This window comes from Bosea beijingensis, from assembly GCF_030758975.1.
Classification (GTDB): Bacteria; Pseudomonadota; Alphaproteobacteria; order Rhizobiales; family Beijerinckiaceae; genus Allobosea; species Allobosea beijingensis.
In genome coordinates this window covers 2,300,261-2,524,980 of record NZ_CP132359.1, presented here as the reverse complement: position 1 = coordinate 2,524,980, position 224,720 = coordinate 2,300,261, and the positions used below count along the sequence as shown (strand labels likewise).

The window sequence follows — 224,720 nt, the reverse complement described above, 5'->3', positions numbered from 1 at the left end:
TGTTGTAGATGCCGCGCTTGAACGCCCGCGCCGCGAGCATGCTCAGCGAGGTCGGAATCTGGATGCGAGCATGGGTCGACCCGATCTCGGACTGGCGCATGAGGAACAGCGTCGGGTCAAGCGGCTCCCGCGGGAAGATCTCGACCAGCCACTGCAACAGCGCGCCTCGAAAACGCCTGGCCAGGCTCTCGTTGTCGAACAGGGCCTGGACCCGGATATGACGCGCGAGATCCACCCAGAGCTCGTCGACCAGCTCGCTGGCGAAGTGCTTGACCGTGCTTGCGACCATAGCGCGCACAGGCGCGGGAACATTGCTGCTTAAGGTTGAAATCTCAACCTTCAGTTGCGCAAAATCTTCGTCTTCCCAGAGCGCTGCGCTCAGCATTTCACCTTATCCGGCAGAATAGAGACTCCCGATGAGGTCAATCCGTAGTATCTTACAGTTATCAAACGACAACAAACCTGTGCCAAGTCCATTAAGGTTCTGTTAACACCCGTTAATACATTAACAGACCTTGGTAGAAAAATCCACGCCAATTCACCGAAAGTGGCATGGCCGCCGCAAAAAGTAGACCATAATGGCATCCAGTTTATGAATTTTGTTCCTGCCGTTAAACGCAGCTAACAAACCCTTAACCGCTCCTGCAGACGCCTCCGTTCGTTATTTAACTTGGGTAGAGCTTTCTTCTCTGCGTCACATCGCGCTGGGAACGGGAATGGCTCTCAATTTCTTCACCAAGGACGGCGCTTCCGCGCAGATCGAAGCGATCCATCGATCGCAGGCCGTGATCGAGTTCGACATCACCGGCAAGGTTCTCTCCGCTAACGAAAATTTCCTTACGGCAACCGGCTACCTGCTGGCGGAAATCGTCGGCCGCCCCCACGCCATCTTCCTGCAAAAGGACGAGGCCGAAGCGTCGGCCTACAAGGCGTTCTGGAACGCGCTGCGCCAGGGAGAGCCGCAGGAGGGCCAGTTCCTGCGCGTCCGCAAGGACAGCGCGCCACTTTGGCTCCAGGCGATCTACGCGCCGGTGCTCGGACGCGACGGCAAGCCGACCAGGATCGTCAAGTTCGCCACCGACATCACCACCCAGAAGGCCGAGATCGCCAATTCGGAAGCGCAGATCGCCGCGATCCGCAAATCGCAAGCCGTCATCGAATTCAATCTCGACGGCACCATCCTCGATGCCAACGAGAACTTCCTGAACGCCGTCGGCTACCGCCTCGACGAGATCAAGGGCCAGCATCACCGCCTTTTCATCACACCCGAGCAGCATCAATCTGACGAGTACAAGCGCTTCTGGGCCAAGCTCGGCCGCGGCGAATACGACGAGGGAGAGTATCTGCGCATCGGCAAGGGAGGGCGCCGGGTCTGGATCCAGGCGACCTATAATCCGATCCTCGATTCGGCCGGGCGGCCGTACAAGGTGGTGAAATTCGCCTCCGACATCACCGCACGGCGACGCGAGCAGGAAGCGCTCCAGCTCACGGTCGCCGAGACCCAACAGGTCGTCGCCGCCGCCAAGCAGAAGAACCTCAATCCGCGCATCGAGATGACCGGCAAGGACGGCGACCTGCGCAATCTCTGCGAAGGCGTGAACGCCCTGATCGAAACGCTCTGCGACGTCGTGACCACGACGGCCGACATTTCCGGCACGCTCGCGGCCGGCTCCACGACGATCAACCAAGACAGCCGCAACCTCGCGCAGCGGACCGAGGAACAGGCCTCCTCGCTGGAGGAGACGGCGGCCACGACCGAGGAGCTCGCGGCTTCCGTCAAGCAGAGCGCGGCGCGGGCACAGGACGCGACGATGCTCGGCGAGAAAGCCAATGCCATCGCCAATCGCGGCGGCGATATCGTCAGCGCGGCGATCACGGCGATGGAGCGCATCGAGCGCGCATCGAGCAACATCGCCGAGATCATCAACGTCATCGACACGATCGCCTTCCAGACCAACCTGCTGGCCCTGAACGCAGCCGTCGAGGCGGCGCGGGCGGGCGAGGCGGGGCGGGGCTTCGCTGTGGTCGCCTCGGAAGTCCGGGCGCTGGCCCAGCGCTCCAGCGATTCGGCCAACGACATCAAGAAGCTGATCACGGATTCGGCCGCGGAGGTCGCGGCCGGCGTGAAGCTGGTCCAGGATGCCGGCGCCGCGCTGACCGAGATCGTACAATCCTCGCGGCAGGTCTCCACCGCGCTCGCGGATATCTCGATCGCCTCGCAGGAGCAGGCGAACGGGATCGAGGAGGTCGCCAAGGTCGTGGCCCATCTCGACGAGATGACCCAGCAGAACGCCACGATGGTCGAGCAGAGCCAGGCCGTCGCCGGCACGCTCGAGAATTCGGCGAAGCGGCTTCAGTCCCTCGTCACCTCCTTCCAGATCCCGCTGGAACGGCTGAGCGGCAAGGCCGACAGCGGCGCCTTCAGCCGGCCTGCCCCGATTGAAGCCGTACCCGCGACCGAACCCGCCAGGCTGCAACGCAAGGTGCTGCGCGCGATGAACGGCCGCGACGACTGGGCGGAGTTCTGATGCCCTCCGCGCCCGATCCCATGTCCATCTCGACCGAGGACGGGCCGCAAAGCGGCACCAACCGGCCCACTTGCGAGGACAACGCCGTGAATCAGGACCTCAGCAACTGCATCGCCGGGCTCGCCAGCGCGCAGATCAGCCTGTTCGGCATCCTGTTCAAGCATCTGGAGAACCGCCTGGGTAGCGAGATCCGACGCGATTTCGCCGACGAGCTCAGCCGAATCATCGCCATCTCCGAACAGAGCGGACAGCAGATCCAGCCGTTCCAGCGCATCGTCTTCGAGCACATCGCCGACTGGCTGAAATCCTCCGAACGCGGCTGGACGCCGGTCGTGATCGACGGGGCGAAGGCGGCACAGGCCATGGCGCGCGCGCCAGCGCCAACAGGCCCAAAAGCGCCCAAAAGCTGAAAATTCCAAGGGAAATTGGAGCGGGCGATCGGGATCGAACCGACGACATTCAGCTTGGGAAGCTGACGTTCTACCACTGAACTACGCCCGCATGCCTTTCACGCTGGCGAAGCAACGTGCGGCAGGCCCGCGTTCATAGCGGGTCCGGACCCAAGTGTCATCCGGGAATCGCCGGTGATTGTGGGAAGACGCGAGCGGGTGACCGCTCAGCCCTTGAAGTGCTTGGAGAGCTTCAGGGCCTGGCCCTGGTAGTTGGACTTGAGATCGGCGCCGTAAAGCGCTTCGGGACGGGCGGCCATGCTCTCATAAACGAGGCGGCCGACGATCTGGCCGTCCTCGATGATGAAGGGCACGTCGCGGGAGCGGACCTCCAGCACGGCGCGCGCGCCCTGGCCGCCGGCGGCGCGATGGCCGAAGCCGGGGTCGAAGAAGCCGGCATAGTGGACGCGGAACTCGCCGACGAGCGCATCGAAGGGCGTCATCTCGGCGGCATAGTCCGGCGGGACATGCACAGACTCCTTGGAGGCGAGGATGTAGAACTGGCCGGGATCGAGGATCATGCTGCCCGACCCGTCGTCGTGGATCGGCTCCCAGAAATCGGCGGGCCGATAGGCACCCACACGATCGACATCGATCAGCGCCGTGTGATGCTTGCCGCGATAGCCGAGCAGGCCGTCGAAGCCCGAGAGATCGACGCTGACGGCGACGCCGCCCTGGAAGGAGGGCTCGGCCGCGCTGACCAATGTCTCGCGGGCATGAACCTCGCCAAGCGCGCGGTCGTCGAGCCGGGTCTCGCCGGCGCGGAAGCGGATCTGCGAGAGACGCGAGCCGGAGCGGACCAGCACCGGGAAGGTGCGCGGCGAGATCTCGATGAAGAGCGGGCCTTCATAACCGTCCTCGACGAGGTCGAATTCGCGGGCGCGATCGGTGATGACGCGGGTGAAGACGTCGAGGCGGCCGGTCGAGCTCTTCGGATTGGCGGCGGCGCGCAGGCCCTTGGGCAGGCGCAGGCCTTCCATCAGCTCGGCGATATAGACGCAATCGGTCTCCAGCACCGCGCCCTGCGTCAGGTCGATCTCGTGCAGCGAGAGGTCCTCGATCCGGCTGCGCACCGTGCGCTCCGGGCCGGGCAGGAACGAGGCGCGGACGCGATAGGCCCGCGCGCCCAGGCGCAGGTCGAGGCTCGCGGGCTGGATCTGCCCCTCGGCCGGCGGCTTGGCGAGCGTGATCGCCCCCGCCTCGATGAAGGCGCGGATGGAGCTGTCAGGCTGGATGCCGGGCTTGAAGGTCAGCATGCGCGTTCCGCAGGGGATAATCGGTCATAGCTAGCGAACGCGGCCGTGAAGGCCAAGCATGGCGGATGCGAGGCATGCGTGGGCCAAGGGGTTGTCCACGCCAGAATCACCGCATCCCCGCATTGACGCTGGCGCCGGCTGGCCGATAACACATCACGGCGGCACAGCCGCGACCGGCCGAAGCGGAGCCTTCGATGTACCAGGCCCAGACGCATGGCGTGCGTGTGACCGCAGCGCCCAGTTTCATGGATGCGGAATCCTCGCATGCGCAGGGCCGCTATTTCTGGGCGTATCAGATCGAGATCGTGAACCTCTCGACGCAGACCGTGCAGTTGATGACCCGGCACTGGTTCATCACCGACGGGCGCGGCGAGGTCCATGAGGTCCGCGGCGAGGGCGTCGTCGGCAAGCAGCCGGTGCTGCGGCCGGGCGAGAGCTTCAACTACACTTCGGGCTGCCCGCTGACGACGCCTGACGGCTCGATGCACGGATTCTACGCCATGCAGGATGAAAACGGCACGATCTTCGATGTCGAGGTGCCGCTCTTCCCGCTCGATTCCCCCTATGTGAAGAAGGTTCTGCATTGACCGCCTCCGCTCCAGCCGGGCAGCGCTTTACGCCGCTCGAGATGCTCGCCCGCCTCGTCGCCTTCGACACGGTGAGCGACAAGTCCAACCTGGCCCTGCTCGATTTCGTCGAGGACTACCTCACCGGCTGGGGCGTCTCCTCCGTGCGCTTCCCGAACGAGACCGGCGACAAGGCCGCCCTGTTCGCGACCGTCGGCCCGCAGGATCGCGGCGGCGTCGTCCTCTCCGGCCATACCGATGTCGTGCCGGTCGCGGGCCAGGCCTGGAGCCGCGATCCGTTCACGCTGCATGTCGCGGATGGCAAGGCCTATGGCCGTGGCGCCGTCGACATGAAGGCCTTCCTGGCGCTCGGGCTGGCGCTGGTGCCGGATTTCCTGGCGGCGAACCTCAAGACGCCGATCCATCTCTTCCTGTCCTATGACGAGGAGGTGACCTGCCTCGGCGTGGTCGACGGCATCAATGCCATGGGCAAGACCCTGCCGCGGCCGCGCGCCGTCATCGTCGGCGAACCGACCATGCTCGACATCTGCGACGCGCATAAGGGCGTCAGGACTTTCCAGACCGTGGTGAAGGGTTTTGCCGCCCATTCCTCCAAGCCGCAGCTCGGCGCCAGCGCCGTCCATGCCGGCGCGCTGCTCGCCGCCGAGCTCGACCAGATGGCCGAGGATGCCCAGAAGCGGCCGGACACGAGCGGCCGCTTCGACCCTCCCTACGACACCGTCCATATCGGCACCTTCCATGGCGGCATCGCCCGCAACATCCTGGCCGATCGCAGCGAGATCCTCTGGGAGATCCGGACGGTGCCGAGCTCCGATCCCGAGGCCGGCCCGGCTCGTTTCGCAAAGGCGGCCGACAAGGTGCTGGCGCGGATGCGGACGACCGCACCGAGTTCCGCGATCGATACGCAGATGACCTCGGACGTGCCGGGGCTGGCGCCCGATCCGGGCTCGGAGGCCGAGCGGCTCGCCATGCGGCTCTCCGGCCGCAATCACACGATCGCCGTCGCCTATGCCACCGAGGCCGGGCATTTCCAGCATGCCGGGCTGCCCACCGTTGTCTGCGGCCCCGGCTCGATCGACCAGGCACACCAGCCGGACGAATACATCACGCTGGAGCAATTGGCGGCCGGCGAGGCCTTCATGCGCAAGCTGATGGCGGAGTGCCAGGCGGGGTAAGTTACTCGCCGAGCCGAAATCTCGCGCTCGTCATGCTCGCCCTTGTGGCGAGCATCCAAGTCCTGCACACCGCATGGCATCGATGAAGACGTGGATGGTCGGGACAAGCCCGACCATGACGGGAGCGGCGTGCTAAAACGCCTACTGCCCCGCCGCCTGCCCGTCCTCGACCTCGGCCGGATCGAAGGAATAGCGCCGCGAGCAGAATTCGCAGGTGACGCCGAGCTTGCCGTCATCGGCGATCATCGCCTTGCGATCTTCCGGCACGAAACCGCGCAACATCGAAAGCACCCGCTCGCGCGAGCAGCGGCAAGCCTCGTGGACGGTGACCGGCTCGAAGACGCGGGCACCACGCTCGTGGAACAGGCGATAGAGCAGCCGCTCGCTCTCCAGCGTCGGATCGAGCAGTTCGTGATCCTCGACCGTCTCGACCAGCGAGCGCGCCTCCATCCAGGCATCGTCGGCGATGCCGTCCGGGTCGGCATTGGCGAGAATCTCGTGGCCTTCGGGCGCGTCGCCGGGATGGATGTCGGCCGCGCGCAGACGGTCCGGCGAATGCGGCATGAACTGCACGAGGATGCCGCCGGCGCGCCATTGCGGGCGCCCGCCCGTCGTGACGGTGCCGACGCCGAGGCGGACCCGCGTCGGGATCTGCTCGGACTGCCGGAAATACTGATGCGCAGCCTCTTCGAGGCTTTGGCCGTTCAGTGCGACGATGCCCTGGTAACGCGTCGTGGCCGAACCCTGGTCGACGGTCATGGCGAGATGACCCTCGCCGAGCAGTTCGCCGGTCGAGACCTTGTCGAGCGCGATCGCCTCGATGAGCTTGGCCTCGTCGACATGGGCGACGGCGCGGAAATTGTCGGGCGCGTTGAAGTCGACGACCATCATGGTGATGGCGCCGTCGCTCTTGGTCTGGAGCTGGAAGCGGCCCTCGAATTTCAGCGCCGTGCCGAGCAGGACGGTGAGCGCCGCAGCCTCCCCGAGCGCGCGCGAGACGGGCTCGGGATAGCCGTGGCGATCGAGGATCGTGTCGATCGACGCACCCAGCCGCACGACGCGGCCGCGCACGTCGAGATCGGGCACGGCGAAGGGGATGACCCGATCGTCGAGCCCGGCGGTGCTCATGGTCTCGTCCACGGCCATCAGGCCGCGACTCCGCCGAAGCACCAGGCAAGAATGCCCTTCTGCGCATGCAGGCGGTTCTCGGCCTCGTCGAAGACCGCCGATTGCGGGCCGTCCATGATCGCGTCCGTCACTTCCTCGCCGCGCGAGGCCGGCAGGCAATGCATGAAGATCGCGTCCTTCTCGGCGCGCTCCATCAGCCTGTCGTCGACCTGATAGGGCCGCAGCAGGTTGTGGCGGGTGCCTTCCTCGTCGCCCATCGAGACCCAGCAATCGGTGATGACGCAATCGGCGCCCTCGACCGCTTCCTCGGGCCGGCTGGTCAGCTTGATCCTGGCGCCCTGCTTCTTCGCCCAGGCGATCAGGGCCGGCGGCGGCGCCAGTTCCTCGGGCGTCGCGACGGCCAACTCGAAATCGAGCCGGCCGGCGGCATGGACCCAGGAGGTCAGCACGTTGTTGGTGTCGCCGGTCCAGGCGATGCGCTTGCCCTCGATTGCGCCCTTGCGCTGCTCGAAGGTCATGACATCGGCCATGACCTGGCAGGGATGCTGGCGCTTCGTCAGGCCGTTGATCACCGGAACCGTCGCGTATTTCGCCATCTCGACCAGCGAGTCGTGATCGAGGATGCGGATCATGATCGCGTCGACATAGCGCGAGAGCACGCGGGCCGTGTCTGCGATGGTCTCGCGCTCGCCGAGCTCGATCTCATGGCCGGCGACCATCATCGGTGAGCCGCCGAGCTCGCGGATGCCCACGTCGAAGGAGACGCGGGTGCGCAAGGACGGCTGCTCGAAGATGGTCGCGACGACCTTGCCCTCGAGCAGGCGGTCGCCGGCTGCGGCGGGGGTACGGCGTCGCGCCTTGATCTCCTCGCCCGTGCGCAGGATCGCGCGCAGCTCGCTGCCGGAGAAATCGGAGAGATCGAGGAAATGGCGCGTCACGGGCGCTTCCTTACGCTTCGCTGGTGTGGGTCTTGCGGGTGAACTTATTCGGCGGCCGGGCGCTTCAGCGTGGCCTCGATGCCGCTTGCCGCCTTGTCGAGACGCGACACGGCTTCGGCGACATCGGCCTCGGTGATGATCAGCGGCGGCAGCAGACGCACGACATTGTCGCCGGCACCAACGACGAGCAGGCCGTTGGCGCGGGCTTCGTTGACGAAGTCGGTGTTCAGCGTGTGGAGCTTGAGGCCGAGCATCAGGCCCTCGCCGCGGATCTCGGCGATGACCTCGGGATGCTTGTCCTTAAGCTCGGCCAGCGACTGCTTCAGCCGCAGTGCGATCTGACCGACGCGCTCGATGAAGCCGGGCGCCAGCACGACGTCGAGCACGGCATTGCCGACCGCCATGGCGAGCGGGTTGCCGCCGAAGGTGGTGCCATGGGTGCCGAGCGTCATGCCCGAGGCCGCCTCCTCGGTTGCGAGGCAGGCGCCCATCGGGAAGCCGCCGCCGATACCCTTTGCGATCGACATGATGTCGGGCGAGATGCCGTACTGCTCATGGGCGAAGAACTTGCCGGTGCGGCCGACGCCGGTCTGAATCTCGTCGAAGATCAGCATCAGGCCCTGCTCGTCGCAGAGATCACGCAGCAGCTTGAGGAAGCGGGCCGGCACCGAGCGCAGGCCGCCCTCGCCCTGGATCGGCTCGATCATCAGCGCAGCGGTCTCGGGCGTGATCGCGGCGCGCAGCGCCTTCTCGTCGTCGAAGGGCACCTGGTCGAAGCCGTCGACCTTGGGGCCGAAGCCGTCGATGTATTTCTGCTGGCCGCCGGCGGCGATGGTCGCCAGCGTCCGGCCGTGGAAGGCGCCTTCGAAGGTGATGATGCGATAGCGCTCGGGATGGCCCTTCGCGGCATGGTACTTCCGCGCCATCTTGATGGCGCACTCGTTCGCCTCGGCACCCGAATTGGTGAAGAAGACGCGTTCGGCGAAGGTCGCCTCGCAGAGCCGGCGGGCCAGCCGCTCGCCATCCGGCGCGCCGTAGAGGTTCGAGGTGTGCCAGATCTTGCCGGCCTGCTCGGTCAGCGTCTTGACGAGATGCGGATGGGCGTGGCCGAGCGCGTTGACCGCGATGCCGGCGCCGAAATCGAGATAGCGGGTGCCGTCGGCGGTGATCGCCCAAGGGCCCTCGCCGCGCTCGAAGGCGACGGGAGCGCGGGCATAGGTCGGGACGAGCACGGACTGGCTGGCGGAAACAGGGGCGGGAGCCATGAGACGAAGATCCTCGCGAGGGGGGCGGGTGAGAAACGGATTGGCGCTGAACGGAGAACGACGATCCGGGATGGATGCTGCAGGCATGCAGCCACGATAAGACCCGGTGACGACGTTATCGTCGCACCCAGCTCCCGATCTCTCGTCGCGCCGTCATCCGCATCGTGGGAACCTTGATCCGCCAAACATAAGCGCCGCCCGAGCAGGGCGGCGTCACCTTGTGGATAAATATGCTTAAGGCGGCCTCGACTGTCAATTCAATGCCGCAGGGACAGTGTTGCCGAAAGGATTCGCTTGACGACGCAATCGCGAATCGCCTGGGGAAAAGCCCAATTCAGATTCGCCGACTCTTGTTCGCGAGTCACCGCAGCTTGTATGGTCGGCTTCGTCAGATACGACATTTCGTGCGGCGCCTCCTGTACCGTCTGTTGCGGCAGCAACGGCTTTGTCTCAGCGACAAAAGCCGCCGGTCCCGGATTCCGTCACGAAGCGCCCTTAAAGGCGGGTCCCGCAAGGAACCGGCCGGACAAGACAGGTGATGCGGATGAACGAAGCCGGAGCATGGACGGAAGAGCGCGTCGAGCAGCTCAAGAAGCTCTGGAGCGACGGGCTGAGCGCCAGCCAGATCGCCGCCGAGCTGGGTAACGTCACGCGCAACGCGGTGATCGGCAAGGTCCACCGCCTCGGCCTCTCGGGCCGAGCCAAGAGCGCGGCACAGCCCGCCGCGCCGCGCAGCACCACCCCGCGCAAGGCGCCGGCCCGCTCGCCGAGCCATCCGATGGCGACGCCCGCGCCGACGCGCGGCGCCCATGCGCTGGCGCCCGACTTCGCCCCCGAGGCGGAGATCGAGGTCGAACCCGCCCCCGCTCTGTCCGAGGACGTGGTGATCCCGTTCTCCGAGCGCGTCACCATCATGGACCTGCGCGAGTATATGTGCCGCTGGCCGATGGGCGATCCCACGACCCCGGATTTCCGCTTCTGCGGGGCGCGCTCGCAGACCGGCCTGCCCTATTGCAGCCATCACGCCCGCATCGCGTACCAGCCCGCCGCCGACCGCCGGCGCGACCGGAGCAAGGTCCGGGCTTGATCGGATTTCAGAGTATCGCATAAGGAAAACCGGCCGAAAGGCCGGTTTTTTGTTGCCTGAGCTCTGCGAGGTTGGAGGCCGTCGCCTCACAGCCTCCGCTTCTTCTCCAGCGAGCGGCTCCAGCGCGAAAGCGCGAAGCAGATCAGCCAGTAGATCGCGCCCGAGAAGACATAGGCCTCCATGTTCATGCCGACCCAGTTGGGGTCGGCGAGCGAGGCCTGCGCGATGCCGAGCAGGTCGAGGATCGAGACGACCAGAACCAGCGTCGTGTTCTTGATCAGCGCGATGAACTCGTTGGTCATCGCCGGCAGCGAGATGCGCAAAGCCTGCGGCAGCACGATCAGGCCGGTCGCCTTCCAGTAGTTGAGGCCGAGCGCCGTCGCCGCCTCGCGCTGGCCCCTGGGCAAGGCCTGCAGGCCGCCGCGGACCGCTTCCGCCATATAGGCGGCAATGACGAAGCCGAGACCGATCACTGCGCGCGCCAGGCGGTCGATGCCGATGCCGCCGGGCAGGATCAAGGGCAGCAGGAGCGACGCCAGGAAGATCACCGCGATGATCGGCACGCCGCGCCAGAACTCGATGAAGATGACGCTGATCAGCCGGATAATCCGCAGTTCCGATTGCCGGCCCAGCGCGAAGAGGATGCCGAGCGGGATCGCGATCAGGCTCGCATAGATCGAGATGAACAGGGTCAGCATCAGCCCACCCCACTCGCGCGTCTCGATATAGCGCAGGCCGAAGCCGCCGGAGAGCAGCCAGATCCCAAGCGGCGGCAGGATGACCAGCATCGCAACGGCGAGCTTCAGGCGCAGGCGCTGCGGTGCGAAGACCACCGAAAGGATGCCCGCGAGGGTCAGGATGCCGGCGATGTCGACGCGCCAGCGCTGGTCGACCGGGTAGAGCCCGTACATGAACTGGCCGAAACGGGCACGGATGAAGACCCAGCAGGCGCCGCCGGGGGCACAATCGGCCCGCGTCGAGCCGAGCCAGGTGGCGTCGATCACCGCCCAGCGGATCAGCGGGATGGCGATCCAGGCGATCAGCACGACCAGCACCACGCTGGTGAAGCCGGTGAAGGGCGTACCGAACAGGCGCTCGCGCCAGAGGGAGAGGGAGGAAACGCGGGTCATCGCGTCACCAGGGCAATGCGGGCATTGTACCAGTTCATCAGCGCGGAGACCGCGAGGCCGATGACCAGATAGACCGCGAGCGTCATGGCGATGATCTCGATCGCCTGGCCGGTATTGTTGAGCGCCGAGCCCATGAACAGGCTGACCACGTCGGGATAGGCGATCGCCGCGCCGAAGGACGAGTTCTTGAGCACGTTGAGATATTGGTTTGTCAAGGGCGGGGTCATCACGCGCAGGGCCTGCGGAATGACGACGAGGCTTAAGATTCGCCCGGGCCGGAGGCCCAGCGCCGAGGCGGCCTCGCTCTGGCCCTTCGCCACGGATTCGATGCCGCCGCGCACGATCTCGGCGATGAAGCCGGCCGTGTAGGTGACCAGCGCCGCGAGCAGTGCGACGAATTCGGGGATGACGACGAAACCGCCGCGATAGTTGAAGCCGCGCAGCACGGGAATGTCCCAGCGCGTGGCGAGGCTGGCCCAGGCGATGGCGAGCGCGGGGACCACGACGATCAGGCCGAGACCGATGGCGAGCAGCGGGGCATCCTGCCCGGTGCGCTCCTTGCGCTTGCGCGCCCAGGCGCTGGCCAGCCAGTAGCCGACCCAGGAAACGAGGATCACCAGTGCCGCCCAGCGGAAATTGCCGGGCGCATCGGGCAGCGGAATGGTGATGCCGCGGTTGTTGAGGAAGGCGACGCCGAACAGGCTGATGCTCTGGCGCGGCTGCGGCAGGGCGGCGATGACGCCGAAATACCAGAACAGCACGAAGAACAAGAGCGGGATGTTGCGGACGAACTCGATATAGGCGCCGGCGATGGTCGAGAGCAGCCAGTGCGAGGACAGCCTGGCAATGCCGATGGCGAAGCCGAGCAGCGTCGCCAGCGCGATCGCGATCACCGTCACCAGCATGGTGTTGGCGACGCCGACCCAGAACAGCGCGAAGATGTCGTCGGACTGGGTGTAGCCGGTCAGGACGAAGGGCACCTCGATGCCCGATGTCCGCCAGAGGAAGTCGAAGCCCGAGGCGATGCCGGCCTTGACCATGTTCTCCGAGGCGTTGCGCACGAAGAACACGGTGAGGCCGACGAGCAGCACGATCAGGGCGATCTGGTAGAACCAGTCCCGGACGCGCTTGTCGTTGATGAAGGATAGGACGTTCATGCCGCGAGGCCTTCGCAACTTGCGTCGGATACGTGCGGCCATCCCGGGCCGAGCGAAGCGAAGACCCGAGATCCATGCCGGAACGGTTCAGGCATGGACCCCGGATCGGCCGGCTGACGCCGCTTGTCCGGGATGACGCGCTGGCGGGAGGCGCTAGGCGTCCGCTCTCACTGGAACGGCGGGGTGAAGAGCAGGCCGCCCTTGGTCCAGAGCTGGTTCTGGCCGCGCTCGAGCTTTAGCGGGGAGCCCATGCCGACGGTGCGCTCATAGCTCTCGCCGTAATTCCCGACCTGCTTGATGGCGTTGTACATCCAGTCGTTCGAGAGCCCCATCATCGCGCCGAAGCCACCCTCGGCGCCGAGCAGGCGGCGCACTTCGGTGTTCTTCGAATTGGCCTTCATCTCGTCGACATTCTTGGAGGTGACGCCGAGCATCTCCGCCGCGATCGTGCCGTTCAGCACCCAGCGCACGATCAACTGCCAGCGCTCGTCGCCCCAGCGGGTCACCGGGCCCTGCGGATCGTTCGAGATTGGCTGGGTCAGGATGACGTGCTCGTCGGGGTTCTTGAGCTTGGCGCGCTGGCCGGCGAGCGCGCCGACGCCGGCGGTGTAAGCGTCGCAGCGACCCGCATCATAGGCGGCGATGGCGTCGTCGTTTTTCTGGAAATTGGTGATGGTGGTCTTGAGGTTGCGCTCGCGGAACCAGTCGGCGGCGTTCTTCTCCTCGGTCGAGCCGGCGGCGACGCAAACCGAGGCGCCGTCGAGGCCGGCGGCATCCTTCACACCGGCCGACTTGCGGACGATGAAGGTCTGGCCCTCGTAGAAGTTGATGCCCTGGAAGTTGAGGCCGAGCGTGGCGTTGCGCGAGAAGGTGATGGTCGAGTTGCGCGAGAGCACGTCGACCTGGCCCGATTGCAGGATCGGCCAGCGCTGCTGCACCGAGGTCGGGGTGTACTTGACCTTGTTGGCGTCGCCGAACACCGCGGCGGCCAGCGCCTTGCAGTAATCCACATCGAGCCCGCTCCACTCGCCCTTGTCATTGGCGAAGGAGAAGCCGGGCAGGCCGAGATGCACGCCGCATTCGAGATTGCCGCGCGCCTTGACGGCGTCGAGCGTCGGGCTCGGCGCAAGCTGCTGCGCCTGCGCCACCGAAGCTCCCGCAGCGAGCAAAACCGCCGCTCCCAAAATCCTGATCGTCATAGTCCGTCTCCCCGAAGCCGTCGGCGGCTTTCTGTGTTGCGGGGCGACTATGCAACAGACGCAAGGAAAGCGGTAGCGGCGGAAATGCCAATCTGCGTCAGTTGCCGAAGATGGTGTTGAGCTGGCTGCCCACCATGATGAAGGTGGTGCGCTTGGGCACCTCCTTCAGACGGACGGCGCCGATATAGGTCATCGCCGAGCGCACGCCGCCCATCAACTCCTGCATCGTGCTCTCGACCGGGCCGCGATAGGGCACCTCGACGGTCTTTCCCTCGGAGGCCCGGTATTTGGCGACACCGCCGGAATACTTGTTCATCGCCGTGTCCGAGGACATGCCGTAGAAGGTCATCGCGACCGGCACCTTCCTGCCGTCGCGTTCCTCGTAGCGGATCTCGCCCTCGCATTCGTCATGGCCGGCGAGCATGCCGCCCATCATCACGAAATCGGCGCCGCCGCCATAGGCCTTGGCGACGTCGCCGGGCACGGTGAGGCCACCATCGCCGCAGACGAAGCCCTTGAGGCCGTGGGCGGCATCGGCGCACTCGATGATGGCGGAGAGCTGCGGGTAGCCGACGCCGGTCATCTTGCGGGTGGTGCAGACCGAACCGGGCCCGATGCCGACCTTGACGATATCGGCGCCAGCCAAGATCAGCGCCTCGGTCATGTCGCCGGTCACGACATTGCCGGCCATGATCGCCGCATCCGGGAAGGCGGCGCGCGTCGCCTTGACCGTGTCGACGAATTTCTCGGTATAGCCGTTGGCGACGTCGAGGCAGATCTTGGTGATCGGCGACTGGGCGTGGACCGCCTTCAGCTTATCGTGGTCGGAATCGGTGGTGCCCAGCGAATAGAAAGTGTTGGCCGAGCCCGGCTCGCGGAAGAAGGCGATCAATTGCTCGGCGCTGTAATGCTTGTGCAGGGCGACCATGGCGCCGTGCTTCAGCAGCGCGCGGGCTATCGCCATGGTGCCGACCACGTCCATGTTGGCGGCGATCAGCGGAAAACCCTTCCACTCCCGCCCCGTATGGGCGAAGCGGAAAGAGCGCTCGACATCGACCTCGGCGCGGCTGCCCAGCGTCGAGCGCTTCGGGCGAATCAGCACGTCGCGGAAATCGAGCTTCGGGTCGTTTTCGATGCGCATGACCTTGCCTCTGGCTGTCGCGCCGCGGGCTCGAGACCCTGCGGCCGCACGCGGGAGAGGCGTGCGCCGATTCATAGCGCCCGGGACGGGGCCGGCGCAATCCCGGCTGCTCAGACCGGGGCTGGCGGCGGCGCGACCCTGCGGGCGTTCTTGCGGATCGTGTAGAGCGTCGCGCCGATGACGACGGCCGCGCCGAGCCATGTGGTGAGCGTGGGAATCTCGGCGAAGAAGACGAAGCCGGTGAAGCTCGCCAGCAGCAGGCGGCTGAAGTCGAGCGGTGCCAGCGCCGCCGCCTCGCCAACCTGATAGGCGCGGGTGATCAGCCATTGCCCGGCGGTGCCGAACAGGCTGAGCGTGATCAGCCAGAACCATTGATTGGGCGTCGGCGCCTGCCACCAGAGAAAGGTCGGCACGGCCAGGAGCACGATCAGGACGATGCCCTGGTAGAGCAGAATCGTATCGGTGCGCTCGCTGGCGGCGAGCTTGCGGACGCTGACGGTGATCGCGGCGCCGCAGATCGCGCCAGCGACCGCGAGCAGGGCGTAGATGTCGAGCCCTTCCGAACTCGGGCGCAGCATGATCAGCACGCCGATGAAGCCGATCACGGTCGCGGCCCAACGCCGGCCGTCGACCACCTCCTTGAGGAAGAGCACCGCGGCGATGGTGACGAAGAGGACCTGGCTGAAGCCGATCGCGGTGGCCTGGGCGAGCGGGATCTTGATGACCGCGGTGAAGCCGCAGAGCATCGAAAGCAGCGTGACCACGCTGCGGAAGATCTGCAGGCCGAGCCTGTCGGTATGCAGCGCCTGGCGCAGGCTGCCGGCGGCGAAGAGCAGCAGGATCGCGGTCATGATCACCTGCCGGATCAGCAGGATCTGCACGAGCGGGATGCCCTGGCCGACATGCTTGATGCCGGCGACCATCACGGCATAGACGAGCATCGCCGCGAACATGAAGACCGAGCCGCGCAGATTCGGGCTCGCGCCGCGCCACCAATAGCGCAGGCGCTGCCTGCGGCTGTCGAGCCAGCCGGTCCGGCCTGCCTTCGCGCCATCAGGCGGCGTCGCCTCGACGATCGGGACGGAATGCGTTGATCCGGGCTCGGGAGACGCGGAAGCGGCCGGCTCGTGCCAGGGGGCATAGCCCTCGAAACCCGGCCGGCCCTGCCGGCCGGACTGCCGTTCCTCGCTCATCACCCTCAACCAGTGGTCGGCGGCCGATGACCGGCCCGGCATTTCATCCCTAGCGCCAATTCATTGAGGAAACGTCGCAATTCGGCCAATGACAATCCAACATGGCCGCGTTGTCCCGGCCGCGCGACGCGCAGGGGCGACATACCCGGCGCGGACTGTGCAAGGGCGCCGACAGCCTCTAGGAGGAACCCGAAAGGGACTTGCCGCTTGACGCTTCGGGACCGCCCCTCCTCCTGCCTCCGGGCCATGGCAACCGACCGGCCGATCCGGCGCGGTGGAACCGGCCGATGAAGGTTCTGCTCGACGATTTCCTGGGCGGCCTGCGCCAGCTTGGCCCGAACCGCTTTCCCTATCGCCGCTTTGCCCTGGCGCTCGCGCTCGGCGGGCTCGGCGGCTGGCTCTTCGTGCAGGCCAAGCTGCCGCTGCCCTGGATGCTGGGCTCGATGGTGTTCTGCACCTTTGCCGCCTTGATCAACCTGCCCGTCGCTGCGCCAGCCGTGATCCGCCCGCCGATGACGGCGGTGATCGGCGTGATGCTTGGCGCCGCCTTCAAGCCGGAGGTGGTCTCGCAACTGCCGAACTGGCTGCCGACGCTCGCCGGGCTCGTGCTGTTCATGGTCGCTTGCGGGCTGTGCTGCGTCAGCTATTTCCGCCGCGTCGCCGGATTCGATCCTGTCACAGCCTTCTTTTCGGGCATGCCGGGCGGCCTGATCGAGATGGTCACGGTCGGCGAGGAGAAGGGCGGCGATGCCCGCATCATCGCGCTGATCCATTCGGCCCGCATCCTGCTCGTCGTGATGACGCTGCCCTTCATCGTGCAGTGGATCGGCGGCGTCACGCTGAGCGGCGGGCGCGTCGCCGGGCCTTCGATTGCGCAGACTCCACTCGGTTCCGAGCTCTGGCTGATCGGCTGCGGCATCGCCGGTGTGATCGTCGGGCACCTCCTACGGATGCCGGCGAAATACCTGCTCGGCCCGATGCTGGTCAGCGCGATCGTGCATGTCACGGGCCTGAGCGCCGCGATGCCGCCGTCGGAGATCGTCAATGCGGCGCAGCTCGTGCTCGGCGTGACGATCGGCTGCCGCTTCGTCGGCACGCCCCCGCGCATCATCCTGCGCGTGCTCCTGCTCTCGGTCGGATCGACTGCGATCCTGCTGGCCCTGACACTCGGCTTCGCCTGGCTCGTCGCCCTCGTGTCCGTGCATGGCCACGTACCGCTGATCCTGGCCTATTCGCCCGGCGGCCTCGCCGAGATGAGCCTGATCGCGCTGGCGCTCCACACCGAAGTCGCCTTCGTCGCGGCCCATCACATCATCCGCGTCTTCCTGGTGATGGTCTCGGCCGGGCCGATCTTCGGCCTGATCGGCCGCCGGAACCGGGCTGCGGCGGAATAGGCGCGTTCAGCCCAGAGCGGCGGCGAGGCCCCGCGCGAGGCCATCTGCAAGGGCCGCGCGCTGCCCCCTCATGAAGGCAGCGCCGTCGACGCGCTGCCGGCCTCCGGCGCGGATCGCCGTGACGCGCTCCGTCAGAGCCCGGGCATAGTCCTCGGCCGTGTCGACGATGGTGAAATTGGCCGGCAGCGCCGTGAAACCGCGGCAGGACAAGGTCGTCGCCACCGCCGGCAGGCCGAGCTGCATCGCCTCGATCGTCTTGAGCTGCACGCCGGTTCCCGCCCGACTCGATAGCGCGATCAGCCGGCAGGAGCGCAGAAAATGCTCGGCCGAGGGCACGCGCCCGACCAGGGTCACACCGAGCGACGTCCGCAACTCGGGCGGCACGCGGCCGGCGACGGCGATGCGGATATCGTCCGGCAGGAGCGGGCAGACCTCGCGCAGAAACCATTCAAGGCCGATCAGATTGGGGCCCCAGGTCCAGGTACCGATCAGACCGATATCGAAGGCTGGGGCCTCTCCGAGATCATGGGGCGGGGCCGCAGCCGGGTTTCCGGAGACCAGCGGCAAGGCACAGGATTTCTCCCTATAGGCGGCGCCGAGCGCCTGCCGGTCCTCCTCGGCCAGCGTCCAGACGAAGCGCGCCTCGTCCCAGAGTCGCCGCTCCAGCCGCTCCAGCAGGCGTGCCTCGCGCCCATAGAGCCGACGCAGGATCGGATTGTCGGCATGCTCGGCATTCTGGCGGGCCGAGACATGTTCGATATTGTGCTCGACGAGGATGCAGGGCGCGATCCGCAGCAGCTCGGGAAAGGCACCGGGCAGCATCACCGAATTCAGCACCAGCGCATCGAAGGGGCCATGCGCCCGCACGGCCTCGACGAGACGGCCTGCTCCCGCGAGCCTGAGCTTCGCGCAAGCCACCGGCAACCCGAGCCGGGCGGCAGCGGCCAGCCAGCGCAGCTTCTGCGCGGCGGGCACCACCGCATTCTCGATATCGGTCTCGGCGACCACGACCGCCTGCTCCGGATCGGCCGGGGCCTCGCCGGGGCGCAGGAAGCCGATCGCCGTGACAGCGTGACCGGCCTCGCGCAACGCCGAGAGGATCGCCGCATTGGCGATCTCGAAGCCGGTATCGGGCCGGCCGACGGGGATGAGCGAGGTCAGGAAAGCAAGGCGCAAGGCGAGAGCTCGTCGGCAGATGCTACTCCACTCCTCCCATTGCCCGGACAGGTCAAGCTGCGCCGCCGGCTATGATCAATGGGAGCTGGCAGGATCAGCCGTTCTTTCGAGGAAGGCGAACACCGAACCTTAAGCTGCCGCAGCCTAGCTTGCAGGCCGATGACCATGGCCAGCCAGACATCCGAAAGCGCAACGGAAGGCGGGCGGGACCAGCCCGCCGGGCCGGCTTTCGGCACGCCCGAGAGCTTTGCGGTGGTGGCCAGCTCAGCGCCGGAGGCGCTGGCAGAAATTACGAGCGTCGTCTGCGTCCCGACCTTCAAGCGCCCGGACATGCTGGAAGCGACATTGCGGTCGCTCGCCGGCCAAAAGGGCGGGCATGATTTCGCGGTGATCGTGGTCGAGAACGAAGGGGTCGAGCGGGCCGGTGCCATCCGCGCCAGCGCTCTGCTCGCCAACGGGCTGTTCAAGGGCCTCGTCATCGTCGAGCCGCGCCAGGGCAATTGCAAAGCCTATAACGCCGCCTGGCGCTGCGCGCTGACGCGTTTCCCGGCGCTGGAACATCTGCTCGGCATCGACGATGACGAAGAGGCCGAGCCCGGCTGGCTCGATGCCTTCGTCACGGCGGCCGGCACGGCGCCGGCCGAATTGTTCGGCGGATCGGTGACGGCCGTCTTCGCCGATACCTCGCGCGCGTGGCTTTCGGCGCATCCGGTGTTCCGCTCGCATTACGGAACGAGCGGACCGGTGCCGATGCTGTATTCGAGCGCCAATTACCTGATCCGGCGCAGCGTGCTCGACAGGCTGGGCTTCCCCTTCCTCGACGAGAGCTTCGACTTCACCGGCGGCGGCGACACGGATTTCTTCACCCGCGCCAAGGCCGCCGGCTTCCGCTTCTGGTGGGTGCAGGAGGCGGCGCAGCGCGAGACCATGCCGGCGCGAAGGAGCGAATTCGCCTGGATCAACGCGCGCGGCCTGCGCAACGGCTCGATCTCGGCTGCGATCGAGAGGCGGCAGAAGCCCGGCGCGGCCGGGCGGCTACGGGTAATGGCGAAATCGCTGGCCCTGCTCGCGGCGTCAATCCCGCGTGGGCTGGCGCTCGGTTTCCAGACCCGCTCCGGGCTGATCGGGCTCTACCATGCGCAGGTCGCGATCGGCCGCCTGATGTCTGAATTCGGCGTCGCCAACGAGCAGTACCGCAAACCCGAGAAGAACTGACCCGGCTTTCGCCGCAGCAGGTCCTCAGGCCGCGTTGATCACGAGGCCGCGCAGCTTGTTCGCATGCGGCCCGAGCGCCGCTTGCCAGCGTTCGGCCGCCGCCGCGGCGGAACGTCCGTCGCGCGCGACCAGGACGATATCGTCGACCGCCTCGGCGAAGCGCCCGATCAGCCCCGCGACCGGCAGGCTGCCGCCATCGACGATCATCGGGCCGAAGCGATGCGCCGCGGCGAAAGGCCCGGTGCGGAGCGAGCCCGCGCCCGGGGCAAGCTCTCCCACGAGCGGCAGGAAGGTCAGGCCGGTGCCCTCGTCCTTGAGGATCGCGCGGGCCAGCGCCGCGCGCCCCGCCAAGACGTCGCCGAGCCCGAGCGGTGCATCGGCGGCGAAGACCGGAGTCAGGCCCTGGGCGCCGGCACCGGCATCGACGAGCAACGCCGGCAGGCCGGACCGAGCCGCATCCAGCGCGAGATTGAGGGCGAGCGTGGTCGCCCCCGCCTGCGGCTCGAGGCCGAGGACGAGGATGCGACGACGCTGCTCGCCCCCCGAGGCCTTGGCCAGCGCGTGACGAATGGCCGAGACGGACTCGGCGAAGCCACCCTGCGGCTTGTCGATGACATCGACCAGATGCGCCTGTCCCTGGAAGACCGAGCGCGCTTCCGCGACGCCGCGGCGCCAGCGACGGTTACGCACGGACGGGATGGTGCCGAGCGCCGCCAGGGCGACCGGGTCGGCAACGGGCTGAGGAGCGGCGTCCGGAAGGGTTGCGGGAACGGAACGGCGCACCGGTTCGGCCGCCGGTTCAGGCTGGCGCACGACGCGCTCCGCCTGCCCGCCCTGGATCGCCATGAGGCGCCGCCAGCCCGCTGGTCCCAAACCCGTGGAACCGGCCGGCGGCGACGGTTCCTGCCGCGCGGCTGCGGGCTGAGGCTGCGGCGGGGTAGCCGTAGCTGAAGGCGCTGGGGATACAGGCCGCCTGTCGTCCGCCGCCTCGGTGGCGACGGCGCGCGGCGCGCGGCGCCAGAACGGCTGGCGCGGTGATGGCGGGGGCGGCGGGGCCGCAGGCGGAGGCGACGCTGGGACGGGCCGCTCCTGCACGGGCGCCTCGGTCGCGACGGGGCGGGGCGCTCGGCGCCAGAACGGCTTGCGGGAACGAGGGTCCTCGCTGACGGGCGGGCGCGGCACGGCGAACAGGGCGAGGCCGAGCGCCAGCAGCATGCCCGCGCCACCGCCGCCGACAGCGCCGAGCATGGCGACCGTTCGCCGGCTCATGCCGCTCTTTTCGAGCGGCGGCATGGCCGGGCTGATGATGCGGGCATTGGTGGTGTCGATGCCGCCGAGTTCGCCGGTCTCGCGGGCGCGCTTCAGGAAGGCGTCATAGATGGCGCGCGAGGATTCGACCTCGCGTTCGAGCTCGCGCAACTGCACGGAAGCGCGGCCGGCGGCGTATTGCCCGGCCGTGAGCTGATCGACCCGGCGGGCGAGCTGGCGCTCGGCCTCGACCGCGCGATCGTACTCGGCCTTGGCCGCACGCGCGATGCGGGAAAGCTCGTCAGCGATCTGGCGGCGGGCGTCGCGGACCTGCGACTGCGCAGAGGCCAACGATGGGTGGCGCGCGCCAAGCGAGGACACAAGATCGGCCTCGCGGGCCAGCGCCGCGCCGAGCTGGGCGCGCAAGGCGGTCATCGTGTTCGAGGCCACAGCCTCGGGGATCGCGCCCGCCTCGATATTGGCGGCGCGGGTCGCGCCGATCTGGTCGTATTTGGCCTTGGCCTCGGTCGCGCGGGTGCGGGCTGCGACGAGCTGGGCAGTGTTGAGCGAGAGCTGCTCCTCGCTCAGCGAGCGGCCGCCGACGCCAACGATATTGTTGGCTTCCTTGTATTTCTCCGCCTTCTCCTCGGCGACGCGCAGGCGGTTGCGCAGCTCTTCCAATCTGCCGGTCAGGGCCGTGGTCGCGCGCTGCGCCGCCTCGGCACGGACGGCCGTCTGGTCCTCCAGATAGGCCTCGGCCAGGGCGTTGGCGATCTTCGCCGCCTTGTCCGGGTCCTGCGCCGTCGCGGAGATGTCGATGACGAAGGTGCGCTCGCCGCGCCGGACGCTGACCGTGCGGTCGAGCGCCGCCAGAGCATACAGCGTCGCCTTCTGCGAAGGACCGGTATCGGTGCCGAGCAGGCGGGAGAGGAAACCGGCCGAAGCGCCGCCGAAATCGGGATCGCGGTCGAGGTTCAGGCGCTCGACGACGCGCGACTTGATGCTGTCGGAGGCGATCACGCGCGCCTGGCTTTCGAGATAGCCGGTGATCGAGGTCGGGTCGCTGCCGACGGTGTTGGGCGAGACGTCGTTCTGGAGCACGCGCAGATCGCGTGGATCGATGAAGAGCTGCGCGGTCGAGACGTATCTCGGCGTCATCAGCAGCGCAGCGGCGATCGCCAGCATCAGGCCGAGCAGGGCCATGAGCAGGATCAGCCCGCGCCGCGCCCACAGGGTCCCGACGATCCAGACGGGATCGGCGAGGCGAGCGAGCTGAGCAGGCATGGTCGAAGCCGGCCGCTCGTGGCGGTCCGGCCTCTCCTGTGCTTCGTTCGCAGCCGGCTCGGTCGTGAACATGACGCTACGCTTCACCATCCGGTATCACGCCAGCCCGCGCCGATAGCGATCGAGCACGGCCATCATCGGCTTCTGCCGGTAGTCGGCATCAAGCGGCAGGGGTCGGGCGCGGGCGCTGTCGTTGCGCGGGAACGTTTCATGGACCCAGGAATAACGGTCGGTCAGCCCCCAGGTGACGATCGCCTTCGGCCGCTTGGCCGAGACGACGGCATCGAGGAAGGTCGAGACCAGGGCGGCGGCTGTCTTGTCGCGCTTCGCCACATCGGCGGGCAGCTTCCAGTCGATGACGTCGAGCTCGGTGATCTCGACATCGAGGTTGAGTTCGTCGAGCTCGCGCATGAAGCGCTGCACGCCGTCCACGTCGATGCCCTTGTCGGCATAGAGATGCGCCTGCATGCCGACGCCATGCACCGGGATGCCCTTGTCCTTCAGGCGCCGGCAGATATCGAGCGCGACCTTGCGGCGCGCGGCGGCGCCGGGAACCGGCTCCTCGAAATGGAAATCGTTCAGGACGAGCCTGGCTTTGGGGTCGACCCGCGCCGCCGTGCGGAAGGCGATGTCGACATGCTCCGGCCCGAGCAGGCGCTGCCAGATGGTGTCGCGCCAGGGTCCGCCATCCGTGGGATCGTATTTGATGACCTCGTTGACGACGTCCCAGGTCGCGATCTTGCCCCTGTAGCGGTCGACGACGACCTCGATGTGGTTGACGAGCTCGCGCTCGGCCTCGGCCTTCGTCGTCATCTCCCTGGCCCAGTTGGGCAGCGCTTCGCCCCAGAGCAGGGTATGGCCGCGCAACGCTTTCCTGTTCGCCTGGGCGAAGGCCACGAGTTCGTCGGCGCCGGAGAAATCGAAGCGCGACTGGTCATGCCGCAGCGCCTCCCATTTCAGGTCGTTCATGGGGACGATGACGTCGCAATAGCGCTTCAGCGCGTCGCGATAGCGCGGATCGTCGCGGAAGGCACCGATCTCCGCCGCCGAGCCGAAGGGAATCGGCCTGACGGCCGCAAGGGCCGAACCGGTTCCTCCCATGGCGCCGGCCACCAGGCAGGCGGAAGCACCGCGCAGCATGCCGCGGCGCGTTGGCGATGCTTCATTCCGGTCCGTTTCAGCTCTCTGCTCGGTCAATCGGGACGCTTCCGTGTCGTTTAGGGTCGTTCAACGCCTGTGGGCTAAGAGGGATTCGTCATGCCGAATTGCTAGGGCACGCGCCGGGCCAGCCGCCGCGGAAACGGGTTCATGCTGCCGGATCGCACCACCATCTTCGCCTACCTCACCATCCTGAGCGGCTCCGCCGGCCGGCTCGTGATCTCCCTTGTCTACTTCCTCATCGTTGCGAATACGTTGACCCTCGGCGAATTCGGTCTGTTCGCGACGGCGTCCTCGACCGGGCTGATCCTGTCGCGGCTGCTGGCCTTCGGATTCATCTCGCCGCTCTACCGGGTCGCGACCGTCAAACCGCGCCTGCTCGGCGCCTATCTCTCCGGTTTCGCGGGCCTGTCGGCGCTGTCGCTGCCATTGATCGTCGCGGTCGCCGGCGCCGCCTATCTCGTGCTGTTCGCCGAGCGCCTGGCACTCCTGCCCTTCGCGGTGATCATCGTGGCGGAGGTGCTGGGCTGGCGGCTCGTCGAGGTCGTGGCCATCGTCAATAACGGCTTGCGGCGCTTCCGGCAGGCGGCGCTGCTGGTGATCATTGGCTCAGGCCTGCGGACGATCGCAGCGCTGCTCTTCGCCGCTTTCGGCCATGCCAGCCTCGAAATCTGGGCCTTCGCCTATTGCGGAGCGACGATGGCGAGCGCCCTGATCGCCCTCCTCGCCTTCCTGCCGGCGGCGCGCTGGCGCTTCGTGCGCAGCCTCTATCCGCGCCGCATGGCAGATGCCGTCTTTGCCGGCGCGGCCGATATCGTGTTTTACGTCCAGTCCGAGCTCGACAAGCTCCTGGTGCTCGGCCTCGCCGGGGAGCGCACCGCCGGGCTCTATGCGATCGCACTCCGGGTGATCGACCTCACCGCCATGCCGGTGCGCAGCTTCAACCAGATGCTCGTGCAGAAGATCATGAAGGATCGCGGCGTCGGCGGCTTCAGGCGCCTCGCGGCCTATGAGGCCGGCATCGCGCTGGTCTCGGTCGCCGGGCTCGTCGCCGTGATCATCGCGCTCAAGCCCTTCCCGCACCTTCTTGGGCGCAACGTCTCTGAAGCCGCCTATCTGTTCGCGCCGATGCTGCTGGTCCCGGCCTTCCGCAATCTCGTCGAGTACCATGCCGAATTGCTCTATGCCCGCGAGCGCACGGGCTCGCGCATCGCGCTTTTGTGCCTGCTGACCGCGATCAAGGCCGGATTGATCTCGCTGGTGATGACGCGCTTTCCGGAGGCCGGAAGCTGGGCTGCGGGCATGAATCTCGTCTTCGGCGTGGTCTATCTCGCTTCGGCCGGCTTCACCTACACGCTGCTGGCGCAGGGACGCAGGCCCTCACGCTGAGGCCTGCTGCTCGAACAGCGCCCTGATGCGGTCGAGCGGCTGGCCGATGAAGGACTGGATGCCGACGGCGACCTGCCAGGGCTCCAGCACCTCCTCGAAGGAGGCGAGCCGATCCATCCCGGCGACATCTTCGCTGAACCAGTAGACCTTGCAGAGCTCGCGCGCGTCAGGCCAGTGGCCGGCGGCATCGGGCCCGAGAACGCGTTCGACGAAATAGCCGTAGATCATGTATTCCGAGAACTGCCGGTCGCGGGCGATCGCGGTGACCCAGTCGCGCCCGCTGACGCTCTCGACATGGTCGAGCAGGGCCAGCACATGGTCGCGGCGCCAGCTCACCAGATTGTTGATGTAGTCGGGGCTCGGAAACGAGGGCGCATCGAGCCCGAGCAGCGCGCAGGCATGCTCGCACCAGGGGATGTGACGGGACATCTCGGCGGTGATCGCGTCGGGCTTGCGGTAGAGCCGGATCGAGCCGTCATCCGCCAGGCTGGTCAGGTCGAAGGGCCGCACGAACAGCATGTCGGAATCGGCGAAGAGGATGACGTCCTCGCTGCCGGCCTTGGCCACCGCGAATTTCCGGAGCTGTTGGGCATGCCAGCCCCGCAAGGGCGGGATGCCGCGCACCAGCGCCTGCATACCGGTCCAGAGGCGGCGCTTGCCGAAGCTCAGCGGATCAGGCCGTGACTTCAGCCAGCCCGGCAGCAATTGCGATTCCGGCAGGATGCGGCGGCGCGGGCCTTCAAGGTCCCGGAAGAGCGGGACGTCGCGATCCTCGACCAGGAGATAATGGACGGCATGGCCGGTGACGAAGCGATCAATGCTGGCGCAAAGCAGCCGGCAACGCTCGATATCGCCCCTGTAGCTCGGCGTCGCCAGGGCAAAAGTTTGCTTCAATTGGTCGAACTCACCCGCTCCGTCGGCCGCCCATGGCATATTGCCGGGCCATGCGCAGGAGGAAAGCGGGATTTCCGAGCACGTAGCGGCGCCAGAGCCGGCGCGGTTCGAGCCAAAGCCGATAGACCCATTCGAGCCTGATCTGGCGCACCAGCTCGGGCGCACGCGGCACCTCGTCGGCGAAGAAATCGAACAGCGCGCCGACGCCGGCCGCGACCGAGCAGTGCTGCGACCCGAGCTTGTCGGCGATGAAGCGCTCCTGCAGCGGGTTGCCCATCGCCACCAGCAGCAGGTCCGGGCGCTGGATCTTCAGCTTGCCGAGAAGGACGGTTTCCTCGTCGGCGGTGAAATAGCCGTGCGAGACGACGCTGAACTGATGTGTCGGATAGCGCTGCTTGAGATTGGCGACGGCGCGATCCGCGACGCCCGGCCGGCCGCCGAGCAGGGCGACATGCATCGGCCGCCCGGCCGCCGCGAAGAGCCGCGGGAAGAAATCCGTGCCGTTGAGATTGGCCGGGAAGGCCTTGCCGTAGAGCATCCAGCTACCGAGATCGACGCCGATGCCGTCGGCCAGCACGAGGAAGGTCGAGAGGCTGCGCTGCAGGGCGGCGTTATCGGCCGCGACGTTCACCAGATTGGCGTTGCAGAAGGCGAGCTTCATATGGCCGCCCGTCAGCACCGCGTCGGTGACCTCAGCGATCGCCGCCTCGCGCTCCATCACGGCGATGCCGATGCCGCCGATATCGCGCTTGGCATAGCCCGGCCGCTTGCGGCTGCCGGCTTCGCTGGCGATCGTGATGGCGGTTGCAGGCACGGCGTCCTCGGTCAGGGGCATGGCAGCCCAGTGCGAATGCCATGATTGTCTTGGCCGTTCCGGGCCCCGGGTCAAGGCGAAGCCGGCTGAAAGGTGAACGGCTTATTCCCGCGATCCGCGAAGCCGCGTTAATGGCAATCCGCTTGCAGCAACAAGGCGTTGTACCGAACCGGAACGATCCCGCGGATGGCTGCGCCACCCTCCGGCCGACGCCGTGCCGCAGCGATACAGGCCCGCTCGGCACCGCCCCGATCCGGCACGCGACGAGCGCCTGCGGGTTCCGGTTTTTTTGCAGTCATCCTTAACGAAACGCATGGCGGCCCTGCGCATTTCTTCGGAGCGGCGATGCCCTCTGGCCGGTGCCGACCCGGCCGGCTAGGGTGACTTGCTTGAGACGTTCGGGAGGGCTGGGCATGAACCAAATCGATTTAAAGAAGCGCGTCGCCATCGTGACCGGCGGGGCGCAAGGCATCGGCCGCGCCGTCGCCGAACGTTTCGCCCAGAGCGGCGCGACCGTCGCGATCTGGGATGTCGACGCCGCGCTCGCCGCCAAGGCTGCGGCCGAGATCGGCCATGGCGCGATCGGCGTCGGTGTCGACGTGACCGATGCCGATGCCGTCCAGAAGGCGAGTGACGCGCTGGAGGCCCAGCATGGCAGCATCGACATCCTCGTCACCAGCGCCGGCATCGCCGGGCCCAATCACAAGACCTGGGAATATCCGCTGGAGGACTGGGCCCGCGTCATGAAGCTCAATGTCGACGGCACGCTGCATTGCTGCCGCTCGGTCATCCCCGGCATGGTCAAGCGCAATTACGGGCGCATCGTCCTGGTCGCGTCGATCGCCGGCAAAGAGGGCAATCCCAACGCCTCTGCCTATTCCGCCTCGAAAGCGGCGGTGATCGCGCTGACGAAATCGCTCGGCAAGGAGCTCGCCGACAAGGACATTGCGGTGAACTGCATCACGCCGGCGGCGGCGCGCACCCGCATCTTCGACCAGATGAGCGAGGAGCATATCGGCTACATGCTGGCGAAGATCCCGCGCGGGCGCTTCCTGCTGCCCGACGAGGTCGCCGCGATGGTCGCCTTCCTGGCCTCGGCCGAAAACAGCTTCACCACGGCCGGCGTCTTCGACCTGTCCGGCGGCCGCGCAACCTACTGAGACGGAACGAGCGCGGCGGATAATGCCACTGGGGAGAAGCTGCTTGGCGAAATTGCCCGTCGCGGTTTTCGGAACCGTGATCTAGCTTGGCGGCATGAAGCAGACGCTCCCTTCCGCCGCCGTTCTCGGCGCCCGTGCCTTCGCCGCGCTTGCCGGCCTCAATCGCTTCAGCGACGAGCCCGGCAAGTTGACGCGCCTCTATCTCTCGCCCGCGCACAAGCAGGCGGCGGAATGGGTCAAGGGCGCGATGGAAGTCGCGGGGCTCACCACCTTCATCGATGCCGCCGGCTCGGTACAGGGCCGGCGCGAGGGCAGCGTGCCGGGCGCGCCTGCCGTGCTGATCGGCTCGCATATCGACACGGTGAAGGATGGCGGGCGCTTCGACGGCAATCTCGGCGTCGTCGCCGGCATTCTGGCGGCCCAAGCCCTGCGCGATGCCGGGATCAGCCTGCCCTTCCCGCTGGAGGTGGTCGGCTTCGGCGACGAGGAGAACGTCCGCTTTCCCACGCATCTCTCGACCTCCGAGGCGCTGGCCGGTGCCTATGACCCGGCCTGGCTGGAGGCGCGCGACAGCGAAGGCGTAAAGCTCGGCGAGGCCCTGGTGGCCTTCGGCGGCAATCCGGCCGGAATTCCGGCGCTGGCCCGCAAGCCCGGCTCGATCCAGGCCTATCTCGAAGTGCATATCGAGCAGGGGCCGGTGCTGGAAGCGGAGAACGAAGCGGTCGGCATCGTCACCGCCATCAACGCGCAGAGCCGCGCGCAGGTGCGTATCACCGGCGAGGCCGGCCATGCCGGCACCGTGCCGATGGCGTTGCGCAAGGATGCGTTGACCGCCGCGGCCGAGATGGCGCTGGCGCTGGAGCAGATCGCCGGCGCGCATGAACTCGCCGTCGGCACGGTCGGCGTGCTGCGCCCTGACCCCGGCGCGACCAATGTCGTCCCCGGCGCCGCCGAGTTCACCATCGATTTCCGCGCCCCGAAGGATGCAACGCTTGCGGCGATGGACGCGGAGATCCGCAAACGCTTCGGCGAGATCGCGGCACGGCGCGGCGTCGGCCTCGAGATCGTCCCCTATGCCAGGGCCGCGGCCGTGCCGATGGCGCCCAGGCTGCAGGATGCCTTCGCCGCGGGCATCGCCCGCAGCGGCGGCAATCTCGCCGGCCGGCGCCTGCCTTCCGGCGCCGGGCACGACGCCATGGCGATCGCGCAGGTAGCGCCCGTCGCCATGCTCTTCGTGCGCAACGAGAAGGGCATCAGCCACTCCCCGCGGGAGAACATGACCGAGGCCGATGCCGGCATCGCCGTTCGCGTCCTCATCGAAACGATTCTGGAGCTCGCCGAACAGGCGAAGTAGAACAATTCCAGCCGCGACACCGCGCTCCATTCCGCAACCGGCCCGAAGGGCCTAGGAGAGGCGCGCCGCAGGAGGCTGGCCATGGATTTCGAGAACTTCTTCCGCCGGGAACTCGACGGATTGCGCAGCGAAGGCCGCTATCGCGTCTTCGCCGATCTGGAACGCCAGGCCGGCCGCTTCCCGCTCGCGACCTATCATGGCGAAAGCGGCCCGCGCGACGTCACCGTCTGGTGCTCGAACGACTATCTCGGCATGGGCCAGCATCCGAAGGTGCTCGCCGCGATGCATAGGGCGCTCGATGGCAGCGGCGCCGGCGCCGGCGGCACCCGCAATATCGGCGGCACCAACCACTACCATGTCCTGCTGGAGCGCGAACTCGCCGACCTGCACGGCAAGGAAGCCGCGCTGATCTTCAATTCCGGCTATGTCTCGAACTGGGCCTCGCTCTCGACGCTGGCCGCGCGCATTCCCGGCTGCATCGTCCTGACCGACGGGCTGAACCATGCCTCGATGATCGAGGGCATCCGGCATTCGCGGGCCGAGAAGCATATCTTCGCGCATAACGACCCGGCCGACCTGCGCCGCAAGCTCGCGGTGCTCGATCCGAACAGGCCGAAGCTGATCGCCTTCGAGTCGGTCTATTCGATGGATGGCGACATCGCGCCGGTCCGGGAGTTCTGCGACATCGCCGACGAATTCGGCGCGATGACCTATATCGACGAGGTCCATGCCGTCGGCCTCTACGGCGCGCGCGGCGGCGGCATCTCGGAGCGCGAGAGCCTGACCGACCGACTCACCCTGATCCAGGGTACGCTGGCGAAATCCTATGGCGTGATCGGCGGCTATATCACCGGCTCGGCGGCGCTTTGCGACTTCATCCGCAGCTTTGCCTCCGGCTTCATCTTCTCCAGCTCGCTGCCGCCCGCCGTGGCGGCCGGCGCGATCGCGGCGATCCGGCATCTCAAGGAGAGCTCCACTGAGCGCGAGTGTCAGCAGGACCGCGTCGCGGCCTTGCGGGCGAAGCTGGATGCTGCCGGCATCCCGCATCTGGCCAATCCCAGCCATATCGTGCCGGTGATGGTCGGCGATGCCCAGGCCTGCAAGGCGATCAGCGACGAATTGCTCGCCCGCTTCGACATCTATGTCCAGCCGATCAACTACCCGACCGTGCCGCGCGGCACGGAGCGGCTGCGGATCACGCCCTCGCCCTTCCATTCCGACGCCGATATTGACGCACTGGTGGCGGCGCTCGGCGCGATCTGGGCGCGAGACGGGTTGAAGCGGGCGGCCTGAGGCCGCTCAGCCGCGCTTGGCCACGATCATCAGGATCGCCGAGAGCAGCCCGAAGACCGTTGTCAGGCCGGCGAGGATCAGGGTTCCCAGCCACAGGGAGAGGAAGCCCTCGATCTCGGCCTTTTCCGGCGTCGCTGCGTCATAGAGCACGGTCACCCGGTCGCCCCTGCTATAAGCCGGCGGACTCGTCCCCCATGACGCCACGAAGGTGACGGCCTGTCCCTGCGCCGTCTGAAAGCTCACGACCGGGCGATAGGTCGAGTTCCCACCGCCATGCCGGAGTTCGAGCACCGTTCCGGCAGCGCGCTCGGCGCGCGCCAGCAGCTTCTGGTTATGGCTGTAGGTGAAATAGCAGGCCGTCGCCAGAATGACGGCGGCGATGCCGAAAACGCAGCCGATGCGCCAGAACAGGAGCCTGCCATCCTGGGCAAGGCCCCCGAACCGTTGCTTCCTGCGGCTTTCGCCCATCCGCCCTCAGAGATTGAAGACGCGATGGGGGACGAATTCGCCGTTCTGGACCGAGCCCGTCGAGACCAGCGTGCCGGCGCAGGTGGCGTAAGCCGCCTCCAGCTCGATCGGAGCCCCGGCGCCACGCAGCAAGGCGCTCTGGCCGCGCTTGAGACGGGCGGCGGCGTCGCGGTGGAGCACGATTTCCGGGATCAGCGTCAACGCCGCCTTGACCGGCTGGAGGGCCGTCAGCGCGCTCTCCGGGCTCTCGCGCAGGGTCTCGACACTCGCGGCCTCCGCCACCGTGAAAGGACCCACGCGGGTACGGCGCAGATGCGCGACATGGCCGAGGCAGCCGAGCGCGAGCCCGAGATCGCGAGCGATGGCACGGACATAGGTGCCCTTGCCGCATTCGGCCTCGAAGGTGGTGGTGGCGCCGTCATGGCTGACGATGCGGAGCGCGTCGATCTCGACGGGCCGCGCCTCCAGCTCAACCTCCTCGCCGTCGCGGGCGAGGTCATAGGCGCGTTCGCCGGCAATCTTGATCGCCGAGAACTTGGGCGGCGTCTGCAGGATTGTGCCGGTGAAGCGCGGCAGCAGAGCTGCGATCGCAGCCTCGTCCGGGCGCTTGTCCGAGGTCGCGATGACGCTGCCCTCGGTGTCGTCGGTATTGGTCTGCGTGCCCCAGGCAACGGTGAACTGATAGGCCTTGCGGCCGTCCATCACGAAGGGAACGGTCTTCGTCGCCTCGCCCAGCGCGATCGGCAGCAGGCCGGAGGCCAGCGGATCGAGCGTGCCGGCATGGCCGGCCTTCTTGGCGCCGAAAGCGCGCTTCACGACGCTGACCGCATGGGTCGAGGTCATGCCGATCGGCTTGTCCAGGATGACCCAGCCATGGACGTCGCGCTTCTTCGGGCGCGGCGCCGGCGCGGCGTCCTGGGCGATTTCGGGGGCGTTCTCAGCGGTCATCGTCACGGTCGTCTTCGTGGTCCTGGTCGATCCTGAGGCGCTGGACCTGGGTGTCGCGGCGCACCGCTTCGGTGTCGAGCAGCGCGTCGATGCGCTCGGCCTCGGCGAAGCTCTCATCGGCGCGGAAGCGCAGGTCCGGCGCGTATTTCAGGTTCACGCGATGGGCGATCTCGCCACGCAGATAGCGCTTGTTGGCGTCGAGCGCCTTGAGCACGGGGGCGATGTCCAGCCCGCCGAGCGGCATGATGTAGCAGGTCGCGAGCTTGAGATCCGGCGAGAGGCGCACCTCAGGCACGGTCACGACATGCTTCGCCAGCACGTCGTCATGGATGTCGCCGCGCGCGAGCATTTCGGCCAGCGCATGGCGGATCAGCTCGCCGACGCGCAATTGCCGCTGGGACGGGCCTGAGGGTTTTGCAGGTTTAGCCATGGTTCTCGTTTCTCCGGGATCGGACCGGACCAAACGTCCCGGCGGGCCAGGCCCGCCGTCTCTTCAAAGATGAGGCGCTGGACTCGCTCTTCTCGTCACGAGATGGCCGGACCCCAGGGCCCGGCCATGACGCGCTGTTTCAGGAAGCGCAGCCTCAGAGGCTGCGCTTGATCTCTTCGACGCGATAGCACTCGATCACGTCGCCGGCGCGCATGTCCTGGTAGTTCTCGAAGGCCATGCCGCATTCCTGGCCGGCCACGACTTCCTTGGCATCGTCCTTGAAGCGCTTGAGCTGGCCGAGCTTGCCCTCGTGAACCACGACGTTGTCGCGGATCAGGCGGACATTGGCGCCGCGCTCGATCGTGCCGTCGGTGACGCGGCAGCCGGCAATCTTGCCGACCTTCGAGACGTTGAAGATCTCGAGGATCGTCGCGTTGCCGAGCATGGTCTCGCGCAGGGTCGGCGCCAGCAGGCCCGACATCGCATCCTTCACGTCATCCATGAGGTTATAGATGATGTTGTAGTAGCGGATCTCGACGCCGGCCCGGTCGGCCGCCTCGCGCGCTTCCTTGTGGGCGCGGACGTTGAAACCGACGACCACCGCGCCCGAAGCCTGGGCAAGGGTGACATCCGACTCGGTGATGGCGCCGACACCCGACGAGAGCACGCGAGCGCGGACCTCCTCGTTGCCGACCTTCTCGAGCGCTCCGACGATGGCTTCCACGGAGCCCTGCACGTCGCCCTTGACGACGAGCGGGAATTCCTTGCGGCCGGCGCCTTCCTTGAGCTCGCGCATCATCTCGGCGAGCGAGCGGCCGGCGCCCGAAGCCGCGCCGCGGGCGGCGAGGCGGTCGCGACGCTGACGCTCGCGGTAATCGGTGATCTCGCGGGCGCGGGCCTCGGACTCGACGACCGCGACGCGGTCACCGGCCTCGGGCGTGCCGTTGAAGCCGAGCACCTCGACCGGCATGGAGGGCGGAGCCTCCTTCACCTGCGCGCCGGTATCGGCGATCAGGGCGCGGACGCGGCCCCATTCGGCGCCCGCCACGACGATGTCGCCGGTGCGCAGCGTGCCGCGCTGGACGAGAACGGTCGCGACCGGACCGCGGCCACGATCGAGTTTGGCCTCGATGACCGTGCCTTCGGCGGCGCGATCCGGGTTGGCCTTGAGATCGAGCAGTTCGGCCTGCAGCGAGATCGCCTCGAGCAGCTTGTCGAGGTTGTGGCCGGTCTTGGCGGACACCTCGACTTCGAGCGTCTCGCCGCCCAGCGTCTCGACCTGGATCTCGTACTGGAGCAGTTCGGCGCGGACGCGATCCGGATTGGCGTCGGACTTGTCGACCTTGTTGATCGCCACGATCAGCGGCACGCCGGCCGCCTTGGCGTGATGGATCGCCTCGGCCGTCTGCGGCATGACGCCGTCATCGGCCGCCACGACCAGCACGACCACGTCCGTCACCTTGGCACCGCGGGCGCGCATCGCCGTGAAGGCAGCGTGACCGGGCGTGTCGATGAAGGTCACCTGGCTGCCCAGCGGCGTCGTCACCTGATAGGCGCCGATATGCTGGGTGATGCCACCGGCTTCGCCGGTGACGACCTTGGTCTTGCGAATGGCGTCGAGCAGCGAGGTCTTGCCGTGGTCGACATGGCCCATGATGGTCACGACCGCCGGCCGCGACTCCAGGGTCTCGTCGGTGTCCGGCGTATCGAACAGGCCTTCCTCGACGTCCGACTCGGCGACACGCTTGACGGTATGGCCCATTTCCTCGGCGATGAGCTGGGCGGTGTCGGCATCGATCACGTCGGTGATCTTGTGCATCGCGCCCTGCTTCATCAGCAGGCGGATGACGTCGACGCCGCGCTCCGTCATGCGGTTCGCGAGTTCCTGGATGGTGATCGTCTCGGGGATGATCACCTCGCGCATCACGCGCTCTTTCTGAGCATCCGACGCGCGATGGCCGGTCATGCGCTGCACGCGCCGGCGGAACGAGGCGACCGAACGCGTGCGCTCGTCATCGCTCCCGGTCGCGGTCGATAGCGTCAGGCGACCGCGCGGCTTGTCGTTGGTGGTCTTCGGCGTCTTCGGCGCGGCGGGAGCCGGGCCACGGCCGGCGCCGGCGCTCAGGCCGGGACGACGGAAGGCGGCCTTCACATCGACATCGTCCGAGCGATTGCGCGGCGCACCGCTGGAAGACGGGGCCTGACGGGCCGGGCGCACGACGGCCGGCTCGGACGGAGCCGTCGTGTCGAGACGCGGCGGGCGCGGCGAATCGGAGCGCGGCGGACGGCCGTCGAGACGCGGCGGGCGGGCGCCGGTGTCGCGCATCGGCGGGCGCGAGGTGAACTCGCGCGGGCCGGACGGGGCCGGACGGCCGTAATACTGGGTCGGCTGCGGAGCCGGGGCCTGGGGCGCAGGGGCGGCCTCACGAGCCTGCGGCGGCGGGGCTGCCGGGCGGGCCGGCTGCTCGTCGCGCTGGCGCGCAGCCATCTCGACACGGCGCTTCTGGTCGTCTTCCTGACGGCGGCGCTCTTCCTCCTGCCGCTGACGGGCGGCCGCGGCTTCGCGCTCCTGGCGCTCGCGCTCGACGGCCGCGGCGCGCTGGCGCGCCTCGTCCTCGGCGATGCGGCGGGCCTCGGCCTCGCTGCTGCGAGCTTCCGACAGGGCGCGCTGACGGGCGTCCTTCTCCTCGTCGGAGAGGGTGCGCAGCAGCATGCTGCCGGCAGGGCGCTGGGCCGGCTGCGGAGCGGCCGGCCGCGGCGGGGTCGCCTGCGGAGCCGGGGCCTGCGGCGCACGCGGCGCGACGGGCTCCTTGACCTCATGCCCGGCGGCGCGGCGCTTGACCTCGACGACGACCTGCTTCGTGCGCCCATGCGAGAAGCTCTGGCGAACAGTGCTCTGCTCGACAGGCCGCTTCAGCGACAGGGTCTTGGGCGGGTTGACGGAGAGTGTCTTGTCGCCCGGGTTCTTGGTATCGGTCATTCCGCGTTCGGTCCTGCCGGTTCGGTCGTGTCTTCGGTGTCGTTCTGGTCGGATGCGGCGGTATCGTCCGTCCGATACCGGACGAGCCGACGCCAGCGGGAGAGCACACCCTCGGCCGCCGGTCCCGGAGCAAGCGCGGCATGTATCACATGTGCCCGCCCCAACGCCAATTCCAAATCCGCCGCCGCGAAAATCGTGACGACGGGCAGTTCGCGGGCCTTGAGCCCCTCGGCCTCGCGCGCCGCGCCAAGCCGCCTGACGGCCTGGCCGATCTTGCGCTTGCCGTCCTCGGCCCCGTCGCTGGCAGCGATCACGCCGACGCAGCGACCCGAGCCGATCAGGGCCTCGACCTTGGCGAAGCCCGCGATGACGAGCCCCGCCTTGTTGGCCATCGAGAGCGCCTGCAGCGCATCGCGCAGCATCAGCGCATCGATCATGTCCGGAAGGTCGGCGGGAACCGCGACCTTCGCCTTGAGCGAGCGCTCGAAGGCCTTGCGCTTGATCGCCTCGGCCACCGTCTTGCGGCTGAGGCTCGCCCATACGCCGCGTCCGGGGAGCTTGCGCCTGAGATCCGGCACCAAGGTACCGTCAGGCCCGGCGACGAAGCGGATCAGATCGTCGGGCGCCTTCACCGCACGGGTGACGACGCAACTCCGTTCCGTTTCCTTCTGCGTCGCCGCTTTCACTCCGCGGGCTCCGCTCAGGCCTCGGCCGCCTCGTCGGCTTCCGCCTCAGGCTCCTCGGCCGGCGCCTCGACCCAGCCCGCATGGATGCGGGCGGCCATGATGATCGCTTCAGCGTCCTGGCGCGACAGGTCGAACCCGTCGAGATAGCCAGCGTGACGGGTGCTCTCGCCGTCCTTGCGTTCGGTCCAGCCGACGAGATCGTCCGTGGCGCAGCCCGCGAGATCCTCGACGCTCTTCACGTCGTTCTCGCCGAGCGCGACCATCATGGAAGTGGTGACGCCATCGACCTCGCGCAAGGCGTCCTCGACGCCGAGCGCACGACGCTTCTCGTCCAGCTCCGCCTCGACGGCAGCGAGATGCTCCTGCGCGCGGCTCTGGATTTCGCCGGCGGTGTCCTCGTCGAAGCCCTCGATCGAGGCGAGCTCGGAGAGATCGACATAGGCGAGCTCCTCGACATTGCGGAAGCCTTCCGAAGCCAGGAGCTGGCCGACCGTCTCGTCGACGTTCAGCGCGTTCATGAACAGGTCGGTGCGCTGCACGAATTCCTTCTGGCGGCGCTCGGACTCCTCCTGCTCGGTCAGGATGTCGATGTCCCAGCCGGTGAGCTGCGAGGCGAGGCGCACGTTCTGGCCACGGCGGCCGATGGCGAGCGAGAGCTGCTCGTCGGGAACCACGACCTCGATCTTGTCGGCTTCCTCGTCGAGCACCACCTTGGCGACTTCCGCCGGCTGCAGCGCGTTGACGACGAAGGTCGCGACATCCGGCGACCACGGAATGATGTCGATCTTCTCGCCCTGGAGCTCGCCGACCACGGCCTGCACGCGCGAGCCGCGCATGCCGACGCAGGCGCCGACCGGGTCGATCGAGGAATCGCGCGAGATCACGGCGATCTTGGCGCGCGAGCCCGGATCGCGGGCGACGGCCTTCACCTCGACGATCCCGTCATAGATCTCCGGCACTTCCTGGCCGAAGAGCTTGGCCATGAACTGCGGATGGGTGCGCGACAGGAAGATCTGCGGGCCACGCGGCTCGCGGCGCACGTCGTAGACATAGGCGCGAGCCCGGTCGCCGACCTTGAAGGTCTCGCGCGGGATCATCTCGTCGCGGCGGATGATCGCTTCGCCACGGCCGAGATCGACGAAGACATTGCCGTATTCGACGCGCTTGACCGCGCCGTTGACGATCTCGCCGATGCGATCCTTGTACTCGTCGTACTGGCGGTCGCGCTCGGCCTCGCGGACCTTCTGGACGATGACCTGCTTGGCCGACTGGGCGGCGATGCGGCCGAAATCGAAGGGCGGCAGCGGATCGGCGATGACGTCACCGGCCTGCGCGGCGGGATTATGGCGCTTGGCCTCGTCGACGGTGATCTCGATCGCCGGGTTCTCGACGGTGTCGACGACCTGGAGATGGCGGGCGAGGCGCAGCTCGCCGGTCTTGGTGTTGATCTCGGCATGGACGTCCGTCTCGATGCCGTAGCGCGAGCGGGCGGCCTTGGCGATGGCGTCCTGCATGGCGTCGACGACGATCTGACGATCGATCGACTTCTCGCGGGCGACCGCGTCGGCGATCTGCAGCAGTTCGAGCCGGTTGGCGCTGACGACCATGACGCTCACTCCTCTTCGTTATCGTTTTCGTGCGGGGCCTGCGTGTCGGCCTTCTTCGGCCGCGGCCCCAGCGATTTTCCTCGGCCCTTCTTCGGGCTGGCGATGTCGTCGGCCTGCGGCATTTCCGGCGGCAGGCCGGACTTGCCGCGGCGCAGCGCCTCGGTGATGAGCGCGTCGGTCAGGACGAGGCGGGCCTCGGCGATCGCGCGCATCGGAATCGCGACGTCGCGCTCTTCCTCGCTCTTGGCGTCGTCGCGCGTCAGCAGCGCATCCTGGCCGGCGGCGCCGCGCAGGATACCACGGAAGCGCTTGCGGCCGGCAACCGGCTCGCTCGTGTCGATCTTGGTCAGGTGACCGGCCCAGCGCTCGAAATCGCTGGCGCGCACCAGCGGACGGTCGATGCCCGGCGACGAGACTTCGAGATGATAGGCCGCCTGGATCGGATCATCGACGTCGAGCGCCGGCGAGACCGCCTGGCTGATCTCCTCGCAACCCTCGACATTCATCGTGCCGTCCGGCCGCTCTGCCATGATCTGCAGGGTACAGCCGTTCTGGGCGGTGACGCGCACGCGCACCAGCCGGTAGCCGAGATCGACGATCGCCGGCTCGATGATCGCGGCAACGCGCAACGCCACGCCGCTTTCGACGACGAGGCGGGGTTCCTGATCGGGTGCCGCTGTCGGCTCGTGGGTGGGTTCACTCATGGCCTGAGACCGTTCCGTCTGCCTCCGGCGGGTCGCGGCCAATAAAAAAGAGCGGGCCGGTGGGCCCGCTCTTGATCATCGGCGTTAACCGATACCAGAGCTGTTGGCCGCTATTTAGTCCGCATCGCCCCGATATGCAAGCTCGGTTGCGGCGGCGCTAACCCGATGGTCATCCTTCGCGTGTCAGATGACGCGACGGAATACCGGTTGAGGACTTGGTATGAGTGCGGTCGGCTCGCTGCTGCGAGATCTCGAATCCACGATGCTGCGCGGCTCGAGCGACGAGCGCGCCGACATCCTGTCGCGACTGACGGACCTGTTCCTGGCGACCGCCGTCCATATGGACGAGGAGCAGGTCGGCGTCTTCGACGTGGTGATCGGGCGGCTGTCGCGCGCCATCGAACTTCGCGCCCGCGTCGAATTGTCGGAGCGGATCGCGCCGGTGCCGAACGCGCCGAGCGGCGTCGTCCGCCAGCTCGCTCTCGACGAGATCGCCGTGGCGCGCGCCGTGCTGGTGCAGTCACCGCGCCTGAACGACCAGGACCTCGTGGCGGTCTCCGCCGCCAAGGGGCGCGACCATATGCTGGCGATCACCGAGCGGCCCGAGCTCGGCGAACCCGTCACCGATTTTCTGATCCTGCGCGGTGGGCGCGTCGTGACCCATGCCGTCGCCGCCAACCAGACCGCGCGCTTCTCCCGCCACGGCATGGGCGTGCTGGTGATGCGCGCGGCGCAGGACGATGCGCTCCAGGCGACGCTGGGCTTGCGGCGCGACATTCCGACCGAGCTCGTCGCGCAGCTCATGACCGCCGCCAAGAATTCCGCCCGGCGACGGCTCAGCGAGAGCCTCGAGCCGACGTTCGCCAACGATGTCGACAATGCGGTCGAGCGCGGGGCGGATGCGATCACGGCGGGCGGCCAGATGCCGGGCGAGCTCGGCGCGATCAGCGCGGCGCTCGTCAATATTCGCGAGCTCAACGAGGCCGGCCTGCTCGACGAGGCCAAGGTCCGTACCTATGCCCAGGAAGGCGCGACCGAACACGCGATCTGCGGCGTGGCCGTGCTGGCGCAGCTCGGCCTGCCGGCGAGCGAGCAGATCATCCTCGGCAGCGACCGCGAGGCGGTGCTGCTGGTGGCGCGCGCGCTCGGCTGGTCGTGGGAGACCACGGCGGCGCTGATCTCGCTGCGCAAGGATTTCGGCAAGTCGCAGGCCGCGGTCGACCGCGCCCGCGAGAGCTTCCGCACCCTCGCCCAGGGCACCGCGCAGCGCGTGCTCGGCTTCCTCAGGATGCGCGACGCAAAGCCGTGAGATAGCTGGAGATGCGCCCCTCGCGGACCGCCTTCGCCTCGTAGCGGGTGCGGATCCAGCCGGGATAGGGCGTGCGCCAGTCGCCCGGCCGCTCGTCGGTCCAGTCGAAATCCGGCGAGGCCATCAGGCGCGACAGGGTCCAGCCGATATAATCGTCGATGTCGCTGGCGAAGCGGAAGCGCCCGCCGGGGCGAAGCGCGCGAGCGAACAAGCCTAGCGTATGCTCCGAGACGAAACGGCGTTTGCGCTGCCGGCGCTTCGGCCAGGGATCGGGATAGAGCAGATCGATCGCATCGAGGCTGCCGGCCGGAAAGCGCGGCAGCAGCAGCGCGGCATCGTCGTCCCAGACGCGGATATTGGTCAGCCCCTCGCGCTCTGCGACCGCCAGGAGCTTGGCCATGCCGTTGATGAAGGGCTCGACGCCGATGAAGCCGATCTGCGGGCTCTCGCGCATCCGCATCAGCAGGTGCTCGCCGCCGCCGAAGCCGATCTCCAGCCGGACCGCCTCGATGGGCTGCGGGAACAGCGCCTCGAGATCGGTGATATCGCCCTCCGGCAGGCGCAGACGCGGCAGCGTGTGCTCCATGAGATGGCTCTGGCCGTCGCGCAGGGCCTTGCCCTTGCGGCGGCCGTAGAAAGCGCGGTCGTTGTCGTGCTCGGTCATGGCCCCGCCTTGACTGCTCGGCACACGGACATCAAGCCCCGCGATGCCACAGCCCAAACAAAAACCGGGGCTCACGCCCCGGTTCGATGGTCCGACTGTGCCTGATGGCTCAGGCGACAGCCTTCTTCAGCGCGTCGACGAGATCGGTCTTCTCCCAGGAGAAGGAGCCGTCGCGGCCGGCCTTGCGGCCGAAATGGCCGTAGGCCGAGGTCTTGGCGTAGATCGGCTTGTTCAGGCCGAGATGGTTGCGGATGCCGTTCGGCGACAGATCGACCAGCTTGCCGAGCACGTCCTCGAGCTTGGCCTCGTCGACCTTGCCGGTGCCGTGCAGGTCGACATAGATCGACAGCGGCTTGGCGACGCCGATGGCGTAGGAGAGCTGGATCGTGGCGCGATCAGCCAGCTTCGCCGCGACGACGTTCTTGGCGAGATAGCGCGCCGCGTAAGCCGCCGAGCGGTCGACCTTGGTCGGGTCCTTGCCCGAGAAGGCGCCGCCGCCGTGCGGGGCCGCACCGCCATAGGTGTCGACGATGATCTTGCGGCCGGTGAGGCCGGCGTCGCCGTCCGGGCCGCCGATCACGAACTTGCCGGTCGGGTTGATGTGCCAGACCGTGTCCTTGGAGATCCAGCCATCCGGCAGCGACTGACGGATATAGGGCTCGACGATCTTGCGGACATCGGCCGAGGTCAGCTTCTCGTCGAGATGCTGGGTCGAGAGCACGATCTGGGTGACGCCGACCGGCTTGCCGTTCTCGTACTTGACTGTGACCTGGCTCTTGGCGTCCGGACCGAGCTTGGCGGCGTCGCCCTCGCCCTTCTTGCGGGCGAGCGTCAGGGTCTCCAGGATCTTGTGGGCGTAGTAGATCGGGGCGGGCAGCAGCTCGGGCGTCTCGCGGCTGGCATAGCCGAACATGATGCCCTGGTCGCCGGCGCCGACATCCTTGTTGCCGGCCTCATCGACGCCCACGGCGATATCCGCGGATTGCGGGTGCAGCAGTACGTCGATCTTGCACTTCTTCCAGTGGAAGCCATCCTGCTCGTAGCCGATCGCCTTGATCGCCTTGCGCGCGGCCGACTTGACCTTGCTCTTCATCGCCTTCTCGTCGAGCGAGGTGCGGACCTCGCCGGCGATGACGACGCGATTGGTCGTCGCCAGCGTCTCGCAGGCGACGCGGACCTTGCTCGCATCCATGCCCGCCTTGGCGGCTTCCTTGAAGAAGAGATCGACGATCTCGTCTGAAATGCGGTCGCAGACCTTGTCGGGGTGCCCCTCCGAGACGGACTCGCTGGTGAACAGATAATTCTGGCGTGACACGGTCGGGGGTTCCCTGAATCGGCACATGGAAAAGGCCGGCGCAGCGACGCCAGCCCAACGAACGGCCCGTCATTGCAGCGGACGCGTTCGCCGTCAAGCGCTAAAATCCGCTTATCGGGAAGATCGTTCGTCACATCGAACGAAACCAGTGCGATATCACGCCGTTCCGGCGTCTTCCTCGGCCAGAGCCTCGACGAGATCGATGATCCGGCGGCGGACCCGGCCGCTCTTGATCCGGGTGAAGGCCTTGGTGAGCTGGACGCCTTCGCTGGTGGCGAGGAACTCGGAAATATAGGTCGTCGCAGCGGAATCGGCGAAGCCGGTCTCGGGCATGTCGCCGGTCGGAGCGCCGTCGAAGAAGAAGGACACGGGCACATCGAGCATCTTGGCGATCTGCTGCAGGCGGCTCGCGCTGATGCGGTTGGAGCCCTTCTCGTATTTCTGCACCTGCTGGAAGGTCAGCCCGAGCGCCTCGCCCAGTTTTTCCTGGCTGACGCCAGCGAGCATCCGACGCATGCGGACGCGGCTGCCGACATGCTTGTCGATCGGATTGGGGACTTTCTTGATCATGATTCACCCTGCTTAGGCATCAGTGTCATGACCAGGAGCCGCCATCCTGGTCGGCGCGGTAATCGTCCCTTTATTATAGGCGTCGCAGCTAATCCACCCTCCCGCGCGAAAAAGTTCCAATCGGGATCATTCGCGCGCACGTAAGCGGGAAAACCCCAGAAAAAGAAGCAGAAGCCCGGCGAAAACAAAGTCCCCCGCCCTTGCATAGAGCGTGACGGGGCCGGCCTGCGGCAGGCCCAAATCCAGCACGCCTTCCACGCCGAGCGGCAGGCTCGCGATGGTCCGGCCATAGGCATCGATCACCGCTGAAATACCGGTATTGGCGGCGCGTATCAGCGGCAGGCCTTCCTCGATGCTGCGCAGGCGCGCCTGGGCGAAATGCTGGTAGGGACCGCTGGTCTGGCCGAACCAGCCGTCATTGGTCAGGTTCAGGAAGAAGCCGGCACGCGGGCCGCGCGCGGCGACCTCGCCCGGGAACACCGCCTCGTAGCAGATCAGCGGCGCCGCCGTCGGCAGACCCTTGATCGCGAGCGGCGTCCGGCCGCTTCCGGCCGCGAAGCCGCCGGGGATCGAGACGAACTGGGACAGGCCGATACCGCGGAGCAATCTATCCAGGACGGGCGGCAGATACTCGCCGAAGGGGACGAGATGGACCTTGTCGTAGCTGGCGAGGATGACGCCCTCGTCACTGACGACCTGGATCGAATTGTAGATCGGCGGCCGGCTTTCGCCGGGCAGCGTCTCGCCGGCGCGCGCCGCCCCGGTGATCAGCGTCACATCGGGCGGCAGCGCGGCCCCAATGCGCGACAGGGCGCCGGGCGTGCGGCCGAGCAGGAAGGGAAAGGCCGATTCCGGCCAGATCAGATGCGTGATGCCCTGGAGGCCGGGCGTGGTCGGGCTGGTCGCCCGGTCGCTCAGGGCCAGATAGCGTTCGAGGATCGCCGCACCGTTATTGCCGCTGAACTTGGCGTCCTGCGGCAGGTTGGGCTGCATCAGCCGAAGCTTCACCCCGGCCACGAGCGGCGAGGGAGCGGCCGGCACGCGCCAGTAGCCGAAGGCGAAGAAGCCGGCCAATGCGGCGAGTGCCAGGAGCAGCGGCAGGTTGCGCCCTGCCGGCGTCCGCGCCGTCCCGAGCACGGCCGGAGCCGCCCCGATCGCCACGGCGAACAGGGTCAGGCCATAGACACCGATGAGCGAGGCGATCTGCGCGATATGGATCTCGCTGGCCAGCATCATGCCGTAGACGTTCCAGGGGAAGCCGGTCAGGACATGGCCGCGCAGCCATTCGCTGAGCGCCAGCATGGCGGCGAGCACGAGGATGCGCCCGGCGCCCTTGGGCCAGGCCAGGCGCGAGAAGCCGAAAGCGAAGGCCGGGAAGATGGCAAGGAAGGCCGGCAAGGCGACGACGCCGAGCGGCATCGCCCAGGCGAATTTGTCGGCCTCGACCAGAAAGGCGGCGCCGAGCCACCACAGGCCGGCGAGGAAGAAGCCGAAGCCCCACCACCAGCCGACCGCGAAGGCGGCCCGGAAGCGGCGCCAGGCGCTGGTGCCGACGGCGCCGTCGATCAGCCAGACCGCGATGGTCATCGGCACGACGACGAGCGGCCAGAGATCGAACGGCGGCAGGCCGAGCGCGCCGCTCGCGCCGGCGACAAGCGCGATCAGGCGCTTCCGCCAACCCCAACCCAGGATGATGGCCTCCGCGACCCGTGCCAGCCCCATCAACCCGGCTCCATCGCCGGTTCTTCGGCCGCGGGCTCGCTCTGGCAATGGATGGTCAGGAGCTTCACGCGGCGCTGATCGGAATCGAGAATCTCGAAGCTGAGTCCGTCCGGTCCCTTCACGGTCTCGCCCTGGGCCGGCACACGACCCGCCAGCGTGACGATCAGGCCGCCCAGCGTGTCGATGTCGTCGGCGACCTCGTTGCCGGAGAGATCGACGCCGGTCGCCGCCTTCAGTTCGGCCAGGGTCGCGCGGGCATCCGCCGTGAAGCGGTTCTCGCCGGCCGGGACGATCGGCGTCTCCTCGAGATCGTGCTCGTCCTCGATATCGCCGACGACGATCTCGATCAGGTCCTCGATCGAGACGAGGCCGTCGGTCCCGCCATACTCGTCGATGACCAGCGCGATATGGGTGCGGGTCGACTGCATGCGGACGAGAAGGTCGACCGCCGGCATCGAAGGCGGAACGTACAGGACGGGGCGCAGCAGCTTGGTCTCGGACAGGCGCGTCGAAAGCTCGACGGCGGACAAAGTGTGCGGCATCGCGAGCTTGCCGTTCTCGTCCGGCGGGCCGTTTTCCCCGGGGCGCGCCTTTTCGGCGATGTATTCGAGGAAGTCGCGGATATGGACCATGCCGCGAGGATCATCGAGCGTGTCGTCGAAGACCGGCAGGCGCGAATGGCCGGCGGTGCGGAAATGCGCCAGCAATTCGTCCAGCGTCGCCTCGGCCGGAACGGCGACGATGTCGGCGCGCGGGATCATCACGTCGCCGACGCGACGCTCGCGCAGGCTTAGCACATTGCTGAGCATCGCGCGTTCCTGGGTGGAGAGATCGGCAAGTTCGCCATTCTCCTCGGCCAGAGCCTCGACGATCTCCTCGCGGGCCGTGCCGCCACCGCGCAGGCCGAGCCGGTCGAGGAATTGGCCGAGCCAGTGGCCAAGGCCACGGCCGGCGGTTTCGTGCTGGGATTGTCGACTGTCGTCGCTCATGATCGTGGGGGCTTACGCGGAAGAAGGAACGGGCGCCGTGACGAGCTCGGCACCGGCATAGGGATCGGCCACACCGAGGCGGGCGAGGGCTTCAACTTCGAGCGCTTCCATGCGGCGCGCCTCAGTCTCGGTCTCGTGATCCTCGCCGAGGATATGGAGCAGGCCGTGAATCGCGAGATGGCGGAGATGGTCCATCACGCTCTTGGATTCGGCTTCCGCCTCGCGCAGCACCGTCTCATAGGCGATGACGATGTCGCCGAGCAGCGGGCTCTGCGCGACGCGCTCCGGGGGTGCAGCCGGGAAAGACAGCACGTTCGTCGCCTTGTCGAAGCCGCGCCAGTCGCGGTTGACGATGCGGATGCGCTTGTCGTCGGTGAGCAGCAGGCTGAGCTCGGCGCCGGGCATGGGCTTTCGCGGGGATACCGCGATGCCGGCGTCCAGCGCCTCGTTCAGCAGCGCACGCAGGCTCGGCAGCTTGCCGAGCTCATGCCAGCGGCGGGACTGCGCCCTGACGTCGAGATTGATCTCCGGAGACGTCTTCTCGGGTGGCGGCGCCGGGCGCCGCCCGCGAGGTCGATCGTTCATCGCGGCCGCTCCCGCGCCAACATCCGCTTCAGCCCTTCGCTGTCGCCTTCCCGGTTGAGATCCGGGGGCGTCTCGGGATTGCGCAAGCGCTCTTCCCGTTCCGCGCGCTCATGGCGCGCAGCGCTCTCATAGGCCATGACGATGCGTCGCACCAGCTCATGCCTGACGACATCGCCTTCCTCGAAGCGGGCATAGCCGACGCCATCGACATCCTTGAGCAGCTTCACCGCCTCGACCAGGCCGGAGCGCTGGCCCGGAGGCAGGTCGATCTGCGAGGGATCGCCGGTGATGATCATGCGCGAGCCCTCGCCCAGGCGGGTGAGGAACATCTTCATCTGCATCGAGGTGGCATTCTGCGCTTCGTCGAGCAGAACGACGGCATTCGAGAGCGTGCGGCCGCGCATGAAAGCGAGTGGCGCGATCTCGATCATCCCGGTCTGCAGGCCGCGCTCGACATGGCGCGCCTCCATGAAGTCGTTCAGCGCGTCGTAGATCGGGCGCAGATAGGGATCGACCTTCTCGCGCATGTCGCCGGGCAGGAAGCCGAGTCGCTCGCCGGCTTCGACAGCCGGGCGCGACAGGATCATGCGCTCGACCACGCCCTGCTCGATCAGCGAGACCGCGTGCCCGACCGCGAGCCAGGTCTTGCCGGTGCCGGCCGGGCCCTCGGCGAGCACGAGCTCGTGGCGCTTGAGCTGGCGCAGATAGGCGTCCTGCGCGGCATTGCGGGCGCGAACGGGCCCGCGCTTGCGGGTCACGACCGCATCGAAGGAGGTCTTGCCGGCATCGGCCGTCGGGAAGAGCGAGCGCTGCACGTTGCTTTCCTCGATCGCGCCGTCGACCTCGCCGAGCGTGACCGGCGCGCCGGCCTTGGCACGGGCGTAAAGCGTCTTCAGCACGCGCCCGGCCTGCTCGGCCGTCTCGCGGGCGCCCTTCACCGTGACGTGGTTGCCATTGGGGCTGACCACGACGCCGAGCCGGCGCTCGAGATGGGCGAGGTTCTGGTCGTACTGGCCGAAGACCAGGCTGGCGAGACGGTTGTCGTCGAAGGAGAGCACGACCTCCGTCGCCGCCAGCCCTTCGCGGCCCGCGCTTTCGCGCACACCGCCCTCGGGGCGGGCGGGCGCCAGATCGCGCCGCGGGTTCCGGTCGGGTCTTTGCGTCGAATCAGCCTGTGCCAAATGCGTCGCCTCGCTTCGGGCCGGGATGGCCGATGGTCCGGCCCCGGCGCCTGTTCCAGCCGGGCATGAGCGCCCGGCCGGGTCGTCTCGCAGCATAACCGGACGCAACGATTTCAGCCTGATGACAGGCCGCCGCCCGTCCCTTGGAGATGGGAATGAAACCGGGCGCGCTCAAGCGGCCAGGCCCTTTCCATCGGTCTCGCCCGGCTCCGCCAGCCGGCCGAACAGGGAATTCGTGCTCGTCTTCTCGATCACCACCCGCACGATATCGCCGATCTGATTCGCGTCACTCTCGATCTGCACAGCCTGCAGATAGGGCGACTTGCCGGCAAGCTGTCCCGGATAGCGTCCCACTCTTTCCAGGAGGACATCCACCGTCCGTCCGACCATGGCCCGGTTGAAGGCCTGCCGATGGTGCTCGATACGCTCCTGCAGACGATAAAGCCGCTCGTTCATCACTTCGCGCGGGATCTGCGCGTCGAGATCGGCCGCCGGCGTGCCGGGGCGCGGCGAATAATTGAAGGAATAGCTCGAGGCGAAGCCGATCTCGTCGACGAGGCGAATCGTGTCCTCGAAATCGGCATCGGTCTCGCCGGGGAAGCCGACGATGAAATCCGAGGACAGCGCGATATCGGGCCGGGCCTCGCGGATACGTTCTATCAGGCGGCGATATTCGTCGCCGGTATGCTTGCGGTTCATCGCGGCGAGGATGCGGTCCGAACCGGCCTGCACCGGCAGATGCAGGAAGGGCATCACCTGCGGCAGATCGCGATGGGCGGCGATCAAGTCGTGGTCCATGTCTCTGGGGTGGCTGGTCGTATAGCGGATGCGGGCGATGCCCGGCACCTCCGCGACGCGATGCATCAGGCGCGCCAGGCTCCAGACGGCGCCGTCCGGCCCCTCGCCATGATAGGCGTTGACGTTCTGGCCGATCAGGGTGACGTCGCGCACGCCGGCTTCAGCGAGACGCTCGACCTCGGCCATGATCTGCGCGACCGGCCGGGAGAACTCGGCGCCGCGCGTATAGGGCACGACGCAGAAGGCGCAGAACTTGTCGCAGCCTTCCTGAACCGTGACGAAGGCCGAAACGCCGCGCGCCAGGATCGCCTGCCGCTTCGGTGCCGGCAGGAAGCCGAACTTGTCCTCGACCGGCAGGTCGGTATCGACGACGCGGCGCTTGCCGGCTTCCGCCAGCAATTCGGGCAGGCGATGATAGGCCTGCGGCCCGACCACGAGATCGACTGCGGGCTGGCGGCGCTGGATCTCGCCGCCCTCGGCCTGGGCGACGCAGCCGGCGACGACGATCTTCGTCTCCTGGCCTTCCGCACCTTGCGCCTTCTTGATGTCGCGGAGCTTGCCGAGCTCCGTATAGACCTTCTGCACCGCGCGATCGCGGATATGGCAGGTATTGAGCAGAATCAGGTCCGCGCCCTCCGGCGTGGCCGTCTCCTCATAGCCCTGGTGGCTCAGGATATCGGCCATGCGCTGCCCGTCATAGACGTTCATCTGGCAGCCGAAGGACTTGATATGGACTTTCTTCATCGGTGCGGATCGGGTCTCCAAAACGCATCCTTTACTGCGGATCGGACGCCTTGGGAACGGCTGCGGGACGCAGGAACAGCATAAGCAAGCAGCGGACCAGACGGCGTCAGGCGTCGAGCCGGCCGGTGACGGCCTGCTGGCGCGCCTTGCGCACCGACGCTTCGGCCAGCCGCGTCGCCTCCTTGCGCGAGGTGGCGCGGCCCATCACGATCGGCTCGCCCCAGACCAGCTCGACATCGACGGCGCCGCATCCCAGCACATATTTCAGATGCGGCCAGAGCTCGGTGTCGCCATGCCAGGCGAGCGCTCCACGCCCGATGCGCCCGCCCGGAAGGCCCTGCGAGCCGGTATAGGTGATGGTCAGGGGATAGACCGTCACATCCGCCGTGGCATCGCCCATGGCCTGATGCGCGGCGCCGAGCAGGGAGGAGCGGAAGGGCAGGGTGCGGGTGCCGTCGCCGGTCGTGCCCTCGGCGAACAGCACGACTTCCTCGCCATTGGCGATGCGCGCGCCCATGGTGGCGGCCATGCCTGCGGTGGCACTGCGGCGCTGCCGGTCGATGTAGAGCGTGCGCTGGAGATTGGCGAGGAAGCCGACCACCGGCCATTGGCCGACCTCGCTCTTGGCGACGAAAGCGAGTTCGCGCTCGGCGCCGATCACGCCGATATCGAGCCAGGAGACGTGGTTGGACACGATGAGCGCCCCGGTTCCGGCCGGCGGCGGCGCGCCCCGCACCCGCCTGCGCACGCCGAGGCACCAGCAGGTCAGGCGGTGGAAGCGCAGCGGCAAGGCGCCGCGACGCGACGGCATGACCCGCATGACGACGAGCTGGGCGAGGACGAGCCCGAGCGTGCCCATGCACAGCATCACCACACGGGCGAGCGCACCGAAGCGGAGGCCGTTCATGCTGAGGCGGGTCCGGTCATCGGCGGGGCGGCGGTCTCGCGGGGAATGGAATGCCGTCAATGGCGCGATTGCGCCGGCTTGTCACGCGAGATCGAGCCGCATCGCGATCGCGGTGGCGCGCGTGCCGTCCGGCTTGGGGTAATAGCCCTTGCGCCTTCCGACCTCGCGGAAGCCGAAATGGCGGTAGAGCCGCTCCGCCGGCAGATTGCCCTCCTCGACCTCGAGGAAGACGTGGTTCGCACCCTCCTCGGCCAGCCGGGCGAGATGGGCGGCGAGCAGCGCGCGGCCGAAACCGTCGCGACGGCGGGCGGGCGCGACGACGATGCTCAGGATCTCCGCCTCGTCGGCAGCCTTGCGGGAGATCACGAAACCCTCGGGATGGTGTCCGCCGCCGCTGAAGACGCCATCGGCCACGACAGCCGCATCGGCGATCAGCGCCGCGCATTCGGCCGGCTCCCAGCCACGCGCGAAGCCGCCCTGATGATGCAGCGTCGCGACCTGCAAGGCATGGCCGGCATCGAGCCGCATCGTGCGCGGCGGGGCCGAATCAGGGTGAAGCAGTCTGCGTAGCCAATCCATGCCGCCTGTTCGCACAGACTGACGAAGGGGCAACCACCATTTGGGGGATGCGCTCACCGGCGCGGCAGGCGGGCTTTGTCCTGTGGCGTCGTCTCGGGCGCCTTCAGGTAGAGCGGCCGGGGCGGCGCGCTCTCGGGATCGGCGATGAAGCCGAGCCGGGCGACCCAGGCGATATCGGGCGCCTTGGCATCGTCGATCACCAGCGCGTCGAGGCCGATCGCCCAGGCTTCGTTGGCGACGGCGAGCGCCGAGGAGCCGACGAGGCTGACAGGGCCTGCGCCGATGGCCCGGGCCGCGTCGCGATAGCTGACCTGCCGGAGCGAGACCAGCGGTTTGCCCTCGGCCGTCAGGGCCTGAAACCAGACCTGACCATGCTTGGCATCGAGCGCGGCGGCGATGACCCGGCCTGATTCACGTCCGATCAGGGGCGCGGCGAAGGCTGCGACAGTGGTGACGCCCACCGCCGGGATGCCCGCCGCGAAGGCGATGGCACGCGCCGCACTGACGCCGACCCGCAGACCCGTATAGCTGCCGGGTCCGACCGTCACGGCGACGCGCGAGAGCGAACCGAAGCCGCCCTCGACATCCTTCATGACGCGCTCGACCAGCGGCATCAGCGCTTCGGCATGGCCGCGATCCATGGCGATCTGCTCGATCGCCAGGGGCTTCACCATGTCGGCCGTGTCCAGCACGCAGGCCGAGCAGGCGCCGAGCGCGGTATCGATCGCGAGAATGCGCATCAGGCTGTCATTCCGCGAAACACCCGGCTCATCGTCACCAACAGTTCCGTTTCGCTCAGACGGCTTCGACTTCGCGCACATCCGGCAGGAAGTGGCGCAGCAGGTTCTGGATGCCGTGCTTCAGCGTCGCGGTCGAGGAGGGGCAGCCCGAGCAGGAGCCCTTCATCGCCAGATAGACCGTGCCGTCGCGATAGCCGCGGAAGGTGATGTCGCCGCCATCGCCGGCAACCGCCGGGCGGATGCGGGTTTCGAGCAGGTCCTTGATCGTCTCGACGGTCTGCGCATCGGCGGGATCGAAGAACTCGCCCTCCTCGATCACATCGGCGGCCGAGCCGGCTGCCAGGACCGGAGCGCCCGACATGAAATGCTCCATGATGGCGCCGAGGATCGCGGGCTTCAGATGCGGCCATTCACCGTCCGACTTGGTGACGGTGATGAAATCGGAGCCGAGGAAGACGCCGGAAACACCGGAAACGCCGAACAGGCGCTGCGCCAGCGGGGAGCGCTCGGCGTCGGTAACGTCGCGCAGGTCGAGCGTGCCGTCGGGCATGACAGCGCGGCCGGGAAGAAACTTGAGTGTCGCCGGATTCGGCGTGGCTTCGGTCTGGATGAACATGGACTTGCCTCCGGTACCGGCGATTCAAGGTCGCCGTTCCTGGCTCCGATATAGGCTGCCGGCTGGAATCATTCCAGCGGAATGGAATCGCAAGCCGCCGCCTTCAGGCGAGGGCGTCGATCTCCTCGTCCTCCAGATGCCCGGGCACGATGGCGACGGGGATCGGGAAGCTCGCCGAGGATTTGCCGGCGAGCGCGCTGACGAGCGGGCCGGGGCCCTTGCTGCTCGTCCCGGCTGCGAGCACGAGCAGCGAGATATCCTCGTCCTCCTCGATCAGCTTCACGAGTTCGTCGGCCTTGTTGCCGACGCGCACGACCATCTCGGGTTCGAGCCCGGCCAGCGCCCGCACCGCTGCTGCTGCGGTTTCGAGGCGCTTCTCGGCCTCGGCCTCGGCTTCGGCCTGCATGACTTCACCGACACCGAGCCAGGTCTCGTGCTCGGGCGGGGTAGCGACGCCAAGCAGGACGATCGCCGCGCCGACACGGGCGCAGCGGCGCGCGGCGAAGCGAATCGCCTTGGCGCATTCCTCGCTGCCATCGACCACGGCGAGGAACTTCGGGCGATGGCCCGTCTCGTAGGACCGCCGTCTCTTGACCATGAATTGTCCTGCCGCCGCTTCAGGGACGGGTATGGTGGCCTGCGCCGGCACCCCGGCGCAAGTCCACCTAGCGTCACCGGCTCCGAACGAAGCCGACGATGTCCTTGACCTCGCGCATGATCGGCGCCGCGATCGCATCGGCCCGGTCGGCGCCCTGACCGAGGATAGCGTCGATATGCTTCGGGTCGGCCAGCAGACGGCGCATCTCGCCGGCGATCGGCGCGAGCTTCTCGACCGCGAGATCGACCAGCGCCGCCTTGAAGCCGGAGAACTGGCCGCCGCCAAACTGCTTGAGCACCGCGTCCTTCGACGAGCCGGAGAGGCCGGCATAGATGCCGACGAGATTCTCGGCCTCGGGCCGGCCTTCAAGACCCTTCTCCTCGGAGGGCAGCGCCTCGGGATCGGTCTTGGCCTTGCGGATCTTCTGGGCGATCGCCTCGGCATCATCGGTCAGGTTGATGCGCGAATAGTCGGATGCATCGGATTTCGACATCTTCTTGGTGCCGTCGCGCAGGCTCATCACGCGCGGCGCCGGGCCCTGGATCATCGGCTCGGGCTGCGGGAAGAAACCGAGCTCGCCCGCGCCGAGGCCGAGCTCGGCGATCTGCGGCCCGAAATCATTGTTGAACTTCTGGGCAATGTCGCGGGTCAGCTCCAGATGCTGCTTCTGGTCCTCGCCGACAGGCACATGCGTCGCCTTGTAGAGCAGGATGTCGGCCGCCATCAGGTTCGGATAGGCATACAAGCCCACCGAAGCGTTCTCGCGGTCCTTGCCGGCCTTTTCCTTGAACTGGGTCATGCGGTTCAGCCAGCCGAGGCGGGCGACGCAGTTGAACACCCAGGCAAGCTCGGCATGGCCCCGCACCTGGCTCTGGTTGAAGATGATGCTCGTCTTCGGATCGACGCCAGCGGCGATATAGGCGGCGGTGACCTCACGAATGGCGCGCTTCAGATCGGCCGGGTCCTGCCACATCGTGATCGCGTGCATGTCGACGACGCAATAGATGCACTCATGCGTCTTCTGCATCGCGACCCAGTTGGTCAGCGCGCCCAGATAATTGCCGAGATGCAGCGTCGAGGTCGGCTGCATGCCTGAAAATACGCGCTGATGAAAACCCGACATGGGGCACTCCGTCGTCACGATGGAGAAGGGAAGCGGCGCTTCTGGCTCAACCCCGCCGCTTGCGCAAGGGGAGAGCGCCAAAGGCACCCAGCGCCCAGCCCGCCGCACCATAGCTCGCGAGCCCTCCAAGGCAGAGCAGGCCGAGCGCCCCGACCCGGTACAGCGCGGGTTGATCGAAGGCCAGTAGCCCACTCAGCGACCGGAACAGCAGCTCCAGCACGGCGAGCATGATCGCACTGGCAGCGAGGCTGGCCGCGATCGGCCGCAAGCTATTGAGGCTCGGGCGCCAGATACGGTCGCGCAGCAGCGCCACGCCGAGCAGGCAGGCCTGCGCCACGAAGGCGAAGGTCGCGGCCAGCGCCGCCATCCCCGCCGCATTGCTTTCATCCGCCAGGCAGAAGCCGACGAGGGCAGCGATCAAAACTGCCAGGCCGCCGGAGATCAGCGGCAGGCGCGGCGACCGGCGCGCGAAATAGACCTGGCCGAAGACCTTTGCGGCGATGGCGAAAGGCAAGCCGTAGCCGAAGGCGGCAAGCGCAACAGCCGTGCGTGCGCGATCGGCGGCACCGAAGCGGCCATGTTCGAACAGCACCGAGACGATCGGATCGGCCAGCGCGACGAGTGCGGTCGCGGCCGGCAGGGCGAGTGCAAGGCCCAGCGCCAGAGCCTGCCCGAGCATGGCGTCAGGCCCTTCGCGATTCGCCGCCAGCGCCATGTCGGAGAGCACGACGGTGCCCATCGCGACGCCGACGAAGCCGAGCGGGAGCTGGAAGACGCGGTCGGCATAATAGAGCGCGGCGACGGCCCCCGGGCCGGTCGAGGCGATCTGCGTCGCGACCAGCAGGACGAGCTGCGCGGCGGACGCGGCGAGCAAGGTCGCGCCGCCGGTGCGGACGAGCCGCGTCATGTCCGGCGACCAGCGCAGGCCGGGGCGGGGCAAGCCGGGGCCGCGCAGCGCCACGAGGATCATGACGAGATGGGCAAGGCCGGTGAGGCTGGTGCAGAGCGCGAGCCAGCGCGCGCCCGTCTCCGGCTGCGCGCCCTTCGCATGCAGCAGCAGGAGCACGGCCAGCAGGATCGCATTCATCAGCGCCGGGGCCAATGCCGCGACGGCGAAGCGTTTTTCGGCATTGAGCAGCGCCGCCAGCATGGCGGCGAGCGTGGTTAGGAACAGAAAAGGCAGCATCAGCCGGGTGTAGGACGAAGCCAGCGCCAGGGTTTCCGGCGCATCCGCGAAGCCGCCGGCGAGGCCGAGCACCAGCCAGGGCGCGAACAACTCACCCAATCCGACGAGTACCAGCAGCAGCAGGCCGATCTGCCCGGCGGCCTCCCCGGCAAAGCCGCGCGCCGCCGCCTCACCGCGCTCGCCCTTGATCGCGAGATAGAGCGGCACGAATGGCGCGTTGAGCCCGCCCTCGCCCAGCACGCGCCGGACGAGATTGGGCAGGCGTAAGGCCGCCAGGAACGCGTCGGCAACGGGCCCGCCGCCAAGCAGCCTCGCGATCAGCACATCGCGGGCGAAGCCAAGCAGGCGCGAAGCGATCGTTGCCGCGCCGACGACGGCGGAATCACGGGCGAGACGGGAAGAATCCGGCGCTGATGCCGCCGGCTTCTCCATCAGAGGATAAACCGGCTCAGGTCGGCGTTCTTGGCGAGGTCGCCGATGCGGGCTTCAACATAGGCCGCATCGATGGTCACAGCCTCGCCCGAGCGGTCCGGCGCCGTGAAGGAGATTTCGTCCAGGATGCGCTCGATCACGGTCTGGAGGCGGCGGGCGCCGATATTCTCGACCGTGGAATTCACCTCGACGGCGATACGGGCGATGGCGTCGATAGCGTCGGGCGTGAAGGTCACGCTGACTTCTTCGGTCGCCATCAGCGCCACCGACTGCTTGATCAGGCTCGCTTCCGTCTCCGTCAGGATGCGCTTGAAATCCTCGATGTCGAGCGGGTTGAGCTCGACGCGGATCGGCAGGCGGCCCTGCAATTCCGGCAGCAGGTCTGAGGGCCGTGAGACATGGAAGGCGCCGGACGCGATGAAGAGGATATGGTCGCTCTTCACGGCGCCGTGCTTGGTCGCAACCGTCGTGCCCTCGATCAGCGGCAGCAGATCGCGTTGCACGCCCTCGCGCGAGACATCGGCACCGCCCTTGCCCTCGCGGGCGCAGATCTTGTCGATCTCGTCGAGGAAGACGATGCCGTTCTCCTCGACCTCGCGGATCGCGGCCTGGATGATCGCATCCTGGTCGATCAGCTTGTCGCTCTCCTCGGCGAGCAGCGGCTGGTAGGCATCCTTGACCAGGACGCGCTTGGGCTTGCCCTTCTGGCCGAAGGCCTTGCCGAGCATGTCGGAGAGGTTGATCGCGCCGATCGAGGCGCCGGGCATGCCGGGGACCTCGAACATCGGCGCGGATGCGCCGCTACCTGCCGCGACCTCGACCTCGATCTCCTTGTCGTCGAGTTCGTTGGCGCGCAGCTTGCGGCGGAAGGAGTCGCGCGTCGCCTGGCTGGAATTGGCGCCGACGAGGGCATCCAGCACGCGCTCCTCGGCCGCGACATGGGCCTTGGCCTGGACGTCCTTGCGCCGGCTCTCGCGCACCAGAGCGATCGCGACCTCCAGCAGGTCGCGCACGATCGATTCGACGTCGCGGCCGACATAGCCGACCTCGGTGAACTTGGTCGCCTCGACCTTCAGGAAGGGCGCGTTCGCCAGCTTGGCAAGGCGCCGCGCGATCTCGGTCTTGCCGCAGCCGGTCGGCCCGATCATCAGGATGTTCTTCGGCGAAACCTCCTCGCGCAGCGGCCCTTCGAGCTGCTGGCGGCGCCAGCGATTGCGCAGGGCGATGGCGACGGCGCGCTTGGCGTCCTTCTGGCCGACGATGAAACGGTCGAGTTCGGAGACGATCTCGCGAGGGGAAAAAGAAGTCATGATGCTGGCTTGTCCGAGTGAAACTGCATGATGAGAGCGGCGTCGGCGGCGCTCGTGACCTCCGGCATCGGCCGGAAACCGGCCTTGCGATAGGCTGCGACCGCGCGTCCGTTCCCGGGATCGGGATCGATGACGATGGTACGATAGCCCTGAGACCAGAGCCGCTCGCAGAAGCGGCGCAGCACGGCAGAGCCGATGCCTCGACCAAGCCGGTCGCCATCGGCCAGCGACAGATCCACGCCGACCGCCGTGGCCGGCAACTGCATCAGCCAAGGGTTGTCGTTCGCCCACTCGGGACGCTGATGCGGCGCGACGTGCCAGAACTGGATGTAGCCTGCAGGGCTGCCCGCCACGGTGAACAAAAAGGGCCTGCAGGTCAGGTCGCGACCTTCGACCATGTCGCGGACATAGCCGAGCTCGGTCTCCGGCTCGCCCCACCATTCCTGCCAATGGGGGCGGCACAGCCAATCGGCGAGCAGCGCATAATCACCCCGCTCGACCGGCCGGAAGTCGATCTCGCCGTGATCGCGATGCGTCACGCCGCCTCCAACGTCTCGATGACGAGCGAATGGTTGGTGTAGACGCAGATGTCGCCGGCGATCTTCATCGCCTTGCGCACGATCGCCTCGGCATCCGGCTCGACATCGATCAGGGCGCGCGCCGCCGAGAGGGCGTAATTGCCGCCCGAGCCGATCGCCATCACCGCGCCGTGCTCGCTCGCTTCCGGCTCCAGCACGTCGCCGGTGCCCGAGATCAGCAGCGAGACCTCCTTGTCGGCGACGAGCAGCATCGCCTCCAGCCGGCGCAGATAGCGGTCGGTGCGCCAGTCCTTGGCGAGCTCGACGCAGGCACGCAGAAGCTGCGTCGGGTATTGCTCGAGCTTCTTCTCGAGGCGCTCGAACAGGGTGAAGGCATCGGCGGTGGCGCCGGCGAAGCCCGCGATCACCTCGCCCTTGGCGAGGCGGCGGACCTTGCGGGCATTGCCCTTCATGATGGTCTGGCCGAGCGAGACCTGGCCGTCGCCGCCGATGACGACACGCCCGCCCTTGCGCACCATCAGGATGGTGGTGGCGTGCATCACGGGGGCATTGCTGTTTTCGGACATGAGATGATGAACCGGGATCGAGACGGGGCGGCGGATGATGCCAAACATGTTGAGGCGAGGCCGCTCTATCAAGGGGTGAGCCGACATGCCCCTCGGACGGAGACACGAGGAGACATACAACTTAACCTTGAGTCATCCTCTTCACTTGAAGTTGAATTCCGGATTTCGACGAGCCCCTCGAAATGATTGAAGGATCAGCTCGGCAGCACCGCACGAGAGACTTTTCTCTGCCTTAAGGCACCGCCAGCAGAGCAGCGCATCGCCGTGACCCTAACCTTTTAAGCAGTTTTTTATCATTAACGCCCAATGGTCGGACTTTGGAACGGTTTCCATTGTGGGGGAAGCCGCCTCGGGGCGTCATCATGAAATCCATCCGGCTGAAAATCCTTGCCATGCTGGCCATCGTCGCCGGCGGCGCCATCCTGTCGGCGATCATCAGTATCTATGGCCTGCAAAAGGCTGATGACCTGAACACGCGCTCTCAGCTTCAAGGCAACGTCGCTCTCGTTACACAGCAGATCAATGGCGTGGTGACTGCCGTGGTGATGGAATCACGTGGCGTCTACATGGCCAAGACACCGCAGGAAGCGCAGACTTACGCCAAAGGGATCGAGGATCGCTTTCCGATTCTGCGCAGGTTCAGCGCCGAGCTGCAGAAAATCGCTCCCGCGGAAGAACGCGCGACAGTTGGCCAGATTGCCAAGGCCGTCGAGGAGTTCATCACGTTCCGGACGGAAACTGCGCGCCTCGGTCGTGAGGTTTCGCCGGCCGCGGCGAACGAACAGGGCAATAACGAAGCCAATCGCGCCAATCGCAAGGCTCTCAATGATCTCCTGATCGGCTTTAGCCAACGTATCGAGAAGGCCGGCATCACCGTCGGCGATGAGGCGACCGCCTTCACGCAGCAGATCCAGTGGCTGATGCCCATCGTGCTGCTGGCGACGCTTCTGGTCTCGGTCGGCGTCGCGCTCGTCTTCGCACAGCGTTCGATCACCCGTCCGATCCTCGACCTCAGCCAGGTCATGGAGAAGCTGACCGCCGGCGACACCCGGATCGACGTCCCCCATTCCGAGCGCCCCGACGAGATCGGCGCCATGGCGCGTGCGGTTTCAGTGTTGCGTGAAAGCACCGAGAAGGTCGCCCTGCTGCAGGAGCAGGAGAGGGCTTCCGCCGCAGCGCGTCTCGCCCGGGCCCAGTCGATGGAAGCGGTGGTCTCGGATGTTGGCGAGGTCGTCGCGGCCGCAGCGGCCGGCGATTTCTCGGCGCGCCTTCAGATCCAGGATGCCGACGAGCAGATGCAGCGGCTGGTGGCCGGCATCAACGAGATCAACGCGGTTGTCGACGGGGCGACGACTCGTGACAATGCGCCTGATAACAAATGCGAGCATGTGGCCGTGGGACCTCGTTCACAGCGTATCCGGAGCCGCGGCCCGGATTTCTTCCGGGTCGCGGCGAAGCGGGGCAGCGGAGCGGTCCTGCCGCTCCGGGAGCGCGGAGCGATCAGCCCTTCCTGACGTCCCAGAAGAACGGTAGCGGGCCGCTGACCACGCCGGTGACATTCTTCCGCCAGGCCTGGTAGCCGAGATAGAAGCCGGTCGGCGCGAAGACGACGTTCTCGACCGCGGCCTTGTTGAGCCGGCCCATCGCCGCCTTCTCCTCGGCGAGGTCCTTGGCATTGAACCAGTTGGTGACCTCGGTCTCGACCGAAGGGACATCCGGCCAGCCGAACCAGGCCTTGTCGCCATTGGCGCGGATCGCGGTGTAGGCGGCCGGATTGATGCAGTCGGCGCCGGCATGCCAGGTGTGGAACATGCTCCAGCCGCCCTGGCCCGGAGGCGTCTTCTGGGCGCGGCGGGAGCCGACAGTGCCCCAGTCGGTGGCGACGAAATCGACGTTCATGCCGATGCTCTTGAGCAGCGAGGCGGTGACGTCGCCCATCGACTTGGTCGCGGCCATGTCCTGCGCGACGACGCAGACCACCGGCTCGCCCTTGTAGCCGGCCTCGGCGAGGAGCTTCTTCGCCTCGGCGACATTGCGCTTCTTCAGGATGTCGCCGCCTTCCTCGGTGTAGAGCGGCGTGCCCGGGGTGAAGAAGCCCGGCAGCGGCTTCCAGAGCTTGTCGTCGTCGCCGACGACCGCGCGCATGTAGTCTTCCTGGTTCAGCGCCGTCAGCACGGCCTGGCGCACCTTCACGTTGTTGAAGGGCGGGAAGAGGTGGTTCATGCGGAAGGCGCCGACATTGCCAAGGGGATCGCCGATATCGACATTGATGTCCTTGTGGCCCTTCAGCACCGGCACGAGATCGGCGAGCGGTGTTTCCCACCAGTCGACCTCGCCGTTCTGGAGCGCGGCGGCGGCGGTCGCCGCATCGGGCATGATGACCCATTCGACGCGGTCGACGAGGATGTTCTTGCCACCGGCAAGCCAGTCCGCCTTTTCGGAGCGCGGCTTGTAATCCGCGAATTTCTCGAACACCGCCTTGGCGCCGGGCACCCAGTCGTTGCGCATGAACTTCATCGGGCCGGAGCCGATATATTCGGTGATCTGCGTGAACGGGTCAGTCTTGGCGATGCGCTCCGGCATCACGAAGGAACAGGGCGCATTGTTCTTGGCCAGCGCCAGCAGCAGCTTCGGGAAGGGCTGCTTCAGCGACCATTTCCAGGTCAGTTCGTCGACGGGGGCAAGTTCGACCTGGATGGCGCGGAGCATCAGGCCCATCGGATCGCGCGCCGACCAGCGCACGAGGCTCGCGACGACGTCCTTGGAGGTGACCGGCGTGCCGTCATGGAACTTGAGGCCGGAGCGCAGCTTGAAGGTCCAGTTCAGGCCGTCGGAGGAGACCTCCTCGCTCTCGACCATCTGGCGCTGAGGCTGGAACTTCGAGTCGATGCCGTAAAGCGTGTCCCAGACCAGCGCCGCCGCGTTGCGGACGACGTATTGCGTTCCCCAGATCGGGTCGAAATTGGCGAGGTTGGCCTGCGGTACGAAGCGTAGGGTCTTGGCTGGACTTTGCGCGAGGGCCGGCATCGCCAGCCCACCGGTCGCGGCGGCCATGCCGGCGCCCGTCGCGGATTTCAGAAACGTCCTGCGATCCATGTCGCTCTCCCCTGAAGCGGCGCCTCTGAGCGGGCTGCCTTGGCGCGAGTTTGGGCAGAAAAAATCCGCCTGACAACACGCAGCAGCATCCGATTGAGGCAGCCGAACCGCCTGCACGGTTCGTGCCAGACGGAACTTTCGGGGGAGAACCCGGTGTTTCGGCTCCCGGGCGGGCCTTTTCGGCCGGTTCCGGGAAAAGCGAAAAAATCTTGCGCCTAAATCGGTTTGACCGGTTCATCCACACGGGCGAAGGGCCGCGCCTGCTCGAAGGCCGCGGCGGCCCGCAGCACGAGCGCATCCTTGCCGAAGGCGCCGACGATCTGGAGGCCGGCAGGCAGGCCCGCTTTCGTCAGGCCGCAAGGCACCGAGACCGCCGGCTGCTCGGTGATGTTGAAGGGGTAGGTGAAGGGCGTCCAGCGCGTCCAGTCCTCGCCATAAGCGCCGTGCCCGGGCGTATCGCGTCCCACAGCGAAGGCCGGCAGCGGTAAGGTCGGCGTCAGCAGCAGGTCGTATTGCTGGTGGAACTGCGCCATCTTGTAGGCCAGCGCATTGCGCTGGTTCAGGAGCGCATCGACATAGGCCGAGGCCGGGATGCGCTCGCCCTGCTCCGCCACTGCGACGAGGCCGGGATCCATCTGCCTGCGGCCGCCGGCATCGATGTTCTTCAACGCCAGCGCGGCGCCGGATGACCAGAGCGTCATCAGGATGTCGATGGGATCGTCGAAGCCGGGATCGACCTCTTCAACGGTCGCGCCGAGTTCGGCGAAAGCCTGCGCGGCAGCCGCTGTCAGGGCGGCGATCTCGGGATCGACGGTCACGTTCTGGCCGAGACGCGGCGACCAGGCGACACGCAAGCCCCGCATGCTGCCCTTCAAGCCATCGACATAATCCGGGGGGCGATCGAGCAGCGCCGTCATGTCGCGCGCATCGGGCTGGCCGATCGCTTTCATGGCCAGCGCCGTATCCATGACGGTGCGGGTCAGCGGCCCGAGATGGGCGAGGAAGCCCATGACCGAGATCGGCCAGGCCGGGACGCGGCCATAGCTCGGCTTCAGGCCGACGACGCCGGTGAAGGCCGCGGGAATGCGTACGGAGCCCGCCCCGTCCGTACCGATATGGATGCAGCCGAGATTGAGCGCGGCGCAGACCGCGGCGCCCGAGGACGAGCCTCCGGGCCCCGTGCCGGTGTTCCAGGGATTGCGGGTGATGCCGGTCGCGGGCGAATCGCCGACGCCCTTCCAGCCATATTCCGGCATGGTGGTCTTGCCGAGGAAGACCGTGCCGGCCTCGCGCAGACGCGCCGTGACCGGGGAATCCTCCGGAAAGGGCGCATCCGATGCAATGGCCGAGCCTCGCTGCATCGACCAGCCAGCGACGCCGAGATTGTCCTTGATGGTGACGGGTACGCCATCGAGCGGGCCGATCGCTTCGCCCTTCAGCCAGCGCGCCTGCGAGGCTTCGGCCATGGCAAGCGTCACCGCCTCGTCGCGGACGGCGAAGGCGTTGACCGCGGGCTCGAAGCGCTCGATGCGGGCGAGCGTGTCCTTCGCGACCTCGACGGGGGAGAGCTGCTTGCTGGCATAGAGCGGGCCGAGCTCGGCGGCGGAAAGCGAGGCGATCGTCGTCATGCGGGAACCTCTCAGGCGTTGGCGACGCGCCAGGCGGTGGTGAGCAGGATATTGGCGCCAGCGACCATGTCGTCGTCGGTGCTGAACTCGGCCGGATTGTGCGAGAGCCCACCGATCGAGGGGATGAACACCATCGCCGTCGGGCAGAGCCGCGCCATCATCTGGGCGTCGTGGCCGGCGCCGGAGATCATGCGGCGGATCGGCAGACCGAACTCGCCGGCGCTGCGCTCGACCTCGGCGATCAGTTCCTCGGCGAAGGGCGTCGCCGGGAAGCGGGCGAGGTCGCGGAAGGAGATCTCGATACCGTCGCGCCCGGCGAGCTCGGCGCAGAAGGCGCGCACCGCGGCCTCGGCCTGGGCCAGCGGCTGGTCGAGCGGATTGCGCAGATCGAGCGTCATCACCACGGTCTCGGGCACCACATTGACGTTGCCGGGCTGGACGCGGATGACACCGCTATTGGCGAGCTGGTTCGGAATCGTCTTGGTCAGCTCGTTAGCGAAGATGTTGATGCGCGCCGCTGCGAGGCCGGGATCCTTGCGATAGGCCATCGGGGTCGTGCCGGCATGGCTCGGGCGGCCCTTCAGAGTGAGTTCGAGCCAGCAGATGGCCTGAATGCCGGTGACGGCGCCGAGCCCGCCGCCTTCGTTCTCAAGCACCGGCCCCTGCTCGATATGCATTTCGATATAGGCATGGGCCGGCAGGAAGCCCGGCTTCTCCAAGCCCTCGTAGCCGATGCGCTTCAGTTCGGCGCCGAGCCCGACGCCGTCGGAATCGACTTCCGCATGCGCCGCCTCGACGCTCATGCCGCCGGCCCAGACATAGGAGCCGAGCATATCGGGATGGAAGCGCGCGCCCTCCTCGTTGGTGAAGGCGATCACCGCCATGTCGCGCTTCGGCGTCAGACCGGCATCGCGCAGGGCGGCGAGCACCTCGACACCGGCGACGACGCCGAGCGCTCCGTCGAAGCGTCCGCCGGTGCCGACCGTGTCGATATGCGAACCCATGATGACGGCCGGGCCGTCCTGTTGACCCTTCAGGATGCCGACGATGTTGCCGATCGCATCGACGCGGGTATCGAGCCCGAGCGCCTTCATTTGCGCGACGAGCCAGTCACGCCCCTGCTTGTCCTCGTCGGTCAGGGCAAGACGGCGGCAGCCGCCTTCCGGCGTCGCACCGATCTTGGAGAGCTCCGCCAGACGCGAGGTCAATCTCGCGCCGTCGATCCTCAGATTGGTGCTCATCGGTGCAGGCCCTCCAGCAATTGCCCAGGCAAGATGCAGACCGCCGCGGCGCTTGTCGACCCGCGTCCAGCGCATCGGCTCCGGACGGTGGAGCGCGTGATACCCGCTATTTCGATCCATCGATCGGCGGTAGAAGCGGCGCCCCATGTCCGAGATCGCCGCAACCCGCCCGCATCATTCCTGGCTCGGGGAAGCCCGCGCCATGCTGGCCCTCAGCTGGCCGATGGTGCTGACCAATGTCGCGCAGACGGCGATGACGGCGACCGATGTCATCATGATGGGTCAGTTCGGCCCGGATGCGCTGGCGGCCGGCGCGCTCGGCACCAATCTCTATAATGCCGCGCTGATCTTCGGCATCGGCGCGATGGGCGCGGTCTCGCCGATGATCGCGATCGAGCTCGGCCGCAACAGGCATGCGGTGCGCGACCTGCGCCGCACGGTGCGGCAGGGTTTCTGGGCTGCCGCGACCATGGTCGGGCCGATGTGGCTCTTCCTCTGGCAGGCCGAGTTCATCCTGAGGGCGATGGGACAGGACCCCGCCCTGTCGAAGGCGGCGGCGTCCTATATACACACGCTGCAATGGGGCCTGCTGCCCTTCTTTCTCTATCTGTGCCTGCGCGGCTTCGTCGCCGCGCTGCAACGGCCGCGCTGGGCCTTCATCGTCGTGCTCGTCGCGGTGGCGTTCAACGCCTTCGCCAACTGGTGCCTGATGTTCGGGAATCTCGGCTTCCCGGCGCTCGGCCTGCCCGGCTCGGGACTGGCGACGGCCTTGTCCTCGGCGCTGATGTTCCTCGGCCTTGCGCTCGTCGTCTCGCTCGACCGGCGCTTCCGGCGCTATCAGGTGTTCGGCCGCTTCTGGGTGCCGGACTGGACGCGCTACCGCGCCTTCTGGCGCATGGGCCTGCCGATCTCGCTGACACTCTCCTTCGAGTCTCTGATCTTCTACGGCGCAGCCTTCATGATGGGTTTGATCGGGTCGACCGCGCTCGCGGCCCATGCCATCGCGATCCAGATCGCCTCGCTCGCCTTCATGGTGCCGCTCGGCATCGGCCAGGCCGGCACCGTGCGGGTCGGGCGTGCTTTCGGCTCCGGCGACAAGGAGGGCATCCGGCGCGCCGGCATGATGGCGCTGATCCTGGCCCTGAGCTTCATGTGCTTCACGGCGCTCCTGATGGCGACCGTGCCGCACTGGCTGATCGCGCCCTTCCTCGACCGCTCGAAGCCGGGCGCCGAGGCTGTGGTCCAGATCGCCGTGGTGTTCCTGTTCTATGGCGCGATCTTCCAGATCGCCGACGGGGCTCAGGTCATCGGCTCGTCGATCCTGCGCGGCCTCGGCGACACGCGCCTGCCGATGATCTTCGCCGGCATCGGCTATTGGGGCATCGGCCTGCCGCTTTCGGCCGTGCTCGGCTTCATGACGCCGCTCGCCGGCCGCGGCATCTGGATCGGGCTGGTGATCGGGCTCTCGATCGTCGCCGCGCTGATGCTCTGGCGCTGGCGGGCCCGCGAAAGGCTGGGACTGCTGAAATGGGGGCTGCGGGAGGCGGCCTGACCTGTCAGCGAGTGTTTCCGAGCGGCTTATCCGCCTGTTGCCGAACGGCAACAGCATTTCACGGACACAATTTCGCCATCTCCTGTTCACCCCAAGGCCATCTCCGCAACCTTCAACAGGATCGTCACCGGCGCATGGAACCACGGCGCCGTTCCGCCGTTCATCCATGCCCGTAACGCCGAGTTGTCCGTCGATGTCCTCCGCCCGCCCGCCCGCCTCCCCCCTCGCCCGGCCGACCCGCCGCCTCTTTGCGGCTCTCAGCCCACTTTTCCTCGCGGCCTGCGTCAGCCAGCGCCAGCAGCCGATCGAGGCCGCAGCTTACCAAGGCCCGAATATCAGCGCCGAATATCTGGCGATGTATGGCGAGCGCCCGGATGAGAAGCATCCGCTGCCCGCGACCGATCTGTCCGAAGTCGATCCGCAGTTCCTGCGCCGTATCGTCTCCTACCCGACCCGCGAACAGCCCGGCACGATCGTCGTCGATACCGACAACCGCTACCTCTATCACGTGATGGAGGGTGGCCGCGCCGTCCGCTACGGCATCGGAGTCGGCAAGCAGGGCATGTCCTGGCGGGGCCGCGCGACCGTCGCCCGCAAGGCGCAGTGGCCGCGCTGGACCCCGACCCCGGCGATGATCGCCCGCGAGCCGGAGCGGAACCGCCCCTGGGCCGGCGGCATGGAGGGCGGCCTCGAGAATCCGCTCGGCGCCCGCGCGCTCTATCTCTACCAGGGTGGCCGCGACACGCTCTACCGCATCCATGGCACCTCCGAGCCGTGGTCGATCGGCAAGTCGGTGTCGTCGGGCTGCATCCGCATGTTCAACCAGGACATCATCGATCTCTTCAACCGCGTGCCGACCGGCACGACCGTCGTGGTGCTCAACCGCGGTACCCTGCAGGCTCCGTCCGAGGTCGACGAGATGCCGCCGCCGGACGACGATCTCGGCAACATCTGACGGCGACCCGATATTCGCCCTTGCATCGGCCCGGAAGGTGGAACGCACCTTCCGGGCCGATCTGTTTCCCCGGGCACCGCCTTGATACCGTCACAGGCCGATCCCACCTCTTGAGCGCGGCGCAACCGCGCCGCTCAACGAGAGGAGATGACGATGACGCCGCAAGAACGCGACGTGATCGCCGGGATTTTCGATCGCCTTCGGCAGGCGGCCAATCAGCCCCGCGACCCCGAGGCTGAGAATTTCATCGCGGAACGCCTGCGCGAGCAGCCCTATGCGCCCTATGCCATGGCCCAGGCGGTCTATGTGCAGGAGCAGGCGCTGGCCAACCTGAACCAGCAGGTCGAGAGCCTGCAGGCGCAGTTGCGCGAAGCCCAGAACCGCGCCAGCGAAGCGGCACAACCGCAGGCCGGCGGGTTCCTGTCCGGCATCTTCGGCGGCGGCTCCGTGCCGCGCACCGGGACGGTTCCGCCCGTGCCGCCACGCACTGACGCCGCCGCGCCGTCCGGCGCCTGGAACACGCAGGCGCAGAGCGCGCCGGGCCAGCCCATGCAGGCGCAAGGCCAGCCCGGCCCGTGGAGCAACCAGCCGCAGCAGCAGGCCCGTGGCGGCGGCTTCATGGCGAGTGCGCTGACCACCGCGGCCGGCGTCGCCGGCGGCATGATGCTCGGCAATGTGCTGACCAACGCCTTCGGTGGCGGCAGCAAGCCCGCGGCCCAGACCGCGAGCGACACCGGCGCGAACTCCAGCGCGACACCGGCGGCGCCACAGCAGGCGGCGGCCGACCAGAGCGCGAGCGCCCAGCCCGCAGCCGACCAGACCGCGCAGGATAGCGGCTACAGCCAGGGCTACGACGGCGAGGCCAGCTATCAGAACGCGAGCTATGACGACGCCGGCGCCGGCTTCGACGATGGCGGCGCGGACGACGATAGCTGGGTCTGATAACCGCCACCCGGTCTTGTCCGCCGGATGAAATGCAAACGGCGGCTCGCCTGGCGAGCCGCCGTTTTTCATGAATAGCGAATGAGGACGGACCTCAGATCACCAGCACCTTCGCGCCGACACGAACCCGCTCGTAGAGATCGGTCACGTCGTCATTGGTCATGCGGATGCAGCCCGAGGACACCGCCTGCCCGATCGTGTTCGGCTCGCTGGTGCCGTGGATGCGATAGAGCGTCGTGCCCAGATACATGGCGCGCGCGCCCATCGGATTGTCGGGGCCGCCGGTCATGAAGCGCGGCAGGTCCGGCCGGCGCTTCAGCATCTCAGCCGGGGGCGTCCAGCTCGGCCATTCCGCCTTGCGGGTGATCGTCTTCATGCCGGCCCAGGAGAAGCCCGGCCGGCCGACGCCGATGCCGTAGCGCGTGGCCCGGCCGCCCGGCTGCACCAGGAAGAGGAAGCGCTGCGGCGTGTCGATGATGATCGTGCCCGGCTTTTGCGGGCCGTCATAGGCGACTTCCTGCTTGCGAAAGCGCGGGTCGACGATTTGCTGGATGCCCTGCTGCGGCTCGACCGGCTCGCCGAGCGTGGCCACGCGGCGCGTGGCACGTGGCTGGCGCGCCGCCTCGAACGGATCGACCTCGTAGCTACCCTGCGGCTGCATGCGCTGGCCATAGGCATGGCCGCCCGGGCGGTTATAGACCGCACTGCCACGGCCATAAGGCGTCGGATCGCGACCGGTCATCAGCATCTCGATGAAGCCGCCGCCGTAATTGCCGCGACCGCCGCCACCCGCCATCGGGTCGTTCGGGGCGGCATAGCCGTAGTTCTGGCGGTAGCCCTGCGCGAAGGCCGGGCCGGCCGCGGCCAGGGCTCCGGCAAGCGCGAGGAGTGGAAGAGCAATCTTTCGACGCATGACGCAATACTCTCGACATCGACTGCCGGGGAGCCTGCGGCGCGCCCTCAAAGGAATTGTGAATCGTTGACTCTTCAGGGCGAAAACCGGCGTTAAACCGGGCAATTCGCGGAATTAACCTTAGCGAGCCGTCAAGCGACAGGGTGAAGGAAACCTTGCCGTCTCACCGGCGCGCCGAGCGCCGGGCCAGCCAGCGCAGCTTCAGGCCGGTGCGCCAGCGGCCGACATCGCAGGCCAGGATCACCGCCGCGTAGACCAGCCCGCCGAGCACGATCTGGAGCGGCAGTTCCAGCGTCGCAGGAAGCGTGCCGCGCAAGGGCCAGATCGCCAGCCCCATCGCGGCGCCGGCAGCGACGACGCAACCGATCTCGCGCAAAGGCGGCAGGACCGGAAGCGCGCGCAGCGCCACCGCAGCGGTAACCAGCAGCGCCGTCAGATACGCAGCGCTCTGCGCGACCGAGACCGTCGTCGGCGCAAGCACCCCGGGCAGAGCGAGGATGATGATGAGATTGACTGCCAGCCCCGTCAGGGCGGCGAGCGCGGCGATGAGCGTCCGCTTCTCCAGCAGAAAGACGGGTGCGAGCGCCGCCTGGAACAGCGCGATCGCGGCGAAACCCGGCAGAAGCAGCGCCATATGATCGGCGAAATGGCCGCGGAAGCCCTGCGGGACGAAGAGCCGTTCGAAGGCCGGCAGGATCAGCCAGAAACCGAGCCCGACCGGAAGCACGCAAGCGACGACGACGATCATGTTGCGTGCGATGCGCTTCTGCGCCGCGACGCGCCCGCGCGTCTCGTCGAGGCGGATGACCTCGCGCAGCAGCACGATCTCGAGCATCGAGGCCAACACTGGGAAGAGCCGCAGGCCGATATCCGAGGCCAGCGAGAAATAGCCGGCCTCGGCAAAGCCGTTGCTGTCGGCCAGGATGGCGCGGTTGATGAGCGGGATCGCGGCATAGACCGCATTGCCCGCGACCAGCGGCAGGGCATAGCGCGCAAAGCCACGCATCAGGTCGGTCCGCAGCGTGCCCGATACCGGTTTGGCATCCGCCAGCCGGCCGCGATTGGCGAGGACCGACGCGACCGCGCTGAGCACGCCGCCAAGCAGGACGATGGTGGGATCACGGGTCCACCAGGCGCCGCCGACCATCAACAGTAAGGCCGCGATGCTGCGGACGAGGACAAGCCGGGCATAGGCCGCATCGAGGAAACGGGCGCGGGCGATGGCCGCGTGATAGTCGAACCAGCCGGCGGCGATGCCGCCCGCGACCGAGACCATCAGCAGCGCCGCCGGCAGGCCGGTATCGATGCCCGCGAGCATGGACGCCGCCAGAAGCGCCGAGAGCGACAGGACGACGCCAGCGAAGAGCAGGTCGAGCGTCGCGCGGATGCCGGGGTCGCTCTCGCGGCTCTGGAGCGAATAGAACCTAACGACGGAGATCTTCAGCCAATCGAGCAGCGCCGTATTGACGAGCACGACGGTGGCGGCGCCGATGGCATAGAGCCCGAAGGCTTCCGGGCCGAGGAACAGGGCGACGAGTAGCCCAAGGACGAAATTCAGCCCGGCATTGACGATGAAGGGCAGAAGAACGGTCATCGTGCCTTCGCCACTCCGCCCCGATCTTCCGGGTTGCCACGGTCGAACCACGCGACTCAAGCCAGCCGCGCAGCCCTCTCGCGCCGGGGTAACCGGACGGGACGATATTTCCAAGGGGAAGCTGCGAAACCGCTCCCGCCCGCCCTGCTGCCACGGCATTGGGCGCTGCCATTTCCGCATCTGTACGACGATGGATTTTGCCCCTAAGGCAAGCATCATGACCTCGCCTATCCGGCTTGCCCGCGACGACGATTCCGGCCCGCTTTCCGCCCTCATCGCGGCGAGCTTCGCCGAGTATCCGGGCTGTGTCTTCGTCGAGGAAGAGCTGCCCGAATTGCGCCGGCCGGCTTCCTATTTCGCAGCCAAGGGCGGCGTGCTCTGGATCGTGGACGGGGCGGCGGGGCGCATCGCCGGCTCGCTCGGCGTCATGCCGGTATCCGGGCAGAACGCCGTCGAGCTCGCCAAGGTCTATGTCGACCCCGCCTTTCGCGGTGCCGGGCTGGCGCAGACCCTCTTCGCCAAAGCCTTGAACTTCGCAGAACAGGGCGGTTTCGCCGAAATGACGCTGTGGTCGGATACGCGCTTCAGCCGCGGCCATCGCTTCTACGAGAAGCTCGGCTTCTTGCGCTGGCCGGGCGAGCGCTACCTGGGCGATGTCTCGGAAAGCTGGGAGTACCATTTCCGCAAGCCGCTTCGCGGCGGCTGATGACGCTCTCCGTCGCTTTCCGGGCCGCGCTCGGCATCGCCCTGCTCACCGCCATGGACGGCGTGATCAAAGGCCAGATGCAGCAGCATCCCTTCATCGTGGCGCTGTTCATGCGCTTCGTGATGGGCGGCATCTGCGCGCTGATCGTGCTCGCCATCGCCCGCCCTCCCCGGCCGACGCAGACCAGCCTCATCGGCAACCTGGCGCGGATTCCGCTGGTCGTGCTGACAGCCAGCAGCTTCTTCTACTCGGTCTCGGTGCTGCCGCTGGCGGAGGCGCTGACACTCTCCTTCCTGGCGCCGGTCTTCGTCGCCCTGCTCGGCGGGCTGCTGCTCAAGGAGAAAATCGACAGGCGCATCCTGCAGGCGCTCGGCTTCGGGATCGCCGGCATGCTGGTGATGGTCTGGCCGCGGCTGCAGGGCCATGTCAGCGGCGCCGGGCTCGGCGTCGCCGCTGCACTGTTCTCGGCGGTGAGCTACGCCTTCAACCTGATCCTGCTCAGGCGCATCGCACTCAAGGAGCACCCGACCGTCATCGTCGCCTTCCAGAATGTCGGACCGGCGGTGTGCCTCGCCATTCCGGCAGCGCTCGCCTTCGTGCCGATGACCTGGACGGATCTCGCGGCTTATCTCTTCGCGGGCGCGCTCGGCGTCGCCGGTCACCTGACACTGACCTCGGCCTATGCGCGGGCCGCGGCCTCGCGGCTGGCCCCGATCGAATACACGGCGCTGATCTGGGCAAGCCTGCTCGGCTTCTTCGTCTTCGGCGAGGTGCCGCTCTACACGACTTATGCCGGCGCGCTGCTGATCGTCGCGGGAGCCATCGCCGTCAGCCGACGTTAGGGAATGCTTTCGTCGTCAGAGGCTTGAAGGCGAGCGTGGCCAGATTGATTCAACCGGCTCAGATCACGCTTCAGGTTTGGCCGGAAACACCAGGCAGGTCTCGGTGCCATGCGCGAGCAGCTTGCCACGCGCATCGACCAGCTTGCCCTCCGTCGTGATCACCGAGTTGCCGCGGTGGATCAGCTTGCCTTCGCAGCGCACCGGGCCGCTATCCGGCATGACCGGGCGGACATAGTTCAGCTTCATCTCCAGCGTGGTGTAGCCCTCGCCCGGCTTCAGCGTCGCATGGGCGGCGCAGGCCATGGCGGAATCGAGAATGGTCGCAGTCCATCCGCCATGGATCGTGCCGAGCGGATTGAAGAAGCGCGGTGACGGCGTTCCGACGAACACCACCCTGCCCTCGTCGGCCTCGGCCAGCTCGAAATCCATGGCATCGGCAAAGGGCGGTGCCGGGTTTGTGCCGGCGATGATCCCGCGCAGGAAGCTCAATCCGTCGCCCGCGACCAGTTCCTCGCGAGACACCACCCCAACCGCGCGCTTCATGCAGATCTCCATTCGTGTATCTGCACGATAGAGATGGAAACGAGCGGTGGTCAACGACCTTCGTGACGTCAACGCTCGCCGCGCGCGGCCCGGCGCAGGGCCTTGAGGCCGTCGCGGGTCTCGCGCCAGCGCTCCTCGCCGAAGCCGCCCTCGATCTTGTCCTGCGCCTCCCGCCAGTACGGAATCGCGGCCTCGATCGCGGCCCTGCCCTTCTCGGTCACCGCATAGACCGAGGCGCGTCCGCGGCATTCGACCGGCTCGACCATGCCCTCGGCCGCCAGAAGCTGGAGGTTGCGCGTCAGCGATGTCCGCTCCAGCGCGAAGCGCTCGGCCAGCTCGGTCACCGACTTCCATTGCCCGGTCGAGAGCGCCGAAAGCAGCACGAACTGAGTGATCTTGAGGCCGCTCGGGCGCATCGCCTCGTCATAGGCCCGCGTCACGGCACGCGCGGTCATGCGGACATGCAGCGCGACGCAGGAGCGGGCGATGGCGTCGAGACGGGGGTCGGGCGCGGGCGTCGTCATTCCGCCATGTTAGCGTGTTCAAGCGCTGCTGCCAGCAGGCCAGTAACGACCTGCGACACCGCATCCGCCGACGTTCACTTTATCGCGGGGTGCTTCCTTGACTCTCCCCACCCCCGCGCCTATCTCCGCTGGCATCTGTTAGCACTCTCGCTTGATGACTGCTAACAGCCTCCCCCGGGAGCCCTTCCGCGGCGCCCGAACCGAATAAGACCGAGAGGAAGACAGAACCATGAAGTTCCGTCCGTTGCATGACCGCGTCGTGGTCCGCCGCCTTGACAGCGAAGAGAAGACCAAGGGCGGCATCATCATCCCCGAGACCGCCAAGGAAAAGCCCCAGGAGGGCGAGGTCATCGCCGTCGGCTCCGGCGCGCGTGACGAGGCCGGCAAGCTCGTTGCCCTCGACGTCAAGAAGGGCGATCGCGTCCTCTTCGGCAAGTGGTCGGGCACCGAGGTCAAGATCGATGGTCAGGACCTCCTGATCATGAAGGAATCCGACATCATGGGCGTCGTCGGCTGATAGCCGCCTGACCTCTCCAGCAATTTTCCAGTTCAAGTCCAAGGAGTAGCTCTCATGGCTGCCAAAGACGTCAAATTCGGCACTGAAGCCCGCGACAAGATGCTGCGCGGCGTGGATGTCCTCGCCAATGCCGTGAAGGTCACGCTCGGTCCGAAGGGCCGCAACGTCGTGATCGAGAAGTCGTTCGGCGCTCCGCGCATCACCAAGGACGGCGTCACCGTCGCCAAGGAGATCGAGCNGGTCCGAAGGGCCGCAACGTCGTGATCGAGAAGTCGTTCGGCGCTCCGCGCATCACCAAGGACGGCGTCACCGTCGCCAAGGAGATCGAGCTTTCCGACAAGTTCGAGAACATGGGCGCCCAGATGGTCCGCGAAGTCGCTTCGCGCCAGAACGACCATGCCGGCGACGGCACCACCACCGCCACCGTTCTCGCCCAGGCGATCGTCCGTGAAGGCGCCAAGTCGGTTGCGGCCGGCATGAACCCGATGGACCTGAAGCGCGGCATCGACCTCGCCGTCGAGGCCATTGTCGCCGACCTCAAGAAGAACTCGAAGAAGGTCACCTCGAACGCGGAAGTCGCGCAGGTCGGCACCATCTCGGCCAATGGCGACTCGTCGGTCGGCGAGATGATCTCGAAGGCCATGCAGAAGGTCGGCAACGAGGGTGTCATCACCGTCGAGGAAGCCAAGACCGCCGACACCGAGCTCGACGTCGTCGAGGGCATGCAGTTCGACCGCGGCTACCTGTCGCCCTACTTCATCACCAACTCCGAGAAGATGGTCGCCGAGCTCGACGACCCCTACATCCTCGTCTTCGAGAAGAAGCTGTCCTCGCTCCAGGCGATGCTGCCGATCCTCGAGGCCGTCGTGCAGACCGGCAAGCCGCTGCTCATCATCGCCGAGGACGTCGAGGGCGAGGCCCTGGCCACGCTCGTCGTCAACAAGCTCCGTGGCGGCCTGAAGGTCGCGGCCGTCAAGGCTCCGGGCTTCGGCGATCGCCGCAAGGCCATGCTCGAGGACATCTCGATCCTCACCGCCGGCCAGATGATCTCGGAAGACCTCGGCATCAAGCTCGAGACCGTGACGCTCAACATGCTCGGCCGCGCCAAGCGCGTGCGCATCGAGAAGGAGAACACCACGATCATCGACGGCGCCGGCAAGAAGAAGGACATCGAGGCTCGCGTCGGCCAGATCAAGGCCCAGATCGAGGAGACCTCCTCGGACTACGACCGTGAGAAGCTCCAGGAGCGTCTGGCCAAGCTCGCCGGCGGCGTCGCGGTCATCCGCGTCGGCGGCGCGACCGAGGTCGAGGTCAAGGAGAAGAAGGATCGCGTCGACGATGCTCTGAACGCCACCCGCGCTGCGGTGGAAGAAGGCATCCTGCCGGGCGGCGGCGTCGCCCTCCTGCGCGCCCTGTCCTCGGTCAAGGGCATCAAGACCCAGAACGACGACCAGAAGACCGGCGTCGAGATCGTCCGCAAGGCGATCGCCGCTCCGGCCCGCCAGATCGTCGAGAACGCCGGTGATGACGGCGCGGTCGTGGTCGGCAAGCTGCTGGAGTCGAAGGACTACACCTACGGCTACAACGCCCAGACCGGCGAGTACGGCGATCTGGTCAAGGCCGGCATCATCGACCCGACCAAGGTCGTCCGCACGGCGATCCAGGACGCGGCTTCGATCGCGGGCCTGCTGATCACCACCGAGGCGATGGTCGCCGACCTGCCGAAGAAGGACGCCCCGATGCCCCCGATGGGCGGCGGCGGCATGGGCGGCATGGACTTCTGATCCAGCCTCTTATCAAGCCTATGGAAGGCCCGGCGCAAGCCGGGCCTTTTTCGTTGGGCGATGATGCAGCTCCCTAAGCCGCCGCGTGCGCCATGCGTTCACGGCGCCCCGTTGATCCGCCTCTGCCATGCCGCCGCCATGTCTCCTCGCCTATAAAAGCGGCAAGCGCGCCGGATTCTGACGCGCCTAATGGCAATCATCGGAGAGGCCCATGAAAACCTCCACATTCCTCACCGGCGTCGCATTCGCCGCGACGCTGCTCGCGTCCCAAATGGCGCGCGCCGACATCACCATCGGCCTCGTCGCGCCGCTGACCGGCCCGGTCGCCGCCTATGGCGACCAGGTCAAGAACGGCGCCCAGACCGCCGTCGACGTGATCAACAAGGCCGGCGGCGTGCTCGGCGAGAAGCTGGTGCTGAAGCTTGCCGACGATGCCGGCGATCCGAAGCAGGGCGTCTCCGCTGCCAACCTGCTGGTCGGCGACAAGGTCAAGTTCGTGGTCGGCCCGGTGACCTCCGGCGTCGCCATGGCGGTCTCGGACGTGTTCTCGGAGAGCGGCGTGCTGATGGTGACGCCGACCGCGACCTCGCCGGCGCTGACGACGCGCGGCCTGACCAATGTCTTCCGCACCTGCGGCCGCGACGACCAGCAGGCCGACATCGCCGCGACCTATGTCCTGAAGAACCTGAAGGACAAGAAGATCGCGATCGTCCATGACAAGGGCACCTACGGCAAGGGCCTGGCCGATGCCTTCCAGAAGGGCATCAATGCCGGCGGGCTCAAGGAAGTGGCGGCGCTGACCGTCAATCCCGGCGACAAGGATCTCTCGGCCGTGGTGACGCGCCTGAAGGCAGCCAATGTCGACCTGATCTATTTCGGCGGCTATCACCCCGAGGGCGGCCTGCTCACCCGCCAGCTCGCCGATGCCGGCGTCAAGGCAACGATCATCGGCGGCGAGGGCCTGTCCAATACTGAATACGCGGCGATCGGCGGCGACCATGCCACCGGCACGCTCTTCACCAACGCGACCGACGCGCTGAAGAACCCCGACTCGGCGCAGGCCGTCGCAGCGCTGAAGGAGAAGGGCATCCCGCCCGAGGCCTTCACGCTCAACGCCTATGCCGCCGTCGAAGTGCTCAAGGCCGCGATCGAGAAGGCCGGCAAGCCGGGCGACGCCAACGGCTCGGCCAAGGCCCTGCAGTCCGGCATGCCGGTCAAGACCGCGATCGGCACGCTGACCTATGGCAAGACCGGCGACCTGAGCTCGCCGAGCTTCTCGATGTACAAGTGGGACGCCGGCAAGATCGTCGCCGCGCAGTAATCGGCCGGCGGCCAAGCCGCCTGCCCCCGCCACTTCACGCCCCGGACGAGCCCCGCTCGTCCGGGGCGTTTCGTTTAGAGCACAGCGGCTCATCGGCGCCTCGCCATCACCTCTCCTCCAGATGACAATTTGCTCATCCGGGCGCGTCGCCATTGAAAGGCCACTCCCGCTGCGACATGGTCCGAATCGTGGCTTTCACCATCTCCCGCCAGGATTTCCTTCCATGCGCTTGCTGAGCATTCTCGTCGCCCTGTTGGCGGCCGCCACGCTGGTCGTCGGGCAACAGGCCGGATCGGCCGGCGTAATCGGCATGGGCGTCGTCGGCCTGCTGCTGGCGGTGGTGACTTTCCGCTCGCCGGCCCTGCCCTTCTTCCTGCGGATTTTCTCCAGCGTCTTTGCGATCGAGTACCTCGTGTTCGGTGCATCCGCGATCGCGGCGCAATTCGGCTGGTGGCCGACAGCACTCGGCATTCCGCCGATTCCGACCAGCCTGCCGACGACGGTCGGCGTCTTCGCGATTCTGATCTTCGCGATCTCCTTCGTGCCGGTGATCGCGAAGATCGCGCGACTGGCCTCGCCCTATTTCGAATCCGACGAGACCACGACAGCCAATCTCTGGCCGATCGGGCCGTTCAAGATCCGGCTCGGCACGCTGGCGGTCTCGCTCTTCGTCTTCCTGATCGTGCTGAACCAGGTGCAGGTCGGCATCTCGCTCCGAATCTCTTTCTTCAGCCGCGACATGTTCGATGCGCTCCAGAACAAGGATGCGCCGTCGTTCTGGTACCAGATCTTCTGGGTCTTTGTTCCTTGGGCGGCGATCTGGGTCGTCTCGAACCTGATCGAGCTGTTCGCCAACTATACGATCCTGATCCGCTGGCGGCAGTTCATGGCGAACGCCTACACGAAGGCCTGGCTCGACCATGCCACGCATTACCGCATCGCGCTGGCCGGCACCGTCGACAACCCCGACCAGCGTATCGCCGAAGACACGCGCTCCTTCGTCAACTCGACCTATAATTTCGCACTGCCCCTGCTCTCGCAGGTCTCGACGCTGGTCTCGTTCTCGATCATCCTCTGGAACATCCCCGTCGCCTTCACCCTGCCGGGCACCTCCTTCGCAGTGCCGGGGTATATTTTCTGGGTGGCGTTCTTCTATGCGGCGGCGGCGACCTGGCTGACCCACATCATCGGCCGCCCCCTGATCCGCCTCGAATTCGAGCAGGAGAAGCGCGAGGCGAATTTCCGCTTCGCGCTGGCACGCCTGCGCGAGTATTCCGAGCAGATCGCGCTGATGGTCGGCGAGCCGACCGAGCGCGGCCATCTCGCCCAACGCTTCCGCGACATCGTCGAGAACTTCTATCGGCTGGTCTGGCGCCGGCTGAAACTCACGGCCTTCACCTTCTCCTACAACCAGGCCAGCGTGGTCGTCCCGACCATCATCCTGGCACCGTATTTCTTCGCCGGCACAATCACGCTCGGCATCCTGCAACAGGTCTCGGGCGCCTTCGACCGGGTGCAGACGGCGCTGTCCTTCATCATCAACAGCTACTCCTCGATCGCCCAGTATCTTGCCGCCATCAGCCGTCTGACGACCTTCGAGCAGGCCGTCGCCGAGGCGAAGCACGGCACGATCAGCGAGGAGGCACTTGGCCGCGAGACCTCGCGCGACGAGAGCCTGCATATCCGCGACGCCACGCTCCTCCTGCCGAACGGCAAGCCGATCGTGAAGCTCGGCGCGCTCGATCTCGGGAAGACGCGCTCGACGCTGCTGATCGGCCCGTCCGGCTCGGGCAAGTCGACGCTGTTCCGCGCCATCGCCGGCATCTGGCCCTTCGGCGACGGCAAGGTCGGCATTCCCACGGACGCCCGGATCATGCTGCTGCCGCAGCGGCCCTATCTGCCGCAGGGCTCGCTCCGTGCAGCTCTCGCCTATCCGGCAGAGGAAGGCGCCTATGACGATGCCGCGACCCGCGCCGCGATGGAGAAGGTCAAGCTCGGCCATCTCGCCGAGAAGCTCGATGAGGTCGATCTGTGGGGGCAGCGGCTCTCGGGCGGCGAGCAGCAGCGGCTGGCCGTCGCGCGCGCGCTCCTGAGCAAGCCGGACTGGCTCTTCCTGGACGAGGCGACCGCCTCGCTCGACGAGAAGCTGGAAGGCGAGATCTACGCGACGATCGACCGCGAACTGCCGCAGGCGCGCATCGTCTCGATCGGCCACCGCGCGACACTGCGCGCCATGCATGATGCCATCGTCACCATGGAGCCCAATGCCGACGGCACCTTCACGCCGACGCCGACCGCGAAATCGCCGGCGGCCTGAGGCAGCCGGCTCCATTTAGCCCCGCAACGAAAAAGGGTCGCTCTCGCGACCCTTTTTTATCCGCCTGCGGCGCTGTTCCGGCGACGGCAGGGCCCGTCAGAGGGAGCGGCTGAGGGTCAATTCCCCGGCTCCACCCTTCAGGACGAGGCGGCCATTGACGATGTCCCATTTCTGGGCCGCACGCAGCGCGATCAGGAACGCCTTCTCGAAATCGAGCAGGCCCTTGTCGCAACTGCGCTTTGTAATCGCGATCGGACCGACCGCGAGCCCCTGCTGGCGCAGCGGATAGGCGGAGGCCGAGAAGGTGTTGCAGCCCCCGAAGCCGGTGCCGCGCAGGTTCTGGTCGATCATCAGGGTGGCGCGCCGATCCTGGACCGGCTTGCCGTTCAGCGCCACGACGCTCCAGCTCGCGCCCAGCGGAAAGGTCTTCTCCTGCTGCGGCATCGGGGTCGGCGTGCCGCCGCCCGCTCTTTCTTCGGGCGACATCAGCGCCCCACGCCGCTGCGCCGCCGCTTCACCCGGCATCAGCATCGGTACGGCCAGTGCCGCAAGAACGGCCGCAAGGCCAAGGCGTCGGATCATGATCGTCTTACCCGCATTCACTCGCACGGCAACGCGATGTGCCGCCAAACCGGTTAACACGCCTAGAGGCCAATTGGTTCGGGATCAAGGCTGAACCGCGTGCGATCCCGTCATTCCGATGCTGCCGCGCAGCATCAGATGCGAGCGTTCAAGCGCTCCAGCAACCGGTTCGCACGGCGGAAGACATAGGCCGGAGCACTGACGGTGATATCGTCGGCGCCGAGCCCGTCGAGATGCTCGACCAATGCGAAGACCGCCTTGTCCGGGCAATGCAGCGTCAACGGCGTGCCCGCAGCCGGCATGCCGAACGGCAGGCGGGCGCCGAAGCGCTCTTCCAGCACAGCCAGTGCGTCCGGGGCGAGATCCAGCCGGGCGCGGACCTCGCGGAGCGTACGCCCCTCCTCCTCCGCCGCGATGCGCGACAGGATGGTCTTGGCCGCAGCCTTCGCCCGCTCGCCCCAGGGCGCCTGCATCGAAGCGACGAGATTGGCTTCGGAGGCCAGCATCACGCCGTCGTCGAGCACCTTCAGCGCATTGGCGGAGAGCGTAGCCCCGGTCGTGGTGATATCGACCACGATCTCGGCAGTGCCGGCGGCCGGCGCGCCCTCGGTCGCGCCGAGGCTTTCGACGATTCGATAGTCGGCGAGGCCGTGCTGCGCGAAGAAGCGGCGGGTCAGGTTCACGTATTTCGTCGCGACGCGCAGCTTCTTGCCATGGCGTGCCCGCATCGCCGACGCGACATCGTCGAGATCGGCCATGTTGCGCACGTCGATCCAGGCCTGTGGCACGGCGACGACGACATTGGCGTGGCCAAAGCCGAGCGGGGTCAGCATCTCGACCGCGGCATCGGCGTCCGAAAGCTGCTCGCGGACGAGGTCCTCGCCGGTGATGCCGATATGGGCGGCGCCGGAGGAGAGCTGTGCGACGATCTCGGAGGCCGAGAGGAAGGCGACTTCGGCGCCATCGACGCCGGCGATGGCGCCGCGATAGTCGCGCTCGCCGCGCGACTTGACGAATTTCAGCCCGGCCCGGCCGAAGAAGGCGGTGGCATTCTCCTGCAGCCGGCCCTTCGAGGGCACGGCGAGGACGAGCGGGGCGTCGTTGTCCGGCATCTGGCTCATGCGGCGTCTCCCGTCAGGCGGTCGAGCCAGAGCGAGGCGCCGACAGCGGGACACGGCCGTTTCGCGCCGAGGCGCCCGAGGACGTTGTCATAGCGGCCGCCGCCGGCAACAGGCTTCCCGTCGCCGCGGGCCGTGTCGTGAAGCTCGAAGATGAAGCCGGTGTAGTAGTCGAGATTGCGGGCGAAGCCGGCCGAGAAGCGGATCGCGCCGATATCGACACCACGCGCGGCGAGGAAGCCGGTGCGCTCGTCGAAGGCATCGAGTTGGCGGCCGATATCGAGCGAGGCCTGGTCGGCGAGTGCGCGCAGCGAGGCCGAGGCCGCATCGGGATCGCCGCAGACGGCGAGTACCTGCGCCAGCAGCGCCTTGACGTCGCCATTGACCGGGTTCTCCCGCTCGGCGGCACGCGCCAGGAAGCGCTCGGCGATATCGGCGGCGGATCGCCCACCGACAGTGGAAATGCCGGCGATCGAGAGCACATCCTCGACGAAGGCGCGGGCGGCCTTGGGGTCCTGCCCCTCGAGCGCCTTGAGAAGGCCGGCATGGGCCGCATCGCCATCGGCTGCGGGCGGATCGAGCGCGTCGACCGCATCCGCGCCCTTGCCCTGCACCACGGCGCGGACCAGCCGTCGGCGAGCGCCCTGCGGCACGGCGAGCCCGTCAAGCAGCGCGCCGAGCACGGCGACATCGCCCATGACGATACGCGGTTCGCTAAGGCCGAGCATGGCGGTCGCATCGATGGTCAACGCCATGATCTCTGCATCTGCGGCGGTGAAATCGTCACGGCCGAAGGATTCGAGGCCGGCCTGCAGGAATTCGCCGGGCTCGCCGGAGCGCATCCGGAAGACCGGACCGGCATAGGCATAGGCCGCCGGCTCGGTCTTGCCCGAGGCGATGTGATCGAGCGCGACGGGGATGGTGTATTCCGGGCGCAGGCACCAGTCGCGGCCATCGGCATCCTGCGTCATGAAGATGCGGCGGCGGATATCCTCGCCGGAGAGATCGAGGAAGAATTCCGCCGGCTGCAGGATCGCCGGCTCGGCATGGGCGTAACCCTCGCCGGCGAAGAGCGCGATCACGGTCTCGATGCTGGCGCGGCTTGCGGGCACGGCTCGTCCTGTCCTGTTGCGAGCGCCGCGCCGGATTTCAGCATCGGATTGCTCCGAAAAGTGGGCCCCACTTTTCGGTCCGATGCTCTAGCAGCGATGCGACGCATTTTCGAGGGATTTGAGGGAAATGGGTGAACGGGAATCGAAGGGCTAAGCGGGCCCCTCTCTTGCTGGGGGAGGGTTTCCGGCGCCTTACGAATGTCGCGCCAGCACCCGCTTCACGCCCTCGACCAGTTCCGCGACCGGCACGGCGAACTGGGCCTCGGCCTGCTTGGCCTTGTGCTCGGCGGAATCCTTGACGTCGCGGCTCGCCGCAGCGAGCTCTGCACCGAGGATCAGGTCCTTGATGACGACGGTCCCGGCCTCGCGCTCCGACGAGCCCTGAATGATAGCGCAGATGGCGCCGCGCCGGTCGGCATATTTCATCTGGGCGTTGAAGCCGGAGCTACCCAGATAGAGATCGGCACGCAGCAGCGGCTTGCCGTCCGCATCCTTGGCCTGACGGAGCGCGGAAACCATAGCCTGATAGCCCGGCATGAATTCCGGCGACTTGTTGTCCATCGCGGTGACGACGACGAGCGGCAGCTCGTTGCGACTGTCGACGATCGGCGACTTCACCGCCTTCAACGCCGAGAAGAGCCGGGAGACGCCGATCGAGAAACCGGTTGCCGGCACAGGCTCGGGCCGGAAGCGACCGACGAGGCCGTCATAGCGACCGCCGCCGGCGACCGAGCCGAAGCGCACCACCTGCCCGTCCTCATTGGTGACCGGGAAGGTCAGCTCCACCTCGTAGACCGGGCCGGTGTAGTATTCGAGGCCGCGGACGACGGAGGGGTCGATGCGGATGCGATCGGGGCCGTAGCCTGACTTCGTCGCCAGTTCGGCGATCGCCTCCAAATCACGGAAACCTTCATAGCTTTCCACATTCGCATTCTGATCGACGCCGAACTGATGGAACAGCGCCACTAAGTATCCCAACGCGATAGCGTTCTCATACCCAAAGCGTTCAATCGATCTAGCTGCGCTCGGGGGCGGATCATTCTCCAATTCCGCTCGCGAGATGCGAGTAAATACAGGTTGATCTGGGTGCTCCCCAGCAATCGCAATGGCCACCTCATTTTCAGATGAAGATAGCTGAAGAAGCGGGTCCCATTGCCGAACCTGCTCAGGCGTCAGGCCCGCGCCCTTTGTGTAGTCGCCGCTCTCATCAAGCCGACCTTGACCAAGCAACAACCTGACCCCGTCTGCCCCGAGCTTGTCGAGCTTGTCGATTGCACGCAAGACCGCCAATCTAACAGGTGCATGCTGCGGTTCTCCGAAGCCTTGCAAACGCAACAAACCGTCAAAAATCTTGCGGTTGTTGACCTTCACGACATAGTCGCCGCGCTTGATGCCGAGCTTCTCCATCGTGTCGGCGGCGAGCATGCAGATCTCCGCATCCCCCGCGACGGTCCCCGAACCGACGATATCGGCGTCGAACTGCATGAACTGGCGGAAGCGGCCGGGCCCCGGCTTCTCGTTGCGGAAGACATAGCCGACGCGATAGCTGCGATAGGGCTTCGGCAGCGCGTCGAAATTCTCGGCGACATAGCGGGCGAGCGGCGCCGTCAGGTCGTAGCGCAGCGAGAGCCACTGCTCGTCATCGTCCTGGAAGGAGAAGACGCCCTCGTTCGGCCGGTCCTGATCCGGCAGGAACTTGCCGAGCGCATCGGTGTATTCGACGAAGGGCGTCTCGACGGGATCGAAGCCATAGACCGAGAAGCTCTCGCGGATGACGGAGAGCATGCGCTCGGTGGCGGCGACATCGGCCGGACCACGATCGACGAAGCCGCGCGGCTGGCGGGCCTTCAGCTTGGCAGGGGCGGTCTTGTCGGCGGACATGGGCGAACTCGACGTGATGGATTTCGTGTATACGAAAAGGGCTGGTTGGCGGGTTAGACCGTACGGACGCCAGGGGCAAGCAGAGCCTCAGCAAAGGACATCAGGATGCGGTGGTTCAAAGCCCTTCTCACCCTTCTGACAGTCGGCTTCGTACTGTCGGCTTGCAGCCCGAGCGAAACGGATCAGCGCAAGGCCTTCATCGGCTTCCTGCAGAACGACGTGCTGAGCCAGAAGAGCATGCGCGTGCCCCGGCCCGACGCCGAGAAGCAGAAAAGCTTCGGGGATTACGCCAGGGCCTATGCCATCATTACCGATTTCCATGGCCGGATGGACGAATCCGTCGCCAAGCCGATGCAGGAGACGCTGGCCAAGGCGATGCCGCGCTCGATCGCCGAGGTGGTGGAGCGCAGGGCCGACATCGCCACGGTCAGGGCCGGCTTCGCCAGGATGAAGGATGCGCTGGAGCAATCGGTGGCGAAGGCCGAGCAGGACAAGGCGGCGCTGAAGCTGCCGTACGATCTGGCGCCCGTCTATGCGGCCGCCTTCGACAAGCTGGTGACCAAGCCGGTCGCGGTGTTCCGCGACATCTTCCCGACCACAGACGATGCCTTCGCCGCCATTCTCGGCGTCGCCGACCTGATCGAGACGAACCGCGCCAAGGTCGCATTCAGCGGCTCGCAGATCCAGGTCAAGGACCCCGCGTTGCAAACCAGGCTTCAGCAGGCGCTCAACAGCATGAACGGCAAGCAGAGCGCCATGGCTGCGGCCCAGCAGAAGCTGCGGCAGCTCGCCTATGGCGGCTGACGCCGTCGGCTCCCGGCCGGTCGACCGTCAGACCGAAGCCCCGATCCCCGCCCGCGCCAGCTTCTCCGGCAGCGGTCCACCGGTCGCCCAGTCGAGCAGCTCGACCGTGTGAACCACCGGCGTGGTGGCGCCCTTGTCGGCAAAGCCTTTCGCGAGCTGGGTCATGCAGCCGATATTGCCTGTGGCGACCAGCATCGGCTTGGTGCGCTCGATATTGCCGATCTTGCGCTCGCGCAGCTTCCCGGCGATCTCGGGCTGGAGGATGTTGTAGACGCCGGCCGAGCCGCAGCAGATATGGCCCTCTGGCACCTCCTTGACCTTGAAGCCGGCGCCCGACAACAGGCGCTTCGGCCCGTCCTTGAGCTGCTGGCCATGCTGCATCGAGCAGGCCGAGTGATAGGCGATCGGCATCGCGACATCGCGAATGGCAGCAAGTTCCAATGTCTCCAGGAACTCGGTCACGTCCTTCGCCAGCGCGGAAACCTTCGCCGCCTTCTCGGCATAGGCGGGCTCGTTGCGGAACATGAAGCCGTAATCCTTGATCGTCGTGCCACAGCCGGAGGCCGTGATCAGGATCGCGTCGAGCCCCTCGCCGCCGACCTCCGCCATCCAGGCGTCGATATTGCCGCGAGCGAAGGCGAGAGCATCGTGCTCCTGCCCCATATGGTGGACGAGCGCACCGCAGCAGCCCTCCCCTTTCGGCAGCACGACCTCGACGCCATGGCGGTTGAGCAGGCGGATCGTCGCCTCGTTGATCGCGGGATCAAGCACCGGCTGGGCGCAGCCGGAGAGCAAGGCGACGCGGCGCTTGCGCTCGACCGGCGGCGGGAAGTTCTGCGGGCCTTCCATGGCGGAGCGTGTCGGCAGGCGTGCCGGCGCCAGAGCCAGCATAGACTTCAGGCGCGAGCCGACGACCGGGATGACGCCGAGCACCGGCGCCAGTGGCTTGCCGATCAGCGCCATCAGCATCGCAGCGCGGAAACGGCCGGGATAGGGCAGGATCGCCGCCAGCACCTTACGCAGCAGACGGTCGTGCCAAGAGCGGGTGTAGGTTTCCTCAATATGGGCGCGGGCGTGGTCGACGAGGTGCATGTAGTTCACGCCGGAGGGGCAGGTCGACATGCAGGAGAGGCAGGAGAGACAGCGGTCGACATGCTTCACCACCTCTTCGGTGGCGGGCTTGCCGTTCTCCAGCATGTCCTTGATCAGGTAGATGCGGCCGCGCGGGGAATCGAGCTCATCGCCGAGCAGCAGATAGGTCGGGCAGGTCGCGGTGCAGAAGCCGCAATGCACGCAGGTGCGCAGGATCTTCTCCGAAGCCGGCATGCGCGGGTCGGAAGCAAGGCGCTCGGGTGTGAAGTTCGTTTGCATGGCGCGTCAGGCTCCACCCTGCCAGGCTTTGATCCAGTCCATCGGCCAGAGCAGCATGATGACGTTGAGGGTGAGGTTGTCGCGGATCAGCCAGCCGACGATGAGCTCCATCGCCAATGCGCTCGTCACCGTCAGCCAGACAGGCGCGAGCCGGGCGATCAGGAAACCCAGCACCATCGAGAGGATGTCGCTGACCGAGTTCAGGACGCTGTCGCCGTAATAGTCGAGTGAGATCGTCGCCGAGCGGTAATGCTCGATCACGCCATTGGTGTTCTCGGCGATCTCCCAAGCACCTTCGAGCAGGATCGAGAGAAGGAGCGCCAGGCCGAACGAGATCGGCAGGCCGGTGAGGCGACGGATCAACCAGAACAGGCCGTAGAACAGGAAGCCGTGGATGATGTGCGAGAAGGTGTACCAGTCGGCGATATGCTGGGAGTTCTCGGAGGAGACCACCGTGCCCTGCCAGAACTTGATCGTCCCGCATTTGCAGATCGGCTCGCGGCCCATCCAGAGCAGGGTCGCGGCAACACCCGCGATCAGCAGCGCGGCGACAAGCACGAGTGCCAGAGGGCCAAGCCGGTTAGGCGCCCAGCTTGCGCGGCTACCGCGGGTTTCGGCGGAAAGCGTATCAGCGAGCGTCATCAGATCCCCGCATAGATCCGGCCGGGCTCGAAAATGCCGGCGGGATCGAAACTCTTCTTGATACCGGCCGTGACACGCATCAGCGGCTCGGCCAGGGGCTGGAACACGTCGACGGCGGCGCGGATCGCGTCGGGCGCGCGGACCAGCGTGGCATGGCCGCCGAGCGGCCTCAGCGCGGCGCGGATCGCCGCGGCGCCGGCATCGCCATCGGCGGGAACCGCGAGCCAGACCAGCCCGCCGCCCCAGTCGTAGAAGCAGCGCCCGCCCGGGACCATGCGCGCGATCGCGGCGGCGGCCTTCGGGCCGTTGGTCGGGGCGAGCGAGAGCCGCCAGACCGCCTCATCGCTTCCGGCGAAGAAGGCGGCGTCGCGGATATCGCGCCAGAGCTCGGTAGGTGCCGTTCCTTCCAGGCGCTCCGGCACGCCGTATTCGCCGAGCAGCAAGGCGAGCTCACTGGCGCGATACTCGATCGAGTCCGAGAAATTCTCCAGCCGGAGCACGGTCCGGGCTTCTTCGCCGGCGATCCCGGCCGGAAGATGCGCCGCCGCCATCGGCTCGAAGGGCGAGCCCAGAGCCTTGCACAAGAGCGCAACGCCGTCGCTGTCCGACAGGCCGCTCCATTGCAGCGTGACGATGCGCTCCGGTCGCGGCAGCACGCGGAAGGTCACCTCGGTGAGGAAGCCGAGCGTGCCATGGCTGCCGCTGAGGAGCTTTACCAGGTCGAGCCCGGTGACGTTCTTCATCACGCGCCCGCCGGACTTGATCATCTCGCCACGGCCATTGACCAATCTGACGCCGATCAGGGAATCGCGGGCGGCGCCGGCGTTGATCCGGCGCGGGCCGGAGATGTTGCAGGCGGCGACGGCGCCGATCGTCGGCTCGCCCTCGCTGCCATAGAGGGCGCGGTGGTCCATCGGCTCGAAGGGCAGCATCTGGCCGCGCTCAGTGAGCGTCTGTCGCACCAGCGCGAGCGGCGTGCCGGCGCGGGCGGCGATGACCATCTCGGCGGGTTCGTAGAGGGTGATGCCGGTCAAGCCCGCGCTGGAGAGCGTGCTCGCCGCCTGTGCGGGGCGCCCCAGGCCAGAGCGCGTGCCGCCGCCACGCAAGGTAAGCGGGGTAGCGCTGTCGACGACCGATTTCACGACGGCGCAGGCCTGCGCCTCGGTGGTGGGAGTATGGATGATCATGCTTCACCCTTTGTCATTCCGGGGCTTCGCGCAGCGAAGAACCCGGAACCCACGACTGGGTAAATCCTCTTATGCCAACCCTTCATAGAGATCCGCCCATTCGGGATTCATGTCCTCGATCAAATTGATCTTCCACGCGCGACGCCACTTCTTCAGCACCTTTTCCCGGTCGATGGCATCGTGAACCCATTCGAACTCTTCATACCAGACGAGGCGATCGACATCGTATCGGGATGCAAAGCCGATCCTCTGCTTCGCCTTGTGTTCATGAACGCGTCTCGCGAGATCATTGGTGACGCCCAGATAGAGCGTACCGTCCTTCTTTCGGGCGAGGAGGTAGACGAAATACGGCATCTCTCTCACCCAGTCGTGGGTTCCGGGTTCTCGCTGCGCGAGCCCCGGAATGACAAAGCTTAGGCCGCCACCCTGCCTTCCAGCGGGAACACCTTCGCCGGGTTGAGCAGCCAGCGCTCGTCGAACACTGCCCTGACCCGCATCTGCTGGGCGAGGTCTTCCGGGTTGAACTGGAAGGTCATCAGGTCGCGCTTCTCGATCCCGACGCCGTGCTCGCCGGTCAGGCAGCCACCGACCTCGACGCAGAGCTTGAGGATGTCCATGCCGGCATCCTCGGCCTTCTGCGCCTCGATCGGATCATTGCAGTTGTAGAGAATCAGCGGGTGGAGATTGCCGTCGCCGGCATGGAAGACATTGGCGACGCGAAGCCCATAGCCCTTCACGATCTCGCCCATGCGCCGGAGCACATAGGGCAATTGCCCGGTCGGGATCGTGCCGTCCATGCAGATGTAGTCGGCAATGCGGCCGGTGGCACCGAAGGCCGACTTGCGGCCCTTCCAGATCGCCGCCGCCTCCATCGCCGATTTCGATTCCTTGACGGTCGAGACGCCGTGCTCCCGGGCGATCGCGACGATGCGGGCGAGCTGGGCGTCCATCTCGTCGTCGGAACCCTCGACCTCGATGATCAGCAGCGCCTCGACATCCATCGGATAGCCGGCCTTGGCGAAGGCCTCGCAGATCTCGATCGCCGGCTTGTCCATGAACTCCATCGCGACCGGGATGATGCCGGCGCCGATGATGGCGGCGACGGCCGAGCCCGCCTGCTCGCTGGTCGGGAAGCCGAACAGCACCGGGCGCGCGCCCTCGGCCGTGCGCAGGATGCGAACAGTCGCCTCGGTGATGATGCCGAGCTGGCCTTCCGAGCCGTTGATCAGGCCGAGCAGGTCGTAGCCCGGCGAATCGAGATGGGCGCCGCCAATTTCAACGATCGAGCCGTCGAGCATCACCATGGTCACGCCGAGGACGTTGTTGGTGGTGACGCCGTATTTCAGGCAATGGGCGCCGCCCGAATTCATGCCGATATTGCCGCCGATCGAGCAGGCGAGCTGCGAGGACGGGTCCGGCGCGTAGAAGAAGCCCTCGGCCGAGACCGCGCCGGTGACCGCGAGATTGGTCACGCCGGCCTCGACCCGTGCTACCCGGTTGGCATAGTCGATCTCGAGGATGCGGTTCATCTTGGAGACGCCGATGACCACCGCGTCCTCCTGCGGGATCGCGCCGCCGGCAAGCGAAGTGCCGGAGCCGCGCGGCACGACCGGCACGCCCTCCTCCCGGCAATAGCGCAGCACGGCCGCGACCTCCCGCGTCGTCGAAGGCAGGACGACGGCGAGCGGCATCCGGCGATAGGCGGTCAGCGCATCGGTCTCATAGGGACGGCGCTCGTCGTCGCTGGTGATCAGCGCCTGCGGCGGGACCAGCCGCGCGAGGCCGGCGATGATCGATTCGCGACGGGCGAGAATGCCGGCATCCGGCACCGGAAAGGCTATCGCGCTCATCTCTCCCCTCCGATTTCGGCGACTCGCCGCACGCTACCCACGGCCTTCTCTGCGTGGCAGATTAGATCAATTCAATGGCACTTGCAGTGCGGCCAAAGCCAGCCATTATTTCCAGATTGGAAAAGGTGACGTGGCGATGGACCGGTTCGGCGATCTCGACGTGTTCGCACATGTGGTGACGACCAAGAGCATGTCGGCGGCCGGCCGGCAGCTCAACCTGTCGCCAGCCGTAATCTCGAAGCGCATACGCCGGCTGGAGGAGCGGCTCGGCGTGCGTCTGCTCCAGCGCACGACGCGGCAGCTCGCCCTCACCGAGGCCGGTCAAGGCTTCTACGAGCGCGTCGTCTCGATCCTGTCCTCGATCGAGGAAGCCGAGTCCTGGGTGTCGAGCGGCGCCGGGCAGGTGCGCGGCACGCTGCGCGTCTCGGCGCCGACCTCCTTCGGCCGGATGCATGTCGCGCCGCATCTGAAGCGCTTCCTCGACGCCAACCCGCTGGTGACGGTCGAGCTCGTGCTCAGCGACGCCTTCGTCGACGTCGTCGGCGAGGGTTTCGATCTCGCGATCCGCATCGCGGACCTGCAGGATTCGAGCCTCGTCGCCAAGCGCCTTGCCCGCAACCATCGGGTACTCTGCGCGACGCCACGCTACTTAGCGGAGCATGGGACCCCGAGCGACATCGCCGACCTGTCGCGCCATACCCTGATCGCCCATAACGCCGACCATTGGCGGCTCGACGGCCCGGAAGGCCCGGTTTCGGTCCGTGTCAACGGCCCGCTCCGGACCAATTCGAGCGAGGTCGTGCGCGAGGCGCTGCTCGGCGGCGTCGGCATCGCCCTGCGCTCGACCTGGGATGTCGGGCCGGAGCTCAAGTCGGGCGCGTTGCAGCGGGTGCTGCCGGCCTATGCGGTGGGCTCGCGCGTCGCAGTCTACGCGGTCTACCCGAGCCGCCGGCACATGGAGCAGAAGGTGCGTGCCTTTGTCGATTATCTCGGCGAGCTTTACGGCGCCACGCCGTATTGGGATGCGGGGCTTGTGCTCTAGGGCATTGCCGCACGCGCTGCCGGCGGAGATGCTTCACCTGAGGCTTCTGGGAGGTTTGCATGTTCGGTCAGCTCGAAGGTACGGGGGTTTCGGTCCTCGATCCGCGTTTCCATCGCGTCGTTCCAGGCTCAGCGCGGGTCGAGCGGCTCTGGACCGGCGCGCGCTGGTCCGAGGGGCCGGCCTGGTTCCCGGCCCATAACACGCTGATCTGGTCGGATATCCCGAACGACCGCATGCTGCGTTACGACGCGCTGAGCGGCCAGGTCGGCACCTTTCGCCAGCCGGCGCGCAACTCCAACGGCAACACGGTCGATGCGCAAGGCCGGCTGATCACCTGCGAGCATGGCGGGCGGCAAGTGACGCGCACCGAGCATGACGGCTCGATCACCGTGCTCGCCAGCCACTTCGGCGGCAGGCGCCTGAACTCGCCCAACGACGCCGTGGTGAAGTCGGATGGCTCGATCTGGTTCACCGATCCCGATTACGGCATCCTCAGCGACTACGAGGGCGACAAGTCGCCCAGCGAGATCGGCGCCTGCCATGTCTACCGGATCGATGGACGGACCGGCGAGATCGCCGTCGTCGCCGATGATTTCGTCAAGCCCAACGGCCTCGCCTTCTCGCCGGACGAGAGCATCCTCTACATTGCCGATACCGGCGGAAGCCATGATCCCGAGAACGGGCCGCGGCATATCCGGGCCGTCACCGTCGAGGCCGATGGCGAGACGCTCGGTGCCTCGAGGGTCTTCGCCACCTGCACGAACGGGCTGTTCGACGGCTTCCGCCTCGATATCGAGGGCCGGATCTGGACCAGCGCCGCCGACGGCGTCCACATCTACCACCCGGACGGCACGCTGATCGGCAAGGTCCATATTCCGGAGATCACCGCGAATGTCTGCTGGGGCGGACCGAAGCTCAACCGCCTGTTCATCTGCGGCACGACCTCGCTTTACTCCGTGATGACGCACACGAACGGAGCGGTGCGGCCGGCCTAGGATGCCGCGTCAGACATCCTGCCCGACATAGCTGGCGACATCGCTCATACGCTTCCGCGTACGCCAGTAGATGTCCTCCATCAGGAGATGGGCGAATTCGCCGTTGCGGCCGATGCTGTAGAGGCCGTGGACGCCGGTGCTCTCGACGAAATCCTGGCGGCGCTGCTCATAGCGCGAGAGATAAACGGGATAGGCGAAGGGCGTTTTCAGCATGCCGCCGGCGCCGATATAGCGCTCGCGCAGATGCGGATAGATGCGGCAGAGACCGTCGAGGCAGGCCTCTGCCAGCTTATCGTCCGACATCGTCCACCAGGCATCGCCGACCTCGCAGCCGATGTCGAAGGTCAGTTGCGTGCGCCCTTCCGGCGCGAGCCAGGGCATGGAGAACGGCGCCTCGGTGATGCGGAAGAAGGGCTGCGAGCGATCCGGCACCCAGAGCATCGTGTCGGGCAGGAGGTTGCGGCCCTCGAAGCGCAGGTTGACGAAGATCATCGGGCGGTAGCGGAAGCCGCCGAGTTCATCGAGTGCATCGGTGCCTTCGACCAGCTTCGGCAGGACATGGACCGGCGCCGTGCTGATCACCGCTGAGACGGCGATCTCGCGGCCATTGACCTTCACCGCCGCGACCTTGCCGTTTTCGACATAGACGCGCTCGACCTTCGATTCGAGCGTGATGCTGTCGCTGAGACGGGCGACCGTCGGCTCCAGCAGCTTGGCAACGCCGCCTTCGGGATAGACATGGTAGACGCGCGGGCTCTCCGGCATCTCGTGCGAATAGCCGTTGCAGACCGCCCTGCCCGACAGGCGCGAAGCCGCCTTCAGGAGGAAAGTCTTCATGACGCCGGCGGCGAGCTTGTTGCCAACGGCGGGCGAGAGCTGATCGGCCGGCGCACCCGACCAGGCCTCGGCGAGCGGAATCGCGACATCCTCGGCGAGTGCCTCGCCATAGGCATTGCGAAACCAGTCGGCCGCGTTCTCGGCTGGCCGGGGATTGAGGCGGGCCGAGACGGCGCTCGCCGCGTAGCGGGGCGAGAGCGCGAGGCCGAAGGGATAGCTGTAGCTCTTGCCGCCCAGCGCGACCGCCTCGCCGTAATGGCGGACGGTGCGCGAGACCCCGCTCGCCCCCATCGCATCGGCCAGGCGGTTGCTGACGAAATGGGCGCCGAAATCGTAGGTGTAGCCTTCGGCGTCCTTGAAGGAGGAGGCCATGCCGCCGACGGCTCGGCCGCTTTCGAAGACCATCGCGTGAATGCCGCGCCGCTCCAGATCGTAAGCTGCGGTCAAGCCGGCAATGCCCGCGCCGATGACCGCGACAGGCTTGGCGAGGCGGCGCCAGACGGTCGGCGCCTGCACGGCGATATTCATGGCGCTCGCTCCGCTGCCATCGACCTCTGTCGACGCCTAGGTCCGTAGCAGGAGCGAATGAATCCGGATTTGCGGAAAAGCCGCAATCAAAGACCCGGACTATAATGGACCGTTAAGTTTAACCGCGCGGGATGGTCAGCGTGGCGGCGCGTTCTTCATGCGGCTGAGGACGAGCGGCATCGCCAGACCGATGACGACGAAGCGCACGAGATGATGCGCGCCGACATAGAGCGTATCCAGCCCCATCGCGAAGGCGAGCATCGCCATGGCCTCGAGGCCGCCCGGCGCGAAGGCCGCCATGCCGCTGGCATAGGACACGCCGGCGAGCCAGGCGGCTGGCCAGGCGAAGAGGAAGGCGACCGCAATCGAGACGGCGAAGCCGCCGATGGCAAGCGGGAACAGGCCCTTCAGCTCGTTGCGCGGGATATGAGCGATGCGCCCGCCCATGGTGGTGCCGAGCAGGACCTGCACGGCGATCTGGATCGGCATCGGCAGCGCACCCTCGACGAGGCCGCTGCCATGCAGGGCCGCGCTGGCGAAAGTCGCGCCGAACATCAATGGCGCGGAGAGGCCGATCCGTTCGAAGAAAAGGCCCAACGCCAGTCCGGCCATCGTGACGCCGAACATGGTGCCCGCATCGACCTCTTGAACGGCCGCCACCGGCATGCCGGTGGCGGCGCCGCTCAATTGCATCACGCTGGGCAGGAGTGCGACCAGCACCAGCAGTCGGAAAAGCTGGACGACCGAGATCCGGCCGATATTGGCGCCCTTCGCCTGCGCGACCGCGAGCACGGTCGACAAGGCGCCAGGCGCCGCGGCGAGCAGGGCATCGATCCAGGGCCAGCGCGCGACATGGCGCAGATAGGCGCCGGTCGCGAGCATGATCGCGGCGACGCCGACGAGAAGGATGACGAGCGAGCCGGGATAGCGCGCCGCCGCGGCCAGCGCCTCGGGCGTCGCCGCCGAGCCGAGGATCGCACCGGACAGGACCATGGTGGAATCGAACCAGGGCCGGCGCAGGTTCGGCAGCGGGCGGATCAGAGCGACGACCGCGCTGATCAGCATCGAGCCGGAGAGCCAGGCGGCGGGCATCCCGAGCAGGGCGAAGGCCCCGCCTCCGACAGCCGCCAGCGCGATGACCAGAATTTCCCGCCAGAAGATGACCAGCCGATTCGTGGGGTAGCCGAACGGTTTCATCGCGTTCCCGCAGCGCCGGAAACAGGCGGCGCCGGGCGTTCATGGCGATGCCGTAGCAGCGGGTCAACCGACCTGCTGCCCGCCGGGCGCAGGGCGGCGTTGCGCCGCCCGCCTTGGCCTCAGGCCGCGGCCAGGGCCTTCTGCAGGCGCGCGACGGCCTCGACCAGATCGCTGGACTTGCGAGCAAAGCACAGGCGAAGCCCTGTCTCGCCGCCGGGACCGAAGGCGGTACCGGGGGCGAGGCCGACATTGGCGCTGTCGACCAGATCGATCGCGAGCTGGCGCGAATCCTCGCGGCCGTCGACCGAGAAGAACTGATAGAACGCCCCGACCGGCGCCGAGAGCGTGACGCGGTTCGTCGCCTTCAGCCCCTCGAACACGATCCGACGGCCCTCATTGGCGCGTGCGATCTGCTCGGCAACGAAGCCCTCGCCTTCGTCGAGGGCGGCGATGGCGCCACGCTGCACGAAGACCGGCGAGCCGGAGGTCGAGTACTGGATCAGGTTCTCGACGATCTGCCCGAAGGCGACGGGAACCTCGATCCAGCCGATGCGCCAGCCGGTCATCGCCCAGTTTTTCGAGAAGGTCTGGACGAAGATGACGCGGTCCTCTCCCTCCATGATGTCGTGGAAGGAGGGCGCGCGCTCCGAGCCGTCATAGATGAAGCGGCCATAGATCTCGTCGGCGACGATCCAGATGCCATGCTTGCGCGAGAGCGCGAGCAATGCCTCCTGCTCGGCCCTGGTCGCGGTCCAGCCAGTGGGGTTCGACGGCGAATTCACCAGGATGCCGCGGGTGCGCGGCGTGATCGCCCTGGCGAGCCGGTCGAGATCGAGGGTGAAACGGCCCTGCGCGTAATCCATGGGTACGCAGACGGTCGCGGCGCCGCTGACGCCCACGGCAGCGCCGAAATTCGGCCAGGCGGGGGTCGGGATCAGGATTTCGTCGCCGGGCCCCGCGATCATCCGCACAGCGATCTGGACTGACTGCATGCCGGAGCCGGTGACATAGAAGCTCTCGGGCGAGAAGGCGCGGCCATAGAGACGCTGGTGATAGCGGGCGAGCGCCTCGCGCAGTTCCGGGATGCCGCGCTGCCAGGTGTAGAAGGTCTCGCCGGCCGCGAGCGAACGCGCTGCTGCATCGGCGATGAAGGCGGGGGTCGGGAGATCGCCCTCGCCGACCCAGAGCGGGATCAGGCCAGGCTTCACGCGGCCATGATTGACCACCTCGACGATGCCGCTTTCCGGCGCATTCCGCGCTTCGGGGCGAAGCTCGGCAAGCAGTGTGCTGCCCGGCAGGATGGCGCTGTTCATCGGGTTCGGCCTCGCGAAAATCAGTCTCCCACCTTTAGCCGATCGCGGCGCGGCGAGGCATGAAATCGCGAGATCGGGTCGATCGGCGGCCGTGATGAATCACGGCCGCGCGGGAAGCGGGATCAGGCCTGCTTCTGCTTGAGCAGGTCGCGGATTTCGCCGAGCAGGACGACATCTTCCGCCTTGGGAGCGGGAGCCGCTTCCTTCGGCGCCTCCTTCTTCTGGAGCTTGTTGATGCCCTTGACCACCATGAAGAGGACGAAGGCGATGATCAGGAAGTTGATGCCCACCGTGACGAAGTTGCCATAGGCGAGGACCGCGCCCTGCTTCTTGGCTTCCGAAAGGATCGGCGAGTTCACGGCGCTGTTGAGGCCGATGAAGTAGTTCGAGAAATCGACACCGCCGAGCGCGCCGATGAACGGCATGATGATGTCGGCGACGAGGGAGTCGACGATCTTGCTGAAGGCAGCGCCGATGATGACGCCGATGGCGAGGTCTACGACATTGCCCTTGAGAGCGAATTTCTTGAATTCTTCCAACATGCTGCACCCCTTGAGAATCGGCAAGGCTACCCCAACAGCCTGAGCCGGACGCTAGACCAGCCAGACAGAGCAGGAAAAGCCCGAAAACGCGCCAAAGCCGGTCCTACGGCAGGTGGAATGCAAAGAGTTGGGGATGAATCGGCGCGCAGGCTTGCGCCAATGGCCTATGGCGAGCCGACGGGCCGTCCGATACTCTGCGGCAAATCCCGAAGCGGAAGACCATGACGCCAGCACCTCGGCTCCCTAGCCATACGGCATCCGCGAGGGCGGCATGATCCCCGCCTGGTCCGTGGTGCTGGTCGCGCTCGCCTATCTCTGCGGGCTCTTCGCCGTCGCGCATATGGCCGACACCTCCGGCCGCAAGCTGATGACCGGCAGGGCGCGGACGACGGTCTATGCGCTGGCGCTCGGCGTCTACTGCACCTCCTGGACCTTCTACGGCTCGGTCGGCTTCGCCAATCGCGCCGGCTTCGACTTCCTCGGCATCTATGTCGGGCCGATCCTGGTCATCGGGCTCGGCCATCGTTTCGTCGCCCGCATCGTCGGCATCGCCAAATCGCAGAACATCACCTCGATCGCCGATTTCGTCGGCGCCCGCTACGGCAAGAGCGAGCGCGTCGCGGCGCTGGTCTGCCTCGTCGCGGTGATCGGGGCGCTGCCCTACATCTCGCTACAGCTCAAGGCCGTCGCCAACTCGCTCTCGGTCTTCCTCGCGGCGACAGGCGGCCATCCGCCCACACCGGACGTGCCGGTGCTGAGCGACCTGCCCTTCCTCGTCGCGATCGTGCTCGCCGGCTTCGCCTGCGCCTTCGGCACCCGCCATATCGACGCGACCGAGCACCAGGACGGGCTTGTGCTGGCGATCGCAGTCGAATCGCTGATCAAGCTCGTCGCCTTCCTCGTGCTCGGCTTCTTCATCGTCTACGGGCTGTTCGGCGGTCCCGGCGACCTGCTGGCGCAGGCGGCGAACCCCGCAGGCGCCGCCCTGCCGATCTGGGAGCGCACCTCGAGCTGGCCGAATTTCCTGACGCTGACCCTCCTGTCGAGCTGTGCAGCGCTGCTGCTGGCCCGGCAGTTCCACATGACAATCGTCGAGAACCGCGACGTTCGCGACGTGCGCCGTGCAGCCTGGATGTTCCCGCTCTATCTCGTGCTGATCAACCTGTTCGTATTGCCGCTGGCGGCAGCCGGCGAAATCCTGATCCCCGGCAGCGGCGTCGACCGCGACATGACCGTGCTGCTGCTGCCCTTGCAGCGCGAGGCCGGGATGATCGCGCTGCTCGTCTTCGTCGGCGGCCTCTCGGCGGCGACCGCGATGGTGATCGTCGCCTCCGTCGCGCTCGCGATCATGATCTCCAACCATCTCGTGATGCCGCTGCTGCTGCGCGGCCGGCGGGGCCTGAGCGATCCGGGGCGAGCGGTCCGGTTGTTCGGCAGACGCAGCGCCGGCAACAGCAATCTCGGCGGCGACCTCGGCTCGCAGGTGGTGATCATCCGGCGGCTGAGCATCTTCGTCGTGATCCTGCTCGGCTATCTCTACTACCGCGCCTCCGGCGAAGCGGCGCTGGTCTCCATCGGCCTGCTTTCCTTCGCCGCCACTGCGCAGATCGCGCCGGCCTTCTTCGGCGGCCTGCTGTGGCGGCGCGGCACCGCGCTGGGCGCTGCCGCCGGGCTGACGGTCGGGACGCTGGTCTGGGCCTATACGCTGCTGATGCCGAGCCTGGCCCTGCCCGGCGGCTGGTGGAGCGAAGTGGTGGCCCATGGCCCGTTCGGCGCCGGCATCTTCAAGCCGGAGGCGCTGTTCGGCCTCGAATGGCCCGCATTGCCGCATGGCGTGTTCTGGAGCCTGGGCTTCAACGTCCTCGCCTATATCGGCTTCTCCCTGCTCCGGCCCGCCAATGCGATGGAGCGGCTGCAGGCCAACGCCTTCGTCGAGTCCCAGCCGGCGACGATGGCGCAATCCTTTTCGCTCTGGCGCACGACCATCACCGAGGGCGAGCTGCAATCGACGATCGCGCGCTATCTCGGCGCGGAACGCACCCAGCGCGCCTTCGAGGGTTTCAACAGCAGCCGTGGCGAGGCTTCGGAGAACGGGCGTCAGGCCGATATCCATCTGCTGCGCTTCGGCGAGCACCTGCTCTCCTCGGCGATCGGCGCTGCCTCCTCGCGCCTCGTGCTGTCGCTGCTCCTGAAGCGACGCAACCTCTCGACCGAGGCCGCCTTCAAGCTGCTCGACGATGCCTCCGCCGCGCTCCAGTACAACCGCGACATCCTCCAGCACGGGCTCGACCATGCCGGCCAGGGCATCACCGTGCTCGACCGCGACCTGCGCCTGCTCGCCTGGAACCAGGCCTTTATCCAGCTCTACGACCTGCCGGCCTCGCTGGTCCGGTTCGGCACGGGTCTCGACGAGATCGTGCGCTACAACGCGGCGCGCGGCGCCTATGGCACGGGCGCGCGCGACGAATTGATGGCGGCGCGGCTGGAGAGCTTCATCAACGATCGCGAGCCCGTCCGCCTCAAGCTCTATCCCTCGAAGAAGGTCATCGAGGTCCGCACCAACGCGCTGCCCGATGGCGGCTTCGTCACGACCTATACCGACATCACCGAGACCGTCGCCGGCGAGGAAGAGCTCGAACGCGCGAACGAGGGCCTCGAACGCCGCGTCGCCGAGCGCACCGAGGAACTGCTCCACGTCAATGCCGAACTGCAGCGCGCCAAGGCGGAGGCCGAGGCCGCCAACGCCTCGAAGACGCGCTTCCTCGCCGCCGCCAGCCACGACATCCTGCAGCCGCTCAACGCCGCGCGGCTCTATGCGACCTCGCTGGTCGAGCGCGATCGCAGCGGCGGGCAGCCGGAACTCGCGGAGAATATCGACGCCTCGCTCGATGCCGTCGAAGAAATCCTGACCGCTCTGCTGGAGATTTCGCGGCTCGATGGCGGCGCGCTCAAGCCGGAACTGTCCTCTTTCCGGCTCGACGAATTGATGCGCCAGCTCCAGCGCGAATTCGAGCCGAGCGCACAGGAGAAGGGCCTGAAGCTGGTGTTCATGCCGACCAGCCTGACGCTGCGCTCCGACCGGCGCCTGCTGCGCAGGCTGCTGCAGAACCTGATATCCAACGCGATCAAGTATACGCCGAGCGGCAAGGTGCTGATCGGCTGCCGGCGCCGCGGCGGCCAGGTCGCGGTCGAGGTGATCGATACCGGCCTCGGCATTCCCCAGAGCAAGCAGAAGACCGTGTTCCGCGAGTTCCAGCGGCTGGACCAAGGCGCCAAGGTGGCGCGCGGCCTGGGGCTCGGGCTCTCGATCGTGCAGCGAATCGCACGGGCGCTCGACCATGGGCTGACGCTCGATTCAGCGCCCGGACGCGGCACGCGCTTCTCGATTTCGGTGCCGCGCGCCGCGCCGCTGCCGGCGATGACGACGGCGGCTGCGCCGCGCAATGCACCGGCCGGGCAACTCGCCGGCATGCGGCTTCTGGTCGTCGACAACGAGCCCGCCATCCTCGACGGCATGAAGCGCCTGCTCGAAGGCTGGGGCTGCCGCGTCACCATCGCCGCCAGCCTGGACGAGGCGCTCCCGCATGTCGGCTCCAAGGGTGAGGCCGATGTGCTGATCGCCGACTACCATCTCGACCATGGCAACGGTCTGACCGCGATCAGCGCGCTCCGAGCCCGCGCCCGCACGCCGATGCCGGCGATCCTGCTCACCGCCGACCGGACGCCGCATGTGCGCGAAGCCGCGAACGCCCTCGACGTCCACCTGCTCAACAAGCCGCTGAAGCCAGCGGCTTTGCGGGCGCTGCTAGCGCAATGGCGCGCGACGCGGCTGGCGGCGGAGTAGCGTTCAGGCCGCGGTCGATGCGGCGGTGCGCATCGCATCCTCGGACGCGAGGAAGGCCGCGACTTCCGGACTAGGCTGCGGGCTTTCGGCGGTCACACCGATCTCGCCGAGCAGGCGCGCGACCGGGACATAGGCGCGCGCCTTCTTGTCGTAGAGCGCAGCCCGGACCAGCGCGACGGCAGCGACGATCTCGGTGCCGTCGCGGCCCGCCATCAGCATGCGGTGCTGCATCACCAGCCAATTGTCGCTCCAGCACAAGATTTTCGTCTCGACCCGGAACGGGCGGAACAGCCGCATCTCGCGGCGGAAGCGGATCGTGCCGGCATTGACCACCGGCAGCCAGCGATGGCGCAGCACCGCGCGCCAGAGCCCGCTGCGCAGCATCAGGTCGAGCCGACCGAGATCCATCAGCGTCCAGTAGCGCCCGTTATTCATGTGCAGGCTGGTATCGAGATCGTGAAACCAGACCCGGAAGGGCAGGACGGAAGCGTCCTGCGGCAGGTCGAGCCGCGGCCGGAAGCGCGTCGTCAGCAGGAGCCAGATCAGGCGGAACCAGAGATTCATGGGGAGCTTTTTCGGCGCTGGATCGATCGGGGCAGCGCCTCCATGTCATGGAGATGCCGGCACTGTCGATCATGCTATCGTCTGCCCATCCCAGCGGAGCCAGCCCTTGTCCACCCTTCACGTTTCCCCGTTGTCGCGGCTCGACGAGACCGTTTCCGCCGTCCGCGCCCGACATCTCGTCACGCTGATCAATCTCGGCACGGACGTCACGCGGCCGGCTGGGATCGCGCCCGAGCGGCATCTCTTCCTGGGGATGTCCGACATCAGCCAGGCGCTGGACGGCCATGTCCTCGCCGGCCAGGAGCATATGGCGCGGCTCCTCTCCTTCCTGCGCGCCTGGGACCGCGCGGAGCCGATGGTGATCCATTGCTGGGCCGGGATCAGCCGCTCGACGGCAGCCGCCTATATCGCGGCCTGCTCTCTCGCCCCGGACCGGGACGAGGATGACGTGGCCGACGCTCTGCGCAGCGCCGCGCCATCCGCCACGCCGAATGCCAGGCTGGTCGCATTGGCCGACGCGGCGCTCGGCAGGCGCGGCCGGATGATCCGCGCGATCGAGCGGATCGGGCGCGGCGCCGATGCGTTCGAGGGCACGCCCTTCGCGATGCCCCTCGCCTGAAAGACGACTTCTGAAGCGCGCAGCTTCCTGCGCGCTTTCGCCTGGCATGCTGTAAATGCTACGGCACCTGCGCCGGATCGCTGCAGAAGATTGCTTGCATCCAGTGAATTTTGCGACGATGCATCGCGCGGGAGGCCTTCATTGTGACCACGACGATCGAGCTCGATTCGCGCGACCGCTCCATCCTGCGGATTCTCCAGCAGGATGGACGCATCACCAATTCCGACCTCGCCGAGAAGGTGCATCTCTCGCCCTCGGCCTGCCTGCGCCGCGTGCGGCAGCTCGAGGAGAGCGGCCTGATCCGCGGCTATGCGATGATGCTCGACGACAAGATCGCGGGCTTTCCCGGCACAGCCTTCGTCTTCGTCACGCTCGACCAGCAGGGCCGCGCCTCGCTGGAGAGCTTCGAGCAGGCGGTGCAGAGCCTGCCCGAGATCCTCGAATGCCATCTCCTGGCCGGCGCGCATGACTATCTGATGCGGGTGATCTATCGCGACAGCGCCGATTTCGAGCGCATCCACACCGACATCATCACGCAACTGCCCGGTGTCACCCGCGTGCAATCAACGCTGACGCTGCGCACGATCAAGAAGACCTCCGCCCTGCCGGTCTGAGTCAGGAGCGCCCTGAGACGGGTTGCGGCCGGACGCGCTCCGGCCGATAAGCTCACCCGCAAAGAGGAATCAGGCCGTGAGCGAAGAGAAGACCAACGCCGATGTCGCCACCCTGCCGTTCGAGGCGGCGATGAAGGAACTCGAAGCCATCGTCGCGCAGCTAGAGCGCGGCGACGTCCCGCTTGAAAAGTCGATCGAAATCTACACTCGTGGCGAAGCGCTGAAGGCGCGCTGCGACGCGCTGCTGAAGCAGGCGGAAGCCCGCATCGAGCGCATCACGCTCGGTGCCGACGGCAAGCCGACGGGCGCGACCCCGCTCGACGTCGACAACTGAGCGGCCGAGCGCCAACGCGCTCAAAAGGCGAGATCACCACGCAATGCCGCGGCGCCCCAAGTGTCGCGGCATTGCATTTCTGCCAGCGGCCGGTTGCGAGCCGGCGCTTGCCTGCGCGTCTCCTTGGGGCCAGATTCGGCCTCAACCAAGGAGGCTCTCATGTCGCAACTCCCCGCCGACGATCCAATCCTGGGCGATGCCCGCTCCTGCGAGGCGATCGAGAAGGTGATCGTGCCCCGCTCCCATGACCTCGGCGGCTTCCAGGTCCGCCGCGCGCTGCCGGCGATCGGCCAGCGCATGGTCGGCCCGTTCATCTTCTTCGACCAGATGGGCCCGGCCGAGTTCCATCTCGGCGAGGGACTGGACGTTCGCCCGCACCCGCATATCGGGCTCTCGACCGTGACCTATCTCTTCGATGGCGAGATCATGCACCGCGACTCGCTGGGCACGGCGCTCGCGATCAAGCCGGGCGCGGTCAACCTGATGACGGCGGGCCGCGGCATCGTCCATTCCGAGCGCACCGGCATGGAAGCACGCGCCAGCGGGCCGAAGCTCTACGGCATCCAGGCCTGGCTCGCTTTGCCGAAGACGCATGAGGAGGTCGCGCCCGAGTTCAAGCATCACGGCGCAGGCGAGCTGCCGCGCATCGTCGAGGGCGGCAAACGCATCAGCCTGATCATGGGCTCGGCCTATGGCCAGACCTCGCCGGTGAAGTTCCCATGGGATGCGCTCTATGCCGAGGCCGTGCTCTCGCCCGGCGCGATCCTGCCGCTCGACCCCGACTATGACGAGCGCGCGATCTATATCGTCTCCGGCAAGGTCGACATCGCCGGAGACGAGTTCGGCGCCGGCCAGCTCCTCGTCTTCAAGCCTGGCGACCGCATCTCGATCCTCGCCATCGACCAGGCCCGCGTGATGATCGTCGGCGGCGAGCCGATGGATGGCCCACGCAACATCTGGTGGAACTTCGTCTCCTCCTCGAAGGAGCGGATCGAGCAGGCCAAGCACGAGTGGAAGACCGGCCGCTTCGACACCGTCCCCGGTGACGAGAGCGAGTTCATCCCGCTCCCCGAGGGCTGAGCCGGTCGTCTCAGACCGCCTCGGAGATGTCCCTGAGTTTCGGCACACGCGAGAAGCCGATCACAAGCAACTGGACGAGAAAGCCTGTGGCCGCGAGGCCCAGGCAGGCGGCGATGCCGAGGTTCGCCGCGACAGAAGCGCCGATCGCGGCGCCGATCGGCCGCGCGCCGAAGGTCGCCGTCATGATCAGCGCGGAGACGCGGCCGAGCATGGCGTTCGGCGTCACCGCCTGGCGCAATGTCATGGTCGAGATCGTCCAGATGATCGGCCCGACGCCGAACAGGAAGAAGCTCGCGGCGACCAGATAGACCGAGGGCAGCCAGAGCGTCGCGAACATCACGCCCGCCGCGCAGAGCCCGGCGAAGGGCCCGAGCAGGATCAATGTCCCGAAAGTGACCTGCCTCGCAATGGCCGGCGCGAGGATGGCCCCGACGATCATGCCCGCACCGTAGATGCCAAGCGAGATGCCGACCTGCGTCGCGCTCAGGCCCAGGTTCTGCACGGCGTAGGCGACATAGACCGCCTGGAAGATGAACCAGGAGACGTTGAAAAACACCGCCGTCATCAGGATCGGCCGGAGCAGATCGTGACCAGCGACGAAACGCGCGCCTTCCTTGAGATCGTCAAGCAGGTCGCGGCGCGGGCCTGACGGCGCCGCGTCCTTCGGCAGGCCGGCCAGCAGCATCGCCGCGAGGATCGAGAGCCCGGCTGCCAGCCCATAAGCGGTGGAGACGCCGATCCAGCCGACGAGCGCCCCGCCCAGCGCGGGTCCACCGGCATAGGCGGCGCTGCGGGCCAGCTCCAGCCAGCGATTGGCGTCGGCCAGCCGCTCGCGCGGCACGACCGACGGCACGAAAGCGGGGGCCGCGACGCTGTAGCAGACCGTTCCGATGGCCCCGAGCGCGCCGAGCAGCGCAAGCCAGGTCAGGTTGAGGGCTCCCGCGGCGAGCAAAAACGGGATTGCCAGCAGCGACACCGCACGCAGCAGCTCGGTGCCGACCATCAGCCGGCGCCGCGAGGCCCGGTCGACCATCAGGCCGGCGGGAATCGACAACAGCAGGAAGGGCAAGGTCTGCGCGGTCTGGAGCCAGCCGGTCTCGGCAGGCCCGGCCGCGAGGAGCAGCACCGCGGCCAGCGGCGCGGCAGCCAGCGCAATCTGCTCCGAGAACTGGGCGAAGAGGTTGGACCAGCCGATGCGGCGAAATGCCGTCGGCAGTGGCTTAATATCGGTCGATTGCATGGCGTTGCGTCCCCGGAAGCCGTCTCGACCCTACTGAAACGCCTTGCCGGCATGGGAACCACCCGTTTCGTGGCAAGACGAGGCGCTCACACGCGGCCCGGCCGGAAACGCAAGCACGGTTTGCAAGCTTGCCGCGCAGGCTCTATTCCGAGGGCATCCCAGCGAAGGATCAGACAGCCTCGTGCCCCGTCCCGCCACGCCGCTCCTCGACACGATCCACGAACCCGCCGATCTGCGGGCCCTCGACGACGCCAAGCTGCGCCAGGTCGCCGACGAGCTCCGGTTCGAGACGGTCGACGCCGTCTCCGTCACCGGCGGCCATCTCGGCGCGGGCTTAGGCGTGGTCGAACTCACCGTCGCGCTGCACCATGTCTTCGATACGCCGCGCGACCGGTTGATCTGGGATGTCGGCCATCAGGCCTATCCGCACAAGATCCTGACCGGACGGCGCGACCGCATCCGCAGCTTGCGTCAGGGCGGCGGCCTCTCGGGCTTCACCAAGCGCGCCGAGAGCGAATACGACCCCTTCGGCGCCGCGCATTCCTCGACCTCGATCTCGGCCGGGCTCGGCATGGCCGTCGGGCGCGATCTCGCGGGACGCAAGAACAACGTCATCGCCGTGATCGGCGACGGCGCGATGTCGGCCGGCATGGCCTATGAGGCGATGAACAATGCGGGCGCGCTCGATTCGCGGCTGATCGTCATCCTCAACGACAACGACATGTCGATCGCGCCGCCTGTCGGCGCGATGTCGGCCTATCTCGCACGGCTCGTCTCGGGCCGGACCTATCGCTCGCTGCGAGAGGTCGCCAAGCAGCTCGCCGAGAAGCTGCCGCGCTTCTTCCACGACAAGGCGCGGCGCACCGAGGAATATGCCCGCGGCTTCTGGACCGGCGGCACGATGTTCGAGGAGCTCGGCTTCTACTATGTCGGGCCGATCGACGGGCATAATCTCGACCACCTCCTGCCGGTCCTGCGCAATGTTCGCGACGCCGGCAACGGGCCGATCCTCGTCCATGTCGTGACCCAGAAGGGCAAGGGCTACGCGCCGGCCGAGGCGACGGCCGACAAATACCATGCCGTCGTCAAGTTCGACCCCGTCACCGGCCTGCAGGCCAAGGCGCCGGCCAATGCACCGAGCTACACCAATGTCTTCGCCCAGGCCCTGATCAAGCAGGCCCGCGAGGACGACAAGGTCGTCGCGGTGACCGCCGCGATGCCGTCCGGCACCGGGCTCGACGCCTTCGGCAAGGAATTCCCGGGTCGCACCTTCGATGTCGGCATCGCCGAGCAGCATGCGGTGACCTTCGCCGCCGGCCTCGCGACCGAGGGCTACAAGCCCTTCGTCGCGATCTACTCGACCTTCATGCAGCGCGCCTATGACCAGATCGTCCATGACGTGGCTATCCAGAAGCTGCCGGTGCGCTTCGCGCTCGACCGCGCCGGGCTCGTCGGCGCCGATGGCGCGACCCATGCCGGCTCCTTCGACATCGCCTATCTCGCCTGCCTGCCCGACATGGTGGTGATGGCCGCCGCCGACGAGGCGGAGCTGACCCATATGGTCGCGACCGCCACCGCCTATGACGAGGGGCCGATCGCCTTCCGCTATCCGCGCGGCGAAGGCGTCGGTGTCGAGATCCCCGATGTCGGCGTGCCGCTGGAGATCGGCAAGGGCCGCATCGTTCGCGAAGGCACGCGGATCGCGCTGCTCTCGCTCGGCACGCGCCTGGGCGAATGTCTCAAGGCCGCCGAGCTGCTGGCGCAGCGCGGCCTGTCGACCACCGTCGCCGATGCGCGCTTCGCCAAGCCGCTCGACGAGGCGCTGATTCTCAAGCTCGCCCGCGAGCACGAGGTTCTCGTTACGGTCGAGGAAGGCTCGGTCGGCGGCTTCGGCAGCCATGTCCTGCATCTGCTGGCGCAGAATGGAGTGCTCGATGCCGGCCTGAAGATCCGGAGCCTGACGCTGCCCGACGTCTTCCAGGACCATGACAAGCCGGACGCGATGTATGCCGCCGCCGGGCTCGACGCCGCCGGCATCGTCAAGGCCGTCGAGACCGCGCTGGGCCGGCCCAGCGCCGTGAAACTGGCCTGACAACCTGGCCATGAAGAGCCGGGCCGACCAGTTGCTCGTCGAGCGCGGCTTCTTCGAGAGCCGTGCGCGGGCGCAGGCCGCGATCGCCGCCGGGCTTGTCACTGCCAACGGCACGCCCGTCCGCAAGGCCTCCGAGATGGTGGCCGATGACGCGGAGCTGACCGCGCAAGCGCCGCACCCTTACGTCTCGCGCGGCGGGCTGAAACTGGCCGGCGCGCTCGATGCCTTCGGCTTCGATCCGCAGGGGCTTACCTGCCTCGATGTCGGCTCCTCGACAGGAGGCTTCACCGACCTGCTGCTGAAGCGCGGCGCGCGCCATGTCGTCGCCGTCGATGTCGGGCGCGACCAGTTGCATGCCTCGCTGCGGGCCGACCCGCGCGTCACCAGCTTCGAGGGGCAGGATATCCGAACACTGGAGGTCGCTGTCCTGCCGGAGCGGCCGAGCCTGGCCGCAATCGACGTCAGCTTCATCTCGCTGAAGCTCGTGCTACCGGCAGTCGCTGCCCTGCTCGCCCCCAAGGCCGGCATCGCGGCACTGATCAAGCCGCAATTCGAGGCCGGCCGTGCCGCGCTCAAGAAAGGCATCGTCCGGGACGAGGCGATCCAGCTTCAGGTCTGCGACGAGATCGTCGCGACGCTGAAAACGCTGGGCTTTGCCGTGGATGGACCCATCCCCTCCCCGATCGAGGGTGGCGACGGCAATCGCGAATTTCTGGTTGGGGCGCGGCGCTGAGGCCAGTGCGCCTGGTCAACGCGCGAGCAAGGCGTCGATCTGTTCCTGCAAGGCGGTATCCTCGAACGCCGTGATGTCGATCGCGCCATTCGCGTTGATGAACTGTGTCGCGCGGGCGATCTGCCGGCGCAGGGCCTCGCCTGCGACCTCGACGATCTCCGGCAATTCCGGCGAGGGCGGCGTTTCCGCGAGCAGCGCCGTCACCGTACGCACCAGCCGCGTCATCGCTCGGCAAGCTTCGTCGAAAGCACGGGCCCGGTTCGGGTTCAGCTCGTCATAGGCGGCGAGAGCCGAGGCGGCGCAGCGCAGGGCCGAGCTGGCGAAATGCTCGCGGTAGCCGACGGATTGCCAAGCCTGGAGATCGGCGAGGATGCTCTCATCCATCGCGACCATCTCGATCAGCATCAGGGCTTCGCTGTAGCGGTTGAGAAAATCGGTCGACAGACGCGGGTGGACACCGGCGTCAAGCCGTTCGGCCGCCGTTCCAGCCAGCATCTCCGCCGCGATGACGCTCATCCGCTACCCCAAATCGCCGCGACTATGTTGGTGCAACCGCAAATAAAGTGTTGATTCCGAACGCTCGTCTCGACGTAAACAGCGGGCATGTGCGGACGCTATGCGATCACCCTGCCCCCCGAGGCGATGCGCGACACCTTCGGCTATCGCGAGCAGCCGAACTTCCCGCCACGCTACAATATCGCGCCGACGCAGCCGGTACCGGTCGTCAGGCCGCATGACGGCGCACGGCAATTCATGCTGATGCGCTGGGGCTTCATCCCCGGCTGGGTCAAGGACCCCAAGGATTTCCCGCTCGTCATCAATATCCGGATTGAGAGCGCGGCCGAAAAGCCGTCCTTCCGCAACGCCCTGACGCGGCGGCGGTGCCTGCTGCCGGCCGATGCCTTCTACGAATGGCGGCGCAGCGGCACCGGCAAGCAGGCCCGCAACGAAGCTTTCCTGTTCCGAAAGCCCGATCGCAACCTCTTCGCCTTCGCCGCGTTGTGGGAGACCTGGCATTCGCCGGATGGCTCCGAGATCGACACGGTCGCGATGATGACGGGGCCAGCCAACGGCACGATGGCGCCGATCCACCATCGCAGCCCGATCATCCTCGATCCCCGCGACCACGACGCCTGGCTCGACCCGCAAGCGACGTCGGAACAGACCGGGCGCCTGCTGAAGCCGCCCCCGGACGATCTGCTGGAGGCCGTCGCGATCGGCAACGCCGTCAACAAGGTCGCGAATGACGCGGCCGAGATTCAGTTGCCGCTGGCCGAGCTTCCGCCGGAGGAGGCTCCGGAGGAACCGAAGCGCCATGCGCGCAAAGCGACCCGGCCTCCCGCGGATGACGGGCAAGGCAGCCTGTTCTAGCGCCGGATTCGTGCTCTGATCGTCGTCAGAAAACGACGAGGAGGAGACTGACGATGCATGGCCGCCGCCCCACGATGACCTCTCGCCACGGCATGGTTGCCGCGGCCCATCCCTTGGCGGCGCAGGCCGGCGCAAAACTGCTGGCGCAGGGCGGCAACGCCTTCGATGCCGCCGCCGCCACGGCCGCCGCTCTCAACGTGGTCGAGCCCTTCATGTCGGGGCTCGCCGGCATGGGCCTCTCGACGATGTGGGTCGCGGCCGAAAAGCGGGTGCGCGTGCTCGATTTCGTGCCGCCGATCCCGGCGAGCTTCCCGGCCGACCGTTTCAGCCAGCGCACCGATCTCGAACGCGGCGCGCTTGCCGTCGCCTCTCCCGGCAATCTCGCCGGCTGGTGCGAGCTGGTGAAGACCTATGGCCGCAAGTCGATGGCCGAGGTCTTCGCTCCGGCGATCGCCTTGGCGCGGGACGGTTTCGCGCTGGCCGAGTTCGGCGCGGATGAGTTCGAGGAGAACGACCCGCTGCTGGCGAAGATCCCGGCGCTCTATCCGGCGTGGTCGAAGAACTACCAGCCCAATGGCGCGATGCATCTCGGCTCCGTGCTCGTGCAGTCGGACCTTGCGAAGACGTTGAGCGAGATCGCCGAGAAGGGGCCGGATCATTTCTATCGCGGCGCGCTCGGCGAGAAGGTCATCACGCATCTGCAGGCGCTCGGCGGCTCGCTGACCATGGCCGATCTCGCGGCGGTGAAGATGGTCTGGCGCGAGCCGATGGCGGCGAGCTTCAGGGGTCTGTCGGTGCATGTGCCGCCGCCGCCCTGCGAGGGCTTCCAGTTCCTGCTGACACTCAAGCTGCTCGACGGCATCGACCTTGCGTCGAAGCCGAGGGACGGGGCGGATCATCTCGACCTCGTCTACCGCGCGATCCGCCTCGCGGCTGGCGAGCGCATCGCCCATAACAATCCCTCGCCGGAGAAGCTCGCCGAGATCATGTCGGAGGCTTCCGTCGCGCGTCTGCGTCAGCGCCTGACCGACGGCAAGCCGGTGACGGGGCCGACCGAGCAGTGGGTGCCGCAGGACAAGGAAGACCCGGCGCACACGACCTCGCTCTCGGTCGCGGACAGCGAAGGCAACCTGATCTGCATCACGCAGAGCCTCGGCAGCCCGTTCGGCAGCGGCGTCGTCGTGCCAGGCACGGGGCTGTGCTTCAACAACTTCCTGTACTGGGCCGATGTCCAACCCGGCAGCCCGAACCGCTCGAAGCCCGGCGACGAACTGCCGATGTGCATGTCGCCGACGCTCTCGACCCGCGACGGCAAGCCGGTGCTCGCGCTCGGCACGCCCGGCAGCTACGGCATCATGCAGACGCAGGCGCAGGCCATGGTTCAGCATCTCGTCTACGGCCTGCCGCTTCAGGAAGCGATCGAGGCGCCGCGAGCGCGCCTCTGGGACGGGCGCCTCGTCGAGATCGAGAACCGGATCACACCGGAGACGATCGCCGAGCTGGTCAGGCGCGGGCATGAGGCGCGCGCCTTCGATGTCGGCTGGACCATGCGCTGCGGCGGCATGCAGGCGGTGGCGGCCGATCCGGCTACGGGGGTGTTCACCGGCGCGGCCGACCCGCGTCGGGATGGATATGTCGCGACGCCTTGAGGCGAAAGCGGTCCGGGCTGGAGCTTACTGATTTCCCGCGGAAACAGAGCGTTATCCCGGACAAGCTGCGAAGCAGCGTAGATCCGGGATCCATCATAGAGCTCGGAGCCCTCCGATGGATCCCGGCTCAAGGCCGGGATGACGTCGCGCTTCTGAAAAAATCAGCATGCTCCAGAAGCAGTTCGGCCTCTCCTACGGGAGAGGATTCCCCGCGGTATCCGAACTTACTCGGTGGCGAGCACTGCGCCCGGATTCAGGATGCCCTTCGGATCGAGCGTCTGCTTGATCGTCCGCATCAGGTCGAGCTCGACAGGGTCCTTCACGCCCGGCAGCAGGTCGCGCTTGAGGCGGCCGATGCCGTGCTCGGCCGAGATCGAGCCGTGCAATTCGGCGACGATGGCGTGGACCGCCTCGTTCATATCGCTCCAGCGCGCGAGGAAGCCGGCCTTGTCGGCGCCGACCGGCTGGCTGACGTTGAAATGGATGTTGCCGTCGCCGAGATGGCCGAAGGGCACCGGCCGGCAGCCCGGCACCATCGCCTCCACCGCCGCGATGGCGCGTGCGAGGAACTCGGGCGTCGCGTGGATCGGCACGGAAACGTCGTGCTTGATCGAGCCGCCCTCATAGGTCTGTACCTCCGAGAGCATCTCACGCAGCTTCCAGAAATCGGCGCGCTGTGTCAGCGAGCCCGCCAGCGCCGCATCGGTGACGATGCCCTTCTCCAAGGCTTCGCCGAGGAAGGTCTCGACATGCTCGTCGAGCCCCGTGGCCTGCTGGGCCGAGACCTCCATCAGCACATACCAGGGCGACGGCTCGGAGAGCGGGTCGCGCGTACCGGACGCATGGCGCAGGACGAAATCCATCCCGATGCGCGGCATCAGCTCGAAGGTGGTGAGCGTGCCGCCTGCACCGGCCTTGGCAGCGTTCAGCAGTTCGAGCGCCGCCGCCGGATCGGGCACGGCGAGGAAGGCGGTGGCGCGGGCGGCCGGCGCGGGGAAGAGCTTCAGCACCGCCGCGGTGATGATGCCGAGCGTGCCTTCGGCGCCGATGAAGAGGTTCTTCAGGTCGTAGCCGGTATTGTCCTTGCGGAGCTGGCGGAGCCCGTTCCAGATGCGGCCGTCCGGCAGCACGACCTCCAGCCCCATGCAGAGCTCGCGGGCATTGCCATAGGCCAGCACGGCAGTGCCGCCGGCATTGGTCGAGAGATTGCCGCCGATGGTGCAGGAACCTTCGGACGCGAGCGAGAGCGGGAACAGCCGGCCGGCCGCCTCCGCAGCATCCTGCGCGCGCTTCAGGGTGACGCCGGCCTCGACGATCATCGTGTCGCCATCGGTGTCGACAGCACGGATCTTGTCGAGGCGCTGCAGCGAGAGGATGACTTCCTTACCTTCGGAGATCGGGATCTGGCCGCCGACGAGGCCGGTATTGCCGCCCTGCGGCACCAGCACCGTGCCGGTCTCGGCCGCCAGCTTCACCAGCTCGGCGACCTCGGCGGTCGAGCCGGGGCGGACGATGCCTTGCGCCTTGCCGCGGAAGAGATCGCGCCATTCCTTGAGATAGGGCACCATCGCGTCGGCATCGGCGATGATGTTCTTCGCGCCGACGATGCCGGCCATGCGATCGAGAATTGCGCTCATCCTGAAGCCCTGCCCTACCGCATTTTCTTCACGCGAACCGGTATCCACTTCGCTCGAAAATGCTTCAACCCTTCCTGCCCCGCCGGAACACGCCGACGAGCTCGACATGAGCGGAATAGCGGAACTGATCGACCGGCGTCACGGCCTCCAGCGCATAGCCGCCCGCAACGAGGGTCGCGGCGTCGCGCGCGAAGCTTGCCGCATCGCAGGAGACGTAGATCACGTCTCTGACCTTCGATGCCGCCAGCCGCTTGATCTGCGCCTCCGCGCCGGCCCGCGGCGGATCGAGCACGATCACGTCGAAGCCTTTGAGCTCGTGCTCCAGCAGTGGGCGGCGGAACAGGTCGCGCGTCTCGGTCGCGATCGGCTTCAGGCCCTGCGTCGCGCCGGTGCCCTTGGCCAGCGCCAGCATCGCCGCCTTGTCGCTCTCGATGGCGAGCACCTGCATCTTCTCGGCGATGCGGAAGCTGAAGGGACCGCAGCCGGCGAAGAGATCGGCCGCGCGCTTGCCCTTGGGCAGCGCCGCCATGACGAGCCCGGCCAGCACCTCCTCGCCCACAGCCGTCGCCTGCAGGAAGCCGCCTGCAGCCGGCGCGACCAGCGCCCTGCCCATGCGCTGCAAGGGTGGGCGGCGCTCGACGACGATCTCGCCATGGTTGGAGAGCCGGGCGAGGTCGAGCCGCTCGGCGAGCTGAGTCAGGGCGAGCCTCAGCTTGTCACCGAGCGGGCCATGGCCGCGGATATCGACATCGAGCCCGGCTTCCGAGGCGGTGACCTGGATGTCGAGCGGCTTGTTGGCGCCGCCCATGCGGTTCGCCAGCATCAGCGCGACGGCGGGCGCGCGATCGAGCCCCGGGGCCAACACCGGACAGGTCTCGACGGAAATCAGGTCATGGCTGCGCGCCGCCATGAAGCCGACGATCATCGCCTCGCCCTGCCGGCGGGCATGGAAAGTGACGCGGCGGCGGCCGGCGCCATGGGCATCGACGAGGTCGCCGACCGGGGCCTCGATGCCGGCACGGCTCAGCGCGGTCACGACCTGCTGGCGTTTCCATTCGCGATAGAGGCCGGGCGCCATATGCTGGGCCGCGCAGCCGCCGCAGCGGGTGAAAAGCGGGCAGATCGCGGCGATGCGGGATTCGGAGGGTGCGATGATCTCGACGAGCTGGCCGCGCTCGCGATCGACCACGGCGCGCACGGTTTCGCCCGGCAGAGCATAGGGAATGAAGATGCTGCCGGAGGCGGCCTGCACGATGCCGTCGCCCTTCTGGCCAAGGCGATCGACGGCCAAGATTTCATTCATGGCGAGCTTCGGAGAAGAAATTTCTCCAGCTTGCGGCTTGGCGACTGGCATTGTTCCGAACTCGGGGCGAAAGGCCCGCTCACTGATGACCGCTGAGACGCTTTCGCCTATCAGGTCAGGGACGAATTGGGAAATCCGGCCATGACTATCCGCGCGAAGATCGACATGAAGGATGGCGTCATCGAAGCCATCGGCAACACCCCGCTCATCAAGCTCCAGCGTGCCTCGGCGGAGACCGGCTGCACCATCCTCGGCAAGGCCGAGTTCATGAACCCCGGCCAATCGGTGAAGGACCGCGCCGCGCTCGCGATCATCCGCGACGCCGAGGCGAAGGGGCAGTTGAAACCCGGCGGCATCATCGTCGAGGGCACGGCCGGCAATACCGGCATCGGCATCGCGCTCGTCGGCAATGCGTTGGGCTATCGGTCGGTGATCGTCATCCCGGAGACGCAGAGCCAGGAAAAGAAAGACATGCTGCGGCTGGCCGGCGCGACGCTGGTCGAAGTGCCCGCCGCGCCCTATGCCAACCCGAACAACTACGTGAAGGTCTCCGGCCGCCTCGCCGAGGAACTGGCGAAGACCGAGGCGAACGGCGCGATCTGGGCCAACCAGTTCGACAATGTCGCGAACCGGCAGGGCCATATCGACACGACCGGCCCGGAAATCTGGGAGCAGACGGCCGGCAAGGTCGACGGCTTCATCTGTGCGGTCGGTTCGGGCGGGACGCTGGCTGGCGTCGGCATGGCCCTCAAGGCGCGCAATCCCGAGGTCATGATCGGGCTGGCCGACCCGATGGGCGCGGCGCTCTATTCCTACTACAAGGCAGGCGTGCTCAAGTCCGAGGGCTCCTCGATCACCGAAGGCATCGGCCAGGGCCGGATCACCGCCAATCTGGTCGATGCGCCGGTCGATATCGCCTTCCAGATCCCGGATGCGGAAGCGGTGCAGATCGTCTTCGATCTGCTGGAGCATGAGGGCCTCTGCCTCGGCGGCTCGTCGGGTATCAATGTCGCAGGCGCGATCCGGCTGGCGCAGCAGATGGGGCCGGGCCATACCATCGTGACGGTGCTCTGCGACTACGGCACGCGCTACCAGTCGAAGCTGTTCAATCCGGAATTCCTGCGTTCGAAGAACCTGCCGGTTCCCGGCTGGCTGGAACGAGACAGCTCGGCGCTGAAGCAGGTCGTCAGCAAGGTGATGGCCTGAGGCGGCAGCCGCCCCAGGCCATCCGTGATCACGCCGCGCGCGGCGTCGCGTCGATCGCCTCGATATCTCCGGCGCGGTCGTACTGCGCCTGATCGAGCATGCCCTGACGCTTGGCGACGAGTGTCGGCACCAGCGCCTGACCGGCGACGTTCACCGCCGTGCGGCCCATGTCGAGGATCGGGTCGATGGCGAGCAGGAGGCCGACGCCGGCGAGCGGCAGGCCGAGCGTCGAGAGCGTCAGCGTCAGCATCACGGTGGCGCCGGTGAGGCCGGCGGTCGCGGCCGAGCCGATCACCGAGACGAAGGCGATCAGGACGTATTCCTGGATGCCGAGCGGCACGCCGTAGAACTGCGCGACGAAGATCGCGGAGATCGCCGGATAGATCGCGGCGCAGCCGTCCATCTTCGTGGTCGCGCCGAGCGGCACGGCGAAGGCGGCATATTCGCGGGGCACGCCGAGGCTCTTCTCGGTCACGGCCTCGGTCACCGGCAAGGTGCCGATCGAGGAGCGCGAGACGAAGGCGAGCTGGATCGCCGGCCAGGCACCCGCAAAGAAGCGCGCCGGCGACAGGCCGTGCAGGACGAGAAGCGCCGGATAAACGACGAGCAGCACGATCGCGAGGCCGAGATAGATCGCGAAGGCGTACCAGGAGAGCTGCTCCAGCGTCTGCCAGCCATATTGCGCGACGGCGTTGCCGAGCAGGCCGATGGTGCCGATCGGCGTCAGCCGGATCACCCACCACAGCACCTTACGGACGATCGCCAGGAAGGACTCGTTGAGCGCGAGGAAGCTGTTGGCGCGCTCGCCGACCTTCAGCGCGGCGACGCCGACGACGATCGAGATCACCAGCAGTTGCAGCACGTTGAAACCAAGGCGCGTGGTCGCGCCGCCACCATCGACCCGCGTCGTTGCCTGCAGGCCGAACATGTTGGCGGGCACGAGCCCCTTCAGAAAGTCGAGCCAGGAGCCAACGGAGCCCGGCGCCTTGGCGCTGGCAGCGGCGACGCCGGCATTGATGCCGGGCTGGATGATGAGACCGAGCGCGATGCCGATCAGCACGGCGATGAAGGCAGTGATCGCGAACCAGAGCAGCGTCTGCCAGACCAGCGCGGCGGCATTCGAGAGCTGCCGGAGATTGCTGATCGAGGCGACGATCGCCGTGAAGATCAGGGGCGGCACCAGCGCCTGCAGGAGCTGCACGAAGATCGAGCCGGTGGTCGCGAGCGTGACGGTCAGCCAGTTCGGCTGGCCCGGAGCGACCGGCCCCATGTTGCGCGCGACCCAGCCGAGAACGAGGCCGATCACCATGGCCGCCAGAACCTGGAAGCCGAAGCTGGAGTAGAACGGTTTTGAACCGGCTCCGGCGGTGCCGGTCCGGGGAATTGCGGTGGTCATGACAGGATCTCTTCAAGTTCGGCCCGCGGCCGTAGATGAATATTCCTATACACCTCCCGAACTTGCCTTCGCAAAAGCGGATATTTTCATTCTTTGGTCCTCTTGCGATAAAAATCTTCTCCAACATCTTTTTTGGCGCTGCTGATTCCGTATCAGAACGGTTCGGGCCGCGCGGTTGTCATTCCGGGGCGCGCCGCAGGCGCGAACCCGGAACCCACGACTGGGTGAACGGATTGCTGCCTAGCTTGGGATGTTTTACCCGGTCGTGGGTTCCGGGTTCTTCGCTCCGCGAAGCCCCGGAATGACAATGGCCGCCACCTTTCCCTTTGCCGGAAAAGTGATTTCCACGGAGATCGAACAGTTCTAGCCTGCATTCCGATGATCCAGCGATCGGCGAGGTGGTCGCATGTCAGTCTCGGAAGCCCGGCTTACCTCCCCCGCCGCACGGGAAGCGACGCCCGAACAGGCCCAGCCGCAGCAGGACGGCGTCATCGCGTCGGGCGTCTATGTCCATGGCGTGCGCGTCGCCGATATCCCCGTCACCGAGGCCGGCGAATGGGCGCGCAAGGACGACCATGTCGTCTGGATCGGCTTGCTCGAACCGGAACCCGCGCTGCTGCGCTGCGTGCAGCAGCAGTTCAACCTGCACCCGCTCGCCGTCGAGGACGCCACCAACGCGCATCAGCGGCCGAAGCTCGAGCAATATGGCGACGCGCTCTTCGTCGTCGCGCGCACGGCCCAGTTGATCGACGGGCGCATCGCCTTCGGCGAGACCCATATCTTCGTCGGCCGCGGCTATATCGTCAGCGTCCGGCACGGCGCCTCGACCTCCTACAAGTCGGTCAGGCAGCACTGGGAGACCTGCCCGACCTCGCTGGCCAAGGGCGAGGATTTCATCCTCTACGCGATCCTCGATTTCATCGTCGACAACTACATGCCGGTGCTGGAAGCGATCCATGACGAGGTCGAGGAGATCGAGGACAAGATCCTGGCCAAGCCGATGGCGCGCTCCGATATCGAGCGGCTCTACATGCTCAGGCGCGACCTGCTGCGCCTGCGCAATGCGGTCGCCCCGCTGGTGGATGTCTGCCAGCGGCTGATGAACGGCACCGTGCCGCAGGTCCGGCCGACACTTGCTCCCATGTTCCGCGACGTGACCGACCATGTCCGCACCGTGCAGGAGAAGATCGACAGCCTGCGCGAAGTGCTGGCCTTCGCCTTCGAGGCGAGCCTGCTGGTGGGGCAGAGCCAGGAAAGCCTGATCACCAAGCGGCTGGCATCCTGGGCCGCCATCCTGGCGGTGCCGACGGCGGTGGCCGGCATCTACGGCATGAATTTCGAAAACATGCCGGAACTAAAGATGTATTACGGCTACTATTCCGTGCTGACGCTGATCGTCTGCACCTGCTCGATCCTGTACTGGCGCTTCAGGCGGAACGGCTGGCTGTAGCTATCTGAGCGGCCAGACCAGCAGGATCATCGGCACCGCAAGCAGGATGACCAGCAGCGAGAGCGGCGCGCCGAGCCTCGCATAGTCGCTGAAGCGATAGCCGCCCGGCCCCATCACCAGCGTGTTGCACTGGTGGCCGATCGGCGTGAGGAAGTCGCAGGCTGCGCCGATCGCGACCGCCATCAGGAAGGCGTCGGGATTGTAGCCGAGGTTCTTGGCGAAGCCCGCGCCGATGGGAGCCATGACCAGCACCGTCGCCGCATTGTTCAGGAACGGCGTCACCGCCATCGCCGCGACGAGGATGAGCGCGACCGCGGCCCAGCCCGGCAAGCCGCCGCCGATCATGGCGAGCCATGAGGCGAAGAGATCGGTAGCGCCGGTCGTCCGCAGGGAATCCGAGACAGGGATCAACGCCGCCAGCATCAGCAGGATCGGCGCATCGATGCTCTGATAGGCCTCGCGCAACGGTACACAGCGGAGCGCGATCAGCAGCACAGCGGCAGCGAAAAAGACCAGCGGCACCGGTGCGAGCCCTGCCGCCAGTGCGATGATCGCGGCCAGCACGATCGTCACGGTCAGCACGACGCGGCGCGTCGAGCCCAGCGGCACCAGCCGGTCGGCCAGCGGCAGCAGGCCGAGTTCGGAGAGCTTTTCCGGCAGCAGCTTCTCATCGCCCTGGATGACGACGATATCGCCGGCCCGCAGGCGGATATCGCGCAGCCGCTGGCTGAAGCGCTCGCCCGAGCGGCTGATCGCGATCATGTTGACGCCGAAGCGGCTGTGCAGAGCGATGTCGCCGGCCGACTGACCGATCAGCGTCGAATCCGGGCCGATGATCGCCTCGGCGATGCGGTCGGGGTCGAGCGCATCCTCCTTCTGCGTCGGGCGGTCCTTGCCGGTGAGGTCGAGCCCGCCTTCGGCTACGACCCGCTCGAGCACGGCGGCATCGCCGCGCAGCAGCAGGATGTCGCCGGCCTTGAGCGAGGCATCGGGCAGCGGCGCCTGGACGCGGCGCTCGTTGCGCAGGATCGAGACGATCTCGATGCCTTCACCGATCGCCTTGAGATCGGCGACCGTCTTGCCCGCCAGCGGCGATTTCCCGTTGAGCTTGGCCTCGGTCAGGTAGTCCTTGATGTCGATCGCCTGATCGAGCGAGACGGCGCCGCGGCGATCGCGCGGCAGCAGGCGGTAGCCGACGCTGAGGAAGAGGCAGCCGGCAACGGCGACGACGATGCCGACCGGCGCGAAATCGAACATGCGGAAGGGCTCGCCGCCGAGCTCCTGCCGGACGCGGGCGACGATGACGTTCGGCGAGGTGCCGACCAGCGTGACGATGCCGCCGAGCAGCGAGGCAAAGGCCATCGGCATCAGGAAGACCGAGGGTGATTTTCCGCTCTTGCGGGCGAGCTGGTAGGCGATCGGCAGCATCATCGCGAGCGCACCGATATTCTTGATGATCGCCGACATCACGGCGACGACGAAGACGAGCAGCGGCACCTGCAACTGCGTCGAGGTCAGGCGGGCGCCGAGCTTCGAGTACAGGCGCTCGATGATGCGCGAGCGCGCCACCGCCGCGCTCAGGACCAGCGCGCTGCCGACGATGATAACGATGTCATCGGAGAAGCCCTTGAATGCCTCCGCTGCCGGCACCAATCCGAGAGCGACCGCGGTCAGAAGCGCCAGCATCGCGACAATGTCGTAGCGCAGCCGCCCCCACAGGAAGGCGGCCATCATGCCGGCGACGAGAAGGACGGAGAGAATCTGTGGCTGTGTCATCCGGCCTTCAACGTATCGCGCGGAATATCCGCCTTACAGCCACTTCTTCCAACGGAAGAAGATATAGGGCAGCACGGCGAAGAGGATCATCAGCCCCACCGCCATGGGGTAGCCCCACTGCCACTCCAACTCCGGCATCGTCTTGAAGTTCATGCCGTAGATCGAGGCGATCAGCGTCGGCGGCATCAGTGCGACCGAGACGACCGAAAACAGCTTGATGATCTTGTTCTGCTCGATCGAGACGAGGCCGAGCGTGGCGTCCATCATGAATTGCAGCTTGTTCGACAGGAAGGCCGCGTGCTCCTCGATGGCCTGTACATCACGCACCGCAGAGCGCCATTCGGCCGAGAAGCCGGTCTGAGCCTTTTTCGGGCGGGTATAGTTGGCCGAGAGGAACAGCAGCACGCGCTCCACCGTCATCATGCTCTCGCGGACGTTGGAGATGATATGCTCGTACTGACCGATCTTCTGGATCACGACCTGATAGACGCCGCCGCGCTCGACGTCCTGGCCGCGTCCGGCGAAGACGCGGCGCGAGGCGATGTCGATCTTGTCGCCGACGCCGCGCAGCACCTCGGCGGCGCGGTCGACGATCGCCTCGATCAAACCGTCCAGGACGGCCTCAGGTTGCTGGCCGCAACCGCCCGGCTTGGTGGCGCGGTTGAGGAAGATGTTGAAAGCCCCTGGCTCGTCATAGCGCACCGTCACCAGCGCCTTGTCAGTGAGGATGAAGGTGACGTCCGCCAGAAGCGGGACGATGGTGTCGGACTGGCAGATGATCCGCGCGGTCATGTAGCGCGCGCCGTTCTCGGTATAGATGATCTCGGACGGCTCGAGATCGTGCATCTCCTCGCGCGTCGGGATCGAGATGCCAAGATGCTTCTCGACCCGCTTGTCCTCCTCCGGCGTCGGATTGAGCAGGTCGATCCAGACGACGTCGCAAGGAAAATCCCCGTAGGCGTCGAGCTTGCTGAGCCGGAGCTTGTCGCGCGTATCGGGGCATGAGCCGTGGATCGTCAGCATGGGCGCGAATCTCGCTGCACGGTCAGGGTGGAAACCGGCAGGAACTCCGATCCCGCCTTCGTGTCAAACCGATGACGACCCGGCTCGAAATGCTGCCGAGGCGTTACACCCCGCCCTTCACGCCCTGCGGCGGCAGGCTGTCTGCCGGCACGAAGAAATCCGGCATCAGCGGCACCGAGGGGTCGACGCGATACTGGCTGAAATCGGTGACGCCCTCGCCGGCCATGAAGCTGTCGTCGATCAGGAAGTTGCCGGAGAACTCACGGGAGGGCTTCGAGAAGATCATATGGGCCGCGTCGGCGAGGATCTCGGGCGTCCGGCTCGCCTGCACCATCTTGTCGCCGCCGAGCAGGTTCTGGACGGCGGCGGTCGCGATCGTCGTGCGCGGCCAGAGCGCGTTGACCGCGATGCCCTGGCGCGCCAGCTCGCCGGCGAGGCCGAGCACGCACAGGCTCATGCCGTATTTCGCGATCGAATAGGCCAGATGCGGCGCGAACCACTGCGTCTTCATGTCGAGCGGCGGCGAGAGCATCAGGATATGCGGGTTCTGCGCCTTCGCCAGATGGGGAATGGCGTATTTCGAGACCATGAAAGTGCCGCGCGTGTTGATCTGGTGCATCAGATCGAAGCGCTTCATGTCGGTCGTCTGGGTGTTGCTGAGCTGGATCGCGCTGGCATTGTTCACGACGATGTCGATGCCGCCGAAGGTCTCGGCCGTCTTGGCGATCGCATCAGTGACGCTCTGCTCGTCGCGGACATCGACCATCAACGGCAGGCATTTTCCGCCGGCCGCCTCGATCTCGGCGGCGGAGGTGTAGATCGTGCCGGGAAGCTTGGGATGCGGCTCGGCCGTCTTGGCGGCGATGGTGACGTTGGCGCCGTCTCGCGCCGCCCGAAGCGCGATGGCGAGACCGATGCCGCGCGAGCCGCCGGTGATGAAAAGCGTCTTACCCTTGAGCGACATCGCCGCCTCCCTGTTCATTGGTGATGACGTAGCGGGCCGGCTGGGAGCCATCCCGGTCGGTGAAGCCATAGGCACGCGCCAGATCGGCGACATGGAGGACATGTCCGGCATGACGAGCGACGTCGGAGTCGGCAGCCAGTGCCACGACGGCGCGGCCGGCATAGAGCGGCGTTTCGGTGGTCTCCGCGCCAAGACCCGCATCGCGGACGCGCTCGGTCAGGACATGGCCCGGCGACAGGCTCAAGGCTGTGACGCCGAAGGGCTTCAGTTCCTCGGCCATCGCAAAGCTCAGCCGGTTCATCGCCGCCTTGGCGAGGTCGTAGAAGACATCGCCGAGATAGCCGCCCGCCATGTCGAAGCTCAGCGTGACGATGAGCCCCGAGCGCGCCTGCACCATGGCCGGCGCCACCGCGCGCGCCAGCAGCAACTGGGCATAGACGCCGCTCTCGAAGCTCTCGCCCAGTCGCGCGACCGGGCGGCGCCAGAACGGCGTGCCGAAGCTCGAACCGTCGGGATAGCGCTCGCCGTCATAACCTTCATTGCCGCCCCAGACCGCATCGACGACGCAGTCGAGTCGGCCGAAACGGCGCAAGGCCCAGGCGACGAGCCCGTCGACATCGCGCTCGCTGGTATGGTCGCAGCGATAGGGATGGCCCTTGCCGCCGGCGGCCTCGACCTCGCGGGCCGCGTCCTCGAAGGTCTCCTGGCGCTGGTCGGTGCGCTGCCCGGCCTCGCTGGAGCGTCCGGTGACGATGACCGTCGCGCCGGCCTCGCCCAATGCCCTGGCGATGCCGCGCCCGAGTCCGCGCGAGGCGCCGGCGACGAGGCAGATGCGGCCGGAGAGAGACGGTTGCGCGGCAGTCATGGGCATTCCCGACGAATCGCCGCTGGCCACGGCCGGCCCGCTGCTCTATAGCCCCGCTCCCCTCGCAACGGAGCAGCACCATGGACAGCACCGATGTCGCCGCCTGCTGGGAGGCCAATGCCGAGACCTGGACCCGGCATGCGCGGGCCGGCTACGACCTCTATCGCGACGCGCTGAACAGCCCCGTCTTCTTCGCCAACCTGCCGGACATTGCAGGGCTCGACGGCCTCGATATCGGCTGCGGCGAAGGCTCGAACACGCGCAAGCTCGCCGAGGCCGGTGGGCGCATGATCGCCGTCGATATCGCGCCGACCTTCATCCGCCACGCGCAGGAGGCGGAAGCGGCGAAGCCGCTCGGCATCGACTACCGCTTCGGCGACGGCACCGCCCTGCCCTTCCCGGATGCGCAGTTCGATTTCGCGACCGCCTTCATGTCGCTGATGGACATGCCCGCTCAGGACAAGGCGCTGGCGGAAGCGGCGCGCGTACTCAAGCCCGGCGGTTTCCTGCAGTTCTCGATCCTGCATCCCTGTTTCGCGCCGCCCTATCGCAAGGTGCTGCGCGACGAGGCCGGAAATATCCGCGCCATCGAGGTCGGCCGCTATTTCGATGGCATCGACGGCGAGATCGAGACCTGGCGCTTCGGCGCCGCGCCGGCCGACATCAAGGCCAGCGTCGAGCCCTTCCGCGTGCCGCGCTTCCACCGCACGCTGAGCGAGTGGGTGGCGATGATCGTCGCGGCTGGGCTCACGATCGAGCATATGGCCGAGCCGAGTGTCGACGCGGAGACCGCGCGGGCCGTCCCCTATCTCGCCGACACGCATATCGTCCCGCTCTTCCTGCATATCCGCGCCCGCAAGGCGGCGACTGTCTGAACGGAGCGCGACTGGGCTCACGCGGCGAAGACCGCAGCCGCATCGGCGATCGCGCCGGCGCCTTCCGTGACCGCGAGCTCCAGGGCCGGCGCCTCGGTTGCGATGCATTCGGCATAGAAGCGGGCGGTGGCGAGATCGGCGGTGCCGTCTGCTTCCGAGCGCGTGGCCAGCGCCTTCTTCGCCAGCCCCGTGCCGCCCTGCGCCAGCGCGAAGAGCTTCAGGTACGGAGTCGCGCCCGCCAATGCGTCGGCCACGCTCGTGCCGAGCGTCGCCTGCATCCATTCCGTCGCGCGCTCAAGCGCATCGACGGCGGCGCCGAGGCGGGCGGCGGTATGGCCGAAGCCCGGATTGTTGGCGCGCTCGACCTCGCCGACGATGCCGCGCATCTCGGTGACCAGCGCCTTCACCGCCTCGCCGCCGGAGAGCGGCAACTTGCGGGTGACGAGGTCGATCGCCTGGATGCCGTTGGTGCCCTCGTAGATCGCGGCGATGCGGGCATCGCGCAGATGCTGGGCGGCACCGGTCTCCTCGACGAAGCCCATGCCGCCATGGACCTGCACGCCGGTCGAGGCGACATCGATACCGATCTCCGTCGCATAGGCCTTGGCGATCGGCGTGAGGATCGCGGCGCGTTCGGAAGCGGCCTTGCGCCTGGCTTCGTCGGTCTCGCGATGCGAGCGATCGAGCGCCTCGGCGACCTGATAGGAGATCGCGCGGGCGCCTTGCGTCTTGGCGCGCATGTCCATCAGCATGCGGCGCACGTCCGGGTGGACGATGATCGGGCTCATCGGCGCACCCTTGGGTGCATCGAGCGCCGCGCCCTGCTTGCGCTCATGCGCGAAGGCGAGCGCCTGCTGATAGGCGCGCTCGGCAATGGCGACGCCCTGCAAGGCGACGTTGAGGCGGGCATTGTTCATCATCGTGAACATGCAGGCGAGACCGCGATTCTCCTCGCCGATCAGCCAGCCGATGGCGCCACCATTGTCGCCGAAGGCCATGGAACAGGTCGGGGAGGCATGGATGCCGAGCTTGTGCTCGATGCCGGAGCAGCGCAGATCGTTATGTGCGCCGAGCGAGCCGTCGGCATTGACCATGAATTTCGGCACGAGAAAGAGCGAGATGCCGCGCGTGCCGGGAGGGGCATCGGGCAGGCGCGCGAGGACCAGATGGACGATGTTCTCGGTCAGATCGTGCTCGCCATAGGTGATGAAGATCTTCTGGCCGGTGATGCGATAGGTGCCGTCCCCGACGCGCTCGGCCTTGCTGCGCAGCGCATTGAGGTCCGAGCCCGCCTGCGGCTCGGTCAGATTCATCGTGCCCATCCACTCGCCGGAGACCAGCTTGGCGAGATAGGTCTCCTTGAGATGGTCGGAGCCATGCGCATGGATCGCCTCGATCGCGCCGACCGTCAGCAACGGGCCGAGCGCGAAGGCGAAGGCGGCCGAGTTCCACATCTCGATGCAGGCGGATTGCAGCAGCGTCGGCAGGCCCTGCCCGCCATAGGCCTCCGGCGCCGGCAGCGCGTTCCAGCCGGCCTCGGCCCAGGCCTTGTAGGCCTCTTTCCAGCCCGGCGGGGTGGTGACGGCGCCGTCCTTGAGCTTCGAGCCGTTGAGATCGCCGACGCGGTTCAGCGGCGCGATCACGTCGGCGGCGAATTTCGCGGCCTCGTCGAGCACGGCTTCCGCCACACCGCCGTCGAGTTCCGGCGCCAGCCCGTCGGCGATGAGCCGGTCGAGCCCCGCGACATGGCGCATGGTGGAGAGCATGTCCGAAACCGGGGCGCGATAGCTCATAATCGTCTCTCCCTGAGGCTCGTGCCTGCCCGAAAGGCAGCCGCCGCCTGCATTTGCCGTTGCCGCGATGGTAGCGAGGAACTATCGCCTAAGCCACGCGCAAGCGAGCGCGACCTTCGTCCCGTGCCGTGCCCATCAGTTAGTTTATATATAAACCATCATCGGTCAATCGCGTCGTGAACCAGCCCGTGTCCCCTCCTCGCCAGACGAAGCTCCTTGCCGCCGATGCCTCCGGCATCGCCGAGGCGGCTGCGTTGCTGCGCGCGGGCGGGCTCGTCGCGATGCCGACCGAGACGGTCTACGGGCTCGCGGCGGACGCGACCTCCGGCACGGCGGTCGCGGGCATCTATGCCGCAAAGGAGCGCCCGAGCTTCAACCCACTGATCTCGCATCTACCCGACCTTGCGAGCGCCCGTCGGCAGGGCCTGTTCGACGCGAATGCGCTGGCACTGGCGCAAGCCTTCTGGCCGGGGCCCTTGACGCTGGTCGTGCCGGCTTCATCCGGCTGCACGGTGAGTGATCTGGCGCGGGCAGGGCTGCCCTCCGTGGCGCTGCGTGTCCCGGCGCATCCGGTCGCGCATGCCGTGCTGGAAGCGGCCGGGCGACCGATCGCGGCGCCTTCCGCCAATCGCTCCGGCCGGATCAGCGCGACCAGCGCCGCTCATGTGATGGCCGATCTCGACGGCCGCATCGACGCCATCATCGATGCAGGCCCGACCGAGGTCGGGGTCGAATCGACCATCGTCGCATGCCTCGACGGCGCCCCGCGCCTGCTGCGTCCCGGCGGCGTGCCGCGCGAGGCGATCGAACATGTCATCGGCCGGCCGCTGGTGATCGCGGGCGATGCCGGCCATGCGCCGATCTCACCGGGCATGCTCGCCTCGCATTACGCTCCGGCGGCGCGGGTCAGACTCGACGCTGAGGCACCCGAGAATGACGAGGCGTGGCTCGGCTTCGGCCCCGAGGCCCAGGAGCATCCGGCCTCGCTCAATCTCAGCCCAAGCGGCGACCTGCGCGAGGCCGCTGCCCATCTCTTCGGCTATATGCGCCGGCTCGACGAGATGGGACGGAAGACCATCGCGGTCGCCCTCATTCCCGGGCATGGGCTGGGCGAGGCGATCAACGACCGTCTGCGACGCGCCGCGGCGCCGCGCTGATCCCTGCTCTCCCGGATTTGAATTCCTCCAGCTTGCATCACTGCAAGATATCGGCTTGCGTGCGCGCAGGAGGATGCCTTGCCGATGAATGCCAAGCTTGCCTGGGACGATTTCCGGCTGATCAAGGCCATCGCCGATCATGACGGGCTGACCGGGGCGGCGGCTGCGCTCTCCGTCAATCACTCCACCGTGTTCCGGCGGCTCGGCCAGATCGAGGAGCTCGTCGGCCTGCCGCTCTTCGAGCGGCGCAAGACCGGGTATGTCGCGACGGTCGCCGGGGCCGAGATGGCGGCGCTGGCAAGCCGGATGGACGAGGATGTCACCGCCTTCGCCCGGCGCCTCGCCGGGCGGGACGTCGCGCCATCAGGCGAATTGCGGATCACCACGACCGACACGCTCTACCAGAACGTGCTGCTGCCGATCTTTGCCGCCTTCCGCAAGGCGCATCCGCTGATCCGGCTCGATGTCGTCATCGGCAACCAGGCGCTCAACCTGTCGAAGCGCGATGCCGACATCGCGATCCGCGCCAGCGACACGCCGGGCGAGACGCTGGTCGGCCGGCGCATCGCCACCATCGCCTGGGCGATTTATGGCCGCGCCGCGGACGGCATCACCCCCGAGGAAGAAGCGAGCCCCGCCCTGCTCTACCAGCGCGACTGGGTCGCGCTCGGCGACCAGCTCTCGCATGTAAAGGCCGCCCGCTTCGTGCGCGAGCATGTCGCGCCGGAGCGGATCGCCCTGAAGAGCTCGGCCGTGCTGGGGATCGCCGAGGCAGTGGCGCAAGGCCTCGGCATCGGGCCGCTGCCCTGCTTCATCGCCGACCAGCGCTCCGACCTGATGCGGCTCCTGCCGCCCAATCCGGATTTCGCCACAGGCCTATGGGTGCTGACCCATCCCGATATCCGGCATGTGCCGCGCGTGCGCGCCTTCATGGATTTCTGCAGCAACGAGCTCGCGCGGCAGCGGGCGCTGTTCGAAGGGTAAGGCCTCAGCCGATCTCGACGACCACCCGGCCCTTGACCTTGCCCTCGACGATCGCCTTGCCCGTCTCGATCACAGCATCCAGCGGGATTGTCGTGGTGATCAGGCCGAGCTTGTCGCGGTCGAGGTCGCTGGCAAGCCGCTGCCAGGCCTCGATCCGGCGCGGCTTCGGGCACATCACCGAATCGACGCCGAGCAAAGCGACACCGCGCAGGATGAAGGGCGCGACAGAGGCCGGCAGGTCCATGCCTTGCGCGAGGCCGCAGGCGGCGATGGCTCCGCCATATCTCGTCATCGAGAGCAGGTTGGCGAGGGTGTGCGAGCCGACCGCATCGACGCCGGCGATCCAGCGCTCCTTGCCGAGCGGGCGACCGGGCGCGGCCAATTCGTTGCGGTCGATGATCTCGGCGGCGCCGAGGCTCTTGAGGTAATCCGCTTCCTCGGCGCGGCCGGTCGAGGCAATGACGTGCCAGCCGGCCTTGGCCAGCAATGCGATCGCGACCGAGCCGACGCCGCCGGCCGCGCCAGTGACGACGACCGGACCGTCTGTCGGCTTCAGGTCATGCTTCTCGAGCGCGAGCACGCAGAGCATGGCGGTGTAGCCAGCCGTGCCGATCGCCATCGCCTCGGCGGGGGTCAGTCCCTCGGGCAGCGGCACCAGCCAGTCGCCCTTGACCCGGCTCTTCTGGGCATAGGCGCCCAGATGCGTCTCGCCCGTGCCCCAGCCGTTGAGCACGACGAGATCGCCCGGCTTGAAACCGGGATGGTCGGAGGTCTCGACCCGGCCGGCGAAATCGATGCCGGGTATCATCGGCCAGCGGCGGACCACCGGCGCCTTGCCGGTAAGGGCGAGGCCGTCCTTGTAGTTCACCGTCGAATGCGTAACGCGGACGGTGACATCGCCCTCCATCAGGTCGCTCTCGGCGAAGTCGGTGAAGGCGAGGTTAGTGCCCGTCTCGCCCTTGGTCGCCACAAGGGCCTTGAACGTCGTCATCACCATCTCCGGAACCTGCAAATACGAAGGCCGACAAGGTTGCAGCGGCGTGGCGCCGCCGCAACCCCATCGGCCGTGTGAAGGTTCGTCCTCGGGATCAGGCCGGTTGCGCTTCCGGCCTCTGCACCGGCTTCTCGATGATCGGCAGGTTGATCAGGGCCGAGGCGACGCCGAGGGCGACCGAGAGCCACCAGACGAACTGGTAGTTGCCCAGCGATTCGTAGAGCACGCCGCCCAGCCAGACCCCAAGGAACCCGCCGACCTGGTGCGAGAAGAAGGCGAAGCCATAGAGCATCGCCATGTATTTGGTGCCGAACATCAGCATGACCAGCGAGGAGGTCGGCGGCACGGTCGAGAGCCAGAACAGGCCGATGACGATGCCGAAGGTGATCGCGGTGGTCGGGCTTGGCGGCAACAGGATGAAGGCGGCGATGGCGACCGCCCGGCCGAGATAGATCCAGGCCAGGAGATGGCGCTTCGGCATCCGCGTCGAGAGCCAGCCCGAGGAGAGCGAGCCGATGGCATTGGCGAGGCCGATGACGGCGAGCGTCCAGCCGCCAACCCAGGCCGGCAGGCCGGCATCCTTGAGATAGGCCGGCATATGCACGGTGATGAAGGCGAGCTGGAAGCCGCAGGTGAAGAAGCCGAGCACGAGCAGGACATAGCTGCGATGCTTGAAGGCCTCGCCCAGCGCCTGCGCGATCGTCTGGTTCGGCAGGTTGGCCGCAACGGCGCCAGCAGCGGCACCGGTCTTGCGCGTCGCCATCACGATCGAGATCGGCAGGATCGGCAGCAGCGTGAAGGCGAAGACGATGAGCGCCTGCTGCCAGCCCAGCGTCTCGATCAGGATGTTGCCGATCGGCGGAAAGAGGAACTGGCCGAAGGAGCCGGCGGCCGTGCCGGCGCCGAAGGCCATCGGGCGCCACTGCTCCGGCAGCAGCTTGCCGAAGGCGGCGAGGACGAGATTGAACGAGCAGGCCGAGAGGCCGAAACCGATCAGGACGCCGGCGCCGAGATGGAGCTGCAACGGCGTCGTCGCATAGGCCATCATGACGAGGCCAGCGGCATAGAGGATCGCGCCGACGCAGAGCACGCGCACCGTGCCATAGCGGTCCGCAATCGCGCCGGCGAAGGGCGCACCGAGACCCCAGAGCAGGTTCTGGATCGCCAGCGCCAGGCTGAAAGTATCCCGGCCCCAGTTGAACTGGATCGTCATCGGGATCTGGAACAGGCCGGCGCTGGCGCGCGGGCCGAAGGTGATGAGCGCGATCAGGCAGCCGGCGGCGACGATGATCTCCGGCGCATAACTGCGCGCTGGCGTGGACGTCATGGCTGTCTCCGAAGCGTCGAATGTGTGGTTACACGTTAGCGCCCTGCCCGCAGGTCAACCAGCGCGATTTCGTGAAATCTCGCATCACGACAAAGCATGGAATGCAAGGGGCGCGCGCGCCGTTAACCGGGGCTCAACCTTACCGAGGTGATAACGGATTCCAACGAAGGCGTGCGGGTTCGGCTGCGCTTTTCGTTCCGTGCGATCGGGACGGGTGTGTCGTTTTGAGTCATTGGCGTGTGCGCAGGCATGGGCGGAAGGCGCGCCCCCTCGGCATCAAGTGGGCCGCGAGCACCGTCTCGCCCTGGGCCCTGTCCTTCGGTATGCTCGTTTCCTTCACCGCTTCCGCCGGTCAGAATTTCGGGCCGACCGGCCTGCCTTCGAGCGCCATTCCGCGGGTCGCGCCCGGCCCTGTCTCCGAGTTCGCCGAAGGCCCATCGATGCTGGTCGCGGCCAGCGCCTTCCGACTGCCGGGCCTTGCCCTGACCTCGGCCGTCACGCAGGCGAAGCTCTCCTTCGAGGACCCCGAACGCCGCATCGTCGTCGATCCGCGCGCCCCGCGGGAGGACATGAAGCGCTCGGCCGCCGCAACCTTCCCGGAGGTCGACCGCACCGCCAAGGGCGACATGCTGCCGAGCCTGCGGCCGGGCCTCTCCGAACATCCGTCGATCGAGCTGGAACGGGTCGTCTTCGGTGACACCCAGCCGAAACTGATCTCCGGCGGTTTCTCGCTCGACGCGATGCGCGCGGCCGAGGCCGTGGACGGGCCGCAGACCGGCTTCGAGCCTTATGCCAACGACGAGGGCCTGACCGATCCGGCCCTATCCGATTCCTCGCCGGTGTCGCCGCTGAAGCCCAGGATCCATTCGGCGCGGCAGGCGGAGCTGCATCTCGAAAGCATCGACGGCTCCTCGCCCTCAGTGCCGCAGGCGAGCCAGGCCTCGTCCTCGACGCCGCTGGTCGGCGCGGTCATCGGCACGGTGACGCCGTCCGCCCTGCCCGCCCATTCCGCGCCGCAGCCGCGCGGGCGCATCGCGCTGGCCTCGGCGCCGGCCAATCGCGACCTGCGCCTCGCCGAGCCCGGCGTGAAGCAGGACTATACCAAGCTGATCGCGCCCGAGAACATGGCGAAGGAACAGCGCTGCCTCGCGGAAGCCGTCTATTTCGAGGCCCGCTCCGAATCGCTCCAGGGCCAGGCGGCCGTGGCGCAGGTGGTTCTCAACCGCGTGAAGAGCGGGCTCTATCCGAGCAGCGTCTGCGGCGTGGTCTACCAGAACAGCAACCGCTATCTCGCCTGCCAGTTCACCTTCACCTGCGAAGGCAAGTCGCTGCGGATCACCGAGCCCGCGTCCTGGCGCGACGCGGTCAGGATCGCGCGCGAGGTCTATGACGGCACGACCTATCTGCCGGATGTCGGCGCAGCGACCCATTACCACGCCAATTACGTGCGTCCGTCCTGGGCGAAGAAACTGAAGAAGATGGACACGATCGGCCAGCACGTCTTCTACCAGTTGCGGCCCGGACAGACCTGAGAGGCGGGCCTTTCACCCCCTTCCTGCAGGTGGCGGAGCATCACCCGTCTTAACATCAGCCCGCGCGAAGCGGGGCGGCACGCATCGCTCCCGATCCGCTAAAATCCAAGCGTTTTCCTTTACTTGCCTGGAAGTTGGGTGAATACGCCCGGCAGTCCGCAACTGGTTAATTTTACCTTGTTTTAGCGTTTACCTTGCGTTCATCACTTCGAGCGGGCTTCCTGTCTCCAACGAACGGCGCTCGACGCCAAACTCGACAGGGTCAGGTCCACAATGGTGCGCTCGCTTTCCTCAGGCATCATCACTGCTTCCAGCCTCGCAGCGGCGCTTGTCCTCGGCGCCACGGCCGCCCAGGCCGGCGGCTGCCGCGGCTCCGCCTGCTACAACCTCGTCACCACTCCGCCGGTCTACGGCTCGATCAACGAGACCTACCAGGTTCGTCCGGCCCAGGTGCAGCGCCACGTCGTCCCGGCCGAATACGAGACCGTGACCGACAATGTGATGATCGCTCCCGAGCGCCGCATCCCGCGTCATCGCGCCGCCGTCTACGAGACCGTGACCGAAAAGGTCATGATCTCGGCCGCCACCCGCCGCTGGGAAGTGACCCGCGACGCTTACGGCAATACCGTCGGCTGCTGGGTCGATGTGCCCGCCCGCTACGGCTACCAGAGCCGCCGCGTCGAGGTTTCCCCGGCCAGCATCGATTACGAGACGGTTCCCGCCGTCTACACGCAGCGTCAGCGCCAGGTGATGGTGCGTCCGACCCAGGTCGTGCGGCAGGATATCCCCGCCGTCTACGAGACCCGGCAGCGCCAGGTGATGGTCAGCCCCGGTTCGCAGTATTGGTCCCGCAGCCGCTACTGAGCGGATCGGGACAGAGTTTCACGCAGACCCTTTATTACCCACGGAACGACCACTTTCACCCCGGCCCTCGCGCCGGGGTTTTTTCTTGGGCGATTATCCCAGGCAGCGATCGTCATTCCAGAGCATGGCGAAGCCGTGATGCCGGAATCCCGAACCGCTGAATCTGATTGAAAAGGCAGAACGGCGACGCCTGTTCGAGTGGCCGCATCGGTTCCGGGGTTCCGGGCTCTTCGCTTATCGCGAAGCCCCGGAATGACGGCGGAGCCCCGGGTGCCCTCAAGCAGCCGCTCAGGCGAGCTTGCTGCCGAGCAGGAGGACGCAGACGCCCGCGGCGAAAGCGAGAAAGCGGGCCGGCATGCCGGCCAGCGTGCCCGGAGGACGGCCCGTCGCCAGGCCGACGAGCAACTCGACGATACCCAGCGCGAAGAGCACGATGGCGAAAGGTGGCAGCGCGCCGTCCGGCGCGACGAGGCCAGCCCGGACTGCCCAGGCGACCACCGCGCCGAGACCGGCGCCCAGCGCGACGAACAGGAGCTCGTTTCGCGACAGGCGCATCGACGTTGTCAGCGGCGGCGGAAGTTCTGGCGCGGCGGGCCGCCCGGAGCGGGACCAGCCGTCTTCTGGCGGAAATTGATGCGGCCGCGATCGAGATCGTAAGGTGACATCTCGACGATGACGCGGTCACCCGCGATCGTGCGGATACGGTTCTTCTTCATCTTGCCGGCGGCATAGGCCAGGATGATGTGCTCGTTGTCGAGCTTCACCCGGTAGTTGCCGTCCGGAAGCACCTCGACCACGGTGCCGTCGAATTCAAGCAGTTCTTCTTTCGCCATCTGTCGTCCTTCGTGAGCCCTAGGGCGCGTGGGCGAGCCATCGTGAGGGAGGCTCGCCCTGTTCTGGTCGATCGCGCGTCAGCGCGCGCGCCGCCGGGCGCCGTTGGTGCGTGGTTGCTGTGTTCTTTGCTGCAAGAACGCGACGCCGCCAAGCCCTTCTTTTGCGGAACCGCCGTCTTTTCGCTGCGCCGTCTGCTCGGGGCGCGGGCCCCGCTCAGGATGACGCGGACGCTCGTGACGCTCCTGACGCGGACCGCCATTGGCCGGCTGGTTGCGCTGGCCACCCTCGCCGGGCTTGCCGCCGCGCGGCTGCTGCTGCTCTTGCGGGCGAGCCTGCTGGCCCTGCGGGCGAGCTTGCTGGCCCTGCGGGCGAGCTTGCTGGCCCTGCGGGCGGCCTGGACCGCCGCGTCCGCCGCCGTTCTGCTGCTGGCCACGCCCGCCACCGCGCTGGTTCTGCGGCGGCTTCTTCGGCGTGCGGCCATCCCAGTAGGGAACGGCACCGATCGGCGTGATCGCGACCTTGGTCAGCTTCTCGATGGCGGCGAGGTCGCCGCGCTCTTCCGGCGTGCAGAAGGCGATGGCAATGCCCTCTGCGCCGGCGCGCGCGGTGCGGCCGATGCGGTGGACATAGGTCTCCGGCACGTTCGGCAGGTCGAAATTGACGACATGGCTGATGCCGTCGACATCGATACCGCGCGCCGCGATGTCGGTGGCGACGAGGATGCGCAAGCTGCCGTCGCGGAAGGCGCCGAGAGCCCGCTCGCGCTGGCTCTGGCTCTTGTTGCCGTGGATCGCGGCCGCCTCGATGCCGGAGGTGCCGAGCTGGCGCACGACCTTGTCGGCGCCGTGCTTGGTGCGGGTGAAGACGATGGCGCGCTCGAGCTCGGGCACGTTCAGGGTCTTGGCGAGCAGAGCCGGCTTGTCGCCCGGCTCGGTGAAGATGACGCGCTGGTCGATCTTCTCGGCCGTCGTCGCGACCGGCGCCACCGCGACCTCGACCGGGTCGGTGAGATAGGCGGAAGCGATGTCGCGGATCGGCTTCGGCATGGTCGCCGAGAAGAGCAGCGTGTGGCGCTCCTTCGGGATCAGGGTCGCGATGCGGCGCAGCGCGTGGATGAAGCCGAGATCGAGCATCTGGTCGGCCTCGTCGAGGACGAGGAACTCGATCTCGCGCAGCGAGACGGCGCGCTGATCGACGAGGTCGAGCAAACGGCCAGGCGTGGCGACGAGGATGTCGACCTTCTCGCCGAGCGCGCGGATCTGCTTGCCGACGGGCACGCCGCCGAAGATCACCGTCGATTTCAGCGAGGTGTAGCGTGCATAGGTGCGGATGCTGGCTTCGATCTGGGCCGAGAGCTCACGCGTCGGCGACAGGATGAGCGCACGCACGGCGCGGGCCGGCATCTGGCGCGGCTTTGCGAGCAAGCGGTGCAGCATCGGCAGCGAGAAGGCAGCGGTCTTGCCGGTGCCGGTCTGGGCGGCGCCGAGCAGGTCACGGCCTTGCAGAATATGGGGGATCGCCTGCGCCTGGATCGGCGTGGGCGTCTCATAGCCCTCGGCTGCGAGCGCCTTGAGAAGGGGCTCGGCAAGGCCGAGATCGGTAAACTTGGTCAAGAAGAGGCTTTCTGGGCGCCGTGATCGCGGGGGGCGCATGTGGAATCGGCTGCGCCGCAGGCCCGCATCCGGCCTGAATTCAAAGGATATTCGGACCTGCCGGCGAACCGCTAGCCACAGCGCCGGCAGGCTTGTCGTGGACCGGGGCCCTCAAGGCCTTCCCGGTCGATCAGGTATCAGCTCAGGCGACGACGAGGTTGCCGGCCGAGGTCTTGCCGGTCTTGCGATCGGCAACGAGTTCGTAGGAGACGACCTGGCCGTCGCGCAGCTCGCGGAGACCCGCGCGCTCGACAGCGGAGATGTGGACGAACACGTCCTGGCCGCCGTTCTCAGGGGTGATGAAGCCATAGCCCTTGGTGGCGTTGAACCACTTCACGGTGCCCTTTTCCATAGTTCCAGAATCCTTACGTTTCAGATCCGCGTATCGTTGCGACCCAGAGCTCGACGCGCGGACGCCTTGCAGTGGTATTGTAGCGATGTGTGGTGGATCTGAATCGTGCCCGCCGACCGGATTGCCCGCGCGGAGGATTGGCCAGAACCCGGCCGCATCTCGTCATACATCGGTGCGGATAGCACGAAATGCAAGAAGGGTCCAGCAAGAGGGCCATCGGCGCCTGTAACCGAGCTGGCCAGCAGATGTTTGGCAGGAAAAGGAGGCCGCGTCATGCCGATCATGCTCAAGGGCTCCTGCCGCTGCGGGGCGGTACATTTCTCGGTCGAGAGCCACGCTCCCGTCCCCTACCAGCTCTGCTACTGCTCGATCTGTCGCAAGACGGCGGGCGGTGGCGGCTTCGCGATCAACCTCTCGGCCGATGCGGCGACGCTGAAGGTTGAAGGCGAGGACAAGATCGGCAATTTCAGCGCGGAGATCGAAGGCGACGACGGGGCCTGCGAACGCTCGCAGGCGCAGCGTCGTTTCTGCACCACATGCGGCGCCGCTCTCTGGCTGTTCGATCCGCGTTGGCCGGAGTTACTCCATCCCTTCGCCTCGGCGATCGACAGCCATCTGCCGCGTGCGCCCGAAAAGACCCATCTGATGCTGCGCTTCAAGGCCGGCTGGGTCGAGCCGGCGATAGGGCCGAACGACCAGAGCTTCGACACCTATCCCGAGGAATCGATCGAGGATTGGCACCGCAAACGCGGCCTCTGGGTCGATTGATCCCACGGCCCGTGGGTCGCTTGCCACGAACAGATCAGCGAACGAGCTGCTCGATGAGGTTGCGCAAGGGGCCGAGATCCGGGATGGCGTGGTAGCGGTCGTGCCCCACCGGCTCCTCGGCATGCTCCAGAGCCCATGTCAGGTCATGCGGGACATGGACGGCCCAGGAGCCGGCCTCCAATGCCGGCAGGATGTCCGATTTCAGGGAGTTGCCGACCATCATCGCCCTCCCTGCCCCATCGCCGTGGCGCGTGAAGATGCGATCATAGGTCTCCGGCTTCTTGTCGCTGACGATCTCGACAGCATGGAAGAAGTCGCCGAGGCCGGACTGGGCGAGCTTGCGCTCCTGATCGAAGAGATCGCCCTTGGTGATCAGCACCAGGCGATAGTCACCCGAGAGCGCCTGGAGTGTCTCGCTCACATGCGGCAGCGTCTCCACGGGATGGGCCGCCATCTCCCGGCCGGCGGCGAGGATCTCGCCGATGACGGAAGCCGGGACCTGCCCCCGCGTGATCTCGATCGCCGTCTCGATCATCGAGAGCACGAAGCCCTTAATGCCGAAACCGTAGAAGCCGAGATTGCGCTTCTCGGCTTCGAGCAGTCGTCCGGAAATCTCCGCCGCCTCGCCGTGCTCGCCGAGCAGCGCAACGAAGCGATCCTCCGTCATCCGGAAGAACTGCTCGTTCTGCCAGAGCGTGTCGTCGGCATCGAAGCCGATGGTGGTCAGTTTCGATGCCATGTCGGGTTCTCAGCCATCCTTGGGCTTGATCGCGCCCAAAGCCGCCTGCGCGGCGGCCAGACGGGCGATCGGCACGCGGAAGGGCGAGCAGGAGACGTAGTCCAGCCCGACGCTCTCGCAGAAACCGATCGAGGCCGGGTCGCCGCCATGTTCGCCGCAGATGCCGAGCTTGATGCCGGATCGGGTCTTGCGGCCGCGCTCGGCGGCGAGCTTCACCAGCTCGCCGACGCCGTCCTGGTCGATGGTGACGAAGGGATCGGCGTCGAGTAGGCCCTTGGCGGTGTAGGAACCGAGGAAGGAGGACGCGTCGTCACGCGAGATGCCGAGCGTCGTCTGCGTCAGGTCATTGGTGCCGAAGGAGAAGAACTCGGCGCTTTCGGCGATCTCGGCGGCGCGCAGGGCCGCGCGCGGCAGTTCGATCATGGTGCCGACCTGATAGTCGATCTTGGTGCCGCTCTCCTCGATCACGGCCTTGGCCATGGCGTCGATGCGGGCCTTGACGAGATCGAGTTCGGGCTTGCCCATGACGAGCGGCACCATCACCTCCGGGATCACCGGCTTGCCGGTCTCCTTGGCCGCGATCACCGCCGCCTCGAAGATGGCGCGGGCCTGCATCTCGGCGATCTCGGGGAAGGCCACCGCAAGGCGGCAGCCACGGAAGCCGAGCATCGGGTTGAACTCGTGCAATTCGGCGGCGCGATGCTTCAGGGCATCGGGCGTGACGCCGAGCGCGGCTGCGACCTCACCGATTTCCTTCTCGCCATGCGGCAGGAACTCGTGCAGCGGCGGATCGAGCAGGCGGATCGTCACCGGCAGGCCGCTCATGATGGTGAAGAGCTGGACGAAGTCCTGGCGCTGCACCGGCAGGAGCTTGGCGAGCGCGGCCCGCCTGCCCTTGTCGTCATGGGCGAGGATCATCTCGCGGACGGCCTGGATGCGGTCGCCTTCGAAGAACATGTGCTCGGTGCGGCAGAGCCCGATGCCCTCGGCGCCGAACTCGCGCGCGGTCCTGGCGTCCTCCGGCGTCTCGGCATTGGCGCGGACCTTGAGGCGGCGCACCTTGTCGGCCCAGCCCATCAGCGTCGCAAACTCGCCGGACAACTCCGGCTTCTGCATCTTGATCTCGCCGAGGAGGACCTGACCGTTGCCGCCGTCGATGGTGACGAAATCGCCGGCCTTCAGCGTGGTCGGGCCGACCGAGAGCGTGCCCTTGGCATAGTCGATGCGGAGCTGACCGGCGCCGGAGACGCAGGGCTTGCCCATGCCGCGGGCGACGACCGCCGCATGCGAGGTCATGCCGCCGCGCGAGGTCAGGATGCCTTCGGCGGCATGCATGCCGTGAATGTCCTCGGGCGAGGTCTCGACGCGGACGAGGATGACCTTCCTGCCGGCCTTCTTGGCGGCTTCGGCATCGTCGGAATTGAAGACGATCTCGCCCGCGGCGGCGCCGGGCGAGGCCGGCAGGCCGGTGGTCAGCACGCGGCGCTCGGCCTTGGGGTCGATGGTCGGGTGCAGGAGCTGGTCGAGCGCACCGGGCTCGACGCGGCCGACGGCCTCCTCCTGCGTGATCAGTCCTTCGGTCGCAAGCTCGACCGCAATGCGCAGAGCCGCCTTGGCGGTGCGCTTGCCGGACCGGGTCTGCAGCATCCAGAGCTTGCCCTCCTGGATGGTGAATTCCATGTCCTGCATGTCGCGATAGTGCTTCTCGAGGATGCCGTAGATGCGGCAGAGCTCGGCATAGGCCTCCGGCATCTCCCGTTCCATCGAAGGCTTGTCGGAGCCCGCCTCCTTCTTGGCGGCCTCGGTGATGTCCTGCGGCGTGCGGATGCCGGCGACGACGTCCTCGCCCTGCGCGTTGATCAGGAACTCGCCATAGAGCGCGTTCTCGCCGGTCGAGGGATTGCGGGTGAAGGCCACGCCGGTCGCGGAGGTGTCGCCCATGTTGCCGAACACCATCGACTGGACGTTGACCGCCGTGCCCCAGCTCGCGGGAATCGCGTTGAGCTCGCGATACTTGATCGCGCGGGCGTTCATCCAGGAGGAGAAGACGGCGCCGACAGCACCCCAGAGCTGCTTCTCGGGCTCCTGCGGGAAGTCGGAGCCCAGCTCCTTCCTGATGATCTCCTTGTACTTGCCGACAAGGACCTTCCAGTCGGCGGCCTTGAGATCGGTGTCGAGATGCAGGCCCTTGCGCTCCTTGTAGTCCTCCAGCGCCTCCTCGAAGAGGCCGTGGTCCACATCGAGCACGACGTTGGAATACATCGTGATGAAGCGACGATAGCTGTCCCAGGCGAAGCGCTCGTCGCCCGAGGCCTTGGCGACGGCCTCGACCGTCTCGTCGTTGAGGCCGAGATTGAGGACGGTGTCCATCATGCCCGGCATCGAGGCGCGCGCGCCGGAGCGGACCGAGACGAGGAGCGGATTGGCGGGGTCGCCGAAGGTCTTGCCCGTGAGCTTGGCCATGCCTGCGAGCGCGGTCCTGACCTGCCCGTCGAGCTCGGCCGGAAAGCTCTTGCCGTTGTCGTAATAGGCGGTGCAGACCTCGGTGGTGATGGTGAAGCCGGGCGGAACGGGCAGGCCCAGATTGCTCATCTCGGCGAGGTTCGCGCCCTTGCCGCCGAGCAGGTTCTTCATTCCCGCCTCACCCTCGGCCTTGCCGTCGCCGAAGGTGTAGACCCACTTCCCACCTGCCATCACATAGCCTCTTCTGTTCAACCGGACGAGGCAAACGCCGCGCCGGCGTGAAAGTTTCGTGTGCGTGCCGTCGATGACTTAAGGTCACCGGCAGCGGGGATGTTGGCGGTCATGCCGAAAACGACATGAACAATCAATGAGCGTGTGCAGCATCGCCTGATGCAGCGCAATAGCATGCTCGGGTTGCGTCAGGGGCCCTTCCCCCGCGCGGCACGGGGCCAGCGCAGCGGCCAGTTGACGATGCGCTCTGCGACCTCCTCCTCGGGCACCTCGTCCTCATTGGCGAAGACGCGGCCGCGCACCGAGACGCCGGCCGCGACCACCGTCTCGGGATCGCCGGAGACCAGCGGGTGCCACCAGGGCAGGTCCTTGCCCTCGGCGACGAGGCGATAGCCGCAGGTCGGCGGCAGCCAGGGCAGCGTGCGCACCTCCTCGGGCGTCAGCGTCACGCAATCCGGCACTTTCTGAGAGCGGTTCGGATAGTCGCGGCAACGGCAGGTGCCAGCCTCGAACAGCCGGCAGCCGACATCGGTGGCGAAGATGCGGCCTGTATCCTCGTCCTCGAGCTTGACGAGGCAGCAGCGGCCGCAGCCATCGCAGAGCGATTCCCATTGCTCGCTCGACATCGCCTCCAAAGGCGTCGTCAGCCAGAAGGGCTGCGGTTTCGGCGGGGCTTGCGTCATGGCAGGCTTATGCGCCCCCGGGCGGCAAGATGGAAGGCCAATCCGGCCCGGCTCTACGTGACGATATCTGAACGCCACGCCAGCGTATTTCCGGTTCCCGGCAATGAAATTTACCCTCCCGACTCTTATTCGGACGCTGAGCATGCCTATGTGTCCATTCCCGGGCGCTCTGCTGTTGCCAAGCGGGCAGGCACGCGGCAGGACTTAGCGTCGGGGGCCATTCGGGAAGCCTGGAACGGCCATGGAGTTCAGGAAGGCGGGCTGGAGGACGCGGCTGAAGCGCTTTGCGCTTGCCGCCGACTCATGGCTGGATGCCGGCCTGTGGGGAGCAGGGCACCGCGCCGGCGAAATCCATGAGCGCATCCGCAGCGTCGCCGATCGCCTGACCGTCACCGGCGGCAAGCGCATCGCCGCCGAGTTCGCCAGTGAAGGGCTGAATATCGGCATCGTCGGCGCGCTGATCCTGCTGATGCTGGCCCTGCCGGCGTTCCGGATCGGCAATGACGAGGCGCTGAAGAACCAGGTCTTCGCCGTCACCTTCCTCGACCGCTACGGCGCGCCACTCGGCCATCGCGGCGCCCGGCACGACGATTCGCTGAAGCTGGAGGAGATGCCGGACCATCTGCTCAAGGCCGTGCTGGCCACCGAGGATCGCCGCTTCTACGACCATTTCGGCATCGACCTGATCGGCACCTCGCGGGCGCTGCTGGTCAATACGCGGGCCTCGGGCGTGGTCCAGGGCGGCTCGTCGCTGACTCAGCAGCTCGCCAAGAACCTCTTCCTCAACAACGAGCGCTCGCTCGACCGCAAGATCAAGGAAGCCTTCCTCGCCTTGTGGCTGGAGACGCGGCTGACCAAGAACGAAATCCTCAAGCTCTATCTCGACCGCGCCTATATGGGCGGCGGCACCTTCGGCGCGGCGGCTGCGGCGGAATACTATTTCGGCAAGTCGGTTAAGGACGTCTCGCTGGCCGAGGCCGCGATGCTCGCCGGGCTGTTCAAGGCACCGACGAAATACGCGCCCCATGTCAACCTGCCGGCCGCCCGTGCGCGGGCCAACGACGTGCTCAACGCCATGGTCGATGCCGGCTTCATGACCGCCGGCCAGGTCGACAGCGCCAAGCGCAACCCGGCGACACCGATCGACCGCAAGCGCGATTCCAGCCCGGACTATTATCTCGACTGGGCCTTCGATGCGGTGAAGGAGCTCGCGAACGAGGGCAAGCTCGGCGCCGACCGCGTGCTGACGGTGAAGACACCACATGATTCCGCGATCCAGCAGCGCGCCGACGAGGCGATCGAGACGATCCTGCGCCAGCATGGCCCGGCCTATCGCGTGAAACAGGCGGCAACCGTGGTGATGGACCCGGACGGGGCCGTGCGCGCCATCGTCGGCGGCCGGGACTACGGCGCGAGCCAGTTCAACCGGGCGACCGCGGGCCAGCGGCAGCCCGGCTCCTCGTTCAAGCCCTTCGTCTATGCGGCCGCGCTCTCGGCCGGGCTCTACAAGCCGACCACGATCGTCACCGACCGGCCGGTCTGCATCGGCAACTGGTGCCCGAACAATTACGGGCGCTCCTATGCCGGCTCGATGCCGCTGACGGTGGCGCTGGCGAAGTCGATCAATACGATCCCCGTCCAGATGTCGATCGCCATCGGCCGCGCCACGGGCGAGACGCATGAGGCGCGCGCGGCCGCGATCGGCCGCCGGAAGATCGTCGAGACCGCCCATGCCATGGGCCTGACGACGCCGCTAACCGACACGGTCTCGCTGCCGATCGGGGCGGCCGAAGTCACGGTGATCGACATGGCCGCCGGCTATTCCGCGCTTGCCAATGGCGGCAGGCGGGCGAAGCCCTATGCCGCGATCGAGATCGCCAATTCGCAGGGCGAGGTGATCTACCGCCATGACCGCGACGAGCCGGAGCCGAAGCAGGTGCTGAGCCCGCAGGTGGCGCAGGACATGAACTTCATGCTCTCGAAGGTGCCGACCGAGGGGACGGCGCGCCGCGCCGCGCTCGACGGCGTCGTCACCGCGGGCAAGACCGGCACGACCAACGGCTACAAGGATGCCTGGTATGTCGGCTATTCCGGCAATCTCGTCGGCGCCGTCTGGTTCGGCAACGACAATTCCGCCGAGACCGCGAACATGACCGGCGGCTCGCTTCCCGCGATGACCTGGAAGGAGATCATGCAGTTCGCCCATCAGGGGCTGGAGCTGAAGCCTATTCCGGGCGTGCCCGCTGTCGATCCGAAGGGCGCGGCGGTCGCAAAGGCCGGCAGCGCCACGACGCCTGCGGGCACGGCATCCGGCCCCGGCGCCGGCCATATGCCGCGCCAGTCCTTCGAGGTGCTCTCGGCCGTCGGCTCCATGTTCAAATCCGTCGAGCCGCGGCGTGTCGCGAGCCGCCCGATCCAGGTCGGTATCCGCGAGATCTCTGGCAGCGAGCCGCGGGTTCGCTGAAGCACGGGCGGTTGACGATGACCGGCCTGGCGGATCAACTCCGCCGCGGAAGGCCTCCCAAGCGGAAGGACAGCGTGCGGATTCTAGACCTCGCCTATATTCTTGCGCTCGGGGCCGGTCTCGGGCTGGGCTCCGCCCATTGGGCGGTGGCCGGGCGTTCGGCGGTCGGCCGGGTCGAGGTCGGCGCCTGGACGGCCTGGCCGCGCAGCGGCAGCCGCGAGGTCGACCCCTATATGCGCGCCTATCTCGCCCGCGGCGTCCATCTGCCGTTCGGCTCCGGCGAAGGGCTGGAGCTGATCGCCGAGCGCGACGATGCCGGGCAGGCGCTGGACGGGCGCTGCCGCTATCGGCTCTCCGGCGCGACACCGACGACGCGCGGCTGGACCATCGGCATCACCGATGGTGACGGCTTGCCCTTCCGCCTGCCGCTGGAGCGCACGAGCTTCAGCGATTCGGAGATCGTCCGCCCGGAGGATGGCGGGCTCGCCATCCTCGCGTCATCCACGCCCGAGGCCGGCAACTGGCTGCCGCTGCCCGCGAGCGGGCGCTTCCAGATCCGGCTGCGGCTCTACGATACGCCGATCTCCAGCCAGACCGGCGAGACCCGCGCCAGCAACCTGCCGCGCATCGCGCGCGTCGACTGCCGATGAGCGCTGTCAGCCACGATCCGCCGGAGAGGCACAGCTCGCCCTTCGCCGGCTGGCGCCCGCGCCTGCGCGCCGGCTTCGCGCGCTTCGTCATGACGACGCTGGCCGGGCTGATCCTCGCGGCCATCGTCCATATCGTCACGATCCTGGCTATCCCGGCGCTCTCGCAGCGCGATGCCGCCCATGCCTATCGCGAGCTCGGAACCGAAGGACATGCCGAAGCCATTCCCTCCCCCGGCAATGCCCGCGGCGTGCCGGCCTTGCGCGAAGCCGATCCCAATGTGGTCACTGCGGTCTGCAGCTACGATCTCTCGGCTGGCCCGATGCGGGTCGTCGCCCGCACCGGCACGTTGCCGCTCGGCCTTACGCTGCATCGGCAGGGCGGCGGCGTACTCTATGCGATCACCGACCGGGCGGCGATCCGCGGCATGCTCGAATTCCTTGTGATGACCGAAGCGCAGCGCGACGAGCGCATCGCCGCCGACGAGGAAGGCGAGACCAGCCGGGAGCTGCGCATCGTCTCCGATACCGAACAGGGCCTGATCGTGGCGCGCGTGCTGATGCGCCTGCCCTCCGACCGGGCCGATGCTGAGGCGCTCGCGACCGGCGTCGCCTGCGGGCTGGCGAACTAGCTTAGCCCTTGTAGACGACCGGGCGCTTGCCTCCTTCGCCGAAGGCGCCGTTGAGCTGCATCTGACAGAGCGGCCGCGCTTCCATCTCCAGCGCCATGATCGCACGCTCCGCCTTGACGGCTTCGCGCGAGGGCATTTCGACGACCAGGTTGGCCAGTGCGTGGCGATAGCTGCGGATGCGGAAATCGAGGCGCTCGCAGACCCAGAAGACCAGCCCCTCGTTCTCGACGACGCGCGCCATCGTCGGTGCCTGCTTGTCGGCAGGAACGTCCGGAGAGGCTTCGGCCGTGCGCATGCGGACCCGGTCCATGTTCACCACCCGGCCCGCATTGGCGCGGAACGGGCCGATCAGCAGGCGATCGGCATTGGCATCCTCGGCCAGCCGGTTGTAGCGCGAGGCCTGCGAGGCGAAGGAAATCCCGGTCAGCCCGCGAAAATAGTCGGAGACATCGGTCGACTGGGCCGCGACCGGCAGGATGCGGGTATGAGCGAGATTGGAGACCTCGCCCTGGAAGGCGCTGTTCGGGCTGGACGGCATGACGAAGCGCCAGGCGCGGTCACGCATCCGCTCCTCGTCATCGGTCAGGCGGAAATAGGAGGTGTCTTCGCCGCGGAAGGTCGCGGACCAGTAGCCGGCCTCGGGCGCGACGAGCTGCGACCAGATCGTCGGCCGCGGCCGGCCGAGATCGCCCGTTGTGGCAGTGCAGGCCGAAACGGACACCGTCGCCACCATGGCGAGCAGCAGCTTGGCCGACCCTCGTGTCACGCAGGCTGCCTGCGGGCGCTCTTCCGCGCGGCGATCTTGCGGGGCCGGGCATTGGCTGCAGGTTTCGCGGCCGGCGGCCGGGCCTCGGGCGCGCGCTCGTAACGCACGCCCGTGAAGAACAAGATTTCCGCCGTCCGCTGCGGAAGGGAGCAGGCCGATGCCTGCTGCTGGCGCCGCTGCGGCGCAAGGGGGATGACGATGGCCATGACGCGCCTCCTTATCCAGCGCCAGAGTTGCAACGCGAGAATCGGCGAGGTGCGGGCAGCACCAGGTCGCAGGCCCCGCAAGCCCATCAGGCCCGGACATGGTTAACGTGGCCTTAACGGTCGGGGATTAAAGCTGCTACATCTCCGGTTTCCCGCTCCGAGCCTGCCATGCCCGCATCCGTTTCCAAGGAACTCGCCGATCTCGCTCGCCTGGCGCGCGAGGGCGGGCTCGACCTCAGCCCGATCTCACTGCGGGTCAAAGCGGATCTTTTGCTCTCGACGCCTTACCCCTCGCCCGTCGACCTCGCCGCTTTCAACGAGATGGCCGAAGCGCTGCTGCCGGGCATCGACGAGGCGACGGCGCTGATCCTGGCGCGCAAGCTCGCCGGATGGGCGCATACGCCCGCGCCAGTCCTCTCCGGCCTCGCCGCGAAGGGCGGCGCCGTTCTCGCGGAACTCCTGCGCCACGGCATGAAACTGTCTGAAGGCGAGCTCGAACGCTTCGTCGAAACCGGCGACGAGACGCTGCGCGCGGCGCTCGCCGTCCGCTCCGACCTCACCAGCCATGCCGTCATTGCATTGGTCTCGGATGAAAACCGCGGGCTCGACCTCCCCCTCATCGCCAATCACAGCGCCCCGATGCCGCGTGCGGCCGTCGATACCCTGATCGCCCGTGCCCGGGCCGAGCCGGCCTACCGGCCGGGCCTGCTCGCGCGTCCCGACCTGTCCAATATCGAGCTCGCACCGCTTTTCCTGCATGCCGGCGCGGAGCGACGCCTCGCGATCATCGAATCGCTGATGGCCCGCGAGGCGCTGCATCCCAGCGAGCGGCGCCCGGCCCTGTCCGGCCCGGTCTTCGCGGTCTGGCTCGATCTCGCGGCCGAGGATCGCGACGCGGCCTTTTCCGCGATCGCGGAACATCTCGGCGGCGGCTTGCCCCTCGCGGCAGCCATGGCGGCCGATGCATCGCGGGATCTCGCGGCGCTCGCATTGACCGCGAGCGGCACCACGGTCGAGGAAGCCACGCGCTTCCTGATCCGACTCGGAGACGATGCTGCCCATTCGGTCGAACGCATCTTCGCGCTGGTCGCGCTGATGCGCTCGGTGCGGCCCGCCATCGCCTTCCGGCTTGCCATGCACATCGCCGGCACGACGGCAGGAGCGCCGCAGCGGCGGGGCCAGCATCAGCCGGCCATGGACCCGAGCGGCACGCCGTCGCGCGCCGGCCAGGCCCGGCCGGAGGCACAGCCGGCGATGTCGGAAGTCCTCGGCAAGCTCCGCGCAAAGCGCGAGCGGGGCTGAGCCGGCGCGGTTCAGCAGGCCGGATCAGGCGTCGACGAGCGCAAGCCTCGGATCGCCCGCCCGGTTCTCGATCTCGACCAGCCAGAGATCCCCGTCGAAGCGCAGTTCGCGCTCGACACGGTGCTCGATCGCAACGGGATCGGCATCGAGCAGGAGCTGGAAGCGGCGCTCGCCGTCATCCTCGGCAAGGGCCTGCGGCGCCGGGCCATAAAGTGCTGCCGTGCCGTCCAGCCGGTCGAGCTTGACGAAGATGGCGCCCGCCTCGCGCGCCCCACGGCGGCGCAGCACGGCCACAAGGCCATCGAAAGCCGCCTGCCGCAGATAGGCCGAAACCCAGAAATCGCTGGTCAGGCGCGCCATGTCGGGCGCCGCAGATCAGGTGCGCGGGGCCGCGCCGGAACGGTTGGCGGATTTGACATCGGCCGGCGGGCGCAGGTCGCCATTGATCAGATCCGCAATCGGGTCGCGCACAGGCGCTGCCGCGGCGCGGGGAGCAGCGGCTGGGGCAGCCGGCGCGGCGGCACGCGGAGCGGCCTGGACGGGTGCCGGCGGACGCGGCTGAGCCTCGCGGGCCGCCTGCGTCTGCGAGAGATCGTTAGGCCGCGCCGGGGGACGGACCGGCTGCGCTCCCGGCATTTCGGCCGCAGGAGCCGGCGCCGGCTCGGCGCGGCGCTCGGCCGTGGCCCGCGGCTGCGAGACCGGCGCGGGAGCGGAGAGCATCGGAGCGGGGTGGCGCGCCTTCTGGAACATCAGCGCATTGGCGACGATGGCGAGCGAGACGATGCCGAAGGCGAGCAGCACGAGCGCCCGGCCCGGCCGCTGTCCGGCGATGCGGGCGACCCGGCCGAGCCAGGAGGTCTTGCGGCGCGCCGGCTGGGCACGGCGCACCGGTGCGGACAGGGAAGCGCCGGAATGGGCGCGGGCAGCCATGGTCACGGACATTGCGTCAGCTCGTCTTCAGGCGGTCAGGCGGAGAGGTTCTTTGGTGTCGAGACCCCGGCGCGGAGCCCGGGCGAAAGTCACGATCTTGGCAGGCTGCTCGACGCTGTCCGCGCCACCCGCCGGCAGACGCACCGAGACGCGCGTGCCGATGCCCGGCGCACTCTCTATCGTCAGGCGGCCGCCATGCAGGCCGACGAGCCCGCGCACGACGGACAGGCCGAGGCCGGTGCCCTCATGCGTGCGATCATAGGCGCCCTTGGCCTGGAAGAAGGGGTCGCCCAGCTTGGGCAGGTCGGCGGCGGCGATACCGATGCCGGTATCGGAGACGGAGAGGTCGATGGTGTCGCCGTCGCGCACCACGGCCAAGGTCACGCGCCCGCCGGCCGGGGTGAACTTGATGGCGTTCGAGAGCAGGTTGAGCACGACCTGCTTCAGTGCGCGCCGGTCGCCTTCCATCGCCGGCAGGGCCGGGCCGACGACGCGCTCCAGCACGATGCCGCCGGTCTCGGCCCGCAGCGCCATCAGCGTGCAGCAGTCCTGCGTCATCGCGGCGAGGTCGAGCGGCTCGCGCTCGATGGTCATCGCGCCGCTCTCGATCTTCGAGATGTCGAGCAGCGTGTTCACGACATCGAGCAGGTGATGGCCGGAGGCATGGATGATGCGGGCGTATTCGAGGCGCTTCTGCGCATCGAGCCAGCCATTATCCTCGGCGCTCAGCATCTCGGAAAAGCCGATGATCGCGTTCAGCGGCGTGCGCAGCTCGTGGCTGACCGTCGCCAGGAACTGGCCCTTGACGTCATTGGCGCGCAGCGCCTCGGCATGGCCGCGTTCGCGGGTTTCCTCGGCGGCGCGGCGCTCGGTCACGTCGCGCATCACGCAGACGACGGCCGCGCCATCGGCAGCAGCGGCCCCCGCGACGCGGCAGGCCTGCATCTCCAGCCAGAGCGAGACCGGCAGGCGGCTCTCGCCGACGTCGTCCCGCGGCACGAAGAGCGTGCGGAAGCAGGCGGTCACCCCCTCCTCGCCATGGGCGGCATCGCTCAGCGCCTTCAGGAAGAGCGGCCGGTCGGCGATATGGACGCGCTCGAACAGGCCGCGTCCGAGCAATTCGCGCGGATCGGCTCCGGCCAGGTTGCGCGCCGCGGCATTGGCGAAGACGACGGCGCCGCCGGCATCGTGCCAGGTGACGAGGTCGCCGACATGATCGAGCAGGAGCTGCGAGCGTGCGTCGGAGATGCGCTGCTCGCGCTCCTCGGCATGGCGCCGGCGCAGGAGGACCGCCGTCACGACCAGGGCCTGGGCCAGAGCGGACATCGCCAGAAGCGGCATCGCCTCGCCGCTCCACGGCCTTGCTTCAGCGAACAGGCCGAGCCAGTGCAACCCGATGGCGGCGAACAGCGCCCCCACCGCGATCCAGCCGGCGCGCAGCATGAAGCCGCGCGAACCGAACAGCGCCGCCTCGACCGGCACGACGGCCAGCCAAAGCAGCAAGGGCGAGGACAGGCCACCGGTCGAGCCGGAAAGGGCCACGATGAAAAGCGAGAGAGCGGCGGAGGACAGCGCGTGCGCCGCATCGAGACGGCCCGTGCGGGAGACGAGCGCAACGGAGAAGACCGCGAGCGCGGCAGCGGCGATCATCGCGACCTCAAAGGCGCCGGGCGCGCCGCGCCAGGCCAGATAGGCAGGAGCCAGTCCGAGCATGCCGCCGCCGACGAGCAGACGCGACAGAACGAAACGTTCGTGACGCTGCCTTTCCGCCGGGTCCGACTGCACCGATGCATGCACCAGTGCCGCCGCCTGTGTCCTCAGTGCCGTGATCGCCATACGGAACGCAACGCCTTGCTTTCGCGGATACCCCCATCCGCTCGGCGCAATCTCGCCATGGCCGGTTTAAGCGGGGCTTAAGGCGAAGGGCGGCGAAAAAGCGAGCCGGACCGGCGCATTACATTTTCCGACGATTTTTCATGTAGTTATCTCAAATCCGACCGATTTTCCGGCATCCGGCGATGTTCGCGGCAAGGTGAACGGAAGCTGAAGATCACCTGCGGCATTCGACTCGCATTTGAGCGTTTGGAATGACGCGATTTTTCGAGATCCCGGTCTAGATTGTCATCGCGGCGCGCTTGAAGGCGCCGCTGACGGAGACCAACATGGCCCATCTGCTGCGCAAGATCGCGATCATCGGCCTGATCGCCGTGAATTCGCCGGTCCATAGCGGCAAGCCGGCCGATGCCGCCTTGCCGCAGGCGGTGCGGCAGGTGGCCGAGACCGTTCGGGCCGAGAGCCGCAACGTGGCGGGCAGCCTGACGGCAGCGCGCGAGGCGGCCGAAATCCTGGCGGGGATGGACCCGGTGGTGCGCGAGCGTATCCTGCATGCCGCAGCGACGGCCGTGGCCGGGAAGCAGAACGCGCCGCGCTAGGGTCTCTCAGCAAACGCTTGACGCCCCCCGGCAATCGCGGGAAGAGGCCCGGCATGACGACAAGCCTCGACGACATCGTCGCGAATTTCGAACTGCTCGACGAGTGGGACGATCGCTATCGCTACCTCATCGAACTCGGCAAGAGCCTCGAGCCCCTGCCCGAGGACGACCATGTCGACGCCAACAAGGTGCGCGGCTGCGCGAGCCAGGTCTGGCTCGTCGCCCATCGCGAGGACGGCAGCGGGCCGCAGACCCGGCTGCGCTTCGTCGGCGACAGCGACGCCCATATCGTGCGCGGGCTGGTGGCGCTGGCACTGGCGATCTTCTCCGGGCGGCAGGCTTCGGAGATTCTCGCGACCGACGCCTTCGCCATCTACGAGCGCCTCGGCCTCGCCGCCCATCTCACGCCGCAGCGCTCGAACGGCGTGCGCGCGATGATCGACCGGATCAGGCGCGACGCCCAGGCGGCCGCAGCAGCCTGAGCAGGCTCAACCGGATATCGGGAATTCGCTCGGCCGGGCGCCCTCCGCCTGCCAACTGCGCATGCCGCGCGGTCGGCTCTGACGATCCAGGCCGTAATGCGTGACCAGTGCCGCGAGCGCGACCCGCAGCACGATCTTGGCCGAGCGCGGCGGCCAGCGACGCTCCTTCTCGACGAGATCGAGCCCCTTGAGAAAACCGCAGATATCGATCGCGAGGCCTGACAGCTCCGGCCCCAACCGGTCGCAGGCGAGCCTGACGCGCTGGCGCGCCGCAAGCGCGGTATCGGACGAACCGGCGACGTCGCGCGGACCGGCTGCCGCCTGCTCCGGGGTGAAAGCAGCGTCCCAGTTCATTGTCACGCGCGGCAACATCCCCGCCAGCGTGATGTCGGCCCGGAAGCGCTCGCCCGCCGCGAATTCCTCGCCGCTGATCTGCGGCCTGCCATCCTTTCCCGGTCGGCGGTACAGCCAGAGCAGCGGGCTTTCGCGGTCATCCATGGCAGGTGCGGGCGATGCGCCGGTATCGGGTTGCGATTGCGCCGCCACCGGGGCCGCCGGAGCGGCCGGGGCGAGGCCGAGACGCGCCGGCTTCGCGTCCCGCAACCAGGCGACAAGCCCCTCGGTCTCCAGGGCCTGCACCGTTTCCGCCGAGACGTAGCCCGCGCCCAGGCTCGTGCCGTTCACGCTCCGGAACAGCGCGATGCGGCCGCAACCCAGGGGTGACGTCAGACCGTAACAGCCGGGGCCGGCGAGGTGCTTCAGCAGGCGGTTTCGCTCGTTACGTGCGATCTCGACGGTCATTGGCGGGCCTCCGCGGGCTGCTTGGCCAATCTCGCCATCATGGCCAGGAGCGCGGCCTCCAGGGCGCAGAGGCCGAATTCAAGGGCCGGGTCGTCGCGGCGATCCTCGATCAGGGCGCAGGCATGGCGGACGGTGGTGCGATCCCGGCCGAAGCAGATGCCGACACGGGTGAGGCTGAGCCCGAAGGCGACATGGGCGAGGTACATCGCCGTCTGCCGGGCCAGCGCAATCGGTTTCCGGCCGCGGCTCGCAGCGCGCAGGCCGGCCAGCGGAATGCGGATCGCGGCGGCGGTCGCCACTTCCGCCAAACGCGCCCCGGCCGTCGCACGCAGGACGGTTTGCGATTGGTCGCTCGGATTGTTCATGATATGTTCCTATTCGGATTGCTCCGCCCCTCCCGGGGGAGCCTCACGACAATAGGATTATATTCTTAAATCTCGACTGACAAGCCCGAAGCCGGCTTTATCCCCGTCCCTGCCCCGTCAGGCGCACAAGAAAAAAGCCGCCGAGATCATCGGCGGCTTTTTTCTTTAGGGCGGCGCGATCGTTTCGCGCCTGACCGGTCGTTCAGCGACGCTTGCGGCGCTGCTGGCCCAGACCCATCTTCTTTGCAAGCTGAGAGCGCGCCTCGGCATAGTTCGGCGCGACCATCGGATAGTCCGGAGGCAGGCCCCACTTCTCGCGATACTGCTCGGGCGACATGTTATACTGCGTCCGCAGGTGCCGCTTCAGCGACTTGAACTTCTTCCCGTCCTCAAGACAGATCAGGTAATCGGCCGTAATCGACTTCTTCACGGGAATAGCAGGCTTGGGAGCCTCGACCTGCACCACGGGTGCAGCGCCGCCGATCACACGGCTCAGAGCCGAGTGTACTTCGCTGATCAGAGCCGGCAGGTCGGAGGCCGGCACGGAATTGTTGGAGACATAGGCGGAAACGATATCCGCCGTCAGCTCAATGAAGTCCGCTCCGTCGTTCTCGGTCATGGCGATGTTTCTCCTTATCGTTCTTGGTAGCGTTCTGCACTGACCGTCCACCGCCTCGCATCCGAAATCCTGAATAATACTACCAATAGTGGGTCAAGCACCATCGACTCAGAATCGGACAACGCGGACTGATCAACATATGCGTTTATTCGATACTGTTTAGTCGTGCAAGTCAGCAATTCCCAACAATTGGTGAATGCAAAGCTCAATAATTCATCAACGGATGCTGCGCTGCACTGGGCAGCAAAATCAAAGCCGCGGCGGCTCTCGATGTCTTGCAAGCTGTTGCCGCCACCTCTACCTGTCGGCTCCCAATGCCGGAGATCGCCATGCGCCTGGATCAGGACTCTCGCTCCTCGAGCACTGCCGCACGCCGGCGCAAGCCCGCACCGATACCGCCGAAGGCCGATATCCGGACGATGGAAACGGTGGTCCACGACGTTACGCTGCGCGACGATTATGGGTGGCTGCGGGCCGCGAACTGGAAGGACGTGCTGCGGGAGCCCGACGTCCTGCCGGCCGATATCCGCGGCTATCTCGAAGCCGAGAACGCCTATTGCAAGGCGCTGCTGGCACCGACCCGGATCTTGCAGAAGGACCTGGTCAAGGAGATGCGCGGCCGGATCAAGGAAGACGATTCCAGCGTCCCGCAGCCGGACGGCCCCTTCCTGTACTATTCGCGCTATCGCAAAGGGGCCGAGCACCCGCTGATCTGCCGCAAGCCGCGCAGCATGGCGGGCAAGAGCGGCCGGGCGGGCGAAGAGATCATGCTCGATGCCGACGCGCTGGCCGAAGACAAGGATTTCTTCGATCTCGGCGATGCCGCGCACAGCCCCGACCATCGCCTGCTCGCCTGGAGCGCCGACGAGGCGGGCTCGGAACTGCATAGTATTCACGTCAAGAATCTGGAAAATAGCACTGAACTGGCTGACCTCGTCAAAGACACCACCGGCGAGATCATCTGGGCCGGCGATTCAAAGTCGTTCTTCTACGTCGCTCTCGATGACGATCATCGTCCGTCGCGGGTGAAACGCCACCGCCTCGGCACGCCTGCCGAGACGGACGAATTGCTGCATGACGAAGCCGATGCCGGCATGTTCGTCGATATCGACAAGACCCAGTCCGGCCGCTTCCTGCTGATCACGATCGGCGACCACGAGACCTCGGAGACGCGCATCCTCGATCTCGACCGTCCGGAGGCGAAGCCCGTGCTCGTCGCCGAGCGCAAGCCGGGGCGCCAGTACAGCCTAGAGCATCACGGCGATGTCTTCGCGATCCTGACCAATGCCGAAGGCGCCGAGGACTTCAAGATCGTGACGGTACCGGTCGATACGCCCGACCCGGCCAACTGGCGCGACCTGATCGCGCACAAGCAGGGGCGCCTGATCCTCAACCATGTCTGCCTCAAGGGGCGCCTGATCCGGCTGGAGCGCGAGGACGGGCTGCCGCGCATCGTCATCCGCGACCTCGCCGACGGAGCGGAAAGAAGCATTGCCTTCGACGAGGAAGCCTACAGGCTTGGCATGGATGCGGGCTACGAATTCGAGACGAATACGCTGCGCTTCATCTACGCCTCGATGGCGCGGCCAGCCGAAACCTATGACTACGACCTCGCCACCGGCGAAAGGACATTGCTGAAGCGCCAGGAGGTGCCGTCCGGCCATGATCCGGCCGGCTACAAGGTGCGCCGCATCCTCGCCACGGCCTCGGACGGCGCGCGCGTGCCGATCTCGATTCTGCACCGGGCCGATCTCAAGCTCGACGGTAACGCGCCCTGCCTGCTCTACGGCTACGGCTCCTATGGCTCGGCGATGTCGGCCTCGTTCCGGACGCGCCCGCTCAGCCTGGTCGATCGCGGCTTCGTCTATGCGATCGCACATGTGCGCGGAGGCACCGACAAGGGCTGGGGCTGGTATCTCGACGGCAAGCGCGAGAACAAGCGCAACACCTTCACCGATTTCATCGCCGCTGCCGGCGCGCTGGCCGATGCCGGTTTCACGAAGCGCGGGCGCATCGTCGCCGAGGGCGGCAGCGCCGGCGGCATGCTGATGGGCGCGGTCGCCAACATGGCGCCGGAGCTTTTCGCCGGCATCGTGGCTGAGGTTCCGTTCGTCGACGTGCTCAACACGATCCTCGACGACACGCTGCCGCTGACGCCGCCGGAATGGCCGGAATGGGGCGATCCGATCCGCGACGTGAAGGCGTTCGAGACCATCCGCAGCTATTCGCCCTATGACAATGTCACGGCCCAGGCCTATCCGCCGATCCTCGCCATGGCCGGGCTGACCGACCCGCGCGTAACCTATTGGGAACCGGCGAAATGGGTGGCCCGCTTACGCGCGACGATGACCGGCGGCGGGCCGGTGATGTTGCACACCAATATGGAAGCCGGCCATGCCGGCTCGGCCGGACGCTTCGACTCGCTGAAGGAGACGGCGCTGGCCTATGCCTTCGCCATCCATACGGTGGGCGAAGGCTGGGATCAGGCAAAGGGCGTCTGATCAGACGCCCAGCCGGCTCTTCTCGCTGGCGAGATAGACCTTGAGTTCGTCCATCGAGGCGAAGCTGTATTCGCCATCGGGCGTGCGCGCACGGATCGAGCCATCGGCGAAGATGGTGAAATGCGCGTCGCCGACCTGATAGGCGCCGACGACACCCTCGTCAGAGGCCGGCTGGCGGGCCGCAGCAGCCTGAGCCTCCTCGGCCTGCGGCTCGTCGACCGCGACGGGGTCGGGCAACATCTCTGCGCTTGCATCGGCCGGCTCCTCATGAGCAGGCGCCTCGATCGCATCGGCAGGCGCTTCGGCTTCGAACTCGACAGGTGCAGGCTCGGCCGGCGCCTCGAAGGCGGGGGTCTCGAAGGCTTGGGCCTCGGTTCGGGGCGGCCAGAGCGGAGCTGCCTCCTCTGCGGGCGCAGGCTCTTCGGCCGGCGGCGTGTCGAGCCAGGGCTCACGGCGCGGCGCCGCGCGGTCCATCCAGGTCTCAGCCGCGGCGAAGGGGTCCGGCTCCGGCGAGAAGGACGGCTCGATGCGGCCGGCTTCGCGCTCCGGTTCGTTGAGATGCCCCGCCAGGCTCGCGCGCAGGGCGCTGAACTCGTCGAGCTCGTCCTCGGCGACGGCAGGCGCCGGCACGGCTTCGGTGAGGGCAGCCGGTTGTTCCTCCGCCATCGGCTGCTCGTCGGCAGGCTCGTCGTGGAAAGGCTCCGGCTCGTCATGCGTGTCGAAGGCTTCCGGCTCGGCGGCGGGCTGAACCTTCGCGGCGACCAGTTCGGCCGGCTCATGCCCTTCAGCCTCGAACGCGACGGAAGGCTCGGCAACATCCGGCAGCGGTGCGCTCGACAGGGCTTCCTCGAACATGTCGGGGAGTTGCCCGGTGCTTTCCGCCATGGGCTCGTCAGCCGTCTCGTCCTCGGCAGCGGCCTCCGGTTCCTGCAGCTTCTGCGTGACGAGCGCGCCGAACAGATCGCGCTCCCCGGATGAAGCGGGCGCTTCGGCCGGTGCCGACGCGTTCTCCTCGGATACGGACAGAGCCTGCGCCACGGCGCTGGTCGCGGCAGCTCCCGCAACCGCGCCGATCGCAGCCGGGGCGAGCGAGCGCGAGAAGTCCGGACCTTCTGACCGCGCGGGCGGCACGACGATTGGCGCCTCCGCGACCGGGACGGCCGGCAGCGGCGCTTGCACCTGAAGCTCGATCGCCTCGACCAGCGCGCGCCGGGCCGCCCGGACTTCCCTGAGGACCCAGGCGAGCGAGAGCATGACCAGGCCGACACCGCTTGCGATCGAGCCGATGATGACCTGCGTGAAGCCGCGCTCCAGCACCATGTAAGGCCAGCCGTCGTAGATGGCGTAGGCGCCGCCGCCGAACAGAAGCAGACCCAGGACGGTAAAAATCGCGATCAATTCGGTATCCTCGGCAGGGCCGTGCCAGCGCTGGGCTGAGGCGACCGTCGCGTCATTATCTAACGTATTGAATAAGGGAGAGTTTCCAATTCAGCCCGCTTAGGGCGAGAAATCTGGCGCGATTGTGGCGCCCTGTCGAGAAGACATATGCTTTTCGCAGCCGGAGCGGTTGTCGACCGGCACGCGGGCGCTTAACTATCGCAGGGAATGGCAGGGCCGCCACGGCTCCGCCTGCTCCACCGGCAGGCCATTCTCATTTCAAGCGATTTCACAGCCCGAGGAGAGGCCCCATGTCCTTTACCCTTCCCGATCTTCCCTACGCCCATGATGCGCTCCAGCCCTTCATGTCGAAGGAGACGCTCGAGTACCATCACGACAAGCACCACCTCGCCTATGTGACCAACGGCAACAACGCCATCAAGGGCACGGAATTCGAGGGCAAGTCGCTGGAGGAGATCGTCAAGGGCTCCCATGGCAAGAACCCCGCCGTCTTCAACAATGCCGGCCAGCACTACAACCACCTTCATTTCTGGAAGTGGATGAAGCCGAATGGCGGCGGCAAGATCCCGGGCGCGCTGGAGAAGGCGATCGTCGATTCCTTCGGTTCGGTCGACAAGTTCAAGGAAGACTTCGTCGCCGCCGGCGTCGGCCAGTTCGGCTCGGGCTGGGCCTGGCTCGAGGTCAAGGGCGGCAAGCTTGCCGTGAGCAAGACCCCGAACGGCGAGAGCCCGCTGGTCCATGGCGCGACCCCGATCCTCGGCGTCGACGTCTGGGAGCACTCCTACTATATCGACTACCGCAACCGTCGCCCCGACTATCTCAAGGCCTTCCTGGAGAGCCTGGTGAACTGGGACTACGTGGCTGAGCGTTTCGACGCCGCCAAGTAAGCCGGCAGTTGCCGAATACGGAAACGGGGCCTCGCGGCCCCGTTTTTGTTTGCGGGAGTTTTGATGCGCCCGTCATTTCAGAGTGCTGTCATCCCGCGCTTTCTCGTCACGCGGTCCCGTGTCTGCGGCGCATCGCCTCGCGATGCACCGCGTACGGGATGATCCACGCCGCGGAAGAGAACCCGCGCCCGGCTCAGGCGGCGACGTTGCGCAGGAACTGATCGACGGTCGAGTCGAGGCGCTGGGCCTGGTCGGCGACCTCGCCGGCCGCACCGCGCACCTGCTCCGCCGAGCGGCCGGTCTCCTCGACGCTGTCGGCGAGCACGCTGAGATCGCTGGATACCGAGAGGGCCGAGGTGCTGGCCATGGCGACGCCGCTGGCGATCTCGCCGGTCGCGATGGCCTGCTGCTCGATCGAGGTCGCGACCGAGTTCGCGAATTTCTCGATGGCGTTCATGCGCTCGGCGATGTTCTGGATCGCGCCGACGACCTGCCCGGTGGCGCCCTGGATCGCGGCGACCTGCGCCACGATGCGGTCGGTCGCATCCGCGGTCTGCGCCGCCAGCGACTTGACCTCGTTGGCCACCACGGCGAAGCCGCGGCCTGCCTCGCCGGCGCGCGCCGCCTCGATGGTGGCGTTGAGCGCAAGCAGGTTGGTCTGGGCAGCGATGTCGCGGATCAGGTTGACGACCTCGCCGATGGCGCGGGCGGTCTCGTCGAGCGCCTGCACGGAGCCCGCCGTATCGCGCGAGACGGAGGCCGCCTCGACGATCTCGGTCCGGACCCGACGCACCTGGAACTCGACCTCGCGGATGGCCGCGCCCATCTCCTCGGCCGCCTGGGCGGCGTTCTCGACATTGCCGGAAGCGCCATGGGCGTTGTCGGCGGCACGCGCCGCGCGCTCGGAGGATTCGGCGGCGACGCGGGCGAGCCCGTCGGAGGCCTCGCGCATGCGCTCGGCATTGCTCTTGAACGCTTCCAGCGCCAGGCCGACCTCGGTGCGGAACGAGGTGATCGCGTGATCGACGCCCTGCTGGCGCGAGAGCCGCTCGACCTCGGACACGCTTTGCTTCTCCTCCAGCGCCGCGCGCTCGGCGAGACGGATCTTGAGGACGCTGAGGGCGCGGGCAATCGCGCCGATCTCGTCGCGCCGGCCCAAGGCGTCGATCTGCGTCGAAAGATTGCCGTCGGAAATGCTGACGATCGCCTTGGTCATGCTGCGCAGAGGGCGCATCGCCCGCGAGAGCGAGAACCAGAGCAGCGGGCCGAGCACGAGCAGGATCAGCAGGCCGAGCCCCATGGTCACGAACTGCTCCCAGGCAGCGCGCGCCACCAGGCGCGTCTTGTCGAAGCGCAGCGCGACGTAGCCGATCTTCGTTTGCTGGGTGCCGACGCTCACGGCGTGGATCTTCGTGAGGTAGATGTCGTCCTCGATATCGATCTCGCTGCGCTCCTGTAGCGCCTTCCAGGGCTCCGCACCGATCGCGCCAGTCAGCCAGCGCGGCGTCAGCGACAGGCGCGCTTCCATGGTGCGCCCGGCGGAAGCCAGAGCGACGAGATCGTCCCCGACGATACCGGCATCGAAATCAGGGTCGCGCTGCAGCGACGCGAGAATGGATCCGAGCGTGTTGTTGTCCCGCGACAGGATGAGGGATGGCGCGGCATTGACCACCATCAAGGTCAGCGCCGTGACCTTCTGGTCGAGATCGGCGCGCGTACGGGTGTCGTTGTAGCGAGCGATCGCCAACACCACCAAGACGATGGCGACGGCAACGATGGCCACCGCCGCCATTGCGATCTGCCGGCCGAGGGAGCCCAGGCCTTGCCTGCCCGGCTGCGCCGGCTCTCCCGCGCCGGCTGCGCGCCTGAACACCTTCATCGAGCCGATCATCTCCGAAACCGGCGCATACTGCTGCGAAGAGCGGCGCCTCCAACCCGCCGCCACAATGGCTGATCCCGGTAAACAAATCGCTTGCGGCGAGCCGCTTGCGATCAGGCTTCCAAGGCGCCGAATCGGCTCAGCGGCAAACCTGGAGGCGGCACGAAGCCGGCAATCGCAGCGTGCTCGACGGGCCGCGTCGCGACAACGGGATCGAGCCTGACCAGTTCGTCGTCGACGAAGCCCGGATGGCACATCACGAGATGACACGGGCCGGGCTCGATCAGGAAGCTGGCCAGGTCGCCAGCAAAGTCCCGCTGCGGATCGAAGGGCGCCACGCCGGAGAAGCCGCGATTGACGCGCAGGCCCCGCTTCAACGCCGCGCTGCGCAAGCCGGTGGCAAGTCCGGCAATGACCAGCGCCTTGCCGACAGCCACGCCCCGCGCGCGAATCGCAGCCGCGCGATCCGCGGGGTCGCGTACGTAGAGAGCGCCTGCCGGATAGCGCCGGGTCAGGATATCGAGCAGCGCCCGCCGCACGCCGGGCAGCACATGGACATGCTGGTGCCCGTCGACGAAATCCGGCGGCCGGCCGAGCGCGTCCTCGAAAGCGTCGAGCTGGCGCGTGATCTCCGCGGCAATCTCCTTGCGCGTGGCGGGAGAGGTGGCGGCGGCCCTCGCGACATCCTTCAGGCTTGGCAAGGTGCCGCCGGGTGCGAGAAGCGGCATCGCGGACAACGGCGCAGCGCAGGTCAGGTTGAGGTGCAGGCCGAGATCGGCCTTGCCGGCAAAAGCGCAGAGTTCCGGCGCCAGCCGGCGCCAGTGCGGGCGATTGGTCATCGCCCCCGTCGCGGTTAGCTTGCCGCGACCGAGGAGATCGAGAATCGCGCGGCTGACGCCATCCGTCATGGCGAAGTCATCAGCGCACAGGATGAAGCCCTTCGCCATTGCGCGTGTCGTCCCTCGTTGACCGGGTTCGCGCTATAGCGCGACGTCGGCATGATGGAAACGCGCCGCCAAAAAAGTCGCGTCTTTTCCGGAGTCTGTTTTGCGGTGCCGGGCTTGTCGCCCGGCAAGCTTTGCGGTTCTGTGCGGCGAGCGTCGTCCGCGAGGCGATGCAACCCAGGTCGAAAGGTCGTTCGTGTCGGATATCGGGTCCCAGACGGTTCAACGTGCGCCTCGGGCTTCGCGCTGGCCCGAGCTCTCCATCGTCGTGCCCGTGCACAACGAAGCCGACAATCTGCCCCTGCTGGTCGAACGCCTGCGCACGGTGCTCGCCGGCGAAGTCGCATCCTGGGAAGTCGTCTTCGTCGATGACGGCAGCCGCGACGAAACGCTCACCGTGATCCGCGACCTCAATGCCGCCGATCCGCGCATCAGCGCCGTCTCCTTCAGCCGCAATTTCGGCAAGGAGATCGCGATCGCGGCCGGGCTCGACCATGCACTCGGCGATGCCGTCATCATCATGGATGCCGATCTGCAGCATCCACCGGAGACCATTCCCGCCTTCCTCGCCAAATGGCGCGAGGGCTATCTCAATGTCTACGGCCAGCGCACCGACCGCGAGGGCGAGACCCGGATGAAGCGCGGTTTCGCCAAGATGTTCTACCGCATCTTCGGTTATTTCGGCGAAACGCCGCTGCCGGAAGGCGCCGGCGATTTCCGCCTGCTCGACCGCAAGGCCGTCGATGCCTTGCGGGCCCTGCCGGAACGTGCGCGCTTCTCGAAGGGGCTCTATGCCTGGGTCGGTTTCCGCTCGGCCGGCGTGCCCTTCCATGTCGCCGAGCGCGAGCACGGCCAATCGAAATTCAGATACGGCAAGCTGTTCTCCTTCGCCTTCGACGGGCTCTCCTCCTTCTCGACCGTGCCACTGAAGATCGCGACCTGGTCCGGCGCGATCATCGCGGTGATCGCGACCTTCTCGGCGCTCTACTTCATGCTGCGCACGCTGCTCTTCGGCACCGACCTGCCCGGCTTCCCGTCGCTGATCGTCTCGATCATGTTCTTCTCCGGCATCCAGCTCGTCTCGCTCGGCATGATCGGGGAATATGTCGGGCGCATCTTCGCCGAGGTGAAGCGCCGGCCGCTCTACCTGATCGGCGAGCGCGTCGGCTTCGACGCCCGCACCGTCGACCACCCGCGCGGCGACGCCCTGCCGCCGCTGATCCGCTAGGCCTTCATGCTCAAGAACATCCTGTCGGTCGGCGGCTATACGCTGATCTCGCGGATCACGGGCTTCGTGCGCGACATCGTGCTGGCGGCCGTGCTGGGCGCGGGCGCGATCATGGACGCCTTTTCCGTCGCGCTGCGCCTGCCCAATCATTTCCGCGCCATCTTCGGCGAGGGCGCCGTCAACCAGGCCTATGTGCCGACCTATGCCCAGATCGCCGAGAAGGAGGGACCGGAGGCCGCCAGCCTCTTCGCCGACCGGCTCTTTACCGTCCAGTTGATCGTGCAGGTCATCCTGCTGGCGTTGGCCCTGCCCCTGATGCCCTGGCTGGTGCGGTTGCTGGCGCCGGGCTTCAGCGAGGATCCTGCGGTTTTCGAGCTTGCGGTCTCGCTGACGCGGATCACCTTCCCCTATCTGCTCTTCGTGACCATGGTCACGTTCCTCGGTGCGACCCTCAATGCCGTCGAGCGCTATGCCGCCTTCGCCGCTGCGCCGATCCTGCTCAATGTCTTCATCGTCGCGGCGCTGGCCGTGCCCTTCCTGTTTCCGAGCGCGGCCCACGCCGCCGCCTGGGGCGTCGCGATCTCCGGCGTGGCGCAATGGATCGTGCTCTATGTCGCGGCCAGGCGGGCCGGCGTTTCGAGCAAGATCGTGCGCCCGCGGGCGGATGCCGGTGTCCGGCGCTTCCTCAAGGTGTTCGGGCCGGCCGTGATCGGCTCGGCCGGCGTGCAGATCGCGATCTTTGCCGACACGATCATCGCCTCGATGCTGCCGCGCGGCGGCTATGCGGCGCTCTATTATGCCGAGCGGCTCTACCAATTGCCGCTTGGGCTGATCGCGATCGCGGTCGGCACAGTCGCGCTCTCGGCGATGAGCCGCGCCATCGCGCGCGGCGACGAGGCCGCCGCCAATCGCGCCCAGAACCGCGCTATCGCGATCTCGCTCGTCGCCAGCGCCCCCTTCGTCGCTGCCTTCGTCGCCGTGCCCGAATTGATGGTAGCAGGGCTCTTCCAGCGTGGCGCCTTCGATGCGCAGGCGAGCGCCGCGGCGGGTGCCGTGCTCTTCGCCTATGCGCTCGGCCTGCCGGCGATCGTGATGATCCGCGCGCAGGTCTCGGCCTTCCAGGCGCGCGGCGACACCACCACCCCGATGCTGGTCGCGCTCGCCGCCATCGCCTGCAACCTCCTGCTGAAGCTCCTGCTCTGGCGCGACTGGGGCGCGCCGGGACTGGCGCTCGCAACTGCTGCCGGCGCCTGGGTCAACCTGCTGACGCTGTTCGTGCTGGCGCGCCGTCGCCGCTGGACCGAGCCGGACCGGCGCCTGCCGAGCTTCGCAGGCATCGTCTGCGGTGTCGCGGCGATCTGCGGCCTGCTCGCCTGGTGGAGCAAGCCACTGGCACTGAGGCTCACCGCCACCCTGCCCTTCGAGCCGCTGCTGATGACGGTGCTGCTCGTGTCCGGCGTCGCGGCGATCGTCTACACCGTACTCGCCGGTGGGCTGTTGAAGGTGACGGGGCTGCTCAGGCTGCTGCGGTAGCAGTTTTTCAGCCTGAACCCTTGTCATTCCGGGGCTTCGCGAAGCGAAGAACCCGGAACCCACGACCGGGCGAGCCCTCCCCAACCGATATATCTCACCCAGTGGTGGGTTCCGGGTTCGCTCTTCGGGCGCCCGGAATGACAAAGAGTGGTTCCAGAGGGGCGATCAAACGACGAAGCGCTCTGCCTTATCGAGCAGTGCCACCGCCTCCGCCACCATGCGCTCGACGATCTCGCCGGCGCTCGGGATATCCGTGATCAAGCCGGCGGCTTCGCCGAAGATAACGGCGGCCTTGTCGGGATCGCCGGCCATGAAGGCTTCGCGATAGGCGGGACCTTCGACGGCAATCGCATCCTTGAGCGCCCCGTCGCGGCCGGCCCAGTTTGCAATGAAGGCATTGTCGGAGACGCGGATATCGAAGGGCTTCGGCCAGTCGAGCTGACGCGCGATATCGGGCAAGGAAGAGCGCACGGTCTGGTCGCCGGTCGCAGCGACGGCCACGGCATGGTGACGTTCATGCACCATCGCCTCGCGGCTCGCCCAGAATCGCGTCCCGGCGAGCACGCCGTCGGCGCCAAGCATCAACGCCGCCGCCAAGCCGCGGCCGTCCGCAACGCCTCCGGCAGCGACGAGCAGCGTGTCGGACCTTTCGCGGGCGATCAGGTCCGCCACTTCCGGCACGAAGGGCAGCGTCGCGCGCGTGGCGCCGTGCCCACCGGCTTCGGAACCCTGCGCGACAATGATCGCGGCGCCGGCTTCGAGCGCTTGCCGGACGTGCGAGAGAGACTGGCACTGGCAGATCAGAGGCACGCCCGCCGCCGCGATCTCATCGGCGAAGGGGCGCGGATCGCCGAAGGAGAGCATCAGGGCGGCAGGCCTGTGCGCCAGCGCCTGCGTCAGAAGCTCAGGCTTTTTCGCCATCGACCAGGTGATGAAGCCGCAGCCGACCTGGGTGTTGCCGGCAGCAGCGAACTGCTGCTCGATCCAGCCTGCATCGCCATAGCCCCCGCCGATGAGGCCGAGTCCACCGGCGCGGGTGACCGCCGCAGCCAGCGCCCCGCCGCCCGCCAGCGCCATCGGCGCCGACAGGATCGGATGGGCGATGCCGAGGCGTTCGGTCAATCGCGTGGCGAGGCGCGCCATGAACCCTGCCTTTCGGCTCAGGCGGCCTTCGACTTGCTGTGGGCGTAGTCCATGTAGAGCTCGCGGGCGCGGCGGAAGAGCGGGCCGGGCTGGAGCGTGCGGTTGTCGATGCGGGTCACCGGCATGCACTTGGAGTAATTGCCGGACATGAAGATCTCGTCGGCCTGCTCGAAATCCTCGTAGCGCAGGCTGCATTCCTCGACCGGAATGCCGCTGTCGCGCAGCAGCTTGATGACGCGCTGGCGGGTGATGCCGTTCAGGAAAGTGCCGTTCGGAACGGGGGTCTTCACGACGCCGTCCTTGGCGAGGAAAATATTCGAGGTCGCGGTCTCCGCGACATTGCCCTGCATGTCGAGCACCAGCGCGTTGTCGAAGCCGGCGGCCTTGGCCACCTTCAGCACGCGGGCATTGTTCGGGTAGAGGCAGCCTGCCTTGGCGTCCGTCGGGGCAGTCTCGTAGCTCGGGCGGCGGAAGGCGCCCTTGGTCACCGAGAAGCCGGCCGTCGGCTGCGGCATCGCTGCCTCGAACAGGCAGAGCGCGAACTGGGTCGATTCCGGATCGGCCATGATGGTGGACGGGCCATCCGCCTCGCCCCAGTACATCGGCTTGACATAGATCGCCGTGCCGGGGGCGAATTTCTTGACGCCCTCGAACATCTTCCCGACGATGAAATCCGCCTCCACGGTAGGCTTCAGGCCGAGCGCCGACGCGGAGCGGTTCACGCGGGCGGCATGCAGGTCGATATCGGGCGCGACGCCGTCGAAATAGCGGCCGCCATCGAAGACCGACGAGGCCTGCCAGAGCACATGGCTGCGCGGACCGACGATGCCGGGGTTGCCCTCATGCCAGGAGCCATCGAACCAGGTCCACGTCTGAGAATACCATGCCATGACGGCGCTCCGTTTTAGCCAGTTTTGCTGTGACGCACCGTCCTCCCCCCGCTCTTCGTCGTCAACATGCAGCGATGCATATCGGGATGACGTGATGTGATGGAAGCAATCGGCCCGCGTGATGGATCAGTAGCCGAGCGCGCGCAGGCCAGAGATCGCGGCCATGCCGACGAGCAGCGCCAGCAACTCGCTGCGCCGCAGGATCATGGTGCCGACTGCGGCCAGCAGCGCGACCGCCGCAGCCCAGCCCAGCCGCTCGACCAGCGGCAGCACCGTCGCCACGACGATCGAGCCCGGCAGGGCCGCAAGCCCGCGCCGGACATGCGGGGTCAGCGGGATGATGCTCATCAGCGCCACGCCGGAGATGCGGCAGAGATAGGTCGCGATGGCCATCGCCGTGATGGCGACCAGTGGGCCCCAGGTGCCGAGATCAGGCAGCGTCATCGCGGAACGCCCCCGTGATCGCGCCGGCAAGCGAGCCGACGATGATGAAGGCATAGCCGTCGACAAGCCTCGCCGTGACCAGCGCGACGAGGCCGGCGACGACCCAGGGCACCATGCCGCGCTTGCCGCGCCAGAGCGGCACGATCATCGCGGCGAAGAAGATCGGCATGACCAGGTCGATGCCATAGCGGCGCGGGTCGCTGACCAACGCGCCGAGCATGTAGCCGCCGCCGGTCGCGATCACCCAGACCAGCCAGAGCGCGAGCCCCGCGCCGACCAGCACGCCGAGGTCGCGCCCGCCCTCGGCCCGGTAGCGCGTCCCGATCAGCCAGTTGGCATCGGTGAAGAAGAAGAGATGGAAGGCGTTGAGCGCCTTGGGATATTTCGCAAACCAGGGCTGCAGGGAGGCGCCCTGCAGCACCATGCGTGCATTGACGGTGGCGGTGACCACGGCGATGCCGGCAATGGCGCCCCATGTCCATTCCGGACGCCACAGCTCCAGCGAGACGAGCTGGGCCACGCCCGCGTAGACGAAGCCGCTCATCAGCAAGGTCTCGAACAGCGAAAGCCCCTTCGCAGCCGCGGCCGCCCCGAAGGCGACGGCGAAGACGACGATACCGGGCATCAGCACGGAGACCTTGCGCAGGCCCAGCATCATGCCCGCGGCAGTGATCGGCGCTTCTCCCGCGGCCGGCGGCGTGTTCGGATCGGCTGACATCACCCTCCACAAGCGGAAAGCCTGTGCGAAGGTCAACGCGCGCGAACGGCGCGGCTGCATGAATTCCGCGCAGGACGCGACAGACTTCGGCAGGAGCCCTACAGATGGGCCATGCACTGGTTCGACGATGCCCATGCCATAGCCCCTGCCCTGCCGGCGATCTGGCTCGTCCGGACAGATGCGCAGCCGAGCAACCTGACGGAACGCTCGGCTCTGCGACGCGGTCTGGCGCGGCGCGTCCTGGCGCGTCAGCTTGGCTGCGGAGAGGGGCACGTCGTCATCGCGCATGACGCAGCCGGGCGCCCGCTCCTCGATCTGCCCCGAGAGACCGGCCTGCATCTTTCGCTGGCGACCCGGGCCGGGATCGTCGCGGTCGGCCTCGCGCGCCATCCGCTGGGCGCCGATGTCGAACAGGTCGACGAACGCGCCGCACCGCCGCGCGACCTGTTGCATCCCGACGAACGAAACGCCCTCGAAGCCATTGCCTCCACCGAGCAAGCCCGGAGCTTCGCGCGCCTCTGGGCCGCTAAGGAAGCCTATGTGAAGGCTTTGGGAATGGGGTTTCGGCGTGCGCCCGAGAGTTTCGCGGTGTCACTTCTGTCGGAGACGACCTTTCGCGTCACGGATGCCTCCGCCCCCACCGATACGGTCGGCGCGCTCTGCACGATGAAAAACGGCGGCCATGAGATCATGGCCGCCGCGTTCGTCGTTACCGGCTAGATCCGGCCGATCAGCCCGCCTGATCGATCGGCTTCTTCTTGAGAGCGTAAGCGACGATGCAGACGAAGGCCGCGCCGAGCACCGCCGCCGAATAGAACGGCACCTTCGCGGGCAGGAGACCGGCCGGGTTCGTCTCGGAGACCGGCACGGTCTGCACCCAGCTCGGCATGTTCACCTGGAGCCATTGCATAATCGCCATGTCGCTGAGCAGCATCTCGCCGGCAATCCAGCCGAGCAGCGCCGCGCCGAGCCAGATCAGGATCGGGAAGCGCTCGAGAACCGACGAGAGCATGCGCGCGCCGAAGATGATCAGGGGGATCGTCAGCAGCAGGCCGAACACGAAAAGCTGGAAATGGCCACGCGACGCGGCTGCGATCGCGAGCACGTTGTCGAGGCTCATCACCGCGTCGGCGATGGCGATGGTGCGCACCGCCTTCCAGAGATTGTCGCTGGCAGCGACATCACCATGGGCCTCTTCCTCGCCTTTGGCGAGCTTGATGGCGATCCAGAACAGGAGGAGCGCGCCGACAACCTTCAGGAACGGGACGTTCAGGAGGTAGCTGACAACCACCGCGAAGATGATGCGCAGGCCCACCGCCGCCCCGGCGCCAAGCCAGATGCCAACTTTGCGCTGCTTCTCCGGCAGCGAACGCACGGCGAGCGCGATCACGACCGCGTTGTCGCCCGAAAGCAGCAGGTCGATCCAGATGATCTGGAGCAGCGAGGTCCAGAAGACGGGGGATGCGAAATCCATCGGTCAGGGTATCCCTTTGCAGTTTGTCAGTGGGCCGGGTCAGGCCGGCGCGATTTGATGAGGTAGCCGAGGCCGAGCACGAGCAACGCGCCCAGGATCGCAGCCGGGTATTCCAGCTTGTGCAGCAGTTGCTCGCCGAAGCGGGCGATCAGCCAGGGATCGCTCTCGAACATCTCGCCGGCGACCCAACCCAGCAAGCCGGCGCCGGCCCAGACCAGGATCGGGAAGCGCGTCAGCAGGCTGGTGATCAGCGAGGCGCCAAGCACGATCAGCGGGATCGAGATGACGAGGCCGGCGACCAGCAAGGGAATCGAATCCTTGGCGACGGCGGCGATCGCCAGCACATTGTCGAGGCTCATGACGATGTCGGCGATCGCGACCGTCTGCACCGCCTTCCAGAGCTTGCTGCTCGCCGTGATCGAATCCTCGTCCTGGCCTTCCTCCTCGACGATCAGCTTGACCGCGATCCAGATCAGCAGGCCGGCGCCGATGATGCGCAGGAACGGCGTGTTGAGCAGCGAGGCGATCAGCACCGTGAAGACCACGCGCAGCACGACCGCGACGCCGGCGCCGAGCGCGATGCCCTTGGTCCGCTGCGCCGGCGCGAGTGCGCGGCAGGCGAGCGCGATGACGACGGCGTTGTCGCCCGAGAGCACGATGTTCAGCAGGATGATCTCGGCCAGCTTGCCCCAGACCAGCGGGTCGACAATGGAAACCGACGACAAATCCATGATCTTCAAATCCTCGCGGCCAAATTCCGGCTCAAAGCGCCTGCTCGACCGCCTTGCCGGCGGCTTCGGTGCCGAGCGAACCACCGAGATCGCGGGTGCGGGTGCGGGCATCGCCCAGAGCGCGCTCGATCGCCGCCTCAATGCCCTTGGCCGCCTCGTGCTCGCCGAGATGGTCCAGCATCATCGCGCCCGACCAGATCATGCCGACCGGATTGGCGATGCCCTGCCCGGCGATATCGGGCGCGGAGCCGTGGACCGGCTCGAACAGCGAGGGGTGGTCGCCGGTCGGGTTGATGTTGCCGGAGGGCGCGATGCCGATCGTGCCGGTGCAGGCCGGGCCGAGATCGGAGAGGATGTCGCCGAACAGGTTGGAGGCGACGACCACATCGAAGCGATCCGGATTGAGCACGAAATGCGCGGTCAGGATGTCGATATGATACTGGTCGACGGCGACGTCCGGATAGTTCTTCGCCATCTCCTTCACCCGCTCGTCCCAGTAGGGCATGGTGATCGAGATGCCGTTGGACTTGGTGGCCGAGGTCAGCTTCTTGCGCGGGCGACGCTGCGCCAGTTCGAAGGCGTATTTCAGCACGCGGTCGACGCCGACGCGGCTCATCACCGTCTCCTGGATGACGATCTCGCGCTCGGTGCCGGCATACATGCGCCCGCCGACCGAGGAATACTCGCCCTCGGTGTTCTCGCGCACGACGAAGAAGTCGATATCGCCGGGCTTGCGGTTGGCGAGCGGGCCGGGCACGCCCGGCATCAGCCGCACGGGGCGCAGGTTGACGTATTGGTCGAACTCACGCCGGAACAGAAGGAGCGAGCCCCAAAGCGAGATATGGTCCGGCACCTGGGCGGGCATGCCGACGGCGCCGAAATAGATCGCGTCATGGCCGCCGATCTTCTCCTTCCAGTCGTCCGGCAGCATCTTGCCGTGCTTGGCGTAGTAGTCGCAGGAGGAGAAATCGAACTGGTCGAGGCGCAGTTCAAAGCCGTATTTCTTCGAGGCGGCATCGAGCACGCGCAGGCCTTCGGGCATGACCTCCTTGCCGATGCCGTCACCGGCGATCACGGCGATGCGGTAAACGCGGTTGGTGCCGGTCATGCGGTTTCTCCGAAGAAGGCCCTGAATTCCGCGGCGACGAGATCGGGGACCTCCTCCGCCAGATAATGTCCGCCCGGCAGAGCCCGGCCGCGCACATCCTGCGCACGCTCGCGCCACAAGGCCAGAGGGTCGAAGCATTTTCCGATGACGCCGCGCTCGCCCCAGAGCGCCAATAGCGGGCAGGCGAGCTTGCGGCCGCCATCCGCATCGTCATGAGCGATGTCGATCGTCGCGGCAGCGCGATAATCCTCGCAGCTCGCATGGATCATCGCGGGATCGCGGAAGCAGCGCAGATATTCGGCGAGCGCCTCCGGCTCGAACAGCCGCATGTCCGAGGCGCGCCGGCTCGTCCAGTAGAACTCCGGATCGCTCCCGATCATGCGCTCCGGCATCGGCGCCGGCTGGACCAGGAAGAACCAGTGCCAGTAGGCACGGGCGAAGGCATCGGTCGTGTCGCGATACATCTCGCGCGTCGGCGCGATGTCGAGGGTGGCGAGCTTCAGGATGCGCTCGCCATGGTCGAGTGCCATGCGATGTGCGACGCGGGCGCCGCGATCATGCGAACCGACGAAGAAGCGTGCATGCCCGAGCGCGCTCATGACCTCCGCCATATCCTGCGCCATGGCGCGCTTCGCATAGGGCGCGTGCTCGGCGTCGCTCGGCGGCTTGTCGGAATCGCCGTAGCCGCGCAGATCCGGGCAGATCAGGGTGAAGTGCGGCGCGAGCAGCGGCGCGATCCGGCGCCACATCACATGGGTCTGCGGATAGCCGTGGAGCAGGAGCAGAGGCGGCCCCTCCCCCCCGATCCGGACGCGAATCCGCGGACCCGACGTCTGGACGTCGAGCAGGCGAAAACCGGGGAACAGATTGTCCGTGATGGGACGTTCGGTGAGGGTCATCAGATCGCGGAGATGCAGGAATGCGCCAGCGCATACCCCGAAAGCGCCGGGATTTCGCGCATGGATTATTACATAATGTCGATCAATGGTGGGAAGCGACTTCTGGCTGGCGAGTGCGCACGAGCCCGCCCGCCATGCTCGCCCTTGTGGCGAGCATCCACGCCTCGAACACCGTCTTCGATCAAGGAAGACTTGGATGGTCGGGACAAGCCCGACCATGACGACATAGCGCTATCAGCCGCGCAGCGTCGCGCCGTAGCGCTTGCCGATCTCGGCGACGATCTTGCTGCCGACGGCCTCGATCTCGACCTCGGTCAGCGTCTTCTCGGTCGGCTGCAGCGTGATCGCCAAAGCCACCGACTTCTTGCCGGCCTCGACGCCCGCGCCCTCGTAGAGATCGAAGACGCCGACATTGGCGATCAGCGCACGATCGGCGCCCTGAGCCGTCTTGACCATGTCGCCGGCCGCCACCGCCTTGTCGACGATGAAAGCGAAATCGCGCGTCACCGGCTGGAAATCGGAGAGCGCAAGCTTCGGCTTGACCTTGGTCGGCTTGGCCTTGGGCAGCGGCAGCCCGTCGAGATGGATCTCGAAGGCGACCAGCGGCCCCTTGACGTCGAGCGCCTTGAGGATCTTGGGATGGACCTCGCCGAAGGCGCCGATCACGCCCTTGGGGCCGAACTGGAGCGTGGCCGAACGGCCGGGATGCGCCCAGGCCGGTCCGCCAGCGACGATCTGGAGACCACCGGTCGGGATGCCCAGCCCCGAGAGCAGGCCAAGCACATCCGCCTTGGCGTCGAAAAGGTCGACGGGCTTGGCGCCGCCATCCCAGTGACGGCCGGTACCGTCGAGACGGGCGGTGCCACGGCGCAGGCCAGTCGCGGCGATGAGCTGGCCTTCCGGCTCGTCGCTCTTGAAGACCTGCCCGACCTCGAACAGCGCCACATCCGGGAAGCCGCGATCGGCATTGCTCTGCGCGGCGCGGATCAGGCCCGGCAGCAGCGAGGGCCGCATGTCGGAGAGATCGGCCGCGATCGGATTGGCGAGCGCCAGCTTGGGCGAGCCGCCGCCGAAGAGCTTGGCTTGATCATGCGAGATGAAGGACCAGGTCACGGCCTCGACGAGGCCGCGCGCCGCGAGCGTGCGCTTGGCGGTGCGGGTGCGCTTCTGCAGCACGGTCAAGACCGGCTTGACGACCTCGCCCTTGATGCGTGGCAGCGGCGTCGAGGCGACGCGGTCGAGACCGGCGATGCGCACGATCTCCTCGACGAGATCGGCCTTGCCGCCGACATCGGCGCGCCAGGACGGGACGGCAACCGTGACGCGTTCACCGGCACCCGAAACCTCGAAGCCGAGCGAGGTCAGAGCCGCCTGCATCTCGGCTTGCGGCAGTTCGAGCCCGGTCAGGCGCTTGACCTCGGACCATGGGAAGTCGATCGCTGCGGGGCTGGCGGGCAGCTCGCCGGCGAATTCCATCTCGGAGGCTTCGCCGCCGCAGAGCTCGATCACCATCGCGGTCGCGAGATCGAGGCCCGGCCGGGCGAAATCGGGATCGACGCCGCGCTCGAAACGATAGCGCGCATCCGAATTGATGCCGAGCGCGCGGCCCGAGCGGGCAATGTTCAAGGGGTCCCAGAGCGCGCTTTCGATCAGCACGTCGGTGGTGGTCTCGCTCGAGCCCGAGGCCTCGCCACCCATGATGCCGGCGAGGGACTCGACGCCGTGCTCGTCGGCGATCACGACCTGCTCGTCGGTCAGCGTGTAGGTCTTGCCGTCGAGCGCGAGGATCGCCTCGCCGGCCTTGGCGCGACGGACGGTGAGATTGCCCTTCACCTTGGCCGCGTCGAAGACGTGGAGCGGCCGGTTGCGGTCGAGCGTCATGAAATTGGTGATGTCGACCAAGGCATTGATCGGGCGCAAGCCCACTGCGCGCAAGCGCGCCTGCAGCCAGTCCGGCGACGGGCCGTTCTTGACGCCACGCACGAGCCGCAGCGCGAAGGCCGGGCAGAGCTTCTTGTCCTCACCGGCGAAATCGAGCGTAACCTTGACCGGGCACGGGAAGGAGCCCTGCACCGGCTGGATAGCCTTCGACTTCAGCGTGCCGAGGCCAGCGGCGGCGAGGTCGCGGGCGATGCCGGCGACGCCGAGCGCATCGGCGCGGTTCGGCGTCACCGCGATCTCGATGATGGCGTCATCGAGCCCGGCATAGGGAGCATAGGGCTGGCCGACGGGAGCGTCAGCCGGCAGTTCGATGATGCCGTCATGATCGTCGGACAATTCCAGCTCGGCTTCCGAGACCAGCATGCCGTTCGATTCGATGCCGCGGATCACACCCTTGCCGAGCGTGACCTTCTTGCCGGGGATGTAGCTGCCCGGCGGCGAGAACACGCCCTTCATGCCGGTGCGGGCATTGGGCGCGCCGCAGACGACCTGCACGGGCTCGCCAGCGCCGGTGTCGACCATGCAGACGCGCAGACGGTCGGCGTTCGGATGCTGCTTCGCCTCGATGACATAGGCGATGGTGAAGGCCTGGAGCGCGGCGGCGCGGTCCTCGATCGCCTCGACCTCCAGGCCGACGCGGGTCAGGGCATCCGTGATCTCCGCAACGGAGGCGTCGGTGTCGAGATGCTCTTTGAGCCAGGAGATCGTGAACTTCATGCGTCTACGTCCATCGGGGTGAGCACTTCCACCAGACGGAAGCGTTCGCAAAGCAAGGGCATGTCGGGGCTGAAGACACCGATGCGCCGGAAATAGGTTTCGTGGGCGTCCCGCCAGAAGGCCAGGGAGCGGTCACCCTCCCCTTCGTCGAAGGCGAAGGCCTCGTCAACTTCGTCGAAGCGACGGGGAATAAGTTCGAGCGTCTCGATGACGCAGACGGGCCGGCCGGTGCCGTCGAGCACGATCCAGAGCTCGTTGAGCTTGGGGCAATCGGGCGCGTCGAGCGTGTTCACCGTCGCGATCTTGCGACCGCTGACGACCAGCGCCGCGAGTTCGGTCGCGAGCTCCGGACTGTCACCGAAGGAAAAGCTCGGGCAATCGCGATAGCGCTCGGGAACGGATGCGAGGAGGTCAGCGGCCATCGCGCCCCGCCTGTGCCGGTGCAGCCGGCACCGCCTCGTTGAGCTTGTTGGCACCGTCGGTGCGGATTTTCATGGCGTTGCCGCGCCAACTCACCTCGCCGCCGACGAAGGCATAGGCCCAGATGCCGGGGAAGGCGATGTCGCGCGCCAGCATCGCGAAGGGCGTACGCCAGTTCAGGAACCAGCCGACGCTCGCCGACAGCAGGATATCGCCGGCATACCAGACGAGCAGCACGAGGAGCGGCGCAAGCCAGGCCGGCAAACCAAGCGCGGAAGCACCGAAGGAGGCCAGCACGGCGGCAAGGAAAGGCGTGGAGAGGATCTCCAGCGCGAAAAAGGGCAGGAAGGTCACGCGCCGCAGGCGCGCCCAGCGGAACTGGCGCTGCACGACGTCTCTCAGTCGGCGCCGGCCAAGCGGCTGCTCGAAGGGCTGGCCGACGAGATGGACCTGGCGGCCGGTATTGCGCACCAGTTTGGTCGAGGCCGCATCCTCGGCAATCTCGACGCCGAGCGCGGCGATGCCGCCATTGGCGTCGAGGAAGGGCTTGTTCCAGAGCATCGACTTGCCCTGCGCGAAGCCGAGGCCCAGCGCCTCGCCGACATATTGCCAACGCGCCTGGAAGGCGTTGAGGAAGGCGCATTCGACTTCGGCGCCAATGCACAGCGGCCGGGAGCCGGCCGGCGTCGAGCAGACGAGCCCGGTGGTCGGCTGCCAGGCGGCCAGCATACGCTGGATATAGTCCCTAGGCATCAGCACGTTGGAATCGGCGAGGATGACCCAGTCGGTCTCTGCCGCCTCCCAGCCGCGCACGCAGTTGTTGAGCTTGGGATTGGCGCTGACCGGCACGTCGCCTACGATCAGGCGGGCCTTCCCGGAGCCGTAGATGCCGATCAGTTCCTCGATCAATGGGATGATCGGATCATGCGCGTCGGCGACGCAGAAGATCGTGCTGTAGCGGGGATAGTCGAGCTCCAGCCCCGAGACCGCCGTCTCGCGACTGAAGGCCTCGATGCCGCGCACCGGGCGGACGATGGTGACAGCAGGCAACTCTTCGAGCAGGGCAGAGCGCTGGAGGGGCCGGCGCAGCCGCCAGAGCGCGATGGCCTGGCTCGCCAGGTTCATCGCGACCAGCAGCACGGCGATCGTCGCCGCCCAGCCCGCAGGCGTCATCGCGCCCTCCCCTGACCGGCCTGCGCCGTCATGAGGAGAGGCCGCCCGTCAGCGTCGGCAGGTCGAGCGGGCGGAAGCCGTAATGGGCGAGCCAGCGCACATCCGCCTCGAAGAAGGGGCGCAGGTCCGGCATGCCGTATTTCAACATGGCGATGCGGTCGATGCCCATGCCCCAGGCGAAGCCTTGATAGACCTCCGGGTCGAGCCCGCAATTACGCAGCACGTTCGGGTGGACCATGCCGCAGCCGAGGATCTCCAGCCAGTCGTCGCCCTCGCCGAAGCGGATCTCGCCGCCCTTCCGCGAGCACTGGATGTCGACCTCCATCGAAGGCTCGGTGAAGGGGAAGAAGGACGGGCGAAAGCGCATCTTCACGTCGTCGATCTCGAAGAAGGACTTGCAAAACTCTTCGAGAATCCACTTGAGATGGCCGAGATTGGCCGACTTGTCGATGACGAGCCCCTCGACCTGATGGAACATCGGGGTGTGGGTCTGGTCGGAATCGTTGCGATAGGTCCGGCCCGGGCAGACCACGCGGATCGGCGGCTTCTGGGCCAGCATGGTACGGACCTGGACCGGCGAGGTATGGGTGCGCAGGAGCTTTCGCTCGCCGTTCTCGTCAGGCGCGAAGAAGAAGGTGTCGTGCATCTCGCGGGCGGGATGGCCGACCGGGAAGTTCAGCTTGGTGAAGTTGAGATCGTCGGTCTCGACATCCGGCCCTTCGGCGATGGCGAAGCCCATGTCGCCGAAGATCGCGGTGATCTCGTCGATGACCTGGCTAATCGGGTGGATGCGGCCCCGCGCCTCCGGGCCGTCCTGCACCGGCAGCGAGATATCGACGCGCTCGGAGGCAAGCCGGGCTTCGAGAGCGGCCTCGCCCAAAGCTTCCTTACGGGCCGCGATGGCGCCCTGGACGCGATCGCGCAGGCCGTTGATCTGGGGGCCCTTCTCCTTGCGCTCGTCCGGCGTCATGCCGCCGAGCGTCTTGAGCAGCGCCGAGATCGAGCCGGACTTGCCGAGGGCGCCGATGCGCACATCCTCGACGGCGGTTTCATCGGCGGCAGAATCGATCGCGGCGAGGACGTCGCGTTCCAGGGTGGCGATATCGGTCATGAATTCAGTCGCAAGCGTTTGAAGGCGTGGGAACGGGCGCGTTCTAGCGGGAACGGCCGGGTTATGCCAGAGCGAAGCGACGACTTGGGGAGACAGCTTTGACCGACAACACCCGCCAGAAGGATTCGCCATCCTATCGGCTGGCCGCCCTCGATCCCGATTTCATCCTCGGCGATTCGACCCGCGGCGTCCGCTTCATGCTGGAATACCAGAAGGCGGAGGACAGCCTGAGGGCGCGCGGCGTCGTCTCGACCGTCGTCGTCTTCGGCTCGGCGCGGGTGCGCGAGGGCAATCCCTGGTACGAGGCCGCCCGCGCCTTCGGCCGCATCGCCTCGGAGCGCGGCGGCGCGCTGCGTGACGGCGAGGCCGGGCGTTATCACGTCATCGCCACGGGCGGCGGGCCGGGCATCATGGAAGCCGCCAATCGCGGCGCGACGGAAGCGGGCGCGATCTCGATCGGCTTCAACATCACCCTGCCGCACGAGCAGGAGCCGAATGCCTGGTCGACGCCGGACCTGACCTTCCTGTTCCACTATTTCGCGATGCGGAAGATGCATCTGGCGATGCGGGCGGCTGCGCTCGTCGTCTTCCCCGGCGGCTTCGGCACGCTCGACGAATTGTTCGAGATCATGACGCTGGTCCAGACCGGTAAGATGGCGCCGGTGCCGATCGTGCTCTACGATTCCAGCTACTGGAAAGGCCTGCTCAATCTCGACCAGATGGCCGCCGCCGGCTTCATCCGGCCGGACGACCTCAAGCTGTTCAGCTATGTGGATTCGCCGGAGGAAGCCTATGACCGGATCGTCGAAGGCGCCGGCGAAGGCTGGAACCCACCGAAGAACGGCAGCGTTCAGGCCTAAGCGACAAAGAAAAAGGCCGGCGTCCCCGCCGGCCTTTTCCAATTCAGCACTGCAAGGCTGCTCAGGCAGTGGTTGTTACGCAGCCTTGGCCTCGGCGCCCAGCACGCCCTTGACCGTCTCGACAACCGCAGCGAACGAGGCTGCATCGTCGATGGCCATGGCCGACAGGGTCTTGCGGTCCAGCTCGATGCCCGACTTGATCAGGCCGCCGATGAAGACCGAATAGGTCAGGCCGTGCTCGCGCACCGCAGCGTTGAGACGCTGGATCCAGAGCGCGCGGAACGAGCGCTTCTTGTTCTTGCGGTCGCGATAGGCGTACTGCATCGAGCGATCGACGGCCGCCTTGGCGGCGCGGATCGTATTCTTGCGGCGGCCATAGAAGCCCTTGGCGGCCTTGAACGTCTTCTTGTGCTTGGCGTGGGCGGTAACGCCCCGTTTCACGCGAGCCATGTCATGATCTCCGGAATGTCAGGTGGCGTCAGCCGTTGGGGAGGAAGAACTTCTTCACGTTGGCAGCATCGCCCTCGAAGAGGGTCGTGGTGCCGCGGTGATTGCGGATCTGCTTGTTGGTCCGCTTGATCATCCCGTGACGCTTGCCGGCCTGGGCATAAAGCACCTTGCCGGTACCGGTGATCTTGAACCGCTTTTTGGCGGCCGATTTGGTCTTGATCTTGGGCATTTCAGCTCCTCAATGGTCGTGGCCTCGCGTCTTTTGAACGCGTTGCCAATGTCTTGCTTTCAGGAAGCAAAGCACGACCGCCACGGCAGCCCTTATCAGCCGGGCGATCGAAGGCCGGGCCTATCGCAGAAAATAGCCGCTATTGCAAGTGCGAAGCCGGCAATGCCCGGCAGGGCCGCCCGGAAAAGCAGCAGCCCTTCGTCTGTCTTCATCAAATGATTGTCACGTCCTAAGGTCAACAGGCGCGTTCCGCATCTGGAGAACATCCCCGTGAAGAAGCTTCTCACCCTCGCCGCAGGCCTGGTCCTGACGGCTGCCGCCTCGGCCCCTGCGCTCGCCCAGTCAACGCTCGACAAGATCAAGGCGCGCGGCCACATCATCTGCGGCGCCAGCGAGGGCGTTCCCGGCTTCTCGCTGCAGGACAAGAACGGTGTCTGGCAGGGCTTCGACACCGATGTCTGCCGTGCGCTGGCGGCAGCGATCTTCAACGATCCGACCAAGGCGACCTATCTCTCGCTGTCGAGCAAGAACCGCCTCGTCGCGCTGCAAGCCGGCGAGATCGACGTGCTCGCCCGCACCACGACATGGTCGCTCGGACGCGATATCGGCCAGGGCGTGGCCTTCACCACGGTCAACTATTATGACGGCCAGGGCTTCATCGTCCGCAAGAAGCTCGGCGTGAAGGGCGTCAAGGATCTGAACGGCGCCTCGGTCTGCGTCTCGCAGGGCACGACGACCGAGCTCAACCTCGCCGACTATGGCCGCACCAACAACATCAAGTTCGAGACCGTCGCCTTCGCGACGCTGGAGGACACGGTGCAGGCCTATGAGGCCGGGCGCTGCGACGCCTATACCACCGATCTCTCGGCGCTCGCCGGCACGCGCGGCCGGCTGAAGGACCCGGAAGAGCACATGCTGTTGCAGGAGGTCATCTCCAAGGAGCCGCTCGGCCCCTGGGTGCGCAAGAACGACCCGACCTGGTTCGACCTCGTCCGCTGGACCGTCATCGCCACGATCAATGCCGAAGAGCTCGGCGTGACCCAGGCCAATGTCGAGGAATTGGCCAAGTCCTCGCAGAACCCTGAGGTTCGCCGCATGCTCGGCACTGAGGGCAAGTTCGGCGAAGGCCTCGGCCTGACCAATGATTGGGTCGTCCGGATCATCAAGGCCGTGGGCAATTACGGCGAGAGCTTCGAGCGCCATTTCGGCGCGAAGACCACCAACCCGCTGCCGCGCGGCGTCAACAACCTCTGGACGAAGGGCGGCCTGCAATACGGCCCGCCGATCCGCTGAGGCGAGACAACGCCTGAAGCTGGGCCGCTTCCTTCGGGGAGCGGCCCTTTTCGTTATGCAGCTTCGCAGACCAGGGTTTCGGACCGCGCGCCGAGCAGGCGGTTGTATCCCGCGAGCACGACCAGCAGCGCAGCGACGCCCGCGCCAACCGAGATCCAGAACCCGCTATGGGCGCCGAAGACGTCGATCAGCACACCGGCGGCCGAAGCGCCGGCGGCCATGCCGATGCCGATGCCGGTGATGCCCCAGGTCATGCCCTCGGTGAGCTGGCGCGCCGGCACCAGCCGCTCGATCAGGCCCATGGCGATGATGATGGTCGGCGAGACCGCCGCACCCGCCATGAAGAAGACCAGCGCCAGCGAGGCAAGCCCCGTCACGGCCAGCAACGGCAAGGTCGTGGCGGCGGCCAGCGCGATTGCCGCAAGGAACTGCGTCGCGAGCGAGACCTTGAGCCTGAGCGTCCCGAAGACGAGGCCTACGATCAGCGAGCCCGCCGCATAGATGGCGAGGACGAAGCTCGCCGCCGCCTTCTGGCCCTGCGCCTCGGCGAAGGCGACGGCCGTGATCTCGGCCGTGCCGAAGATCGCACCGATCGCGATCATGGCGAGCACGACGACCTGGACGCCGCCGAGCCGGATGACCGAGATGTCGGCCTCGGCTGCGCGGACGCGGACCGGCGGTTCTGTCCGCCGCTGGGCGCAGAGCAAGGGCACGCCGACGACCAGGAAGATCAGGGCGGCCAACGGCCCGGCCTCGGGAAACAGGCTGACGCTCAGCCCGATCGCCACGATCGGCCCGACGATGAAGATGACCTCGTCGACCACCGATTCGAAGGCGAATGCGGTGCGCAGTTGCGGGGTGTCGCGGTAAAACTCGGTCCAGCGCGCCCTGACCATGGCACCGATGCTCGGCATCAGGCCGGCGAGCAGCGCGAAGACGAAGAGCAGCCAGCTCGGCGCACCCGTCCAGGTCGCGACCATAAGGCCGCCGAGCGCAACCGCCCCGGCCGCGGCGGCCGGCATCAGCACGCGGCGCTGGCCGTAGCGATCGACGAGGCGCGAGACCTGCGGCGTGATCAGTGCGCTGGCGAGCGCGAAGGTCGCAGCCACGGCGCCAGCGATCGCGTATTCCCCGCGCCGTTCGGACAGCATGGTGACGATGCCGAGGCCGACCATCGAGGCCGGCAGGCGGGCGATGAAGCCCGCGCCGGAAAAGGCGAAAGCGCCCGGCACCTGGAAGATTTCGCGATAGGGATTAGGCATGGCTCGAACCGTGATTGCGGACATACGCCGCGTATGTAAGTGATTGCGTAATTGCATACGCCTCGTATGTCAATTAACATACGAGGCGTATGTGATGGGGATATGATGGCCCGCAGACCTCGCGCCGACATGATCGCGGAAACCCGCGCCAGCCTGATCGCCGCTGCCCGCGAGGCGTTCGGCACGACGGGCTATGCGGCGGCCTCGATGGATGAGATGACGGCGGCAGCCGGCCTGACGCGCGGCGCGCTCTATCACCATTTCGGCGACAAAAAGGGGCTTTTCGCCGCCGTCATCGACCAGATCGACGCGGAAATGACCGTTAGGCTGCGCGCCGTCGCGGCAAGGGCCGAGAATCGCTGGACCGGCTTCCGCGACGAATGCGCCGCCTATCTCGCCATGGCACTTGAGCCGGAAATCCAGCGCATCATGCTGCGCGACGGCCCCGCCGTGCTCGGCGACCCGTGGAGCTGGCCGATCCAGAACGATTGCATCCGTATGATGACCCAGGGGCTGGACGAGCTCGTCGCCGAGGGCATGCTGGCGCCGCTCGATCCGGAGGCCGTGGCGCGCCTGATCTTCGGCGCGACCCAGCATGCGGCGCAGTGGATCGCGCATGCGCCCGACCCGGAAGGCGCCCTCAAGGCTGCGACCGACGCCTTCGATGCGATGCTAGATGGCTTGCTCAGCAAGCCGGCATGAAAAAGGGCGCCAGTGGCGCCCTTTTTCTCGATCAGACCATGATCGCGGGGTGTCTCGTGCCTCAGCGCGGCGCGAGCACCATGACCATCTGGCGGCCCTCGAGCTGCCAGTCGCTCTCGACCTTGGCGATCTCGGCGGTATCGACCTTGACGCGCTCCAGCACCTTCACGCCGAGGTCCTGATGCGCCATCTCGCGGCCGCGGAAGCGCAGGGTGACCTTCACCTTGTCGCCTTCCTCGAAGAAGCCGTGCATGGCCTTCATCTTCACGTCGTAGTCGTGCTTGTCGATGCCGGGGCGCAGCTTGATTTCCTTGATCTCGATGGTGCGCTGCTTCTTGCGCGCCTCCGAGGCCTTCTTCTGCTCGAGAAAGCGGAAGCGACCGTAATCGAGGATCTTGCAGACCGGCGGGACGGAGTTCGGGGCGATCTCGACAAGGTCGAGACCGGCATCCTCGGCGAGCTTCAACGCATCGAAGAACGAGACCACGCCACGGTTGGCGCCGGTATCGTCGATGAGCTGAACTTCGCGAACTCCGCGGATGTCGCGGTTCGAGCGGGGACCTTCCTTGGTCGGGGTCGGGGCAGCGCGGTAGGGACGACGAATGGGGGTATTCTCCTGTACTTGGCGCGCTTCGCGCCGTTGTTGCAGACACATTGCACAAAGACGGGCGATGTCAATGCATGACACCGCTGCAGCAGGCATTCGCCTGCGCGCGGATCAACGCCCCAGCAACGCGCAATAGACGTCGAGGGTTTCCGCGACCATCGCCTCAAGCGAGAAATGCCGCTCGACATGGACGCGCGCGCGCCGTGCCAGCGCATCGCGGGCGGAGGGGCGCAGGGCCAGCGCCTCGTTGAGCCCCGCCGAGAGAGCCGGAGCGTCCCCCGGAGGCACGCGCCAGCCGGTACGCTCGCTGGGCTGAACCTGCGGCGGCGCCAGAACCGTCTCGGGCACGGCGCCGAGATCCGAGACCACGACGGGCGTACCCATCGCCTGAGCCTCGACCGCAACGCGGCCGAAGGCCTCCGGATCGGTCGAGGGGACCGCGACGACCGCGGCCGAAAGCATCGCCGCCGGCATGTCCGAGCAGTGGCCGACGCGCTTAACGCGGCCTTCCAACCCAGCCTTGGCGATCAGCGCGTCGAGCTCCTTGACGTAGCCGTCCCTGCCCTGCGCATCGCCGGCGAGGATGAAGGCCGTGTCGGTATCGCCGCCGTCGCGCATGATGCGCGCGGCCTCGATCAGGACACGCTGGCCCTTCCAGTTGGTCAGCCGGCCGGGCAGCAGCACGATGCGCTGGTGAGGCTCGACGCCCCAGGCCTTGCGCAGAGCCTGTACCCGCTCGGCGCCGACGGCGGCCGGTGCGAAGGCCGAGAAATTGGTGCCGCGATTGACGACTCTGACCCGGTCGCCGGCGACAGGATGCTTCGCCTGGATCAGGCCGGCCGTGTAGTGGGAATTGGCGATGACGACGTCGCCGCGCGCCATAACGGAATTATAGAGGGTCTTCACCGCCGAGCGGCTGTTATAGGAACCGTGATAGGTGGTGACGAAAGGCAGCTTCAGCAGCCGCGCCGCGCCGAGCGCGACCCAGGCCGGAGCACGCGAGCGGGCGTGGATCAGCTCCACCCCCTCCTGCTGGCACAACCGCGCAAGCTTGCGGATGTTGAAGAGCATCGCGACCGGGTTCTTGGAGGCCGCCGGGAACGGCAGCCAGACCCCGCCCTTGGCCTGCAATTCGGCGACGAGCCGCCCGCCTTCGGTCGCGACCAGCGCGCGGGCGCCGGCATCGGTCAGCCCCTTGGCGATGTCGACCGCGGTGCGCTCGGCCCCGCCGGCTTCCAGTTCGGGAATGATCTGCAGGATCGTCCGCCCCGCCAGCGGATGCGTTTCGGTCGACGGCAGCGAAAGATGGGCACCCGGCTTGAAGGACATTCGCTCTCGGTCTGGACTTTCGTGAACGGAGGCGAATATGCCCCTATCGATGGATAGCCGCAGCCCTTAATCGCCGCGGCCAAGTGATTCGTCACAGGAGATTTGCCTTGGAGCGCCAGCCGCCGCAATGGCTCGAGGTCGGAGACGGCCCCTCGAAGCGCCGCCTCGCCTATCTCCTTCAGGAGGGAACCGGCGCGCCGATCGTCTGGCTCGGCGGGTTCCGCTCCGACATGCGCGCCACCAAGGCCGAGGCGCTGGCAGACTGGGCGCGAACCAATGGCCGCGCCTGCCTGCGCTTCGACTATGGCGGCCATGGCGAGAGCGACGGCGATTTCGGCAGCTTCACCCTGTCGGACTGGCTCGGCGATGCACTGGCTGCGATCGAAAGCGAGTGCCGCCGGCCTCCGATCCTGGTGGGATCGTCCATGGGTGGCTGGATCGCGCTGCTCGCGGCCCGCAAGCTGTTCGGCTCAGCCCTACAGCCTGCGGGCCTCGTCCTGATCGCCCCTGCGGTCGATTTCTCCGAAGAGCTGATGTGGGCGCAGATGCCCGATGCGATCCGCAGGACGATCCTTGACGAGGGCGTCTGGCAGCGGCCTTCGGAGTATTCGCCCGAGCCGACGCCGATCACCCGCGCCCTGATCGAGGACGGGCGCCGGCACCTGATGTTCGGCGGCGAGATCAAGGCCGGCTGCCCCGTGCATATCCTGCAGGGCATGCGCGACCCCGACGTGCCCTGGCGCCAGGCGCTGAAGCTCGTCGAGCATCTCAGCGGCGATCCGGTCGTGCTGACGCTGATCAAGGATGGCGATCACCGCCTGTCCACGCCGGACGATATCGTGAGATTGCAGTCGGCGGTCGCCGGGATGGCGACCGCGCCCTAAAGATCGGGGAGGCCAGCGTCAGTGGACGCTGACCATCCGCAGATCATGCTCCCAGGCGTTTGCCGTGGCGGCCTCGCGCGAATCCGTGACGAGGATCGGCGCACCGTCGGCCGAGAGCAGGGTGAAAAGCTGCAAGCCGGACTCGATCTTCGGCGCCTGCGGGAAGATCCGCATCAGCTCGTCCGAGCTCATCGACTTGATATAGGCGACCTCACCGGCGCCGAGCGCAGCGAATTCCGCAGGGGTCAGCGGGTTGGTCTGGATGAGATTCCTGTCCTGTTTCATCGCGCCCTCCTTCAGAGCAGTGCGAATGCGGTTCTGATACTGCGCCTTCAATTATGAACAGATGCGAAAACCGCTGGCCGCATCCTTCAAAAGCCGGACGGGAGACCGTCCTCTACTCGCGGCTCATGATATCGATACGCCGGATGAGCCGTTCCGGTTCCGGCCTGACCAGATCAATCGCGAGCAGGCCGTTCGACAGATCGGCGCCAAGCACCTGCATTCCGTCGGCCAGCAGGAAGCTGCGCTGGAACTGACGGGCAGCGATGCCGCGATGAAGGAACTGACGATTCTTGTCGTCGCTCTGGCGACCCCGGATCGTGAGCTGGTTCTCTTCCAGCGTGATCTCGAGCTGCTCCCGAGCGAACCCAGCGACGGCCAGGGTGATGCGCAGGCGGTCGGGCTCGTCCTCCGTCCGGGGCAGCCGCTCGATATTGTAGGGCGGGTAACCCTCGCTCGCGCCCTTGGCGACCCGATCGAGCGCACGCTCGATATCGTCGAAGCCGAGCAGGAACGGGTGGGACAAGCTAGGTGGACGCGTCATCGCTCCAGGCCCTCGAAAGGCGCCTCATGAACATCGGGACCCGCCGCCGGGCAGCATCCCGCAGGCGAAAGGCGAACCCTTCCGCTTGCACAAGATATGGCGAAGCGCGGAGACCGCTTCAAGGGGCTGGCATGGAGCCGGCAAACCCGAGGTGCGGAGAGTTCCGACGATGTCCGGAAGAAGAATGGTACAGCCACCCCGGCTTGAACGGGGGACCTCTAGATCCACAATCTAGCGCTCTAACCAACTGAGCTATGGCTGCCCAAACACAGGCTTCGCGACCGGCCGCCGTGGCGGGGTCGTCAGCGGCGCGGACCCTAGTGCCGACTCTCCGCTTTTGCAACCGCGTAATTCAACTCCGGCTCCGGAATTTCGGCGCGACCTGCGCACGCCCCGAATCCGGCCGTTCGATCAGTCCTTGCGCAGGGCCGCATTGGCAGCGCGGGCCAGCTCCTTGAGGTGCTCGGCATAGGATTCGTAGCTGCGGCGCACCGCCTTGGCCTGCAACGCGATCGCCTCGGAGGCGCTGTTGCTGCGCGCCAGCGACTGCGCATCGCCCAGCGTCGCCTCCAGCTCGGCACAGGCATGATCGAGCATGCGGGCCTGCAAGGCACCGAAGGCGCGCGCCATCGTGAGCGCCTGGCTCATCGCCGTAGCGGTGGCGACGGCCGCCGCCTCGGGCGGGCGCGGCAGGGGCAGCGAATCGAGGGACGCAGGCTGAGGAGCCGGCGGCTTGGCAGCCGGTGCGGGGGCAGGCGCAGGTTCCACCGGCTTCACGGCAGGGGCGACAGGCGCGGGTTTGGCGACGACCGGCTTGGCAGGAACCGTTTCGACGGCCGCGGGCTTGACCGGCGCCGGCTTCGCTTCGGCAACCACGGGCCTGGACACCGCCGCCGCAGGCTTGGCCGCCTTCGCGGCAACCTTCGGCCCGGCGACCTTCGCGGCGGATTTCTCGACACGGACCTTGACCGGCGCCGCCTTCTTCGGGGCGCTCGCGAGGACGGGCTTGCCGGCAGGAGCCGGCTTGGCCGCGGCAACGGGAGCCGGTGACGGCGCGGGAGCGGCGCCCTTGGCAGGCGCCGGCTTGGCCGGGGCAGCAGCAGCGGGCTGCACAGCGGCCTTCGGCTTCTCGGATGCCGCGGCGGATGGCGGCGTCGCGGTGGGCGCCGGCGCCAGCGCCTTCACCGGGGACAGGCTGACCGGGACCTTGGACTTGGTCCGGGTCGGAGCAGGCTTGACCATGACAGCTCTCCTTCAGCGGCAAACGGCGAAGGCCGGACGCATGGTCCGGCCAAAACAGCGATGGCAGCCTCGAATCAGGCGCCTCAGCGGCCCTTGGTCGCCTTGCTGACGGTCTCCGCAGCCTTGGTCGCGGCGTCCTGCGCAGCGGTGCCGAGATCCTTGATCTGGCTCTGGAGGGCGGCGACCTGCGACTTCAGGAAGTCGGACTGATGCTGCATCACCTCGGTCAGGTCCTTCGACTTCACCAGCTTCTGGGCAAAATCGAACGCGGCCGCGACATTGTTCTCGGCATAGGAAATGGCTTTGCGAGTCGCTTCCTGGGTGTTGGCGCGGGCGCTCTCGGCCGAGCCGTGGGCATTGTCCACAGCCTTATGGGCAGCGCCCATGAAGCCGTCGAACGCCTTGCGGGCCTGCTCGACGCTGCGCTCGGCGAACTCGCGCATTTCGGTGGGCACTTCATAAGGCTGCTTGCCGTTCATCGAATCCTCCTGTCGAGTGACGATCCATCCCTAGATCATTGTGCAGTGCAATATCATTGTTGCGCCGCAATGACAACAGCGCGACAAACCGGCGACGCCAGCCATGTTAACGCTGTTTCGATGAGAAGCGGGAGAGCGATCTTAGGTTCCATGGATTTGCCGCCGTTTGGGGTCTATTAAGGCTTTGTTAGGCATAACGGGTGCGGATCGAACGAGCGGACAGGCATGAGCGAGGCCGGAGAGGACTGGGCGAGGTGGAGCGTAGCGGCGGCTGAAGACGCCGCTCTTGCGTCCTTTGCCGCCGGCGGCGCCCTGCTGCTATGGGACCCCGCCACCGAGAAACCCCATTTCGTCAATGCGGCCGCAGAGGCTCTGCTCGGCGGACAGGCGAGCCTGCCGGCACCGACCCGGCAGCGGCTGAACCTCCTGGCCAGCGGCATGGCCTCCGCCAACGGCGTCCGCCTGGAGCGCCTGCGTCTGACCGCGAGCTTCGCCGCTACGCCGGTCACCTGCGGCAGCAAGCTGGTTTCGCTGGCGGACGGGCGCTCCGCGCTGGCCATCGCCGTGCAGGCTTCCGAATTGCGCCGCCTTGGCGTCACGATTCCCAAGGCCGCGCCGCCCGAATCAGCGCCCGCTTCTGCTCCCGCGCCGACCGCGCCCATCGACGAAGCGCCCTCCTCCGCCAAGCCGGCCATGGTCCGCTTCCTCTGGCAGAGTGACCGCGACGGCAGGCTGACCAAGCTCTCCGACAACATCGCCACCCTGACCGGGCAGACGGCAGCGGCCGGGCTGATCGGCCAGCGCTGGCAGGACCTGCTCGGCTCCAGCTTCGCCGACAGCGATGGCGGCTTGATCGAGCGTTTCATCAAGCCTGCGACCTGGAGCGGCCACAGCGTGCTCTGGCGCACCGATTCGCCCGGCGAGGCCGCGCCGGTCGAACTCTCCGGCGTGCCGGTTCTCGATGCGACGCGCCAGCTTGCCGGCTTCCGCGGCTTCGGCATCGCCCGACTCAACGAGCGCTGCCCGTTCCCGGTGGCCGATGCCGTGACGCCCAGCGTCGAGGCCGAGGCCGAACAGATCGCCCCTGCCGTCGAGAGCGTGGCGGATGACGCGCTGCCGCCGGCAGCAGAGGCCGATCTCGCGGCCATGGAAGCGATGGTCTCCACCACGGCGCCCATCGCCGAAGAGGTGACCACCCCTGCCCTGTCGGCTGCGGATGAGGAAACTTCCACCGCAGACGAATCCGAAGCAGACGACCTCTTCGACCTGCCTGGGGAAGATTCGGACCTGCCTGAGGAAGATGCAGAGGAGGCGGACGATGCTGCCACCTTGGCCGCGCTCGATCAGCCGAAGGACGAGCCCGCGCCGGAGCACGCTGCCGAAGCGCCGGTCGTGCCCGAGCCGGATGAGCCGCAGGGCAAGATCGTGCCGCTGCGCAATGGCCACCTGACAGCGATCCGGCCCGTCCTCGAACCATCGAAGTCGCATCTGAGCTCGGCCGAGCGCAACGCCTTCCGCGAGATCGCCAAGGCGCTGGGCGCGAGGCTTGCAGGCGACGACGAGCCGAGCGCGCCGCGCCTGCCGCCGGTCGCGCCGCTGCAGGTCAAGGAGAAGGAAGAAGCCCCGGCTGCGAAAGCGGCTGCAGAAGCCGAAGCCATGGCTCCCGCACGGCAGCGGAATTCCCATGCGGATGTGCTCGACAGGCTGCCGATCGCCGTTCTCGTCAACCGCGGCGACGAGGCGCTCTATGCCAACCGCACTCTGCTGGAATTGCTGGATTATGCCGATCTCGCCGACCTCAAGGCCGGCGGCAAGGTCAGCCGCCTGATCAAGGAAGCCGCGCGCACCGATGGCGGCACGATGACGCTGATCGACAGGCTCGGCCATCTCGTCAGCGTCGACGCCGTGCTGTCGAGCGTGAGCTGGCAAGACGAGCCCGCCACGCTGATGGCCTTCCGCCATCCCAATGGCGGTGGCGGCGAGGTGCCGGTGCTGACAGCCGAAGAAGCGGAGGAAGCCGAGCTCGCAGCCGAGTTCGAGGCCGAGGAAGCCGAATCGGCAGCGCGAGTCGAGGCGCTGCGGCTCGACGCCGATGCACGCGATGCACGGATCGGCGAGCTGACCGCCATGCTCGATACCGCGACCGACGGCGTCGTCACCGTCGACGATCGCGGGCGCATCCTCTCGCTGAACAAGGCGGCCGAGGCTCTGTTCGGCTACGACCAGCGCGAGGTCACCGGAGAGCTGTTCACCCTGCTCTTCGCCAGCGAGAGCCATGCCCCGGCGCTCGACTATCTCGAAGGGCTGAAGGGCGGCGGCGTCGCCTCCGTGCTGAATGACGGGCGCGAGGTGCAGGGCCGCGTGCGCCAGGGCGGCAAGATCGCCCTGTTCATGACGATGGGCCAGATAGCCCATGGCAGCGAGCCGCGCTTCTGCGCCGTGCTGCGCGACCTCACCGCCTGGAAGAAGACCGAGGGCGAACTGGTCGAGGCCCGCAAGGCGGCGGAGACGGCGAGCGCCCAGAAATCCGACGTGCTCGCCAAGATCAGCCACGAGATCCGCACGCCGCTCAACGCGATCATCGGCTTCGCCGAGGTGATGGCGGAGGAGCGCTTCGGGCCGATCGCCAACGAACGCTACAAGGAATACCTGCGCGACATTCACCAGTCGGGCGGCTACGTCATCAGCCTCGTCAATGATCTGCTCGACCTCGCCAAGATCGAGGCCGGCAAACTCGATCTCGACTTCGTCAGCGTCAACCTGAACGAGATCGCGCTGTCGACGGTGTCGCTGCTCCAGCCGGAGGCGCAGCGCGGCCGCGTCGTGCTGCGCTCGGGCCTCTCGCCGAAGCTGCCACCGGTCGTCGCCGACGAGCGCTCGATCCGCCAGATCGCGATCAACCTGCTGTCGAACGCGGTGAAGTTCACCGATGCCGGCGGGCAGGTCATCATCTCGACCGCGCTCGGCGACCAGGGCGAGGCGATCCTGCGGGTGCGCGACACCGGCATCGGCATGGACGATGACGAGCTCCGGCTCGCGCTCGAACCTTTCCGCCAGGTGCCGACGACGCGGCGTGCCGGCGGCACGGGGCTCGGCCTGCCATTGACCAAGGCGCTGGTCGAAGCCAACCGCGCCGCCATGGCGATCACCAGCGTCAAGAAAGAGGGCACGCTGGTCGAGATCACCTTCCCGCCCCAGCGGGTGCTGGCGAGCTGAGCCGGACCGCATTCCTGATACAAAAAGCCCCGGGCTGCCGCCCCGGGCTTTTTCGTTCGATTACAACAGCGTCCCGGTCAGGATCAGCGCCGCCACGCCGAAATAGATCACCAGGCCGGTGACATCGACCAGCGTCGCGACGAAGGGCGCCGAGGCGCTGGCCGGGTCGAAGCCGAGGCGCTTCAGCGCGAAGGGCAGCATCGAGCCGGCCAGCGAGCCGAAGGTGACGATGCCGACGAGCGCGCCGCCGACTGTCGCCGCGATCAGAACCCAGTGCGGCCCGTAATCGTAGAGGCCGAGCCACTGCCAGACGACGATGCGGACCACGCCGATCACGCCGAGAATGCTGCCGAGCGTCAGGCCGGTCGGCAATTCGCGCAGCGCGATCCGCCACCAGTCCTTCACCGTGACCTCGCGCAGCGCCAGCGCCCGGATGATCAGCGAGGTCGCCTGCGAGCCGGAATTGCCGCCCGAGCTCATGATAAGCGGGATGAAGAGCGTCAGCACCAGCGCCTTCTCCAGCTCGCCCTCGAAGAATTGCATCACGGATGCCGTCAGCATCTCGCCGACCAGCAGGATCGAAAGCCAGCCGGCGCGCTTGCGGATCATCGCGAAGAAGCCGATCTCGTTATAGGGCTCGTCCAGCGCCTCCATGCCGCCGAGCTTCTGCACGTCCTCGGTGGTCTCGGCGATCATCGCGTCGATGACGTCGTCGAAGGTGACGATGCCGATGACCTGCTCGTCCGCATCGACGACGGGCACGGAGAGCAGGTCGTATTTGGTGATCAGGCGGGCGACCTCCTCGCGATCGACCTCGGCGGTGACGCAGATCGGCTTGTGCGCGGGCACGACCGACTCGACCGGCGCCTCCGGATCGCCGCTGATCAGGCGGCGCAGCGAGACCGCGCGCACCAGCTTTCGGGTCACGGAATCGAGCACGTAGATCGCGTAGACCGTCTCGCGCGAGCGCTCGACGCGGCGGATATGGTCGAGCGTCTGCTGCACCGTCCAGTTCGAGGGTACACTGACGAACTCGGTCGTCATGATCGAGCCGGCGCTGTGCTCGGGATAGGCCAGCAGCTTCTTGAGGTCGGAGCGGGTCTGGCGGTCGATGCGCCCGCTCAGGCGCGCCCGCGTCTCCTCGTCGAATTCCTGGAAGACGTCGGCCGCCCGGTCCGCCGACATGGCGGAGAGCAGCGCGCCGGCGCGCCGGTCCGGCAGCAGCGCCACGGCCTCGGCTGCGGCGGTAAGCTCGGGCTGGTCGAGCACCTCGACGGCGCGCTCGAACGGCAACTCGGCCAGGACATGCGCGATGGTCGCGTCGTCCTGATCGTTCAGCGTCTCGACGATGTCGGCGACGTGTTCCTGCGCCAGCGTCTGGGCCAGCGTCACGGCAAGGAGGTCCGTCGTGGCGGCGATATCGTTCATGGCTCTGTTCCTTGCGATCGGGCCGTCATGGCCGGATCGCAGGCGAGCCGGGGGACCCGGTCAGGCGCGCGAGGCGGCGGCAGACGGCTTCGACTGTCGGCTGGGACTGTCGCTTGGCATCGGGTCGGGGTTTCCTGTGAGCAGCCGGCCGCAGAGGCAGGAAGCAGGAGGCCAATGCACCCGCAAGGCGCCCGCGTCAAACGGTTTTTGCTGCGCGCGCGGAGCGATCATCGGCATTGGCCGAGGCAGCCTGTCCGGCCTATGGTCACGGGTGACGAACCGGCACATGCCGGGAGCGTCTCCGTTCCGCACTCTCTCGCTGGATCCCGCCGATGTCCCTGACGATCTATGGTTGTTACCGCTCGCGCGCCTCGCGCAACATCTGGCTCGCCAACGAGCTCGGCCTGACCTTCAACCATGTGCCGGTGATCCAGGCCTATCGCCTGCCCGACCCGAATGCGCCGGGCGTGCCGCTGCATACCCGCAGCCCCGACTTCCTGAAGATCAACCCGAACGGTCATATCCCCAGCATCGACGACAACGGCTTCAAGCTGCATGAGTCGCTCGCGATCAACCTCTATCTCGCCCGCAAGCATGGCGGCCCGCTCGCCCCCAAGGATGCGCAGGAGGAAGGGCTCGCGGTGATGTGGTCGCTCTGGGCCGCGACCGAATGCGAGACCCATGCGCTCAACCTGCAGTTCCACCTCGCCGCCTATCCGCCGGAGAAGCGCAAGCCCCAGCTGGTCGAGGCCGCGCTTGCCGCCCTGCCCGGCCCCTTCGCTGTCCTCGAAAAGACGCTGGCCGAGAACGGCGGCTATGTGATGGGCAATCGCTTCACCGTCACCGACATCAACGTCGCCGAGATTATCCGCTACGCCAAGCCGGCGACCCAGCTCTTCGACGCCCATCCGCGCGTGAAGGCCTGGCTCGAGGCCTGCCAGGCACGGCCGGCCTTCCAGGCGATGTGGCAGGCGCGCGACGCCGAAGCCGCCTGAGCGGATGCAGAATACGGGTGGCCGGGCCTCGTCCGGCCACCTACTGACGCGGAATGACCCGGCCCGAGAGCAGAGCTTCCGCCATGACACAGCCGACACCCGCTCCCGCGCTGCGCATGGGCCCGCTCGAATGGCTCCTGCTGATCATCCTCTCGATCCTCTGGGGCGGCTCGTTCTTCTTCAACAAGCTGACCGTTGCGGAGTGGCCGCCCTTCGCCGTGGTGCAGGTGCGTGTCGGCCTCGCCGCGCTGGCACTGCTGCTCGTCGTACGAATCGCCGGCCAGTCGATGGCGGTCGGGCGCGAACTCTGGCTCGCCTTCTTCGGGATGGGCATCCTCAACAACCTGATCCCGTTCAGCCTGTTTCTCTGGGGCCAGCAGCAGATCGCGAGCGGCCTAGCCTCGATCCTGAACGCGACGACGCCGATCTTCGCGGTGCTGGTGATGCATTGCTTCGGCAACGAGAGGGCGACCGGCCTGAAGCTCGGCGGCGTGCTGGCCGGCCTGATCGGCGTCGCGATCCTGATGGGACCGGACGCGCTCAGCAGGCTCGGCTCCAATCTGGCAGCGCAGATCGCCTGCATCCTCGCCGCGGTCTCCTATGCCTTTTCCGGCCTGCTCGGCCGGCGCTTCCGCGGCGTGTCCCCGCTGGTCGCCGCCACCGGCCAGCTCTCGGCCTCGACCTTGATGATGATTCCGATCGTCTTCGTGATGCATCCGCCCTGGACGCTGCCGGTGCCGTCCCAGCCGGCGTTTCTTGCGCTCGTCGGCCTGGCGCTGATCTCGACGGCGCTGGCCTATCTCCTGTTCTTCCGGATCATGCGCACGGCCGGGCCGAGCAATGTCATGCTCGTCACCTTCCTGATCCCGGTCAGCGCGATCCTGCTCGGCTCCGGCCTCCTGGGTGAAGATTTGCTGCCGCGCCATTTCGCCGGCATGGCCGCGATCTTCGTTGGGCTCGCCCTGATCGACGGCAGAATCGTGCGCATCACCCGGGCCAGCCCCGCCCCAACCGCCTGATCTCGCGGGTCTTTTCCGGGACCTTTTCCGGCTGGGCGCACTCGCCCGCGCTAAGCCGAAAGGCTTTGTTGTCAAAAGATTATGAATTTCTGTAGGATCGACACCTTGGCCGGAAGCGCTATTGGCGACGGCCACCGATAGAGATATCGCGGCAAGCGATACACGGGACAGGGGACGGCTTATGGATGTGCGGCAACTGCGATGTTTCATCGCGGTGGCAGAAGAGCTGCATTTCGGCCGGGCGGCCGAGCGGCTCGGCGTTGCGCCTCCCGCGCTGTCACGCCAGATCAGTGCCCTCGAAGACGAACTCGGCGTCGCCCTGCTGACGCGCACGACCCGGCAGGTCGCGATGACCCGCGCCGGGCTGATCATGCTCGAGGAGGCCAAGGGCATCCTCGTCAAGATGGAACATGCCTCGCGTGCCGTGCGCGAAGCCTCGCTCGCCTCCGGCAAGGTGCTGCGCGTCGGCGCGATCGACGCGGCCTCATCGAGCTTCGTGCCAGAGGCGCTGGTGGCCTTCCGCGCCCGCTTCCCCGGCATCGAGATCAAGTTCGTCGAGGCGATCACCACCGCGCTGATCCAGATGCTGGAGACCGGCAAGCTCGATCTGGCGCTCGCCCGCCCGCCGCGCAAGCCGACCGATTGCGCCTTCGAGATCCTGCGGGTGGAGCGCCCGGTCGTCGTGCTCAACGAGAATCACCCGCTCGCCGCGCGCGAGCACCTGACCATGCTCGATCTCGTCGGCGAGCCTTTCGTCGTGCCGTCCAAGCGCCTGCGACCCTATGCCTATGATCTCGTCATGGCCTATTTCGAGAGCGTCGGTGCTGTCCCCAACGTCACGATAGAGGCGACGGAGAAACCGGCCATGATGTCGGCGGTCGCGGCGGGGCTGGGCATGGCGCTCGCGCCGGACTGGGTCTCGCGCCTCTCCTTCCCCGGTGTGACGATGCGGCGCCTGCGCGGCGCGATGCTCGATCCGCCGCCGCCAGGCGCCCTGATCGGCGTCTCCTGGCGGCCGCAGCAGAAGCTGCCCTGCCGCGACGACTTCCTCGCGATCCTCAGGGAAAGCGTGACACTGCTCGACGAGCGCCATGTCCTGCCCTTCGTCGCAGCGAGACCGCAGAAACGAACCGCCCGCACCGAGTCGCCAGTCGGAGGAGCCTGATGAGTTTGAACCAGATAGAGCGGGCGCAAGGCCTGCGCGTGAGGTCGACGCAGGATCTGGCCGGCGGCCTGTTCATGATCCTGATCGCGCTCGGCGCTCTCGTCTTCTCCTGGGAACTGCCGGCCGGCACGCTGCGCCAGCTCGGGCCCGGCATGCTGCCCAAGGCCTTCGCGGTGATCTGCGGCGCGCTCGGCATCATGCTGGCGCTTGCGTCCCTGCGCTATCACGGCGAGAAGCTCTCGGGCTGGTCGTGGAAGGGCATCTTCTTCGCGCTCGGCGGCGCCTGCCTGTTCGCGCTGACCATCCGCGGCTTCGAGTTCGGCCCGATCCGCGTTCCGGCACTCGGCCTGCTGGTCTCCGGCCCGCTGCTGATCTTCTTCGCCGGACTCGCCGCCGACGACCGCAAGATCAAGGAATTGCTGATCTTCGCCATCGCGATGTCCGCCGCCTGCATCCTGCTGTTCAAATACGCGCTGTCGCTGCCGATCCCGCTCGCGCCCTGGCTCTTGGGGATCTGACCGATGGATATGTTCTCCAATCTCGCGCTGGGCTTCGGCGTCGCTCTCACCCTCAAGAACATCGCGCTCTGCTTCGCCGGCTGTCTCGTCGGCACGCTGATCGGCGTGCTGCCCGGCGTCGGGCCGATCGCGACGATCTCGATCCTGCTGCCGATCACCTTCGGGCTCGACCCGACGGGCGCCCTGATCATGCTCGCCGGCATCTATTACGGCGCGCAGTATGGCGGCTCGACAACGGCGATCCTGGTCAACATTCCCGGCGAGGCGACCTCGGTCGTCACCACGCTGGACGGCCACCAGATGGCCAAGCAGGGTCGCGCCGGCGTTGCGCTCGGCACGGCGGCGATGGGCTCCTTCTTCGCCGGCTGCGTCGCCACGCTGATCATCGCCGCGCTCGGCGCGCCCCTGACCAAGATGGCGCTGCTCTTCGGCCCGGCCGAGTATTTCTCGCTGATGGTGATGGGCCTGTGCTTCGCGGTCGTGCTGGCGCGCGGCTCGATCCTCAAGGCCTTCTGCATGATCATGCTCGGCCTGCTGTTCTCGACCGTCGGCACAGACCTCGAGACCGGGCAGGAACGGCTGACCTTCGGCATCGCCTCGCTTTCGGACGGCATCGACTTCTCGGTGCTGGCGATGGGCGTGTTCGGCTTCGCCGAGGTATTGCGCAATCTCGAAAGCCCGGAGGCGCGCGACGTCGTCAAAGGCAAGATCGGCCGGCTCCTGCCGGACTGGAACGACATCAAGCAGGCGATCGCTCCGGTGCTCCGCGGCACGGCGATCGGCGGCATTCTCGGCATCCTGCCGGGCAATGGCGCGGTGCTCGGCCCGTTCGCGAGCTACACCATGGAAAAGAAGATCGCGAAGGACCCTTCCCGCTTCGGCAAGGGCGCGATCGAGGGCGTGGCGGGGCCGGAATCGGCCAATAATGCCGGCGCGCAGACCGCCTTCATCCCGCTGCTCACGCTGGGCATCCCGCCGAACGCGGTGATGGCGCTGATGGTCGGCGCGATGACGATCCACGGCATCATCCCCGGCCCGCAGGTGATGACCCGCAATCCCGAGCTGTTCTGGGGCATGATCGCCTCGATGTGGGTCGGCAACCTGATGCTGCTGATCATCAACCTGCCGCTGGTCGGGCTGTGGGTGCGGCTGCTGCAGGTGCCCTACCGCCTGATGTTCCCGGCGATCCTGATCTTCTGCTGTATTGGCATCTACTCGGTGAACAACCAGCCGCTCGACGTCGCCTTCACAGCCCTGTTCGGCCTGTTCGGCTATCTGCTGATCAAGCTCGGCTTCGAGCCGGCGCCGCTGCTGCTCGGCTTCGTCCTGGGCAAGCTGATGGAAGAGAAGCTCCGGCAGGCGCTGATCATATCGCGCGGCTCGTTCTGGACCTTCGTCGAGCGGCCGATCTCGGCCGGGCTGCTGGTGGTCGCCGTGCTCGTGCTCGCCATCGCGCTCTTGCCCTCGATCTCGAAGAAACGCGACGAGGTCTTCACCGAATGACGGGGTTGCCGCCCCGGCGGCAGCCCTCCAGTCTCGATTCACGCAACGTCCATGGAGAAATACGGATGAAGAAACTCGTTCTCGGCCTTGCCGCCGCCGCCACGCTGGCCCTCGCCGGCAACGCTCAGGCGCAGGGCTATCCGACGAAGCCGATCACGATGATCGTGCCCTTCGCGGCCGGTGGCCCGACCGACATCATCGCCCGCATCGTCGCCGACAACATGTCGAAGACGCTCGGCCAGCAGATCGTCATCGAAAACGTCGCCGGCGCCGGCGGCACCACCGGCATCACCCGCGCCGTCACCGCGGCGCCGGACGGCTACACCATCGCGATGGGGCATCTCGGCACCTTCTCGGCGGCGCCGGCCACCTATCCGGGCCTGAAATACGATCCGATCAACGGCATGCAGACGATCGGCCTCGCCGGCGGCACGCCGATCCTGATCGTGGCGCGCAAGAACCTCGAGGCGCCGGACCTCAAGGCCTTCGTCGCCGCCGTGAAGGCCACCCCGGACAAGTTCAACGAAGCCCATGCCGGCCTCGGCTCGGTCTCCTGGACGACCTGCACGCTGCTCAAGGGCATTCTGGGCACGCCGAAGATCAACGCCGTCGCCTATCGCGGCACCGGCCCTGCGCTCAACGATCTCGTCTCCGGCCAGGTCGACTTCATGTGCGACCAGATCGTCTCGGTCGCCGAGCAGGTGCGCGCCAACACGATCAAGGCCTATGCCATCGCCTCGGCCCAGCGCTCGCCGGCTTTGCCCGACGTCCCGACCACCAAGGAAGCCGGCCTGCCCGACTACCAGATCGAAGCCTGGAACGGCATCGCGGGCCCGAAGGGCATGCCGAAGGAGGCCGTGGACAAGCTGGTCGACGCGCTCGGCAAGGCGCTCAACGACGAAGGCACCAAGAAGCGCCTGCTCGATCTCGGCACCGTACTTCCGACGGCCGAGGAGCGGACGCCGGCCGGTTTCGCAGCGCTGATCAAGCGCGACGCCGACAAGCTGACGCCCGCGCTCTCGGCCGCGCCGAAGCAGTAACAAGCGCCTGAACTCAAGGATGATACGGCGGGTCTTCGGGCCCGCCGTTTTCGTTTCCGGGCCAGAGCTTCATTCAGCCCGATGATGGATCCGCTCTTTGCGATGACCTGGCAAGCCGCTGTTCCGAGACGCTTTTTTCCAACGGGTTGCCGAACGTTAACATCTCGTGACCCGGTTTCCGGGAACCGTTCCGGTACGTTGCGGTTGTCCTCGCCGAAGGTTCGCTTCGAAAGGAGACATACCATGTTCAAGAAGCTTGCTCTTGTTGCCGCCCTGACCATCACCCCGGCGATCGCTTTCGCCCAGAGCCAGCCCTCGGGCGGCGCAGTCGGCGGCGCGACCAGTGGCGCGGCTACCGGTGCAGTCGGTGGCGCCATCGTCGGCGGTCCGGTCGGCGCGGTTGTCGGCGGCGTCGGCGGCGCCGTGGTCGGCGCGATCGTCGGCGATGCGGCCGAGCCGAGGTTCCGCACCTATGTCGTCCAGCAGCGCGTCCCGTCCTATACCTATGCGGAGCCGGTCGCGGTCGGCACGGTCCTGCCGCAGCAGGGCGTGGTCTACCACCCGCTTCCGGCCGACTACGCGCCGAACGCCTCGAACTATCGCTATACGGTGGTGAACGACCGCACGGTCATCGTCGAGCCGCAGACCCGCCGCGTCGTCCAGATCATCGAATGATCCGGCGCCCCGATTCAGGCGGCACCTGAATCGGCTGGAAAGCCCGCCCTTCACGGGGCGGGCTTTCTTTCATTCCGACGGAGCTTCAGCGCGTGCCGAACATGCGGTCGCCGGCATCGCCGAGACCGGGAACGATATAGCCGTGATCGTTGAGGCGCTCGTCGATCGCCGCCGTCCAGATGCGAACATCGGGATGGGCTCCGCGCAAGCGGGCGATGCCTTCCGGCGAGGCCAAAAGGCAGACGAAGCGCAGATCCTTGGCGCCGCGCTCCTTCAGGCGCTCGACCGCGGCAACAGCCGAGTTCGCGGTCGCCAGCATCGGGTCCATCACCACGATCATGCGCTCGGTGATGTCGGACGGTGCCTTGAAATAGTACTCCACGGCCTGGAGCGTGTCGGGATCGCGATAAAGCCCGATATGGGCGACGCGGGCAGCCGGAACCAGTTCCAGCATGCCGTCGAGAAAGCCGACGCCAGCGCGCAAGATCGGCGCAAAGACCAGCTTCTTGCCGGAGATGACCGGCTGCATCGACTTCTGCAGCGGCGTCTCGATCTCGATCAGCTCGGTCGGCAGGTCGCGCGTCACCTCGTAGCAGAGCAGCATGCCGATCTCGTTGAGGAGCTGGCGGAAGCTCTTGGTGGAGCGATCCTTCTCGCGCATCAGCGTGAGCTTGTGCTGGACCAGCGGGTGGTCGACGACAGTGACGCCGTCCTGGCTCGAAGTCATACGCCGGTTACCCCTCTATCTCTCGGACCTTGCTCTCGGACCTTGGCTTACCCTCAAAATACCGTGCCATCGCTGACGATGGTCAAGGGCGGGCCGCCATCCACACGCTTTTCGCGCGCGATCCGGCGCCCGGCCGCCCAGGAGCCGCCTTCGAGCACCTTGGCGAGCGGGAGTTCCTCGCGCGAGCGGCCGAGCCGCTGGCGGATGAGCGCTCCGATCTCGTCGAGCAGGGCGACAGTCAGCGCCCGCCACTCCACCACGAGCGGCGACGAGACCTCCTGCGCCTTCGTCCGGTCCGCCTCGTCCTTCAGCGCAATGACGCCGCTATCGAGGAAGAGCCCGCCATTGCGGTATTCCGGCAGGCCGGTCATCTCGTCGATATCGACCACCGTAATGCCGGCCCATTCCAGCGGCTCGATCAGCGAATAGGTCAGCCATTGCGAGAGCTTGTGGAAGGGCACGAGTCCCTCGGTCGGCTTGCCCTGCGCGATCAGCGGATGGCGCCAGGTGTCCCCAAGCGCGACGCCGGCCAGCGTCATCCGCGAGGGCCAGATGCCGCCGAAAGTGCCGAGAACCTCGCCCAGCATATGCGGTGCTCGCAGCGTCCCGGTATCGGCAGCGCTAGCGAAGCGATCGAACAGTGCCCCGGGCCGCGAGAGACCTTGCCGCTCCAGCTCTTCGCCGAGGCGGTTGAGCAGCGCCGCGCGGCCTTCGAGCGCGAGCAGCGGGTTGCCGGGTCCGGCCTGGAAGCCGCGCGCCAGCGCCGCCGCATCGAGCCGCCTCAGCCCGGCCGCATCGGCCTGCAAGGGGTTGGCGGGATCGCTGGAGAACAGGCCGGCGGCGAACATGTCGAGCGAGGCGAGCGCCAGCCCCTCGGAGCGGCCGATCTCGCGGCCGGTCGCGGCGTCGCGATAGCGCCAGTCCGGCCCCGCGCCGGCGTCGAGCAGGACGCTGACCACAGCGAGATCATAGGCGGCACGGCCCCGCGCGGCGGAGCTGGCGAAGCCGGCGGCCCGGTCGAGCGTCCGCCAGCGATCCTCGCCATCGACGGTGAAATGCCGCCAGCGCGCGTGGAAGGGGATGTCGAGCGTTGGATAATTCGCGCGAATCGTTTCCAGCACGTAGTTGGCGCAAGCTTCGAGCCGCTCCGGATGCACGCTGAAATGCAGGAGCTGGCCGGCGAGCCCAAGCTCCAGCATCTCCTGCGCGCGCTCGCGCACGGCAGCGGGTTTCAACAGGGCGCGGAACGCCTCGGGGTTGCGATCAGGCATCATCAACTCGGGCAGGCGTGACGGAATCAGAACTTGTCGAGGTCGCGGCCGACCGTGGACTTCAAGGCGTTGTCGCCGGGCGCGCCGTCGGGCGAGTAATAGCCTGCCGCCTTCTTGGCCTCGATCTCGACGGAGGCATCGGGCGGGATCAGTTCGGGCGGGATCGCGACGCGCTCGCCGATGGTGATGCCGCTTTCGACCATGGCGTCGTATTTCATGTTCGACATCGACATCAGCCGGTCGATATGCGTGACGCCGAGCCAGTGCAGCACATCCGGCATGAGCTGCTGGAAGCGGGCATCCTGCACGCCGGCGACGCATTCGGTGCGCTCGAAATAGGTCGCGGCGGAATCGCCGCCCTCCTGGCGCTTGCGGGCATTGTAGACGAGGAACTTGGTGACCTCGCCGAGCGCCCGGCCCTCCTTGCGGTTGTAGACGATCAGGCCGACGCCGCCACTCTGGGCCTCTTTCACGCATTCCTCGATGCCATGCGTGAGATACGGCCGGCAGGTGCAGATGTCGGAACCGAAGACGTCGGAACCGTTGCATTCGTCATGGACGCGGCAGGCGATGCGCGTCTTGGGATCGGCGAGCCGGAAAGCCTCGCCCATGACATAGGCCGTGATCGAGCCGATCGGCGGCAGGAAGACCTTGAGATCCGGCCGCGTCACCAGCTCGGGATACATGCCGCCGGTCTGCTCGAAGAGCGTGCGGCGGAGTTCGCTCTCGGTCGTGCCGAAGCGCTCGGCGATGCCCGGCAGATACCAGACCGGATCGACCGCGATCTTGGTGACGCTGATATCGCCCGATGAGTGCAGGATATGGCCGTCCGCGGCGAGGCGATGGGCGCCCATCGCGGCGAGGATCTCGGGCAGGTTGAGCCTGGCCTTGGTAATCGCGATCGAGGGGCGGATATCGATACCCTCGCCGATCAGCCGGCCGAAATCCTGCGCGACCGTATGCCCGAACGGATCGAGCGAGACGATCCTCTTCGGATCGGCCCATTGCGGCTGCGGCAGGATTTCCGCCGTCGGGTAGGTGTTGGTCAGGTCCGGGCGCTGCTGCGGGTTCATCGCGCGGGCCGAGATCGCGAGCGCGCGATAGACCGAGTAGGAGCCGCCATGGGCACCGATGACGTTGCGATCGGCCGGGTTGGTGGTCGAGGCGATGACCGGGCCGCGCTCGGCTGCTGTGGGAGCGCCCCACTTGATCGGGAAGCGCGTGGCGGCTCCGCCCGGTTCGGGGTGGGAGGTCAGCCTGATATGGCCGTTGCGGTTCGGCGCGTTCATCGCGGTCACGTCCTGAAACGGAAGAAGGCCCCGGGACGGGATCGTCCGGGGCCTTCTGGACCTCATGAAGTCTGAACCAGCGCGGTGGCGCCGTCAATCGCCTTAGAAAACAGCGAGATAGCGCAGCAGCGAGATGATGCCGATGACGATCACGATGATCTGCACGACGTTCTTGATCTGCCCGTCGAGCGGCAGCATCCGCACGAGATAGAGCACGAGGCCAATGACGAGAACGGTGATCAGCAGAGAAATCAGAATGGACATGCTTTCAGCCCTTTGTCTCGGCCGGTAGCCGGCCCCCCGGAGCCCAGCCGCGACGCATTCGCGGCCTGTCAGCCCCGGCGAAACAACGTCGCAGGGCGGGAATAGGTTCCGGGGTGGGTTTGCCGGCGAAGGGGGCGGCTGTTTGCAGGAAGAGAGCAGGAGCCGCAAACAGAAAACCCTCTCCTGTAAGGAGAGGGGTAGGGGTAAGGTGTCGGCCGTTTGACCAGTCCGGCACCGGACCAACCGCAGCCGCGGTGAGGAAACAGCAAGGGTGACTAGCGGCCGACCCCTCACCCTGCCCTCTCCCTCCGGGAGAGGGTTCCCCGCGCTTTCCTCGCCTTATCCGGCGATACGGTCGAAATCCGCGACGGCGCGCGTCGCCTGGCGGAGCTGGTTGAGCAGCTTCAGGCGGTTGGCGCGCAAGGCCGGATCGGGATCGTTGACCGTGACCTTGTCGAAGAAGGCATCGACCGCCAGGCGGATTTCGGCGAGCGCGGCCATGGCGCCCTCGTAATCCTCGGCGGCGACGGCGGCCTCGGCCTTCGGCGTCGCCTGCGCGAGCGCGACGGCCAGCGCCTTCTCCTCGATCAGGCCGGCATCGGCGATGAGATGCAGATCCGGAGCGTCGGCGAAGGCGCCCTCGCCGTCCTTCTTCTCCTCGGCCTTGAGGATATTGGCAGCGCGCTTGTAGCCCGCGAGCAGGTTCTTGCCATCTTCGGTGTCAAGGAAGCGGCCGAGCGCGGCGACGCGACGGGTGATGAGGAGCAGGTCGTCGTTCGCCGAAGCGCCCTCGCCCAGCACGGCATCGACGAGATCATGCCGCGCGCCCTGATCGCGGAGCATCACCTTCAGGCGGTCGTGGAAGAAGGAGAGGAGGTCCTCCGCTTTCGGGGATTCAACCCTGGCCAATATCTCTGACCACCTTTGTGGCTCATCAACTTTACGCAACGAGCTCACGAACTGCCCAAGGAAGTTTTGAGCTTCCTCAAGGGCTTGCTGCGCTTCTGCCGCCGAATTCCTTCTCGCCGCATGGCTATCGTCGGTGGCCGCTGCGCTGCTTGAACGTAGGCCGATGTCCGCATCAGCCTTGTAGATTCCAAGCTTTGTGGTGATGCCTAAGCGGAGCCGCACCCCATTCTCAACCACCAGCCGGATCACGCCCAGCGCCGCTCTCCGCAGCGCATAGGGGTCCTTGCTCCCGGTCGGCTTTTCGTCGATGGCCCAGAAGCCGACGAGCGTGTCGAGCTTATCGGCCAGCGCCACCGCCACCGAAATCGGATCGCTCGGAACGCGGTCGGACGGCCCGAGCGGCTTGTAATGCTCCTCGACCGCAGCCGCAACGGAGGCGTCCTCGCCCTGCAGCTCGGCATATTTCCGGCCCATCAGGCCCTGCAGTTCCGGGAATTCGCCGACCATCTCGGTCGGGAGGTCGGCCTTGGCGAGCTTGGCGGCGCGCTCGGCCTTGTCGGGGTCGGCGCCGACGATCGGGGCCAGTTCCCGCGCCAGCGCCGCGACGCGCTGGACGCGCTCGCCTTGCGTGCCGAGCTTGGCGTGGAAGACGACGCCGAGCTTGTCGAGCTTGGCCATGCGCTGGTCGAGCGGCTTGGCCAGATCGAGCCCGAGCTTTTCGGCGCTCTCCTTGAGGGTATCGAGGTCCGGCAGCGAGCCGCGATCGGTCTGCCAGAAATAGGCGGCGTCCGAGAGGCGGGCGCGCACGACGCGGCCATTGCCGGCGGTGATTGCCACGCCGCCATCGCTGGCGACGAGGTTCGAGACCAGGATGAAGCGATTGGCGAGATTGCCCGTCGCGGGATCGCGCAGCACGAAGCATTTCTGGTTGGCGCGGATGGTGGCGCGGATCGCCTCGCCGGGAATGTCGAGGAAGCGCTCCTCGAACGAGCCCATCAGCACCACCGGCCATTCGACGAGACCGGCGACCTCCTCCAGCAGCCCCTCGTCCTCGACGAGGTCGAGCCCCTGCGCGAAGGCGAGGTTGCGGGCGTCGGTGAGGATGATCTCCTTGCGCCGATCGGCGTCCAGCACGACCTTCGCCTTCTCCAGCGAGCTCACGTAATCATCGAGGCGCTTCACCGTGATCTGGCCGGGCGCATGGAAGCGGTGGCCGTAGGTGGTGTTGCCGGAGACGATGCCGTCGACCTCGAAGGGCACCACCTCCGGGTCCTCGACCTCGGCGGCGCCGAAGGTGCAGAGGATCGAATGCAGCGGGCGGACCCAGCGCAGGCTGGCGCCGGCGGCCGAGGCCTTGCCCCAGCGCATCGATTTCGGCCAGGGGAAGGACCGGATCACGGAAGGCACGATCTCGGCGATGGCCGCGACGGTTTCCTGGCCGGGCTTCTCAATGATGGCGACGTAAGAGTCGCCCTTCTTCGGGTCGCTGACGATGGTCGCCTGATCGAGCGAGGCCAGCCCTGCGGCCTTGAGGAAGCCCTGCACCGCGGCGTCGGGCGCGCCGACGCGCGGCCCTTTTCGCTCCTCGCGCACATCGCGGCCGCGCACCGGCAGGCCGGCGATATGCAGCGCGAGACGGCGCGGCGTGGCGAAGGCCTTGGCGCCCTCGTAGACGAGGCCGCGCTCGACCAGCGCATCGGTGACGAGCTTCTTCAGGTCGTCGGCCGCCTTGCGCTGCATGCGGGCGGGGATTTCTTCCGAAAACAGTTCGAGCAGAAGATCGGGCATCAGTTAGCTCCCCCGCCGGCGGTCTTCAGCCAGGCCGCGCCGCAGGCCTTGGCGAGCTCGCGCACGCGCAGGATGTAGCTCTGCCGCTCGGTGACCGAGATCACGCCGCGCGCATCGAGCAGGTTGAAGGTATGGCCGGCCTTGAGGCACTGGTCGTAAGCCGGCTGCACCATGAGATGGCGCTCACCCGCCTCGCCCTTTTGCAGGAGGGCGCGGCATTCGGCCTCCGCCTCGGCGAAGCGCCGGAACAGGGCATCGGTATCGGCATGCTCGAAATTATAGCGGGAGTATTCCTGCTCGGCCTGCAGGAAGACATCGCGATAGGTGACCTTCTCGTCGCCTTCGAGCCCGTTGAAGTTGAGCTCCATGATGCTCTCGACATTCTGCAGATAGCAGGCGAGGCGTTCGAGGCCGTAGGTCAGTTCGCCGGAAACCGGCGCACATTCGATGCCGGCCACCTGCTGGAAATAGGTGAACTGGCTGACTTCCATGCCGTCGCACCAGCATTCCCAGCCGAGGCCCCAGGCGCCCAGCGTCGGGTTCTCCCAGTCATCCTCGACGAAGCGGATATCGTGCAGGAGCATGTCGATGCCGATCGCTTCGAGCGACTGGAGATAGAGCTCCTGCAGGTTCGGCGGGTTCGGCTTCAGGATGACCTGGAACTGGTAATAATGCTGCAGCCGGTTGGGGTTCTCGCCATAGCGGCCGTCCTTGGGCCGGCGCGAGGGCTGGACATAGGCCGCCCGCCACGGCTTCGGCCCGAGCGAACGCAGCATCGTGCCGGGGTGAGAAGTGCCGGCGCCGACCTCCATGTCGTAGGGCTGCAGCACCACGCAACCTCGCTCGGCCCAGAAGCGCTGCAGCGTCAGCAGCAGCCCCTGGAAGGAGCGGGTCGGGTCCATCGCCGGAGAGGAAGCCGGGATGGATGAATGCGAGAGTGGCGCGGGGGCGGACAAGTGCCTGCAACCTTCCGATAACGAGGGAATGCTGCGGTGATTAGGGTTCGGGCCTGCCATGGTCAAGCGCGGGCCGGAACCGGACGCAGACAGGTTTCGTTCATAACCGGTCTGATATCGACAGAGGCAACCGCACGGTTCGCGATGTTCGGGGCGAACATTTGATGCCGGGCCGGCGGCTGTAAACCCAAGGAGTAAGCCCATGTTGTCAACCCGCATCATTGCCGCCGCTTTCGGCGCCGCAACCTTGCTCGGTGCCGCCATGAGCAGCGCCCCGGCCTCCGCTGCCCCGGTTTCGGCCGGCACGATGTTCGGTGCAGGCGCCGAGACCGGTCTCGTCCAGCAGGCCTGGCACCGCGGCCGCCCGCATTACGGCCGGGGCCGCCCGTATGTCCGTCGCTGCTGGACGGAAAGCCGCCGCGTCTGGAACGGCTATCGCTGGATCCGGCGGAACGTGCGCGTCTGCCGCTGAGGCCGGCGCACCGACAGGCGAAAGACTGGCTGAACGGCGCGGTTTCGCGCCGTTCACGCAGCGGGCCGGCGGTGCCGTGAGAGCAGCTTGCAGTTCTTCGGGGTTCCGGCGGCCCGCACCATGGAGGCCATGATGTTCCGGACAGCCATCCTCGCCGCAGCGACGGCCGCCAGCCTCGGCGGCGGCATGCTGATGGCGTGTCCCACTTCCGCTGCTCCGGCTGCCGCGGGACAAGCCATCCAGGCGGGACAGGGCCTCGTCGCGCAGACCCAACACTACCGTTCCGGCCCGCGCGCCTTTTATCGCCCGCGCTGCTTCTGGTCCGACCACCGCATCTGGAACGGCTGGCGCTGGGTGGTGCGCCCGGTGCGGGTCTGCCGCTAGTGCGGCCAAACATGGCCGCAATGCGGCCGTGGGCTGAAGGCAAGCTGAACGGCGCAATCGCGTGCCGTTCAGGTTCGAGACCCTAATGTCTCAACCAAGGACGGCGTTTCATCCGACGGCAAGGGTTGCCGACGCCATCTCATGGAGGTTTTCATGTTTCGGACTCTGATCGTCACCATGGCGACGGCCGGCGCGCTCGGCGTCGCCGCCCTCAGCGCCACGCCCGCGTCCGCCGCTCCGGTCGGGGCTGCCCCGATCGCCGCCGCGCCGGTCGCAAGCGAAGACATGGTCCAACAGGCGCAGTATTATTACGGCCCGCGCCGCTATTATGGGCCGCCGCGCTACTATGGGCGGCCTTATTACGCCCCGCGCCGCTATTACGGCCCGCCGCGCTTCTATGGTCCGCGGCCCTATTACGGCCCGCCGCGGTTCTACGGCCCGCGCCCCTATTACTGGTAATCCGGACCAAGGCGCCCGCGGCCGCGATGCACCGCATCGCTTGCGGGTGTCAGCTTGCCGTCGGGGCCATTGATCACGAAAGCCGGCAGCAAAGCTGCCGGCTTTCTGCTGTTGAGGATGGCTGTGACGATGATGCGGATCGCCGGCCTGTCCGAAAAGGCATGAACCGGCCGGACCGCGACGGCGCCGAAGCCGGTTTCGAGACCGGCCAGAACCTCAGGCAAGGCCTCGACCCGATGGATCAGCGCGAGATGGCCGCCCGGCCGCAACAGGCGCCGGGCCGTCCGCAGCCAGGCGTCGAGGCTGCCCTCGGCTACATGGGCCGCCTTGCGATTCGGCACCGGAGAAGCTCTGCTCCCGCCGGGCGGGTAGAAGGGCGGATTCATCGCGACCGCATCGAAGGAAGCGGGCGCGAGGCCCAATCCGGCGAGTATCCCGGCCTGCGCCGTGACGTCCCCGGCGATAACCGCCACGCGATCCGCCATTTCATTGAGCCCGGCATTGCGCGCGGCCAGGTCGGCAAGCTCCGGGTCGCGCTCCAGCAGCGTGACGCGAAGTGCCGGCTGCAAAAGCGCAGACGCCAGGCCGACCGTGCCGACGCCGGCCCCAATATCGAGCAAGGCACCCTGCCTCAATTCCGGCAGAGCCGCGGCCAGCAGGATAGCGTCGCTGCCGGCGCGATGGCCCTTGCGCGGCTGGAGCAATCGCAGCCGCCCGTCGAGCAGGCGATCCTCGACGATCTCGCCCAGCCCTGAATCCGACTCACTCTCACTCATCGCGCAGTTCTGCACCGTAGCCGGCCTCGATCAGCAGGGCGCGGGCGCGCTTGCGATCGGCCTCGCGGACCAGCAGGCGGCGCGGAAAGGCGCCGATCATGCCCTCCAGCGAGCTCATATGCTGGTCGGCGATCAGGCAGTCGAGATTGGCGGAAGCGAGCAGCGCCTCGACGGCGCCGAGCAGGACGAGATCGTTGGTGCGCATGAGTTCGTGCATGGCGCCATGGAGCCCGAGCACCCCGGTTTGCGCAAGAGCCCGCCTCTTTTGGTCTGCCGTTCACGAAAAGGTGCGGCGTCACGCCGGTTTGCAGGGGCTGGCGTCCCATGCGACGGTTGTGGCATTGCACAAGCGCGCCGCCCGGCGCGAGAATCTGACCCGGAGTGTTTCCAGTGGGCGTCGTCGTCTCCCTCGAGGAACGGGAATCGAACCAGGCCGGCATCGAGCCGCTGGTCGCGCTGACGCGCGAGGACATGGCGCGGGTCAACGCGATGATCCTGTCGCGCACCGGCTCGGACGTGACGATGATCCCGGAGGTGGCCAACCACCTGATCTCGTCCGGCGGCAAGCGGCTGCGGCCGATGCTGACGCTCGCGATGGCCGATCTCTGCGGCTATGCCGGCGAAGGCCATGTGAAGCTCGCGGCCTCCGTCGAGTTCATGCACACCGCCACGCTGCTGCATGACGACGTCGTCGACGAGAGCGACATGCGCCGCGGCAAGCTCGCGGCCCGCATGCTCTGGGGCAACGAGGCGAGCGTGCTGGTCGGCGACTTCCTGCTCGGCCAGGCCTTCAAGATGATGGTCGAGGTCGGCTCGCTGCGCGCGCTCGACATCCTGTCGACGGCCGCTTCCGTGATCGCCGAGGGCGAGGTGCTGCAGCTCTCGGTCGCCAAGAACACGGAGACGACCGAGGACGAGTATCTCTCGGTGATCCGCGGCAAGACCGCCGAGCTCTTCGCCGCCGCCTGCGAGGTCGGGCCGGTGATCGCGGGCTCCACCAAGGCCGATGCCGCCGCCTGCCGCAGCTACGGCCTCAATCTCGGCATCGCCTTCCAGCTCATCGACGACGCGCTCGACTATGGCGGCGTCGCGGCCAAGCTCGGCAAGAACACCGGCGATGATTTTCGCGAGGGCAAGATCACCCTGCCGGTCGTGCTCTCGTTCCGCCGTGGCGACGAGGCCGAGCGCGCCTTCTGGAAGCGCACGCTGCAGGACGGCGAGATCCGCGACGGCGACCTCGAAGAGGCGCAGGCGATCATGCGCAGGCACAAGGCGCTCGACGACACGATCGCCCGCGCCGAGCATTATGCGCGGATGGCGAAAGATGCGCTCGGGCTGTTCCCGGCCTCGCCGATGAAGCAGGCGCTCAACGCCGCTGTCGATTTCTGCGTCGCGCGGGCGCATTGAGCGAGGATAAGGCTTCGGCCGGCAAGCCAGAGATCGAGACCCTAACCTCACGGATCGTCTACCGGAATCGCTGGATGACCGTCCGCGAGGACGCTATCCAGCGGCAGGACGGCTCTCAGGGCATCTACGGCGTCGTCGAAAAGACTGATTTCACGGCGATCGTCCCGATCGAGCCGGACGGCAGCATCCATCTCGTCGAGCAATACCGCTACCCCGTCGGAGGCCGCTTCTGGGAGATCCCGCAGGGATCATGGGAGCAGACGCCGGACGCCGATCCCTTGGCCGTTGCCCGGGGCGAGCTGCGCGAGGAAACAGGCCTTCAGGCCAGCGAGATGGTGAAGCTCGGCTACCTCTTCGAAGGCTATGGCTATTCCAACCAGGGATGCCACGTCTTTCTGGCCAGAGGGCTGACTCAACGGGACCGTGATCTCGACCATGAGGAGCAGGGTCTGGTCTGTCGCCGCTTTCCGGCCAGCGACGTGCTGGCCATGATCGAGAGCGGCCAGATCCGGGACGCCATCACCGTGGCAGCCATCGGATTGCTGGCAATGAAAGGCCTGCTGCCGCAAGCCGGCAATTCCGCGCCCTGAGCCAGACGGCGATCCTGCTCAGCGCAGCAGCGTCGGCGTCACCCACCAGTGCGGTCGTTCGCGCCGCAACGCCTTGGCCGCTGCAGCACTGGCAACACAATCGTCGAACAGCGCGAAACAGGTGGCGCCGGAGCCCGACATCCGCGCGAGCCGGCAATCCGGCAACGCCACAAGCCGTTCCACAACCTCATCGATCACCGGCGCGACACGCTGCGCTGGCGCCGCGAGATCGTTGCCGGTGCCTTCCAGATAGCCCAGCAGCTCCGCCCGCGATGTCGGCGCCGCAAGGTTCTGCGCGCGCGCTTCACACACCATCTCGCCAGCCTCGAGACCGAGCGCCCGGAACACCGCGACCGTCTCGACACCTACGCCCGGATTGACCAGCACCGCGAAGAGCGGCGGCAGCTTGAGCACCGGGCCGAGTTTTTCGCCGATACCAGCCATCAGTCGCGCCCGCGAATCGAGGCAGACCGGCACATCGGCACCGATCCCGGCTGCGACCTCCAACAGGATCGGATCGCTCGCAGCGATGCCGTTCAGGCGCGCGAGCAGGCGCAGCGCCGCAGCAGCATCGGCCGAGCCACCGCCGATTCCGGAGGCGACCGGCAAGCGCTTGACGAGATGGAAACGCCCCAGCCTCAGGCCGGGACGGGCCGCCGCAAGCGAGCGGGCGGCGCGCAGGACGAGATTGTGGTCATCGGCCATCAGGCCTTCGGATCGGGGGCCGGCGAGTGTGAGGGATAGCGGCGCACCGGGATCGAGCGACAGCGTGTCGCCCCCCCCAGCGAAGGCAACGAGACTTTCAAGCTCGTGATAGCCGTCCGCGCGCCGACCGAGCACCCGCAGGTCGAGATTGACCTTGGCGCGGGCGCGCGTGGTCAGCGGCAGAGCCACAGCATAAGGCCGGCGACGCCGAAGCGTCAGCCGCCGTCCTTCTTGGTCTCCTCGACGGCTTTCGCCGAAGGATCCTCCATCCCGCGCTCGATCTTCCGCAGGATCTTCTCCAGATCCTCGGGCTCGGGCTTGAGGTCACGGGCATGGTTCCACTGGAACTTGGCCTCGAGCTGACGCCCGGTCTTCCAGTAGACATCGCCGAGATGGTCGTTGATGACCGGGTCCGACGGGCGCAGTTCCGAAGCCCGCTCGATCTCGCGCGCGGCATCCTCGTAGCGGCCGAGGCGGAAATAGGCCCAGCCGAGCGAATCGATGATGTAGCCGTCTCGCGGCCTGAGTTCGACGGCCCGACGCAGCATGTCGAGCGCCTCGTCGAGCTTGAGATGCTTGTCGACCAGCGAATAGCCGAGATAATTCAGCACCAGCGCCCGCTCGCGGCCGAGCGGATCGGGCAGGAGTTCGAGCGCCTTGCGCAGGTCGGCCTCTGCTTCCGGCCAGCGGTTGGTGCGCTCGCGGGCGATGCCGCGGAAATAGAACAGGTCCCAGTTGGCGCGGCCGGGCGAGGCGAGCTTGTCGATGGCCTTGTCATAGGCCGCCGCCGCTTCGGCGAACTGCTTGCGCGAGCGATAGATGTTGCCGAGCGCGGAGAGCGCGTCGACATCGTCAGGACGCTCCGCGATGACCTTTTCGAGATGCTTCACCGCTTCTTCGGGCTTGCCGAGGTTTTCCAGCGCCAGCCCGGCCTGGATCTCGGCATTCGGACGCAGCGGCGAGGAGGCCGGCATCTTGTCGTAGACGGCGACGGCATCCTCAGGCTGGCGAGCCCGCTCCAGGATGTCGCCCAGCGTCAGGATCGCGAGGTCGTGGCCGGGGTCGAGATAGATCGCCATGCGCAGATAGAGCAGCGCGGCAGCCTCGTCGCCCTGGCGGTTGCCGGCACTGGCGAGGCCGTAGAGCACTTCGGCCGCGCCCTGCTGCGGCGTCGAGATCTGACGCGGCGGCGAATCCTTCTTGCCGACGAGCGCCATGCCCTCGCGGATGATCGGGTGATTCGGCAGCAGCCGGTCGAAGCCGGCATAGGTTTCGGCCGCGCCGTTGAAATCGCCGTTGCGGGCCTGGAAACGCGCCCAGAGATCGACCAGCCGGAGCGTGGTCTTCTCGGCGTCATAGGCCGATTTCAGGCGCTTCTCGGCATCGGCCTTGCGGCCGGCGGCGTCGAGGATCAGACCGGCATGGTAGTCACGGAAGAGATTGTAGGACGGCTCGCCCTTGAGGCGCTCCAGCGTCTCGATGGCGCGGCGGGAGTTGCCTGAGCCGAGATAGGACCAGGCCGAGAGCAGCGTCGCGGTGATGTCGGCCGCCCGGCCCCTGCCCCCGCGCTGCAAGTGATTGCGCGCCGTCTGGTAACTCTTCTGCTTGATCGAGCGGATACCGATGACGAGCTGGGCCAAGCCATTGCTCGGGTCCTGCTGGATCAGCTTGTCGGCCGCGCGGAAGGCGTCCGGCATGGCGCCATCGGCCAGGAAGGCGACGAAGGCGCGCTCGGTCAGGTCGTTGTTCTGCGGATCTTCCTTGATCGCCTCGCGCAGATAAACAGAGGCTGCGCCGAGATCGCGCGAGGCGCCGGCGACGATCGCGGCAAGATAATTGCCTTCCAGGCTGTCACCCGGCTCGAGCGTGTCGGCCGAGCGCGGCTGCGTCGCGCCCTCGGCGGCGGCCACGGCTGGCAGGAACATCAACAGGGACAACGCAGCAGCCGTGCCGGAAGCACGCACCTTCTTCAATAATGTCACGACTGCCATTCTCCCTCGGCCCGCAGCCTCACCATCTCGGGGCGCACTCTTCCAGCGGACCGTGATCGCTTCGCGTAGGCTGCCAAGATGGCGGTTTCCGGGCGGGCGGGCAAGCCGGCCTCCTCCTTAATGCGGCGGCTTCGTAGCAGCGGCGCAACACTTGCCGGAATCCGCATGACGAAAGGGCCCACACCGGAAAAAGCCACGCTAGCGTAAGGAAATCGGGCCTATAATTGGCCTTGTCTGCAGTTTTCGCAGCGATTCCACTGGGATTATTCCAATGAAGAAGATCATTCTGAGCGTTGCCGCCGTCGCGCTCCTCGGCGGCTTCGTCGCCGGCTGCGCCAAGACCGAGACCAAGCCGGTCGCCCCGGTCGTCCGCAAGGGCTGATCGGCCTCCTGGCCTTACGACAAAGGGCGCGCCTGCCGGCGCGCCCTTTTCGATTCAGCCTATGTGCCGGCTGTCATTCCGACCGCGAATGCCGTCGAATCAGCTACGCCGCCAGCGTATCGAGCCGGATCACATATTCGCGTAGCCGGGCCCGCCGCCGCCCTCCGGCACCGTCCAAGTGATGTTCTGAGCGGGGTCCTTGATGTCGCAGGTCTTGCAGTGGACGCAGTTCTGCGCGTTGATCACGAAGCGCGGATTGGTCTTGGTCTCGGCGTTCTCGTAGACGACCTCGTAGACGCCTGCCGGGCAATAGAGCCGCGCCGGCTCGCCATAGAGCGGCAGGTTCTGCGAGATCGGAACCGACGGGTCCGCCAGCTTCAGATGCGCCGGCTGGTCTTCCTCGTGATTGGTCGAAGAGAGGAAGACCGAGGAGAGCTTGTCGAAGGAGATCTTGCCGTCCGGCTTCGGATAGGTGATCGGCGTGACCTCGGCGAGCGGCTTCAGCGTCGCGCAATCCGGCTTGCCGTGCTTCAGCGTGCCGAAGGGCGACCAGCCGAAGAGCTGGTTCAGCCACATGTCGATGCCGCCGAGCCCGATGCCGAGGAAGGTGCCGAACTTCGACCATAGCGGCTTGACGTTGCGGACGAGCTTCAGGTCCTTGCCAATCGCGCTGTCGCGCCAGCTCGTCTCGATCTCGACGACCTCGTCATGGCTGCGCCCGGCCTGGAGCGCCGGCACCAGCTTCTCGGCCGCGAGCATGCCCGACAGGATGGCGTTGTGGCTGCCCTTGATGCGGGGGACGTTGACGAAACCTGCCGCGCAGCCGATCAGCGCGCCGCCCGGGAAGGTCAGCTTCGGCACGGACTGGAAGCCGCCCTCGGTGATCGCGCGCGAGCCATAGGCGATGCGCTTGGCGCCCTCGAAAGTGTCGCGGATCAACGGATGGGTCTTGAAGCGCTGGAACTCGTCGAAGGGCGAGAGCGTCGGATTCTGGTAGTTCAGATGCACGACGAAGCCGACCGAGACCAGGTTGTCGTCGAAATGGTAGAGGAAAGAGCCGCCGCCGGTGGCGTTGTCGAGCGGCCAGCCGAAGGAGTGCTGGACGCGGCCCTTGTGAAACTTCTCCGGCTTGACCTGCCAGAGCTCCTTCAGGCCGATGCCGTATTTCTGGGGCTCGCGGCCCTCGTCCAGAGCGAACCGCTTGATCGCGATCTTGGAGAGCGAGCCGCGCGCTCCCTCGCCCAGCAGCGTATAGCGACCGCGCAGCTCCATGCCGCGGGTGAAGCGATCGGAGACCGAACCGTCCTTGGCGATGCCCATGTCGCCGGTGGCGATACCGGCGACCGAGCCGTCATCGTTGAAGAGCAGTTCGGCAGCGGCAAAGCCCGGATAGATCTCGACGCCGAGCGCCTCGGCCCGCGCGCCCAGGAACTTCGCGACCAGCCCGAGCGAGCCGACGAAGTTGCCGTGGTTGTTCATCAGCGAGGGCATGCCGAAATTCGGCAGACGGATGCCGTTCGGCTGAGTCAGGAAGTAGAATACGTCCTCCTCGACCTCGGTGGTCAGGGGACGATCGGGGTCCTCGCGCCAGTCCGGCACCAACTTGTCGAGGCCGATCGGATCGATGACCGCGCCCGACAGGATATGAGCGCCGACCTCGGCGCCCTTCTCGACCACGACGACGGTCAGGTTCTCGTCGAGCTGTTTCAGCCGGATCGCCGCGGCCAGGCCCGCAGGGCCGGCGCCGACGATGACGACGTCATAATCCATGCTCTCGCGCGGTTCGCTCTGCGCTTCCTTGAGATCCATCCTGCCCTCCGCCTCAGCCACCGCGCCGCATGATAGTTTATATATGAACTATTTTGCCGGTGCGTTCAATGCCGGCTCTACGTCCAGTCTGGAACCCCTCTATCCAAGCGTGCGTTCCATTTTGCAACTGCGCCGGCTCGCGAAGCGGGCGTGGAGGGTATAGGATGGCGCCATGAGCCTGTCCGATGCAGCCGGCCCCGACGCGCCCGATCTCCATGAGTTGCTGAGCTGGTACGCCGAGATGGGCGTGACAGAGGCGCTCGACGAGACACCGCGCAACCATTTCGCGGAACCGGTGCTCGCCGGCGAGCGCGACAACGGACCGCCGCGCCTGCGTCCCCTGCCCGGGCGCCCGGTGGCGCCTGCACGGCCAATAGCTGCCGCAGCGACCGCTCCGGATGACGCGGCGGTCAGCGCCAAGGCGCTGGCGCGGGAGGCGCGCACGCTCGACGAGTTGAAGACCGCGCTGGCCGGCTTCGAGGGCTGCGCGCTGAAGGCCACCGCCAAGAACCTGGTCTTCGCCGACGGCAACCCTGAGGGACGGGTTATGATGGTCGGCGAGGCGCCAGGTGCCGACGAAGATCGGGTCGGCCTGCCCTTCGTCGGCCGGTCCGGCCAATTGCTCGACCGGATGCTGGCCGCGATCGGTCTCAGCCGGAAGGAAGACGTCTATATCGCCAACCTGCTGCCATGGCGTCCGCCGGGCAACCGCGATCCGTCGATACAGGAAGCAACCATCTGCCTGCCGTTCATCCAGCGTCAGATCGAACTCGCCGACCCTGATATACTGGTCTGCATCGGCAAGCCCTCGGCGCAGGCACTGCTTGGCTTCAAGAGCATTACGGCTTCGCGCGGCAAATGGGTGGAATACGACACCGGCGCGCGGCGCATCCGGGCGATCGCGACCCTGCACCCGGCCTATCTGCTGCGCCGCCCGCTCGAAAAGCGCCTCGCCTGGCGCGACCTGCGCGCATTGAAGGCAGCGCTCGACGGGAAGAATTGACGCAGCGACGTTGCGCGCAGGCGCGGCACACGGCAGGCTTGCTTTAGATCATATCCAGACACGCCCCAGCGGGCGAGGCCCGGCACCGACGTGGCGCGGCCAGACGGAGTTCTGCGATGGTCATCGATGCTTTTCTGCTTTCGCGCATCCAGTTCGCCTTCACCATCTCGTTCCACATCATCTTCCCGGCCTTCACGATCGGGCTTTCGGCCTATATCGCGACGCTGCTCGGGCTGTGGCTGAAGACGGGCGATCCGAAATTCCATCTGCTGGCCCGGTTCTGGACCAAGATCTTTGCCGTCTCCTTCGCGATGGGCGTGGTCTCCGGCATCGTGTTGTCCTATCAGATCGGCACGAACTGGAGCCGCTTCTCGGTCGTGGTCGGCAATGTCGTCGGCCCGCTGCTGGGCTATGAGGTTCTGACCGCGTTCTTCCTGGAGGCATCCTTCCTCGGCGTGATGCTGTTCGGCTGGAAGCGGGTTCCGCCCTGGCTGCATTTCCTCTCGGCGGTGATCGTCGCCGGCGGCACGGCCATGTCGGGCTTCTGGATTCTCTCGGCCAATAGCTGGATGCAATATCCGGTCGGGCACGAGGTCCGCGACGGCATCGCCTACCCGGTCGACTGGATGAAGATCGTCTTCAACCCGACCTTTCCCTTGCGCTTCGCGCATATGATGACGGCGGCCTATCTCACCACAGCCTTCGTCGTGCTGGCGACGGGTGCGCGCCATCTCCTTGCAGGGCATCGCACCGAATCGGCCAAGACGATGGTCCGCATGGCGATCCTGATGATCGCGCTGACCGCACCGCTGCAGGCGCTGATCGGCGATTTCCACGGCAGGCAGACCGCGATCTACCAGCCGGCCAAGCTCGCCGCGATCGAGGCCCATTGGGATTCCTCGAAACCCGGCGCGCTCGTCCTCTTCGCCTGGCCGGACGAGAAGGCCGAGCTCAACCGGTTCGAGATATCGATCCCCGGCGTCGCCAGCCTGCTGACCCATGGCAGCATGGACGCGCTGTTCCCGAGCCTGAAAGATTTCAAGGTCGAGGACAGGCCGCCTGTGCTGATCCCCTTCTTCGCCTTCCGCGTGATGGTCGGCATCGGCACGCTGATGATCCTGTTCGGCTGGGCCGGCGTCTTCCTGTGGAAGCGCGGCACCGTGTTCGAATCGCGCCGATGGCTGTGGCTCGCCCAGTACAGTTGGCCGGCCGGCTTCGTCGCCATCCTCTCCGGCTGGTTCGTGACCGAGGTCGGCCGCCAGCCCTGGCTCGCCACCGGCATCCTGCGCTCGAAGGATGCGGTCTCGCCGATCACGACGCTCGAGGTCGCGATCTCGCTGGGGCTGTTCGTCTTCGTCTACTGCGTCGTGTTCACCGCCGGCGTCCTCCTGATCAACCGCCTCATCGACAAGGGGCCGGACGAGATCAGCCATGAGGACCCGCCCGAACAGCCGTCGAAGCGGACGCTGAAGGCGGCGCAGGCCCCCGCCGCGGCGATCTTCGGCGACGGCCACCCCGGCGACGACAAGATCCAGCCGGCGAACTGAGGAGAGCTGTTATGGAATGGTATCTCCCCGTGATCTGGGCCGGCGTGATCGGCACCGCCGTGATGCTCTATGTCATCCTCGACGGCTTCGACCTCGGCATCGCGATCCTGTTCCCGACGACGAAGGACGAAGGCGAGCGCGACCAGATGATGAATTCGGTCGCGCCGTTCTGGGACGGCAACGAAACCTGGCTGGTGCTCGGCGGCGCCGGACTCTGGGTCGCCTTCCCTTATGCCTATGGGATCATCATGCCGGCCTTCTACATCCCGGTGATCCTGATGCTGCTGGCGCTGATCTTCCGCGGCGTCGCCTTCGAATTCCGCTGGGTGGCCAAGCCCCATCACAAGGTCTGGGACTTCGCCTTCTGGGCAGGCTCGACGCTCGCCGCCTTCGCGCAAGGGCTGATCCTCGGCGGGCTTCTCCAGGGCATCAAGGTCGTCGACAAGCAGTTCGCCGGCGGCCCCTTCGACTGGCTGAGCCCGTTCACGGTGATGTGCGGCATCGGCGTCGTCATCGGCTATGCCACGCTCGGCGCGACCTGGCTGGTCTACAAGACGGACGGGGCGGTGGCCGAGCGGGCGCGCCGGCAGGCGAAGGCGCTTCTGCTGGGCCTGCTCGCCTTCGCCGTGCTGGTTTCGCTCTGGACGCCCTATGCGCATCCGCGCATCGCCGAACGCTGGTTCACGCCGTTCAACCTGATGCTGCTCTGGCCGCTGCCGGTGCTGACCGCCATCTGCGGCTATCTCGCCTGGAAGCGGCTGCACGGGGCACATGAGTTCACGCCCTTCGCCCTCACCATCGCGATCTTCGTGCTGTGCTTCCTCGGGCTCGCGATCTCGAACTACCCCTATCTGGTGCCGCCCGACCTGACGATCTGGGACACGGCAGCGGCACCGAGCTCGCATGTCTTCGTGCTGATCGGCGTCAGCTTCCTGCTGCCGACGATCCTGTTCTACACCGCGTTCGTGTACTGGACCTTCCGCGGCAAGGTCAGGATCGACAGCGGCTATCATTGACGGGAACCGCCGCAGTCACCCCGCGTTCAGGAGCAGCCTGCAAAGACGACTTGAGTTCCCCGCCTCTCCCGGCGAGATTGCGGAGGAGCTTCGCCGAGGACGCCTTCATGCAATGGGAAGATTATCGCCAGTCCGATAACCTCGAGGACAGGCGCGGAGGCGGCGGTGGCGGCGGCTTCGCCGGCATGCCCGGCGGACGAGGCGGTGTCGGCATCGGCACGATGGTGGTGCTCGGCCTGCTCGGCTGGGCGCTCGGCATCGATCCGCGCCTGCTCATCGGCGGAGCCGAACTGATCGGCGGCATCGGCGGGCGCGAGCAGACCCAGGAGACGCGCCGCTCCTCCGGCCCGCCGGAAGACCAGATGGGCCGCTTCGTCTCGGCCGTGCTGGCGCAGAACGAGGACATCTGGTCGAAGCTTCTGCCGCAGCAGGCCAATACCCGCTACCAGCCGCCCCGGCTCGTGCTGTTCTCAGGCGTCGACCGCTCCGGCTGCGGCACCGCGCAATCGGCGATGGGGCCGTTCTATTGCCCGGTCGACAAGAAGATCTATCTCGACACCTCCTTCTTCCAGGAGATGCAGCGCAAGCTCGGCGGCGGCGGCGATTTCGCCTATGCCTATGTGATCGGCCACGAGGTCGGCCACCACATCCAGAACCTGCTCGGCATCCTGCCCAAGGCGAACCAGATCCGCGAGCGCTCCTCCGAGCGCGACGCGAACGCGATCTCGGTGCGCATCGAATTGCAGGCGGACTGCTTCGCCGGCGTCTGGGCTCGCAACATCCAGGCGATGGGTCGGCTCGACCAGGGCGATATCGAGCAGGCGATGCGGACTGCCTCCGCCATCGGCGACGACAAGCTGCAGAAGGCGGCACAGGGCACGGTCGTGCCGGATTCCTTCACGCACGGCTCCTCGGCGCAGCGCACGAAATGGTTCACGACGGGCTTCCAGTCCGGCTCGATGCAGAGCTGCGACACGTTCCGGAATCAGGTCTAGCGCAGCATTCGCCTTCCAGGCCCGCGTCGACTTTCATCGTGAAGCGAAATTGCAGCCGCCAGAGGCAGGGGCTGTTCCGACCAGGCCTCGAAAGCAGAACGGGCCCAAACAGGGCCCGTTCTGCTTTCGCATTTGGCGCGGAGGGCTTTCATCCAGCCCTCCGCGTTGTTTTCATGGAGCCGTCAGCTCCAGAATCCTTCCTGGTGAACGCGAGGCGAGAACGTATCCTCGTCCTCCTTCTGCTCCTCGCGCTTGTCCTCATCGCGCTCCGCTTCGAGCGCAGAACAGGAATCGTGCCGTTCCAGCATGGGTCTCTCCTTTCGATGTCTGAGGGAGGTGCTTCAGGCGACCGTCAACATATAAACTTATGCTGCAATGCACAAGTTCCCAGGCAAAATGCTCTCCGCCATGCGTAGCCGGCATAGCGAATTCGCGGCATCGCAGCCTGCCGGAGCAGCCTAGCGCGCCCGCTCCCGCAAGACCGGCAGCCGCACCGGAGCCCGCTCGATACGGCCGGCGAGCGCCATCGCCTTGGGCATGACCAGCCCTGCCGCAAGCCCGCGACCGCCGATGGAGAACGCGATTCTCTCGCGCAGAGCCGCAGCGACCCCGCGCGACGGAATCAGCGCCGGCCTGCCAGCCGCGACCAGCAAATGGCGCTCCACCGCCTGTACCCAATGGGCCTGCGGCACATCGCCGGCCTCGAACAGGACCAGCCGATCGCCTCGCGCATGGGCGGCGGCATCCCGCCAGGCCTGCTCATGGTTCGTGCGGAGATAGCGGGCGCCCGTCGCGTCAGCCGCCCGCTCGGTCTCGGGCGAGCCGACCGTGTCGGCGAGAACGGCGTGGCCGAGGAAGCCTTCCGCCACTGCCGGAATCAGCACGGCGAGCGTCGCGGCAAGCGCCTGCTGGGAACCATCGCTGCGGATCACGGCTGTGAGCATGAGCGAAATCCTATGCCGCATCGCAGCACGCCACAATCCCGCCACTTGCCTTTTGTTCTCTATATGTTCACTCTACCTGAGACCAGAATGTGCCGATTCCCGGCGCGCGACGCGGTTCGAAAACCATGCCACAGGCCAGACCCACTTCACGGCCCTTCCCGGCGGCGCAGCCCCTGCGGCGGGCCGACAGGGAGCCGATCATCTCGGCGCCGGTCGTCGCCCCTGCCGATCCGATGGCCTATATCGGTCATCGCATCGATCCCGAGCGGCGGCGCGGGCGCGGCGCCACGATCAATCCCGGCGGGCGCTACGAGACCGAGCAGCGCGTCACCGAGGATGACGGCTGGGGCTCGCTGGAGGAGTCGCCGCCGTTCTCGACCGAGATCGCCTATGAGAAGGCGCGCACCATCATCACGCGCAACGACTCGCCGGACATCTCCTTCGATCGCTCGATCAATCCCTATCGCGGCTGCGAACATGGCTGCGTCTACTGTTTCGCGCGGCCGACCCATGCCTATCTCGGCCTGTCCCCCGGCCTCGATTTCGAGAGCAAGCTGACGGCCAAGCCGGACGCGGCGGCGCTTCTGGAAAAGGAACTCTCCTCCCCCTCCTACCAGCCGCGCACGATCGCGATCGGCACCAATACCGACGCCTATCAGCCGATCGAAAGGAAGCTCCGGATCATGCGCCAGATCCTGGAGATTCTGGCGAAGTTCAACCATCCGGTCGGCATCGTCACGAAATCGGCGCTGGTGCAGCGCGACATCGATATCCTCGCCCCGATGGCGGAGAAGGGGCTGGTCAAGGTCGCGCTCTCGGTGACGACGCTCGATCCGAAGACAGCGCGCGGCATGGAGCCCCGCGCCGCCTCGCCGGCCAAGCGCCTGGAGACGATCCGCAAGCTGTCCGAGGCCGGGATTCCCGTCACGGTGCTGGTTGCGCCGATCGTCCCGGCGATCAACGAGCACGAGATCGAGCGCATCCTCGACGCGGCGAAGGCAGCGGGCGCGGAGGCCGCGGGCTATGTCCTGCTGAGATTGCCGCTCGAGGTCCGCGACATCGTGCAGGAATGGCTGCTGACGCATCATCCCGACAAGCTGCGCCACGTGATGTCGCTGATCCGCTCGACGCGCGGCGGCAAGGATTACGATTCGCAATGGGGCCAGCGCATGGTCGGCTCCGGCCCCTATGCCTGGATGATCGGGCGGCGCTTCGAGATGGCGGCCGAACGCATCGGGTTCAACGCGACGCGGCGCCGGCTGCGGACCGATCTCTTCGTGAAGCCTGAGAAGGAGAAGGCGCAGTTGAGCTTGTTTTGAGGCATTGGCTCACCAGCCTGAACGGTGGAGCGCGTTCAGGCCGCTCTGGCCCCGCGCCCCACTCTGCTGCATAACCCCGCCATGCCCGCCGATTTCAACCGCGAGACCTCCGCCATCGCCAACGGCCTGTGGCCGCTGGCCGGCATAGACGAGGTCGGGCGCGGGCCGCTCGCGGGGCCGGTGGTTGCGGCTGCTGTGGTCCTCGATCCCGCACGGGTTCCTCACGGCCTCGACGATTCGAAGAAGCTGCCGGCGTCCATCCGCGAGGAGCTTTTCGGCGAGATCATGGAGCGGGCGCTGGCCGTCTCCGTCGCCAGCGTGACGGCGATCGAAATCGACGCCATCAATATCCGCCAGGCGACCCTGCTGGCGATGCGCCGGGCCGTCGCCGGCCTGCCTCTTGCGCCGCTTCACGTCCTGGTCGACGGCAACGACCCCCCGCAATTCGCCTGCTCCTGCGAAGCGATCATCCAGGGCGACGGGCAGATCGCCTCGATCGCGGCGGCCTCGATCGTCGCCAAGGTGACGCGCGACCGGATGATGGCGCGGCTGTGCAAGCGCTATCCGGCTTATGGTTTCTCCGGCCATGTCGGCTACGCGACGCCGCAGCATCGCAAGGCGATCGCCGCACACGGCCCCTGCCCCGAGCACCGCTATTCCTTCGCGCCAGTGAAGGGCGTCTGGTTCCGATAGAGTTCCCTCGCCTCACGCGCCATTCCCGGGCGGAGCGAAGCGCAGATCCGAGAATCTCGGGCTCAAGGAGGCTCCGGCATCCGCTGGTCACGAGATGCTCGGGTCAAACCCGAGCATGACGGCCTGTTCCAGCCGAAATGGGGAGCGGGCCGTCTGGCAGTCTGCCGCAACGGCAGCCCCAAACCTTAACGTCCGTTTACGAATTTCTCTTGATTCCCAAAGGGCTAGGCAAAAGTTGCAGCCCCAGAATGACACGCATTTTTTTCAAAGCGGAAACCCGACCTTTACCCTGTCTGACCAATATCGCCCTCGTTGAAGTTGCGTAACGGTCTTGGCGTCATGGGTATTCTGCGTACCGGGACCGCCAGTGCTCCCGTCCGGATTCAGGTTTCGCGTACCGGACGGCCTGCACTGGGGGCTCGGATGAAGGCCAAGGGCCTTCCCGAACAAACCGGCACCCCTCGGGAGCTGCCGCTCGATCAGATTCTCGTCGGCGACTGCGTCGCGGCGATGAACGCCCTGCCTCCGGCGAGCGTCGACCTGATCTTCGCCGATCCTCCCTATAATCTCCAACTCGGCGGCGATCTGCGCCGGCCCGACGACAGCCTCGTCGATGCCGTCGACGACGATTGGGACAAGTTCGCCTCCTTCTCCGACTACGACCGCTTCACCCGCGACTGGCTTTCGGCCACGCGCCGCATCCTGAAGCCGGACGGAGCGCTGTGGGTCATCGGCAGCTATCACAACATCTTCCGTGTCGGCGCGACACTGCAGGATCTCGGCTTCTGGATGCTGAACGACATCGTCTGGCGCAAGGCCAATCCGATGCCGAATTTCCGTGGCCGGCGCTTCACCAATGCGCATGAGACGCTGATCTGGGCGGCGCGCGGCGAGAATTCGAAATACACCTTCCATTACGAGGCGCTGAAGGGCGGGAACGACGACCTGCAGATGCGCTCGGACTGGTATCTGCCGCTCTGCACCGGCGACGAACGCCTGAAGGACGACAAGGGCGCGAAGGTGCATCCGACGCAGAAGCCGGAAGCCCTGCTCGCCCGCGTGCTGCTCTCGGCCTCGAATCCCGGCGATGTCATCCTCGATCCGTTCTTCGGCACGGGAACGACCGGGGCCGTCGCCAAGGCACTCGGCCGCCGCTTCATCGGGCTCGAGCGCGATCCGGTCTATGCGAAGGCGGCGCGCGAGCGCATCGAAGCGGTGACGCCGCTGGCGCCGGAAGCCTTCTCGGCTGCGCCCTCCAAGCGCAGCGAGCCGCGCGTGCCGTTCCTCAGCCTGGTCGAGGCCGGGCTGGTGAAGGCGGGCGAGACCGTCCATGACGAGAAACGCCGCTACAAGGCGACGGTTCGCGCCGACGGCACCCTGCTGCTCGGCCCGGCGGTCGGCTCGATCCACAAGGTCGGTGCGCTGGCGCAGGGCCTGCCCGCCTGCAACGGCTGGACCTTCTGGCATGTCGAGCGCGAAGGCGGCTTGACCGTCCTCGATACGCTGCGCGGCGAGATCAGGTCACAGATGGCGGCGGCTTGAGCGCCGCCAGGCCTGCTTCCACGACCTTTTGCATCAGGCTCGGCAACGGCTCCTCGCCGAGCCGGGCCGGCGCCGTGAAGCGCATGCCGGCCGGCGCCTCGGTTCCGGCAGCGACGCGCCCGACCAGCACCGACAACTCCAGCGGAAAATGGGTGAAGACGTGCCGCACCGGCACGGGCAGGCGCTGCCAGCGCAACGGCAAAGGTGCATCCTGCGCCGCGCCGTCCAGTTCGTAATCGGCGCGCCATTCGCTGGTCGGCACCTCGGCCATGCCACCGAGCAGCCCCTTCGCCGGCCGGGTGCGCAGCAGGATCGCGCCGTCAGCACGCGCCAGAACGAAGGCCGCGCCGTAGCGGGTGACGCCGGCTTTCTTCGGCGCCTTGCGCGGAAAGCTCTCCTGCGCGCCGGCGATCCGCGCCCGGCACGGCTCGCGCCACGGACAGAGGCCGCAGGCCGGATTGCGCGGCGAGCAGATGGTGGCGCCAAGATCCATCAGGGCCTGCGCGAAATCGCCCGGCCGGGCGTGCGGCAGCAGCGCCAGCACGCGCTCGCGAATCAGGGGCCGGGCGCCGGGCAGTTCGTCCCCGATCGCGAAGAGCCGGCTCATGACGCGCTCGACATTGCCGTCGACGGCCGCAGCCGGTCGGTCGAAGGCGATCGCCGCCACCGCACCGGCCGTATAGGCGCCGATGCCCGGCAGCTCGCGCAGGCCTTCCTCGGTATCGGGAAAGCGGCCGCGATGGCTCTCCATCACCGCCTTGGCGCAGGCATGGAGATTGCGGGCGCGGGAATAATAGCCGAGCCCGGCCCAGGCCTGCATGACCTCCTCGGACGGGGCCTGGGCGAGCGCCTTCACGGTCGGGAAGCGGGCCATGAAGCGCTCGTAATAGGGCTTCACCGCCGTAACCGTGGTCTGCTGCAGCATGATCTCGGAAGCCCAGACGCGATAAGGATCAGGCCGCTCGCCCGCAGTCGCGCGCCAGGGCAGCGTCCGGCGATGACGGTCGTACCAGGCGAGAAGATCGGCGGCGCGGGCCTCGGAGGTCATGGAGCGGATGTAGCGCAGCCGTCCGTGGCTGCAAGCGGCTTCATGCCCGCTTGCAGGTCACAGACCGCACGCCCACAATGCAGCCATGTCCGCAAAACCACTCGCAGAGCTGATCGACGACTGCATCGCGCCCGCACTTGCCGCGCAGGGCTTTGCGGGGCGCGCGATCGTCTCGCTCTGGCCGGAGATCGTCGGCGAAAGGCTGGCCGCGCGCTCTCGTCCGCTGAAGATAGACTGGCCACGGCGCCGCCCGGCGCCGGGCGAGGCTTCCGAGCCAGCCACGATGGTGGTGCGGGTCGAAAGCGCTTTCGCGCTGGAGATGCAGCATCTCGGGCCATTTCTGGTCGAGCGCGTCAACACGCATCTCGGCTGGCGAGCCGTCGGCAAGCTCGTGCTCAAGCAGGGGCCGGTCGCGGCGCCCGTCGTGGCGAAGCCGGCAGCGGTGCTCGACAGCGAGACGGCATCGCGCGTCGAGGCACAGGTTTCAGGCGTTGCCGACGAGGGTCTGCGCGAGGCTTTGGCCAAGCTCGGCCGGGCCGTGGCACTGCGCGCAAAAACGCAAGGCGATGACACGGCTTCGTGAGCGGCGCTGCGCGCGGCATGATGCGCTCTTGCCACAATCGCGATGGTCTCTATAGCTCCAACCGATTTCGACCTTTCCGAGGATCCTTCACGATGACGAACAGGCGACAGCTCCTGACCGGCGCAGCCGGCATCGCCGCTGCCGCGCTCGCCGGCGGCACCGCCGCGCGGGCCCAGACCAAGGTGCCCGATGCCGGCCCGCTGGGCGATGTCTGGCTCGGCCCGGCCGATGCCAAGGTCACCATCATCGAATACGCCTCGATGACCTGCTCGCATTGCGCGCGTTTCCACGAGACGACCTGGCCGGAGCTGAAGAAGAAGTACATCGACACGGGCAAGGTGCGCTTCACGCTGCGCGAATTCCCGCTCGATCCGCTCGCCACGGCCGGCTTCATGCTCGCCCGCTGCAACGGCAACGACAAGTTTGTCCCGATGACCGACCTGCTGTTCGCGCAGCAGCGCAACTGGGCCTTCACAGACAAGCCGGTCGATGCCCTCTCCTCGCTGGTCAAGCAGGCCGGTTTCACACAGGAATCCTTCGAAGCCTGCTTGAAGCGCCAGGATATCTATGACGCCGTCACCGTGGTGAAGGAAGGTGGGGCCAAGGCCGGCGTGGATTCGACGCCGACCTTTTTCATCAACGGGCAGAAGCGTTCCGGTGCGCTCACGATCGCCGAATTCGACAAGATCCTGGAGCCGCTCCTCGGCAATTGAGGCGGCGGTTTTCTGCTCGCGCGCGCTCGGCGCGAGCTTGATCACAGCCCTCGTCCGGCGGAACCGCGCAGCGGTTTCCCGCAGGATGAGGGCTGAGTTGTTTCGAGTAGGCGAGGTGCAGCCATGCATCTGACGCGCCTCAAGCTCGCCGGCTTCAAGACCTTCGTAGAGCCGACGGAATTCCCGATCGAGCCGGGGCTGACCGGCGTCGTCGGCCCGAATGGCTGCGGCAAGTCCAATCTCGTCGAAGCACTGCGCTGGGTGATGGGCGAAAGCTCGTTCAAGAACATGCGCGGCTCGGGGATGGACGACGTCATCTTCGGCGGCTCGAACGAGCGCCCGGCCCGCAACATGGCCGAGGTTTCGCTCACCCTCGACAATAGCGACCGCAAGGCGCCGGCCGCCTTCAACGAAGCCGATGTACTGGAGGTCACGCGCCGGATCGAACGCGAGGAAGGTTCGACCTACCGCATCAACGGCAAGGAGGTGCGGGCCAGGGACGTGCAGCTCCTCTTCGCCGATGCAGCGACAGGCGCACGTTCGCCGGCCCTCGTCCGGCAGGGGCAGATCAGCGAGATCATCTCGGCCAAGCCACAGTCGCGCCGCCGCATCCTCGAAGACGCCGCCGGCATCGCCGGCCTGCACAGCCGCCGCCACGAGGCGGAGCTGCGCCTGCGCGGAGCCGAGGACAACCTGACCCGGCTGGAAGACGTGCTCGGCGAGATCGACGGGCAGATCGACGCCCTCCAGCGCCAGGCGCGGCAGGCGGGACGCTATCGCAGCCTCGCTTCCGATATCCGCCGAGCCGAAGCGACGCTTGCGGTCATCGCCCTCCATGACGCCCGCGCCCAGGAGGCGCAGGCCGCGCATGTCCTTGAAGAGGCCGTGCGAGGCGTCGCGGACCAGACCGGCCTCCAGGCAGAGGCTGCGAAGAGACAGGCCATCGCTGCCCATGAATTGCCGGCGCTGCGCGAGGGCGAGGCAACCGCCGCCGCCGCTTTGGTGCGATTGAAGCGCGGGCTGGACGAGCTCGAAGCCGAGAATCGCCGTGCCCGGCAGCGCGCCGAGGAACTCGGCAAGCGCCTCGCCGAATTGCAGGCCGACCTGTCGCGCCAGGAGACTCTCGGCCGCGACGCTTCCGAAAGCCTCGCCCGGCTCGCGGAGGAGGACGACGCGCTCGCCCGGGAAGGCGATGGCGCCGGATCAGGCGCCGAGGCCGCAGCGGCGCTGCAGCGTGAAGCGGAAACCGCCCTTGCCGCTTCCGAAGCCGAGCAAGCCAACGCTCAGGCCGCTTTGTCTGATCTCGTCGCGCGACGTGGCGCTCTGGAGCGCTCGCTACGCGAGGCGCGCGAGCGGCAGGACCGGGCCGAAGCCGAGCGCGGCAAGCTGCGCCGCGAGCTGGACGTGCTCGACACCTCCGATGCGAAGACCCTGCTGGACAAGCTGCGCGAGGCGCTGATCGCCGCCGAGAAGGCGCTGAAGACCGCCGATGCCGACGTCGTCAAGGCGCGCGACGCCGTCGCTTCGACACGCGAGCGCGAAGCCGGACAGCGCGGCCCTCTCGCCGAGGCCGACCGCCGGGCTCAGCGCCTCGACACCGAGATCGGCACGCTGCGCAAGCTGCTGGCACCGGCCGCAGGCGATCGCTGGCCGGCGATCCTCGAAGCCGTCGACGTCGCCAAGGGTTACGAGATCGCGCTCGGCGCCGCGCTCGGCGACGATCTCGACGCCTCGACCGAAGCGACCGCCCCAGCCCATTGGGACGATACCGGCGAAGGCCAGGGCGACCCGGCCCTGCCTGCAGGCGCCGAACCGCTGCTCGCGCATGTCAAGGCGCCGGCGGCGCTGCGGCGGCGGCTGGCGCAGATCGGCGTCGTCACGCGCGATGGGGGTGATGCCCTGCGCAGCGCGTTGAAGCAGGGCCAGATCCTCGTGTCGCAAGCGGGCGATCTCTGGCGCTGGGACGGCTTCACCAGCGCAGCCGACGCCCCCTCGCCCGCGGCGCGGCGTCTCTCCGAGAAGAATAGGCTCGCCGACCTCGAGCGCGAGGCGAAAGCAGCGCGAGAGGGGGCCGAGGCCGCGCGCCGAGCTCTGGAGGCTGTGAGCGCCGAAGCGCGACAAGCCGCGCAGGCCGAAACCGCCGCGATCGAGACCGCGAAGCAGGCCCGGCGCGGCGTCGACCAGGCGCGCGAGCACTTGGCCGCCGCCGAACGCAAGGCTGCCGAGACGCTGGTCAAGCGCTCGACGCTGGCCGAGGCGATCAAGCGCCTCGGCCAGGCCGTGTCCGAAGCCGCGCAGCAGGTCGCGACGCAGGAAACCGGGCTGTCCGCCTTGCCAGCCTCGGCCGAGTTGGAAAACACCTTGCTCAAGGCCCGTGTGGCTCTGGGCGAGGCGCGCGCCGCTGCCTCCGATGCGCGAGCCCGGGTCCAGACCTTGGCGCGGGAGGCGGGTTTGCGCGCGCGCCGCCGCGAGGCGATAGCGGCCGATATCAGCGCCTGGAAGCAGCGCACTGCCGCCAGCCGCCAGAGTGCCGAGGAAACGCGGCGACGAATCGAAGCGGCCGGCACCGAGCAGAAGACGCTGCTCGAAGCACCGGACTCCTTCCTCACAGAGCGGCGGCGCCTCGTCGCCGAGATCGAGCAGGCCGAAGCCGCGCGCCGGGACGCTGCCGACAGGCTGGCTTCAGGCGAGACCACGCTGGCGGAGGCCGACCGGCAGGCTCGCATCGCACTGGAAGGCCTGTCCGGCGCCCGCGAACGACGCGCCTCGGCCGAGGCGCGACTCGAGGCCGCACGCCAGCGCCTCGCCGACATCGTCCGGCAGATCGAGGACGGCCTCGAGACCGGGCTCGACGGCCTGCAGGCGATCGCCGGAATCAAGGCTGGAGACGCCTTGCCGGAGCCGGAAGCAATCGAGCGGCGCCTCGCCAATCTCAAGGGCGAGCGCGAGCGGCTGGGCGCCGTCAATCTGCGCGCCGAGGACGAACTGACCGAGGTGAAGGCCAAGCGCGAAGGACTTTCGGGCGAGCGCGACGACCTGACCGAAGCGATCCGACGCCTCAGGCAAGCGATCGGCGCGCTCAATCGCGAGGGCCGCGAACGCCTCATCGCCGCCTTCGACGTCGTAAACGGGCATTTCCAGCGGCTCTTCGGCGTGTTGTTCGGCGGTGGCGAGGCGGAACTGCGGCTGGTGGATTCGGAAGATCCGCTCGATGCAGGGCTGGAGATTTTCGCCCGCCC

At 67.2% G+C, this 224,720-nt stretch carries 207 protein-coding genes, 2 tRNA genes and 1 pseudogene (2 of these 210 running past the window's edge); 81 read left to right on the top strand and 129 right to left on the bottom strand.

Annotation, left to right across the window (positions count from 1 at the left end):
* On the bottom strand, positions 1-289 hold the 5' portion of the coding sequence (locus Q9235_RS12135; RefSeq protein WP_306227573.1) for a GGDEF domain-containing protein. 974 nt of this gene lie to the left of the window's left edge; the window shows 289 of its 1,263 coding nt (coding positions 1-289); its start codon is at positions 287-289; its stop codon lies off the left edge, out of view.
* Between the two features lie 310 nt (positions 290-599).
* Between Q9235_RS12135 and Q9235_RS12130 the strand changes: the two genes are divergently transcribed.
* Both Q9235_RS12130 and Q9235_RS12125 read left to right on the top strand, forming a co-directional pair.
* Complete coding sequence (locus Q9235_RS12130; protein WP_306227572.1) at positions 600-2,528, top strand: methyl-accepting chemotaxis protein; 1,929 nt, start codon at positions 600-602, stop codon at positions 2,526-2,528.
* Positions 2,528-2,938 (top strand): hypothetical protein, encoded by a 411-nt coding sequence (locus Q9235_RS12125; protein WP_306227569.1) that lies wholly within the window; start codon positions 2,528-2,530, stop codon positions 2,936-2,938. The genes Q9235_RS12130 and Q9235_RS12125 overlap by 1 nt, the downstream gene beginning before the upstream one ends.
* A 16-nt stretch (positions 2,939-2,954) precedes the next feature.
* Here Q9235_RS12125 and Q9235_RS12120 read toward each other — a convergent pair.
* Together Q9235_RS12120 and Q9235_RS12115 are read right to left on the bottom strand one after the other, a co-directional pair.
* A tRNA-Gly gene (locus Q9235_RS12120) sits at positions 2,955-3,029 on the bottom strand.
* A 115-nt stretch (positions 3,030-3,144) separates the two neighbouring features.
* Positions 3,145-4,233: a 2'-deoxycytidine 5'-triphosphate deaminase gene (locus Q9235_RS12115; protein WP_306227567.1), complete on the bottom strand. Its 1,089-nt coding sequence runs from the start codon at positions 4,231-4,233 to the stop codon at positions 3,145-3,147.
* Between the two features lie 194 nt (positions 4,234-4,427).
* On the opposite strand from Q9235_RS12115, the gene apaG reads away from it, so the two are divergent.
* On the top strand, positions 4,428-4,820 hold the full coding sequence (apaG, locus tag Q9235_RS12110; protein WP_306227564.1) for a Co2+/Mg2+ efflux protein ApaG: 393 nt from the start codon (positions 4,428-4,430) through the stop codon (positions 4,818-4,820).
* A gap of 41 nt (positions 4,821-4,861) precedes the next feature.
* Complete coding sequence (argE, locus tag Q9235_RS12105) at positions 4,862-5,995, top strand: acetylornithine deacetylase (RefSeq protein ID WP_422678369.1); 1,134 nt, start codon at positions 4,862-4,864, stop codon at positions 5,993-5,995.
* A 141-nt stretch (positions 5,996-6,136) separates the two neighbouring features.
* Here argE and Q9235_RS12100 read toward each other — a convergent pair whose 3' ends face one another.
* The 3 genes from Q9235_RS12100 to Q9235_RS12090 are packed head-to-tail and all read right to left on the bottom strand — an operon-like array spanning position 6,137 to position 9,326.
* Positions 6,137-7,141 carry an Hsp33 family molecular chaperone gene (locus tag Q9235_RS12100; RefSeq protein WP_306227560.1) on the bottom strand — a complete coding sequence of 335 codons (1,005 nt, stop codon included), beginning with the start codon at positions 7,139-7,141 and terminating at the stop codon, positions 6,137-6,139.
* Positions 7,141-8,061, bottom strand: coding sequence for an ornithine carbamoyltransferase (argF, locus tag Q9235_RS12095; RefSeq protein ID WP_306227559.1), 921 nt, complete (start codon positions 8,059-8,061; stop codon positions 7,141-7,143). The genes Q9235_RS12100 and argF overlap by 1 nt, the downstream gene beginning before the upstream one ends.
* Before the next feature lie 44 nt (positions 8,062-8,105).
* Entirely contained in the window at positions 8,106-9,326 is a 1,221-nt protein-coding gene (locus Q9235_RS12090) for an aspartate aminotransferase family protein (protein ID WP_306227558.1), read from the bottom strand.
* Positions 9,327-9,870: 544 nt separating this feature from the next.
* On the opposite strand from Q9235_RS12090, the gene Q9235_RS12085 reads away from it, so the two are divergent.
* On the top strand, positions 9,871-10,413 hold the full coding sequence (locus tag Q9235_RS12085; RefSeq protein ID WP_306227555.1) for a GcrA family cell cycle regulator: 543 nt from the start codon (positions 9,871-9,873) through the stop codon (positions 10,411-10,413).
* An 86-nt stretch (positions 10,414-10,499) separates the two neighbouring features.
* Here the strand turns inward: Q9235_RS12085 and Q9235_RS12080 are convergent, their stop codons facing one another.
* The 5 genes from Q9235_RS12080 to Q9235_RS12060 all read right to left on the bottom strand — a co-directional run bounded on the left by Q9235_RS12080 (position 10,500) and on the right by Q9235_RS12060 (position 16,233).
* Positions 10,500-11,543, bottom strand: coding sequence for an amino acid ABC transporter permease (locus Q9235_RS12080; protein ID WP_306227552.1), 1,044 nt, complete (start codon positions 11,541-11,543; stop codon positions 10,500-10,502).
* A complete protein-coding gene (locus Q9235_RS12075; RefSeq protein ID WP_306227550.1) occupies positions 11,540-12,700 on the bottom strand; it encodes an amino acid ABC transporter permease in 1,161 nt (386 codons plus the stop codon). Before Q9235_RS12075 ends, Q9235_RS12080 begins: the two co-directional genes overlap by 4 nt.
* A 167-nt stretch (positions 12,701-12,867) precedes the next feature.
* Complete coding sequence (locus tag Q9235_RS12070; protein ID WP_306227547.1) at positions 12,868-13,899, bottom strand: amino acid ABC transporter substrate-binding protein; 1,032 nt, start codon at positions 13,897-13,899, stop codon at positions 12,868-12,870.
* A gap of 97 nt (positions 13,900-13,996) precedes the next feature.
* Positions 13,997-15,040, bottom strand: a complete 1,044-nt coding sequence (locus tag Q9235_RS12065; protein ID WP_306227544.1) for a GMP reductase — start codon at positions 15,038-15,040, stop codon at positions 13,997-13,999.
* 110 nt (positions 15,041-15,150) lie between these two features.
* Positions 15,151-16,233, bottom strand: coding sequence for a DMT family transporter (locus Q9235_RS12060; protein ID WP_306227541.1), 1,083 nt, complete (start codon positions 16,231-16,233; stop codon positions 15,151-15,153).
* Positions 16,234-16,520: 287 nt separating this feature from the next.
* Here Q9235_RS12060 and Q9235_RS12055 point away from each other — a divergent pair, with 287 nt between their 5' ends.
* Positions 16,521-17,627: an AbrB family transcriptional regulator gene (locus Q9235_RS12055; protein ID WP_306227539.1), complete on the top strand. Its 1,107-nt coding sequence runs from the start codon at positions 16,521-16,523 to the stop codon at positions 17,625-17,627.
* Positions 17,628-17,633: 6 nt separating this feature from the next.
* Here the strand turns inward: Q9235_RS12055 and Q9235_RS12050 are convergent, their stop codons facing one another.
* A complete protein-coding gene (locus tag Q9235_RS12050; protein WP_306227536.1) occupies positions 17,634-18,803 on the bottom strand; it encodes a glycosyltransferase in 1,170 nt (389 codons plus the stop codon).
* Between the two features lie 165 nt (positions 18,804-18,968).
* Between Q9235_RS12050 and Q9235_RS12045 the strand changes: the two genes are divergently transcribed.
* On the top strand, positions 18,969-20,018 hold the full coding sequence (locus Q9235_RS12045; RefSeq protein WP_306227534.1) for a glycosyltransferase family 2 protein: 1,050 nt from the start codon (positions 18,969-18,971) through the stop codon (positions 20,016-20,018).
* Between the two features lie 24 nt (positions 20,019-20,042).
* On the opposite strand, the gene Q9235_RS12040 is transcribed toward Q9235_RS12045, so the two are convergent.
* Together Q9235_RS12040 and Q9235_RS12035 are read right to left on the bottom strand one after the other, a co-directional pair.
* Entirely contained in the window at positions 20,043-22,622 is a 2,580-nt protein-coding gene (locus Q9235_RS12040) for a Wzz/FepE/Etk N-terminal domain-containing protein (protein WP_306227531.1), read from the bottom strand.
* Between the two features lie 24 nt (positions 22,623-22,646).
* Positions 22,647-23,690: an endo-1,4-beta-xylanase gene (locus Q9235_RS12035; RefSeq protein ID WP_306227528.1), complete on the bottom strand. Its 1,044-nt coding sequence runs from the start codon at positions 23,688-23,690 to the stop codon at positions 22,647-22,649.
* Positions 23,691-23,858: 168 nt separating this feature from the next.
* On the opposite strand from Q9235_RS12035, the gene Q9235_RS12030 reads away from it, so the two are divergent.
* Positions 23,859-25,097, top strand: a complete 1,239-nt coding sequence (locus tag Q9235_RS12030) for a lipopolysaccharide biosynthesis protein (protein WP_306227527.1) — start codon at positions 23,859-23,861, stop codon at positions 25,095-25,097.
* On the opposite strand, the gene Q9235_RS12025 is transcribed toward Q9235_RS12030, so the two are convergent.
* Both Q9235_RS12025 and Q9235_RS12020 read right to left on the bottom strand, forming a co-directional pair.
* Complete coding sequence (locus Q9235_RS12025; protein ID WP_306227526.1) at positions 25,089-25,991, bottom strand: DUF6492 family protein; 903 nt, start codon at positions 25,989-25,991, stop codon at positions 25,089-25,091. The genes Q9235_RS12030 and Q9235_RS12025 overlap by 9 nt on opposite strands.
* Positions 25,992-26,001: 10 nt before the next feature.
* Positions 26,002-26,805, bottom strand: a complete 804-nt coding sequence (locus tag Q9235_RS12020; RefSeq protein ID WP_306227524.1) for a WecB/TagA/CpsF family glycosyltransferase — start codon at positions 26,803-26,805, stop codon at positions 26,002-26,004.
* 413 nt (positions 26,806-27,218) lie between these two features.
* Here Q9235_RS12020 and Q9235_RS12015 point away from each other — a divergent pair, with 413 nt between their 5' ends.
* The 3 genes from Q9235_RS12015 (at position 27,219) to hemA (ending at position 30,612) form a co-directional block, all read left to right on the top strand.
* A complete protein-coding gene (locus tag Q9235_RS12015) occupies positions 27,219-27,965 on the top strand; it encodes an SDR family NAD(P)-dependent oxidoreductase (protein ID WP_306227521.1) in 747 nt (248 codons plus the stop codon).
* A gap of 94 nt (positions 27,966-28,059) precedes the next feature.
* On the top strand, positions 28,060-29,319 hold the full coding sequence (locus Q9235_RS12010; protein WP_306227519.1) for an allantoate amidohydrolase: 1,260 nt from the start codon (positions 28,060-28,062) through the stop codon (positions 29,317-29,319).
* A gap of 81 nt (positions 29,320-29,400) precedes the next feature.
* Positions 29,401-30,612, top strand: a complete 1,212-nt coding sequence (gene hemA, locus Q9235_RS12005; RefSeq protein WP_306227515.1) for a 5-aminolevulinate synthase — start codon at positions 29,401-29,403, stop codon at positions 30,610-30,612.
* 6 nt (positions 30,613-30,618) lie between these two features.
* On the opposite strand, the gene Q9235_RS12000 is transcribed toward hemA, so the two are convergent.
* The 7 genes from Q9235_RS12000 to rimP form a co-directional block, all read right to left on the bottom strand.
* Positions 30,619-31,080 carry a DUF3592 domain-containing protein gene (locus tag Q9235_RS12000; protein ID WP_306227512.1) on the bottom strand — a complete coding sequence of 154 codons (462 nt, stop codon included), beginning with the start codon at positions 31,078-31,080 and terminating at the stop codon, positions 30,619-30,621.
* Positions 31,081-31,086: 6 nt separating this feature from the next.
* On the bottom strand, positions 31,087-32,028 hold the full coding sequence (gene truB / locus Q9235_RS11995; RefSeq protein WP_306228243.1) for a tRNA pseudouridine(55) synthase TruB: 942 nt from the start codon (positions 32,026-32,028) through the stop codon (positions 31,087-31,089).
* The gene (gene rbfA, locus Q9235_RS11990) at positions 32,018-32,458 is read right to left on the bottom strand and encodes a 30S ribosome-binding factor RbfA (protein ID WP_306227509.1); all 441 of its coding nucleotides are present in this window, start codon (positions 32,456-32,458) and stop codon (positions 32,018-32,020) included. Before rbfA ends, truB begins: the two co-directional genes overlap by 11 nt.
* 154 nt (positions 32,459-32,612) lie before the next feature.
* Complete coding sequence (gene infB, locus Q9235_RS11985) at positions 32,613-35,438, bottom strand: translation initiation factor IF-2 (RefSeq protein ID WP_306227506.1); 2,826 nt, start codon at positions 35,436-35,438, stop codon at positions 32,613-32,615.
* Positions 35,435-36,124, bottom strand: coding sequence for an RNA-binding protein (locus tag Q9235_RS11980; RefSeq protein WP_306227503.1), 690 nt, complete (start codon positions 36,122-36,124; stop codon positions 35,435-35,437). Before Q9235_RS11980 ends, infB begins: the two co-directional genes overlap by 4 nt.
* Positions 36,125-36,138: 14 nt before the next feature.
* Positions 36,139-37,731 (bottom strand): transcription termination factor NusA, encoded by a 1,593-nt coding sequence (gene nusA / locus Q9235_RS11975; RefSeq protein ID WP_306227499.1) that lies wholly within the window; start codon positions 37,729-37,731, stop codon positions 36,139-36,141.
* Positions 37,732-37,736: 5 nt separating this feature from the next.
* Entirely contained in the window at positions 37,737-38,435 is a 699-nt protein-coding gene (gene rimP / locus Q9235_RS11970) for a ribosome maturation factor RimP (RefSeq protein ID WP_306227496.1), read from the bottom strand.
* 220 nt (positions 38,436-38,655) lie between these two features.
* Between rimP and Q9235_RS11965 the strand changes: the two genes are divergently transcribed.
* Positions 38,656-39,744 carry a DUF2336 domain-containing protein gene (locus tag Q9235_RS11965; protein WP_306227493.1) on the top strand — a complete coding sequence of 363 codons (1,089 nt, stop codon included), beginning with the start codon at positions 38,656-38,658 and terminating at the stop codon, positions 39,742-39,744.
* Here the strand turns inward: Q9235_RS11965 and trmB are convergent.
* The 18 genes from trmB to hslV form a co-directional block, all read right to left on the bottom strand.
* Complete coding sequence (trmB, locus tag Q9235_RS11960; protein ID WP_306227491.1) at positions 39,719-40,408, bottom strand: tRNA (guanine(46)-N(7))-methyltransferase TrmB; 690 nt, start codon at positions 40,406-40,408, stop codon at positions 39,719-39,721. The genes Q9235_RS11965 and trmB overlap by 26 nt on opposite strands.
* A 109-nt stretch (positions 40,409-40,517) precedes the next feature.
* A complete protein-coding gene (gene metK / locus Q9235_RS11955) occupies positions 40,518-41,750 on the bottom strand; it encodes a methionine adenosyltransferase (RefSeq protein ID WP_306227488.1) in 1,233 nt (410 codons plus the stop codon).
* A gap of 129 nt (positions 41,751-41,879) precedes the next feature.
* Entirely contained in the window at positions 41,880-42,293 is a 414-nt protein-coding gene (locus Q9235_RS11950; RefSeq protein WP_199086518.1) for a helix-turn-helix domain-containing protein, read from the bottom strand.
* A gap of 126 nt (positions 42,294-42,419) precedes the next feature.
* Positions 42,420-44,015 (bottom strand): apolipoprotein N-acyltransferase, encoded by a 1,596-nt coding sequence (lnt, locus tag Q9235_RS11945; protein ID WP_306227484.1) that lies wholly within the window; start codon positions 44,013-44,015, stop codon positions 42,420-42,422.
* A complete protein-coding gene (locus Q9235_RS11940) occupies positions 44,015-45,004 on the bottom strand; it encodes a hemolysin family protein (RefSeq protein ID WP_306227481.1) in 990 nt (329 codons plus the stop codon). The genes lnt and Q9235_RS11940 overlap by 1 nt, the downstream gene beginning before the upstream one ends.
* Positions 45,005-45,016: 12 nt before the next feature.
* Positions 45,017-45,589, bottom strand: a complete 573-nt coding sequence (gene ybeY, locus Q9235_RS11935) for an rRNA maturation RNase YbeY (RefSeq protein ID WP_306227479.1) — start codon at positions 45,587-45,589, stop codon at positions 45,017-45,019.
* Positions 45,586-46,770, bottom strand: coding sequence for a PhoH family protein (locus Q9235_RS11930; protein WP_422678322.1), 1,185 nt, complete (start codon positions 46,768-46,770; stop codon positions 45,586-45,588). The genes ybeY and Q9235_RS11930 overlap by 4 nt, the downstream gene beginning before the upstream one ends.
* 171 nt (positions 46,771-46,941) lie before the next feature.
* Positions 46,942-48,312, bottom strand: a complete 1,371-nt coding sequence (gene miaB, locus Q9235_RS11925) for a tRNA (N6-isopentenyl adenosine(37)-C2)-methylthiotransferase MiaB (protein WP_306227477.1) — start codon at positions 48,310-48,312, stop codon at positions 46,942-46,944.
* A 106-nt stretch (positions 48,313-48,418) separates the two neighbouring features.
* Positions 48,419-49,219 carry a lysophospholipid acyltransferase family protein gene (locus Q9235_RS11920; RefSeq protein ID WP_306227474.1) on the bottom strand — a complete coding sequence of 267 codons (801 nt, stop codon included), beginning with the start codon at positions 49,217-49,219 and terminating at the stop codon, positions 48,419-48,421.
* An 81-nt stretch (positions 49,220-49,300) separates the two neighbouring features.
* Positions 49,301-49,798 carry a GNAT family N-acetyltransferase gene (locus Q9235_RS11915; RefSeq protein WP_306227472.1) on the bottom strand — a complete coding sequence of 166 codons (498 nt, stop codon included), beginning with the start codon at positions 49,796-49,798 and terminating at the stop codon, positions 49,301-49,303.
* Between the two features lie 53 nt (positions 49,799-49,851).
* A complete protein-coding gene (gene tsaB / locus Q9235_RS11910) occupies positions 49,852-50,538 on the bottom strand; it encodes a tRNA (adenosine(37)-N6)-threonylcarbamoyltransferase complex dimerization subunit type 1 TsaB (RefSeq protein ID WP_306227471.1) in 687 nt (228 codons plus the stop codon).
* 55 nt (positions 50,539-50,593) lie between these two features.
* Complete coding sequence (locus tag Q9235_RS11905) at positions 50,594-51,154, bottom strand: NifU family protein (RefSeq protein WP_173043174.1); 561 nt, start codon at positions 51,152-51,154, stop codon at positions 50,594-50,596.
* 103 nt (positions 51,155-51,257) lie between these two features.
* Positions 51,258-51,752 carry a universal stress protein gene (locus Q9235_RS11900; RefSeq protein ID WP_306227470.1) on the bottom strand — a complete coding sequence of 165 codons (495 nt, stop codon included), beginning with the start codon at positions 51,750-51,752 and terminating at the stop codon, positions 51,258-51,260.
* A gap of 73 nt (positions 51,753-51,825) precedes the next feature.
* Positions 51,826-52,875 (bottom strand): tryptophan--tRNA ligase, encoded by a 1,050-nt coding sequence (gene trpS, locus Q9235_RS11895; protein WP_306227469.1) that lies wholly within the window; start codon positions 52,873-52,875, stop codon positions 51,826-51,828.
* A 46-nt stretch (positions 52,876-52,921) separates the two neighbouring features.
* Positions 52,922-54,493, bottom strand: coding sequence for a murein biosynthesis integral membrane protein MurJ (gene murJ, locus Q9235_RS11890; RefSeq protein WP_306227468.1), 1,572 nt, complete (start codon positions 54,491-54,493; stop codon positions 52,922-52,924).
* Positions 54,493-55,803: an ATP-dependent protease ATPase subunit HslU gene (hslU, locus tag Q9235_RS11885; protein ID WP_306227466.1), complete on the bottom strand. Its 1,311-nt coding sequence runs from the start codon at positions 55,801-55,803 to the stop codon at positions 54,493-54,495. The genes murJ (Q9235_RS11890) and hslU overlap by 1 nt, the downstream gene beginning before the upstream one ends.
* Positions 55,800-56,342, bottom strand: a complete 543-nt coding sequence (locus Q9235_RS11880) for a GNAT family N-acetyltransferase (protein ID WP_306227464.1) — start codon at positions 56,340-56,342, stop codon at positions 55,800-55,802. Before Q9235_RS11880 ends, hslU begins: the two co-directional genes overlap by 4 nt.
* Complete coding sequence (gene hslV, locus Q9235_RS11875; RefSeq protein ID WP_306227462.1) at positions 56,339-56,908, bottom strand: ATP-dependent protease subunit HslV; 570 nt, start codon at positions 56,906-56,908, stop codon at positions 56,339-56,341. The genes Q9235_RS11880 and hslV overlap by 4 nt, the downstream gene beginning before the upstream one ends.
* 362 nt (positions 56,909-57,270) lie before the next feature.
* Here hslV and Q9235_RS11870 point away from each other — a divergent pair, with 362 nt between their 5' ends.
* Positions 57,271-58,422, top strand: a complete 1,152-nt coding sequence (locus tag Q9235_RS11870; RefSeq protein WP_306227460.1) for a HAMP domain-containing protein — start codon at positions 57,271-57,273, stop codon at positions 58,420-58,422.
* Here the strand turns inward: Q9235_RS11870 and Q9235_RS11865 are convergent.
* From Q9235_RS11865 to Q9235_RS11855, 3 genes are all read right to left on the bottom strand, one after another.
* Positions 58,409-60,004, bottom strand: coding sequence for an ABC transporter substrate-binding protein (locus tag Q9235_RS11865; RefSeq protein WP_306227459.1), 1,596 nt, complete (start codon positions 60,002-60,004; stop codon positions 58,409-58,411). The two genes, Q9235_RS11870 and Q9235_RS11865, sit on opposite strands and share 14 nt — an antisense overlap.
* A gap of 215 nt (positions 60,005-60,219) precedes the next feature.
* Positions 60,220-61,632: an amidase gene (locus Q9235_RS11860; RefSeq protein WP_306227457.1), complete on the bottom strand. Its 1,413-nt coding sequence runs from the start codon at positions 61,630-61,632 to the stop codon at positions 60,220-60,222.
* 11 nt (positions 61,633-61,643) lie between these two features.
* Positions 61,644-62,873 carry a M20 family metallo-hydrolase gene (locus Q9235_RS11855; protein WP_306227455.1) on the bottom strand — a complete coding sequence of 410 codons (1,230 nt, stop codon included), beginning with the start codon at positions 62,871-62,873 and terminating at the stop codon, positions 61,644-61,646.
* 145 nt (positions 62,874-63,018) lie between these two features.
* Here Q9235_RS11855 and Q9235_RS11850 point away from each other — a divergent pair, with 145 nt between their 5' ends.
* The 3 genes from Q9235_RS11850 to Q9235_RS11840 all read left to right on the top strand — a co-directional run bounded on the left by Q9235_RS11850 (position 63,019) and on the right by Q9235_RS11840 (position 66,322).
* A complete protein-coding gene (locus tag Q9235_RS11850; RefSeq protein WP_306227453.1) occupies positions 63,019-64,425 on the top strand; it encodes an MATE family efflux transporter in 1,407 nt (468 codons plus the stop codon).
* Between the two features lie 193 nt (positions 64,426-64,618).
* On the top strand, positions 64,619-65,380 hold the full coding sequence (locus Q9235_RS11845; protein ID WP_306227451.1) for a L,D-transpeptidase: 762 nt from the start codon (positions 64,619-64,621) through the stop codon (positions 65,378-65,380).
* 153 nt (positions 65,381-65,533) lie between these two features.
* Positions 65,534-66,322: a DUF2076 domain-containing protein gene (locus tag Q9235_RS11840; RefSeq protein ID WP_306227448.1), complete on the top strand. Its 789-nt coding sequence runs from the start codon at positions 65,534-65,536 to the stop codon at positions 66,320-66,322.
* Between the two features lie 94 nt (positions 66,323-66,416).
* Here Q9235_RS11840 and Q9235_RS11835 read toward each other — a convergent pair whose 3' ends face one another.
* A complete protein-coding gene (locus tag Q9235_RS11835) occupies positions 66,417-67,235 on the bottom strand; it encodes a L,D-transpeptidase (RefSeq protein WP_422678320.1) in 819 nt (272 codons plus the stop codon).
* A 163-nt stretch (positions 67,236-67,398) separates the two neighbouring features.
* On the bottom strand, positions 67,399-68,829 hold the full coding sequence (locus Q9235_RS11830; protein ID WP_306227446.1) for a lipopolysaccharide biosynthesis protein: 1,431 nt from the start codon (positions 68,827-68,829) through the stop codon (positions 67,399-67,401).
* Positions 68,830-69,046: 217 nt separating this feature from the next.
* On the opposite strand from Q9235_RS11830, the gene Q9235_RS11825 reads away from it, so the two are divergent.
* The gene (locus Q9235_RS11825) at positions 69,047-69,535 is read left to right on the top strand and encodes a GNAT family N-acetyltransferase (protein WP_306227444.1); all 489 of its coding nucleotides are present in this window, start codon (positions 69,047-69,049) and stop codon (positions 69,533-69,535) included.
* Entirely contained in the window at positions 69,535-70,377 is an 843-nt protein-coding gene (locus Q9235_RS11820; RefSeq protein WP_306227443.1) for a DMT family transporter, read from the top strand. Before Q9235_RS11825 ends, Q9235_RS11820 begins: the two co-directional genes overlap by 1 nt.
* A gap of 63 nt (positions 70,378-70,440) precedes the next feature.
* Here Q9235_RS11820 and Q9235_RS11815 read toward each other — a convergent pair whose 3' ends face one another.
* Both Q9235_RS11815 and Q9235_RS11810 read right to left on the bottom strand, forming a co-directional pair.
* A complete protein-coding gene (locus Q9235_RS11815; RefSeq protein WP_306227441.1) occupies positions 70,441-70,920 on the bottom strand; it encodes a PaaI family thioesterase in 480 nt (159 codons plus the stop codon).
* A 68-nt stretch (positions 70,921-70,988) separates the two neighbouring features.
* Complete coding sequence (locus Q9235_RS11810) at positions 70,989-71,444, bottom strand: MarR family winged helix-turn-helix transcriptional regulator (protein WP_306227440.1); 456 nt, start codon at positions 71,442-71,444, stop codon at positions 70,989-70,991.
* Between the two features lie 229 nt (positions 71,445-71,673).
* On the opposite strand from Q9235_RS11810, the gene groES reads away from it, so the two are divergent.
* The 4 genes and pseudogenes from groES to Q9235_RS11790 all read left to right on the top strand — a co-directional run bounded on the left by groES (position 71,674) and on the right by Q9235_RS11790 (position 77,383).
* Positions 71,674-71,961 (top strand): co-chaperone GroES, encoded by a 288-nt coding sequence (groES, locus tag Q9235_RS11805; RefSeq protein WP_047576256.1) that lies wholly within the window; start codon positions 71,674-71,676, stop codon positions 71,959-71,961.
* A gap of 54 nt (positions 71,962-72,015) precedes the next feature.
* A pseudogene (gene groL, locus Q9235_RS11800) lies at positions 72,016-73,745 on the top strand (chaperonin GroEL).
* Between the two features lie 211 nt (positions 73,746-73,956).
* Entirely contained in the window at positions 73,957-75,066 is a 1,110-nt protein-coding gene (locus tag Q9235_RS11795; RefSeq protein WP_306227438.1) for a branched-chain amino acid ABC transporter substrate-binding protein, read from the top strand.
* A 223-nt stretch (positions 75,067-75,289) separates the two neighbouring features.
* Positions 75,290-77,383, top strand: coding sequence for an ABC transporter ATP-binding protein/permease (locus tag Q9235_RS11790; RefSeq protein WP_306227436.1), 2,094 nt, complete (start codon positions 75,290-75,292; stop codon positions 77,381-77,383).
* A gap of 96 nt (positions 77,384-77,479) precedes the next feature.
* On the opposite strand, the gene Q9235_RS11785 is transcribed toward Q9235_RS11790, so the two are convergent.
* The 4 genes from Q9235_RS11785 to hisS form a co-directional block, all read right to left on the bottom strand.
* On the bottom strand, positions 77,480-77,965 hold the full coding sequence (locus tag Q9235_RS11785) for an META domain-containing protein (protein WP_306227434.1): 486 nt from the start codon (positions 77,963-77,965) through the stop codon (positions 77,480-77,482).
* A 134-nt stretch (positions 77,966-78,099) separates the two neighbouring features.
* Positions 78,100-79,077 (bottom strand): ATP phosphoribosyltransferase, encoded by a 978-nt coding sequence (gene hisG / locus Q9235_RS11780; protein ID WP_306228234.1) that lies wholly within the window; start codon positions 79,075-79,077, stop codon positions 78,100-78,102.
* A gap of 5 nt (positions 79,078-79,082) precedes the next feature.
* Positions 79,083-80,195: an ATP phosphoribosyltransferase regulatory subunit gene (locus tag Q9235_RS11775; protein WP_306227432.1), complete on the bottom strand. Its 1,113-nt coding sequence runs from the start codon at positions 80,193-80,195 to the stop codon at positions 79,083-79,085.
* Between the two features lie 192 nt (positions 80,196-80,387).
* Entirely contained in the window at positions 80,388-82,076 is a 1,689-nt protein-coding gene (gene hisS, locus Q9235_RS11770; RefSeq protein WP_306227430.1) for a histidine--tRNA ligase, read from the bottom strand.
* Between the two features lie 105 nt (positions 82,077-82,181).
* Between hisS and Q9235_RS11765 the strand changes: the two genes are divergently transcribed.
* Positions 82,182-82,880: a DUF3053 family protein gene (locus tag Q9235_RS11765; protein WP_306227429.1), complete on the top strand. Its 699-nt coding sequence runs from the start codon at positions 82,182-82,184 to the stop codon at positions 82,878-82,880.
* A gap of 27 nt (positions 82,881-82,907) precedes the next feature.
* Here Q9235_RS11765 and glcF read toward each other — a convergent pair whose 3' ends face one another.
* From glcF to Q9235_RS11740, 5 genes are all read right to left on the bottom strand, one after another.
* The gene (gene glcF, locus Q9235_RS11760) at positions 82,908-84,251 is read right to left on the bottom strand and encodes a glycolate oxidase subunit GlcF (RefSeq protein WP_306227427.1); all 1,344 of its coding nucleotides are present in this window, start codon (positions 84,249-84,251) and stop codon (positions 82,908-82,910) included.
* Positions 84,252-84,257: 6 nt separating this feature from the next.
* Positions 84,258-84,893: a DUF2585 domain-containing protein gene (locus Q9235_RS11755; RefSeq protein WP_306227425.1), complete on the bottom strand. Its 636-nt coding sequence runs from the start codon at positions 84,891-84,893 to the stop codon at positions 84,258-84,260.
* Positions 84,893-86,080 (bottom strand): FAD-binding protein, encoded by a 1,188-nt coding sequence (locus tag Q9235_RS11750; protein WP_306227423.1) that lies wholly within the window; start codon positions 86,078-86,080, stop codon positions 84,893-84,895. The genes Q9235_RS11755 and Q9235_RS11750 overlap by 1 nt, the downstream gene beginning before the upstream one ends.
* A 69-nt stretch (positions 86,081-86,149) precedes the next feature.
* Complete coding sequence (locus tag Q9235_RS11745; RefSeq protein WP_306227421.1) at positions 86,150-86,434, bottom strand: GIY-YIG nuclease family protein; 285 nt, start codon at positions 86,432-86,434, stop codon at positions 86,150-86,152.
* Positions 86,435-86,493: 59 nt separating this feature from the next.
* Positions 86,494-87,930 carry an FAD-linked oxidase C-terminal domain-containing protein gene (locus Q9235_RS11740; RefSeq protein WP_306227419.1) on the bottom strand — a complete coding sequence of 479 codons (1,437 nt, stop codon included), beginning with the start codon at positions 87,928-87,930 and terminating at the stop codon, positions 86,494-86,496.
* Between the two features lie 136 nt (positions 87,931-88,066).
* Here Q9235_RS11740 and Q9235_RS11735 point away from each other — a divergent pair, with 136 nt between their 5' ends.
* Complete coding sequence (locus tag Q9235_RS11735; protein WP_306228232.1) at positions 88,067-88,972, top strand: LysR family transcriptional regulator; 906 nt, start codon at positions 88,067-88,069, stop codon at positions 88,970-88,972.
* Positions 88,973-89,031: 59 nt separating this feature from the next.
* Positions 89,032-89,967 carry an SMP-30/gluconolactonase/LRE family protein gene (locus Q9235_RS11730; RefSeq protein ID WP_306227417.1) on the top strand — a complete coding sequence of 312 codons (936 nt, stop codon included), beginning with the start codon at positions 89,032-89,034 and terminating at the stop codon, positions 89,965-89,967.
* Between the two features lie 9 nt (positions 89,968-89,976).
* Here Q9235_RS11730 and Q9235_RS11725 read toward each other — a convergent pair whose 3' ends face one another.
* The 4 genes from Q9235_RS11725 to mscL all read right to left on the bottom strand — a co-directional run bounded on the left by Q9235_RS11725 (position 89,977) and on the right by mscL (position 94,384).
* Positions 89,977-91,332: a protoporphyrinogen/coproporphyrinogen oxidase gene (locus Q9235_RS11725; protein WP_306227415.1), complete on the bottom strand. Its 1,356-nt coding sequence runs from the start codon at positions 91,330-91,332 to the stop codon at positions 89,977-89,979.
* Between the two features lie 135 nt (positions 91,333-91,467).
* Complete coding sequence (locus Q9235_RS11720) at positions 91,468-92,529, bottom strand: AbrB family transcriptional regulator (RefSeq protein WP_306227414.1); 1,062 nt, start codon at positions 92,527-92,529, stop codon at positions 91,468-91,470.
* Positions 92,530-92,648: 119 nt separating this feature from the next.
* Positions 92,649-93,842, bottom strand: coding sequence for a pyridoxal phosphate-dependent aminotransferase (locus Q9235_RS11715; protein ID WP_306227412.1), 1,194 nt, complete (start codon positions 93,840-93,842; stop codon positions 92,649-92,651).
* Positions 93,843-93,964: 122 nt separating this feature from the next.
* Positions 93,965-94,384 (bottom strand): large conductance mechanosensitive channel protein MscL, encoded by a 420-nt coding sequence (mscL, locus tag Q9235_RS11710; protein WP_306227409.1) that lies wholly within the window; start codon positions 94,382-94,384, stop codon positions 93,965-93,967.
* A 271-nt stretch (positions 94,385-94,655) separates the two neighbouring features.
* On the opposite strand from mscL, the gene Q9235_RS11705 reads away from it, so the two are divergent.
* The gene (locus Q9235_RS11705; protein WP_306227407.1) at positions 94,656-98,228 is read left to right on the top strand and encodes a hybrid sensor histidine kinase/response regulator; all 3,573 of its coding nucleotides are present in this window, start codon (positions 94,656-94,658) and stop codon (positions 98,226-98,228) included.
* Positions 98,229-98,231: 3 nt separating this feature from the next.
* On the opposite strand, the gene Q9235_RS11700 is transcribed toward Q9235_RS11705, so the two are convergent.
* Positions 98,232-98,792, bottom strand: coding sequence for a thioesterase family protein (locus Q9235_RS11700; RefSeq protein WP_306227406.1), 561 nt, complete (start codon positions 98,790-98,792; stop codon positions 98,232-98,234).
* A gap of 106 nt (positions 98,793-98,898) precedes the next feature.
* Here Q9235_RS11700 and Q9235_RS11695 point away from each other — a divergent pair, with 106 nt between their 5' ends.
* The 4 genes from Q9235_RS11695 (at position 98,899) to Q9235_RS11680 (ending at position 101,439) form a co-directional block, all read left to right on the top strand.
* Positions 98,899-99,411 (top strand): tyrosine phosphatase family protein, encoded by a 513-nt coding sequence (locus Q9235_RS11695; protein ID WP_306227404.1) that lies wholly within the window; start codon positions 98,899-98,901, stop codon positions 99,409-99,411.
* Between the two features lie 143 nt (positions 99,412-99,554).
* Positions 99,555-100,025, top strand: coding sequence for an Lrp/AsnC family transcriptional regulator (locus Q9235_RS11690; RefSeq protein ID WP_265058406.1), 471 nt, complete (start codon positions 99,555-99,557; stop codon positions 100,023-100,025).
* Between the two features lie 130 nt (positions 100,026-100,155).
* On the top strand, positions 100,156-100,359 hold the full coding sequence (locus Q9235_RS11685) for an exodeoxyribonuclease VII small subunit (RefSeq protein WP_422678368.1): 204 nt from the start codon (positions 100,156-100,158) through the stop codon (positions 100,357-100,359).
* 159 nt (positions 100,360-100,518) lie between these two features.
* Positions 100,519-101,439, top strand: a complete 921-nt coding sequence (locus tag Q9235_RS11680) for a pirin family protein (RefSeq protein ID WP_306227401.1) — start codon at positions 100,519-100,521, stop codon at positions 101,437-101,439.
* A gap of 10 nt (positions 101,440-101,449) precedes the next feature.
* On the opposite strand, the gene Q9235_RS11675 is transcribed toward Q9235_RS11680, so the two are convergent.
* Entirely contained in the window at positions 101,450-102,679 is a 1,230-nt protein-coding gene (locus Q9235_RS11675) for an MFS transporter (RefSeq protein WP_306227400.1), read from the bottom strand.
* A gap of 181 nt (positions 102,680-102,860) precedes the next feature.
* On the opposite strand from Q9235_RS11675, the gene dxs reads away from it, so the two are divergent.
* Together dxs and Q9235_RS11665 are read left to right on the top strand one after the other, a co-directional pair.
* A complete protein-coding gene (gene dxs / locus Q9235_RS11670) occupies positions 102,861-104,771 on the top strand; it encodes a 1-deoxy-D-xylulose-5-phosphate synthase (protein ID WP_306227399.1) in 1,911 nt (636 codons plus the stop codon).
* Between the two features lie 10 nt (positions 104,772-104,781).
* Positions 104,782-105,504: a TlyA family RNA methyltransferase gene (locus Q9235_RS11665; protein ID WP_306227398.1), complete on the top strand. Its 723-nt coding sequence runs from the start codon at positions 104,782-104,784 to the stop codon at positions 105,502-105,504.
* 15 nt (positions 105,505-105,519) lie between these two features.
* Here the strand turns inward: Q9235_RS11665 and Q9235_RS11660 are convergent, their stop codons facing one another.
* Positions 105,520-106,020, bottom strand: a complete 501-nt coding sequence (locus Q9235_RS11660) for a hypothetical protein (RefSeq protein WP_306227396.1) — start codon at positions 106,018-106,020, stop codon at positions 105,520-105,522.
* Between the two features lie 87 nt (positions 106,021-106,107).
* Here Q9235_RS11660 and Q9235_RS11655 point away from each other — a divergent pair, with 87 nt between their 5' ends.
* Complete coding sequence (locus Q9235_RS11655) at positions 106,108-106,875, top strand: SOS response-associated peptidase (RefSeq protein ID WP_306227395.1); 768 nt, start codon at positions 106,108-106,110, stop codon at positions 106,873-106,875.
* A gap of 53 nt (positions 106,876-106,928) precedes the next feature.
* On the top strand, positions 106,929-108,524 hold the full coding sequence (locus tag Q9235_RS11650) for a gamma-glutamyltransferase family protein (protein WP_306227394.1): 1,596 nt from the start codon (positions 106,929-106,931) through the stop codon (positions 108,522-108,524).
* A 224-nt stretch (positions 108,525-108,748) separates the two neighbouring features.
* On the opposite strand, the gene Q9235_RS11645 is transcribed toward Q9235_RS11650, so the two are convergent.
* Together Q9235_RS11645 and Q9235_RS11640 are read right to left on the bottom strand one after the other, a co-directional pair.
* Complete coding sequence (locus tag Q9235_RS11645; protein ID WP_306227393.1) at positions 108,749-110,161, bottom strand: FAD-binding oxidoreductase; 1,413 nt, start codon at positions 110,159-110,161, stop codon at positions 108,749-108,751.
* Between the two features lie 64 nt (positions 110,162-110,225).
* Entirely contained in the window at positions 110,226-111,464 is a 1,239-nt protein-coding gene (locus Q9235_RS11640) for a class I SAM-dependent RNA methyltransferase (protein WP_306227391.1), read from the bottom strand.
* A 141-nt stretch (positions 111,465-111,605) separates the two neighbouring features.
* Between Q9235_RS11640 and Q9235_RS11635 the strand changes: the two genes are divergently transcribed.
* Complete coding sequence (locus Q9235_RS11635; protein ID WP_422678319.1) at positions 111,606-112,670, top strand: cysteine synthase A; 1,065 nt, start codon at positions 111,606-111,608, stop codon at positions 112,668-112,670.
* 28 nt (positions 112,671-112,698) lie between these two features.
* Here the strand turns inward: Q9235_RS11635 and Q9235_RS11630 are convergent, their stop codons facing one another.
* Positions 112,699-114,066 carry a dicarboxylate/amino acid:cation symporter gene (locus Q9235_RS11630; protein WP_306227389.1) on the bottom strand — a complete coding sequence of 456 codons (1,368 nt, stop codon included), beginning with the start codon at positions 114,064-114,066 and terminating at the stop codon, positions 112,699-112,701.
* Between the two features lie 406 nt (positions 114,067-114,472).
* Here Q9235_RS11630 and corA point away from each other — a divergent pair, with 406 nt between their 5' ends.
* The gene (gene corA, locus Q9235_RS11625; RefSeq protein ID WP_306227387.1) at positions 114,473-115,516 is read left to right on the top strand and encodes a magnesium/cobalt transporter CorA; all 1,044 of its coding nucleotides are present in this window, start codon (positions 114,473-114,475) and stop codon (positions 115,514-115,516) included.
* On the opposite strand, the gene Q9235_RS11620 is transcribed toward corA, so the two are convergent.
* The 4 genes from Q9235_RS11620 to Q9235_RS11605 form a co-directional block, all read right to left on the bottom strand.
* Positions 115,517-117,292 (bottom strand): SLC13 family permease, encoded by a 1,776-nt coding sequence (locus Q9235_RS11620; protein WP_306227385.1) that lies wholly within the window; start codon positions 117,290-117,292, stop codon positions 115,517-115,519.
* Between the two features lie 33 nt (positions 117,293-117,325).
* The gene (locus Q9235_RS11615) at positions 117,326-118,315 is read right to left on the bottom strand and encodes a magnesium transporter CorA family protein (protein WP_306227383.1); all 990 of its coding nucleotides are present in this window, start codon (positions 118,313-118,315) and stop codon (positions 117,326-117,328) included.
* A 103-nt stretch (positions 118,316-118,418) separates the two neighbouring features.
* Entirely contained in the window at positions 118,419-119,279 is an 861-nt protein-coding gene (locus Q9235_RS11610; protein WP_306227380.1) for an SDR family oxidoreductase, read from the bottom strand.
* Positions 119,263-120,144 (bottom strand): SDR family NAD(P)-dependent oxidoreductase, encoded by an 882-nt coding sequence (locus tag Q9235_RS11605; protein WP_422678317.1) that lies wholly within the window; start codon positions 120,142-120,144, stop codon positions 119,263-119,265. Before Q9235_RS11605 ends, Q9235_RS11610 begins: the two co-directional genes overlap by 17 nt.
* An 80-nt stretch (positions 120,145-120,224) precedes the next feature.
* On the opposite strand from Q9235_RS11605, the gene Q9235_RS11600 reads away from it, so the two are divergent.
* Positions 120,225-121,019, top strand: a complete 795-nt coding sequence (locus Q9235_RS11600) for a class I SAM-dependent methyltransferase (RefSeq protein WP_306227375.1) — start codon at positions 120,225-120,227, stop codon at positions 121,017-121,019.
* 17 nt (positions 121,020-121,036) lie between these two features.
* Here Q9235_RS11600 and Q9235_RS11595 read toward each other — a convergent pair whose 3' ends face one another.
* Positions 121,037-122,812 carry an acyl-CoA dehydrogenase gene (locus tag Q9235_RS11595; protein ID WP_306227373.1) on the bottom strand — a complete coding sequence of 592 codons (1,776 nt, stop codon included), beginning with the start codon at positions 122,810-122,812 and terminating at the stop codon, positions 121,037-121,039.
* A gap of 176 nt (positions 122,813-122,988) precedes the next feature.
* On the opposite strand from Q9235_RS11595, the gene Q9235_RS11590 reads away from it, so the two are divergent.
* Both Q9235_RS11590 and Q9235_RS11585 read left to right on the top strand, forming a co-directional pair.
* A complete protein-coding gene (locus Q9235_RS11590; RefSeq protein ID WP_422678316.1) occupies positions 122,989-123,969 on the top strand; it encodes an L-threonylcarbamoyladenylate synthase in 981 nt (326 codons plus the stop codon).
* A gap of 84 nt (positions 123,970-124,053) precedes the next feature.
* Positions 124,054-124,953, top strand: a complete 900-nt coding sequence (locus tag Q9235_RS11585; RefSeq protein WP_306227367.1) for a LysR family transcriptional regulator — start codon at positions 124,054-124,056, stop codon at positions 124,951-124,953.
* A gap of 4 nt (positions 124,954-124,957) precedes the next feature.
* Here Q9235_RS11585 and acuI read toward each other — a convergent pair whose 3' ends face one another.
* Together acuI and Q9235_RS11575 are read right to left on the bottom strand one after the other, a co-directional pair.
* Positions 124,958-125,944 (bottom strand): acrylyl-CoA reductase (NADPH), encoded by a 987-nt coding sequence (gene acuI / locus Q9235_RS11580; RefSeq protein WP_306227364.1) that lies wholly within the window; start codon positions 125,942-125,944, stop codon positions 124,958-124,960.
* Between the two features lie 97 nt (positions 125,945-126,041).
* Positions 126,042-127,274: an MFS transporter gene (locus Q9235_RS11575; RefSeq protein WP_306227361.1), complete on the bottom strand. Its 1,233-nt coding sequence runs from the start codon at positions 127,272-127,274 to the stop codon at positions 126,042-126,044.
* 239 nt (positions 127,275-127,513) lie between these two features.
* On the opposite strand from Q9235_RS11575, the gene Q9235_RS11570 reads away from it, so the two are divergent.
* Positions 127,514-128,806, top strand: coding sequence for a cell wall hydrolase (locus Q9235_RS11570; protein ID WP_306227358.1), 1,293 nt, complete (start codon positions 127,514-127,516; stop codon positions 128,804-128,806).
* A 273-nt stretch (positions 128,807-129,079) separates the two neighbouring features.
* Entirely contained in the window at positions 129,080-129,670 is a 591-nt protein-coding gene (locus Q9235_RS11565) for a hypothetical protein (protein ID WP_306227356.1), read from the top strand.
* A 288-nt stretch (positions 129,671-129,958) separates the two neighbouring features.
* Here the strand turns inward: Q9235_RS11565 and Q9235_RS11560 are convergent, their stop codons facing one another.
* The 3 genes from Q9235_RS11560 to Q9235_RS11550 all read right to left on the bottom strand — a co-directional run bounded on the left by Q9235_RS11560 (position 129,959) and on the right by Q9235_RS11550 (position 132,117).
* Entirely contained in the window at positions 129,959-130,225 is a 267-nt protein-coding gene (locus tag Q9235_RS11560) for a hypothetical protein (protein ID WP_306227353.1), read from the bottom strand.
* Positions 130,226-130,233: 8 nt separating this feature from the next.
* Positions 130,234-130,503, bottom strand: a complete 270-nt coding sequence (gene infA, locus Q9235_RS11555; RefSeq protein WP_061964687.1) for a translation initiation factor IF-1 — start codon at positions 130,501-130,503, stop codon at positions 130,234-130,236.
* Positions 130,504-130,581: 78 nt separating this feature from the next.
* A complete protein-coding gene (locus Q9235_RS11550) occupies positions 130,582-132,117 on the bottom strand; it encodes a DEAD/DEAH box helicase (RefSeq protein ID WP_306227350.1) in 1,536 nt (511 codons plus the stop codon).
* A 20-nt stretch (positions 132,118-132,137) separates the two neighbouring features.
* Between Q9235_RS11550 and Q9235_RS26835 the strand changes: the two genes are divergently transcribed.
* On the top strand, positions 132,138-132,194 hold the full coding sequence (locus tag Q9235_RS26835; RefSeq protein WP_422678367.1) for a hypothetical protein: 57 nt from the start codon (positions 132,138-132,140) through the stop codon (positions 132,192-132,194).
* A gap of 104 nt (positions 132,195-132,298) precedes the next feature.
* Here the strand turns inward: Q9235_RS26835 and Q9235_RS11545 are convergent, their stop codons facing one another.
* Positions 132,299-132,508, bottom strand: coding sequence for a cold-shock protein (locus Q9235_RS11545; protein ID WP_047578161.1), 210 nt, complete (start codon positions 132,506-132,508; stop codon positions 132,299-132,301).
* 273 nt (positions 132,509-132,781) lie between these two features.
* Between Q9235_RS11545 and Q9235_RS11540 the strand changes: the two genes are divergently transcribed.
* Entirely contained in the window at positions 132,782-133,276 is a 495-nt protein-coding gene (locus tag Q9235_RS11540; protein WP_306227347.1) for a GFA family protein, read from the top strand.
* A 34-nt stretch (positions 133,277-133,310) separates the two neighbouring features.
* Here Q9235_RS11540 and Q9235_RS11535 read toward each other — a convergent pair whose 3' ends face one another.
* From Q9235_RS11535 to Q9235_RS11525, 3 genes are all read right to left on the bottom strand, one after another.
* Positions 133,311-134,015 carry an HAD family hydrolase gene (locus Q9235_RS11535; protein WP_306227345.1) on the bottom strand — a complete coding sequence of 235 codons (705 nt, stop codon included), beginning with the start codon at positions 134,013-134,015 and terminating at the stop codon, positions 133,311-133,313.
* 9 nt (positions 134,016-134,024) lie between these two features.
* A complete protein-coding gene (ppdK, locus tag Q9235_RS11530) occupies positions 134,025-136,709 on the bottom strand; it encodes a pyruvate, phosphate dikinase (RefSeq protein WP_306227343.1) in 2,685 nt (894 codons plus the stop codon).
* 188 nt (positions 136,710-136,897) lie between these two features.
* Positions 136,898-137,392 carry a YcgN family cysteine cluster protein gene (locus tag Q9235_RS11525; RefSeq protein ID WP_306227341.1) on the bottom strand — a complete coding sequence of 165 codons (495 nt, stop codon included), beginning with the start codon at positions 137,390-137,392 and terminating at the stop codon, positions 136,898-136,900.
* Positions 137,393-137,633: 241 nt separating this feature from the next.
* Here Q9235_RS11525 and Q9235_RS11520 point away from each other — a divergent pair, with 241 nt between their 5' ends.
* From Q9235_RS11520 to Q9235_RS11510, 3 genes are all read left to right on the top strand, one after another.
* Complete coding sequence (locus Q9235_RS11520; protein WP_306227340.1) at positions 137,634-139,856, top strand: transglycosylase domain-containing protein; 2,223 nt, start codon at positions 137,634-137,636, stop codon at positions 139,854-139,856.
* A 74-nt stretch (positions 139,857-139,930) separates the two neighbouring features.
* Positions 139,931-140,506, top strand: a complete 576-nt coding sequence (locus tag Q9235_RS11515; protein WP_306227339.1) for a DUF1214 domain-containing protein — start codon at positions 139,931-139,933, stop codon at positions 140,504-140,506.
* Positions 140,503-141,135 carry a DUF1254 domain-containing protein gene (locus Q9235_RS11510; RefSeq protein ID WP_306227336.1) on the top strand — a complete coding sequence of 211 codons (633 nt, stop codon included), beginning with the start codon at positions 140,503-140,505 and terminating at the stop codon, positions 141,133-141,135. Before Q9235_RS11515 ends, Q9235_RS11510 begins: the two co-directional genes overlap by 4 nt.
* Position 141,136: 1 nt before the next feature.
* Here the strand turns inward: Q9235_RS11510 and Q9235_RS11505 are convergent, their stop codons facing one another.
* Together Q9235_RS11505 and Q9235_RS11500 are read right to left on the bottom strand one after the other, a co-directional pair.
* Positions 141,137-141,901, bottom strand: a complete 765-nt coding sequence (locus Q9235_RS11505) for a hypothetical protein (protein ID WP_306227333.1) — start codon at positions 141,899-141,901, stop codon at positions 141,137-141,139.
* Positions 141,898-142,107: a hypothetical protein gene (locus Q9235_RS11500; protein WP_306227329.1), complete on the bottom strand. Its 210-nt coding sequence runs from the start codon at positions 142,105-142,107 to the stop codon at positions 141,898-141,900. Before Q9235_RS11500 ends, Q9235_RS11505 begins: the two co-directional genes overlap by 4 nt.
* A 168-nt stretch (positions 142,108-142,275) precedes the next feature.
* Here Q9235_RS11500 and Q9235_RS11495 point away from each other — a divergent pair, with 168 nt between their 5' ends.
* Positions 142,276-143,409 (top strand): DUF2336 domain-containing protein, encoded by a 1,134-nt coding sequence (locus Q9235_RS11495; protein WP_306227327.1) that lies wholly within the window; start codon positions 142,276-142,278, stop codon positions 143,407-143,409.
* Between the two features lie 24 nt (positions 143,410-143,433).
* Here the strand turns inward: Q9235_RS11495 and Q9235_RS11490 are convergent, their stop codons facing one another.
* From Q9235_RS11490 to Q9235_RS11480, 3 genes are read right to left on the bottom strand one after another with little or no spacing between them, the layout of a single operon-like run.
* Positions 143,434-143,769, bottom strand: coding sequence for a DUF1491 family protein (locus tag Q9235_RS11490; RefSeq protein WP_306227326.1), 336 nt, complete (start codon positions 143,767-143,769; stop codon positions 143,434-143,436).
* A 15-nt stretch (positions 143,770-143,784) separates the two neighbouring features.
* On the bottom strand, positions 143,785-144,351 hold the full coding sequence (locus Q9235_RS11485) for a hypothetical protein (protein WP_306227324.1): 567 nt from the start codon (positions 144,349-144,351) through the stop codon (positions 143,785-143,787).
* A gap of 15 nt (positions 144,352-144,366) precedes the next feature.
* A complete protein-coding gene (locus Q9235_RS11480; RefSeq protein WP_306227322.1) occupies positions 144,367-146,175 on the bottom strand; it encodes a PAS domain-containing sensor histidine kinase in 1,809 nt (602 codons plus the stop codon).
* A gap of 326 nt (positions 146,176-146,501) precedes the next feature.
* Between Q9235_RS11480 and Q9235_RS11475 the strand changes: the two genes are divergently transcribed.
* Together Q9235_RS11475 and Q9235_RS11470 are read left to right on the top strand one after the other, a co-directional pair.
* On the top strand, positions 146,502-146,771 hold the full coding sequence (locus tag Q9235_RS11475; RefSeq protein WP_306227320.1) for a hypothetical protein: 270 nt from the start codon (positions 146,502-146,504) through the stop codon (positions 146,769-146,771).
* 53 nt (positions 146,772-146,824) lie between these two features.
* Positions 146,825-147,253, top strand: coding sequence for a SufE family protein (locus Q9235_RS11470; RefSeq protein WP_306227319.1), 429 nt, complete (start codon positions 146,825-146,827; stop codon positions 147,251-147,253).
* Between the two features lie 6 nt (positions 147,254-147,259).
* Here Q9235_RS11470 and Q9235_RS11465 read toward each other — a convergent pair whose 3' ends face one another.
* From Q9235_RS11465 to Q9235_RS11455, 3 genes are all read right to left on the bottom strand, one after another.
* Positions 147,260-148,054: a DUF6456 domain-containing protein gene (locus Q9235_RS11465; protein ID WP_306227318.1), complete on the bottom strand. Its 795-nt coding sequence runs from the start codon at positions 148,052-148,054 to the stop codon at positions 147,260-147,262.
* The gene (locus tag Q9235_RS11460) at positions 148,051-148,419 is read right to left on the bottom strand and encodes a helix-turn-helix domain-containing protein (RefSeq protein WP_306227316.1); all 369 of its coding nucleotides are present in this window, start codon (positions 148,417-148,419) and stop codon (positions 148,051-148,053) included. Before Q9235_RS11460 ends, Q9235_RS11465 begins: the two co-directional genes overlap by 4 nt.
* Before the next feature lie 202 nt (positions 148,420-148,621).
* Entirely contained in the window at positions 148,622-149,038 is a 417-nt protein-coding gene (locus Q9235_RS11455) for a Ros/MucR family transcriptional regulator (protein ID WP_265058358.1), read from the bottom strand.
* A gap of 329 nt (positions 149,039-149,367) precedes the next feature.
* Between Q9235_RS11455 and Q9235_RS11450 the strand changes: the two genes are divergently transcribed.
* A complete protein-coding gene (locus Q9235_RS11450; RefSeq protein ID WP_340355643.1) occupies positions 149,368-151,539 on the top strand; it encodes a S9 family peptidase in 2,172 nt (723 codons plus the stop codon).
* On the opposite strand, the gene Q9235_RS11445 is transcribed toward Q9235_RS11450, so the two are convergent.
* The gene (locus Q9235_RS11445; protein WP_306227314.1) at positions 151,540-152,937 is read right to left on the bottom strand and encodes a hypothetical protein; all 1,398 of its coding nucleotides are present in this window, start codon (positions 152,935-152,937) and stop codon (positions 151,540-151,542) included.
* A 290-nt stretch (positions 152,938-153,227) separates the two neighbouring features.
* On the opposite strand from Q9235_RS11445, the gene Q9235_RS11440 reads away from it, so the two are divergent.
* The gene (locus tag Q9235_RS11440; protein WP_306227313.1) at positions 153,228-153,824 is read left to right on the top strand and encodes a superoxide dismutase; all 597 of its coding nucleotides are present in this window, start codon (positions 153,228-153,230) and stop codon (positions 153,822-153,824) included.
* A 193-nt stretch (positions 153,825-154,017) separates the two neighbouring features.
* On the opposite strand, the gene Q9235_RS11435 is transcribed toward Q9235_RS11440, so the two are convergent.
* Together Q9235_RS11435 and Q9235_RS11430 are read right to left on the bottom strand one after the other, a co-directional pair.
* A complete protein-coding gene (locus tag Q9235_RS11435) occupies positions 154,018-155,703 on the bottom strand; it encodes a methyl-accepting chemotaxis protein (RefSeq protein WP_306227311.1) in 1,686 nt (561 codons plus the stop codon).
* A 113-nt stretch (positions 155,704-155,816) separates the two neighbouring features.
* Positions 155,817-156,650 (bottom strand): ChbG/HpnK family deacetylase, encoded by an 834-nt coding sequence (locus tag Q9235_RS11430; RefSeq protein ID WP_306227310.1) that lies wholly within the window; start codon positions 156,648-156,650, stop codon positions 155,817-155,819.
* A 265-nt stretch (positions 156,651-156,915) separates the two neighbouring features.
* Between Q9235_RS11430 and Q9235_RS11425 the strand changes: the two genes are divergently transcribed.
* On the top strand, positions 156,916-157,875 hold the full coding sequence (locus tag Q9235_RS11425; RefSeq protein WP_422678314.1) for a glycosyltransferase family 2 protein: 960 nt from the start codon (positions 156,916-156,918) through the stop codon (positions 157,873-157,875).
* A 6-nt stretch (positions 157,876-157,881) separates the two neighbouring features.
* Positions 157,882-159,408, top strand: coding sequence for a murein biosynthesis integral membrane protein MurJ (gene murJ, locus Q9235_RS11420; RefSeq protein WP_306227309.1), 1,527 nt, complete (start codon positions 157,882-157,884; stop codon positions 159,406-159,408).
* Between the two features lie 165 nt (positions 159,409-159,573).
* Here murJ (Q9235_RS11420) and Q9235_RS11415 read toward each other — a convergent pair whose 3' ends face one another.
* The 4 genes from Q9235_RS11415 to Q9235_RS11400 all read right to left on the bottom strand — a co-directional run bounded on the left by Q9235_RS11415 (position 159,574) and on the right by Q9235_RS11400 (position 162,603).
* Entirely contained in the window at positions 159,574-160,551 is a 978-nt protein-coding gene (locus tag Q9235_RS11415) for an NAD(P)H-dependent flavin oxidoreductase (RefSeq protein WP_306227308.1), read from the bottom strand.
* 17 nt (positions 160,552-160,568) lie between these two features.
* Positions 160,569-161,441, bottom strand: a complete 873-nt coding sequence (locus Q9235_RS11410) for a branched-chain amino acid aminotransferase (protein ID WP_306227306.1) — start codon at positions 161,439-161,441, stop codon at positions 160,569-160,571.
* A gap of 126 nt (positions 161,442-161,567) precedes the next feature.
* The gene (locus tag Q9235_RS11405) at positions 161,568-161,885 is read right to left on the bottom strand and encodes an AzlD family protein (protein WP_306227305.1); all 318 of its coding nucleotides are present in this window, start codon (positions 161,883-161,885) and stop codon (positions 161,568-161,570) included.
* The gene (locus Q9235_RS11400) at positions 161,872-162,603 is read right to left on the bottom strand and encodes an AzlC family ABC transporter permease (RefSeq protein ID WP_306227303.1); all 732 of its coding nucleotides are present in this window, start codon (positions 162,601-162,603) and stop codon (positions 161,872-161,874) included. The genes Q9235_RS11405 and Q9235_RS11400 overlap by 14 nt, the downstream gene beginning before the upstream one ends.
* 111 nt (positions 162,604-162,714) lie before the next feature.
* Here Q9235_RS11400 and Q9235_RS11395 point away from each other — a divergent pair, with 111 nt between their 5' ends.
* Positions 162,715-163,323 (top strand): 4'-phosphopantetheinyl transferase family protein, encoded by a 609-nt coding sequence (locus Q9235_RS11395; protein WP_306227301.1) that lies wholly within the window; start codon positions 162,715-162,717, stop codon positions 163,321-163,323.
* A 10-nt stretch (positions 163,324-163,333) separates the two neighbouring features.
* Here the strand turns inward: Q9235_RS11395 and Q9235_RS11390 are convergent, their stop codons facing one another.
* From Q9235_RS11390 to pheS, 8 genes are all read right to left on the bottom strand, one after another.
* Entirely contained in the window at positions 163,334-164,077 is a 744-nt protein-coding gene (locus tag Q9235_RS11390) for a TerC family protein (RefSeq protein WP_306227299.1), read from the bottom strand.
* A gap of 26 nt (positions 164,078-164,103) precedes the next feature.
* The gene (locus Q9235_RS11385; protein ID WP_306227298.1) at positions 164,104-164,808 is read right to left on the bottom strand and encodes a TerC family protein; all 705 of its coding nucleotides are present in this window, start codon (positions 164,806-164,808) and stop codon (positions 164,104-164,106) included.
* A 31-nt stretch (positions 164,809-164,839) separates the two neighbouring features.
* Positions 164,840-165,916, bottom strand: a complete 1,077-nt coding sequence (locus Q9235_RS11380) for a tartrate dehydrogenase (RefSeq protein WP_306227296.1) — start codon at positions 165,914-165,916, stop codon at positions 164,840-164,842.
* Positions 165,913-166,815 carry an alpha/beta fold hydrolase gene (locus Q9235_RS11375; protein ID WP_306227294.1) on the bottom strand — a complete coding sequence of 301 codons (903 nt, stop codon included), beginning with the start codon at positions 166,813-166,815 and terminating at the stop codon, positions 165,913-165,915. Before Q9235_RS11375 ends, Q9235_RS11380 begins: the two co-directional genes overlap by 4 nt.
* 234 nt (positions 166,816-167,049) lie before the next feature.
* Positions 167,050-169,473 carry a phenylalanine--tRNA ligase subunit beta gene (gene pheT / locus Q9235_RS11370; protein ID WP_306227293.1) on the bottom strand — a complete coding sequence of 808 codons (2,424 nt, stop codon included), beginning with the start codon at positions 169,471-169,473 and terminating at the stop codon, positions 167,050-167,052.
* Complete coding sequence (locus Q9235_RS11365; protein ID WP_306227291.1) at positions 169,470-169,895, bottom strand: ASCH domain-containing protein; 426 nt, start codon at positions 169,893-169,895, stop codon at positions 169,470-169,472. Before Q9235_RS11365 ends, pheT begins: the two co-directional genes overlap by 4 nt.
* Positions 169,885-171,066, bottom strand: a complete 1,182-nt coding sequence (locus tag Q9235_RS11360) for a ceramide glucosyltransferase (protein WP_306227290.1) — start codon at positions 171,064-171,066, stop codon at positions 169,885-169,887. Before Q9235_RS11360 ends, Q9235_RS11365 begins: the two co-directional genes overlap by 11 nt.
* Before the next feature lie 28 nt (positions 171,067-171,094).
* Complete coding sequence (gene pheS / locus Q9235_RS11355) at positions 171,095-172,177, bottom strand: phenylalanine--tRNA ligase subunit alpha (protein ID WP_306227288.1); 1,083 nt, start codon at positions 172,175-172,177, stop codon at positions 171,095-171,097.
* A gap of 98 nt (positions 172,178-172,275) precedes the next feature.
* On the opposite strand from pheS, the gene Q9235_RS11350 reads away from it, so the two are divergent.
* The gene (locus tag Q9235_RS11350) at positions 172,276-173,037 is read left to right on the top strand and encodes an LOG family protein (RefSeq protein ID WP_306227287.1); all 762 of its coding nucleotides are present in this window, start codon (positions 172,276-172,278) and stop codon (positions 173,035-173,037) included.
* Positions 173,038-173,112: 75 nt separating this feature from the next.
* On the opposite strand, the gene rplT is transcribed toward Q9235_RS11350, so the two are convergent.
* Together rplT and rpmI are read right to left on the bottom strand one after the other, a co-directional pair.
* Entirely contained in the window at positions 173,113-173,487 is a 375-nt protein-coding gene (rplT, locus tag Q9235_RS11345; protein WP_047575636.1) for a 50S ribosomal protein L20, read from the bottom strand.
* 28 nt (positions 173,488-173,515) lie between these two features.
* A complete protein-coding gene (rpmI, locus tag Q9235_RS11340; protein WP_047575639.1) occupies positions 173,516-173,716 on the bottom strand; it encodes a 50S ribosomal protein L35 in 201 nt (66 codons plus the stop codon).
* Positions 173,717-173,986: 270 nt separating this feature from the next.
* Here rpmI and Q9235_RS11335 point away from each other — a divergent pair, with 270 nt between their 5' ends.
* Positions 173,987-175,009, top strand: a complete 1,023-nt coding sequence (locus Q9235_RS11335) for an amino acid ABC transporter substrate-binding protein (protein ID WP_306227284.1) — start codon at positions 173,987-173,989, stop codon at positions 175,007-175,009.
* A gap of 53 nt (positions 175,010-175,062) precedes the next feature.
* Here the strand turns inward: Q9235_RS11335 and Q9235_RS11330 are convergent, their stop codons facing one another.
* Complete coding sequence (locus Q9235_RS11330) at positions 175,063-176,271, bottom strand: MFS transporter (RefSeq protein WP_306227282.1); 1,209 nt, start codon at positions 176,269-176,271, stop codon at positions 175,063-175,065.
* 105 nt (positions 176,272-176,376) lie between these two features.
* On the opposite strand from Q9235_RS11330, the gene Q9235_RS11325 reads away from it, so the two are divergent.
* Positions 176,377-176,973: a TetR/AcrR family transcriptional regulator gene (locus Q9235_RS11325; protein WP_306228220.1), complete on the top strand. Its 597-nt coding sequence runs from the start codon at positions 176,377-176,379 to the stop codon at positions 176,971-176,973.
* A gap of 61 nt (positions 176,974-177,034) precedes the next feature.
* Here the strand turns inward: Q9235_RS11325 and infC are convergent, their stop codons facing one another.
* The gene (gene infC / locus Q9235_RS11320) at positions 177,035-177,628 is read right to left on the bottom strand and encodes a translation initiation factor IF-3 (RefSeq protein ID WP_257732516.1); all 594 of its coding nucleotides are present in this window, start codon (positions 177,626-177,628) and stop codon (positions 177,035-177,037) included.
* Between the two features lie 63 nt (positions 177,629-177,691).
* Entirely contained in the window at positions 177,692-178,909 is a 1,218-nt protein-coding gene (locus tag Q9235_RS11315; protein WP_306227280.1) for a glycosyltransferase family 4 protein, read from the bottom strand.
* 107 nt (positions 178,910-179,016) lie between these two features.
* Between Q9235_RS11315 and Q9235_RS11310 the strand changes: the two genes are divergently transcribed.
* Complete coding sequence (locus Q9235_RS11310; protein ID WP_306227278.1) at positions 179,017-179,793, top strand: alpha/beta hydrolase; 777 nt, start codon at positions 179,017-179,019, stop codon at positions 179,791-179,793.
* Positions 179,794-179,811: 18 nt separating this feature from the next.
* Here the strand turns inward: Q9235_RS11310 and Q9235_RS11305 are convergent, their stop codons facing one another.
* The 5 genes from Q9235_RS11305 to Q9235_RS11285 form a co-directional block, all read right to left on the bottom strand.
* Positions 179,812-180,078: a BQ00720 family protein gene (locus Q9235_RS11305; RefSeq protein ID WP_047579571.1), complete on the bottom strand. Its 267-nt coding sequence runs from the start codon at positions 180,076-180,078 to the stop codon at positions 179,812-179,814.
* Positions 180,079-180,190: 112 nt separating this feature from the next.
* Positions 180,191-180,619, bottom strand: a complete 429-nt coding sequence (locus Q9235_RS11300; RefSeq protein ID WP_257732512.1) for an Hsp20 family protein — start codon at positions 180,617-180,619, stop codon at positions 180,191-180,193.
* Between the two features lie 185 nt (positions 180,620-180,804).
* A tRNA-His gene (locus Q9235_RS11295) sits at positions 180,805-180,881 on the bottom strand.
* Positions 180,882-181,030: 149 nt separating this feature from the next.
* A complete protein-coding gene (locus tag Q9235_RS11290) occupies positions 181,031-181,861 on the bottom strand; it encodes a phasin family protein (RefSeq protein WP_306227276.1) in 831 nt (276 codons plus the stop codon).
* 83 nt (positions 181,862-181,944) lie between these two features.
* The gene (locus tag Q9235_RS11285; RefSeq protein ID WP_306227274.1) at positions 181,945-182,340 is read right to left on the bottom strand and encodes a phasin; all 396 of its coding nucleotides are present in this window, start codon (positions 182,338-182,340) and stop codon (positions 181,945-181,947) included.
* Positions 182,341-182,565: 225 nt separating this feature from the next.
* Between Q9235_RS11285 and Q9235_RS11280 the strand changes: the two genes are divergently transcribed.
* Positions 182,566-185,556 carry a sensor histidine kinase gene (locus Q9235_RS11280; protein WP_306227273.1) on the top strand — a complete coding sequence of 997 codons (2,991 nt, stop codon included), beginning with the start codon at positions 182,566-182,568 and terminating at the stop codon, positions 185,554-185,556.
* A gap of 60 nt (positions 185,557-185,616) precedes the next feature.
* On the opposite strand, the gene mgtE is transcribed toward Q9235_RS11280, so the two are convergent.
* Positions 185,617-186,984 (bottom strand): magnesium transporter, encoded by a 1,368-nt coding sequence (gene mgtE / locus Q9235_RS11275; protein WP_306227272.1) that lies wholly within the window; start codon positions 186,982-186,984, stop codon positions 185,617-185,619.
* Between the two features lie 332 nt (positions 186,985-187,316).
* On the opposite strand from mgtE, the gene Q9235_RS11270 reads away from it, so the two are divergent.
* The 7 genes from Q9235_RS11270 to Q9235_RS11240 all read left to right on the top strand — a co-directional run bounded on the left by Q9235_RS11270 (position 187,317) and on the right by Q9235_RS11240 (position 193,899).
* Positions 187,317-187,979, top strand: a complete 663-nt coding sequence (locus tag Q9235_RS11270; protein WP_306227269.1) for a glutathione S-transferase family protein — start codon at positions 187,317-187,319, stop codon at positions 187,977-187,979.
* Positions 187,980-188,062: 83 nt separating this feature from the next.
* On the top strand, positions 188,063-188,998 hold the full coding sequence (locus Q9235_RS11265) for a DMT family transporter (protein ID WP_306227268.1): 936 nt from the start codon (positions 188,063-188,065) through the stop codon (positions 188,996-188,998).
* A 181-nt stretch (positions 188,999-189,179) separates the two neighbouring features.
* Positions 189,180-190,163, top strand: coding sequence for a LysR family transcriptional regulator (locus tag Q9235_RS11260; protein WP_306227266.1), 984 nt, complete (start codon positions 189,180-189,182; stop codon positions 190,161-190,163).
* Positions 190,163-190,681, top strand: a complete 519-nt coding sequence (locus Q9235_RS11255; protein ID WP_306227264.1) for a tripartite tricarboxylate transporter TctB family protein — start codon at positions 190,163-190,165, stop codon at positions 190,679-190,681. Before Q9235_RS11260 ends, Q9235_RS11255 begins: the two co-directional genes overlap by 1 nt.
* 3 nt (positions 190,682-190,684) lie before the next feature.
* Entirely contained in the window at positions 190,685-192,184 is a 1,500-nt protein-coding gene (locus tag Q9235_RS11250) for a tripartite tricarboxylate transporter permease (protein ID WP_306227263.1), read from the top strand.
* Positions 192,185-192,249: 65 nt separating this feature from the next.
* A complete protein-coding gene (locus Q9235_RS11245) occupies positions 192,250-193,224 on the top strand; it encodes a tripartite tricarboxylate transporter substrate-binding protein (RefSeq protein WP_306227262.1) in 975 nt (324 codons plus the stop codon).
* 243 nt (positions 193,225-193,467) lie between these two features.
* Positions 193,468-193,899 carry a DUF1236 domain-containing protein gene (locus Q9235_RS11240; protein WP_306227261.1) on the top strand — a complete coding sequence of 144 codons (432 nt, stop codon included), beginning with the start codon at positions 193,468-193,470 and terminating at the stop codon, positions 193,897-193,899.
* 85 nt (positions 193,900-193,984) lie between these two features.
* Here the strand turns inward: Q9235_RS11240 and upp are convergent, their stop codons facing one another.
* The 6 genes from upp to Q9235_RS11210 all read right to left on the bottom strand — a co-directional run bounded on the left by upp (position 193,985) and on the right by Q9235_RS11210 (position 201,049).
* Positions 193,985-194,626, bottom strand: coding sequence for a uracil phosphoribosyltransferase (gene upp, locus Q9235_RS11235; protein ID WP_047574398.1), 642 nt, complete (start codon positions 194,624-194,626; stop codon positions 193,985-193,987).
* Between the two features lie 53 nt (positions 194,627-194,679).
* Entirely contained in the window at positions 194,680-195,897 is a 1,218-nt protein-coding gene (locus tag Q9235_RS11230) for a URC4/urg3 family protein (RefSeq protein WP_306227259.1), read from the bottom strand.
* 26 nt (positions 195,898-195,923) lie between these two features.
* Entirely contained in the window at positions 195,924-197,186 is a 1,263-nt protein-coding gene (locus Q9235_RS11225; protein ID WP_306227258.1) for a GTP cyclohydrolase II, read from the bottom strand.
* A gap of 102 nt (positions 197,187-197,288) precedes the next feature.
* Entirely contained in the window at positions 197,289-197,450 is a 162-nt protein-coding gene (locus tag Q9235_RS11220; protein WP_091855869.1) for a Thivi_2564 family membrane protein, read from the bottom strand.
* A 339-nt stretch (positions 197,451-197,789) separates the two neighbouring features.
* A complete protein-coding gene (glyS, locus tag Q9235_RS11215) occupies positions 197,790-200,147 on the bottom strand; it encodes a glycine--tRNA ligase subunit beta (RefSeq protein WP_306227257.1) in 2,358 nt (785 codons plus the stop codon).
* Entirely contained in the window at positions 200,147-201,049 is a 903-nt protein-coding gene (locus tag Q9235_RS11210) for a glycine--tRNA ligase subunit alpha (RefSeq protein WP_199087100.1), read from the bottom strand. The genes glyS and Q9235_RS11210 overlap by 1 nt, the downstream gene beginning before the upstream one ends.
* A gap of 256 nt (positions 201,050-201,305) precedes the next feature.
* Between Q9235_RS11210 and Q9235_RS11205 the strand changes: the two genes are divergently transcribed.
* From Q9235_RS11205 to Q9235_RS11195, 3 genes are all read left to right on the top strand, one after another.
* The gene (locus Q9235_RS11205; RefSeq protein WP_306227255.1) at positions 201,306-201,575 is read left to right on the top strand and encodes a hypothetical protein; all 270 of its coding nucleotides are present in this window, start codon (positions 201,306-201,308) and stop codon (positions 201,573-201,575) included.
* A gap of 87 nt (positions 201,576-201,662) precedes the next feature.
* Complete coding sequence (locus Q9235_RS11200) at positions 201,663-201,959, top strand: hypothetical protein (protein ID WP_306227253.1); 297 nt, start codon at positions 201,663-201,665, stop codon at positions 201,957-201,959.
* Between the two features lie 153 nt (positions 201,960-202,112).
* Positions 202,113-202,418 (top strand): hypothetical protein, encoded by a 306-nt coding sequence (locus Q9235_RS11195; RefSeq protein WP_306227251.1) that lies wholly within the window; start codon positions 202,113-202,115, stop codon positions 202,416-202,418.
* On the opposite strand, the gene Q9235_RS11190 is transcribed toward Q9235_RS11195, so the two are convergent.
* Both Q9235_RS11190 and Q9235_RS11185 read right to left on the bottom strand, forming a co-directional pair.
* Positions 202,409-203,194, bottom strand: a complete 786-nt coding sequence (locus tag Q9235_RS11190) for a tRNA1(Val) (adenine(37)-N6)-methyltransferase (RefSeq protein WP_306227249.1) — start codon at positions 203,192-203,194, stop codon at positions 202,409-202,411. The genes Q9235_RS11195 and Q9235_RS11190 overlap by 10 nt on opposite strands.
* Complete coding sequence (locus Q9235_RS11185; RefSeq protein WP_306227247.1) at positions 203,187-203,411, bottom strand: putative signal transducing protein; 225 nt, start codon at positions 203,409-203,411, stop codon at positions 203,187-203,189. Before Q9235_RS11185 ends, Q9235_RS11190 begins: the two co-directional genes overlap by 8 nt.
* A 254-nt stretch (positions 203,412-203,665) precedes the next feature.
* On the opposite strand from Q9235_RS11185, the gene Q9235_RS11180 reads away from it, so the two are divergent.
* Both Q9235_RS11180 and Q9235_RS11175 read left to right on the top strand, forming a co-directional pair.
* On the top strand, positions 203,666-204,601 hold the full coding sequence (locus Q9235_RS11180) for a polyprenyl synthetase family protein (protein ID WP_422678366.1): 936 nt from the start codon (positions 203,666-203,668) through the stop codon (positions 204,599-204,601).
* Positions 204,602-204,675: 74 nt separating this feature from the next.
* Positions 204,676-205,191, top strand: coding sequence for an NUDIX domain-containing protein (locus Q9235_RS11175; RefSeq protein WP_306227245.1), 516 nt, complete (start codon positions 204,676-204,678; stop codon positions 205,189-205,191).
* 18 nt (positions 205,192-205,209) lie between these two features.
* On the opposite strand, the gene Q9235_RS11170 is transcribed toward Q9235_RS11175, so the two are convergent.
* From Q9235_RS11170 to Q9235_RS11160, 3 genes are all read right to left on the bottom strand, one after another.
* On the bottom strand, positions 205,210-206,085 hold the full coding sequence (locus Q9235_RS11170) for a 4-(cytidine 5'-diphospho)-2-C-methyl-D-erythritol kinase (RefSeq protein ID WP_306227244.1): 876 nt from the start codon (positions 206,083-206,085) through the stop codon (positions 205,210-205,212).
* Positions 206,086-206,111: 26 nt separating this feature from the next.
* Positions 206,112-207,887, bottom strand: a complete 1,776-nt coding sequence (locus Q9235_RS11165; RefSeq protein ID WP_306227242.1) for a tetratricopeptide repeat protein — start codon at positions 207,885-207,887, stop codon at positions 206,112-206,114.
* 511 nt (positions 207,888-208,398) lie between these two features.
* The gene (locus Q9235_RS11160) at positions 208,399-210,078 is read right to left on the bottom strand and encodes an electron transfer flavoprotein-ubiquinone oxidoreductase (RefSeq protein WP_306227240.1); all 1,680 of its coding nucleotides are present in this window, start codon (positions 210,076-210,078) and stop codon (positions 208,399-208,401) included.
* Positions 210,079-210,250: 172 nt separating this feature from the next.
* Between Q9235_RS11160 and Q9235_RS11155 the strand changes: the two genes are divergently transcribed.
* The 4 genes from Q9235_RS11155 (at position 210,251) to ypfJ (ending at position 214,639) form a co-directional block, all read left to right on the top strand.
* Complete coding sequence (locus tag Q9235_RS11155) at positions 210,251-211,081, top strand: uracil-DNA glycosylase (protein WP_306227238.1); 831 nt, start codon at positions 210,251-210,253, stop codon at positions 211,079-211,081.
* Between the two features lie 116 nt (positions 211,082-211,197).
* Positions 211,198-212,628: a cytochrome ubiquinol oxidase subunit I gene (locus tag Q9235_RS11150; RefSeq protein WP_306227237.1), complete on the top strand. Its 1,431-nt coding sequence runs from the start codon at positions 211,198-211,200 to the stop codon at positions 212,626-212,628.
* 11 nt (positions 212,629-212,639) lie between these two features.
* The gene (gene cydB, locus Q9235_RS11145; RefSeq protein ID WP_306227236.1) at positions 212,640-213,644 is read left to right on the top strand and encodes a cytochrome d ubiquinol oxidase subunit II; all 1,005 of its coding nucleotides are present in this window, start codon (positions 212,640-212,642) and stop codon (positions 213,642-213,644) included.
* Positions 213,645-213,751: 107 nt separating this feature from the next.
* Positions 213,752-214,639 carry a KPN_02809 family neutral zinc metallopeptidase gene (gene ypfJ, locus Q9235_RS11140; RefSeq protein ID WP_306227235.1) on the top strand — a complete coding sequence of 296 codons (888 nt, stop codon included), beginning with the start codon at positions 213,752-213,754 and terminating at the stop codon, positions 214,637-214,639.
* 182 nt (positions 214,640-214,821) lie between these two features.
* Here the strand turns inward: ypfJ and Q9235_RS11135 are convergent, their stop codons facing one another.
* Positions 214,822-214,947 (bottom strand): hypothetical protein, encoded by a 126-nt coding sequence (locus tag Q9235_RS11135; RefSeq protein ID WP_306227233.1) that lies wholly within the window; start codon positions 214,945-214,947, stop codon positions 214,822-214,824.
* 150 nt (positions 214,948-215,097) lie between these two features.
* Complete coding sequence (locus tag Q9235_RS11130) at positions 215,098-215,583, bottom strand: hypothetical protein (protein ID WP_306227232.1); 486 nt, start codon at positions 215,581-215,583, stop codon at positions 215,098-215,100.
* Between the two features lie 233 nt (positions 215,584-215,816).
* Between Q9235_RS11130 and Q9235_RS11125 the strand changes: the two genes are divergently transcribed.
* The 3 genes from Q9235_RS11125 (at position 215,817) to Q9235_RS11115 (ending at position 219,137) form a co-directional block, all read left to right on the top strand.
* Positions 215,817-216,902 (top strand): PA0069 family radical SAM protein, encoded by a 1,086-nt coding sequence (locus Q9235_RS11125; RefSeq protein WP_306228217.1) that lies wholly within the window; start codon positions 215,817-215,819, stop codon positions 216,900-216,902.
* Positions 216,903-216,983: 81 nt separating this feature from the next.
* Complete coding sequence (locus tag Q9235_RS11120; RefSeq protein ID WP_306227230.1) at positions 216,984-217,595, top strand: ribonuclease HII; 612 nt, start codon at positions 216,984-216,986, stop codon at positions 217,593-217,595.
* A gap of 339 nt (positions 217,596-217,934) precedes the next feature.
* Positions 217,935-219,137 carry a site-specific DNA-methyltransferase gene (locus Q9235_RS11115; RefSeq protein ID WP_422678312.1) on the top strand — a complete coding sequence of 401 codons (1,203 nt, stop codon included), beginning with the start codon at positions 217,935-217,937 and terminating at the stop codon, positions 219,135-219,137.
* Here Q9235_RS11115 and mutY read toward each other — a convergent pair.
* Positions 219,112-220,185, bottom strand: coding sequence for an A/G-specific adenine glycosylase (mutY, locus tag Q9235_RS11110; protein WP_306227227.1), 1,074 nt, complete (start codon positions 220,183-220,185; stop codon positions 219,112-219,114). The genes Q9235_RS11115 and mutY overlap by 26 nt on opposite strands.
* Positions 220,186-220,270: 85 nt before the next feature.
* On the opposite strand from mutY, the gene Q9235_RS11105 reads away from it, so the two are divergent.
* The 3 genes from Q9235_RS11105 to Q9235_RS11095 all read left to right on the top strand — a co-directional run.
* Positions 220,271-220,768: a DUF721 domain-containing protein gene (locus tag Q9235_RS11105; RefSeq protein ID WP_306227223.1), complete on the top strand. Its 498-nt coding sequence runs from the start codon at positions 220,271-220,273 to the stop codon at positions 220,766-220,768.
* Positions 220,769-220,860: 92 nt separating this feature from the next.
* Complete coding sequence (locus Q9235_RS11100) at positions 220,861-221,481, top strand: DsbA family protein (RefSeq protein ID WP_306227220.1); 621 nt, start codon at positions 220,861-220,863, stop codon at positions 221,479-221,481.
* A 123-nt stretch (positions 221,482-221,604) separates the two neighbouring features.
* On the top strand, positions 221,605-224,720 hold the 5' portion of the coding sequence (locus Q9235_RS11095) for a chromosome segregation SMC family protein (protein WP_306227218.1). The gene runs 340 nt beyond the window's last position; only the first 3,116 of its 3,456 coding nucleotides appear in the window; it begins with the start codon at positions 221,605-221,607; its stop codon lies beyond the right edge, outside the window.

What these genes read in the sequence shown, in the direction of transcription:
- Q9235_RS12125 (WP_306227569.1), top strand. Translation starts at nt 2,528, where the DNA reads ATGCCCTCCGCGCCCGATCCCATGTCCATCTCGACCGAGGACGGGCCG.
- Q9235_RS12115 (WP_306227567.1), bottom strand. Translation starts at nt 4,233, where the DNA reads ATGCTGACCTTCAAGCCCGGCATCCAGCCTGACAGCTCCATCCGCGCC.
- apaG (WP_306227564.1), top strand. Translation starts at nt 4,428, where the DNA reads ATGTACCAGGCCCAGACGCATGGCGTGCGTGTGACCGCAGCGCCCAGT.
- argE (WP_422678369.1), top strand. Translation starts at nt 4,862, where the DNA reads ATGCTCGCCCGCCTCGTCGCCTTCGACACGGTGAGCGACAAGTCCAAC.
- Q9235_RS12100 (WP_306227560.1), bottom strand. Translation starts at nt 7,141, where the DNA reads ATGGCCGTGGACGAGACCATGAGCACCGCCGGGCTCGACGATCGGGTC.
- Q9235_RS12090 (WP_306227558.1), bottom strand. Translation starts at nt 9,326, where the DNA reads ATGGCTCCCGCCCCTGTTTCCGCCAGCCAGTCCGTGCTCGTCCCGACC.
- Q9235_RS12085 (WP_306227555.1), top strand. Translation starts at nt 9,871, where the DNA reads ATGAACGAAGCCGGAGCATGGACGGAAGAGCGCGTCGAGCAGCTCAAG.
- Q9235_RS12080 (WP_306227552.1), bottom strand. Translation starts at nt 11,543, where the DNA reads ATGACCCGCGTTTCCTCCCTCTCCCTCTGGCGCGAGCGCCTGTTCGGT.
- Q9235_RS12075 (WP_306227550.1), bottom strand. Translation starts at nt 12,700, where the DNA reads ATGAACGTCCTATCCTTCATCAACGACAAGCGCGTCCGGGACTGGTTC.
- Q9235_RS12070 (WP_306227547.1), bottom strand. Translation starts at nt 13,899, where the DNA reads ATGACGATCAGGATTTTGGGAGCGGCGGTTTTGCTCGCTGCGGGAGCT.
- Q9235_RS12065 (WP_306227544.1), bottom strand. Translation starts at nt 15,040, where the DNA reads ATGCGCATCGAAAACGACCCGAAGCTCGATTTCCGCGACGTGCTGATT.
- Q9235_RS12060 (WP_306227541.1), bottom strand. Translation starts at nt 16,233, where the DNA reads ATGAGCGAGGAACGGCAGTCCGGCCGGCAGGGCCGGCCGGGTTTCGAG.
- Q9235_RS12055 (WP_306227539.1), top strand. Translation starts at nt 16,521, where the DNA reads ATGAAGGTTCTGCTCGACGATTTCCTGGGCGGCCTGCGCCAGCTTGGC.
- Q9235_RS12045 (WP_306227534.1), top strand. Translation starts at nt 18,969, where the DNA reads ATGGCCAGCCAGACATCCGAAAGCGCAACGGAAGGCGGGCGGGACCAG.
- Q9235_RS12040 (WP_306227531.1), bottom strand. Translation starts at nt 22,622, where the DNA reads ATGTTCACGACCGAGCCGGCTGCGAACGAAGCACAGGAGAGGCCGGAC.
- Q9235_RS12035 (WP_306227528.1), bottom strand. Translation starts at nt 23,690, where the DNA reads ATGCTGCGCGGTGCTTCCGCCTGCCTGGTGGCCGGCGCCATGGGAGGA.
- Q9235_RS12030 (WP_306227527.1), top strand. Translation starts at nt 23,859, where the DNA reads ATGCTGCCGGATCGCACCACCATCTTCGCCTACCTCACCATCCTGAGC.
- Q9235_RS12015 (WP_306227521.1), top strand. Translation starts at nt 27,219, where the DNA reads ATGAACCAAATCGATTTAAAGAAGCGCGTCGCCATCGTGACCGGCGGG.
- Q9235_RS12010 (WP_306227519.1), top strand. Translation starts at nt 28,060, where the DNA reads ATGAAGCAGACGCTCCCTTCCGCCGCCGTTCTCGGCGCCCGTGCCTTC.
- hemA (WP_306227515.1), top strand. Translation starts at nt 29,401, where the DNA reads ATGGATTTCGAGAACTTCTTCCGCCGGGAACTCGACGGATTGCGCAGC.
- Q9235_RS12000 (WP_306227512.1), bottom strand. Translation starts at nt 31,080, where the DNA reads ATGGGCGAAAGCCGCAGGAAGCAACGGTTCGGGGGCCTTGCCCAGGAT.
- truB (WP_306228243.1), bottom strand. Translation starts at nt 32,028, where the DNA reads ATGACCGCTGAGAACGCCCCCGAAATCGCCCAGGACGCCGCGCCGGCG.
- rbfA (WP_306227509.1), bottom strand. Translation starts at nt 32,458, where the DNA reads ATGGCTAAACCTGCAAAACCCTCAGGCCCGTCCCAGCGGCAATTGCGC.
- infB (WP_306227506.1), bottom strand. Translation starts at nt 35,438, where the DNA reads ATGACCGATACCAAGAACCCGGGCGACAAGACACTCTCCGTCAACCCG.
- nusA (WP_306227499.1), bottom strand. Translation starts at nt 37,731, where the DNA reads ATGGTCGTCAGCGCCAACCGGCTCGAACTGCTGCAGATCGCCGACGCG.
- rimP (WP_306227496.1), bottom strand. Translation starts at nt 38,435, where the DNA reads ATGAGTGAACCCACCCACGAGCCGACAGCGGCACCCGATCAGGAACCC.
- Q9235_RS11965 (WP_306227493.1), top strand. Translation starts at nt 38,656, where the DNA reads ATGAGTGCGGTCGGCTCGCTGCTGCGAGATCTCGAATCCACGATGCTG.
- trmB (WP_306227491.1), bottom strand. Translation starts at nt 40,408, where the DNA reads ATGACCGAGCACGACAACGACCGCGCTTTCTACGGCCGCCGCAAGGGC.
- metK (WP_306227488.1), bottom strand. Translation starts at nt 41,750, where the DNA reads ATGTGCCGATTCAGGGAACCCCCGACCGTGTCACGCCAGAATTATCTG.
- Q9235_RS11950 (WP_199086518.1), bottom strand. Translation starts at nt 42,293, where the DNA reads ATGATCAAGAAAGTCCCCAATCCGATCGACAAGCATGTCGGCAGCCGC.
- lnt (WP_306227484.1), bottom strand. Translation starts at nt 44,015, where the DNA reads ATGGGGCTGGCACGGGTCGCGGAGGCCATCATCCTGGGTTGGGGTTGG.
- Q9235_RS11940 (WP_306227481.1), bottom strand. Translation starts at nt 45,004, where the DNA reads ATGAGCGACGACAGTCGACAATCCCAGCACGAAACCGCCGGCCGTGGC.
- ybeY (WP_306227479.1), bottom strand. Translation starts at nt 45,589, where the DNA reads ATGAACGATCGACCTCGCGGGCGGCGCCCGGCGCCGCCACCCGAGAAG.
- miaB (WP_306227477.1), bottom strand. Translation starts at nt 48,312, where the DNA reads ATGAAGAAAGTCCATATCAAGTCCTTCGGCTGCCAGATGAACGTCTAT.
- Q9235_RS11920 (WP_306227474.1), bottom strand. Translation starts at nt 49,219, where the DNA reads ATGAACGGCCTCCGCTTCGGTGCGCTCGCCCGTGTGGTGATGCTGTGC.
- Q9235_RS11915 (WP_306227472.1), bottom strand. Translation starts at nt 49,798, where the DNA reads ATGGATTGGCTACGCAGACTGCTTCACCCTGATTCGGCCCCGCCGCGC.
- tsaB (WP_306227471.1), bottom strand. Translation starts at nt 50,538, where the DNA reads ATGCGCATTCTCGCGATCGATACCGCGCTCGGCGCCTGCTCGGCCTGC.
- Q9235_RS11905 (WP_173043174.1), bottom strand. Translation starts at nt 51,154, where the DNA reads ATGTTCATCCAGACCGAAGCCACGCCGAATCCGGCGACACTCAAGTTT.
- Q9235_RS11900 (WP_306227470.1), bottom strand. Translation starts at nt 51,752, where the DNA reads ATGGTCAAGAGACGGCGGTCCTACGAGACGGGCCATCGCCCGAAGTTC.
- trpS (WP_306227469.1), bottom strand. Translation starts at nt 52,875, where the DNA reads ATGTCGGGTTTTCATCAGCGCGTATTTTCAGGCATGCAGCCGACCTCG.
- murJ (WP_306227468.1), bottom strand. Translation starts at nt 54,493, where the DNA reads ATGGAGAAGCCGGCGGCATCAGCGCCGGATTCTTCCCGTCTCGCCCGT.
- hslU (WP_306227466.1), bottom strand. Translation starts at nt 55,803, where the DNA reads ATGACTTCTTTTTCCCCTCGCGAGATCGTCTCCGAACTCGACCGTTTC.
- hslV (WP_306227462.1), bottom strand. Translation starts at nt 56,908, where the DNA reads ATGTCCGAAAACAGCAATGCCCCCGTGATGCACGCCACCACCATCCTG.
- Q9235_RS11870 (WP_306227460.1), top strand. Translation starts at nt 57,271, where the DNA reads ATGAAATCCATCCGGCTGAAAATCCTTGCCATGCTGGCCATCGTCGCC.
- Q9235_RS11865 (WP_306227459.1), bottom strand. Translation starts at nt 60,004, where the DNA reads ATGGATCGCAGGACGTTTCTGAAATCCGCGACGGGCGCCGGCATGGCC.
- Q9235_RS11860 (WP_306227457.1), bottom strand. Translation starts at nt 61,632, where the DNA reads ATGACGACGATCGCCTCGCTTTCCGCCGCCGAGCTCGGCCCGCTCTAT.
- Q9235_RS11855 (WP_306227455.1), bottom strand. Translation starts at nt 62,873, where the DNA reads ATGAGCACCAATCTGAGGATCGACGGCGCGAGATTGACCTCGCGTCTG.
- Q9235_RS11850 (WP_306227453.1), top strand. Translation starts at nt 63,019, where the DNA reads ATGTCCGAGATCGCCGCAACCCGCCCGCATCATTCCTGGCTCGGGGAA.
- Q9235_RS11845 (WP_306227451.1), top strand. Translation starts at nt 64,619, where the DNA reads ATGTCCTCCGCCCGCCCGCCCGCCTCCCCCCTCGCCCGGCCGACCCGC.
- Q9235_RS11840 (WP_306227448.1), top strand. Translation starts at nt 65,534, where the DNA reads ATGACGCCGCAAGAACGCGACGTGATCGCCGGGATTTTCGATCGCCTT.
- Q9235_RS11835 (WP_422678320.1), bottom strand. Translation starts at nt 67,235, where the DNA reads ATGCGTCGAAAGATTGCTCTTCCACTCCTCGCGCTTGCCGGAGCCCTG.
- Q9235_RS11830 (WP_306227446.1), bottom strand. Translation starts at nt 68,829, where the DNA reads ATGACCGTTCTTCTGCCCTTCATCGTCAATGCCGGGCTGAATTTCGTC.
- Q9235_RS11825 (WP_306227444.1), top strand. Translation starts at nt 69,047, where the DNA reads ATGACCTCGCCTATCCGGCTTGCCCGCGACGACGATTCCGGCCCGCTT.
- Q9235_RS11820 (WP_306227443.1), top strand. Translation starts at nt 69,535, where the DNA reads ATGACGCTCTCCGTCGCTTTCCGGGCCGCGCTCGGCATCGCCCTGCTC.
- Q9235_RS11815 (WP_306227441.1), bottom strand. Translation starts at nt 70,920, where the DNA reads ATGAAGCGCGCGGTTGGGGTGGTGTCTCGCGAGGAACTGGTCGCGGGC.
- Q9235_RS11810 (WP_306227440.1), bottom strand. Translation starts at nt 71,444, where the DNA reads ATGACGACGCCCGCGCCCGACCCCCGTCTCGACGCCATCGCCCGCTCC.
- groES (WP_047576256.1), top strand. Translation starts at nt 71,674, where the DNA reads ATGAAGTTCCGTCCGTTGCATGACCGCGTCGTGGTCCGCCGCCTTGAC.
- Q9235_RS11795 (WP_306227438.1), top strand. Translation starts at nt 73,957, where the DNA reads ATGAAAACCTCCACATTCCTCACCGGCGTCGCATTCGCCGCGACGCTG.
- Q9235_RS11790 (WP_306227436.1), top strand. Translation starts at nt 75,290, where the DNA reads ATGCGCTTGCTGAGCATTCTCGTCGCCCTGTTGGCGGCCGCCACGCTG.
- Q9235_RS11785 (WP_306227434.1), bottom strand. Translation starts at nt 77,965, where the DNA reads ATGATCCGACGCCTTGGCCTTGCGGCCGTTCTTGCGGCACTGGCCGTA.
- hisG (WP_306228234.1), bottom strand. Translation starts at nt 79,077, where the DNA reads ATGCCGGACAACGACGCCCCGCTCGTCCTCGCCGTGCCCTCGAAGGGC.
- hisS (WP_306227430.1), bottom strand. Translation starts at nt 82,076, where the DNA reads ATGTCCGCCGACAAGACCGCCCCTGCCAAGCTGAAGGCCCGCCAGCCG.
- Q9235_RS11765 (WP_306227429.1), top strand. Translation starts at nt 82,182, where the DNA reads ATGCGGTGGTTCAAAGCCCTTCTCACCCTTCTGACAGTCGGCTTCGTA.
- glcF (WP_306227427.1), bottom strand. Translation starts at nt 84,251, where the DNA reads ATGCAAACGAACTTCACACCCGAGCGCCTTGCTTCCGACCCGCGCATG.
- Q9235_RS11755 (WP_306227425.1), bottom strand. Translation starts at nt 84,893, where the DNA reads ATGACGCTCGCTGATACGCTTTCCGCCGAAACCCGCGGTAGCCGCGCA.
- Q9235_RS11750 (WP_306227423.1), bottom strand. Translation starts at nt 86,080, where the DNA reads ATGATCATCCATACTCCCACCACCGAGGCGCAGGCCTGCGCCGTCGTG.
- Q9235_RS11745 (WP_306227421.1), bottom strand. Translation starts at nt 86,434, where the DNA reads ATGCCGTATTTCGTCTACCTCCTCGCCCGAAAGAAGGACGGTACGCTC.
- Q9235_RS11740 (WP_306227419.1), bottom strand. Translation starts at nt 87,930, where the DNA reads ATGAGCGCGATAGCCTTTCCGGTGCCGGATGCCGGCATTCTCGCCCGT.
- Q9235_RS11735 (WP_306228232.1), top strand. Translation starts at nt 88,067, where the DNA reads ATGGACCGGTTCGGCGATCTCGACGTGTTCGCACATGTGGTGACGACC.
- Q9235_RS11730 (WP_306227417.1), top strand. Translation starts at nt 89,032, where the DNA reads ATGTTCGGTCAGCTCGAAGGTACGGGGGTTTCGGTCCTCGATCCGCGT.
- Q9235_RS11725 (WP_306227415.1), bottom strand. Translation starts at nt 91,332, where the DNA reads ATGAATATCGCCGTGCAGGCGCCGACCGTCTGGCGCCGCCTCGCCAAG.
- Q9235_RS11720 (WP_306227414.1), bottom strand. Translation starts at nt 92,529, where the DNA reads ATGAAACCGTTCGGCTACCCCACGAATCGGCTGGTCATCTTCTGGCGG.
- Q9235_RS11715 (WP_306227412.1), bottom strand. Translation starts at nt 93,842, where the DNA reads ATGAACAGCGCCATCCTGCCGGGCAGCACACTGCTTGCCGAGCTTCGC.
- mscL (WP_306227409.1), bottom strand. Translation starts at nt 94,384, where the DNA reads ATGTTGGAAGAATTCAAGAAATTCGCTCTCAAGGGCAATGTCGTAGAC.
- Q9235_RS11705 (WP_306227407.1), top strand. Translation starts at nt 94,656, where the DNA reads ATGATCCCCGCCTGGTCCGTGGTGCTGGTCGCGCTCGCCTATCTCTGC.
- Q9235_RS11700 (WP_306227406.1), bottom strand. Translation starts at nt 98,792, where the DNA reads ATGAATCTCTGGTTCCGCCTGATCTGGCTCCTGCTGACGACGCGCTTC.
- Q9235_RS11685 (WP_422678368.1), top strand. Translation starts at nt 100,156, where the DNA reads ATGAAGGAACTCGAAGCCATCGTCGCGCAGCTAGAGCGCGGCGACGTC.
- Q9235_RS11680 (WP_306227401.1), top strand. Translation starts at nt 100,519, where the DNA reads ATGTCGCAACTCCCCGCCGACGATCCAATCCTGGGCGATGCCCGCTCC.
- Q9235_RS11675 (WP_306227400.1), bottom strand. Translation starts at nt 102,679, where the DNA reads ATGCAATCGACCGATATTAAGCCACTGCCGACGGCATTTCGCCGCATC.
- Q9235_RS11665 (WP_306227398.1), top strand. Translation starts at nt 104,782, where the DNA reads ATGAAGAGCCGGGCCGACCAGTTGCTCGTCGAGCGCGGCTTCTTCGAG.
- Q9235_RS11660 (WP_306227396.1), bottom strand. Translation starts at nt 106,020, where the DNA reads ATGAGCGTCATCGCGGCGGAGATGCTGGCTGGAACGGCGGCCGAACGG.
- Q9235_RS11655 (WP_306227395.1), top strand. Translation starts at nt 106,108, where the DNA reads ATGTGCGGACGCTATGCGATCACCCTGCCCCCCGAGGCGATGCGCGAC.
- Q9235_RS11650 (WP_306227394.1), top strand. Translation starts at nt 106,929, where the DNA reads ATGCATGGCCGCCGCCCCACGATGACCTCTCGCCACGGCATGGTTGCC.
- Q9235_RS11645 (WP_306227393.1), bottom strand. Translation starts at nt 110,161, where the DNA reads ATGAGCGCAATTCTCGATCGCATGGCCGGCATCGTCGGCGCGAAGAAC.
- Q9235_RS11640 (WP_306227391.1), bottom strand. Translation starts at nt 111,464, where the DNA reads ATGAATGAAATCTTGGCCGTCGATCGCCTTGGCCAGAAGGGCGACGGC.
- Q9235_RS11635 (WP_422678319.1), top strand. Translation starts at nt 111,606, where the DNA reads ATGACTATCCGCGCGAAGATCGACATGAAGGATGGCGTCATCGAAGCC.
- Q9235_RS11630 (WP_306227389.1), bottom strand. Translation starts at nt 114,066, where the DNA reads ATGACCACCGCAATTCCCCGGACCGGCACCGCCGGAGCCGGTTCAAAA.
- corA (WP_306227387.1), top strand. Translation starts at nt 114,473, where the DNA reads ATGTCAGTCTCGGAAGCCCGGCTTACCTCCCCCGCCGCACGGGAAGCG.
- Q9235_RS11620 (WP_306227385.1), bottom strand. Translation starts at nt 117,292, where the DNA reads ATGACACAGCCACAGATTCTCTCCGTCCTTCTCGTCGCCGGCATGATG.
- Q9235_RS11615 (WP_306227383.1), bottom strand. Translation starts at nt 118,315, where the DNA reads ATGCTGACGATCCACGGCTCATGCCCCGATACGCGCGACAAGCTCCGG.
- Q9235_RS11610 (WP_306227380.1), bottom strand. Translation starts at nt 119,279, where the DNA reads ATGTCGCTCAAGGGTAAGACGCTTTTCATCACCGGCGGCTCGCGCGGC.
- Q9235_RS11605 (WP_422678317.1), bottom strand. Translation starts at nt 120,144, where the DNA reads ATGACTGCCGCGCAACCGTCTCTCTCCGGCCGCATCTGCCTCGTCGCC.
- Q9235_RS11600 (WP_306227375.1), top strand. Translation starts at nt 120,225, where the DNA reads ATGGACAGCACCGATGTCGCCGCCTGCTGGGAGGCCAATGCCGAGACC.
- Q9235_RS11595 (WP_306227373.1), bottom strand. Translation starts at nt 122,812, where the DNA reads ATGAGCTATCGCGCCCCGGTTTCGGACATGCTCTCCACCATGCGCCAT.
- Q9235_RS11585 (WP_306227367.1), top strand. Translation starts at nt 124,054, where the DNA reads ATGAATGCCAAGCTTGCCTGGGACGATTTCCGGCTGATCAAGGCCATC.
- acuI (WP_306227364.1), bottom strand. Translation starts at nt 125,944, where the DNA reads ATGACGACGTTCAAGGCCCTTGTGGCGACCAAGGGCGAGACGGGCACT.
- Q9235_RS11575 (WP_306227361.1), bottom strand. Translation starts at nt 127,274, where the DNA reads ATGACGTCCACGCCAGCGCGCAGTTATGCGCCGGAGATCATCGTCGCC.
- Q9235_RS11565 (WP_306227356.1), top strand. Translation starts at nt 129,080, where the DNA reads ATGGTGCGCTCGCTTTCCTCAGGCATCATCACTGCTTCCAGCCTCGCA.
- Q9235_RS11560 (WP_306227353.1), bottom strand. Translation starts at nt 130,225, where the DNA reads ATGCGCCTGTCGCGAAACGAGCTCCTGTTCGTCGCGCTGGGCGCCGGT.
- infA (WP_061964687.1), bottom strand. Translation starts at nt 130,503, where the DNA reads ATGGCGAAAGAAGAACTGCTTGAATTCGACGGCACCGTGGTCGAGGTG.
- Q9235_RS11545 (WP_047578161.1), bottom strand. Translation starts at nt 132,508, where the DNA reads ATGGAAAAGGGCACCGTGAAGTGGTTCAACGCCACCAAGGGCTATGGC.
- Q9235_RS11540 (WP_306227347.1), top strand. Translation starts at nt 132,782, where the DNA reads ATGCCGATCATGCTCAAGGGCTCCTGCCGCTGCGGGGCGGTACATTTC.
- Q9235_RS11535 (WP_306227345.1), bottom strand. Translation starts at nt 134,015, where the DNA reads ATGGCATCGAAACTGACCACCATCGGCTTCGATGCCGACGACACGCTC.
- ppdK (WP_306227343.1), bottom strand. Translation starts at nt 136,709, where the DNA reads ATGGCAGGTGGGAAGTGGGTCTACACCTTCGGCGACGGCAAGGCCGAG.
- Q9235_RS11525 (WP_306227341.1), bottom strand. Translation starts at nt 137,392, where the DNA reads ATGACGCAAGCCCCGCCGAAACCGCAGCCCTTCTGGCTGACGACGCCT.
- Q9235_RS11520 (WP_306227340.1), top strand. Translation starts at nt 137,634, where the DNA reads ATGGAGTTCAGGAAGGCGGGCTGGAGGACGCGGCTGAAGCGCTTTGCG.
- Q9235_RS11510 (WP_306227336.1), top strand. Translation starts at nt 140,503, where the DNA reads ATGAGCGCTGTCAGCCACGATCCGCCGGAGAGGCACAGCTCGCCCTTC.
- Q9235_RS11500 (WP_306227329.1), bottom strand. Translation starts at nt 142,107, where the DNA reads ATGGCCATCGTCATCCCCCTTGCGCCGCAGCGGCGCCAGCAGCAGGCA.
- Q9235_RS11495 (WP_306227327.1), top strand. Translation starts at nt 142,276, where the DNA reads ATGCCCGCATCCGTTTCCAAGGAACTCGCCGATCTCGCTCGCCTGGCG.
- Q9235_RS11490 (WP_306227326.1), bottom strand. Translation starts at nt 143,769, where the DNA reads ATGGCGCGCCTGACCAGCGATTTCTGGGTTTCGGCCTATCTGCGGCAG.
- Q9235_RS11485 (WP_306227324.1), bottom strand. Translation starts at nt 144,351, where the DNA reads ATGTCCGTGACCATGGCTGCCCGCGCCCATTCCGGCGCTTCCCTGTCC.
- Q9235_RS11480 (WP_306227322.1), bottom strand. Translation starts at nt 146,175, where the DNA reads ATGGCGATCACGGCACTGAGGACACAGGCGGCGGCACTGGTGCATGCA.
- Q9235_RS11475 (WP_306227320.1), top strand. Translation starts at nt 146,502, where the DNA reads ATGGCCCATCTGCTGCGCAAGATCGCGATCATCGGCCTGATCGCCGTG.
- Q9235_RS11470 (WP_306227319.1), top strand. Translation starts at nt 146,825, where the DNA reads ATGACGACAAGCCTCGACGACATCGTCGCGAATTTCGAACTGCTCGAC.
- Q9235_RS11465 (WP_306227318.1), bottom strand. Translation starts at nt 148,054, where the DNA reads ATGACCGTCGAGATCGCACGTAACGAGCGAAACCGCCTGCTGAAGCAC.
- Q9235_RS11460 (WP_306227316.1), bottom strand. Translation starts at nt 148,419, where the DNA reads ATGAACAATCCGAGCGACCAATCGCAAACCGTCCTGCGTGCGACGGCC.
- Q9235_RS11455 (WP_265058358.1), bottom strand. Translation starts at nt 149,038, where the DNA reads ATGACCGAGAACGACGGAGCGGACTTCATTGAGCTGACGGCGGATATC.
- Q9235_RS11450 (WP_340355643.1), top strand. Translation starts at nt 149,368, where the DNA reads ATGCGCCTGGATCAGGACTCTCGCTCCTCGAGCACTGCCGCACGCCGG.
- Q9235_RS11440 (WP_306227313.1), top strand. Translation starts at nt 153,228, where the DNA reads ATGTCCTTTACCCTTCCCGATCTTCCCTACGCCCATGATGCGCTCCAG.
- Q9235_RS11435 (WP_306227311.1), bottom strand. Translation starts at nt 155,703, where the DNA reads ATGAAGGTGTTCAGGCGCGCAGCCGGCGCGGGAGAGCCGGCGCAGCCG.
- Q9235_RS11430 (WP_306227310.1), bottom strand. Translation starts at nt 156,650, where the DNA reads ATGGCGAAGGGCTTCATCCTGTGCGCTGATGACTTCGCCATGACGGAT.
- murJ (WP_306227309.1), top strand. Translation starts at nt 157,882, where the DNA reads ATGCTCAAGAACATCCTGTCGGTCGGCGGCTATACGCTGATCTCGCGG.
- Q9235_RS11415 (WP_306227308.1), bottom strand. Translation starts at nt 160,551, where the DNA reads ATGGCGCGCCTCGCCACGCGATTGACCGAACGCCTCGGCATCGCCCAT.
- Q9235_RS11410 (WP_306227306.1), bottom strand. Translation starts at nt 161,441, where the DNA reads ATGGCATGGTATTCTCAGACGTGGACCTGGTTCGATGGCTCCTGGCAT.
- Q9235_RS11405 (WP_306227305.1), bottom strand. Translation starts at nt 161,885, where the DNA reads ATGACGCTGCCTGATCTCGGCACCTGGGGCCCACTGGTCGCCATCACG.
- Q9235_RS11400 (WP_306227303.1), bottom strand. Translation starts at nt 162,603, where the DNA reads ATGTCAGCCGATCCGAACACGCCGCCGGCCGCGGGAGAAGCGCCGATC.
- Q9235_RS11395 (WP_306227301.1), top strand. Translation starts at nt 162,715, where the DNA reads ATGCACTGGTTCGACGATGCCCATGCCATAGCCCCTGCCCTGCCGGCG.
- Q9235_RS11390 (WP_306227299.1), bottom strand. Translation starts at nt 164,077, where the DNA reads ATGGATTTCGCATCCCCCGTCTTCTGGACCTCGCTGCTCCAGATCATC.
- Q9235_RS11385 (WP_306227298.1), bottom strand. Translation starts at nt 164,808, where the DNA reads ATGGATTTGTCGTCGGTTTCCATTGTCGACCCGCTGGTCTGGGGCAAG.
- Q9235_RS11380 (WP_306227296.1), bottom strand. Translation starts at nt 165,916, where the DNA reads ATGACCGGCACCAACCGCGTTTACCGCATCGCCGTGATCGCCGGTGAC.
- Q9235_RS11375 (WP_306227294.1), bottom strand. Translation starts at nt 166,815, where the DNA reads ATGACCCTCACCGAACGTCCCATCACGGACAATCTGTTCCCCGGTTTT.
- pheT (WP_306227293.1), bottom strand. Translation starts at nt 169,473, where the DNA reads ATGAAGTTCACGATCTCCTGGCTCAAAGAGCATCTCGACACCGACGCC.
- Q9235_RS11365 (WP_306227291.1), bottom strand. Translation starts at nt 169,895, where the DNA reads ATGGCCGCTGACCTCCTCGCATCCGTTCCCGAGCGCTATCGCGATTGC.
- Q9235_RS11360 (WP_306227290.1), bottom strand. Translation starts at nt 171,066, where the DNA reads ATGACGCCTGCGGGCTGGGCGGCGACGATCGCCGTGCTGCTGGTCGCG.
- pheS (WP_306227288.1), bottom strand. Translation starts at nt 172,177, where the DNA reads ATGACCGATATCGCCACCCTGGAACGCGACGTCCTCGCCGCGATCGAT.
- rplT (WP_047575636.1), bottom strand. Translation starts at nt 173,487, where the DNA reads ATGGCTCGCGTGAAACGGGGCGTTACCGCCCACGCCAAGCACAAGAAG.
- rpmI (WP_047575639.1), bottom strand. Translation starts at nt 173,716, where the DNA reads ATGCCCAAGATCAAGACCAAATCGGCCGCCAAAAAGCGGTTCAAGATC.
- Q9235_RS11330 (WP_306227282.1), bottom strand. Translation starts at nt 176,271, where the DNA reads ATGCCTAATCCCTATCGCGAAATCTTCCAGGTGCCGGGCGCTTTCGCC.
- Q9235_RS11325 (WP_306228220.1), top strand. Translation starts at nt 176,377, where the DNA reads ATGGCCCGCAGACCTCGCGCCGACATGATCGCGGAAACCCGCGCCAGC.
- infC (WP_257732516.1), bottom strand. Translation starts at nt 177,628, where the DNA reads ATGTGTCTGCAACAACGGCGCGAAGCGCGCCAAGTACAGGAGAATACC.
- Q9235_RS11315 (WP_306227280.1), bottom strand. Translation starts at nt 178,909, where the DNA reads ATGTCCTTCAAGCCGGGTGCCCATCTTTCGCTGCCGTCGACCGAAACG.
- Q9235_RS11305 (WP_047579571.1), bottom strand. Translation starts at nt 180,078, where the DNA reads ATGAAACAGGACAGGAATCTCATCCAGACCAACCCGCTGACCCCTGCG.
- Q9235_RS11300 (WP_257732512.1), bottom strand. Translation starts at nt 180,619, where the DNA reads ATGACGCGTCCACCTAGCTTGTCCCACCCGTTCCTGCTCGGCTTCGAC.
- Q9235_RS11290 (WP_306227276.1), bottom strand. Translation starts at nt 181,861, where the DNA reads ATGGTCAAGCCTGCTCCGACCCGGACCAAGTCCAAGGTCCCGGTCAGC.
- Q9235_RS11285 (WP_306227274.1), bottom strand. Translation starts at nt 182,340, where the DNA reads ATGAACGGCAAGCAGCCTTATGAAGTGCCCACCGAAATGCGCGAGTTC.
- Q9235_RS11280 (WP_306227273.1), top strand. Translation starts at nt 182,566, where the DNA reads ATGAGCGAGGCCGGAGAGGACTGGGCGAGGTGGAGCGTAGCGGCGGCT.
- mgtE (WP_306227272.1), bottom strand. Translation starts at nt 186,984, where the DNA reads ATGAACGATATCGCCGCCACGACGGACCTCCTTGCCGTGACGCTGGCC.
- Q9235_RS11270 (WP_306227269.1), top strand. Translation starts at nt 187,317, where the DNA reads ATGTCCCTGACGATCTATGGTTGTTACCGCTCGCGCGCCTCGCGCAAC.
- Q9235_RS11265 (WP_306227268.1), top strand. Translation starts at nt 188,063, where the DNA reads ATGACACAGCCGACACCCGCTCCCGCGCTGCGCATGGGCCCGCTCGAA.
- Q9235_RS11260 (WP_306227266.1), top strand. Translation starts at nt 189,180, where the DNA reads ATGGATGTGCGGCAACTGCGATGTTTCATCGCGGTGGCAGAAGAGCTG.
- Q9235_RS11255 (WP_306227264.1), top strand. Translation starts at nt 190,163, where the DNA reads ATGAGTTTGAACCAGATAGAGCGGGCGCAAGGCCTGCGCGTGAGGTCG.
- Q9235_RS11250 (WP_306227263.1), top strand. Translation starts at nt 190,685, where the DNA reads ATGGATATGTTCTCCAATCTCGCGCTGGGCTTCGGCGTCGCTCTCACC.
- Q9235_RS11245 (WP_306227262.1), top strand. Translation starts at nt 192,250, where the DNA reads ATGAAGAAACTCGTTCTCGGCCTTGCCGCCGCCGCCACGCTGGCCCTC.
- Q9235_RS11240 (WP_306227261.1), top strand. Translation starts at nt 193,468, where the DNA reads ATGTTCAAGAAGCTTGCTCTTGTTGCCGCCCTGACCATCACCCCGGCG.
- upp (WP_047574398.1), bottom strand. Translation starts at nt 194,626, where the DNA reads ATGACTTCGAGCCAGGACGGCGTCACTGTCGTCGACCACCCGCTGGTC.
- Q9235_RS11230 (WP_306227259.1), bottom strand. Translation starts at nt 195,897, where the DNA reads ATGCCTGATCGCAACCCCGAGGCGTTCCGCGCCCTGTTGAAACCCGCT.
- Q9235_RS11225 (WP_306227258.1), bottom strand. Translation starts at nt 197,186, where the DNA reads ATGAACGCGCCGAACCGCAACGGCCATATCAGGCTGACCTCCCACCCC.
- Q9235_RS11220 (WP_091855869.1), bottom strand. Translation starts at nt 197,450, where the DNA reads ATGTCCATTCTGATTTCTCTGCTGATCACCGTTCTCGTCATTGGCCTC.
- glyS (WP_306227257.1), bottom strand. Translation starts at nt 200,147, where the DNA reads ATGCCCGATCTTCTGCTCGAACTGTTTTCGGAAGAAATCCCCGCCCGC.
- Q9235_RS11210 (WP_199087100.1), bottom strand. Translation starts at nt 201,049, where the DNA reads ATGGACCCGACCCGCTCCTTCCAGGGGCTGCTGCTGACGCTGCAGCGC.
- Q9235_RS11205 (WP_306227255.1), top strand. Translation starts at nt 201,306, where the DNA reads ATGTTGTCAACCCGCATCATTGCCGCCGCTTTCGGCGCCGCAACCTTG.
- Q9235_RS11195 (WP_306227251.1), top strand. Translation starts at nt 202,113, where the DNA reads ATGTTTCGGACTCTGATCGTCACCATGGCGACGGCCGGCGCGCTCGGC.
- Q9235_RS11190 (WP_306227249.1), bottom strand. Translation starts at nt 203,194, where the DNA reads ATGAGTGAGAGTGAGTCGGATTCAGGGCTGGGCGAGATCGTCGAGGAT.
- Q9235_RS11185 (WP_306227247.1), bottom strand. Translation starts at nt 203,411, where the DNA reads ATGCACGAACTCATGCGCACCAACGATCTCGTCCTGCTCGGCGCCGTC.
- Q9235_RS11180 (WP_422678366.1), top strand. Translation starts at nt 203,666, where the DNA reads ATGGCGCGGGTCAACGCGATGATCCTGTCGCGCACCGGCTCGGACGTG.
- Q9235_RS11175 (WP_306227245.1), top strand. Translation starts at nt 204,676, where the DNA reads ATGACCGTCCGCGAGGACGCTATCCAGCGGCAGGACGGCTCTCAGGGC.
- Q9235_RS11165 (WP_306227242.1), bottom strand. Translation starts at nt 207,887, where the DNA reads ATGGCAGTCGTGACATTATTGAAGAAGGTGCGTGCTTCCGGCACGGCT.
- Q9235_RS11160 (WP_306227240.1), bottom strand. Translation starts at nt 210,078, where the DNA reads ATGGATCTCAAGGAAGCGCAGAGCGAACCGCGCGAGAGCATGGATTAT.
- Q9235_RS11155 (WP_306227238.1), top strand. Translation starts at nt 210,251, where the DNA reads ATGAGCCTGTCCGATGCAGCCGGCCCCGACGCGCCCGATCTCCATGAG.
- Q9235_RS11150 (WP_306227237.1), top strand. Translation starts at nt 211,198, where the DNA reads ATGGTCATCGATGCTTTTCTGCTTTCGCGCATCCAGTTCGCCTTCACC.
- cydB (WP_306227236.1), top strand. Translation starts at nt 212,640, where the DNA reads ATGGAATGGTATCTCCCCGTGATCTGGGCCGGCGTGATCGGCACCGCC.
- ypfJ (WP_306227235.1), top strand. Translation starts at nt 213,752, where the DNA reads ATGCAATGGGAAGATTATCGCCAGTCCGATAACCTCGAGGACAGGCGC.
- Q9235_RS11135 (WP_306227233.1), bottom strand. Translation starts at nt 214,947, where the DNA reads ATGCTGGAACGGCACGATTCCTGTTCTGCGCTCGAAGCGGAGCGCGAT.
- Q9235_RS11130 (WP_306227232.1), bottom strand. Translation starts at nt 215,583, where the DNA reads ATGCTCACAGCCGTGATCCGCAGCGATGGTTCCCAGCAGGCGCTTGCC.
- Q9235_RS11125 (WP_306228217.1), top strand. Translation starts at nt 215,817, where the DNA reads ATGGCCTATATCGGTCATCGCATCGATCCCGAGCGGCGGCGCGGGCGC.
- Q9235_RS11120 (WP_306227230.1), top strand. Translation starts at nt 216,984, where the DNA reads ATGCCCGCCGATTTCAACCGCGAGACCTCCGCCATCGCCAACGGCCTG.
- Q9235_RS11115 (WP_422678312.1), top strand. Translation starts at nt 217,935, where the DNA reads ATGGGTATTCTGCGTACCGGGACCGCCAGTGCTCCCGTCCGGATTCAG.
- mutY (WP_306227227.1), bottom strand. Translation starts at nt 220,185, where the DNA reads ATGACCTCCGAGGCCCGCGCCGCCGATCTTCTCGCCTGGTACGACCGT.
- Q9235_RS11105 (WP_306227223.1), top strand. Translation starts at nt 220,271, where the DNA reads ATGTCCGCAAAACCACTCGCAGAGCTGATCGACGACTGCATCGCGCCC.
- Q9235_RS11100 (WP_306227220.1), top strand. Translation starts at nt 220,861, where the DNA reads ATGACGAACAGGCGACAGCTCCTGACCGGCGCAGCCGGCATCGCCGCT.